Origin of the sequence: Leptospira hartskeerlii (assembly GCF_002811475.1) — a bacterium.
Taxonomy (GTDB): Bacteria; Spirochaetota; Leptospiria; order Leptospirales; family Leptospiraceae; genus Leptospira_B; species Leptospira_B hartskeerlii.
Map to the genome: position 1 here is coordinate 288358 of NZ_NPDL01000001.1, position 230686 is coordinate 519043.

A 230686-nucleotide genomic window follows, 5' to 3' on the forward strand; every position below is an offset into this window, starting at 1 on the left:
TATACAGAACTCGCATGTATGATCCCGAAAGCGGGAGGAGCATTCGACTATGGTAGAGAAGCTCTCGGAAATGCTTGGGCCTATCTAGTCGGCACTGCCCAGTTGATAGAATTTTTATTTGCACCGCCGGCGATTGCAGCTGCCATCGGCGCCTACTTCTCTTTGTTTCTGCCGGGTATCGGTCCGATCTGGATCGCGATCGTTGCTTACTTGCTCTTCACGAGTTTGAATATACTTGGAGTAAAATTTGCGGCTTCTTTCGAGTTTGGAATTACTATATTAGCAGTTTTTGAATTACTTTTATTTTCAGGACTTACACTTCCAAGTTTTTCTTGGGAGAAGTTTTCTTCGAATCCATTGCCTAACGGTTGGACCGGTGCTTTGTCCTCGTTACCATTTGCAGTTTGGTTTTTTCTGGCGATAGAAGGAGTGGCAAATGTTGCAGAAGAAACTAAAGATCCTCAAAAGAATATATTGATCGGATTCGGGTCCGCATTGGCTACCTTGGTTGTACTTTGTGGATTAGTATTTTTCTCCTCCATAGGTGTGGGAGGATGGGAGATGATCGTATATCCTGAAGTTGGTGCTGCTGCTTCCGATTATCCTTTGCCCCTTGCATTACGGAAGTTGTATGGAGAGTCAGGTTGGGCATTTCATCTTTTGATTACGATTGGACTTTTTGGGCTCATCGCTTCTTTCCATGGAATTATTTTAGCCGGGGGAAGAGCCAGTTTCGAATTCGGAAGAGCGGACTTTCTTCCTAAATTTTTCGGTAAGATCCATCCTAAATTCAAAACTCCTGCCAACGCATTGATCGCAAATACTGCGTTCGGAATCGCTGCGTTATGCACAGGTAAAACATCAGAGTTAATTACATTGTCCGCATTCGGAGCTTTGCTATTATACTTTTGTTCCATGATTAGTTTCTTCGTCCTTCGGAAAAAACAACCCCAAAGAGAAAGACCATTTATGGTTCCAGGAGGGAAAATTCTGCCTTCTATCGCACTTGTTCTATCTGCGATCGTATTGGGAGTATGTGCCTGGCAACATCCGATTCTTTTCGGGATATTTGTTTTGATCTTAGCGAGCGGCTTGGTCTGGGCCAGGACTTCTATTTTTGGAAAATGAGAAGGCAATTTTCTTGATCTGGGATTTTTCGGAATTAGAGTAAGGAAGATATGGGTTATAAAACCGTTCTTGGTAGGAAATCCTATGTATTTCCTGATTTAAAAACCTTGCTAGCAAAGGCGAGTCCACTTCGTTCCGGCGACCAATTGGCCGGGATCGCAGCTTCTACCCAGGAAGAAAGAGTGGCTGCGCAAATGGCTCTGGCAGATCTTCCTTTATCAGAATTTTTGAATATAGAATTAATCCCTGGAGAAAAAGACGAGGTCACTCGACTGATTTTCGATTCTCATAACAGGTCCGCATTTTCTAAAATTTCTTCCTTCACCGTGGGAGAATTTCGAGACTTTCTTTTAAAAGAAAATACCGACACGGAATTGATCTCCGAGATTCGGGATGGGATCACTCCTGAAATGGCTGCTGCTGTTTCTAAATTGATGTCCAACCAGGACTTGATATTAGTTTCTAAAAAATCTCCAGTAATAACCAAGTTTCGAAATACGATAGGACTTCCAGGGAGATTGTCTGCACGTTTACAGCCGAACCATCCTACGGATGATCCTAAGGGAATTGCTGCGAGTATCTTGGATGGGCTTCTTTTAGGAAGTGGGGACGCGGTGATAGGGATCAATCCTGCGACAGATAACGTTCCCACCGTAATTGCGCTTCTTAAAATGTTGGATTCTATCATCCAAAAATATTCTATCCCGACCCAGTCTTGCGTACTCTGTCATGTGACTACTTCCATGAAAGCAATGGAAGAAGGAGCTCCTCTCGATCTGGTATTCCAATCCATCGGAGGAAGCGAAGCTTTGAACAAAAGTTTCGGAGTGAACTTAAGTATTTTAGAAGAATCCAGACAAATGGCCTTGGAGTTAAACAGAGGAACTGTCGGAAATAATGTAATGTATTTTGAAACCGGGCAGGGTAGCGGATTGTCTGCAGGTGCTCATTTTGGTGTGGACCAACAGACATTAGAGGTTAGGGCCTATGCGGTCGCAAAGAAATTCGATCCGTTATTAGTGAATACTGTGGTTGGTTTTATCGGACCTGAATATCTATATAATGGAAAACAAATATTGAGAGCCGGGTTGGAAGATCATTTTTGCGGGAAACTTTTGGGCCTTCCTATGGGCGTGGATGTATGTTATACAAATCATGCCGATGCTGACCAAGACGATATGGATACATTGCTTACATTGCTTGGAGCTGCCGGATGTAATTATATTATGGGAGTTCCTGGAGCGGATGACGTAATGTTGTCGTACCAAAGTACTTCTTTTCATGATGCTTTGTATCTTCGTCAAATATTCGGTCTGAAACCTGCGCCTGAATTTGAGAGCTGGCTTTTGGAGAAAGGGTTATTCGAAACTACAAAACAATTTCTGCCTAAAGAAAATCCGAACAGGATTTTACTCGAAGAAATTTTAGAGGATAAGACCGGATGAATCCTAAAGAATTTTGGAAAAGTTTAACTTCTGCTAGAATAGGCATCGGAAGATCAGGCGGATCTATCCCTACTTCTGAGTTATTAAAATTTAGATTAGATCATGCAAGAGCAAGAGATGCAGTTTTAGCGGAACCGGATTTTGATACATTAAATGTCGGTCTCGAAAAAATTTTCCAACCATTAGGGATAGAAATAGTTGGAGTAGAAAGTTTAGCAAAAAGTAGAGAAGAATATTTACTTAGACCCGATTTGGGCCGTAGGATCTCGGAACCTTCTCGTACCAGATTGGAATCCAAAAAAGGAAAGTATGATCTTGCATTGATCGGAGTAGATGGACTTTCTGCAAAGGCAATCGATTCTAATTTGGTGGCTTTCTTACAAGTGTTGGTCCCGATCTTATCCGAACAAAAATATAAAATTGCACCTTTCGTTCTAGGAAAATTAGGAAGAGTTGCTATCGGAGACGAGATCGGTGAAATATTAGGAGCCAAGGCAGTGGTGCTACTCATAGGAGAAAGGCCGGGACTTTCTTCAGCAGATAGTTTGGGAATGTATTTAACATTCGATCCTAAGTTAGGCAAAACGGACGAAAGTCGAAATTGTATTTCGAATATACGACCAGACGGCTTAGATTTTCATAAGGCGTCCTTAAAAACCGCTTATTTACTTTCTGAATCTCTCAAACGAGGTATATCCGGAGTGGATCTAAAAGATGAGATGACTCCTGATTTCTTGGATTCTTCTTCCCAAAAAAATCTAAAATAGCTTGAATACTTATCCTCAAAGGAATAGATTTTATACAATGAACTAAGTCGATGAAGATCCAGATCCTTCTCGATAGGCGAAAAGGGAAAAAGATGTATAAGAATAATATAGAATTCATTATTAACTCCACCAATAAAGACGAGCCTATGTACGGTATCATCGCGTTGGTTAGTGATACTCTCGAATCTATGAAGGCAGATATAGCTAGCCAAAGAGCGGATGAAGAACAGAAGAAAGCGTTTCGTTCCGCTATGAAAGATATGATCTCAGGTTTGATTAAATTGAACGGGATCGTAGAAGGTGCAGGCCAGAGGGTCAGGTAAGGCGTTTATTTGTTAGTCCTTCCCTAAAAACAACCGGATCCCTTTCGCAATTGTCTGCAGGGTTCTTGCCATCAAACCTTCTAACTTGGTCTGAAGAAATAATTCCATAATCAATTTTCTGAGAGCCAGATCGAAAGGAAGGTTAAAATCATTCCAGTCTACTCCAAACCGGAAAGGATAAGATTCTGATTCCTCTTCTTCCGCACCTGTATGTAATAAGGTTCCTTCGAAGTCCGTGTGATGTTCATCTATATGTCTAAATTCTAAAGTTAGATGCACTTGCTTTTTAAATAAAGGCAATGGGATAATTTCCAGTCCGGCTAATTCTCCCCAAGTGATCCCGCTCAATGTGAGATATCCACGATCGCCACCTTTGAGTGTTCCCGTTCTGAGTAAACCTTCTCTTCCGAGCCTGCAAGAACCCATTCTGCTTCTAAAAAGAATTTCTAATGGAGAGCCTGCGTCCAAAACTCCGTTCTCTACTTTGATGTCTCGGATTTGGATATTAAAAACAGGAGTTAAGGTTTTGTCTTCTATGTCTATACTGGAATGAGAGACCTTCTCTAATTTGAACTGGATCCTTCCTCTTTTAGGAAGGTATTCTATCTTCTTCCTGGATTCTACTCTGTTAGTATAATCCATATGAAAGGAGCGCACATTCACTCCTCTGAATATTAATTTTCCTTTAAATAGATTCGAGAACGAGATCCTAAAATGTACAAAACTTCCTTTTGCGTGTACGATGTCCGTTCCGAGTTCTCCCGGGAAGAATATCGTAAAGTGCCTTGCCCAGACCCAAAGTCCTGGAAGTAAGATGCCTGGTGTCAACCAACGGAACTTGAATAGTCTAAAGGATATTATATTTACTAGAAGTTGTAGGAAAGGGCCGCTTAGTATGAGCTGAAGACCTAAGTAGCCGAATAATAGTAATAGGATCGGAAAAGGCATGAGAAGGAAGGCGACTAGAAGTTCAGTCTTCGTCGCCGTCCGTATATTTATTATCTATGTTTTTCTTGTCCATGGAAGAAATTTCCAGTTCCTTTGCCAGATCTTCCAGAAATTCTTTTTCTCTATCCGTAAATTTACCGTCACTTGTTACGATACATACTGCATCTTCGTAGAAGTTTATAGCTAAGACAGGATTTCCTTCCGCAAAGTCGGTGATCATCTTAACTGGAAGAGGAGATTCGAATACTTCGGACAATTCTTCTACGATCTCAGCCTTTTGATCTTGGTGATGATCGAAGATACAATCTTTATCGAACATAGCTTTCACCATTTGTCCGACAAGATTTCCTTCTTTCGTATGAAAGACTCCGTCTGCATGACAAGAATAAGACCAAAGACTCACTAGTACCTTGGCGTAATTCATCTTGAGTTGAAAAATCTCGGTTTCTCTATCCAGACTTTTCTGAAACTTTTCGTAAAACTCATGACCTGGTAGAACTTTGCTAGCCAAGGATGATACCCTTTCCATTTTTAATGCCTTCCCTTTAAGGGTGTTCCCGTTTTTCCGATGTATTTTAACCCAACCTGCGGTTTTGCAATGAAAATCCATGTTGATTTTGGGGGAATTTTTCTCAACTTGACTATGTGAGTTCCGAATCAAAACGAAAGATCCTCGTTACTTCCGCTTTGCCTTACGCGAATGGTCCTATTCATTTGGGGCATGTTTTGGAGGCAATTCAGACTGATATTTATGTTCGTTATCAAAAATCTTTAGGCAATGAGTGCTATTTTTTCTGTGCGGACGATACACACGGTACTCCTATCATGCTTGCCGCAAGGAAAGAAGGGATCAGTCCGGAAGAGTTGATCGACCGTGTTAGAGCGGAACATTACCGGGATCTCTCCGGCTTTTTAGTAGAATATGATAATTATTATACCACAAACTCCGAAGAAAATCGGATCCTTTCCGAAGAAATTTATCTTTCTCTAAAGGGTAAAGGGCATATCGCGGAAAGAGAAATTGAACAAGCTTATTGTGATACTGATAAGATGTTCCTTCCGGATCGTTTTATTAAAGGAACTTGTCCTAATTGTGGCACCCAAGATCAGTATGGTGATAGCTGTGAGAATTGCGGGGCCACTTATTCTCCTAAAGACCTAAAAGATTCTCATTGTTCCTTATGCGGAAATCCACCCGTTAGCCGAAATTCGAAACATATCTTTTTCAAGTTGGGAGATTTCGAGAAATATCTTTCTAATTGGGTCGAAAAGGATTCTCATGTTGCAGAAGGTGTTCGCAAAAAACTGAAAGAATGGTTCGAGGCTGGTCTCCAAGATTGGGATATTTCTCGTGACGGACCTTATTTCGGATTTAAGATCCCTGGCGAGACCGAAAAATATTTTTATGTTTGGTTGGATGCTCCTATCGGTTATATGGCTTCCAGTTTGAATTATTTCAAAGGGGATCGCAAAAAATTCGATTCTTTCTGGAAGGACGAGAAGACTGAGATCTCCCATTTTATCGGAAAAGATATATTATATTTTCATACTTTATTCTGGCCTGCTACCTTAGAAGGAGGCGGATATCGTTCTCCTACTCAAGTCCATGTTCATGGTTTCATTACTGTGAATGGAGAGAAAATGTCCAAGTCCAGAGGAACCTTTATCAAGGCTGAAGGTTATCTCAAACATTTGGATCCGGAACATCTTCGCTTTTATCTAGCGGGAAAACTAGGGTCCGGAATGGACGATTTGGATCTTTCTTTCGATGATTATACTGCTAAAGTAAATTCGGACTTTGTAGGGAACTTCGTAAACCTGGTTTCCAGGGTCGCCACATCTATATTAGATAAGCTTGATAGAACTTTGGGAAGTTTGGATTCTGAAGGGAAGAAGATCCTGGACGAACTTAGAAGTTCCGAATCTAAAATTAAAGAGTGGTACGAGACCAGAAATTATACCAGGGTAATGAAAGAATGTTCCCGCTTGGGTGATATCGCGAACAAGTATGTAAACGACCTTGCGCCTTGGATCCAAATCAAATCGGATGCTGAGGCGGCACGTAAAACCGTGACTGTTGCTTTGAACGCTGCGAGAATTCTTTCTATTTATTTATATCCTGTTCTTCCTAAATCTGGGGAGAAGGTGTATAAAATTTTAGGTTTAAGTAAAAAACCTGAGTTTGCGGATCTTTCTTCCGATCTGGAAAAAACGAAAGTCTCCGCTTATGAAATGATCACCAAACGTGTAGAGGAAAAATCAATTCAAACCATGTTAGAAGAAAACACTTTGGAAACTAAATCCGCTCAACCTGCGACACCCACTGCGGCTCCTAAAACGGAAGGGGTTTTGGAAATTTCTATCGAGGATCTAAGTAAAGTAGATCTTCGAGTTGGTAAAATTATAGAAGCTGGTCCTGTAGAAGGCGCAGACAAATTGGTCCAAGTAAAATTGGATCTGGGTCCTCTCGGGACTAAGAATGTTTTTGCCGGTATTAAGGCTTCTTACCAACCTCAGGATCTTCTTGGATTGACGATTGTTGCGGTCGCCAATTTGAAACCGAGAAAGATGAAATTCGGAGTTTCAGAAGCAATGCTTTTGGCTTCCGGAGAAGGTGAGAGCCTCAGTCTTTTTGTGCCTCATAGAGGTGCCAATCCTGGCGATAAATTGAAATAAACCCAGTCTAACAGCTAGTAGGAACCGACCTTGCCTTTAGAATTAGACATCTCTTATAGTTTTCAAAGGCTTTTGGAAAAGAGTAGGGCGGTCTCCGGCCGTCTGGTATCTCGCCAGCTCACATTTATCATAGATTCCTTTTTAAGGACCAGGTTCGAAAAGTCTTCCGGCATCTTAAAAAAAGGGGAAGAAGTAGCGGTAATCGCTTTAGGCGGCTACGGCCGTATGGAAATGGCTCCTCATTCAGATGTAGATATATTATATTTACATAATGGAGTTCCGGATTCCAAACTTTCAGCGATCATTTCTTCGATTAATACCTATCTTTATGATTCCGGAAAAGAAGTAGGGCATAGTTGTCGGACGATCAAAGAATCATTCCGTTATTTGGATGATATGTCCAGCTTTCATGCGGTTTTGGACAGTAGGTTCCTAACAGGCTCGAAAGAGTTATTTAAAAAATACCAGGAAGAATTTTTAGCAAAACTTCCAGTTAAGTTTGCGACCAGATACAACCAAGCAAAGGAAGATCAACTCTCAGAAAGGTTTTTGAGAGAAGGAAGGCCTATTCTTCTCTCCGAACCGAATTTAAAAACGGATCTCTGCGGTCTAAGGGACATTCAATATTTGTATTGGACCGAAAAATCCAGAAGTCCGATCCGTTCTTTAGGTGGACTTGCTGTTCTTCCGGTTTTCCAAAGTGGAGAAGTCCAAGCATTGGAAGAAGCTTATGATTTTCTCATCCGAGTTAGAACTGCACTTCATATTCTTACTGGAAGAAAACACGATCGTTTGGATCTGAATCTTCAGCCTGAGGTGGCGGAGTATCTAGGCTTCGGTAAAAAAGAAGATATGCAGACCATAGAGAAATTTATGAACACTCTCTATAGCCATCAGAAGAATATATTTTTTATCGTTCGTGTATATTTAGATTCCTTATTGGCGGCTCAGAAAAAAGGAGAGGCCCAAAATTTCGACTACGAAGGAATCAGATTCTTAAAGATAGGAAATACGATCTTCCCTCCGAACGAAGGAAATCTTTTTGCGGATCCTCATACTTTATACAAAGATATTTTACTTACTTTCAGAATGATCCAAGAAACAGGCTTTGAGGTTTCCGGCGGTTTGCTCAGCGAGATCAGATTCGCTTCTCACTTTTTAGACGACGATTTTAGATATTCCGCGGAAGTGAACGGAGGATTTATTAGCATTCTTCAGAACAAAAAGGAGAGGGGCAGAATATTAAAGTTAATGCATGAATGCCAGGTGCTCGCAGCTCTTCTGCCCGAGTTTGGCGCATGTACAAATTTTCCTTTATTCAGTTATCATCATGAGTTTACTGTGGATGAACATACCCTACTTATTCTTCACGAATTAGACCGTTTGGATAAGGGAGAGTTTGAAGATAGAGAAATCCTAGAAGTGTATGGAGAATGTGAGAAGACCGAAATTTTGGCTTTGGCAATTCTTCTACATGACGCTGGAAAAGTAAAAGAAGGAGATCATTCTGAATACGGTGCAGAGCTTGCGGTTTCTGTCGGATCTCGTTTGGGTCTATCTGAAGAAGATACGGATCTATTCCGTTTCCTTGTAGAAAAACATATTTTGATGTCGGAACTTTCTTCCAAGAGAGATATTTCGGATAAAATTTTGATACGCAATTTTGCAAGAACTGTTTCTAATCCTGACAGACTCAAACTTTTATATATTCTTACCATCATAGATACCAAGTCGGTAGGAGTAAACGTTCTTACGAATTGGAAAAAGGCCATCTTAAACGTACTTTATAAAAATTCCATAGACTTCTTCAAAAACAAAAGAACTGAATCGGAAGACCCTCATGGAGAAGAGGAGAGGATCTCTCTATGCAAAGATCTTGTAGTTTATTTAACCGAGAAAGAAGGGCAAGATCCTAAAATTTCCAAAACAATTGCTTCTTTCGCATATTCCGTGATCCCGGAAAGTTTTTTAAAAACAGTTTCGAATCGGAAAATATTAAAATATTTTAAATCGATTACTTCTCTTAGCCAGGAAAGGAATGGCGATTTGCTCTTGGATCTGGAACAAGACCCTGCTTTCGTAACGGTAGAAGTAGTAAGCCGTAATATTCCTGAGATCTTATTGGATTTATGTTGTTCTGTTTCTTCCGAGGGATTGAGTTTAGTTGGGATGCAAAGTTATACTTTCGAAGAATTTCAGATCCACATTCTTCAAGTAACGGACTCTCAAGGTAGCGGAAATATTTCTGCTGAAAAACTTTCCAGGATGGAAGGTAAGCTTAGGTTGATGGCTTCGGGAGAATTACAAAGAGACAGTATCGCTTTTGAAAGGACGGAATGGAATCCACGTAAGACGATACCGGAAAGTATCATCAATCGTTCCGTTCGTTTTTCTAACGAAGATGTTACAGACACCACCATTATGGAAGTTCGTATGCCTGATATGGTCGGCTTAGTGTATAGGATCTTAAGAAAAGTATTCGATTTTGGTTTAAAAGTTTCTCATTTAAGGGTTTCTACTTCTGCGGACTATGCTTATGACTCATTCTATCTCCAGACTAAGGACGGGGAACAGGTCAAAGATGCAGAATTGTTAAAATCCCTGGAAGATAAGATCTTGATAATCCAGCCAGTGGAAAGGATGACAGGGGAACTCGTTTTCTAAAAATGGTCCCCAGTATGGATTCGGGCAGTCGTTCCACAGTCACTTCTAAAAGAAAAAAAGAAACGGCGAAATCTATCCGGCCGATCAAAAAGTCTAGTACTTCTAACCGTGCCAAAAAGATTGATGCGGACTGGTGGAAGAACGCAGTAGTTTATCAAATCTATCCTAGAAGTTTTAAAGATACCAATGGGGACGGGATTGGTGACCTAGAAGGTATCATCCAAAAACTAGATTATCTAAACGACGGGACCCCGAACTCTCTCGGCATCGATGCCATTTGGCTTTCTCCTATTTATCCTTCCCCTATGTATGATTTCGGATACGATATTTCGGATTACGAAAGTATTGATCCTGTGTTCGGAAACTTGGACACATTCAAACGTTTATTAAAAGAAGCTCATAAACGTAAGATCAGGATCATCATGGACTTGGTTGCAAATCATACTTCTCACCAACATCCTTGGTTTTTAGAATCCAAATCTTCTAAAGACAATCCGAAGAGAGATTGGTATATTTGGAAAGATCCTATAGATGGAAAACCTCCCAATAATTGGATGGGTACTTTCGGGGGAAGAGCCTGGACCCTAGATAAAACTACAGATCAATATTATTATCATTCTTTCTTAGTAGAACAACCTGACTTGAACTGGAGAAATCCGGAAGTCAAAAAAGCGATCTTCTCTATGGTCAAGAATTGGCTGGATATGGGAGTAGATGGTTTCCGCTTGGATGTCGTAAATCTATTCGTTAAAGATTCAGAATTAAGAAGTAATCCTCGCAAAAGATGGATCGCCAGACCTTTCGATCAGCAAAATCATATTTATGATCGTGATCGTCCAGAGATGCATGATATCCTCAAGGATCTCAGAAAGCTTTTGGATTCATACGGAGATAGAATGTCCGTAGGTGAAGTGATGATGGAGCCTCCTGGCACTAGTGCACTTCCTGCTTCTTATTATGGCGCGAAGGGTGATGAACTTCATTTAGCATTCAACTTCGCTTTCTTTTATACTCCTTGGAAGGCTGAAAAATTCAGGGACGTGATCAAAGAATGGGAGAAGTATCTCCGAGACAAAGGTTGGCCGAATTATACATTAAGTAATCATGATTTCCGCAGACATATCACCAGATATTCCAAAGGAAGAGAAACAACAGCAAGAGCAAAGATCGCGGCTCTAATGCTCTTAACTTTGAGAGGGACTCCGTTCTTATATTACGGAGAAGAACTCGGGATGATGGACGAAAGAGTGCCTAAGAATCGGATCCAAGATCCTGTTGGAATCAGATACTGGCCGGTTTATCCAAGCCGTGACAATTGCAGGCTTCCTATGTGTTGGTCCGGAGATGTGAACGGTGGATTCAGCAGCGGAGAGCCTTGGCTTCCTGTTTTTTCTAGATACGAATCCGTAAACGTAGAGACTCAATCCAGATCCATCGAAAGTTTATTAAATTTTTATAAAAAGCTAATATGGCTTAGAAAAGGGAATGAGATCCTGAAAAAAGGAACTCTTGCCTTAGATTATGATTCTCCTCCAGGTGTTCTTCAATATACCAGAGAGTTTGAAAAGAAAAAATGTCTGATCATTTTGAACTTTGAGAATGAATCTAAAAAGATCGTAGCAAACGCGAATCGCACCGCTCAGATACTTATCTCTACTCATAGAAAACCTGAGAAGATGGAAATCCCGGTGGTATTCGAGATAGCACCTTATGAAGGTTTGGTTTTAGAATATTAAGAAAAACCTGTTTTTCTAGTTCTATAACCTTTGCTATACTTTTTCTTCCAAACAAACGATGTTCGATGCATAGTATTCCGAACTAAAAAGTTCTGGCAGTCGAGTTGTATTCGCTTATGATAGCGGTATCAGGTCGCCGTTCTTTAAAGGGAAATATTATGAATCATCCATTACGTTTAGCTGAAAACCCGGGTTTATCTTCTTACGACTTAACGGGTTATAAAGGAAATAGGGGTAAAAACTTTTACGAAGAGGATAAGATCCTCCAGAGAGTAGTGGAAAGATACTCTTCCGATTACAAACCGGATCATAAAAAAGCGATGTTAGATCACCTCAAAGGCTATGGGGAATTAGTCGGAGGCATCTTAGACGAACTTACCGACGCTAGCCACAAAGAAGGTAAATACGGAGAAGTAGTCAAATATGATCGAACAGGAAATCGCATTGATCAAATCGTTTATTCCCACGAACAAAAACTTTCCAGAAAGATCTCCTATGATTACGGAATTGTTAATTTAGATTTTCATGATGAATGGAAGTTTCCTTTTACGGATCTTCATAGACAGGCCTTGACCTATCTCGCAAACCAGAATGGAGAAGGAGGAGTTACTTGTCCTTTAGCAATGACTGAAGGTATGATCCGAGTTCTTCAGGGAATTGGAACGGATGAGCAAAAAAAGAAATATCTTCCTTTGGTCGCTGGAAAGGGTTCCTTCTCCCATTTTATGGCGGGACAGTATGTTACAGAAAGAGTCGGAGGAAGCAACGTTGGTGCCAACCGCACGATTGCCCGCAAGGGCGAAGACGGAAAATGGATCTTAAACGGAGAAAAATGGTTTTGTTCTAATCCGGGAGATCTTTGGGTCACAACAGCTAAGATAGAAGATACCGAAACAGTAGGATTATTCCTAGTCCCAAGGATCAAGGATAATGGGGAACTGAACGGACATCATATATTAAGAAAAAAAGATATTATAGGTTCTAAAGGAAAACTCACTGTAGAGATCGTATACGAAGATCTAGAAGCAGAGGCTTTAGGAAGACCGGCTCATGGAATTGCAAACTTGATCCGTTATGTGATCCGAACTTCTCGAGTTCACGTGGGTCTTGCCGCTTCCGGAATGTCCAGAAGAGCATTCATGGAAGCAAGAGAATATTCCAGATACAGAACAGCTTATGGAAAGAAGATCCAAGATTTTCCTGCATATTCCAGAGAGCTTGCTGAGATGAGGATTTTGTATGCCGCTTTGGTCATGCCGATTTTCCGCGGGATTGATTGGACCCAAAAAGGAATTTTAGCGGAACAGATCTCTACTCCTTTGATGAAATATAGATCTTCCTCTCTTTCTTCTCAGATTACTCATAGAGCGATTATGGCATTGGGTGGTTCCGGAATTATCGGTGATTACACTTGTTTGCCAAGACTTCATAATGATTGTATAATCAACGAGACCTGGGAAGGAACTCATTTGATCATCACAGACCATGCACTTGGCGCGATGAATCGTGCTAAGATCAGAGATTCTTTCGTTTCGGAATTAAAGAAAAATTTTGACTCTGCAAAAAAATATCCAGAGTTAAAGGCCGCTGCAGAACTAGGAGAAAATCTTCTATTAGATTGGAATAAGAGTATTGAAGAAAAGCCTAGAGAATGGAAAGAAACTTATAGAGTGGATCTTTCAGATCAGGCTTATGGCGCGCTCGTTCTTTCCGAGTTTTTAGAGCAGGCAGTTTTTGATAGAACATCCGGTTCTAAAAGATCCAGATTCGATTCTTTTGTGAAAGGTTTTGGCGCTTTCTTATTTAGGACCCTTCCTAAAACTTTCGGAGACTATGAGTCTTTCCGTTTAGATCAGGAAGAAGTAGACGAGATCGTGAATTGGTAATCGCGGGCCCTCGACTCCGCTCGGGCCCGTAAAAAGTTAAGCCAGTTTAGGGGCAAAAACTTTCTCCATTTGTGCCTGTGGAATTGCTCCCACCACCTTTTCAGCGATTTCTCCGCCTTTGAATAACATCAGAGTCGGAATGGACTGAACTCCGTATTGTTGAGCCAATTCAGGTTTTTCGTCTATATTGACTTTTACTACGGTGACTTGCCCTGGGTGAGCTTGTGCAAATTTTTCCAGCTCAGGGGCTACCATTTTACAAGGACCGCACCATTCGGCCCAGAAATCTACTAGGATGGGTTTATCATGTGTTTTGAGAAGTTCGTTGAATGAACCAGGCATTGTGTTTTCCATACGAAGATTAGACCCATTCTAAATCGAATCGGACAATCCGTTTTTGGAAGTTTGGAGAATTTTTCGAAAAACTTATCGTCCGCACCAACACGGACTTCAGGAAAACGCGACTATCCAAGTAAATTTCGGAGTGCTGCTTCCAAATTCGGATATCTGAATTTATAACCCAGCTCTTGGAGCCTTTTCGGCACCACTCTTTGGCCATGGGTTGCCACGATGGCACCTTCGCCGAATGCGAGTGAGAGTGCGAAAGAAGGGACTCTTGTGAACGAAGGGCGCCCCAGAGTTTTTGCAAGTGCCTTACTGAACTGCTCATTGGAAAGAGGCTCAGGAGATACAAGGTTGAATGCTCCTTTTGCTTCTTCTTTTCTGATTAAGAACATGATTGCGGAGAGTTGGTCTTCGATATGGATCCAGGATAGGATTTGGTTTCCGCTTCCGATCGGTCCACCCGCGAATAATTTGAATGCAGGAAGCATTGTTGCGAGTGCTCCGCCTTCCGTAGTGAGAACAACTCCCGTTCTTAAGAGGACTGTTCGGATCCCTGATTTTTCTGCTTCTAAAGCTTCTTCTTCCCAGTCTTTGCAAAGGATGCCTAACTCATCGTCCGAGGCAGGACTATCTTCGTCGAATGGCGGGGTTCCCGCATCATAAGATCCGTAGATTCCGATTGCAGAAGAGTTGAAGAATGTCTTGGGTGCAAATTCTCCCATGGAAGTGAGTCTTGCGACAAGGTCCCTTGTGAAATCTACGCGAGAAGAACGGATCCTTTGTTTGTATTCAGGGGTCCAGCGAACTCCTGCGATCGGTTCGCCTGCGAGGTTGATTAGAACGTTTACTCCTTCTAGATCTGCCCTGGTGGGGAGTGAGCCGATCCGAACGTCCCATTCTGAAATTCTTTGGAGTCTGGGCGGCAATTTTCCGCTTCTGCTGAAGATGCGGACTCTATGTCCTTCTGCCTTCAAGCGGATCGCCAACATGGATCCTATGAGTCCCGTGCCGCCGGTAATTCCAATAAGCATTTCGAGAACCGCCTTCCTAAGAAATTTCTTTCCGAGATCATGATTCGAAATCGGTTTTCTTTCGACAAGAAGAAAGGAAATCCTTCTTGATTCGGAGTTGGGAAATCGACATACTTGAATGAGTGGATTTTTTAAAATTGAACGCCATTTCAAAAATTTGGGCAGCGGTTTTCGTTGCCGGATTGGTTTTTTCCAATTATTATCTGTATTCTACCACGAATTCCAAATTGGAGTCCTATAAATCCGAACCTCCTTTTTTACGTTTCGATTTCACTGATTCTTATTTAGTGGATCGATCTTCTCAGGCGCCTTATCTGGCCGACGGAAATTTGGATACTGAGTGGAGAAAGTTAAGACCTTCTTCCATGAAGACTGATTTTGATTTGGAGTTAAGGCTTTCTCATCGCTTAAAGTCCGGGATTTATGTTCCTACAAATTGGAAAGGTTTGCGGATAATCGCTTGTTCTAAAAATACTCCTCCTCTTTCTCTAAAAGTTTTAGAACGAGAAGCGATCAATGTCGATAAAGAATCCAGACTTCCTAACGATACTGAATATAGTTCGATCGTTTTGGATTTTTCCGGATCTGAAACTGCAACAGTTTATCTGAAGAAGGACGCAGCTCCTGTTCCTCAAAAAGAATATCCTCATGGAATTTGGATCTGGGCAGTACAGGGGACTTTTGAAAACATTGGTCCGGATTCTTGTATTTCGGATATTCAGCTTTTCGAATAAGTTTTAGGTACTTGGATGAATTTTTCGGGAACTGGCGGAATCGATTTACCTGAATACAGAGCTGGGAATAAAGAAAGTCTCCTGATCCTTCTATCTGTCTCCGTTTTTAGCACCGCAGTTTTTGAAGAAGTTCGAGCCTTATTTGTAGTTCCGATCCTTCTCCTTCTATTCCTACTAATCGGATTCCAATTTAAATGGAAATCCTTATTATACCTAAATATCCCGTTATTCATATTATCTTTTATTAATATATTTCCATATGCCAAAAATCTCTGGCCTGGAACTCTGATTGTAGCCTTAGTTTTTTACTTCTTGGCTTTTTCAAAAATCCGCAAAGCTGGGCTATTACGTTGGTGGATCAAGGGAGAAGTTTCCAAACAAGTCTTGGGACTTTCTGTTCTATTTGTTTTGTCTGCAAGTATTGCTTTATTTCTTTGGTTTTATCTTTTGGACCCTGATATCAGCGATATCAAAGAGAATTTTCCAAAAGGAGATATCCCTGTGCTTATCGCATCCGGAATCGGCTTTGCGATTTTGAATGCGATCGCAGAAGAGTTTTTATTTAGAGGGATTTTGTTTGAGGCGTTGTTAACTGCGAGGCTTTCACTTTATTGGGCTTTCGTTTTCCAAGCATTCAGTTTTGGGATTTTACATCTGAATGGATTTCCACGCGGCTGGGTGGGAGTTGGACTCGCTGCGATCTACGGTTTGATGACCGGGCTCATTCGGATTTTGAGTAAGGGAATCTATTACCCAGTGTTAGTGCATTTCTTTGCGGATATTACGATAGCAGGGATTGTTTTGTTTTTTGCAAAATAGCGTTCGGTTGCACCAAGATTCTCCGCAGATTCCTGTATTTATTAGTTGCTTTTGGCAACTAATAGTTATAATATTTTTTTATGAAAGATTATGTAGATTCCATTCGTGAATTTAATAGGTATTACACTAACGCTTTAGGACTTCTAAATAATCATTTTTTGAATAGTGAATATTCTCTAACCGAAGCGAGATTATTATACGAGATCGGACATTCTAAGGATATCACTGCCGGTCAATTGGTTCGCTTATTAAATTTGGACAAAGGTTATCTAAGTAGGACAATCCAGCAATTTGAGAAGAAGGGAATTTTAAAAAGAACTCCAAATCGGGACGATTCCCGTATTCTTCATTTGGAACTAACGAAAAAAGGAAGGGAGGTTCTATCTAGATTGATCCTATCTTCTAATTCTCAGATTTCCGGTTTGCTCAAAAACTGTTCTGATCCTGATAAAGATGAATTGGTTTCTTCTATGAATTTTGTGATGAGGGTCCTTTCCAAAGAAGTATCTCCCGTGATCTATAGGGAAGCAAGGATTGGAGATCTAGGTTACATGATCCATAGACAAGCCATACTGTATCAAAACGAATATAAGTTCAGTGATTCATTCGAAGAATATTTGATACTTGGAATGTCTGAATATCTAAAAAATAGAACCGAATTTGATAGGGTCTGGATAGCGGAATCTAACGGAAATATCGCAGGTGCTATCTCGATCATTCATTCCGGAAAAAATCTTTCTCAGATCCGTTGGTTCTATACGGAACCTAAATTTAGGAATTTAGGGATCGGCAAAAATCTGCTGACCCTTGCAGTGGATTATGCCGAATCCAAGAACGTTTCTATTTTTCTTTGGACCCTAAGCAATTTGGATGCTGCTAGAAATTTATACAAACGTTTCGGTTTTATTCGTTCCGAATCTAAGCCGAATCAAATTTGGAAAAAAGGACTAACGGAAGAGAAATGGGAATTGGAAAAGGGTGGGGTGAACGACGGGGCTTGAACCCGCGACAGCCAGAACCACAATCTGGAGCTCTACCAACTGAGCTACGTCCACCATATTTGGTGACCCGAGAGGGATTCGAACCCCCGACCCACTGCTTAGAAGGCAGTTGCTCTATCCAACTGAGCTACCGAGTCTCTTTGAGAAAGAGGAATTCGGGATGACAGGATTTGAACCTGCGACCCTCTGTACCCAAAACAGATGCGCTACCACTGCGCTACATCCCGGATCGAAGTCCATGATTTCGCGGAAAGGCGAGGTGTCAAGTCGCTTGTCTATTTGTTTGTGATAGTTTTTTCAAATGCTCTAAAATGATATCTTCGGTTGGAGCTTTGGTAATCGCCTTTTCGAAGGCTTTTCTGGCTTCTTCGGGTTTTCCTAATTTGGAAAGTAGAACTCCGAAAGAATCCAAATAAGCCGGATTTTCCGGATCCAACTGTAAAGCCCTCTTGATATTTTCCATCGCCAGTTTGAGTTCTTCCGGATTAGGTTCTTTTCCTTCTAAAAGCAGATATGCTACGGAATTTAGGCTGTTTTTTTGCTCAGGTCTTAGTCGTAAAATTCTTAGGTGAGTCTCGATTGCGCCTTTCGCGTCTCCGGATTTTTCCAAAGCGGACGCTTTTAGGGAAAGAAGAATGATATCATCCAATGAAAGCTTGAGACGTTCTTCCGTTTTTGCCAGAGCTGTTTTATAATCTCCCGTCCGGATCAGTGAATAGATCATCATCCTGAACGCGTTATCCCTTTCAGAGAATTTTGGAAATTCTTCCAAGAGCTCTTCGATAACTGAAACACACTTTTTGTGATTTCCGGTCCTGGAACAACATATTGCAAAATTATAAAGTAGTTCCGGATCTTTTCCAGTCTCGGATATTTCTCTGTCGATTAAAGTAATCGCGACAGTATAATTTTCTTTCAGAATTTCAGTGAAAATCCTTCTTTTGGCTGGGATTTTTCTCGGAGTTTTCTTTTCCATTTACTTCGATTTAACCCGGATCCTTTTTCTAAATTCTTCTAATTCAAGCGGAGAAGTTTGATCTAAACTTAAAGGAGTGATCGGTATCTTTCCATGAAAGAATATATCGAAATCGGTACCTTCTTCAGGAACATGTCCTAGGTGAGAACCTCCTAAAAAAAAGTCCGAGATCCCGCCAATGATCGGCTTGGATTCGTAAGTGTCTATATAGGTCCTTCTGCCCAATTTAGCCACTTCGATGGAAGAAAGTGAGTTCTCGAATTTTTCAGGGATGTTGATATTATAAACAATTCCGGATAAAAATTCCTCTGTCCAAGAGTTCAAGACTTCGCGGATCAATTCCGCTTCTTTGAAATAATCGTAGTTTTTATCCAAATTTCCAGAGCTAACAGCTATACTTTTTCTGTTATGGATGGCTCCATGTCGTGCTGCTCCTACCGTTCCCGAATAATGCACGTCATGTCCCATATTTACTCCTCGGTTGATCCCGGAGAGCACCAAGTCTATTTTAGGAAAGATATTTCCATGAAGTCCTATATTCACGCAGTCCACAGGAAATCCATCTACTATATAATGGTTCTCGTTTACTCTTTCCACTCTCATAGAATCATAGATGCTCAATGCCATAGAGGTTGCGGAGCGTTCTTTTAGAGGAGCGATTAGATAGGTATTATGTTCTTTCCCTAAAATTTTTTCCAAAGCAAGGATCCCATTGGAAGAGATCCCGTCGTCGTTGGTGATTAGAATATTCATATTATATAATTTACGGGAGAGAAGGATTAAACGATGTGATGACCGCTGAATACATCGCCAACGGTAGGAAGAAGGTTATAATGAAAGTAATAATATTGATGCGAAAGGAATCCTTAAATTTCAGATCATAAATATAGGAAGTCCCTCGAACTAATACTGCCATAAATAATCCATAATGGATCGAATATAAAGTAACTACTCCGAATCCACCTTTGACTCCTAATTGGGCGAGAAGAATTGCCCAGGCAGCCGTGGAAATAAAAAGAGAAAGAGAAAGGTTTACGAATCTAAGAGTGATATTTGCATTTCCCTTTTTCCCGTTAGATTGAGCAAGACCGTCTACTATGAATGCAATTGCATACGGTAAAAGTATGAAGAATAGTAGGTGAGTTAATGCTGCAATGAGGAATTGCCCGAAACTTCTGCCTGTAAAAGGAGGAGTTATGAAAACATAACCGGCCCCTGCACTTGTCGCCGCAAGTAACAGAACTACAATGCCTACCAATTTAAGCGGATAAGTTCCCCAAGAAGAAATTACATTCTCCACTCGAAACGGTTCGAATAGCACTGCGTCTAAAAGGTCTATAAATCTGCCGAATAATTCTTTCAACACAGGATTACCATGCCATAGAATGAGGATATAAGACTAAAACAGGAGAACGTTTGAGTTCTTGAAGAAATGCTTTTTCTCCACCGAAAAATCCTCCTGACTTTGCTTGCATAAGCTGGAAGAATCTTTCCCAAGGATTTACTTCTTCTTCGAATAATGGAAGGGTTCCATCATAATTGCAAAGTTTGGAAAGCTCTGCTAATGCTTCTCTTCTTCCTCCGATATCGTCCACCAATTTGTTTCGGAATGCGTCTTGTCCGGAGTAGATCCTTCCTTCTGCCAGAGCCTCTACGAATTTTACAGTTTGGTTTCTTCCTTTGGCAACATCTTCTATGAATTCTTCGTAAGTATCGGAGAGCATTTTTTGGATCATTGCATCTTCTTCCGGAGTGCTATCCCTGAAAAGAGAAAGAGAATCCTTATACTTTCCTTCTTTGAAGGTCCGGACTTTTACTCCGTATCTTTCCAAAAGCCCTTTGATATTCGGTGCAATCGCAATTACTCCGATAGAGCCGGTTAGAGTTCCGCCTAACGCAAAAATTTTATCCGCAGCCGAAGCTATGTAATACCCGCCGGAAGCTGCGATATCCTTCATAGACACGACTATCTTTTTGTTTTTATCTTTTCGGAGATACATTAACTCTTTATAGATTTCTTGGGAAGCACCTACGGATCCACCCGGTGAGTTGATCTCTACTAAGACGCCTACGATATTAGAATCGTCTTCGATTGATCTAAGTTGCTCTAATATGGTTTGAGCTCCCGCTGAATCATAGCTGGAATGTCCGGAGTGGATCTCTCCTTCTATCTTGATCAGGGCCGCTCCCAGTCTGTCGGTCCCGAATCCGGAACCTGCATCAACTTTCGTTAATTTGGAGGAAGAGACGTTGGATACTAAATTAATAAGTCCTACGAATAAGGAGAGAATGGTGACTACAAAGGTGACTGCTAATGCGATACGATTTCGGTCCACAATTTAAAGTGGATCTTGGTACCGATCCCCTGTCAATGAAATAGCGAGGTTTGGTTTTACTCAGGAAAGCTGACCGGTTTCCCTTGACGAGGGGATAAGTTTAATGTTTGTATCAATATAGGTATGGGAGTGTGAATTTGTTTAGAAAATTACCTTTATACGGAGACACGATTGTTTAGAAAATTATCAGCGCTACTTTTGTTCGCGATCCTTACCGGTTGCAGTACTTATGGAAAAGTGATCATCATAAAGGATGATTTTAAAAAATCTCATATTGTCACAATGAAAATGAGACAGATCTCTGAAGAGGGAATCGGGGATACCTGGGTAAGATACGAAACTATTTTTGATTTTTCCAGAGAGATTGGTAATGCAAAAGTAAATTCTTCAGTAGCAAGATTCACAGTTATCGCCGCTGCAGATAGTTATCCGTTGGAAAGGAGTGGATTCTTGAGAATTGGGACTAAGGATTCAACCTTGGTTTTGGGAAACCTAGATGCTCGTGCTGTGACAACATATAATACCGATGTGACGACCACTACAACCACAAAGAATAATTCTTCGGGTCTTTCTAGTTCTACTAGTTCTTTTGGAAAAGGTCCGTCTACAGAAACCAAAACTTCTACAAGCACAAGTAGTCGTACTCATAAGGAACTTACAGGCACGTTTTTATTAACTAAAGAGCAGGAATTGGAGTTGCTGGCTTCTAAATATTTTGCAATCAGACTCTATTCTGGAGCTTTACCGATTACCATTCCTTTTGTAGAAGACGACTTGGAGGCTCTGAAAAAATTTCTAAGAGCTAAACCTGGGATGGAACAAGAATGACCAGTATTTCCTGGTTATATTAGGAATTTAGAATGAAATGCGTTAGGTATATATCTAAAGGGACGTTATCCCAAATGAAGTAACGTTCCTGATTCAATTTATTATCATAAATTATAAAATTACTATCTTGACCTGTCGTAGATTTGCAAGTAATTGGATTCTATATATAAATTGGAGAATCGACTTGTTTAAGAGAATATTCATTTTGTCCATTTTGATATCTGTTATGACTGGATGTATGTTCGGTACAGTAAGGATTACAAAAGACACTTTTAAAAATACTCATACTGTAAATTTGAAATTGCAGCTTAAGGCGGAAGAATCGTATCCGGGTACTCTTATCGATTCATTTCTCACAAAATACATAGTTGAGTTTGATTTCACTCGCGAATTGGGCAAAGAAACTTTAATTCCGACCGTTACGAGAGTTAAGGTTCATGCGACGACTATGAATAATCCGATTGAGCGCACTGGTTTTCTGAAAATCGGAGAAAAAACTTTTCCTTTAGCTTTCGGAAATGTTTCTGCACAAACCGTAACTACTGTTAGAACTACAAGTTCTTCTACGGCGAATAATACAGGCTTTTCTTCAGGTGCTACCAATGCCGGTGGTTATGGCGCCAGTGGGACGAAAACTAGCGTGAGTACTCAAGCAAGCACTGCAGTATTTCTTAATGCGACCTTTTTGTTGAAAAAGGAAGATGAAGAAGCGATATTAAAATCTAATGGATTTGCTATTCGCTTATATTCTGGAGCAGAGCCGATTACCATCCCGGTCGTAGAAGATGATCTTGAAAAATTTAAAGAATATCTAAACGCAAAACCGGAAGCAGGAAACTAAACCTAACTAATGCAGGGCTGACGTTATTAGTCGGTTCCTGCATTCTCCTAATATTTTAAACCACTTCGCTTATTAATTTCTTGCCTAAGAGCATTTTAATTCGTCTCTTAAGACATCTTTTAGATTGAAAGAGGCTTTTATGGAATTTACGATTCGGCCGATCGCAAAGGTCTCGAACTCAAGATCGGAGATCCAGGATGATTACTGGGCGGAAATTGTTTCCGAGATCGAGTTAGAGGATAATATTCCCGCTGAGTCCTTAGATGGGATCGATACATTCTCCCATTTGGAAATCATATATATCTTTCATAAAGCTGTCGGATTAGAGCCTGTGTTGGGCAGTGAACATCCTAGAGAAAACAAAAGATGGCCTAAAGTCGGGATCTTTGCCCAGAGAAAGAAAAATCGACCGAATCATATAGGCTCTACGATTGTAGAACTTTTGAGAAGGGACGGTAAAAAACTTTTGGTAAAATATTTGGACGCGATTGATGGAACTCCGGTGGTGGATATAAAACCTGTGATGAGGGAATTCCTACCAATGTCCGGTATCTCTCAGCCCGATTGGTCTAAAGAATTGATGATAAATTATTGGGAATGATTTCTCCGAATTAGATTGACTAGGCTTTAGCTTGCATTAGGTTTTTCGGCCATGGTTTCCATTAGTCGCAAAACATTTTTGAAATACGGTATTAGTTTCGGTGTCATTCTATCAACTTCTCAGATTTTACAATATTGTAAAAATTCTTCCAAGGAAAGATATGATTATGAAAGAAAAGATCCATTCGATCCTGAATTTCTTTCCGAGAATGTTTCTCCGATCCTAAAGGCTATCCGTATCGGGATCACTGCACCGAACCCTCATAATGTGCAACCTTGGAAATTCAAAATTATCAATGACCATTCCGCACTTTTATACGTGGATGAAAAACGTTTATTAAAAGATACGGATCCAACCTTTCGGCAAATTCATATTGGCCAAGGTACATTTATAGAGAACTTAAGTTTAGGAATTCAAGTATTAGGTTATTCTTCTGAAGTTTCTCTTTTTCCGGATGGGAAGTATACGATTGCAGATATGGGCAAAAAACCGATCGCAAAAATTGTTCTAAACAAACAGGAAGATCTGATCCGAAATCCCTTGTCTGAATTTATTTCGGAAAGGGTAACGAGAAGAAGTGTTTTTGAAGGAGAAGATCTAACTCAGGAAGATTTTGAAAAGATCCGCAAAGATTCTACTGTTTTGTATTCCGAACTGAAATTTGTTCCTAAGCCAGGATCGGAACAATTAAGCAATCAATTGATCGCTGCGATGCAGATGGAAACGGACACTTACAGAACATATGAAGAGTCCAGAGTTTGGTTTCGTTACAATGACGAAGAGATCGGAAAATTTAAAGATGGTATTTCTCTCAGAGCAAATGGGACTTCCGGTTTGAAATATTATTTCGCTCGAAATTTTTTCTTAAAACATGGAGCAGAAAGTTGGCATTCACCTGAAAATAAAAAAGCAGGAATGGATATGTTTGCTTCAATGGTGGAAAGTTCTAAGGGATTTATTTTTTTAAAAACGGATCATAACGAAGTTATTGATTGGGTCCAAGCGGGTAGAGATTATCTCCGTGTTCATTTGGCTGCTACTAAAAACGGATTTTCGCTTCATCCAATGAGTCAGATTTTACAAGAGTATCCTGAAATGGATCCTATTAGAAATGAATTCGAATCTTCTTTAAAACCAGGAGAAAAGATCCAGATGTTGGCACGCTTGGGGAAAAGTGACTACCATTTTTATAGTCCCAGAAGGGATCCGAAAGACTTTATTTTATGAGAGTAATGCAGATAAAGATCAAAAGAGTTTATGAATCTCCTTCCAAAGACGATGGAAAAAGAATTTTAGTAGATCGTCTTCGGCCGAGAGGGATCAGTAAAGAATCCGGAAAAATCGATCTATGGTTGAAAGAAATCTCTCCCAGTAACGAACTCAGAAATTGGTATGGTCATGATCTTGAACATTGGGTTGAATTTAAAAAAAGATATTGGGCAGAATTGAGATCCAATCCGGAAGGTTTAGAAAAATTAAAAGACTCTTTGGATGAAAAAGTGATCACCTTTTTATATTCTTCTAAAAATTTGGAATATAACAACGCGATCGCTCTAATGGAATTTTTGTCGAAATAAATGCTTATACTCAAGAAAACCCTCTTTTGGTTCGGAGACCTTCTATTCTTACTCATTCCGTTATGTATCGTTTTGGCAGAAGCGGGGACCTGCACGCAAGGTGATGATAGCATTTTTCTTTTATTCACTCAGGCATCTTTCGCGATCTCAGTATTAAGCCTTTTTCTAATATGGTTTGGGGTCCCTTCCGGAGGATTGGTGGGACAGGCGCTTGTAGCCTTTCCATTCTTGGTCTGTTTGTATTTTTATATCGCTTATATTCCTGTTTATTTTGTATATTCTACATTACAAAATTACGATTTATGTGTAGTGATCGTTTCTGATCTGACTTTGTATAATTCTACAATTGTGGTCCAGAATGAGGCGGCAAGTTTGTTTTCGAGAAGTTACGCTATTTTGATGTTATTGCCCGTTTTAGGCAGCTTTTTGCCAGTCTATAAATTTTGGAAGTCCGGGTCCTTCTCCAAAAAGGAAAAGAAATAGAAAATTTTTCTCACCCTAAGTCGACGAAATTTAGTCGGAATTTTTTTGAATTTCTTATGTAGAATGAGAAGATTCTGTGGATTTTTTGTCGTCAAACAGTGATAACACTAATTTTCCATTGGAGAAAAGAATGAATCGCAATCCCTTATGGGTCCTTCTAGCAAGTATGCTAGTCTCCAGCGCTATTCTCGCTCAAACATCGCCAGGCACGACTACTCCTCCGAAATCTACTACTCCTAAGGCGGAAACTACTAAACCGTCTGGAACAGAAAGGGAATCATCTTCCGGAGAAAAACCGGATCTATATATTAACTCTCAATCTTCCTTCGAATTCAACTCTAAGGACGAAGGTTCCACTGTAGATTATATCGAATACAAGATCGGGTCCGGGGATTATACTAAATACGTTTCATCTATCACATTAGTAAGAGAAGGTCTAACAAAGATCACTTATAGAGCGGTAGATAAAGCGGGAAATAAGGAACCGGAAAAACATTTTAACGTTCTTGTGGATAATACTCCTCCTTCTACCAAGATCACTCCGAGTGCTGCACTTATCGTTCATGAAAATACGAACTATGCTACTAAAGCTCTGACTTATTCCATCACTGCTCAGGACAATCTAGCCGGTGTTCAGGATATCAAGATCTCTATCAACGGTTCTGAACCAAAAGTGTATGATGGTAAGCCGATCCAGTTGGAAAAAGCTGGAGTAAACACTATTAAGTTTTCTGCAACTGATAAGTCCGGTAATACTTCTACCGATTCTGTTTTGGCAGTAACTGTGGACCAAGAAAAACCATCGGTTGAACTTTTCGGTTCTGCTCTTGTAACAGTAAAAGATAAAATTTTCGTAAAAAGTGGGAATGCATTTACTATCAAGGCTTCCGATACATTGTCCGGAATTAAACAGATCTTTTACAAATTGGATTCTGGAGAATGGAAATCATATGCTGATCCTGTTTCTGTAGAAGCACAAGGAAATCATACGATCGAAGCGAAGTCGGTGGATTCGGTAGGTAACGAAAGCGAAGTTAAGAAGATCGCTTTTATAGTAGATACAACTCCTCCTGAAACTAAGATCCAGAAAGTGGATAATAAACCAAGCGCTCCTAGTCCGGCAGTTAAACCTGCAAGTTCTTCCGCTGCACCAAGCACAGAAAATTAGAAACCGCCATAAGGGATCCGTTGAAAAATACGGATCCCTTCTTCTTCTTTCCTTCTTTAAATTAATCTAATGAACTATTTTTCTTGGAGCTCGGATCCGGTCTTTTGCCAATCCGGTTTTATCGCGTTCACTTTGATCTTGAACTCTGCTTGGTTTCCTACTCTATCTGAAGTATAAATCGTCACAGTGTGAATTCCAGTATTGAATCCGATTGGAGTTTGATAGGACTGAGCCGGACCATTACCGATCTTGTATTCTAATTTAGAAAGTCCTGAACCTGTGCCTGGGTCTTCGCAACGAATTGCAATGAGTCCGTTTTCCTTTAAATAATAGATACCGTCTTCTCTGAGTTTACCTTCCGTAGGAGCGAAGACGCAGACCGGATGTTTTGCATCTATCAATAATGGGATCTCTGATTGGATATAATTGCCAGCCTTATCATTTGCTTCCCAACGAAGAATGGAAAGACCATCTATGCCCGAAGAAGAAATTTTGATCGGTTTCTTTGCCTCTTCTCCGGAAAGAGTTAGATTCACTTCAGCTCCGCTTCCATCTCTTGCGGCAAGATTGATCGTGATCTCTTCCATTCCGGAACCTTCTTCAGTAACTTGTAATGTAAGTTCTGCTCCGGATTTAATCTCTATCAGGCCGGATTGTCCCTTCTTCTCTCCTATCAAACGGACTTGTGGTGCGGTGGTATCTTTCAGGTATTTTGTCTTTTTAGGTGTTTCCTTATTTCCTAAGATATCTTCGGAATAAAATTCTACCTCGTTCCAACCTTCTTGAGAAAGAGAAATGGAACCTTCATACTTTTGCCATTCTCCTCCATTTACTCTGTAATACGTGGAAACGGGAACTTGCTTTTGAGAGTTAGGAGATCCGGGAGAATTTGAAGAAGGTCCGCTGGTTTTAGGATCACCCAGTGAGATCCGCAATTCTTCCGAAGAAGCGACAACTGTAGAAGGTCTTTCTACTTTTACCTTAGGGGCTGCGGCGAATTTATCTGCTAAAGAAATAATGGGAGAAGAGACTCCTCTTACTCCGTCCATAGTGATCCCAACTACTCGCACATAAAATTTAGAATCCTGTGAATTGAATTCGTAACGAAAGTTTTTGGTCTTATAAAAATGATGGATTCTTAAAAATTCTCTATCTTCTGAAAGTTCGATCAAATAACTTTCAGCACCTTGGCTGGGTTTCCAGCGAAGGCTTACTCTTTGTTGTTCGGAAAATGCCTCTCCCGAAAGTAGAAGCATGAAAGATAATAAAAATGAAAATTTGAATTTTATAATATTCTGATCCAGAATTCTCACTCTAACTCAACCTTTTCGGGAAGTTTTTCCGGTTTGGAAGGAGCCTGTCCTTTTACCACAGTAGTTCCGAATCCGGCAGGGACCGCCACTGTTTTTCCTTCCGCGGAGACCTCTAGTTCTCCTTTGTAACATCCCACCGTAGTGTTTTCTGGATCTGGGGCATTTACATATAATTCAGTTCCTCTCACTCCCACCACTGCTGTTGGAGTTACCACCATAAATTTGCGAGTATCATCTCCTGGCTTTTTAGGAGGGACCTTAGCTTCCAGATATCCGGACTTGAGTTCCAGAATTCCCCCATCCTTGTTCAGTTTGTATTCCGATATGGATTCTGAAGTTGTTTTTACGATCTTAGTTAAGGTTTTTTCTCTTAACTCAACAATTGTTCCATTTTTGGTAAATATAATTTTAGAAGAAGAACCTTGTCCTGTTTGGACCCAATCATCCATATTCAATAATTGATCTTTGGAAAGTTTGGACCAACTTGCGGGAAGTCCTGTCGGTGTAAAATCTCTGGAGAATTGAACTTGTCCTTTTTGGAAATCAGCAACCGCTACAGGACCTGCATTCGGTTTTATGATCTCTCCTGTTGCAGAGATAGTATCCTTTCTTAAAAAGCCCGGGATGAGAAGAGTTGTGCCTTCTCTGATCAAAGACGGGTTTGGAATTTCATTATATTTTAATAATTCTTTCCAGTTCCTTGGATCTTGAAGGAATTCTTTTGCGATCTTAGATAAAGTATCGTTCTTCTTCACCTTATATTCGAAAACGTCTTCGTGGACTCCTTTTTTGGGTTCCGCGAAAATTCCGATCAGAGAAACGGAGATGAATAAGATTGCAAAAAATTGAAACAGCTTAAATCGGGAGATCGAAAAAGGGAAATTCTGGGAAGACATGGTTTATCCTGGAAACTAGTTCTATCCAATTATTAGAAGAGAATCTTGTAGGAATTCCAACAAAATACGACGCTTAGGTGAAAAAGGAGGAGGAGAATTGGCCGAAATTTCGAGGAAAATGATTGCCTTATTTTCTGAAATTCTAATGATTTGGGCCTCATTTTGGAGATCGTAATGTCGGCTCATCTCCCACCGCTTGTTCCAATAGTTTTCGGTTCTACCGTATTTGCTATTTTAGGATATTTTTTCTCACTTGTTCTAGGTTCTAGAAAAAATTGGATCGGCTCTTCTTTGATTCTTTTGGGTTTAGCGGCCTGGCTTGTATTACAAGGAATCTTAAGCGGGACCGGATTCTATCTGGTTACAGATTCTTTTCCTCCTAGATTTTTGTGCATGGTGGCCCCGCCGGTTTTGTTCTTGGTTTTACTTTTTATTTTTCCTTCTAGTAGAGCTTGGATGGATCAGATCCCTGGGGAGAATTTAACGTACTTACATTTGGCAAGAATTCCGGTTGAGCTTGTTTTATACTGGTTAGCGATGTATGGTTGGGTCCCTATCAGTATGACATTTGCCGGTTGGAACTTCGACATTCTGATTGGCCTGACTGCTCCTATCGCGGCTTATTTCATTTTGAATAAGGCTTCTTCTAAAAATTGGATTTTGCTTTGGAATATAATAGGCCTTTTATTTTTATTGAATATAGTGATCTTGGGGATCTTATCTGCACCAGGGCCATTTCAAAAATTATCGTTTGAAAGACCGAATACTGCTGTGCTCCAATTTCCATATGTATGGTTGCCTTCTTTTATAGTTCCTTCTGTTTTATTTGCTCATCTTGTTTCAATTCGAAGAAGGTTTATTTCAGGTTGAATTTGGATTTTCCTATCGGGAAGGCGTATTCTAAATTAATAATTTCTATTTTTTGCATATTCTTGTTTACTTTTTGTTTTCCGGACATGGGCCGAAAAAAGAAAACGGAAAACGATTGGTTCAAGATAGAAAAGGTGTTTTACAAAACGGAGCCGAGAAAGATAGAGATGGTTTTAAAGGGAGCGGTAAAAAATCCATCTTTAGCGAGCTTGCAAGGATTTGAGTTACGTGAAAATTCTTCGAATATTTTATTATTTCAACAGGAAGGGCCACTTCCGGTTGGATCACTCCTCGTAAAATTTAAGGTAGAAGTTCCCGAAAACAAGGAGTGGATCCGAAAGATCGGGACAACTCACAAATGGATCCAAATCGCATTGAAAAACGATAATGGACAACTCACACATTTGCAAACGGAGATTTCCATCCATGAATCCGATAAGAGACAATTCAGAAAAGATCTTTCAATAGATGCAGAAGGGGAGTCCATTCGTTTGGATGGGAGAGAATGGAGACTGGTATCCGATGTGGATAGAATGGACCAAGCATTATTACAATATGTCCCTAAGTCTGAGTCTCTATTATTTTGGAACGAAATGCTCTCTATTCATGTTTACAAAGTTAGAGCGTCTTCTCCTTCCGAAATTTATTCCTTATTAGAGTCAGGTAAGAAGAAGGAATGTCCGAATGTTCTGTGGAGCTTAGAATCGGAGAGGTCGGGAAAAATTTCTTATTTCTGGGAACATTCCGGCTGTGGTAAGCAATCCCCTTCTTCTCAGGTTTCTAAGTTATACAGAGGAGAATTCGGAATTTATAATATTCGATATGATAGAAGAAGTAAGATCGGTCTTGATGATAAAAAGCGCTGGTCTGATTTGCTGGATCTTCTGCCTTCGAAGTTGGACTGAGTTTTCTAAGATTGATTTCTGATCTTTTGTAGGAGTTCCTACATGGGTTAAGGGCGGCCCCCGCCCTGCGTTGGGATTGGGGGGAGTGGCTCGTGGGAAAACTCGCATTTTCCATATCACGGAATTCCATTTCTCGCAAACAAATTTTACACCACCAGTTGTAGGAGCTCCAACAACCGAATTTTCATTTACAACCCGCGAGGGATCGAGCCGGGGTCACAAAAATCGCGGATGCGATTTTTTGACCGGAGGTGAGAGCCCGGTCCGAGCAAAGCGAGGACGCGGCCAAGCCCAAAATTTATAGATTCTTGTCGGAATTCCAACAAGAAAAGCGCCGTTTTTTGCCTTGACTAAGATTTGGAGAAGTCTAACTCCTGTATTTACACATGTGTAATTACATACATGTAAATACACATTATTGCTCTTAGGAGATTCGGTATGGAATTGACGATTGATAAACCGGCGCTTTCCCCTCATAGTTTTGCCAGGATCCGTTTCCAGGATTGTGATCCTTTCGGTCATTTAAATAATGCAAGATATATGGATTACTTTTTGGAGGCTCGCTCTGAGCAGTTGAGGGAGACTGCTAATTTCGATTTTTATGAATATGGTTCCAGCTCAGGTAAGTCCTGGGTGGTGAGCAAGGTGGAGACCCAATATTTGGAACCTGTCAAACAGAATGATGTGGTGAAAATTGTGACTCGATTGATCAAGCTGACTCCGGCGACGATCCATAATGAATATCTACTCTTAGATAAGGAAGGTAATCGTTTGAAGGCAGTTTTGAGAGCTCAGTTTTCCTTTATCGATCTTCAAAAGGGACGTCCTGTTCGTCATGATCAAGAGATGATGTCTTTTTTAGGGAGTTTCATATTTGATGAACCCGGTTTGGAAGAAGGTTCTTTTGAAGACAGGGTAAAACAGTTGCGAAAACAAGTATCGGAGGGAAAATATTCCCAAGACTGAATAGTCTTTTTGATCCTATGTCCAAGAAGTCTCAAAACATTACGGCTCGGAAGTCCGAAAAATTTCCGAGCAAAGCTGATATGCTTAGCGCAGGTTTAAGTTGTGTGAACTTTAATCTGCGCAGAGCTTCTAGAGCAGTCACTCAATTTTATGATAGAGAATTGGAAAAGGCCGGTCTTACTTCTCAAAGATTCAGTTTATTGCATACTCTTGGCGCGACGGACGGCCTTGGGCTTGCTGAGTTAGCTGACCTTCTCGTTTTAGATAGAACTACTTTGATCCGTAATCTGACTCCTTTGGAAGAGTTAGGATATGTTGCGGATGTTCCTTCCGAAAATAAAAGAGCAAGGAAAGTGATCTTAACTCAAAAAGGTTTAGAGGCTTTGAGGATCGCTTACCCGATCTGGGAAGAGGCACAGGCCGCGGTTACGGAAGCCATGGGAGAGGACGATCTGAAAAGATTATTGAAAAGATTGAATTCGATCGTTCGTAAAAGAAATTTTAAAGAATTTTCCAAATCAGAAGATTGAGTCCGAAATTTCATTAGTTTATTTTTCCATAATATGGAATTTTAGGATTTGAATCGGTTTCTGAAAATAATGAATAAAAACTTTTATCCTATCCTGTTGATCCCTGTTCTTCTATTCTTCGCGTATTACTTTTTTTCTCCTAGTTGTATTTCCGGTGATTGCAAAAACGGGACCGGCACTAAGATCATGTCCGGATCTTACCGTTATGATGGCAGTTTTCAAAATGGTTTAGCTCATGGTAAAGGTAAACTTGTGCTCGCCGGAGCGGAGTCTTACGATGGGGATTGGGACCGGGGTAATAAAGAAGGAAAAGGAATTTATAAATACGCCGATGGCGCTGTTTACGAAGGGGAGTGGAAATTAAATAAGAGGAACGGCTTCGGTAGATTGACTGACTCCGAAGGAAATCTGATTTTCGAAGGCCAATGGAAGGATGATGACCAGATTTCAGCTAAAGACCCAAAATGAAATAAATTAGTTTTTCATTGCAGATATCCGCTTAACGTTCAGATTTGTTACATATTAAGTCGCTTAGGTGAGTGAGTTAACATGAAAGTTTACGGTACTTCAGTTTCCGGGAATTGTTATAAAGTTAAACTGTTATTACATGTATTGAAAAAACCTTATGAATGGATCGAGATCAACATCAGAAATGGCGAAACTAAGACTCAGGAATTTCTTGTTAAAAACCCGGTAGGTAAAGTTCCAGTTTTGGAATTGGATTCGGGAGAATTTCTTTCCGAATCCAACGCGATCTTATACTTCTTAGCGAATGGGACCAGCTTCTTCCCAAATGAACTTTTAATTCAATCTAGAATATTGCAATGGATGTTCTTTGAACAATATAGCCATGAGCCTTATATTGCTGTAAATCGAAGTCTTATAAGGCTGCAGAATAAAAAAGATGATCCCAGAATTTCCGCGAATCTCCCCAAGGGATTGGACGCTCTTCGGATCATGGACGACCATCTTGCTAAAAATGGATTCTTCGGTTCCGAAGAACCAAGCATTGCAGATATTTCTCTCTTTGCATATACACATGTGGCGGAAGAAGGTCATTTTCCTCTGAACGATTTTCCAAACATAATTTCTTGGATAAAAAGGGTAAAAGAGATCCCAGATTTTATTCCGATATACTGAGAGGTTTATATCGGAATGAGTACGTTTCAGAATTGCAGTAGTGTATAAGTTTGCTTTTCTAAATTCTCCTTGATTCCTTACTTTTGGTTTCCATATTCTACCGTTAAGATTCGGCCGATCCGATCCCGGCGAAAAAAATGGCGAAATATCCCACTTTCAAGATTTTACTAACGTGCGGCGCAGCAGTTATTCTTATCGTCTTAGGGATTTTTCTATATTCTTTCTTTCGGAACAGATCGGATATTTCGGTCTTTACCGATCGTTTTGAATTTAAGGGCCTAACACAGGCACAGGCGGAGAAGTTCGGGATTATCGGTGTTCCTAACGGTGTCTCCGATTATTTTATCAAACGTTGCGGATTTAGAGAGTCCTGGCTGGTTTTCTCCAAATACAAAGTAGAAAACTCAGAGTTTAGGAAAATAATTCTGGACCGATTTAAAAACCACCCTGGTTTAAATCGTAGATTCGATTCTTATCCAAGCGACTGGCCTGAAAATTTTGACCAAGGAAATTGCAAACCGGACTGGTGGGTGCCTTGTTCCAAAGGATTTTGGGCGGAAATTTCCAAAGATCCCGATGTTGTAACTCATAAAGACGGTTTCTATCTTTGCGAAAGTGGCAAAGAACTCAGATGGTTCGTTTTTCATTTTAGAAATATCCTATAATTACTTACAGATGAAGAGTATATTCGAGAAAATTAATACTACAGAAAGGCATTTGGCATACGCGAGTTTGAGCAGAAGGTTGTATGCTCAGTTTTTGGATTTTTTGATCCTTTGTCCTATTTTGGTCCCTCAAATCATGGTTTTTTATTACCATAATAAAATAGTATATGAGTTGTTTCCCTTTTATACGGCCTTACATTCTTTGCTTTATATCGGGTATAGATTCGTAATGCATGCGTTATATGGCAGGACCCTTGGTAAGGCATTTGCCGGGATAATCGTTACAGATTTAGGAAAAGGACGTTTAGGATGGGTTCGATCTTTTATCAGGACCTTGCCTGAGTTTGGATTATCTTTAGTAACGATCATGAGTGCGGTATATGATTCCAGGATATTTATGGAACATCAGGCGGAGATGGAGGGTTTACCTTTGGCCGGTGTTCATAGGATCTTGAACAAATGGAACCCTTTAGATAATTTCACCTTTTGGGATTCGATTATCTATTATGGGATTTCAGTGCTTTATATCTTCTTTTCTCACAAAAGGACCGCATTACACGATCTTTTTGCTGGAACCAGGGTGTTTCGTTATAGAGCGGAATAGGGCTTTTACCTTTTAAGGAAATTAATTTCCTGTCCACATTCTCTTGACTCATATTCCGTAAATGTTATACTACGAAGATGCGGATCTTCGACTCTCATTTTCATATCATTGATCCAAGATTTCCTTTGGTGCCCAACCATGGCTTTTTGCCGGAACCTTTTACGGTTTCTGATTATAATAAGCAGGCAGATTGGCTTAGGATCAAAGGTGGAGCAGTCGTTTCCGGTTCTTTCCAGGCTTTCGATCAAACTTATTTACTGGATGCACTTTCCGTATTAGGAAAAAATTATGTAGGTGTGACCCAACTTCCCGCAAATACTAAGGATTCCGAAATTTTATCCCTTCACAAATCGGGGGTGAGAGCGGTTCGATTTAATGTAAGAAGAGGAGGTTCTGAGGAAATTTCTAAGATTAAGGAAATGGGTGCTCAAGTCTACGATATAGCCAGTTGGCATGTGGAATTATATATAGATGCCAAAGAGATAGACGAATTTTTAGAAGAAGTATTGTTATCCTTACCTAAAGTTTCCATAGACCATTTAGGATTATCTAAAGAAGGATTTTCCACTATTTTGAGATTGGTAGAGAAAGGTGTGAGAGTAAAGGCCACTGGATTTGGCAGGACCAATATGGATATAAGATCCGCTTTGGTCGAAATTGCTGAGATTAATCCCGACGCTTTGATGTTTGGCACCGATCTTCCTTCTACTCGTTCTCCCGCTCCTTTTACGGAGGAGGATCTACATTTAGTTACGGATACATTCGAAGGAGAGTTATTGCAAAAAGTATTATATTCGAATGCTCTCGAATTTTACGGAGTGAACGTAAAAGTTTAAATTATTCTTTTTTAAAGATCCGATCCGCTATTCTTTTGACGATCCAAGAAGGAAATATTTTCGTAGAATAATAATGTGCCTTATTCATTAATCCTGGGACAGATCTTTTGGTTTCATTTTGGATTGTATTGAATGCGACTTTTGCCACATCTTTCGGATCCATTGCAATGGAATAAGCAAGATTTCCTAAGCCTCCTTTTCTGTTTTCTTTATGAATTCCTGCGACTGATAGGAAATTTGTCTTAGTCGTCCCTGGATATAAGATCCCAATTTTGATCCCGTATGGGGCAACTTCTGCTGCAAGTGCTTCTGAAAAACTAACCACATAGGCCTTGCTTGCCGCATAAGCTGCCATATGAGAAAGAGGCTGCAAAGAAGCAGTGGATGCAACATTCAATATAAAACCGTTCTTACGTTTTATCATCCTTTTGGAAAATTCGTTAGAAAGTCTGGTAACTGCATTTATGTTTAACAGGAGCATAGAGTTCACTTTTTCTGGAGAAAGCTCCCAAGATTTTCCCCAAAGTCCGAACCCTGCATTATTAACTAAGACATCTACTTCTAAGTTTAATTTAGAGATCCATTTTAAAATTTTGGGAACACTTTCCGTTTGTGTTAGATCCGCTTCCAATGTTTCTAATTTTCCGGAAGAGTTGATCTCTTTGCATTCTTTGTGAAGAAGTTTTAATTCTTCTTTGGAAATGCTGACTACTAATACATTACAACCTTGTTTGTATAATAAGATAGAAAGTTCTTTGCCTATCCCGGAAGATCCTCCGGTGACTAAAACCGTTTTTTGAGTGTTGTTCGTTTTCATTTAGCTTCCTTTTTCGATTTCGCAATAGATCCATGATGATCTGAAATCTGTCAAAGCCTTTCAAAACCTAAAAAATCTAGCTTGCTCCTTTGTAAAAAGAACTTAAAGTTCCCGGAATGTCTCCTTTATTCCAACCTTTAAAAACATATTTGGATGCGAAACTTTCTTTGATCGATAAGATCCCCAAGGAAAGAAAGGCGGTGCTTTCTTCTTTTGCGGATTTTATTCTTCAATCTTTTGAGACCAAACAAAAAGCGAACTTAGTTTTCATATGTACTCATAATTCGAGAAGGAGCCAGATCGCTCAGGCATTTGCAGCTTGTATTCCTCACTATTTCGATTTCCCAGGAGTTAAATCTTTTTCAGGCGGAACGAGCATCACAGAGTTACATCCAAATGCGGTGAGCGCTTTAGAAAATTGCGGATTTCGTTTGGAGAATCAAGGGCCTCCTCGTAATCCTAAATATTCTATTTGGTGGGCGGATGGAACTCCTGCTTTGATCGCTTATTCTAAAAAATTCCAAGACGCACCGAATCCTGCCTCGGAGTTTATTGCAGTTTTAGTTTGTTCGCAAGCGGACGAATCCTGTCCTTATGTTCCTGGAGCGGAAGCAAGGATCTCTCTTCCTTTTGAAGATCCTAAATCAGCGGATGATTCAGAAAATCCTCTGGAAAAATATTTGCAAACTTGTGATCAGATCTCTTCCGAACTTCTTTATACTTTCCGGGAAGTGAAACAGAAGCTTTAAGATTCTTTCGGTTCTTGTTGGAATTCCTACATTTATCGTTTGCCACCTAGTTTCTTTCTGTAGAACTAATATTTATGACGGTTCGTAATAAAGAAGATCTGGAAGCATTACAAAGGATCGGCAAGATCACAGCAGAGACCTTGGTCAAGATGAGAGAAGCAGCTAAACCAGGGATCAGTACTAAAGAATTAGATCGTATTGCGCATTCTTATTTTTCTAAGTTCGGGGCCAGAAGCGCTCCTCAACTCATGTATAAATTTCCAGGATACACTTGTATTAGTTTGAATACTGAGATCGCTCATGGAATTCCAAGCGACCGTATCTTGCAGGAAGGGGACCTTCTAAATCTGGATGTTTCTTTAGAGCTGAACGGTTATTTTGCGGATACAGGTTTTACTTTGATTGTTGGAAAAGATGATAAAGGTTTAAGCAAACTTTTAGACGTTTCTTCTGATGCATTGAAGCTTGCTCTTTCGGGCGTAAAGACCGGAGAAAAACTGAATTCAATCGGAAGAACGATCGAGAATACAGCTAAGAAGAACGGATACAAAGTGATCCGTACCTTATGCGGACATGGAGTTGGCAAATCTCTTCATGAAGAACCATTCGATATTTGTAATTATTATGAACCAAGGGATAAACGAATTCTAAAATCGGGACAGGTAATCGCAGTAGAAACTTTTGTTTCGACAGGAGCGGAAGACTTTGTAGAACAATCGGATGGATGGACTTTAAAAACTCCTGACGGTTCCTTTACTGCTCAGTTCGAACATTCAGTAGTAGTTACTGAGCTTGGACCGATTATTCTAACAGCGGCATAAAACAAAGATGATCACTATAATTTTAAACGTACTTCCTCTCCTGATTTTCATTTCGGTATTTACTCTTTCTCTCTGGGATAGAAAACAAAAGGAAACTTTTTCGCAAAAATATTTCGGCTCCTTCTTCCCTGCTATTTTATCGGGAGAATTGAAGTCGGATATAAACTCCGCTTCTTCTCAATTCGGAAAAGCAGGATATGCTGTTCAGAAGGAAGGAGACAAACTTCTTTTCCAAAACGCTTCTCAACTAGCAAAACATAGAAACTGGTTATGGTCTTTCGGTTATGCGAAAAAGACGGAGAATGGGTCTATCAAGTATAAATTATTCATTAATACAGGATCTGTGCTCACCGTTCCTGCTGCTTTGTTCGTAGTAGTATTTTATGGAATGCTGGTGCAGAACAATATTCCTAAAGACCAAGTTTCTATCGCACCTTACTTTTTCCTTGGATTTGCTTTTTTCTTTGCGATCTCGAGTTTTATTTCTCAAACGATCAAAGAGAGAAGTTTCCTTAAGAAAAGTCTTTCCGAAAATTAGAAAATGTTAATACGGATCGTACTTATTCTTCTTTCCCTTTCCTCCATGTACGGCTTGGGGCTGAGGATAGAAAAAAAAGAATTAGGCTCCTGGTCTAAATTTATTCCGATCCTTGTGTTCGCATTCTTTTGGAATTTTGGGATACTTCCTGTTTCCGTATTTTTTACGGGAAAACTTTTAGGAGTATCCGAGCTTGCATTCGCTGCAATTTTTCTTTGTGCTGCTTCTCCTGGAGGCGCGTCGGGAGGATTGTTTGTTTTAAGAGCAAAAGGAAATCCTGCATTGGGCGGGATGCTAATCGCATTATTGAACGGCGCGAATACTGTTTTGACTCCTTTGATCTTCTCTATCTACCAAGGTGGTTCGGGATTTAATTTCGATCTTTTCCTAAAACTTTTTTTAATCGGAACCTTCTTACAAGGGTTACCTTTGCTTCTCGGACTTCTGAGTAAATATTTCTTCCCTAAATTCTTCGATCCGATTGCTCCTTGGGTGGAAAGATTCAGCACTTTCTGTCTGGTTTTATCGATCTTATTTTTGATCTTTCAATATGGAGAATATGCTCTAAGTCTAGGTTGGATTGCATGGATCGGTGCTGCTATTGCTGTAGGGCTTTCTCTTCTTCCTGGGATTTTTTTGTTTCATTCCACACAAGAAGTTAGAGCTTCTTTGTCCATGGTTTCCGGGATCAGAAGTTTATCTTTGGCACTTCTTCTTGCAGAACTTCATCTCAAACAAAGTGAAACGTTACTTACTGTTCTTATGTATGGAACTGTAATGTATTTAATTAGCGCTGTAGCTGCAGAATTTTGGAATGGAAAGAAGAAGATCCAAGCATGAATTTTTATTTGAATGCATATTCTAAATCTAATTTCATAATCGATGTTATAGTAATTATTACTTTTATCCTCTTTCTCTTTGTGTCTTTGGGCAATAAAAGAAAGTTTGTATTCTCCAAAGAATGGGATCTTTCTTTTTATAAAAGAATTCTAATTCTTGTATTGATCTATCTTGCTCTTGCGTCCACTATTCCTTTCTTTTTGGACGTGAGTTCTTTTATTCGCGTTAGGATTGCTTGGACCGTTCTGACGATCGCTCTGCCTCTGATAGGTTTAGTTCATTTTGTATTTTCTAAAAGGACTTTTTTCTTATTCGGTTCTATCTTTTTGGTTTGTATCAAATTTTACTCCGAAGTTTGGGAGCCGAATTTTTTGGACGTGGAACGTATACAGATCCGATCGGATAAGATCGTTTCTCCCATTAAAATTGTACATATCTCTGATCTACAAACGGATGATATAAGAGATTTACATTTAGAAGTTAGAGAAGAGGCAAATCGTTTTCAACCTGACCTGATCTTGTTTACGGGAGACGTGATGAATCATGCTTCCATATATCCGATCGTAACTTCTTATCTGAAGGAATTTAAAAGTAATAATGGATTCTTTTTTGTTACCGGTGACGTGGATCATATCTTACGTTATACTGATTTTTCCAAGAAGAGCGGATCAGTCCTTTGGGATCGAAAATCGAAAGTACTTCAGGTCGGAAAAAATAAGATCGGTTTGATCGGATTAGGTTTACCTGATTATCGGAACAAAACTTTGATCTGGAGTTTGAGAAGAGAGATCCCTGAGGATATTTATTCCATTCTGATCAGTCATTATCCTGATTCTGTTTTGCACCAACCGAATGAAAAGGTGGATCTTGTTCTGGCGGGGCATACTCATGGAGGTCAGGTCCAGGTTCCGTTTTTTGGACCAATCTTAACTCTTTCCAAAGTTCCTCGTCATATTGCTGCCGGGGGCTTGAATGCTTACAAAAATACTGATATTATAGTCAGTAGAGGTTTAGGGGCAGAAGGTCATGTGGCACCAAGAATTCGATTCGGTGCAAGGCCTCATTTGATTTTGTTGGAACTCCTACCTGCAAATTCCACAAAAGAAACTGCGAAAAGCGGGATCTAAAATTTACGGAGAAAGGGTCCGATTCGATATGCGGTTCACGTTAGTCTTTCTGTTCTGCTTGTTCGCAGTTTTTATAACCTGCCAATCCGTAACCGTAGAATATCCTAAGTATCCTGCTACAAAGGAAGGAAGGGATTTAAAACAATTCTTACACGGAGTAAGGACTGTTGCATTTGCGTTAGAACCTATGAACTCGGAAATATGGAGCCATGAAAGCAATCGCTCTTTTATACTGATGGTCCCGGGAAAAATTTATGAAAGTTTTTCGAAAGATTCTTATTTTAAAATTTTGGATCTGAAAGACAGACCGGATGTTTTGGAGGAAAAAGACCTTTCTTTGGAAGGGATACAAAAGAACAGAAAGAAGATCGGAGAAGTATTGGATGCGGATGCAATCTTATATGTTTCAGTCAAACAACCGGAGTCTCAATGTTATGTAGAAGCTAAAATGGATTATCTTGCGCTTGGGATGGCAATTCTTAAAGTAGCTGCCGCAGGGAAGGAAAGGAACCGGCAATATAGTAGAGCTGCTGCTTCTCTCGTAAGTGATCCGATTGTAAAGCCAACAGGCGTCCGAAAAGTCTATATTCCAATAGAAGCAAATTTGATCCGGATAGATTCCGGGGAAATGATGAAAACTGTCCTTAGTAAACCTTCTATAATATATAATGGAGTAGGGGACGTTAGTTGTCCTAGTATACTTCCTTCTCTTTCAACTGCGTTAGACGAGTCCATCTCCGAAATACAAAGAAAGCTTTCTCCTAAAGTTGAATCCGAAGATATTTCTATATTTACAGAAGATGAAAATCCTGAAGTAGAAGCATTACTTTTGGAAGGATACGAAGAGATCACTGGAGAAAATCCGAATTTTCAGAGAGCTAAGATCTCTTGGGAAAAAGCGGATCTAAAGGCAAAGGGTAAATCCTGGGCGGCCAAAGCAAATTTAGCTACTTATTATTTTTCAGAAGGGGATTACCAAAAGGCCATCCAATTTTATGATGAAGCAATCCGTTTAGGTGGGCCAGAAGACGATTATCTGAAAGAGTTAAAAGAATTGATGGCGCCTCCTCCGATACAAGAAGAGGCAACCGAAGAAAAGTAAATTAACCTCTCCCTTTTTCTCCTCTTCTTAAGAAAGCAGGAATATCATAGTCCTCTTTCAAATTTCCGGAAGGATTTTTGGATTTAAGTGCTCTATATGCTTCCGGGTCATTACTGATCCTTTCCGGTTCGGTCTTGAAATTCTGACGAGGCTCTTCTATTTCAGGAAGTCCTACCACTTTTCTTTGAGGTTGGGATTGCAATTTAGGAACTGATCCTATGCCCGCGGCTCTTTTGTTAAAACCGGTTGCGATCACTGTGATACGAATTCTTTTTTCAAGATCTGCATCTTCAGTTAAACCGATGATGATGTTTGCATTAGGATCCACTTGAGAAGTGATGATCTGAGATACTTCATTCCAATCTGAAATAGTAAGATCAGTTCCGCCTGTGACATTGATTAAAAGAGAAGTTGCTCCAGCGATAGATCGAGAATCTAATAAAGCGTTATCGATCGCAAAGTTTACGGCTTCGGAGACTTTGTTTTCTCCATAACCTTCTCCTACTCCCATGACTGCGTCACCTGTATCTCTCATGATCGCCTTTACATCTGCAAAGTCCACATTGATGATACCTGGATTGTTTACGATATCGCTGATCCCTCTGACTGCGTTCAAAAGAATATCATCTATTACTCTGAATGCTTGGTCGATCGGAGTATCTCTTTCTACTACTTGAAAGATGGATTCATTATTAACTAAAATTAATGTATCTACGTAAGAGCGAAGTTGTTCTACGCCTCTTTTGGCGAGTTCCATTCTTCTTTTTCCTTCAAAAGAAAAAGGAATAGTGACTACTCCAACTACTAAACATTTCTGTTCCTTTGCGATCTTGGCAACGATAGGTGCTGCACCTGTTCCAGTTCCGCCTCCCATTCCAGCAGTTACAAAGACCATGTCCGCGCCGTGGATCACGGATGCGATTTTTTCTCTGTCTTCTTCTGCGGCTCTTGCGCCTAGTTCAGGATCTCCTCCTGCGCCCATTCCTCTTGTAGTTTTGGAACCTAATGCGATCTTACTTTCTATCTCGGAACGTTTTAATACCTGTTCGTCGGTATTCATAATAACGTATTCCACGCCTCTTAGGCTGGAATTCGCCATTCTCGCGACTGCGTTCATTCCGCCGCCGCCGATCCCTAAAACTTTAATAATAGCAGGGTTTGATCTTTCTTCTTCTTCGAAACGTAACATGGTTCACTCCCCTAGAGGTTTTCCTCTATCCATCTCCGAATTTTTTTGCCCCAAGTCTCGCTTCTGTCTTGGGATTTTCTTTCCATGTCCCCTAATCTGGAGGCGTATTTGATAAGTCCGACTGCGGTAGCGAATTCAGGAGAAGAAACTCTATCCGAAAGTCCGGAAAGTCCTGCCGGTCTTGCACGAGTTACCGTTAGACGAAATACGTCTTCTGCCAAACTTTCTATTCCTTCTAAAAGACTTCCTCCGCCAGTAAGGATCAAGCCTCCTGCTAAGAAGGATTTTTTTCCGGACTTAACGAGTTCCGCATCCACCATTTCGAAAATTTCCCTCATACGAGGCTCGATTACATGAACTAGTTCTTCTCGGAGAACTGTTCTCGCAGGTCTTCCGCTGATCGGCGGGATTTCTACTGTTTCGGTTGGATCTATTTCTTCTATAGAACAATGACCGAATCTTTTTTTCACAAGCTCAGCAGTTTCGATGGTAGTTTTTAAACCGATAGAAAGATCGGAAGTAACATTATATCCACCGAATGGAATAACGGAAGAATAAGCGATCCCTCCGTCCACATAAACGATCAGATCGCAGATACCTGCGCCAATATCTAACACTGCAGTTCCTAAATCTTTTTCGCCAGAAGTTAAAACTGCATCGGAAGAAGCTAAACTAGAAAGAACTCTTGTCTCTTCTGCTAAACCGGCCGCTTCAATACATTTTTCTAAATTATGAAGTGCTGTTAGACCTGCTGTGACTATATGTACTTCTGCTTCTAAACGAACTCCGGTCATTCCGATCGGATCTTTGATGGAAGTTTGATCGTCTACAGAGAATTCTTTGGAAAGAACATGTAAAATTTCTTGGTCAGCGGGAACACGAACTGCTTGCGCAGCTTCTATCACTCTCACTATATCAGGCTCGGTTACGACTCTATCTCTATTAGTGATTGCGACCACTCCCTTGGAATTGTCTGCGCGAACTGATTTGCCGGTTACATTCACAACGACATAACCAATCTCTTGCCCACACATAAGTTCAGCCTCGCTCACTGCTTCTATGATGGAGCGAGTGGTAGCTTCTATATTGATAATGGATCCGTTTTTGATCCCGGAAGAAGGGAACATTCCGGTTCCGATAATTTCAGTTTCGTATTCGGAGATAGGACGTCCTACCACCACTTTTGTAAGTGCTGATCCCAGATCCAGAGAGACTATGATTCTTTCAGAAGATTCCATATTCTTAATGGTAGACCGCGTCTTCTCCTCGTATGTCCACGAGTTTGGGGCGGACTTTTTCTTTTTCAAGATATGCTAATACAGCGTATAACTTTCTGACCTGTTCCGTTTGGAATAAGGTCCCAACTTGTACACGAACCGAAAGAGGAGTGTCTGCGTAGACAAAAATTTCTCCGTCTTCATGCAAGGAAACTTCTGAGATGCGAGTCTTTAATGCTGGATAAGAACGAAATGCATTTTCCACGGAAGTATGAAGGTCTTTGAATGCAGCGCCGACTACTTCTCCTTTTTCTCTTGGAAATGTTCCGGAAAGAACAGTGAGTCCTCGGCTTCTAACATCATCCATGGAAAGGATCTTTAGGTCGGAATCAATCTCGAAAAGATGACCGTCAGAGTTCACAAGATAATTCGGCTTTCTTTCGGTGATCTCCACCAGCAATTGATCGTCCGTTTTTTTTTCCAAGTGTGCGGATTTGATTCTGGGATGTGAGGTAAGTCGGTGTTCCATTTGGCCGAGGTCGTAATTTTCGAAAGAGGTTCCCGGTTGGATACCCATGATCTGAACTATTTCTTCCGTTCTAAGAGTTTCGTGTCCTGTCAGTATGAGTTTATTCAACTCCTGGGGAAGGGTCCCTCTCCTAAATCCCCAGCCTAAAGTACTCGCCATTAGAAAGAGGAAGGCCAGAAGCCACCAACTCGTTCTTTTTTGAACGGATTCTTTCAAAAAGTCAATTATATTATGTCTCATAGGCGTTTGGGCCAGGTTTTTTCTTCCTTTCCCTTAGAATTATCGGGAAATTCTTCAAAATTTCGCCCATCTATTTTTGATTTAATGGGATTTAGTTGATCCGAATCCAAGGCCGAAGTTTCTAATAGAAGAAAGTATGAAATTTCCGATCCCTTCTCCCATTCATCTAGGTTTCGTTTTCTTTTGTGCTTTTTTCGTACTCTTATATCAATCAGTGATCGAGCGATCTGGTTCCGAAGAAGATTATCCTTATACTTTAAAAATTTATTATCCTAAGTCCCAAGGTATACGCCCTGGAACTCCAGTCAGCATTTTAGGATTGGCGAGGGGAATCGTTCGTGATGTGGATGTGGTCGGGATTGAAGAAGTTCCGGACAAAAGATTTTTAGATAAGAATAGGACCAAGGCGGTAGAGATCACTATCCGTCTTGCAGAGCCGATCACATTGTATTCAAATTACGATATCAGTTTTAGAACTGCTACAGTTCTTGCCGGACGAACTATAGATATCAATCCCGGAAACGCAGAAGAAGATTCCAAGCAATCATTCTTCAAACCGACATACAAGGAAGAGGAGGGTTTTCGTCCGGACTTTGCTCCTTCTGCCAGATACTATGACGACTTTTTTGCGGCATCCACAGGCGTGATCCGTGAGAACAAACAAGATATCAATTTGATGTTTGCAAACTTGGAAGAGATTTCTTACAAACTTAAAAGTAGTAATGGTTCCGTTCCAAGGTTTATAAACGATCCGGATACATACGATAATCTGGCTGAGACATTGACCGATATGAGAATTTTAGGGGACGATGCAAGAAGATATGTCGAAGGATATCGCAAGATAGAAAGAAGCGCTCCTATCCCTTTCTCCATCAATTTGTATCGCAGGACCACTATCATCGGTGGGATTTCCAGCGATTTCTATCTAAACAAACTATAACTCCGATAGTAAAAGGCGGGGACAAACTAAGCTACTCTGCCGATCCTAGTATCTATGAAAGTCGCAGTGATCCATGATTGGCTGAATGGAATGAGAGGAGGAGAGATCGTTCTCGATTCTATCCTGAAAGTATTTCCGGATGCGGACCTATTTACCCTTTTTTATGAAAAAGGAAAGTTAAACGAAAGAATAGAAAATAGAAAGATCATAACAGCATTCACAGATAGGCTTCCTTTCAAATCCAAATACCGCTGGTATCTTCCTTTATTTCCTACTGCGATAGAGTCCTTGGACCTAAGAGGATATGATCTGATAGTATCTTCTTCTCATTGCGTTGCGAAAGGTATAATCCCGGATCCTGATTCGATCCATATTAGCTATGTACATTCTCCCATGAGATATGTTTGGGATCTGTATTATGATTATTTTCCTGCAAGAAGTGGTTTTAAATTTTTCGCATTCCAACTTGTTTCTAATTATCTTCGCAACTGGGATTCTGTTTCTTCCAACAGAGTGGATTCTTTCTTATGCAACTCTGAGTTTGTTTCCAGAAGGATCCAAAAATTTTATAGAAGAAATTCCAAGGTAGTATATCCTCCTTGTTTGCCTACAGGCTTTAAGGTCAAAGCGGAGAAGAAGGAAAACTTCGACCTAATCGTTTCCGCATTCGCTCCTTATAAACGGATCGACTTGGCGATAGAAGCATATAGAAAGAATGGTAGGCCACTCAAAATTTTAGGAAGCGGGCAAGAATATAAAAAACTTATAAAAGATCTTCCACCCAATGTGGAGATCTTACCGCATAGACCAAGGAATGAAGTGCAAGAGTATATGGCCAAGGCGAAGACATTCATTTTTCCCGGAATGGAAGATTTCGGGATCGCGCCAGTAGAGGCTCAGGGGTATTGTACTCCTGTTCTGGCTTATGCAAAAGGTGGAGCTTTGGAAACAGTGGTTTCTGGAAAGACCGGGCTATTCTTCCGGGAGCAAACAGTGGAGGCATTGAACTCCGCGCTACAGGAATCGGACCGAAAAGAATGGAAATCTAAGGACTTTCAGACCTCGGTAAACCGTTTTACAGAGGAAAAATTCATCATCCAAATCCAAAAGACGGTCGAGACTATAAACAAGAACTCTGGAAAAAGGAGGGGCATTTGATTACTTTGCATAGATTAAAAGGTAATGAATTCGTTCTAAATGCCTCTCATATAGAATGTATCGAGGCTAATCCGGATACTACGATCACTTTGTCTAACGATAGAAAATATGTGGTTCAAGAAAGTATACCCGAAGTGATCGAAAAAATTTTGGAGTTCAAGAAACGAGTGCTGGTGTTTCCTTTGGGTTCCGCGCCGGATCAATTTAAGAGGGCAGATTAAACTACAATGGATATAGCTACAATCATAGGTTTCGGCTCTGCAGTCGTTGTATTCGCTTTCGGGATTCTTTCCGCCGGTTTGAACCCGATCGATATCGTGGACGTACCTTCCGTATTGATCACATTCGGAGGAGCGACCGCTTGTACTGTGATGGCGGTCCCTTGGCAAAATACCTTGGAATTGGGCAAGGTAACTCGTAAGGCTTTCAGAGAAGAGAAAAGCGATCTAATCGGACTCATTAAAACTTTAGTTTCCTTCTCGGAGAAAGCGAGAAGAGAGGGTCTACTCGCGTTGGAAGACGACGTGAACGAATTACCTGAAGAATTTTTAAGAAAGGGAATTACCCTTGTAGTCGACGGAACCGACCCTGAACTCGTTCGGAATATTATGGAAACCGAAATGAGTAATATTGCTTCCAGGCACAGTGCCGGAAAAGCTTGGTGGGAAAACTGGGGAGCACTTGCTCCGGCATTCGGGATGATCGGAACTCTGATTGGACTCGTTCAGATGTTAAAGAACCTTGGATCCGGAGACGCGAGTGCGATCGGAACAGGGATGGCGGCCGCTTTGATTACCACATTGTACGGATCTATGGGAGCCAACATGATCGCTATCCCTATTATGAAAAAACTCATACGTAAATCCGAAGACGAACTCTTAGTAAGACAGATCATGATAGAAGGTACACTCTCCATTCAATCGGGAGATAACCCTCGTATCGTAAAAGACAAGCTCGCAAGTTATCTGCCACCTGGCGAACGCGGCGTCTTAAAAGACGAAAACGATTAAGATTTATTTCGGAAGAAGAATATGGCAAAACAGAAATGTCCAGAATGTATCCAAAATATTCCAGAGTACATGCTTACTTATGGAGACATGGTTACACTTCTTCTTTGCTTCTTCATTATGTTATACCGTACGGGTAAAACGAATGCGATAGAGATGCAGATCATTCTATCTGCGTTCAAGACCACTACCGGATTTTTTGACGGTGGCCAAACTCTTTCCAAAGGAAAATTGGAAGAGATGGGAATGAATATAGAAAGTCTTCCTTCCATGACTACAGGGAAGGCGCTTTCTAAATCCAAGAAAACCGCTACAGAGTTATTTAAACCTGAGATAGAAGCAGGGAAAGTGAGAGTAACGGAAGACGAAAGAGGTCTTGTGATCAGCTTAGTAGGAGCCGATTATTTTAATCCAGGCTCCGCAATTTTACAAGAACCGATCAAGAGCACATTAAAGAAAGCCAGCGGACTCATCAAAGGACTCGAAAGATTTGTAAGGGTAGAAGGTCACTGCGACGCTGATGCTGTACTGCCTGGTGCCAATCCAAACAGGGAAGAAAGAACTTACTTAAACAACTGGGACCTTGCAGGAGCGAGAGCGATCAACTCCACTGATTATGTTGTGGGAGTAGGAAAGTTGGATCCGAGTTGGTTCCAAGCGGTGAGTTTCGGATCTTATAGACCTCTGGTTGTAGAAAACCAAGGGAGTCCTGAAGCAAAAGCATTCAATCGAAGAATTGATATCGTAATTTTAACGGAAAAATCCACCAAACGAAGCGAATACGAATCCAACTTCGGCTTACCTAAGAGCCGTGTTCCAGGTTCGGAAACTTCCACCGAAAGTGGATTATAGTAGAGTAAAAGGAGAATACCCATGGGCGATCCCGAAATAGACGAGGAAGAAGGCGGTTTACCCGCGGCGGATGCCGGCGCCGGCTCGTCTCCGCTCATCAAATGGCTGATCTATATCGCCGGTGCCGTATTCGGAATTATCATAGTTGTACTTGTTTCGATGTTCGTCGCGAAACAGGCGGCGACTAGTACCTTCCGTGAAATGAAAAACGTGGCCTTAGTAAAACCTCCTCCGCCACTCATGACCTTCCAATTCCAGGAAGAGTTCAGGATCAATACTGCGGATAAAGGTGAGACTCACTTCGTGAAGATGAAATTATCTTTCGGAGTAGCAAGAGACGATGCTAAGATCACTGCGGAACTTGCGGAAAGGATCGCTCAGATGAGAGACTTGGTGAACCTAATTATAGGAAGAAAAACCAAGGACGATCTGATTGACGTAGAAGATCAGTTAGATTTGAGAGAAGAGATCAAAGCTCAGATCAATCATATTCTCTCCGACGGAAAGATCCAAGAAGTTTACTTCACAGAATTTATCGTCAACTGATGACAAAATCGAAAATCCTTGGGGTCATACCCGCAAGATATGGAAGTTCCCGATTTCCCGGCAAACCATTAGCCAAGATCGGGGACCTTCCCATGATTGCCTGGACATATAAGAATTCTCTAAAGTCCTCTCTTCTACATGATGTAGTCGTCGCTACCGACGATGAAAGGATCTTACAGATCGTTTTGGATAACGGCGGTAAGGCGGTAATGACTTCTCCCGATCATCCTTCCGGAACGGACAGGATCATAGAAGTGGCACTCAAATATCCGGACTCAGGAATTATAATCAATATCCAAGGTGACGAGCCCGGAATAGAATCGGAACTCATAGACGGAGTAGCAAAACTCAAACTGGAAAGACCGGATTGGGCAATGAGCACTGCAGCAGTTCGATTAGAAGAAAAAGAAATCCAAGATCCAAACAGAGTCAAAGTGGTCTTGGACAAAAACGGAAAGGCACTCTACTTCTCCCGTTCTGCCATTCCTAGCCAATTTAAAAAGACAGTCCCGGCATATAGACATCTGGGGATCTACGGATACGATAGGGATTTCTTACTTGGATATCCGGAACTTCCTCCAAGTCCTTTAGAGGAATCGGAATCACTAGAACAATTAAGAGCGATGGAAGCGGGGCATTCTATCGGAGTGTATATAGCAAGTCGCGCAGCATTGAGCGTAGATACACCCGAAGATCTGGAATTAGTAGTAAAAGATTTTAAGAAGAAGGGACTGATCCCTTAACTAAGAGCTTCTTGCAGAGTGTTATGGATCAAAACGAAATCCGTAAGGCCAACGATATCCATCACTTTTCTGAAATGATCGTTTAGACCCGCAAATTCAATTTTGGAAGAAGATTCACTTGCTTTGGTGATCAAACTGATCAGTGTCGCAAGTCCCGCCGAATTGATGTAAGACGTTCCATGGAAATTCAAAATCACCCTAGTCCTACGTTGTTCGGGTATGGACTGGTATTTTCCTAAAATTTCGTCATCTGCCTCGGAGGTAATTTCTCCAGAGATATGGATCACCGGAACATTAGGTTCAAGATCCACGTTTATTTTGAATTCGTCAGACATCTGCCTTATTTAGCACAAAAGACCTTTCCTCTTGAAGACAGTCAATCCCGAAAACCGGGCCGTCCAAGGGGAGTATCCGTTAAACGTAGTGCTCTAACTCCTCCGGAGAAAGTCTGTCGAAAATCTGGCCGCATTTGGAACATTGAAATGAAACAGTGGTAGGTTTGGAAGAAATCCCGAAAAGGATCAAAAACCAGGCCCAATTACCGTAGGTTTTCACCTCTCTGGAAAGAGGGGATTTTCTATCCGTTCCGCAACTGTCGCAATGTGGTAAAGAAGAGGATTGGCTCACAAAGCTAGGTTGAAATGGGGGTGGAAAACTTCCAGAAGAAAAGTGGGAAAAAATCAAGATGGGAGTCCAGCCGGACTCCCGAAGAATTGGAATTAATTTTGATTTAGGTAGATTACGTACTTAGAAATCTTTTTAAGTTTTTCGTCGCCTAAGAACTTGTAGGAAGTCATTACAGGGTTGCTTGGAATTCCGTTATTCAAAGTTTTCAGAATTCCTGCTTCTGTAGGACCATTTTTCCATTCATTTGCAGGTGCTTTGTAATTTCTAGGTTTTGGATTCAAGCTAGCCGCAGCCGCTCCGTCTCCAGCACCAGTATCGCCGTGACATGCGTTACAGCCGTTTTCAAGAAAAAGTTTTTTACCTTCTTCTACTTCAGGACTTAAAGTTGCTGCCGCACTTGCTACAGGTGCAGCTTCTTCTTTCGGTTTTTCTTTATCTCCGCAGTTCAATAGGAAGATGAGGGAGAGAATGGAAACAAAAAGGGAAATCAGGATTGCCCGAGTCTTCATGGATTACTCCTTTATATTGGTTCCAACTTTCTCATCCAGAAAGAGAAAGCAAAGAACTTTTTGTCACGGTATTGTCGGCGCGAGATCCGCAAAGAATTTCGGTAAAGTGAAGAAGGATCCGGGAATTGACTTTTGTCAAAGTATCCGGAGATGATTCTTAATATCGATTTCTGAGAATCGAAAAGAATCGGACTTATTGGTTTTTCGTAAAACAAAAGCGGGGTAAGTCCCACCCCGCTTTCCTTTTTAGATCAAGCGGGTTTAAAAATAAATCCCGTAGAAGTTTCTGTTCTATCGAAAAGAACCGGCATATCGATCGCAATAGATTCGGTGATCGGTTTGCCTTGGTATTCTCCTTCGATAATACTCATGGTCTTTGCACCTTCTTCCAGCTCGATGACTGCAAGAACGTAAGGCGCTCTTGGGGCCAAATGTCCGAAACCGACATGAACCACAGTGTAAGTGTATACTTTTCCTTTTCCTGAAAAAGTTTTTGGTTCCACATCATCCGATCCGCAGCTTGTGCAAGAAACTACAGGATCAGTGGCTTCGAATCCGCAGGATTTACATTTTTTTCCGGTTAAAGAATGAGCTTCCATAATCTCCGCCATTATTCCCCCCTCTGCAGAATATGCACTATACTAACAGCACCTGGGCCGCCTAAAACATGAGTTAAAGCAGTGCGGGCGTTTGCAACTTGTCGCTTTTCGGATTGGTCTCTGAGTTGAAAAGTCATCTCTACAACCTGGCCTACACCTGTAGCTCCTACTGGATGACCTTTTGCTTTTAAACCGCCTGAGGTATTTACGGGAAGTTTTCCACCCAATCGAGTGTGACCGTCTTTAGTGAACTGGCCGCCTTTTCCTTTTTCCACAAAGCCAAGATCTTCTATATTGATGATCTCGGTGATCGTGAAGCAGTCGTGACATTCTAAGACGTCGATGTCCTTTCTTTCCACACCGGCCATTTTAAAAGCCTCTGTAGCTGCTTGCACGGAAGCGGGGAAGCTTACGGAATCTTTTTTAAGAGCCACATTGAAGTAGTCTCCGCCGATTCCGGAACCTTTTACCAGAACATAGTCTTTACGAACAGATTTAGCTTTTTCTTTGGTAGTGATCACAACTGCCGCGGAAGCATCAGTAACCAGGGAAACATCATGAAAACCGAATGGAGTAGTGACCATTCTTGCTCTCATGATATTATTGAAAGAAATCTCTTTTTGTTTATGCGCAAATGGATTTAGGCTGCCGTGAAAATAGTTTTTTTCAGCAACGGTTGCCAACATTTCTTTAGTAGTGCCGAATTCATGCATATGGCGGATCGCGTTTAACGCAAAGCCGGAAGGGCCGGAAATACAATAACCGCCTTCAACGTCTTGATCTTGGCCTCTTGCCACGATTTCCATCGTAGTTTCCGGATCTAAACCGTTCATTTTCTCCACACCTAAAACTAAAACGGTATCGTATAGACCGGATGCAACTGCAAGAACACCCTGTCTCATCGCAATACCACCGGAGGCACAAGCTCCTTCGGTACGAATTGCAGGACGATCACCTAATCCAAGTAAGTTGGCTGCATAAGAACCCATTGTATTTTGGGCGTTAAATTCATTGCCAGCGTAGTTTCCGACATAAACAGCTTGGATTTCCTTTCTGTCTATTCCTGAATCTTTGATGGCTCCGTTACCTGCTTCAGTAACTAGATCACGTAAAGTTCTATCTTTATGATTACCATGGACCGTTTCATACGCCCCGATGATTGCTACTTCTCTCATGGAAAACTCCTTACATTCCGATGCCGGCGCCGCCGTCTACTCTCAAGAAAACTCCTGTGATATAAGATGCTTTATCGGAAAGGAAGAATTCTACAGCGTCAGCGATCTCTTGTTGAGTTCCAGGTCTCTTCAAAGGAATGAACATAGGATCGGTAAGTTTTTTCTGAACTTCTTCAGGAAGAGAAGCAGTCATATCTGTTTGCACATAACCGGGACAAACCGCATTTACTAAAACGTTTCTGCCTGAAAATTCTCTTGCAGCAACTTTAGTAAGAGCGATCACAGCAGCTTTAGAAGAAGAATAGTTAGCTTGACCTGGTTGGCCAGAAAGACCTGAAAGAGAAGAAATATTTACAATTCTACCGGAAGGAGCTTTTAAAAGAAGTTTAGAAGCATACTTGGTCATCAAGAATACACCTTTCGCATTCACATCCATTACGAAATCAAACTCTTGCTCGCTCATTCTGATAAAAAGATTATCTTTCAAAACTCCTGCGTTGTTAACTAAGAAATCCAGCTTACCGAATTTTTCTTTAACAGCATTAATAGCGGCCTCGCAGTCTTCAGGCTTAGTAACGTTTACCGGAATACCTAATGTTTTAACTCCGAATTCTTTAGCGATATCTGCGGCCGCCTGCTCGATATGCTCTTTATTTAAGTCAACGACGACCACATCTCCACCGTCTTTAGCGATAGTGTTTGCGATAGCGCGACCTAAACCTCTGGGAGAAGCAGCTCCCGTAACTAATGCAACTTTACCTTCGAATTGTTTTGCCATTTGGATCCCTCTTATGTCCTCGGATAACGAATTTTTAAACTTTCGGATCGTACAGATAGAATTCGATCTGTTTGAAGTAGAACGATTGTTCTGGTAAAAGATGGATTGTACCTGGATTCCCGACAAGAAAAATTCATTCAAATATAAGTCTTTGAAACAGTGTTCGTTTTTGTTGAACATTTGTTCGCAGCAAGTGGGAAGAGAGTGGTTTTGTTGCGAGTAAGTGGAGGAGGAGGAATATGTCTCATTCTTTGAGCGGAATTTATACGCTATATGGCCGATGGAGTGATGGTATATGATGAATTAATAATATATTATTTTAAAAAGGAGCTTTTGTCATGAGATGAAAGAGAGAATTTAGCCCTTTTTTATAAAATTGTTCTCCGAATAATGAAAGTACGTAAGTTGATTTTTAAATTCACGGAAGAACACCGTTACCCGTTGGGATAATCTTATTCATTAAGGAATGATTTGAATTTATGAGAAGAAGATTTATGAAAAACCTCTCCTTGGTATAAATCAGGAGAAGAAGGAGCGCTTCATACTTTGATGCGCAAACTATTTTAGATAGATTGATTATTTTATAAATAATTAATTTCCTTAATTTTTGATTTTAATATTATGAAAATATAAAGTTCCCGTTTTCGATGAAAATTTTCGTAAAAATATAGAATATTAATAAAACATAAAGTGTCCATTATGGGATACGTTCTAATTTTTCCACGTTATCCCATCTGAGAGAAAAAGTTCCCAAAATTTTTTCCATAAGTTCCATTTTACTGTGGCAACTGCCTGTTTTCTAAACGTTTCCCAATTTTTTTTTTAAGTTTGGCGCAAAAAATTAGACAAAAATGGGAACTTTTTCGAAACGTCCATTCAAACGCCCAAGTTATGTTTCGATTCAGGACGAATCGGGCAAAACTATGAGTAAAGATTTGAACTCAGTCAAAAAAGTCGACTCACATCGATAAATTTGTCCGGGATGTTTTGTATTTTGAATTTGGTTCTCTTAAGTGATGGGAAACCGGAGGTTCGTTCGATGTTCGATTTGATCGTTAGGATTGTTGTTAGGAAAGTTATTTTAGCTATAGTTGCTCTTTCCTTTGTAGGCTGTTTGAGCGACTGGGGCTTTGGCAGCGGAAATGTGGATTTGAAAAAAGCCACTTGGCTAGTTGCAGAAAAAGTCCCGCTAGTAGTGGATAAAGGAGGAGTTCCTGGTGGTGGTGGAACCGTTACTTCGGTTAATAACTTGTTCACTTTGAAGCCTGGTACAAAGGTTAGTGCGCAAGCGCTTGGTGGTACTATTGATCCAACCGGAACAACTATCGTTAACGATTTCGACGGAGATGGAATCTTAAATATCAATGAGACTACTACGAACGTCTGGGTGGCAGATTATCCGGATGTCGACACAGTAATTGCCCCTCCAATTACATTGAAGATCGCAATTTTAAAAAGTAGCACTGGGGAAAGTGATGAGATTTTAAGTGATATTAATTCTGAAGACTTGGAATCAACTACTAGTCTTGGATCAGAGACTCTTATACAGAATGAGACAATTTGGAAAACCGTTCAGTTCCAAGACCAATATAAGAATGAAACTGAACATTCTGAAGCAACCTCCATTGAAAATGTAGTTAATAATGTTGTTTCAGGTTCTAGCTCTAACTCTAACAATAAAAACACTAACAGCTGGTCAAATCGCGTATTGAGCGAAGGAACGACTACTAAGTGGGCTGATAAACCTTTTATAAATAATATTGATCGCAATGCGACTACCACCAAAAGTGATTCATCCGGAAGAAATGCTAGAAAATATCGAGCTGAAAAGGCTTCGAAAGTCAATCAGACTTCTAAAGTTGAATCGAACGCTGGTTATGTGAGGGCTGCACTTTATATTAAGAACCGATCGGTCAATATGCCAGTTAAGTTAACCAATATCCTTTGCACTCTTATGTTTGAAGATGGTAGCGGTAATTTAATTCCTGTACAAAGCTTTCGATTGCGAAATGATGATTATAGCCTTTTTCAAGTGGAAGTATATGGTGGAAATGAATTTGGTCCGTATGTTGTAGAGCTTAATAATTTAAACACTGCGGAAATTGAACGTGCCATCAATTCCGGATTTACCCCAAAAATATATATCGTAGATTATTCAATGACTCATGTAGCGGACTCGAATTATAAATCCGCCCTTTTGAATTTTAGTGGAGATAACCTAAAGATTATTGAGGAAAACTCTAAAGGTAGAACTAGTCTAATTAAATTTTATGGACCGAATTTAAGAGAGAAATATCGGGTAGCTGCTTTTGATGATCTAAGCAGTGCAGATCCATGTATAACTACAACAGCGTCTACATTGTCTCCCGGAATTACTTTAAAGAAGGCCTTAGAGAGAATATCCTGCTCTGGCAACAAAGTCGAATTCCAAGACTATGTAATTGACTTTAGTGAAATCGCTCCAGCGTTAAACGAATCGAAAATTCACGTAAGGGCGATTAAATCATTTGCTGGTATCGAAAGTAAGCTTCCTTGCGTCGATGGTACTTTTACAGGATCTGATGGAGTAGTGAGAACCGCGTGTATTCAGAAACCAATCAGTTCTTGGAGTGAATCAGAAAAAGCGACTGCTGGTGTTTGGACGATTTTTTCAAAAGCTAAATATTTTTCTTATACAGATTATTGGGTCGATGGAACCAATATTAGAATTTTCAACCCAACCGATCCCAAAAAGGTTCAGATGGTCAAAGGTGTTGATTCGATTATTTGGGCAGGTGATGTTTACGAGATCGCATATATTTCTGTAAAGGATTTATTAAATAAGGTTGTAGATCCAACTTACTCCTCTAGTCCGATTGCAAATGGAGAGGATCGTTTCTCGTTGAACACTCTTTGGGATTTAAAACAACTGGGTGATCGCCCTTATGACCCGGACACCAACGCAAAGAATGTTGGTAAGGTCGGTTTTGGAGAAAAATTAGTTTTTGAGATTAAATTAGATAAAACTAAATATCTAAATCCGAATTTTGGTACTCCGGAAAACGGCGGGACATATCAAATTTATACTAATTTCAGTTATAATCCGATCGTATCCACAAATCGATTCTATTTAGACCAAACTTTGGATTTTGAAGTTAGTTTAGGTGCAGGAGGAACCAGAACAGATTGGGTACATATTATAAAAGATACAAATGTCACTGATCCTAAAAAGATTCGTCGTGTTTGGATTGATAATTCTGGTTATACAGATCAGACTTTCCGCATTTGTTTACAAATGCCATCTACTAGTGATGTCGTAAATGTTGAGAACAGTTTAGTGAATGTATATATTCGCCCAGCTTTAAACAGCGCCTATCGTAGAACGATTTGGCCATTGAGTTATACGAATGTTAAGAAGATGCGCGCTGACTTAGATGTTGCAACGAAAGTTGGTGATACAACCATTTATCTTGCGAATGTAAATGGAAATATAGAGCAAAACGATTCAATTTATTTTACAGGCGATCCGAACGTTTACACTGTTGCATCTCCGCCAACTATTACCCCATTAGCTCCGGAAGGATCTTTTACCGTGGTTTTACAGTCTGGTATTCAAAAAGTTTCAACTAAGGCCACGCTTACTACAATCCCTGGAACGTTGCAGACTCCGGATGTAAGATTGATCGAAGACAATTCCTTTCTGTCAACTTGGAATGCTCAAACTCCTGCATCCGATTATAACTTACTGCAATATCTCCCTTTATTATTAAATGGAGGAACTCCAGATTGTTCTGGGGCAAATCAATTTCATCCATTTGGATGTTTAGGATTTACTCCTGATTATCGTACAATTAACTGGATGGGATCGTACAATAAGGGCGTACCTTTTTGGAATAGTTGGACAGATGCGGGTAGTTTCTTCAGCTTTCTGTCTGGCGGTAGCTTCTCAATAGGAACAAATGGAAATGCTTATCGAGCTAGCTCAATTGCAACTGATAATACTTTGAGTGATCCGGTTGGCGGCGATGTGACAATCGGTGAACCTGTGAGTATTTCCAGTGGGGATGCAATGATGGTCTTTTGGAAACAGGATACAGCTATCTTAGGAAAAGCTGTAAAAATCACAGATCCTGGAACGCCTGTGCTAAATCAATTTACACTTGCAACTTCTGTGGGAGCAGCTACGGAACTAACGGCAAAGTTAGATTCAAATGGTAAGGTTACAATTATTTGGGAGAACGGGTTGGATATTTATATCGCAATTCGTAATTTCTCTGATGGCGCTGTAATCTTAGCCCCAACTAAAGTTGTAACTCGCACAACAGATACGGGTGCTTTGGCTCGAATTGGTTTAGCAATAGGTTCAAATCGTGCATTAGTTACTTGGTCAGATATCGTTGCTATACCTCTTAGCTTAGAGAGTACGAGATCTGTTAAAGGAAAAATTTACGATACAACAAATGGTACCGTTACCGTTAACGCCTTCAATATCTATACAATCAATTCTTGGAATGATTGGAGATATGAAGCTGCTACGGATGGAAATGGGACACCATATGCACTTGTCGGTCGACATTACTTGGATTTTTCAGGAAATACTTCCGGTGTATACTATCATGTGATCAATCTGTCAACAGGTGCAACTGTCACTACCGCCACGCTCAATACTGCAACAATTTTGGCTTCAAGTGGAGTGTATGTTGCTACCGGAGCAAATTACGGTGTTGTAATATTTAGGCATAACAGTGGGACATGGTATGCAAGATCTATCAATATGACTACCGGAGCAGTCGTTGATTCTACCAATTTGAATATTGCTACAAATGTGTCTTTCATTAGGGTGAACGTGATTGGAGATTATGCCTATGCTCAATATTCAGTCGATGGGGCACTTCAGGTAAAAGTGATTAGTCTCGCGACAAACAATTTCCAATATGGGAACGCATTGACACTCAGTTCTGCACAAGCAGGAGCAGTACAAAGATCTTCCAAAGTTGCTGTAAGTAGCGACGGGGTATTGTTCTCGGCATGGGAACATACGGATGGTACTAAGAAAACTATTCGAGGTCGCACATTTACTCTCAGCCCATGGGCGCTAAAAGGGAGTTCTGAATTCTTCCTAAGTACCAAGAATGAAGGTCTTCAGACGGGATTGCCTGAAGTTGGAGTGTATCTATCTCGCGCTCTACCAGTTTGGAGGTCTGAAGATCTCGCTACAGATTCAATTCGTAGATTCGATTTGGATTTGGTGAACCCTGGTTCATTAAAATATGGTATGAATAATTTCTTTATCTCTCCTCTTATCGAGCGAGATTATCAAATCAAAGTGACCATCGTTCCATAAGTAATTTGTAATAGGATGATCCGATTCGGATCATCCTTATAAGCGGATGAAAGTGAATCTTTCACTAAGAAAAAGTTTAATAAAGTAAGAGCGTTTGTAATGAAGTTACCTGCTTTTATTAAGAAGACAATGTGTTCGAAGATAGCGGGAAGGATATGTCAGCGAAGAATTTTTTAAATAGAATGGAAGTTTGTGTTCATTTAACAAACGGATTCTTTCGTTTTAGGAGACGAGAAGTTAGTTTTAAATCTCTCGGTTTCTTCGTTGCTCTTTCCCTTCTTCTCACTTCCTGCTCCGGCGGATCGAATATGATGAATCGTCTATTTCAATTCGCGGGAGTCCTGCCCTCTGGAACTTCTTTCTTATCTCCCGGATCCGCACCTGCGCCGGAAGGAAGTGATCTATTTTCTATTTCTACAAACTATAGCGAAACAATCGATGATCCGGAAACAAAAGCAGATGCTTTAGCCGGAGCATCATTTATCGCACCACCTGAGCCGAATAATTTCGGAGCGGTTTCTTTAAATTACCCAATCCAAGTTCCTGCAGGGAGAGCTGGTGTTCAGCCGAGTCTTGCATTATCCTATTCTTCTACTGGAGGAGATGGATGGACTGGAATTGGTTGGAGTATCGGGCTTGGAGCCATTACAAGAACTCCAGAATATGGAGCTTTGTTTTATGATTCCAGAGACACATTTACTTGGAACGGAAAAAGACTGATCAAAGTTTCCGGTTCCACTTCCAATGAGAATGGGGTTTATAGACCTGAGATCACGGAAGAAGATTTTGCATTATTAAAATTAACGAATATAGAGAACGGAGGAACCTGGGAAGTTTTAGATTATAGTGGGACTAAAACTATCTATGGTGATTCTTCCTCCAATCGGATTTATGATCCAAACCAAATTTCCAGAACATATAGTTGGTATCTTTCCAAAACGGAAGATCGGAACGGAAACTATATGCAGGTTACTTACGATACTTCCCAATATTCTGAAAAACGGAACTTATACGTTCAAGAAATCAAATACACTGGAAACAGTAGAAGTGGATTCCCTGCAAAACAATATGTTCGTTTTATCACAAAGACCAGAGAAGATTCTTATGTAAGTAAGGCTCCTGGTTTTACAATGGTCATGGATCGACTTCTTGATAAAATAGAAGTAGGTTGGACCGGTGGTAAACTCTGGACGTATTCTCTTGTATATGATACTTCTTTTGATTCTGGAAGACCTATTCTTAAAACTGTAAATTCAGATCGTCATACTACAAAACCTGAGTTTAAATATAGTTCCTCTTCTCGTATATTAACTTGGCAGAATATTGCAAATCAAGCCTCCAGCGAACCAGAAGTTCTTCCAAATTCCACAGAGTATTTCGAAGGTGATTTTAACGGAGATGCGATTTCGGATATCGTATTCTTCAATCCTCAGACTGGTAACTGGAAAGCAGCGGAAGGAAGAAAAGAAGGCGGATACAATTTCAAAACATATGCGAATCGTTATAAAAACTATGATGGTCCTTCTAAGATCCGATTTTTTAAAGGAAATATAAGCGGTGATTTTAACGGAGACGGAAGATCCGATATCGCATTCTACTTACCTGAAACTAGAGACTTTATAGTCGCAGAACACGACGGGCAAGTATTCCAATTTCGTAATTATGGAAGATTGATGAGCGGGATCCCGGATATCTTCCGAATGGAATGGTTCCCTGGAGATTATGATGGAAATGGTCTATCCGATTCTCTACTTTTTGATGAGCCTACCGGTCTTTGGACATTAATGTTGAATAAAGGTGGTAGTTTCGAATTTCTTAAAATTGGCAAAAAATTCCAAAACATATTTAGAGGAGATTATTCTCCAAATGCAAATTTGGATAGTGCAAATACAAATGATGATAGCATTAGCGGAAAAGACAGAGCTAAGGTTAAGTTTTTAATTGGCGATTACAACGCAGATGGACTAACAGATATTTCTCTTTATGACCAGAGAAATGGGAAATGGTTCGTAGGTGAAAACATTCGAAATCCGGACAAATCTAGTTCGATCTATTTTATTACCAATTGGGTGTTATACAAAATATTCACTGCACCTGAGCAGACTTTATTTTCAAATGATCAATTTTCAGGAGACTTTAACGGAGATGGAACGTCCGACTTCTTATTCTTTGATCGTTCTTCCGGGGAATGGACATTAGGGGCAACTGTTAACGGAACTATTAATTTCAAAATCTGGTCTAAGGCTCCCCAATTCAAAACAATCACTCGTTGGCTACAAGGAGACTTTAACGGAGATGGTTCGACTGATATTGGATTTTTCTCAGAGTCAGACGGAAAGTTCTGGATAGGAGAAACAACATCTAATGGATTCCGATACAAAATTTATAGCGATATGAGCTATGGTCCGAATCAAGAAAGAGTGATGAAAACTCCTCTACCGTTGGATGAGGTAATACCTACAAAAGGATTCGGAGTATTCTCTACTGCTTCTGATACTAAAACGGTTCTTTTAGATTATCAATATGATGGAAATTCTAATCCAGGAAAAGGTGAGATTGCTTATCCGGGATGCTTCACTGTAAATGATTGTTCGGCTTCTTCTGAATTACTTTTATTTGATCGTAAGACGGGCGTATTTGATTTTAAAAAGGGTGCTACATTTACTGAATCTGTTCTTACAGGTTTTAACCCAGAAACAAATGGAATTGTAACTTTAAACAACGGTAAAGCAGATCGTTATACAGTAAACACTCGCGACGAAGCTTTATTCTTTGGAGATTTCGGAAACATAAGTAAATTTTTCGTAATAACTCAAGATGCTGGAAATGCATTTAAAAGAACTGATTTTGCAAGTATTGCAGATTCTCAAATAGTTTCTTTTGATATTAATGCGAGTGCATACGCAATTGATAATTTTGATTCTACTAGTTCTAAGTCTATTTTGGTTTTGAACGATCAAACGAGTACAAGTGCCCAAAGATTTTTACTCACAGGACCAAGTGGGACAAAAAATTTAACAACTGCCGGGGATGTATTGGATTCTTATCTGCAGAACCTATTCCAATTAGGTAGTGAGACCAATAGAAATAGAAGAAATCTTTTCAGTATTTTTTCTGGGGATTTTACTGGTACAGGAAAAGCTCAGGTTTTGCTAGTAGATAGAACCGGCGCCACGCATAAATGGTATTTGGGAACCATTGGAACTTCTTCAATTACGTTTAAACTTCTGACAGGTTCTGTAAATATTCCTGTCACCACTACTGTTTATGATAGAACAAGCCAAGCCGGCATCCAATATACTCTCTATCCAGAAGTAGTAGGAGGTCTAACAGTAAATTCTATTATATATGAAGACCCAACAGATACTGCTTCTATTGTATTTTCTAAAATTAGAATTACTGCAACTACTGTTGCGAGAACAGCGTATAACCCTGGGCTTGTAGGATTTTCTAACCAATATGATCATAGAGGAAATCCAGTCGTAATTTCAGACGGAGAGAATAAGATCTATGATCTTTCTCAAAGTAAAATTATTTCCATAGTTTCTCCTGTTTTTAGCCAATCCTTGGATCGTCCGGACCTGATGACAAAAGTGTATCCATTCCGATGGATACAAGGAGATTATAATGGAGATGGACTTGCTGATATAGGGATCGTTCATCTTAAAGAGCCTACCTGGTATTTTGCAATGTCTACCGGAACCGTCCCAGATATAATCGAACAGATCAAAAATGGAATTGGTGGAACTTATACTTTAGAATATGATAATTCTACAAAATTTGATAATAATGGTGGAGATAATATTCCTGATCTTTCTATCAATTATCGAGTTTGTACAAAGATTATATTAGATGATGGGCTTGGTAATACAATCCCTAAGAATTATAGTTATAAAAATGGAGTTTCTTTTTCTGCATTCATAAACGGGAAAAAAGAAACTGATGCATTTGGATTTACCGAATTCACTATGACCGATGCGACCGGCTCTAAGACAGTTCATTCTTATTTCAGCCAACCATATTCCAATTTTATGCATAACCGTGCACTTGGAGGAGCTGAAAAAGAAACTCATATTTTAGGTTCGGATAATAAGGACTACGGTTCTTCTAAAAAAACATATGAAATCCAACAGATAGAAACTGTTACCGGCAAGATCAGCTATCTTGCCCGATTAAGTAAGACCCAGAATTTTATCAATGCAACAGCAACTACTACTTCTGAAGGTTCTGTAATCTTTAACGGGTATAATCTAACTAAGAAGACAGATGTAAACACTGATCATTATGCAGATTCTGCTCATCCTTCTCAAACTTTTACAACTGTCACTGATTTCGAGACAGATTCTACTTCGAATCAAACAAGGCCGAAAAAAGCGGTCTCTTTATCAGGTTCTTCTCACGAAACTACAAGCAATCTTACTTATGATTCCCAAGGAAATTTAACTCGAAATTCAGTAACCTATACTGGAAGTGGATTACCTTCAGTTCCGGCAAATATTACGGAATATGAATATGATACCTATGGAAATCAAACTGAAGAAAGAAACGTAAGCTCGAGCCCGAATCGAGGAACTTCTTATGTTTTTGATGATCAATTACATCAATTTGTAAAAGAACAGACAAGTTTTGGCGGTTCGATTCAGCTTAAGACCCGATTTACCACAAATTATACGAAAGCATTTGGTTCTCCTGAAGATTCAACAGATCCAAATGGAAACAAAAATTATTTTGAATACGACGATTTTGGAAGGTTAGTTGAGTCCAGTGCAGATACGGATTCCGGAACAAAGGTACTTGCAGTTTATGAATACGGATCTAATTTTCCTTTAAGTGCAAAGACAACATTCCCTACAGGAGGGGCAGATCCTAGTTTTGCTCTTCGCAGCTATAAAGACGGAATGGGAAGAATTGTTCATTCCATCAAAACAGGATCCAATGGGCAATATGTAAGATCCGGAAGGATTACATATAATGGAAATGGACAAATAATTCGTTCTGGGCAGCCTGATTGGGCAGATGCTGGAGAAATTGATATCTTTGTTCTGCATACTCAAGAAAGAAATCCGAGCTATATTGACTATGATGCAATAGGAAGAGCTAAGAAAACGATTCTACCTGTTGCAGCCGGAGAAACAGAAGCTACAACTTTAACGATTACTTATAATGATCCTTTTGAAACTATCGAGACTCACAGCGGTGGAACAAGCAAAAGAACTCTAAAAGACGGAAAAGGCCAGATCCTGTATATAGAAGATTTCGGATCAGATGGAGCCCAAGCTAAAATAGGTTTCTGTTTTGATCTTACCGGAAAGATGATCAAAAAATCGGATCTAAACGATGGCGGAACTTTATCTTGTGATACAAGCGGGGTCAATGCAAAGGATACCTCCGGAAAAAACCAAGCTTATTGGTTATATGATGCATTTGGAAGATTAAAGAAAAACAGTGATCCAGACTTCGGAGTAAGCGCCGCTTCTTATAACGCATTTGGGGATACTACTCAGACCGTAGATGCTCGTGGGCTTACTACTAGCTTCACTTACGATTCACTTGGCAGAACACTTACCAAAAATACTCCAGACGGAACCGTATATTTTGATTATGATGGCGGGTCTGGATCTGAGAACGCTTTAGGAAAACTTGTAAAAGTAGAAGATTCGGTTCAAATCAAAACCTTCAGCTATGATAAGTTAAGCCGTACTAAAAAAGAAACCAGAGAAATCAAAAACCTTACGATTGATTTGGCGAATGGTCCTTATATTACAGAATATAAATATGATTTATTAGGCCGGGTTACTTCCATAGATTATCCGGAACATCCAGTAAGCCATACTCGCATGAAAGCCTGCTATGCTTATGGAACTGCCGGTTATATTACTGGAATTTCAGTCCAAGTTAATACAAACGGCATCATTCCTGGATTCTGTAATAAAACCATCGTAGAAAATATCACATACAACGAATTCGGACAAACAGCAGGCTTTGGCCTAGGCAATGGAGTCCAAACCAACTATACCTACGACGTAAAGCAGAGACTGGTCCGGATCAACTCAGTGGGAGAGGTAGATGGAACCACAAAAACACTGCAAGACGCAGTATACGCATTCAATAGCAGAAACAATATCACAGGGATCACAAACACATCCTCAGAATACACGACCGCATACAACTACAGCTACGACGGACTCAATCGACTCACAGCAGCAGACGGGCAATACCAAGAAACCGCAGACAATTATACCAAAACCTTCCGTCAAAGCTTTGCTTATGCTAAAAACGGAAACTTACTCGCAAAACGAAATCATAACTTTAACGATAATACTCTCATTGATGAGTGGAATTACGAATACTCCAACCACCAAGTCACTCAAATAGATTCCACACAAAGTGGAAACAACCGACTTGTCATGAGCTACGATTCCGTCGGGAACATGACTTATCAAAGGGATAATTTCAAAGATCTGACCAAAACTATCACAGTAGATTCTCAAAATAGGATCACTCAGGTCCAAGATGCTCTTAGCACAACAATTGGTAATTATTCATATGATGAAGGTGGATTCAGGGTTCGTAAGAAAGCATTAGTTCCAAGCGGAGCTTCTTTCAAAAATCAAGAGATCCTATACCCAAGTAAATTTTATGGTTTAGAATATTCAGAAGAAACAAATGTTTTGAGTTCCATTAACAACGTTTATCTAAATGGAGTTCGGATTGCTGCTCTGAATGAAGATGGAGTTACAGCGTATTTCTTAACAGACCAAGTAGACTCTGTAGCTCACGTGCTTGATGAGGGTGCACATACTCTTAGCAGGATGCAATATGAACCATATGGGGAAACTCTTGTCCAGAGGGGGACGCTTGATTTTGCCCCTAAGTATAACTCTCAAGAGTTAGACAGAGAAACTAATTTCTATTTTTATAATGCAAGATATTATGATCCGCAGATTGCGAGATTTACGAGTGCTGATAGCGTTATTGATGGCCCTGAGAATACACAGGGATGGAATAGATTTGCTTACGTAAAAGGAAATCCAATTCGTTATAAAGACCCGACGGGAAATCAATCATTTCCTTGCACGACTGGCGACTGCTTAATGTATGAAGTTAACCGGGCAGTAACTAAATATGAATATATTAATGCGGTTAGAAAAAACGAAGATAATCCAATAAATGCAATGCCAGGTGCTAATTTTGGAAATTATATGCTTCAGGCGTCTGTTGACGTTTTAGAAGGAGATTACGCAAAGTTAGCGAAACGAACTGCATGGGAAGCAACTTGGGGCATATTTAGCATCGCTTTATCTGAAGTCTCCATTCTTGGGAAGCAATCCGTAAATAATGCGAAAAATGGAAAGACTATTTGGCTGATTGGAGAAACACAATCGAGGGTTGATATTATTGCAAAGGCAAATCGCGATAAAGGATTTAAAACTATTACAGACTTTCTAAATGGACGCAAGTGGGACCAAAAACTAAATGATGAGTATGTCGCAACGCTATTAAAAAATAAAGAAAAAATAGGGGACGTTGGACCTGATTTTACGAGGCGTTTACTCGGCAAGTTGGGCGATAAAAATGGCCGAATACCAAGTGAAATATATGGTGGTGAGCTTAAAGCCGTGAAAGATTATGAAAATTATCAAAGATTATTCGACAGATCTGGAAAGTTTTGGGGTGAATTAAAAGAATTTATTAATAGCCCAACTCCCGATATGTGGATTAAGTAGATGGAAAGTTTACATTTACTTGATTAAAAGCTAGATAATTATTAGAGTATGGAATTCTTTCATTAAGGTTATTTTGATTTGAGTCCGTTTGTTTCTATGATCGAAGGATATTTTTCTTTCTTAAGAGAGTATGGATTTTTACGCCGAAAGGATATGGACACTCGAACGTCAATGTATGAGTCAGTAGTTTATGCTGGGAAATACTTAAGAATCGAGATTAGTGTTGAGTTGATTGGTTCAAAATATGTATCACTTTATTTAGCTGCGGGCGGGAAAGTGATGGATTTTGAAGAATATCTAATGCGCAAATTGAAATTTCGAGGCATAGAGTTGCCTCAATTTAAATCAATTTATTCTGATATAGATAATGAAATAGAAAAACAGGTTTTTCGTAAAGAATACCTCATGAGAAATTTAGCAATTCATCAAATGCAAGATTCTGAAAATGAATTGAAGCTTCCTCCTTTATTTTAATAGCTTTTATGAAATACATTAAAAAAAAGGATAAACTTACTAGGAGAGAGTTGTAGAGAAGGATTTTACCTGAAAGTTTCCAAATTCTCACTTAAGAAATACACAAATGACCTCCTAAAAAAGCGATCATAGAATTAATGGAGATGTCTCACTCAAACAATACTGAATTGGTATCGAATAAATTGCTCCTTACCACCAACATATTTTTTTAAATTCAGGCCGAGGCCCGGTGTGGAGGGGGAAACTTCCCCTCACAACCTGTCTTTTATTTCTCAGCTTTCTGAAGCAATAACCTTCTTTTCAGAAAATCCAATCGTTCCTTATACAATGCCTTCTGCTCAGGAGTAAACTTAGAAGTTTCTCCTGTTGGATTTCCATCAGGGACATGTCTAACGTATGTTTGAATAACAGCGCCAATCAAAACGATCCTACCATATATCCCTTTTGGAATATTTTCTTTTGCCGATACTAAACGTTATTCTTCGTTCATAAAAAGTCTTGGATTTGACCTAATTTGATTCGCGTTGGATATGGATTATGTGAAGATTTTTCGATTTCAATATTCTGCTCTTCTTGTAGTTTTATTTTTCATTCTAAATTATTGCTCTCCTTCTGGTTCTTCGCTTGATGGTTTAACGATTGCGGCAGCGGCTATGTCTGGTTCAAATTTCGGCAAGCCCCCTTCCAAAGCAGAGATTGGAGTCGAATCCGAATCAATTGAACTAGAGCGCGGATCTATATTTACTATGCCGAGTGTTGTAGTAAATACTCTCGGGAATTTAATTCCAGTCAAAATTCGTAACACAGGAATCTCTAAACTTAATGTTTATTCGATTCGATTGTCCGGAGGAAATTCAAGTGAATACTCTTTGGATTTATCCAGTTTTGCGAAGTCGATTGAGCCTAACTCTTCTGCAGATTTTTATATCAGATTTCGTCCATTAAGTGTCGGTTCTAAACAAACTACTCTTATTATCCAAAGTGATGATGCAAATGAGTCTATCTATAAGTTTAATATTTATTCCCAGGCTCAAGATACTCCGAATCCTGAAATCCATTTGCTTATGGGAACAAGCTCCGTTTCGGATGGAGACAATATCGATTTGGGTGGAGTAAGTTCTTGTTCTACTGGAAGGGATTATTCTTTTAGCATTAAGAATATTGGAACTTCTGCTCTTGCTTTAAGTGGGACTCCTAAGATTAATATAAGTGGGGCCGATCCAACTTTCTTTTCGGTAGTTTCACAACCTTCCATTTCTTCTATACCAGCAGGTGGTTCCGCTGATTTTAAGATCCATTTTACTCCTTCCGGAACAAGTCCTAGATCCGTTTCGGTTTCCATTGTTACTGATGATGTAGATGAAACTGATTTTAATTTTAATTTAAATACTGCAATTGGGACTCCCGAAATTGAGGTCCATCAAGCGAGTACCGGGTTAATCCCAGTTGGTAATACCCAAGATATGGGATATTCTTATATCAACTCATCTGGTTACTTTAGCTCGAGCTTTTTTGTTAAAAATTCGGGAGATGCCAGTTTATTTTTATCCGGAACGCCTACCTTAGTGTTAGGTGGATCTCCTCCTTACGATTTTTCTTATTCAAGCCCGAATAGTACCGTTCTTGCAGGAAAGCAGAATAATTTTGTAATTAACGGATCCGCTAGCAAACTTGGGCCCAATATTGGAGCCTTTTCAATTGCAAACGATGATTGTGACGAAAGTCCATACACATTCAATCTCTCTCTGACAGGTTATGACTATTCTAAAGTAACTGATTCTGCGGCCTGGATTGATAGGCGAGGACATTCAAGTGTTGCTTTTAATAATAAACTTTGGGTAATGGGAGGGGTTGGTTATACAAATTATAAGGATATTTATTCTTCTTCTGCAAATGGAGCAAGCTGGATGCTTGTAAATTCAAATCCTCCTTGGGGTTATAGAACGTATCATTCTAGTTTAGTATTTAATAATAAAATGTGGGTCATCGGAGGATCTGAGAAAACCGATGGAAACGTATATTATCGAAGAAACGATGCTTGGTCCTCCTCGGATGGAGTTACATGGACAAAAGAAACGAATTCCGCTCCTTGGTTAGGTCGTGAACAATTCGGAGCAGTTGTCTTTGATAATAAGATCTGGGTTATGGGTGGTGAAACAAATACTTCACCTACATTTGCCAATGATGTTTGGTATAGTTCCGATGGAGTAAATTGGACCTTAGCTACTTCAAATGCGGGATGGGCACCACGTTCTTATTTTGCTGTATATGCTTTTGATAATAAGCTTTGGGTCGCTGGTGGTTGGGGTGGTGAAGGTGTAGAACAACTGAGAGATGTATGGAATAGTTCAGATGGAGTAACCTGGACTAAGGTTACTGATACACCAGCTTGGTCGAAACGTTCTGCGATGGCTTACGTAGTTTACAATAATGCAATGTGGCTTCTTTCCGGCTATGGTGGACACTATACTCTTTATGATTCCTTTAAATCTACAGATGGAATTAACTGGACCTATGTACCCTCTACTTGGGGAAGTAGAGACACTCATTCTGCCGTGGTAATGAACGGGAAGATTTGGGTTATGGGTGGGCAAGACGATCCAGGTGAAAGATTCAGAGACGTAAACAGCTTTTGGGATTATTAGAAATTCTGATTAGCTGAAACGGATTCCCAAGAGGGGGTAGCGTAAGACGCGTATAGCGCGGCTGAAGCGAGGGGGAGACTTCCCCCTTCTAAACTTTTAAAAACTTGTATCCCATTTGAGTTACATTATATCACAAATGACGTAGTTTTAATTTCGCATAACGCACAATATTTGCAAAATTCTCACTAACGTCATAAAAGTCCCACTAATAACTGTCTGATATCCTCTTTCGCACGTTATCCATTGTAGATATCGCTTTTAAAAGATATCATAACGTTAATTGATAAGGAAAGTGTATGAGAAAAATATTGTTTATCGGGATGTTCTTCCTTTTATCTTTCGCCAATTGTCTGGCAGTTGATTCTCTCGGTTTATCTGATAGCGTAAAAGGTTCCGAAGCTAGGTCCCAAATCAAAGCGGCTGCATTAACATCTGATATTTTATATTATGGGTCTGTGGATCCGAGCACAACCGTTGCTACTAGTGATAATGTCAGTGGATTGAAAGCAAACAGTCCTATTATCTAAAATAAAGTAATAGACCCTAGTCATTCTCCCCCCATTCTTTCCAAAGAATTTCCCTCTGGACTATTGAATGCTCTCCTTCTTCTTTCTTGTCTTCCTTCTTATCCTCGCATTTCTATTTTATTATTTTCTGGAAGTGGTAGAAAAACCTGTTCTTCAGTTCAGTGAAGGCGAGTTTGTGAGGAGGGTAATCGAAAATTGTCCTCGTTTAACTAGGAAATATTTTCCAACGTTCTGGTGTTTTAATAATCATCTAATGTTGGCTCTCTTGCTTTTTAGAGAACATCGTTCCGAATTTTTTCATTACGATAAGCTGGAACATCTTAAAATGAAGGATGGTGGAGTCACTGGACTTGCCTGGTCCAATATTAAAGAAAAGAAAAAAACAGATCCCGATCCAATCGCGATTGTCTTTCATACAATCAGTGGGGACGAGCAAGATGTTAAGTCCATAGTAAAAGCGATCCGGGCCCAGTTGAAATGGGCTTCCGTGGTTTGTATTAGGAGAGGACATGGTAATCTTCCTCTTTCTAAACCGCAGATAAACACGATGGGGTCTAGTTCGGATTTAAAGGAACAACTCTCCTACATTAAGAAAAAATTTCCGAATAGTCCTTTGTTTGGCGTAGGGATCTCTGCGGGTTCCGGGTTGCTTGCTCGATATCTGGGAGAATCCGAGACTAAAAGTTTATTGGATGCCGCAGTTGCAATTTCGCCCGCGTATGATATCGAAAAGGCATTTCATAGGGTTCATCCGGTTTATAGTAAGATTATGGGGCAAAGACTGATTAATTATTTTTTGAAACGTCATTATGAAATCTTATCTTCCCTAGGAGGATTTCAGGAAGTGTTGGAATCCAAAACCTTGGGTGAATTCCAAGATCGTTTGCATGGTCTCTCCGGTTTTGACGATAAGGAAGAATATTACAGGCATTCGAATCCCGCATTGGTAATGAAGAATATTCGAACTCCGATCATGATCTTGAATGCAAAAGATGATCCTATCTGCGTAAATCAGAATGTTTTAGAAAATTTGCATTGGTTGGAAACCCTTCCTAATTCGATCCATGTTTATACAAAAAGAGGAAGCCATATCGCATATTTTGAAGGATGGAAAGCGATATCTTGGTCGGATCATCTTGTATGCGAATATTTTAAAGCAGTCCAAGGCCAATTGCCTAAAAATAAAAAGAAGCCAAAAACTAAGACTGTAAAAAAGCGTTAGTTGCCTTTGCACGTTCTATGAGGTGAAACGAGGCTGGAACTTCCCTCTACAAACTTGAAACAGGAAATATCACCCTGTTATAAACCCTGACTTCATCGACGCTTCCTTGGAAAAGTTGAGAAGAAAGATCGGATCTACCTAATTGGAAAAAACTGTATACAGCCCAGGGACGATTTACTCCGAAAGTTCCGGAGCGGACTAGGACATTATTAACATACAAGGAACCTGTCAGCGTTTGGATATCCCAAGTAAAAACCATATGATACCAAACATCTTCCGGATATACTCCACAGGCAGTGCCGACGTCCACATCGCCGGAACCTCCGTTATTCGTGAAAGCTCTCAGTATTCCACTGCAAGAACCTGCGGAAAATGCGTATAATTGAAGACCTAATCCAGCACCTTGGCTTACAAAGATGAATTCACTGCCGTTATTTCCGGGAGGAAATTTTCCCTTTACCCAAGCACTGACTGTAAATGAGGAAACAGTCCCGTCAAAAAAGAGAGGTCCTTGCGCAGAGGATTGATGATAGCCTCCGGCTCCGTCATAGTAATATGCTCCTCCTGGAAATCCGAATCGATCGAACGTAGGCGTTGGAGTTCCATTTACTGCAATCAGATCCAGTCCGCCGATTCTATCTTTTAAATCTCCATCTAATGGCCAGTAATGAACTAATCCAATCGAAGAATCGAGTAACGTTAAATTTACAAAATTTTGGAATGCTGTTTTGTCGTTCGGTTCTTGGTTTTCTAAAAGAAGATAGGTGCCGCAATTTAGGAAAAGACATGAGATCAGAAGTAAATGTATGATCTTTCGCATATGATATTCAATTCGAATAACATTCTGGGATAGGAGGATGTCTCTTTGGAAGTAATATTCGGGGATTTCCTTTAAATTTTGTTTCAATAATTAAGCGAAAACAATTTTCTTATGAGATTAAGGCATCCAATATCGATTCGGTGATAACGCCATATTGTAGATTTTAAATTCATCTATCGTTACTTCTACGTAATTACTGCCTAAGGAAGAATATGCGAAAGATAATTTTGCATTCACATTCCAAGGTCTCTGGCCTCCTGCATTCGATTGCTGAGCGATCAGGATATTATCTGCATACAAACTTGCGGTTAATTGTTCCAAGTCCCAGACAAAGATAATCTGGTGCCAAGCTTCCGGGATAAAATTGCATGGGCCGATCAGATCCACATCTCCCACACCTCCGTTATTAGTGAAGGCCCTAAGCGACCCACAAGAAGATGGATAATTTTTATAATATTGGATCCCGAAACCGTTTCCCTGCGCTATAAAAATTCCCATACTTCCTCCGCCTGGAGAAGAAGGATAAGTCCCCTTCGCCCAAAAGCTGATAGTGTAGGAAGAAGTGCTTCCGTTCAAGATCTGATTTCCGTTACCTGCACTTTGGGTAGTGGCCCCTGTTCCGACCGCTCCGTCGTAATATACAGCGTGATCCGGGATCCCGAAACGATCTGAGACCATTACTGCCATATCCGTCCCGTATGAGTTCATATCCAAACCGTTTTGTGTTACGTCGACAGGAGAGGTTGTATTATTCATCGGAAAATAATGGATCAACGCTTCTGCAGGAACGATCGCGAGTAGCAGTCTTGCTAAGGTAGGGAAATTATCTTTTTCGGAATTTAAATCCTGCATAAGCAGAACAGCTCCGCAGTTTTGGATAAACATAGAATATATAAAAATTAGAATAAAATTCCGCATGAGTAACTTTGCTTCAAATAACCTAACAGAACCTTGCTTTTTTCACATAGACCATTAAATTTTAATGAAATACCTTTGGAAATTTAAATATTTTATTGAGCTGTTAAGATTTACGATTGGATCCTGTGAAAAGGTTTTTGGCTTTAAATGGTATTGCCAAATTCAAACTCATTCCTTACAAGGAAACCATGTATGATATTCCTCTCGTTCAATTAGGTCCTGTTAAAGCAGCTCGTATCCCAGGCGATCCGCAAGGGCCATATGTTATCTTTTTACACGGTTACGGTGCAAATGCGTTCGATCTTCTGCCTTTGTATTCATACATGGATGTCCCCGAAGGTACGAATTTCATTTTTCCGGATGGGATCTTAGAAATTCCGATTGCGCCAGGTTATAACGGTAAGGCTTGGTTTCCGATCGATATGGAAGCCCTACAAAGAGCCATGGTTGCAGGAGGTTCTAGAGAACTTTTTGAACGTTATCCGGCCGGTCTGGCAGAGGCAAAACAAAAGGTAGAAGAGATGATCCAAGCCTTAGATGTTCCGATGGATCGGATTATTTTAGGCGGTTTTTCCCAAGGTGCGATGCTCGCGACCGAGATTACTCTTAAGGCAGAGAAAAAGCCCCAAGGTCTTGTCATTCTGTCGGGAACTTTGTTGGATGAGACTCATTGGTCCCAGTATGCTAAACAAACTCCGGGCTATAAATTTTTTCAAAGTCATGGTAGAATGGACCCTGTGCTCGGTTATCCTGCCGCGAAAAGATTAGAAACAGTGTTAAAAGACGCAGGCTGGGTTGGTGAGTTGCTGGCATTTCCGGGTGGACATGAAATCCCGGAGATAGTATTACACGGTATGAACCGCTATTTGCGAGAATTGTTCGAATGACCTATCTGATAGAAAAATACGTAGCCCTCAAAAATAAATACCGTAACTACGATACCAAAGAAGCTTTGAGAAGAATGCAGGCTTGCCGCATCGCCTTAAAGGAATTGGAAGACAAAGGATTTCGTACAGGCGTTGAAATTTTAGGTTCGATCAATTTTGGGATCGTAGAACCTTCTTCTGATATAGATTGTATTCTATTACATTATTGTGATTTACATAAGGACCAAGAATGTCCTGAATATTGTCCTAATTTTTTATATGAATCCGAAGAGATTAAGGCAAGCCTTCGTAGAAGATTGAAGAATGAAAATCTAAAGATAGAGTTTCTAGATTGTATCAATCTCAGAATGGTGGAAAGAGCGCTCGACGCAGGCAATTGGAATGATCACGAAGTCCTTCGCAGACTTTTATTTTATAGGACGATAGGCCGTCCTGTAAATAGACCTCTCTTCATTCCTTATGCGGAAAAGTTAGAAGAGAATGAAGAATATATCCGAGATATTTTGGAATGGGGTTCCGAAGCTTTAAGTGTCTATCTTGGAACTTCTCGACATAGATTTTCTTTCAGTAAATATAACGAAAGGATAGAAAGTTCGGGACTTCAACTTCCACACGGTCTAAAAGAAGAATTAGAAAGTTATTTAGAGCAAAAAGAAGGTTTCGAATCCAATAATGGCTCCGAATCCTCCCGTTTTAAGGATCCGGTTTAATTTTTTATGCTGATCAAGCGGATTTCCTTATTCTTTGCGATTTGTTTTTCGGTTTTTCAAGCGTCTTGTGCGATCAAATCCGAAAATTCAGGAGATCCTAACACAAAAGAATATTATGAAAATGCAATTATAAGCTGTCTGATCAATGGATGTGACAAAGAGATTATCATTACTGGTGGAAATTCTCTTCCGGAAGCCGGCTCCCTTGTTCTATCCGTTTCCTTGGTGCATAAACCGGATTCTTCTTCCGTAACTTATAATTTTTCCAGTAGTAATCCTGCAATTGCTTCCGTTGCTCCATCCTCTCTGATATTTACTCCATCCGATTATAATGTTCCTCAGACTTTGACTATAACAGGTTCGTCAGACGATTCGGATTCCACGGATAATTCCGTTGTGATCTCTATTCTAACCCCGGATTCCGAGACGATCCCTTATCCAATATTACAGAAAGATAATGATAAATTCTTATTTGCCACAAGCGCATCCTTTGCCGGAGATTTCGGATCCGGCGGCTTAGCTGACTTTGTTTGCCAGAACGCTGCGAACTCTTTGACCGGTCTTCCGTCCGGAACCTACAAAACTTTTGCAGTAGCCGGGACTTGGAGGAGAGCTATGCCCTCTAAGATAGACTGGGTGTTAAAGCCGAACAAAGACTATATAGATTTTAACGGTGGCGCCTTTACCAAAGCTTTTTCAACGGATGCGAACGCATTATTTGCATTCGGAACTGGAAGCGGGATCGCTGCGACTGCCGCGGGATATTGGACAGGCTTGCAGACGGATTGGTCTACCGCAAATACCTGCCAAGGTTGGACTTCCAGTAACCTTTCCGACCAAGGAAATTTTGCAAGCTCTAACGATCCAAACGTTGGTGGAATATCTGCAGGAACTCCTGACTTCTGTAACGTTGCAAAATCAGTTGTCTGCGTTCAGCAATAATTCAATTTTTCTAATGTATCTCAGGAAGTTTTCGTCTTTTCGGTGACTTGGACGGGATCGGAAAGATGACGAATGTCCATACCCGTATTTAAACGCACCAGCTCTTCTGCGATGTTTACAGCATAGTCTCCGGCTCTTTCTATCCCTAAGATCATTCTGTATAAGTCTGCGAATTGGTTTTTATCCAATCTTGGATCCAATACAAACTTTAAGAACGCAGCATGACATAGATTGTTTAGTTCTTCCTCTACAGTATGAACAGAGCCATAGAATCTGTTTTTCTCTTCTACTAAGGATTCTACAGCCATTCCCACAAGAGTGACTACTCTGGAGAGCATCTTGTCCAAAATTTCTTCCTGTCTGAAAAATCCCTTTGGAAGAAGTCCCCTTCGGTAACAAGTAGCGCAGTTTACGATCTGGTCTCCCATTCTTTCTAAACTTCTGTTGATACGAATGGAGGAGAGTGCGAATCGCAGCGGATCTCTTTTGAGTACAACTTCTCCGTCGATTTGGTCCATCCCGAGTAAGTTACGATTTGCGATCGCTTCTAAAATTGCATTTTGGGAGAGGTTATCGTTTTGTTTTTCCAAACTATCGATCAGATCGTCTCTTTCGATCACCTGTTTAGCAAGGTCCGGATTCTCTTGTTCGATTGCGTCGTCCAAGATCAGGATTTGTTCCAAACATAGCTCCGCCATTGCATATAAATTTTTACGGAGATAATCGAACTTGGAAGCCATGTATCCCGAAGGTTAACCTCAAATATACGCTACGGTCAAGAGGTTTTTCAAAATCGGCCCTAATGGAGAATATTCCGGAAGATTGATCAATGATAAGACCGGGAAGTCTCCTTCCCGGTTCGGTTGCATGTAAATTATAGAATGGAACGTACTAATATCACTAGCATCGCTGTGAAACAAATATATTGGATTATAAATCCTGTAAATCTTACATTCACGTTCCAAACGCCACCTCCGCTTAAATGAGCGCTTGTTTGTAGGATCCTTGCTCCGAATACGATCCAGGCGAGAAGATCAAAGGTATCGTTTTGATAGCCTGAAAGTATAAAGGTCAAAACTAAAACTCCGAAAACAGGAAGACCTTCTACGCAATTCAAATGAGCACGGTGGATCCTCCAATACAGGTCGGAACCGTGCTGTATCCATGCGGGAAACTCGTTGGATTTTTTGGTGCCAGCCAATACCTGCACTGTTCTAAAAGATACTACGATGAGTACGAGTAGAATGGTCCAAGCAGTAAAGGCAATTAATGGAAATAGAGAACTAAACATAGTCCGTTAGAGAAAAGTCTAACGGAAAGATTGGCAAGACAAATTTGGAGAATCAGAATGGAATACTAATATATATCGTTTCTATCTCAAACAATACATATTAGTATTTTATAAAAGGATTAGTCTCCGTCCGCCGCAGGAGGAAGGCTCGGAACGTCTAATGCTGAGAACGCGTCCACATTAAAAAGGACTTTTAGTGCCTCAGCAAGGTTGTATATCGGTTGCACATTTGTAGTGATACTTGTCCCTACCGAAGTTCCATCAGCTTCGATTTGAGCATACAAATCATTGGAGGGATTGATCGCTGCTTTTAAAGCGGCAATTGCAGCTTTGATATCGGTATCCAATTGAGAATTTTGAGCTTGGATCATCGTAGAAAGAGTAACTGCATCCGTATCCGCTGGATTTCCCTGGTATCCTAGTTCGAAACCTAAAAGATTATCATATAGATCCTGATAAGCATTCCTGGAGAAGGTAGCCTCAGTGGATTTAGGATTTGGGTTTGTAGAACATCCCGGTGTTATGCAAGCAGGTCCTCCTAATTTCCCGTCCCAGATTTGGTACACTATATTTCCCAAGGATTGAACGTACGTATCGAACGCGACTCCTTGGTTGGAAAAATAAGATCCGTTTCCTGCGATAAAATTTCCTAAAAAATTCCCTCCGGCTGGGTCCCAAGAAGTATACAAACTATTCGCGTCCTGGTTGATCAATTGACCAAGTGATTTAATGTATTCTAATCTTCTAGAGCCTGCAGTGTTGACCGAATTGATCGAAGTTGCATCGTCGATCGTACTTGCAAGACTGTCGGAAGAGAAGATAAGCATTTCCAAAGGCTCAAATCCCTTATATATTACGGAACAAGCAGCTAAATCCGTACTAGTGATTGGATCCGTAGTCGCACAAGAAGCGGTATTCGTGATAATCTTATTCACGTATGTCCATAAAGGTCTCGCGGAAATGGTCTCGAATGCATCCATTTTAACGTAATAGTTTTTGGTAGAAGGATAGGTTCCCGGACCAAAATAGAAAACTTCCACTTTTTTCAAGGAAACGTGGGCGGCCTTCCAGGCGTCTTGCAATTCTCCCAAGGTTGTGGCGTTCTGAGTGGTATAATAAGCTAAAGCTTTAGTTTCTAAGGTTGCGGTGTCGTTCTTTAGAGCGAGCAAACTGGGAAGAACCACATTTGTTCCGGAATATTTTAACACCTTAGTATAATCCGCACTTGAGGAAAATAAGATGGCTAACGCTCCCATGTTAGAGCTTGACCCTCCTTCGCAACCTACGAAGGAGAAAGAGGAAATCAATGTTATGATAATTATATTTTTATAATGTTTTATCGCAGATTTAAGATTCATATTTTCCTCTCTCATAGGGATTCTAAAAATGTAATTAGTTGTTGTCTCTGAGCCGCAGTCAGGCTTTGGAAATTTCCACGAGCGGTATCCGCTTCTCCTCCGTGCCATAGGATCGCTTCTTCGATCCCATTCGCTCTTCCATCATGTAGAAGTTTTAAATGTCCGTTTACTGTTTGGATCAGGCCTAAACCCCAAAGAGGAGGAGTTCTCCATTCTTGACCGCTTGCATCGAAATCGGGTCTTCCGTCCGCGAGTCCTGGACCCATATCGTGAAGTAATAGATCCGTATACGGTTTGATATGCTGGTAGGAAATCTCAGGAAATCCGGAAACAAATCCTGTTTGAACATAAGGCTTATGACAGCCGGCGCAACCCACACTCGTAAAGAGAGCTTTTCCTGCGACTACATCCGTATCCGTAATATTTCTTCTGGAAGGAACTCCAACGAGCATACTATAGAATACGACAGCATCCACAAGATTCGCGGAGATTTCGGGGCTCGCAGTTCCTGCAGAGTTTGTAATACATGCAGTTTGAGCAGAAGTGCAATTATCCGTAGAGAATAAAGGACTAGTGATTCCCATATCCCCCAAAAAAGCTCCCTGATTCTGTTGGGACAAACTAGGCTCGTTCGCTTTCCAACCGAATCTTCCCAAGACTTTGGAGCTAGTCGATGCATTCCAAACCATATTCACTTTTCCTGATATACCATCTCCATCCGAATCGCTCGGATCCGCCCAGCCAAGTATTGTGCTTTCAGGGATCGCCTGTAAAAGACCTAAACCTGGTATCATAGGTGCGGTTCTTGGAGAGAAGTTGAAACCGTTTACGGAAGCAGTAGGATCCCCAAATAGCGGGTTCCAAGTAAAAGAGTATGTGGGTTCGCTTAGAGTTACGTTAGTTCCTTCCGGATAAGTGGTACTTCCGCTCGGATAATTCGGAGCGGCTTTGGAACCGTAAGATACCGAGGCGGCTCCTTCCGGAGGAGTGAAATTCGAACCGGTGATACTTCCGCTATCGCAATCGAAATTGGAATCGTAAACCGCAGGATTGCAGCCTAATCCTTTATGGTTCAACTGAAGACCATAATTATCCAGACCGACAGGTCCTCCCGTAGTAGGATTGGAGCCGTTTTGAGAAAGGCGGATTAAAATTCCCGGGACATTATTCAAAGAACCGGAAGAAGGGGGAGCTCCTCTACCGTCGCCTTGATGGCAATTTTGACAGGAGGTGGTATTAAAAGTAGGCCCGAGTCCTGCAGGAGAGCTGCTTCCTTCTGAGACCCAAGTGATATTGAAGAAGGAGTTTCCTTTATTAAACTTGGTCGCTCCCCCCGATCTTAAATTTGCGGCACGAATATCGAATGCAAACGCATTTGAAACGAAGTTCGTTGTGTAACCGCCGGAATATTCTTCACCTGGATCCACCGAACCATTAGAAGAATTTAAAGCGGCTAATAGTGCCATGCTGTTGTCTCCACTGGAGGGATCACATCCAAGTGAGAGTAACGCGATCGTAAGAAATAAGATCGAACCTTTTAGGCCGATCAGGTGTTTTTTATGGTCCCCGTTTTTGCGGAGACCTTTGTTTTTATCACAGTTCATTTTTATCTTTATGCCGGAAAATAAGAGTCCGACTCCCATACAGTTAAATCGATTAGAGTCCTAAAACATTCTTTGCCCTAACTACGTTTTGAGCCAAAGTTGTATTGATCAATAATCCTACATTCTCTAAGACGCTATGTTGGCTATCTGTCGGATGCATGATCACTTGATCGTAACGGTGCGATAAACTTCCGCTTGGGCAAGAGGCAGTGTAGTTGGGATCGGTAGTCTCGTTGCTCAGATTGATACAGAAAGTATTTCTTGCGCTTTCAATTTCGGAAGTGACGGAGCCTTGGTTTTTGCTACTCAGAAGATTTACGAGTCCCGCACCTGTGCTGATGTTTACTCCTTTCTTAACGCTGTAATGTCCGGTCCAGATATTATAAACACCTTGTGCATCATAATAGAAATCCGCTTTAGTAGTATCGCTGAAACAGGAATGTTCGTCTTCTTGGAGTTCGCTATCTACACCCGATAAACGATCTCCTCCCCATTCCTGAACCATAAATGCGGTAAGACCGTCAAAAATATTTTTCAAGGACGTATCCGTATTTCCGGAAGCTAAAAAAGTATCTGTTCTATAAATGCCGGAGGTGACAGCCGGATCCCATTGATCTCTAATTTGCTGCAGATGACCGATCACACCTTGGGTAACCGCCAAAATATAAGCTCTTCTATAACTAGGCACTCCGGCCCCTGAAAAATCAGTTGCTGCTCTTTGTCCAGGAGTCGAGTTGTCTCCACCGCTTAAATTATCTTGTCCCCAAAGAAGATATTCGATCGCATGATAACCGGTCATGACCACTTTCTCAGTATCACCTTCGCTACCGGAAGCCAAGGTAGAATCTCCGTTTTTAGCATAGATGTCCGCAAAAGTAGGAGCGGACGATAAGCTATTGATATAATTGTCTATGACTACTTCATCCAAAGGCCACGCATTGATCGCGCCTTCACATTCGTCGGTTCCGGAGTAAACGGAACCTCCCGGAGCTCCGCAGAAGCCAGGATCCGCATCGATCGGTCCATTACTAAAACGAAATGCTTCCGTTACCAAGTAACTGGATCTCGCTACAACCCATGCGTTTCTGGCTGCAGTCAGATTTGTTTCGTTTGGAGTAGTAGTGAAGGTAGTAAGAGCGGCAAGTAAGCTTGTTGCATCCGTCGCCGCTTGGTTATAGGATTCATAAGCTAGATCCGCATAACGTGTGAGTGCTTCTGCCTTAGTTGCGCTGGCAGGAATATCCAAACCTAAAAGCGCTGCAGCAGCATTATTGCTACCCGGACCTTCGCAAGAAATCAGGGAACCGAATAGGGTCATACTGAACAGTATTGAAAATATTTTTGTTTGGACGTTCCGCATGGAAATCTCCTTAAAATTTGGGAAAAATCCCCGGTCCGGATAAAATCCGGCCGGGGCCAGAGATGAACTGTGGGGATGACTCCCTCCGGCTCCTGGGACAGGGACCGGCTTGATTTTGCAAGTGAGAATAAGTCTCAAGAAAAGTCAATAAGGATTTTCCGTCACTCTGCATTCCATCTCAGGCCGCCTGGGGAAATTTTGTCTAAAATCCCGTTTCGTTTCGGTTTATCCTAAGGAATAATACTTTTGGGCTAAAAGAAACTGAGGCTGACTCTCAAAATTTTCGAGAAAGGGAACCTGGTCAATTCGAAAAAGTTCTGGAGTATAAGAATATTAAACTTCAGTCAACAAACCGTGAGAAGGATCCTCAGTAAGTATTTCAAATGCTGCACTTCTGGCAGATCGTAATCGAAGGGGAGAAGTCTCTCCTTTTCTTTGGACCAAAACTTCTGCCCTTGCTATTTTGCTGTTTAAACAAAACTTCCAGCCGCCTGGAGGATTCGCATAACGTAGGCATGCGAAGTCTTTTTTATCCGCGTGAATTCTTCCTTCTATTTTTATTTCAGGAGAAGAAGCCTGAAACTTCCAATCGAAATAATGATAGTTCGCTCTTCCGAAGGAGGAGAATAAACCGTTAAGAGCATATTCTTGTCCATGCAAACGTAAAACGATTGGAGTGATTGCAGGAGTCCAGAGTGGGCCAATCTTGATCTTTGCAGTCGCCAGTTCGAGAAAGGAACCTTCTTCTCCATCGAAACCTGCTACTTGTCCCCACGCGTATTGGTCAGTATGTTTCGGTCCCCAGTTATGATTCTGACTTCCTTTCCAATCTTTCATATCTATTTTATTATTTTCTAATTTTATAAATCCATTAAGTAATACGGAAGGTTTTCCGACTAAGACCTTTGCCTTTGGAAAACCACCTGCATATAGATCTTTAGGAAAAAGAAAAAGAGGTTTATCTCCACCTGAGAAGTTTAGGTCCCATTCTATATTTGTAGAACCTTGTTTGTTCCCCGATTTACCTTTGAGCCCTTTATGATCTTGCACGGAAGAAGCTATTCGGATATGAAATGGATCTCCGGAAAACTCGCATTCTGAAATAGGATATTCCGATTTAGAAACATAATGTTTTCCATTTTCTCCGTCGAAGTAGATCGCCCATAATTCCCCTATAGAATCTTCAGGGTAGTGTTTAGGAGAAAAAATAGTATAACGGATCCAAATTGCAAGAGGGCGAACGGGATGATTTCCTCTTACGAACCAACTCTCATAATGACCCGCATTCGAATCCGAGCGAAATCGTGGGAAATCATAATCTTCGTCAATACTCATGGGGAAAACATTCGCTCTTTCTCAGCAAGGAGCAACTAGAATCTATAGGTAAGCAAAAGATCTCACTCAAATTTCTCCTTAAAAAATAATACGAAAAGATTTATAGTGTCGACGAGTTTGGAGAGAGTGAAGAATATTTGAATATGGAGATTCCTTCCTATTCCCTTTCCGATTGGAGAGCCACAGTCGCTAAATATGCCGAGGAAATTCTTCGCATAGGCCACGAAAAGTCCCCGTTTTGGATCGCTGTTCGTACATTCGTTTCTGCAGCATATGAGACGGACGATCCGGAACCTTTTTATGATGATCTAGACTCAGGGTTCAAAAGGGAATTGACCGAAGAGGATGAGGCTCGCTTGGACGAGGCGTTATCTTCTTTTTGGGACCAAGCTACTGCGGTTCTCATCGCAATTTCAGAGGCTTATAGCGACGAAGACGAGGATAGAAGTGAAGAGATCACTGACGAGGCGATTTCAGGTCTACTATCGGGATTGAACGATGCGGGCGTAAAAACAATGTCCGATGCAGAACTTCTAGAAATAGCGGTTCTAGTCATAAATAGTCGATTAAATTTTCATAATGTTCCTGTCGAAGCCAACTTTTCCATCAAAAGTCTGAATTCTATTCCGGACCTGGAAGAGAGAAGGATCTTAGAACCATTTGTTACCTTTTTGATCGAAGACTTCAAAAATGTACAAGATAGAGAAGAAAGGTTCGCACTATTAATGCAGATCTTATTCGATACTTTATGGGCCCTGTTTTATTTAGGGTTGGAGGAAGACGAAGAATAGATCGCGTTTCCGTCTTTTTCCGCACTTACTCTTTTCCTTGTGGAACTCTATACAAGTGTTATGAAAAAGTCGATTTAGTCAGACCCTTTCTATCGCAATTAAACTGATATCATCTTGCGGTTGTGAATATTCTAACCATAGATCCAAATCTTTCATTACCATATCGGGAATATTTTCGATAGGTTCTTCCGAAAGTTCAGAGATCCGTTTTCTCAATCTGGATTCTCCCCAGGCTTCTCTTTTGGAATTGAATTGTTCAAAGACACCATCCGAAAAAAGGAACATCCTATCTCCATTGGAAAAATCCAGTTCTTGGTTTTCGTAACTTTTTTTATTCTTTAAACCTATGATGGCTCCGGTCCTTCTTAAATTCATAAGATGAGAAGAATGTACCAGAATTTGGTCGGGATGTCCTGCTGATGCGTACACTAATCTATTTTCTCTCGCATAAATATCTACGATGATAGAAGAGAATATGGTTCCTAAAGAAGAGAATTTTCTTTGGAACTTATCATCCAACAGATCTAAGCAGAATCCTGGATCTTTCGCTCCGAATTTGATACCTTCGTATTCCGCCTTGATTGCCATAGTGACTAACGCAGCTTGTACTCCATGCCCGGTGGCATCCGCAAGAAAGATCCGATACACTCCGGGAGAAACTTCGAAAATATCATAGAAGTCTCCGCCTACTTCGTCTCTCGGAAGATATTTAACTGCGTATTTTAATTCTTTGTAAGATTCTACATTTTCCGGAAAAAGTTTCTTCTGAATTCTTTGGGCAACGAGTAAATCTTTTCGTATTCTTTCCAAGGAATGATTTAATTCGGAAGTTTTTTCTCGAACAAGAACTTCCAAGTTGTCTTTTAGAATGTTCAGTGCACTGTTTGTGATCCTTAAATTTTCACTGAGTATTTCAGATTTTCTGAATGCTCTTGCTATCCTTCTGGAAAGCACTAAAGATTGAGAGAGAGTGAATACAAGAAGTCCATAAGGAGAAAGATTGATCCCTCTCAGATTTAATTTGTCCCAAAGTAGATCTATTCCTACTGTGATCCCGAATGCAAAAAATCCTGTGAGGAATAAGATGGAGTCTTCTCTTTTTCTCCAAACTCCTAAACATACGGTGAACAGGACATAGAGTAGGCCGATTCCGGTTACGATTTGAAATGGTTCTACGATCTTTGTGAAAAATCCGATCGGAAATAATAGAGTGATATCGTAAGCAATCGCTATAACCCAGGCGATGGCCGGCACCCAAGGAATTGTATCCTCTGGGAACAAAGAGCGATGGAACATCAAAAAGATCGGAACTGCGGTATAGAAGGAGAAGAATTCCAATCTAAAAACGGATTCCCAAGGAAAGTCCGGGAAAATTTCTAGGACAAGCCTGTTGCCGATCAATGCAACTCTCAAAGTTAATAAAAACGTAAATAATGCAAAATAGAATGCGGACTTTTCCTTTCTTCTAAATAGGAAAAGCCCGGTATGATATAGTCCTATCAAAAGAAGCCCGCCAAACAAAAACGATTCTCTGGATTGGGTGATCAACTTTTCTCTGTAAATCGCTTCTAATGTTCCGATTTTTGGAACCTGCCAGAAACCGCCGAAATTATTGATCCAATTGGAGCCTTGGATTAAAATTTCCGTATTTGTCTTCTCTACTCTTAAGGGTAGATACACAGATTTGATTTTAGGAATTTCGGAAGAAGGTTCTAAGTTCGGAGTTCCGGAAGAATAAATCAATTTTCCGTTATAATATAATTTATAAGCGGATGCAAAATCAGGCATCATCAACCCGATCTCTTTTTTCAGATCTTCTTCAGGAAAGATGATGGATAGACGAAAACTTGCAGCTCCTTCTCTTGGAAGTACTTGGTCTCCTTTTTTAGTATCCTGCCAGGAATGGGGAACGGATAACATATCCCAGTTAGCTGCTTGGCTTTTTTCAGGAGAAACAAATTCTCCGTATATGAATTGCCAGTTCCCATTTAATGGAATAACCTCTGAATGTTCAGCAAGATCCTGAGAGGAAATTTGCAACACTCCATCTTGGATCGGTGCCGCTTCTAAAGAGAAACAAAACCAGAAAGTGGAAAGAAGTAAAAGAGACCGCTTCACTTCCCGTTAGGATAAGCAGGACCCGAAGTGTGTCTAATGTTTTTTAAGAACAGAATTCAATCGATCCGGATAATCTGTAATAATTCCATCCACGCCAGCTTTAATTAATCTTTCCATTTCTTGAGTTTCATTCACAGTCCAAGGAATCACTTTAATCCCTAAAGAATGAGCTTTTGAAACGAATTCATCCGTTACGAATAAAAAATAAGGAGAAATAATATCCGCTTTTAACTCTTTTGTTTGATTTAAAACAAGTTCCCTTCTGGAGCCACCGAATCCGAATTTCATCGCTGCGCCTTGAGGATATGTGAGGGAGAATAACGCAGAAGTTTGGATCTTAGGATTTTTTTTCTTCACTAAGGAAAGTGCTGGGAGGTAAAAAGATTGGATTGTTGAACGGTCTACAACTTTAGCAGTTTCGATTGCCTTGATCAAAAGACTTACGTGAGCTTCTAAAATTTCATTAGAGACTTGTGACTGTTCATCATTCGGGAATTTGGTTTCTATATTAAATTTAGGGATAACTTTTCTTTTTCCGGTTCGTTCCCAGGTTTGGACTTTTTCAAAAAATTCTTGGATGGTCAAAAGTTCCGTTCCCGGGACGGAGATCTGCTCGGGAAATTTGGGATTCTTTTTAGTTCCACAATCTAATTCTTTTAATTCTGCAAGAGTCAGTTCATAAATGGATTTGGAAACGATCTCCGATCCGTCTTTTTTAGAACATAATGCTGGATTAGATTCGGAATCATGGTGTATTATAATTTTCTGATCTTTGGTGAGAACCGTATCCAGTTCGATTGTGGTCATTCCTTGGGAAAGGGCCTCTTCGAATGCCGGCCAAGTATTTTCCGGTTTTAGACCTCTAGCTCCTCTATGTCCTTGCAGATCCAAATTACCCTCGATCGGGGTATTTCGGATCTGTTCTCCGCCACAAGATATATACATCAAAAAGAATATTAAGAATGTTTGTTTGATTTGGAATGATTTCATACTGTCGATCCGATCCCACCGATTATAATATAGATTTTAAGAATATTCCAGCAACTGCTCCGCCCGCTAAAGGAGCAAGAATTGGAAGCCATGCATATTTCCATCCTGAGTTTCCTTTGTTTGCGATAGGAAGAATATAATGTGCCAATCTAGGTCCTAAATCTCTCGCAGGATTGATCGCATATCCCGTGGTTCCGCCCATAGAAAGTCCGATCACCCAGACCAGAACTCCCACATAGCCTACACCGATCGGCGTGGTTACATCGGCAATCTGCGGGGAGAATATTGAATGGAGTCCTATGATCAATAAGAAGGTACCTAAAAACTCGCTGATAAAGTTAGAAGGAGGATTAGAGATCGCAGGGTCGGTAGAGAATACAGCTAAAATTTTTCCTGAATCTTTGGTCTCTTTCCAATGAGGAAGATAATGTAGATATACAGCCACGGCACCTAAGAACGCCCCCAGGAATTGTGCAGGAAGGTATATTGGAATTTTAGAATATTCTCCCGATTGAACTGCAAATGCCAAAGTAACTGCAGGGTTTAAGTGGGCATCCGCACTTCCAAATGCTTTGGCCGTGAAAACTCCTAAGATGACCGCGAATGCCCAGGCGGCAGTGATCACGATCCAGCCGGAATCTTTTGCTTTAGATTTTTCTAATAAAACTCCGGCTACTACTCCGTCTCCTAAAAGTATTAGCACAAACGTGCCTAAAAATTCTCCAAAAAAAGGGGACGTCATTTTATATATTACCTCATTTTTCCCATCAATTTAACTGTAGCCTTTCTGCCGATCAGCTTAGAAACCTTTACTAAAACTTTATTCGGAAGTCCTGATACCACAGTAGGCGAGCTTCTTTTTTTCAAAGCTGCCAAAGCATATTCTACCAATGTCTCTGCTGATTGAGCGATTGCTTTCGGGAAATCTTTAGGATCTCCTCCTGCTCTTTCGAAAAAGTTAGAAACCGTCACACCGGGGCAAAGTCCCATAACGTAGACACCTCTTTTTCTCTGCTCATACCATAAAGATTCACTGAAGGAAGTTACGAATGCCTTAGTCGCAGAATACACACCGGAAGAAGGCATAGGAACAAGGCCCAGAGTAGAAGAGATATTCATCAAGGAATCTCCTGACTGGGAATTTTTTAGAAAGGAATAGGACAAAGAAACAAGGGAATCAATATTAAGACGTGTCATCGCTTGTAATCTAGGTAGATCTGCTTTATCAAACGGTCCGTATACCCCGAAACCTGCATTATTTATTAATAAATCGTAATGGTTGTTTTCTAATTCTTTTTGGATCTTTGCAGTTGATTTCGGATCAGATAAGTCTGCGACGATAAATGTATGGCCTTTTCCGAGCTCATCTATTAGTTGTTTGAGTCTTACTTCGTTTCTTGCGACTGCAGTGATCTTATAACCTTTTGCCGCAAGTTGTTTGGCGAATTCTCTTCCGATCCCTTCGCTCGCTCCAGTGACTAAAGCTTTCATTCTTTCCTCCTCTAAAAATTCCCAAAAAGTTTGGAATTCATTTAGTTCTAAAAGTTTTCGCAGAATTGTTCTGCAAAATCGGCTAGTTGAGCAAGCTTAAAAAAATAAGCAGAATAGTAGAATCCTTCTAAAAGGATTATACGTCCGGTCGGTTCTGCAGAAGTTTTTCTCTTTCTTCTTCCATGATCCGGATCGATTTGCGGGTATAATCTAAAATGACCTTTAGTTCTTCGGCAGTATAAGCTGAAAGATGTTCCCAAACGGATTTTGCTAAACCTTCGAATAGACCTCCTATTTTTTGCATAGCGGCCATATCCTGGGTCAGAAAAATTCTCACCTTTCTCCTATCATTCGGATCATTCTTGCGTTCAACTAGTCCCTTCTTCTCCAAACGATCAATGAGAGAAGTTACTGCTCCTGTGCTGAGTCCCATACTCTTAGAGATTTCCCCCGCGGTTTGGGGCCCCTGTGTAAATAGAAAATCCACACATTTGTGATCTGTAATGTGCAACCCAAGCCGATCCGCGATGGTCTGGTGAAATAAAATGGATACGGTGCTCAGGTTTTTGGAATCGGTCATAATGGATTCCAGCAATTCGGGCTTGGTTTTTGGGATTTTTTTGTCTTGCAATTATTTTGACCGTCAAGTATCTCGATAATCAAGATAATTAATCATCGAGTTAATTCGATCTAAGGAGAACAAACATGGCAGAAAATAGCAAGAACGAAATTCCGGATTACCCTTGGTATTCTTGGGGATCTCCAATCGGTTTGGGAGTTTGGATGCTTTCCGCTTCTACATCCTTTTCGGTTTTCGTGTATTTTATAGCACAGGCATATACGGCAGTGAAAGCAAGTTTTGGGAGCTAAACAAAAGAAGAAGGTCCAGTGAAAACCGGACCTTCTGAATATTCCCGGCCTGAGAAGCCGGGAGATTAAATATATTATTATTTATTAATATGATTTTTTCCAAAGTTGGTTGCTAGTATTTTTGAATTCCCATTGGCTCACTAAGGATCCGTTGGAAGTTCCATTGGCATCTACGGCATACAATGAGTTGATTCGGTTGCGGATACTATCTCCTACAAAATCGAATCTCATATTGTTCATGTCTTTACAATCCCAGAGAGCGATCTTTCCACCGTTACGAGCTTCTCCACCGTTATCCATACATTTATTTGGATCCAGCTTGCTTCTAAGAAAACCGTTGCCTGCATCGTAATACCATTTTTGCGCGTTTGTCCCGTTACAGTTGTAAACTTGGATTCTTGCACCGTTTGCAGTACTACTGTTGCTTATATCTAAACATCTGTCAGAGGCTTGGTTGATCAGAGCGAAGTAAGGGGTTTCATAATTTTTCTCCCAACGTTGGTTATTTCCACCGTGCCAAGTCCATTGGCTTACTAAAGAGCCGCTGGTAGAACCGTTAGCATCTACAGCGATAGATTCATTTTGTCTGACTCGCATAGAGTCATCGTAAAAATCGAATCTCATATTATCTATATTATCTCTACAATCCCAGAGTACTATCTTACCTCCGTTCCAATTCTCTGCTCCGTTATCCAAACACTTGTCATTATTCAATTTGCTTCTTAGATGACTTGTGGAATGTTCATAGAACCATTTCTGAGCATTAGTATTGTTACAGTTCCAAACTTGGACACGAGTACCGTTTTCGGTTCCACTGTTACTTACATCCAAACACAGATTGGATTGTTTACTTTTTAAAGTGAAGTATCTTGGCTCCAGGTCATTCACATCCATGCATGCTTCGAATGCATATTGAGAGAAACGAGGACCGGCAAAATCCACCATCGCGATATTCAAACGTTGTCCGGATTTTTTAGCTTCTCTATCTAAGTCATAAACAAAACTTGCATGATCCAATTTATCATTGGTAAGATCTTCTATACTTCCCCAGTACGGTGGGAAAATGATCTGAGCGGCAGTTGGAGTTAAGATCATTTGAGCTACGTAAAATTTTCCACCTCGATCGTCTTTGATGCGATCTCTAAGCGCACTGATTAGATCGGATTCATTTCCGGTATTCTGCCAATCGCTCTTCATTGTTTGGCCTTGGTTCCAATACAATTGAGATAAGTCTGCGTAATTTCCGCCACCCCAGATCAGGATTACGTTCTTGTCTAGATCCCAAAGTTGACCGAAGTTAACTGAATTCCCTAAATTACGAGGCGCCATTCTGGAACCTAAATAAGGAAGAACCAGTTGGTCTTTTAGTTCGTAATGTTCCGCATCGCTCATGCTATCCACGTTCTGGATATGAACGAATACGACCTCTTTCTTGCGATTATTCACGAAGCTAGAGATATGTTGGAACACTTCCTGTGCGGAAACAGAAACGCTGGATCCATGGTGGATCTTGAACGTTCCGTCTATCTTTTTGATCCTAAGATCAAAGTATCGATACCCTAGAGATAATTGTTCTCCCACATTGTATTCTTGCGTTTGTGAGATATTCTCGTCGATTCCTTGGATCCCGTAAGTTCCGGAGTCATGAGTCCCAGGAATACAAATGTTTCTAAGCTGAGTATTGGATCTGGATTGGTATCCGCTGCTCATCCAAGCCTGCGGATCTATCTGTAATTTTGGAGCATATACTGGTCGTGGACTTCTTCCATCTTTTCCCTTGGTGCCCCCACCCTCGAAAGGAATTCCGCTTGGTTGGTCCAAAGGAGGAGGAGTTAGATATTCTGCCTTATAATTTATGTCTGCAGGAAGAGAGCCACCGGATTTACCGTTGGCTTGGACTAAAAATAACAAAGAATCGTAGTTCGAGGAGGAATCTTTACATCCTGCTCCAACCAGAGACACAGCACAAATAAATGCGGCTGCGACGATCCGGGAGGAAAATACCTTGGAAGTTTTCATTTTTTCACCATTCAAATGATCTGTTTTTCTGCATTATGAAAGTTTAATGCTTTGCACCGATATTCGGAGTAGAAGAAGAAATACCCGGAACTTTTTCTATGTCAACGTCCTTTCGAATTTTTTTAAAAAGTTCACATAACGATTGTTTTTTAAAGAATCAGAAGGTTCTGGATTTGTTATCTCGATATAATCGGAATATAAGGCAACTTCTTCGGAGTGAACAAAAGGGAAATCGCTTTGCCAAGAAGAGCGGAGCTTCCAATCTGACCGCAAAGAATCTATTATGAAATTATACTCTAGCGATAAAAAAGAATCTCTATCAACTTGGTGGTTGCGTTTTCGTTTAAACCATTGGCCTTGTTTGTGGTGTACAGGAGGAAAGATACAATTTATTTCCTCAGACTTAAGAGAACTTCATGTAAGTTTAAAGAAAAATCTCCGTACGTTAAATAGAGTCGGAACAATTTATGGGGGAAGTATCTATAGTTCTGTAGATCCGTACTATATGTTGATGATGATGTGGATACTCGGACCGGACTATGTGGTCTGGGACAAGGCTGCGAAAGTAAAATTCGTCAGACCGATCCTTGATAAAGTAAAGATCCGATTTTTGATCACAGAAGAATTGATCGAAAAAACAAAACAAGATATATTAGAAAAAGGTGAAATCGTTTTCGATCTTCCTGCAAAGTACGAAGATGAAGAAGGAACGGTGTATGCCACTTTCGAAAAAACGATCTACGCTGCATCCAAGGAATTTTACGAGAAGAAGTTAGCTTCTAAAAATATGACCTCAGCGTTTAAGCCCAGTAAAAGAAGTTAATACTAATAATTTCCTGTTTGGACTTTTTGAAGAAGAACATCGTATGTAGAACCGTCTTCCGGATACATTGCGACTCCTAAGGAAACGGTAATTTTTACTTCTCCCCAAATACCGTTAGAGCAGGATTCCGAAAATAATCTTTTGATCTTTTCCGCTCTTTCCAAGACTATATTCTTATGTGCACCCGGAAGAAGAAGTAAGAATTTTTCGCCTCCTATTCTGGATGAGATATCGCTCCTTCTGGAATTTTCCAAAAGTATCCTGCCCATTTCTTTCAGAAGAAGGTCGCCTTCGGTGTTTCCGAATATTTCGTTGATCTCTTTTAATCCATCAATATGCAAATAAACCACACCGACAGTGGAGCCACTTCTTTCCGCTCTATAAAGTTCTGCCTGGAAGGATTCGATCGTATATTCTCTATTAAAAAGTCCAGTGAGTTGATCTCGAATTTCTAATTCTTTAATTTTATTTTCTCTTCTTCTAAAAAGGGTCTCGTATCTTTTTGCCTTTGCTTCCGTGAAAGATCTTTCTGTAATATCCCTAAAATAGAATGCCTTCGCAGGTTCTTTTTCATCCACTAGGATCGGGATTGTTCGACAAATGAATCTCCTTTTGCCGGAAGAAAGATGTAAGGTAAGATGAGAATGATCTTTTGAATCTACTTTTAATAGTTTTGGATACCAAGAAGAATGTTTTAGATCGTTCTTTTCCGGGACAAGTCCAAGCTCTTTTGCCTGAACATTCGAATCCAAAAGTTTTCCCTTATTATCGGCGATGAGTATCGCATCTTCCTGATTTTCCAGAAAGTTCAGGTTTCGGATCCAATAGTTTTTAGGAGAAGAAGACATGAAGTTCTATTCGAAAAATTATCCCGGATTTGGCGGAAAATCAATCTTCTTCCGACTCTTTAAAAATTCGATCTTTAAGAAGTTTTTATTCGTAAATTTTTAGGATTTGTTTGGCCTTATGTCGAATCGCTTCCTGTAATTCTAAAGGTTCCAAAACAAAAGCAGTGTCACAGTATTGAAGCATACTGCCTAACGCCCATTCCTTAGTTTCCATATCGATTACCATTTCAGTAAAACCTTTTGCCATCTGTTTATGGCTTAGGCATTTCATATAAGGAATATTTTTGATATGTTCTGCGGTGGTATCAGTTACCTTAACTTTGATCAGGTATTTGGGAACTCGAGATTTGAATTCTTTGATCCATTCTTCCCAATATTTGCTCAGATCGAATTTTTTTGGTCTTTCGAACCTTTCCGTTGTAATCGCTGCTTCTTTAATGCGAGAGATACGATAGACTCTCATTTCTTTTCCGCGTTTCGCGACCACGTACCAGATCGTATCCTTTGCCACAAGTCCGTAAGGTTCTATTGTTCTTGGTTCAGGCTTTCCACCTTCTTTCTCGTAGATGATCTTTACTTTTTTTTCTTCCCAAACCGCGTCTTGTAGTATTGGAAGAAGCGGAAGTTCTCTGATTGCGCGACCCCAACCGAGGCCATCTATATGAATTCTTTGCCTTGCAGTTTCCGCATCCTTTCTAAAAGCGGGAGGAAGAGAGGCCATTAGTTTGACGAAAGCAGAATCGAAATCCTTCTTCTTTCCTAAATCCTCCAAGACCCTAGAAGAATGAACTAACAATAAGGAGATCACTTCTTCTTTTTTAAAACCGGTAAGGTTTGTCCTATAACCCTCGCTTAAACTCCAACCTCCACCGATCCCTCGTTCTGCGTAGATGGGAATACCGGCCGCAGAAAGTGCTTCCATATCCCTATGAACTGTTCGTTCCGAAATTTCTAGTTTTTTGGAAAGTTCCTTTGCAGTGGTCCTTCCTTTTGCCTGTAGATGCAGAAGAATATTTAGAAGCCTATCAGCTCTCATAAATTTAGTATAAATCTCTAAATATGACAGATCTTGTCATGTATATTCTGCTATACTTGTTTTTATGATTACTCTAGCAACTTCCGTTTTTGGCATCGTTCTTTGTAAAGGTGAAATTATCAAAACCTCCGTCCATGGTCCTACCGGAAAAATTTCCTATAAGGATGAAGGATTTGGTGGGATGCCGGTGGTATTCATCCATTCTTTCGGAGGGAATGTTTCTCATTGGGAAGAGATCAAGGATACTCTCGTTCCGACCAGAAGAGTTGTCCGAATAGAGCTCAGAGGTCATGGAGATTCAGAATTTCCTAAAGATGGGGATTATAGGATCTCTTCTATGGCGCAAGATCTGGCTACAGTTGTAAATCTTCTGGGACTCCAAAGATTTGTACTCGTGGGCCATAGCATGGGAGGAAGTGTAGCATTGCAATATGCGGGTGAAAATCCAAGTAGAGTAGCTGGGCTTGTTCTCGTGGATTCCAATGGCGATCCTAAAAAATTGCCAGAGTCTGTTCGCACGCAGATTAAAAATGCATTATATTCGGATGCTTATGTACAAACTGCCGAATCCTATTGGGAACGATTGTTGGCACATTCTAAACCTGAAGTGAAAGAAAGGATGATGAGAGAATTGACAAGGACTCCTAAAGATACAGTGATCAAGATCACATCCGAACTATTGGATTACGATCCGAACCATTCTTTAAAAAGATATGTGGGTCCTAAACTTGCTATAGTTACTCCTGAAAACGACGACCAGTTTGCTTTGCACAGGTTACATTTAGGATTTCCTCATAAAGTGATTTCTGATGCGGGACATTGGTTGCAATTGGACCAGCCGGAAGAATTCCGCAACATTCTGGAAACCTTCTTACAAAAATTCTAGCATATAAAACTCCCGGATGTCTTCCGGGAGACTTTGAATACTTTTCATTAAAGAGGGCTATGGATTCTTTAATGAAAAATTTTTCAAAAATCCCTCAGAATTTCTAAATTTCTGATTTAATAGATTTCAGAATTTTATTAGTATTACTCCCGCTTTCCGAAGAAGGGTCGGGAAATTCAGCTTCCGATCCGAGGAAAACAAAGACACCTATCGTCTAATCTCGAATCAAAGTCATATGAAATCTCTCAAAGTAATTCCATTCTTTCTATTTCTGGTTCTTATATTATTCTCCTGTCGAAACAAAACTTCCCCTAAAATTTCTCCCCTAGCAGAAAATGGGGTTTTGGATCTGAGAGATTGGAACTTTGCGGAAGATGGGATCGTAAAATTAGATGGTGAGTGGAAATTCCAGTGGATGAAACTTGCGGTGTCCAGACCGGACCTCGGACCTAAAGATGCTCAGACCCATGTAGTGAATATTCCGGGGAACTGGAATCAAATTCCTAAGCTGGAAGGGATGAATCCTTTAATGGCTTTCGGGTACGGTACTTATACTTTAAAAATTATCCCGGGCCAAAATCAGAGAAGGCTCATGATGCATTTCCAAGGAGCTGGAACTGCGGCTTCTATCTATTTAGATGGGAAGAAGATCATGGGGAATGGAGTGGTGGGACCTGACGAAAACTCATCTCGTCCTCAGTATCTTCCTCTTTATGTTTCAATCGGACAACCCAACAAGGAGATCTTACTCCAAGTAGAGATCTCGAATTTCGATCATTATAAGGGAGGACTTTGGGAATCTCTAAGAATGGGAACGGAAGCGGACCTTCTAAACTTCAGAGACAATAGCTCTTTCAGCGAGATGTTCTTATTCGGAAGTATTATCATCATGGCATTGTACCATTTTGGTTTATATTCTTTAAGAAGAAGGGACATGACCGGGTTGTTTTTCGGCGCATTCTGTGCCAGTATCTGTCTTAGGATATTCGTAACTGGAGAAAGATTTCTGATCCAAAAATTCCCTCATCTACCTTGGGAATTTTTTAATAAACTAGAATATATTTCATTCTATTTAGCGGTTCCATTCTTCATTTATTATTTAGATGCATTGTATCCACATTCATTCTCAACGAAGTTAAAAAAATTCTTTATTGGATTTAACATTATAGTATCCGCGATAGTGGTGCTTGCCCCCGCGAGTATTTATACTCATACTTTGATCCCATTCCAAGTATGTTTAATTTTTGCAATATTTTGGATCTTCTTCGTGTTAGTTCGTTTGGTAAGAAATGGAGCAGAAGGTTCCCTGATGGCGATTGCAGGGATGATTGCGCTAACGGCTGCAGCTATCAACGATAGTTTATATTCTCAGGCAGTGGTCAATACCGGATATTATCTTCCTTTGGGATTATTCGTCTTTATATTCGTGCAGTCCTATTTACTTTCCTTTCGGTTTTCCCAGGCGTTCTTATACATTGAACGTTTATCCGACAACTTGTTGGAAGTGAACAAGGCCTATAGTAGATTCGTTCCATTAGCATTTCTGAAATTTTTGAATAAGAGTGATATCACTGAGATCGGTTTAGGGGACCAAGTCCAAAGAGAAATGACCATCCTATTTTCGGATATCAGATCTTTTACCCAACTTTCCGAAAAGATGACTCCGAAAGACAATTTCGATTTCTTGAATTCTTATATGAGAAAAATGGGGCCGATTATCCGCAAACACGGTGGTTTCGTAGATAAGTATCTGGGCGATGGAATTATGGCGCTCTTTCCTAATTTACCGGACCAGGCTCTGGATGCAGCGATGGAGATGCTCCGAGAATTGGAGAGTCTAAACCAATCCAGAGCGGATCGACATTATGAGCCGATCCAAATCGGTATAGGACTTCATACTGGCACATTAATGCTCGGGACCATCGGAGAAGAGGAAAGAATGGATGGGACAGTGATTTCCGACGCTGTCAATCTTGCTTCTCGTATCGAGGGATTGACCAAGGAATTTCATGCGAACCTTCTACTTAGCGAAAGTACATATCGCAAGTTGAAGAATCGCAGAAAGTATTCCTTCAAAAAATTAGGCAAAGTAAAAGTGAAGGGAAAGTCCAAGTCCAGCGAAGTATACGAGGTCTTGGGCTAATTTCACTTCTTAGGGAACTTCTGTTTATAAAAATCTAATGCTCTGAGGATTAACTCCTTTGCTACCTCGGGGCCTTCCGGTTCTTCTACCCTGACTTCTTTTTTTTCCAATTGTTTATAAACGGAGAAGAAGTGAGTCAACTCGGCCCTAAATGAATTGGGAAGTTGAGAGACATGTTCAATGCCGTCAAAACTTCTATCTCCCGAGGCGACAGCCAGGATCTTTTCGTCACCTTCTCCTCTATCTATCATCCTCATTACCCCGACCACTCTGGCAGGCACCAAACAAAGTGGGGGAACTTCTTCTGAACAGAGTACTAAAATATCCAAAGGATCCTTATCATCTCCCAAAGTTTGGGGGATAAAACCGTAATGAGCGGGATAATGAGCGGAAGCAAAAAGCACTCGGTCTAGTTTGATGAGCCCGGAGTCTTTATCCACTTCGAACTTGGCCTTACTTCCGGAAGGAATTTCCACAAGCGCATGAACTTCGTGAGGAGGATTTGGGCCGGGACTGGCCTCGTGCCAAGGGTGTTGTATCATGCGGAGATCTTGGAACCTGATGGATGTATAGCAAGCAGATTCTTACCGGCATTTTGTGGGAATTCCAACAAGTCGCTATCAGAGCGTTTTAAAACGAACGGTCTCTATATTTTCTATTTATGTAAGTATACTGTATTTATTCAAAAAACATAATAAGACATATTTTTTCGTAAAAACTAAGGTATTAGAATTAATTTTGGAATGCTTATAAAATTTTACTTAACATAAAGGAATTTTAATTTATTATATTATCTTAAAATTCCGAATAATCCATAAATTATTTTCGTCTTCTTAATTTAGGAAGAAATTTATTGATTTCTTTTCGGGACCTTCAAATGGAAACGATGACGACACCTGATCAACAAAACCAACAAACAAACGAGTTCGGAAAATTTGCCTCTTTCAGGCCAACATATTTACAGATCAAATCCAAAGACTCTTATCCAAACGATGAAAGACCTTATTTCAGCCCTGAAATGGAAAGGCTTTTGTTAATAGCAGCAGAGAGCACAAATAGTGAAGGTTTAAATTCAGGCAAGATCCCGGTATATCCTGCAACCACGGAATTGGATTACAAGTTTGTGGAGGAACTAACGGAATTAATTTCCAAAGGTTTATTATTGGTCGTTCCGCGGATCTATGCCAAAAAAAACACAGGAGAGTTGGAGATACTACTTCATGTTTTAGGAGCCAAATCCTCCAAAAAGGGAAGTCCGGAAACTGTTAGGGATATATTCTTTCAAATCGCTCGAAAGTCTGCTGGGACGATCCGAAATTTCGAGATCTCATCCCAAAACGATAGAGAGATCGTTTTAAACGAAGTATTGTATTCTTTGGCGGATGGAAACACTCCACATTTCAAATACGCTTATACCGATAAGGCCAAGGAATTATTGGGAAAAATATATCATAAAAACTTAATGCATAAGGATATGATAGATGATTGTTATAAGCTGATCCATTCCTTTATTCAGGAAGAAGAGATACTTACCAGAACTTCTACTTGCGGTTATATTCATGTTCCGGATCAGGACGCTGATACATTATTTACTCAGGTATCCGAATTATACGAAAAAAAAGTAATCCCTAAACTAGTTACTGAAAATCCTAAATTAGCGGAACAATTGATCTCAATCCGAGAAACCATTCTTTCCGACGAATCCGGTTTATTGAATAATGATCCTTTATTGATCCGAAAATCCATTTACTCGGAAGAATTTGCCAAGTTGACCCAACTTTCCAGAAACAAAGGCGCTTACTCCGACTTCTTTCGTTTATCCAGGGTAATTACTCAAAAATCATTGGAAAGCGACATGTTTCTAAAGGGAGCCAGGGAAAAGAGCGTAGAGAATGGGCTCAAGAAAGTAGTGCTGAGCGGAAAAGGTGCTATGGCACGTTATATGTCTTTGTCAATCGGAAGGGACTTGCCATTTGATTCGGAAGTTATTAAGTCCGTCCAACATGACTCCAGTTTATTGAGTTGCATATATTATGGTCCGGATGGTCCAGAATTGTTCATCTGCCCTTGGGATAAGGTTTTGGTCAAAAATATGCTCCACGAATTATCCGAAAGATTCGCGTTTTACAATATGACTAGTCTGAGTTTCCTATTGATGTTATTCAAAAATAAAGACAAACTTCTTCCTTTGCTCTCCGACGAGTCTGCTGCGGAAGATTTTCGAAACGTAGGTTATAATTGTCTCTCTCATACGTTTCCTTGGTATAGAAGATTGACTTTCTTCTTGGGATTTAAGGGAAACATACTTACCGATGTTTTTAGAGAGTTGGGAGATATCCAATACCGCCAGATAGGCGAAAAACTGAAATTCGAAGAGAAGATCAACGCGATCAGACAAAAACTCAAAGAAGAATTGATCGTAGAAGTCCGGGAACATATGGCCGGAATTTTAGAAGGAAAATCCTAAATCATCACCTTTGTTTGAGGGGAGAAGGGATTGTGACTCTATCCTTCTCCTTTAAATATGTCTTTAAGATTCAAAAAATATGTTGACCGGTCTATTATTATGTGATCTAAAGATCCTATGGGTCAGAAGGGAGAAATCGCTAAGGAAAAGATGGTTCGTGCCATGGCGGAACGTCTGGAAATCGGGGGGTATGCAGGAACAGGGTTAAACGATATCGTAGAAGATGCAAAAGCCCCCAAAGGATCGATCTATTTCCATTTTCCTGGCGGTAAGGAAGAATTGGCTTCCTTAGCTCTCTTGGTATCTGGCAACGAATTGGCCAAGGAACTGAAGGCGGTTTTGGATTCCGCTAAATCCGTTCCATCCGGGATCCAAAGGATATTTTCCGCCTTGGAATATAGGCTAGTATCCTCCGGTTTTTCCAAGGGTTGCCCGATCATGACCACTGCTTCCGAGACCGCCTCGGAACCTTCTTTGGTTAATTCAACATGCGCTGCTGTTTTCCAAGATTGGATCTCCATATTGGATTCGTTTTTCCGGAAGAACGGATTTGAGGAGAGTAAGGCTTCCGAACTCGCGGTAGGAATTCTTTCCTTATTGGAAGGAGCCATTCTAATTTCCAGGACAAGCCGAAATACAAACGCAATACGATCCGCTTCTAAAACAGCGAAACTTCTCGTTTCGGAGAAATAATTATGAAACTTAAAATCACATTTTTGGCGATACTCGCCGCATTACTTTTAGTATTTTGTACTGCATTAGGAATTCCTAAATTAGCAGTTTCAGAAGTTCCGGGTTTGGAAAATTTATCCAAAGATCCCAGATTGGAAAATCCGTCCGGATTAGCTAAACTAAAATTTACGATCTTTAAAACTGGGGAGAAGAAGGCATCTTCCGCATTCATATTCGAGGGTGGGCCGCTATTTCACAGAAAGCAGATCTATCATAGCGTAGTATTTGTGGAACACCCTAAGGGAACCTTTTTGTTTGATTCAGGTCTTGGAACACAGATCCAAGAACAATACAAGGACCATAGGTTTTACGTAAAGCCTATGGTTGCTTATCAGAATCCGAATCCTTTGGTCTCTCAGTTAAAGGCGAATGGGATAGATCCGGAGAAGGTTCGAGACATCGTTCTTTCTCATTTGCATTGGGACCACGCGGGTGGGGTAGAAGATTTTCCCGGAGCAAGGATCTGGTCCACTGAAGAAGGAAGAAAACATCTGCAAGAGTTCGGGGTGAAGAAGGGTTACTTACCTAAACAATTAGATTCAGAAAACATAATATGGAAAGATCTCGGTTTTTCTTCTAAACCGTATGAAAACTATTCCAAAAGTTTGGATTGGTTCGGAGATGGATCCGTGGTTTTCGTTCCTATGGAAGGCCATACAGCCGGGGATATTGGAATGTTCCTGAATTTGCCGTCCGGAAAAAGATTCTTTTTTACGGGAGATATCACTTGGGCAAAAGAAGGTTTCGAAATTCCATCTCATCGGACCAGGCTGCTTAGATCCATTGTGGATAGAGACCAGGAGTTAGTCGGACGGGAGATATACAGAGTACATTGTCTTTTAAAGGTGTATCCAAACCTTGAGGTTGTTCCCGCTCATGACGGAGAAGTTATAGATCGTTTGGGATTATATCCTAAGTGGATAGAATAGATCTTTAGACAAAATTTAATCTATTCTTTCTTTTAAGAATGTATTTTCCTATGTTTTAAGGCGGGTATTTTTTTGCGGACCTTCCGGACTTCTTCCAGATCTATCTCAGTTAAGAGTAATTTTTCTCCTTCTCCTGCATCTCCTAAAATGGTTCCCCAAGGATCTACTACTAGAGAATGTCCATAGGTTTCTCTCCCTTTCATATGGACTCCGGTTTGAGCGGGTGCGAATATAAAACATTGATTTTCGATCGCCCTTGCTCTTAACAAAATTTCCCAATGAGCCTGTCCCGTGATCTTAGTAAATGCAGAAGGAACGAAGATCATCTCCGCGTCCTTTTTCACGATCTCTCTAAACAATTCTGGAAATCGCAGATCATAACAGATCACAGAGGAAATATTTCCAAGCTCCGGACTTTTGTATGTTTCAGGAACGACGTGGCCAGATTCTACAGTTCTTGATTCTCTATATTCTATCCCGTCTCCCGGATCTGTGTCGAATAAATGGATCTTATGGTATTCGAATTTTTCTTTTCCATCCGGTCCGAAGATAATAGAAGTATTAAAAACTTTTCCGTTTGACGCAGGTCTTGGAAATCCTCCGGCAAGGATAGTTATATTCAATTTTTTTGATATATCTGAGAGAAGATTTACGGTTTTGGAAGCGATCTCTTCCGCTCTTTCTAACTTCTCCTTCTCGGATCCTAAAAAAGGAAAATTCTCGGGAAGGCCGACGAGCTTTGCACCTTCGGAGGCAGCCTCACGGATGAAGTTCTCACATTTTTGCAGATTTAAATCCACATCGGATCCACTGTTTAATTGGATCAGTCCTAAAAGAAAACGATGCATAGACTCAGTATTCCAGATCCTCTGACAAAATGCAAAATGATATTCTTTACATTCTGCTTGTCTAAGCGACTTCCCGGAAAAATTTAGGAGAAGTATGGCATTCGCCCTGAAAGAATTCAAATCTATCCAAAAGTTTTACTCCGAAAAACAACATAAAGAGAATGTCTGGGCTCTCGTTTATCTTTTGCTCAGATATTTAAGCAGTGGAGAAGGCGCCATCCAAGCAGTCCAAACTTCCTGGTTACAAGGCCTTCCTGAGAATTTGCCAGAAGAGGACAAAAAAGAAGCTTCCGAAAAAGTTTTGGAACTTGCGGACCTTCTTCTGGAAGCCTTACGTTCTTGGAGAGATTTAGCGGATGAAGAAGGTTCCGAGTCCGTGATGGAAGATGTGTTGGAGCTCGGACAATCCGTTCTGATGGAAACAAAGGAAATGGGAGAATTTTCCGAACTGGTCAGAGAAGAATCCTTGGACATTATTTCAGATCTATGTTTGGTGTGCGGAGTACAGATCCCGAAAGCAGGTTATAAGAAGATAGATCTTTCCGCCTTTGATGATTCTGACATTGCAGAAGAAGTAGAAGAATGGATCATTGCACTTTCTTCTTTCGAAAAAGCAGAAGAAGCTTCCGACCTGGAAGATGGGTTTTTAGTCCTCTTTGTAAAGGTGTTTCTATTTTATATTTTCTTTAAGTAGAAGTTTTTAAGGGAAGTTGAAATTTTCCCTCTAGTATTCCTTGGACGGTCAGGTCTTCGTCCAAGTTTTCCCAACGAAGGGCATATCCTTTTAATTCTAATCTAACTTCTTGGAGTTGTGAATTAGAAGCGGCCTTTAGCAATTTAAACCTGTCTGCAGGAAATCCTAAAATTCTACCATCGCTCAACTCTAAATAGATCATGCGATTTTCTACCCAGACCTTGATCGCAGGCACATTTGTAATTAGATTATTACTAGCCGTGGAACTCATTATAAGCCTCTAAAAATCGCTCTCTATATTCGAATATAAGGTTTTCGATTTCTCGAATTTCATGATTTCGAAATCCTTCATTCGAATAGAAATGAAAACGATATCCGAATATTTTTAAAATTGTAGGCATTGAGTTTTGCCACTAGTTTTGAAAACTTAGGCAAAACCAATTTATTAACTAGATCAACGCCGGAATATTGATTCCGGCGAATTCTAACTTAAACTTGATTTTTACAGGTTCGTGAAAATATCTTTCACGGCAGTGACAACGTCTTCAATGTCGCCGTCAGTCATTCCTGCGAATAGAGGAAGAGAAAGAGTTCTCTTATACATTGCGTCTGCGTTCGGATAATCATTTCTCTCAAACCCGAATCTTTGGTAGAAAGGATGTTCGTATAGAGGAATAAAATGAAGGCTGGAACCTATATTGCGTTTTTGTAATTCAGAACATAGGATGTCTCTGTTAATCTTTCCTGGAACTGTATCCACTTCTACTCTGAATAAATGCCAAGAATGTTCTCCGTCAATTGCAGGCAGAGGAAGATGTAAAAAAGGTAGACCTGCAAATTCGGAGCGATAGATTTCAGCGATTTGGATCCTTCTTCTCCAAAGATCTTCCGCTTCTGCAAGCTGTACAATTCCAAGCGCCGCAGCAATATCGCTCATATTATATTTATACCCTGGAGAAACTACTTCGTAATACCAGCCAGGGCGTCCGTAAGTCTCTCTATTGATCCCATGAAGTCTCATCAGCTTCATTCTTTCTGCGAAGTGAGCATGACGAGTAGTAACCATTCCGCCTTCTCCGGTAGTGATCCCTTTAGTTGCGTAAAAACTGAAGACGGTAAAATCTCCGTGGGTCCCGATCCTTTCCCCCTTGTGAACTGCCGGGAAGGCATGCGCAGAATCTTCAATTACATAAAGATGATATTCTTTTGCGAGTGAATTGATTGAATCCATATCGCAGACTGCTCCTGCAAGATGTACCGGCATCACTGCACGCACTGTCTTTCCTGTCTTTTTATGGACCAGATTCCCTTTGGAAAACACACATTCTTTTTCAATGGTTTCCTTTAAGGTTGCCTCAGTCATGAGATTGTAGATTGGATCCACGTCAGTCAGGATAGGCTCTGCGCCAAAATAACAAACTGTCTCTGCGGTTGCGGTAAATGTTACTGCAGGAACAAGAACCGCGTCTTCGGAACAAAGCCCGATGGATTCCAAAGCAAGATGAAGTCCTGCGGTTGCGGAATTCATGGCCAGGGCAAATTCGGCTCCTGTGTATTTTGCAAATTCTTCTTCGAATTCTTTTACTTTTGGTCCTGAGGTGATCCAGCCGGAGCGAAGTACCGCCGCTACTTCTTCGATTGCCTTTTCGGAAATCGAGGGGAGTGCGAAAGGTAAAAACGTTTTTCTTGCTGTGATCATGAGACAAAATCCTCCGGCGCTTCTTTTAGGATCGGAAGATTTTCGGAAAAGATAAGGGGAAAACCTTCAGAATCTTTTTCCGAATTGAAATCCGACGGGGTTTTACTTACCCTGCTCCCGTGGGCGTGACCTTCTCAGAAATTTTGGAAAGAATCCGGATCTTAGACCGGGATGTCTCCGAATTGAACCGTCTGAAGAGCAGACTCCCTGCAGATCGGCCTTATTCTTCTTCTCTTCAAATTTCTTTCGACAAGCAGATCAATAATCTACTGAACGAAAGGATCCGACTTTTGGATTTGGAAATTTCAGATCCACCTCGTTGGCTTTTGGGAGACACGGACGCTTATGATTCCGGGCAGAGAACTGCTTCCGCATTTTTGGAACCTGCGGATCTTTCTTCCAAAAAGTTACAAGACCAGGACGTTATCAATTTAATTAGAGAATTGCCTAAGACGGAGATCCATCTTCATTTGGAAGCTTGCGTCAATAAAGACACCATGAAAAAACTCATGGCGAAAAACTCGATCCAACTCAGCGACGAAGAGTTCGAAGCTAAGTTTAATTTTAAGGACCTAAACGGTTTTATCCAAGTATTCTTCTTTATCCAAAGTTTGGTGAAAGAACCTGCTGACCTTTATTATTTTGTGGGAAGTCTCGCGGAATATATGAGAGCAAACAGGATCCTTTACACCGAAGTATTCTTCGCTCCTTCTAAATTTATCCAAAACGGTTTGGACTTCGACGAAATGGTAAGCCAACTTGTGGAAGGTATTCGAGAAGAGAAGGAGAAGGATGGCATTGAGATCCGACTTCTCGTAGACGTTTCTAGATCTTTCGGTCCTGAAAACGCGATGAACAACTTAAACAGAGTTCTAAAACTCAAACATAAGGAAGTCATCGGCATCGGTTTGGGTGGAGCGGAACTTATGGGACCAGCCAGGGACTACGCAGAAGTATTCAAAAAAGCTAAAGAAGCAGGACTCAGAACGGTTGCTCACTCTGGAGAAGACGACGGTCCTTGGGCAATTTGGGAAGCTGTAGAACTTTGTAAGGCGGAACGTATCGGTCACGGAACTTCCGCCATCCAAGATCCTGAACTTGTAAATTATCTAAGAGAAAACAAAATTCCAATTGAGATTTGTGTGACGTCTAATGTGTTTACCGGAAAATATGTGCGTAAAGAACAGAACCATCCTGTTCGTTATTATTACGACCAAGGTCTTCCGTTATGTATCAATACGGATGATCCTGAAATATTTAATGTCAACTTGACTTACGAATATTTTAAACTTTGGAGATTTTTGGATTTCTCTTTGGACGAGATCGTGGATCTGATCAGACAAGGCGTATACGCTACTTTCCATCCTCAAAAAGAAACGCTTTGGAAGGATATGGAAGTCCAGATCAAAAAGGTAAAAGAGAAATACGGTCTTTTAGAACCCAGCGTCCAATAAATTTCCTTTCTGGTCGGTTCGTAGGTTGATATATATCGACCCGAATACATTCAAAATCTTTCTTGCAATCGGTATCATACTTCGTTTAGAATTCCCTTCCGGAGTTTAAGATGAAGTTGAAAATTTTCTTGGGCGTTATTCTTGCCGTCCTCGTTTCAGGGATCGGTTATTTTTATTATTTGGGCGCGTTCGATACCGTTCATGTAAAGGAAGAAAGTTTAGGGCCATTTTATGTTCTTTCACATGATCGATTAGGAAGTTACAGAAACGTAGGAGAAACTTTCGAAGCTATCCAAAAAGAATTTCCGGAGAAAGGACTTAAAAATTACAAACTGTTCGGGATCTATAAGGATAATCCGAAAATGGTTCCCGAGGAAAAATTAAGATGTGAAGTTGGTGCTTTGTTTTCTGCGCCTATAACCGAAATTCCTTCCGGATTTTCTTTACCTTTAAAATACAAGGTCATCGAAAAGAAAAGATATCTAACCGCAGACTTCCCGGTAAAAAGTTTTGTTTCTATCTTTCTTGGAATCTTTAAAGTTTATCCTGAACTTACAAAGTCTTGTGTAGAAAAAGGCTGTGATATGAATGGAAAGGCCTCCATGGAAATTTACGAACCGATCGTTGAAAGACAAACGAAATATCTATTTCCCTTGGATTCTCCCGGATTCGATTGAACCATGAGAATATTTTCGCAACTCAAAGAGATCTTAAAAGTATCGGTCCCGATAGATCGTAAAAGTTTTTTTATATCGGGGACGATCCTTTTCTTTATCAAATACGGAATAGACAGATCCTTATCTTATTTCGTATTTAACAGAGAATGGTGGGCGGTTGATTATATAAAAAATCCAACTGCGTTGTTCACTTTGGATCCTTCTTCTGAGGATTTTGTTTTCTATTTTACCTTGATCGGATTCTCCCTTCCTTTTTTGTATTTAGGAACGATTCTCTGTTTGAAAAGGCTGAGGAGCATAGGTCTTAGTTCTTTTTGGGTATTTTTATTTTTCGTACCAGCTTTGAACTTTCTCATGTTCTTCCTGTTATGTGTTCTCCCGGAAAACTTGTACAATGTTCCGGGATCGGAGTCTTCCGCAGAATTTATTCCGAAATCTAAACTGATCGTTTCTATATGGTCGATCCTGATCACTGCAAGTATCACTCTTCTATTCAGTCTTTTTTCAACGGATATATTAAAGACGTATGGTGCTAGTTTGTTCATAGGTGGGCCTTTTATCATTGGGTTCACTTCCGTAGCTTTATATTCCAGAACGGAATTTGTAGGTTTTAAACAGGCATTATTGATCTCGGCGAGTTCTATTTCTCTTGCAGGCTTTTTAACTTTTATAATCGCGATGGAGGGAGCTATCTGCCTCATAATGGCCGCGCCACTCGCTTATTTTTTAGGATTTATAGGCGGTGGTATTGCATATCTTCTGCAGGCAAAATCTAGGTTTGTATCTTCCGTTTTACCATTTCTTTTTTTGATCCTTCCCTCCGTTGCTTATCTAGAAGCGAATTTAGGCAAGGAATCCGATTGGTATATGGTTGAAACCAGTCTGAAAATTTCCGCCCCTAAAGAAAATGTCTGGAAAGGTTTATTCGAATTTTCTGATATACCCGAACCGAAAGAACTAATTTTTAATGCAGGCGTATCTTATCCGGTTCGAGCAAGGGTGGAAGGAAAAGGGATCGGTGCCATTCGCTACTGCGAGTTTAATAACGGTGTATTCGTCGAAAAGATCACCAAATGGGATGATAATAATTCATTGGAGTTCGACGTGGTTCGCCAGCCGGACGCAATGAGAGAGTTGAGTCCTTATAAGAATATCAGACCTACACATTTGGACGGATATTTTGCTTCTAAAAAAGGAAGTTTCCAGCTCGTTTCATTAGGGAAGAATGAGACACTTTTGATCGGAAGGACTTGGTTCTTAAATAAATTCGGTCCTACTTCATATTGGAATGTTGGGATCCATTGGATTTTACATAAAATCCATTACAGGGTTCTGGATCATATCCGCAACTCTGTCGAAGTTTCTTCATAGATCTATGTTTTAGAATTTTGCAATATCGGAAAATAAGTATTTCCAACTTCCGAAAATCCCGATGAAATAGTCGCCTATGAGCGTTTTCAAAACCTTGTTCGAATATTGCCGGGTCCCGGAAAAGATCTGGAAAAAACTATTATCGATCGGAGTAGAAGACGCACCTGGAGCAAGATACATAGTCGCTACTAATGCAGTGGTATTAATCACTGCTATATTTACATTAGTTTATTATATCGTATTCACTACCTTTGGATTAGTATTTCCGATTTGGCTGTATTTGCTTTGGACGGTAAACGTATTCGGATACGCCTTCGTTCTATTCTTCAATTTTATACGTTCTCATAAGGCCGCGAGGTTATTGCTTGCAGTTGTAGGAACAATGCAACTGTTGATGATCTCAAGGATCTTGCCGCAAGAAGCAGGATTGGATCTTTACATTCTTGCAAGTTTTGCATTTCCTTTTTATATATTTCCTCCGGAAGAAAAGAAATATATCTATATGATGGAAGCTGCACTTGCGCTTCTATTCGTCTCCGTGCATATCATACCATACTTTTTTGATCCTATACTTAGTTTGGATCCGAAATACGGAAGTTATTTCTATTTCACCAGTTTGATCCTTGTGGTCGCATGGTTTTCCTTCATAGGAAAGGAATTGGCCCAAGCTGCCTGGGAAGCGGACCGTTCTCTCAAAGAAGAAAAAGCAAAAACAGAATTACTTTTACTGAATATACTTCCCCGAGAGACCGCGGAAGAACTTAAGAAAACAGGCAGTTCCGAACCAAGGCTGATCACTCAAGCCACAGTTCTGTTTACGGACTTTTACGGATTTACTTCTATTGCGGAAAAACTTACGCCTAACGATCTTGTAAAAGAATTAGATTTTTGCTTTAGACATTTCGATTCAGTTACTGAAACGCATAGATTAGAAAAATTGAAAACGATTGGGGATGCATACATGTGTGTTGCCGGAGTCCCTTCGTATAGATCTTCTCACGCGGTCGATAGCTTACTCGCTGCATTAGAGATGCTCGAACGTTTAGAAGAATTGTCCAAATTGAAGAAAGGCCCCAATTGGAAGGCAAGGATAGGAATCCACTCGGGTCCCTTGGTTGCAGGAGTAATCGGAGCACGAAAATTTTCGTACGACGTCTGGGGAGACACAGTCAATCTCGCGAGCCGAATGGAATCTAATAGTGAACCCGGCAGGGTAAACGTAACTCAATCCATTGTAGACTTAACCGACGAATATTTCCAATTCAAGTCTCGCGGAAAACTTCCAGTAAAGAACAAAGAAAAAACCGCGATGTACTTTCTATTAGGATTAAAACCGGAATTCAGAGACCGAAAAAATCCTCGGAATCCAAACGGGAAATTCTGGGAAGAATATGGCAAACAATTCGGAAGAAGAGAGCCGATTGTTTCTTTTTAAGAATGATTTGGCCGCGTCCTTAGCTTCGCTCGGACCGGGCTCTCAGCAAAAGAGCCCTAAAAAGATCGTTATTTAAGCTTTTTCAGCTTCTAACTTTCTCCAAGTAATATAAGAGACTGCAACCAACGCTAAGAAAATAAATGGAGTTGCGAAGTTCGGATCTTTTGCGAGAAGATGAGAGAGCCCAGCACCTAACACGTTAAAGGTGATGCCAGCATACGCCCATTCTTTCAGTCTTGGAAATTTAGGATAAAGAAGTGCAAGTGCGCTTAGACCTTTCGCAGGTCCTAAAATTAAAGCTAAGTATCCGGGATAGCCGAGATGAGCGAGGTTTTCCAGAACTTGTGGGCTTTGGCTTGTATAAGCATAAGCACCGAATAAATTTCCAACGGCGATTAGACCTGTTGTTGCCCAATATAAAACTTTAATCACTGTTTTATTCATATAGATCCTCTGATTTCGAGATTCGATATAGTTAGTAATCCATGCCGAGTTGTAAATATAAATCGGAGTAGAGTGTAGTTTGATCGTTTGTTGTTGGAGTTCCTACACCGCGGTTCAATAATAAAGGGATTGTTTTAAGTAGATGTGTAACTGTCAATATGGCACTTATTGATGTAAACTAAAATACAATAAAATAGTTTACTTTTTTAAATTGATTCTGTCCTAGTGATAGTAGGACAAGACTATGAAAATCTCTCTTCCATTCGATCGCTGGATCCATCAGATCAAAGAAAGATCTAAACTTCTGGTTTGGGGCATTCTTCCCTTAATCTTACTTCTGATCCTTTTTATTTGGAGGAGTAGGAATTCCGACGCGGACACTTCCGAGATCATCCAGGGCTCGATTGTTGAGTCCGTATATGGATTAGCGACAGTTAGCTCTTCGGAGGTGTATCATCTAAGGGTTGCGATACCTTCTGCCATTCGAAAAATTTATGTGGAAGAAGGAGATCAGGTCCAAGAAGGAACTCCTCTCGTGGAGTTTGACAGTTTTGGTATTATGAGATCTCCTTTTGCTGGAGTGGTGACTAACGTTGCCTACGAAACAAAGGAAACTGTGGTTCCCCAAACTCCGGTGGTCACGGTGATGGATCTCAAAAAGAGATACCTGACTGTATCTTTGGAAGAGAAGGGGGCAGTAAAAGTCAAAAAAGGCCAGAAGGTCCGAATCCGATTCGAAGCATTGGGTGATAAAAACTTCGATGGAGAAGTTAAGTCTGTATATCCTGCAGATGGACAGTTCCAAGTTCATATCACTCCTATTGGAATCCCTCCTGAGATCCTTCCTGGTATGACAGCCGATGTAGCGATAGAAACCTCGAGTAAAGAAAATGTAATATTAATCCCGATCAAAGGGATTAAGTCCGGAAGAATTAAAGTATTAGAAAATGGTAAAGTTCTTGTTAGAGAGATTGAGACAGGACTTGCAAATGGGGAATACGCCGAGCTCGTTTCTGGAGAAGTAAGTTTAGGAGATAAGGTACTTGTCCAGGAGGATAAGTAAATGTTGTTTATCGCTCTTAGGCAGATGTCTGCGCGTAAAAAACAAACTATTCTAACCTTATTGGGAATTATCTTTGGTGCGACGGCGTATATAGTCATCTCAGGGATCATGTTAGGTTTAAGGGAATATTTGATAGACCAACTCGTGAATAACGACGCTCATATACGGATTTCTTCCCAGGTAAAGATTATAGGCGAGAAGGATCTGGACCAGATACTTTTTCGCTCCAAGGAAATTCCTTTTTGGTCGGTTCCTCCTTCTGGTAGAAGGGATACTGAGCAGATAGAGAACCAGGCAGGATGGCAAAAGAAAGTTGCGTCCGATCCGGAGGTGGAAGCAAGTTCGCCACAACTTCAGATAAAAGTAATATATAGAAGAGGAAAAATTGCAGAAGCAGGAAGGATCATCGGTGTAAAACCTGAATTCCAAGCTAAAGTGGCAAGGATCAAAGAGAATATTATCCAAGGTGATTTTTTAGAAATTAAAGAAAGTGGTAACAAACTAGTGATCGGAGAAGGACTCAGGCTTTTGCTCGGTGCCAGGATTTCTGACACTGTTTACATCAGCACAGGAAAATCGGAACCGATTCCCTTTAAAATAGCCGCTTCTTTCCAAATGGGGAATAAGGCAATCGATGAGAGCACAGCTTTTGCGAATTTAGGAGACGTTCAAAATTTGAACCAAACTCCGAATCGGATTAGCGATATTGCGGTTCGTCTTAAAGATGTTTCGAGGGCGACTTTAAAGGCAAGAGAATGGGCCGAATCCGGAGATGTAAAAGTGCAAAGCTGGGAAGATGTGAATGCCACATTCATTTCCCTATTTAAAATGCAGGATGCAATCCGTTACGCTTTAGTTGGGACTATCCTCCTCGTAGCAGGATTCGGAATTTATAATATTCTAAACATTGTAATCGGACAAAAAAGAAGGGAGATAGCGATCCTTCGGTCCATCGGATACGAAGCAGGGGACATTCTGAAAATATTCTTGATCCAAGGTTTGATTTTAGGGATCGCCGGAGGAGTTTTGGGAATGAGTTTAGGTAACTTGATTTGCAGAAGGCTGGAACATGTTTCTTTTTCTAATCCTCTAATGCAAACTAAATCAGGCATGATGATGGTTTCATTTGCGCCTTCTATATATTTTCAAGCATTCTTACTCGCGTTTATTGCAACTTTGATCGCGAGTATTTTTCCGGCTAGATCGGCGAGTAAACTTTCTCCAATCGAGATCATTCGGGGGGAATAATGGGGATCATATTAGAAAACGTTAAAAAGAGTTTTGGAAAACCTCCTGCCGATGTCATCAAAGGGATCAGCTTAGAGATCAAAGAGAATGAATTCGTTTCTTTAACAGGAAAATCAGGCTCTGGAAAAAGTACTCTTTTGTATTTGATTAGCAGTTTGGATGATCCTTCCGAAGGTGTAATCAGCATAGACCGAAAAAAGATCAGTTCCTTGTCCCAAGCCGATCTGCATTCTTTTAGAAATCTTCATATGGGATTCGTATTCCAATTTCATTATCTTCTTCCAGAGTTTACAGCTTTAGAGAATGTTCTAATGCCCGCTTTAAAAGCGAGAAAACTTAAAGAAAAAAGGGAAGATGCAATTCGCCTTTTAAAACGATTCGATCTAGGGGATAAATTAGATCATATTCCTTCTAAACTTTCCGGAGGACAGATGCAAAGGGTTTCCATTGCGAGAGCGCTGGTGATGAGACCAAGATATCTTTTTGCGGACGAGCCGACCGGGGCCTTGGATTCTGCGAACGCAAAGATCGTAATGGATATTTTCAAGGATATCAATAAAACAGAAGGAACCACAGTGATCATGGTTACTCACGATCCTGATTTTGCTAAATCGGCCAAAAGGCAGATCAAACTTGTGGATGGTATGATCTCCAATGGAAAGACGGAAAGATGATAGAAAGAATTTTAGAAAGGACTTTTCTTCTTTTTTTATCTTCCGGTTTTGCAAAAACAAACACGGATCAGATCGCAAAACATATAGGTATTAGTAAAAGAACATTATATAAATATTATGATACCAAGGATAAGCTGATCGATTCCGTTTTTGAGCTGATGAGATCCAAGGTGCAAGCAAAGTTCGACAAGGTTTTGCAAGATAAGACCAAGGATCCTATAGATCGCTTAAAGGAGATCCTATTTTTCATTTCGGATCTTGGATCTAAGATGTCCAAAACGTTTGCTAAAGATATAGAAATGGTACGTCCGGATCTATTCGTGACTATGAGGGAGTTCCGTAAACAAAGGATATTGAGTTTAGCGGACCTTCTACGAGAAGGACAAAACGCAGGACAAATTCGAAAAGATGTAACACCTGAGCTGACGATCGATATTTTACTAGCCGCTGTAGATGGGATCTTAAATCCCACCTACCTATTCCAAAGTCCCTATTCTAATACCATGGCATTTGATGCGATCGTTACTATCTTCTTAGAAGGAGTTCAGGAAAAACATTAAAGAGTTTTTAAGTAAGCCATAATGAACGGCTCTATATCTCCGTCCATGACTGCTTGCACGTTTCCAGTCTCTTGATCTGTACGATGATCTTTTACCATATTATAAGGATGGAATACGTAAGAGCGGATCTGGCTTCCCCAAGAGATGTCTTTTTTCTCTCCGGATTTTTTTTCCAGATCATCTTTTAATCTTTCTTGTTCCAGTTCATAAAGTCTTGCTTTTAACATTTTAAAAGCTGTGTCCCTGTTTTTGATCTGGGATCTTTCGTTCTGGCAAGCAACTACAATACCGCTAGGAATATGAGTGATACGAACAGCAGAGTCAGTAGTGTTAACGTGCTGGCCGCCCGCTCCAGAGGAACGATACACATCTACTCGGATGTCTTTATCTTCTATCTTGATATCTATATCGTCGTCCAACTCCGGACTCACGTGAACGGATACGAAAGAAGTATGTCTACGTTTGTTTGCGTCGAAAGGAGAGATCCTCACTAAACGATGCACACCATTTTCGCATTTCATAAATCCGTAAGCAAAGTCACCTATCACGTGTATGGTGGCGTTCTTAATACCGGCTCCGTCTCCCTCTTGGAAGTCTACAACGCTGTATTGGTATCCTTTTTTGTCGAAGTATTTCAGATACATTCTGAAAAGCATCTCCGCCCAGTCTTGGCTTTCCGTTCCGCCTGCGCCTGGATGGATATTCAAGAATGCAGGCTTCATATCCTCCGGTTCGTTTAGAGCGCCTAAAAGTTCCAATCTTTCGAATTCAGTTTTTAGTCTTTGGTATTCCGAGCTGAGTTCGTCTACTCCCTCTTCTCCTTTTTCGTCGAAAGTGAGTTCTACCAAATCAGGAAAATCTAATATATCTCTTCTTATACTGACCCAAGGCCCCAGCTTTCTTTCTAATTCCGTCTTTTTTTGGCTGATCGATTTTGCTTGGTCAGGGTTATCCCAAAAAGTAGGCTCCCCGATGCGATCATTATAAGATTTGAGTTGATCCTGGTCTTTATCCAGGTTCAGTAGTTTCCAGCGATTTAAAAAATTCTCTTGAAGTTCTTTAGAGAGGCGCTTCAGTTCCTTGGCGTTCTTAACTTCCATTTCAGTCCAATAAAATATATAATATTAATCTAATTTGCAAATTTGCGGATTGCAGTCCGAGATCGTCCTGTAAAGGAGGAGAGTTATCGAAAGAGGAAATCTTCGCTTTCTTCTCTGGCTTCTTCCCAGCTAAATACTGTATCTCTAAGTTGAGGAGTGTTTCCTTCCACTGTGGAGACGAGCTGGTATTCTTCCTTTCTGCCAAATTCTTCCGGGAGTCGTTTTAGGACAAGTTTTCCGGAGCGGATCAGATCCAAAACATGCAGTAAGAATGGGTCTCTTTCGGAACGTTGTAGTTCCTTCATGGAAGAATAAAAAGGCATGATCCCTTTATAGAACCAATCCACGGTCTCATTTTTGCCTGGAGCCCAGAGTTGTTCCAATCGAATGGATTCCTCTTGGACTAAACTTTTGCCTTGGAAAGGTTTTTGCAGATGTCTGCATTGAAAATATAGTTCGTGATTGATCTCTCGCGGAAAGGTCCTGCCGTAACCTGCGCCGATCCATTCTAACCATGCCTTCTTCTCTTTACTTGGAAGTGCAGGTATCAATGCGAATAGATAGTTTTGATTTCGGAAAACTCTGGATTGTGCCAGAAAATCCAAAACTTCGTAGGGAATCATATAATGACCGGCTTGCCATTCGATTACGACCGGAACATTTTCCACATCCAGATATTCGTCAGGAGTTTCCTTTTGGACCACGTCACCGAATTGAGTGAGTATATAAATAAAAGATAATAGTTCTCTGCGCGTCATGGAACGGATCAGAGTATCCGAATCCAGTTTTTGTTTTAAGGAAGCGCGAATTAGATTGTACTGCTCTAAGGGATATTGATGAGGAGATAAAATGATCCCTAAATGTTTTTCTAATTTGCGAAGGTTGGACCTTTCGACTAAATCGATATTTCCGGAAACTAGAAATGGCATAAAATTAAAGAGCTTTACTCGCGATATCTTTACGGAAGAAAGTTTTGGAAATTTTAAAACCGCTTAGATAAGCATAAACCTTATCCACAGATTCTTTTAAGTCCTTACCGTAGGAAGAGATTCCTAGAATTCTTCCACCTGTCGAGATTAAGTTTCCATCCTTTTTTGAAGTGCCCGCATGAAAAACTACTAGATCTTTGCTATTCGTTTCAGGTAAATTTAAAGGAATATTCTTTTCATAAGAATCGGGGTAACCTTCCGCGGCCAAAACGACTACGGTGGATGCTCCGGGTCTCAAACCTATTTTTACATTGTCGAGTGCCCCTTTGGCAGACGCTTGGAAAATTTCAAGCAAGTCACCTTCTAACATGGGTAACACACATTGTGTCTCAGGGTCACCAAATCTACAATTGAACTCAACAACCCTTGGATTTCCTTTGGTATCTATCATTAATCCGGCATATAAGAGGCCTTTGTAAGGGTTTTCTTTTTTGCGGAAGATCTCAAATACAGGTTGAAAAACTAGAGTATTCACTTTTTCTAATGTTTCTTTGGTGACGATTGGGGCCGGACAGTATGCGCCCATGCCGCCCGTGTTGGGACCTTGGTCTCCGTCATACGCTCTTTTATGATCTTGAGCTGCAGGAAGAGTAAAATAAGTATTTCCATCGCTGATCGCAAAGATAGAAGCTTCTTGTCCTTCCATGAACTCTTCTATAACAACTTTGGATCCACTTTTTCCGAATTTATTATCTAAAAAGATCTCTTTTAAGGCTTGTTCAGCTTGAGAAAACTCGGTACACACGGTCACACCTTTACCTGCGGCAAGACCATCAGCCTTGATTACGATAGGTGCTCCCTCTTTTTGAACATAAGCAAATGCCGATTCATAATTTTCGAAAGAAGCATACTTAGCAGTTGGGACTCCTGCTTCTATCATTAAGGATTTTGCAAATTCTTTAGAGCCTTCAATTTGGGCGCAATAAGCAGAAGGTCCGAAAACTGGAACTCCTATCTCCGCCAACCAGTCTACGATCCCGTCTACTAACGGATCTTCCGGACCGACTACTACTAAATCATATTCATTTTTTTGAATGAAGTTTTGGACGGATGATTTGTTCTTCAGATCGAAAGAATTTGGGGCCAAAATTTCAGAATCTGGAAATCCTCCATTACCAGGAAAAACATGCAATTGGCTGAGTTTAGGCGACTGACGGAGTTTATACGCAATAGCGCTTTCCCGACCTCCAGAGCCGATTAAAAGGATCTTAGACATAATATTCCACCGCGGTTTCGTCCGAAAAATTAACCTAGCTTTTCCAAACCTTTTTGGAGAACTTCTTTTTTATCACGGACAGTTTTGAGTTTTTCTTTTTCTTTTTCGATCACATCCGGATTCGCTTTTGCGATGAAGTTCTCGTTCCCTAGTTTGGAGGCGAGTTTTTCTTCTTCTTGGATCAGCTTCTGTAATTCTTTATCTATACGAGCTTTTTCTTTTTCGAAGTCTATCATTCCTGCCAAAGGAAGAATAACTTCTCCGAAACGGAATGCACCAAGTGAGTCCGTTTTTTCTCCCGCATAATTAGCATTCACTTCTATACTTTCTAAACGAGCTAATTGTAAAATAGAGAATTCAAAATCTTTTACTGCAGAAGCAACAAGTGATTCCGAAGATTTCAAGATCACCTTGCATTTTTTATCCAGAGGAACACCGTTCTCCGCTCTTTGAATACGGATTTGGGTTACTACATCTTGTAGGATAATAGTTTTTTGAACGCCTTCATCGCCTGCGGAAACATTATAAGAAGTCGGGAAAGGAGTTTGGATCAAAAAATCTCCTTCGCTAAATACTTCGTAAATTTCCTCGGTTAAGAACGGCATAAAAGGATGAAGAAGTCCTAATGCTTTAATTAAAATACTTGCAAGTACTTGCTTTGCGATCTCTTGGGATTCCTCTCCCAGTTTTCCGTAAATTCGTGGCTTAACTAACTCGATATACCAATCGCAGAAATCTCCCCAAACAAAATCATAAATTTGAGAAGCCATTTCGAAAAACAGAAATTTGGAATATGCTTTTTCGTAATTCGCAAGAGTTTCATTGAACCTATGAAGGATCCATTTGTCCATCGGTTCTAATTTAGGACTGTACTTTGATTCCAGATCTTCTAATTTCCAATCTGCGTCCAAGTTCATTAGTATGAAACGACTGGAGTTCCAGATCTTATTGCAGAAAGAGCGATAACCGTCTAACCTGCTTTCGTCAAAAAGAACGTCTTTTGCTTCGGGTAAAGTAGCTGCTAAGAAGAAACGGAAAGAATCAGTTCCGTACTTATTCATCATGTCCAAAGGATCTATAACGTTTCCTATAGACTTAGAAAACTTTTTACCTTCTTTATCTCTTACGAGTCCGTGAATGATCACTTTTTGGAAAGGAGCCTTACCTAAGAACTTCTTTCCCATCATGATCATTCTTGCCACCCAGAAGAATATGATATCGAATCCGGTTACGAGTACGGAGGTAGGATAGAATTTTTTAAGATCTTCAGTATTCTCAGGCCAACCTAAAGTGGAGAATGGCCAAAGCTGAGAAGAGAACCAAGTATCTAAAACGTCAGTGTCTTGCTCTACTTCTGTGGAATTACATTTAGGGCAGTTGTTTATCTTTGTTTCGGAAACTTCTATATGTTTACAATTTTTGCAATGATAAGCAGGGATACGATGTCCCCACCATAATTGGCGAGAGATACACCAATCTCTAATATTGTTCATCCATTCGTAGAAAGTTTTTTCCCAAAGTTTCGGAACAAATTCGGTTTCTCCGGATTGAACTGCTTGGATTGCAAGTTCAGCCAATGGTTTCATTTTACAGAACCATTGAGTGGATAAGTAAGGTTCTATAATTTCTCCACCTCTGGAGTTATGACCGATGGAATGAGTATGTTCTTCTATCTTTTCGACCAGGCCTAAAGCTTGCAGATCATCAATTACTTTTTTACGAGCTACGAATCTTTCTAATCCTGCATATTTTCCTGTGTTCTCATTCAGAGTCGCATTAGGATTCATTACTAATAAAGGTTTAAGCCCTAATCTTTGGCCGGCTTCGAAGTCGTTCGGATCGTGAGCAGGAGTGATCTTGACGAGACCGGATCCAAATTCTTTATCTACGAAAGAATCAAATAAGAGTGGTATCTTTCTGTCAGTTAGTGGGAGTTCCAACTCCGCACCTTTTAAAGATTTATACCTATCATCGTCAGGATGAGCTGCAACTGCAACGTCCCCGAACATAGTCTCAGGTCTTGTCGTCGCAACGATCACATATTTGCCTGGTTGGCCAACAATCGGATAACGTAGATGGTAAAGTTTACCTTTTACTTCTCTATGTTCCACTTCCAAATCGGAAATTGCAGTCAGAGTTTTAGGGCACCAGTTGATGATCCTTTCTCCTCTGTATATTAAACCTTCGTCATATAATGTTTTGAAAACTTTAAATACTGCTTTGGACAATCCTTCGTCCATAGTGAATCTGGAACGGGACCAATCTACGGATTCTCCTAAAAGCCTTTGTTGGTTCTGGATCATTCCACCTGAGTGTTCCTTCCATTCCCAAACTCTTTTTTCGAATTCTTCTCTGGTGAAATCGGTTCTCTTTTTGCCTTCTTTTGCGAGTTCTCTTTCTACAACTACTTGAGTTGCAATCCCTGCATGGTCAGTGCCCGGAACCCAAAGAGCGGATTTTCCCTTTTTACGTTCAATACGGATCAGAATATCTTGGATAGTATGATTAAGTGCGTGACCGATATGAAGGCTTCCGGTCACATTAGGAGGAGGAAGAACGATTGTAAAAGATTGCTCTGCTTTGAGGTTTGGCTCAAAACTTTTCTCTTTCTCCCAGAGAGAGATCCATTTCGGTTCTACACTGGTAGGTTCGTAACGGTCGCTGATTTGTTTCTTCATAGCCTTCGTTCGGATAGAATTTTCCGCCAAAGGGTGAGGTCAAGTCGTACTGATCCCATAATTAAGAGAGAATATTCAATAAAAAGGCCCTAGAATGATTCCAGGGCCTTTAAACCTAAAGATCTGTTTTATAACGAGATAGTTAGAAAGGTATTCGTTCCTTAGTGTAAGGTCTTTTTAAGCAATGTTTTCAAATAAGAAGAAGGAAATTTCTCCTTATCCTTAATGATCACGCAACTCTTGCCACTTTCCAATTTTGGAAACTTGGCACGAAATGCCCTTACAAAAGATTCTTCGCAGAAATAGATAGAAAGATGGCTTTTATGGTTCGAGAATGCGACCCATCGCCCATTCCTTTCGAAAGTAGGCATACCATATTTCAGACTTTCTCTCAGATCGGAAAATTCTTCCCGGATCGAATCCACCAAATCCATTAATTTTTCACTCCTTACGGAAGGAGTTCTTTCTAAATAGTCCTCCACGTCCGGATTAGAATTGGAATCCAATCTGGGGAGTGTGGGAACTAATGCATAAAGTAGCATATAATTTGTCCTAGGGGCAGGACCCTATCACTTAACCTGCGTTCGCAACCAATGGTAAAGGTTCCAAGCTTGGAGCAGAAACCGCACCACCTTTGAAAAGTTGAGCGAGCTCGCTCCAATCTTCTCTGCTAAAATAATCTAATCCGCCGTCCGGGCAGCCGAGCAGATCTTCTATCGTTTTGTGATAAGAAAGCATCAGATCGTAGATATCGGCTTCGGATTCTTTACTTCTTCCTAAAAGATAGAAAGCAACTTTTTCCCCCAAAGCATCGCTTAGATCAAAAATGATGGAAGTTAGATGATCCGCTCTCAATGCACTTTTGAGCGATTCATCCTGCTGGCCTTCTACTATTAAAGAAGCAAATAACGGAAAACTTAAGTCCACGGATTTGCGTCTGATCTTATCTCTTAATTGAAGATTGCTGGCAGAAAAAAGGGACTCGAGAAGGAAGCGAACTTCTTCCGATTTACCTTTTTTCCAGTTTCTTGCAACTATGAGTGCCCTGCGGAGTTTATCCAGGCCGGTGCCTTCTGATCCCAAATCTCCAATCTCTACTTGCATCGCAGCATGCGCTTCTTTCGCGAATTGCACTGCGATCTCTTCTAAAAGTTCTTCTTTGGATTGAAAATGGTGGTAAAAGGTTCCTTTAGCTATATCTAAAGCGGATAGAATATCCTGAATGGATGTTGTTTCGTACCCTTTTTCGAAGAATAGCCGTCTGGATTCGTTGAGAATTCTTTCTTTTGTGGAGATTTTTGCTGGGATCATTGTGGTTCCTCCTGCTAAACCGACGGTCGGTATAGACCATTAGTCGGTTTTGACAATACATCCGACTATGCGTCGGTCAAACGTATTTCTAAACATACTATAAAAAAATCAACAAAGGAAACAAATAAAATGAAAAATGTTTCCTGACTTTCTGGCGGAAAATCCGACGGTCGGTCGAATGGCTTTCCGGTCCTGGGATTTTGTTGTATGAACCGCGGAATCTAAATTTCGCGGATTGCACTGCCGATGGGCAGGCACGTTAGTTATCTTATAACGAATCTATTTTATTGAGCAGAAGTTTATATCCATTCTCGCCGACTGTCTTTGTCCCTAAGGAGAAGTCAGTCTTCTGGTTCAGATCAGTAAATGGAATATTATATTTTTCTAAAATTTTTGAAAGTTCTCTGTGTATCGGAGAAATGGAGAAAGTCACAGAAGGTATCTTTAAATACAGAGCCTCGAATACACTTTGACCGAAATATCCTAAAAATTTTTCAGAAGATCTCAATGTTTGTAAATACTGGACTCTTGAAAGTCTTGGAAAATATTTTATCTCATTTGTCCCTGGAGGAGTTCCTCCGATCCGAATTCTTTTTTTGGAAGAATTTCGGATCAGAAATTTATCTATATTATTTGATTCTTCTTTTCCTAGGTTTCCTGCGTAACAAAAAATTTCGTATTCTTTATGAGGATTTTTTTCCCCGCTTGTTGCAGAAGAAATCAGATTCGGAGGAATTAAGATCTGTTCCCAATTAAAAACAGGATCGTTTTGTGGATGAGGAAGAAGGTCCCAAAAATCATACTTCTCCTTATCTTTTCCGAAATGATCTAAGAGCAGTACTTTTGTTTTTTGATAAGAGATGGGGACTTCTATATCTCGATAATCTATTAGGAGAATATCATATTCCCCGTCTTTAGGAAATATTGATAACCATTCAGGCTCCCAACCTTTATAAGGCAGAAAAGAATACAAAAGAGAAGTCCTGGAAAAATGTCCTGAACCGAATTCTTTTGCGGGGGCAACCAATACTCCGATTCTTCCTTTAATCGTTTGGTATGGAGAAGGGAGATTAAATCTTACCTGAGGAACATCCAGATTCTTTTGGAATAAAGAAGGCTCTTCCTTCTCCCATTCTAAAAATTCTTTCGTATTAAAATTGCCAATCGACTCGAAAGATTTTCGAGAGATTAGATCTGAGATTGTTTCAAAATCTTCAGGAGTGTCCACTGTCAGTCTGAAATTCGACAGCCTGGAACCTTCTTCTTTTGTTAGTAAGCTTGGTATTGCAGTGATCTTGTATCGATTCGGATCTTCTTTTATGTGAATGCTTACATGCTCTTTATGTCTTTCCTCTTGTTGTGAATCCGAAAGATCTATAAGTGCGGAAGCTCTGAAAACTTCTCCTCCTGTTCCAAGAGGCAATCCTTTGAAATATGCCAGATCCGAATCCGATTCTATGAATGTTTGGACGAGTAGATCTAAGTGTGTTGTATCGTAAAACGGATTGTCCCCGGTCAGTCTTAGGATCGCATCTGCATCGAATTTTTCCGCAGCAAGAATATATCTTTTACGAACATCTTCCAGCGGCCCGGAGAAATGATTCATTCCATTCTTCTCCAAAAAGGATTCGAGTTCGGAATCTCCTTCTGGGATCAGATAAACGATCCTGGAATTCGGTAAGATCTTTAAAACGCGAGAATGGATATGATCTAAGATTGTTTTATCCGAATTGGAGGGAATCGGACGGATTACTTTTTTAGGGAATCTAGTAGATCCGGTCCTCGCCTGTATAAAAGCGAATAAAGAACGGATCTTAGGTTTAGGCGTTGAATGTATACCACTCATCGCAGGAAAGGCAAGGGGCAGGAATTGCTTCGTGTGCTCCTTTCGCAGAAGAAGTGAAGAATGGATTTCCTTTTGCCCAAATTTGTTCCAAAAGATCTTTGTTTAGATTTCCTATGGAATGTTTTTTAGAGCCTGGAGTTTGTTTGCAGATAGAAACTTCTCCATCTGCGTTCAAATAAAGATCTCTGGCGATATGCCAGCAGAAGTCTCTTCCTAAAGGTGTCAGATCTGAAGCTCTGCGTTGAGGAAGAATGTCCGAATACGAATTATACTTTTGTAAAATGATTTCGTACCCTTCTTTTTGTGCCTGTTCATACCAAGAATCTAACTCCGAGTCTATATCTTGGATTTTTAGGAATTGAAGATGGATAGAAGATTTAGGTAGAACCAGAGAAACTGCTGCCAGATTTTGTAAAACCTTGTCCAGGTTGTCTTTCCCATAAAGTTTAGAATAGGCTCTTTTGTCTCTGGTGGTCAGGTTTACGATCAAGCTGACCTTCTTCTTATCTTCTTCTTTTAAAGAAGAAAGAATTTTTATAAAACCGGAAAGATCGCCGTATAAAGCGGATTCTATAAACAATTCTTTTAGATTGGGAGATGCCAAAGTTTTTTGGACCAGTTCTGGGAAGTTTGGATGGAGTGTAGGTTCTCCCAATCCACCAAAACATACGCTATAAGGAAGTCCTAATATTTCTGCCTGAGATAAAAGTTTCTCTAATACTTGAGGATCTAATATTATATTATCTTCTTCCGGTTTTAGATTTTGCCTTGGGCAGAAATTACATTCGTATTCGCAGCCTCTGTACAATTCTACTTCATAATAACTTGGAGCTGAACGGAATATTTCAGGACGTGAGATTAGGAAGGATTGGATCTCATCATACTTCCAGTTTTCCTTCTCCTTTAAAAAAGAAGATAGAAGTCTGAAAGATCTAGGATTGTTTGCAGAGAAGTCCAATCTCCATTGTCTGAGATCCGGAGAAGTGTAAAAAATTTCCGTATCGAATTGGTTGATATTTTTTGCTAAGAAGTCTTGAGTTCCACCTGAGTAGCCGTTAGGTAAACTTCTGACAAATTCCCTGGAAAGAATTCTGGGCACAATTCCAGCAGGAAGATTTTCGGAATAAGAATATTGGGCCAGATACTTTTCGTGACGAAGTATCAATTCTTCCGTAAGAGTGGAGTCCAGCAAAGGTGCAAATCCGTCGAAAACAAGGAAGCAAGTCTCGTCCCATTCCGGATCTCCTGTTCTGGAAGCAGGGAGTGCATCGCAGATCTTGGAGAAAAATTCAGTTTCCGATCCGGATTCTATCATTATAAAATCAGAATATTCTAATTTGTTGCATATCTTCTTGGAATCGTCGGCCGATCCGAGTTTCCGATTGGAATAGACAGGAATTCCTTTTAAAACGGAGGATAATTTTTTAAGAGTAAGCTCTAAATAGAAAAGCTGGTTCCCCTGATCTATATTTCCTTTTACGGAAATAAGATCTTCTTTCAGATAAAATACGACTGCTTGGGGGGGATATTTCATATTCTGTTCGGATCTGTTTCGCTGTAGATTTTGGAACTTAATCTAGGGTGAAGGTTTCTTGTTGGTCCGGGATCTTGTTCTCTTTTTTATAAGCGTCATCGAAGATCTGTATCGGCACAGTGGACCTGGATTCTCTTACCCATTTTATAAAATTTTCGTCTTCTTTTTCTCTGCTAAGAAGATTAACGATCCCTTGGCGAACGTTTTCTAAAGGTGTCGGTCTTTTACCTTCTACCTTGACGATACAATAACGTTTTCTTTCATCTCTGAATACTTCTGAAATGGAACCGACTGGAACAGAAGATAATGCCACAGCAACAGAGCGATTCGTTTTATATAATTCGAAAGAAGAGACCCAATCCATAAGTCCTTTTCTGGCTCTTAAGTTTGCATCCGTATTTCTAGGAGAACCCGCGATCAATCCGAAGGAGCTAGGATCGGATAGAACATTCTTTTTGATCTCAGTTGCTTCTTTGTGGATCCTGGATTCTTCCGTGATGGAATCATTGGCAGGAGTGACTGCGATCTGTCTGTATTGGACTTCGAATCCGACCTTCTCTCTATTCTGAGCATACCATGCACGGATATCTTTATCCGAAGGTGGGTGATTCGGAACCTTGTATTGCATTAGCTGAGTTTTTTTGATTTGGTAAGGAAGTTCCGTATACCAAAGCTCGTAAGACATTCCTGAGCTGGACTCGACCGCTTTTTCGAATTGTTTACGAGAAGTGATTCCCATAAATTCCATTCTTTTTTCGATCTCGCTCTCTAACCTTTTTTCATTCACTTGGATGGATTCGTCTTCTGCGATGGAATCCACTACCGCTCTATCGATTAAAAAATCTATAATACGAGTGCGCAGAGATTTTCTCATGTCTTCGTTTTTGAGATACTTGGTAAGTTTTTGGTATTTATCTTGAGCGTCGTCGAAATCCAATTCGCTGATGGATTGGTTTCCAATGGTTGCGATGATCTTATTCAAGGATTCGGCTGGTCGGATCTCAGAAGTGAATACACTTAGGGAAACTATACCGGAGAATAAGGCGAGTTTACGCGAAAATGAAGCTGAGGATGCGGGAAAAATTCCTAACACAGGGAAAAGGATGCTCCCGATCCTCTCTTGTTCAACTGTTTTTCGAAAGCCCGAAGGTCTCGTGGATCTTGTTTACGGCAGTTTCTGCATGAATTCTTGGGATCACGCAGGAGATTTTGATCTCTGAAGTGGAGATCATTTCAATATTGATCTCTTTTTCCGCCAAAGCTTTGAACATTTGAGCGGCCACACCTACGTGAGATTTCATTCCGATCCCTACTGCAGATACGATAGAAATCTCCTCGTTGATCTCAGGTTTTTTCGCTCCCTGGGAATTAGAGAAAGATTCCAAAATAGGAAGTGCTTGGACTAGGTCTTTTTTAGGAACTGTGAAAGAGATAGTGTTCCTTCCATTATAAGGAGAAGATTGAACGATCACATCTACAAGAATATCTTTGGAGCTTAAATCTCCGAATAGAACTGCTGCGAGTCCCGGTTTGTCAGGAACATCTGCGATTGTAATTCTGGCTTGGTCGTTCTTTGCGGTAACTCCGCTTACTTTCAATTTTTCCATAATTTTGTCCTCGTTTACAACCAGAGTCCCCGGATTATTATTAAAGCTGGAACGTACATGTATGACCACATCATAGTTCATTCCTAATTCCACACTTCTGGAATGAAGAACCCCGGCGCCTAAACTTGCGAGTTCCAACATTTCCTCGTAAGTGATCTGAGAATGTTTAGTGGCGTGGGGAACCACTCTTGGGTCGGCGGTATAAACCCCGTCCACATCCGTATAAATTTCACATTCTTTTGCACCAAGTACAGCGGCTAACGCTACTGCAGAAGTATCCGAACCGCCTCTTCCTAAGGTGGTGATATTTTCGTGTTGGTCTATCCCTTGGAAACCTGCTACGATCACAACGTTCCCTTCGTTTAATGCTGCGTCTATTCTGGAACGATCCACTCCTTGGATCTTTGCATTGGAGAAGTTTCCGTCAGTGATCATCTTGATCTGAGAACCAGTGAATGATTTTGCAGGAACTCCAACTTCCCATAGAGCCATTGCAAGAAGAGCGATAGAAACCTGCTCTCCTGTGGACAATAACATGTCCATCTCTCTCTTTGGAGGATTTTTGGTGATCTTATCGGCTAGATCCACCAGCTCGTCCGTCGTATGGCCCATTGCGGAAACGACTACGACAACATGGTTGCCTTCTTCATGATAACGTTTGATTCTTCCGGCTACGTTCCGGATGCGATCAGGAGATCCTACAGACGTTCCCCCGTACTTTTGGACGATTATGTTTGCCATCGCTGCCTACCATCTTTTTGGGCTCGAAGCGGGGATCAAGATAAATCAAATATGGACGACTGGAAAGAATCCTTGTTTTCAAGGAAAGTCGGCCGATCTTTATGGAGAGTTCTCCCTTCTTTGGGAGAAGGGGGACCCCATTTTTTCTCCTATCGATTGGTATCTAATCTTAGCTTATATCATTTTCGCTTTTTCAGTCGGGCTTCTTCTTTCCTCGAAGGCCGGAGAAAGTTTGAGTTCCTACTTCGTCGCAGATAGAAAACTTCCTTGGTGGTGGCTCGGAACTTCTATGGTGGCGACCACATTTGCTGCGGACACTCCTTTGGTCATTACCGGAATGGTTGCCTCGGATGGCGTAGGCGGGAACTGGCTCTGGTGGAGTTGGGCAATCGGTTATCTGATCATTACCGTATTCTTCGCAGCTTCCTGGAGAAAGGCAGAAGTTCTCACAGATGTCGAATTCGTAGAATTAAGATACTCCGGAACAGGTGCTGTAATCCTAAGAGCTGCAAAAGCATTCTTCTTAAGTATTTTATTTAATTCCATTATCTTGGGCTGGGTCTTCAAGGCAATGTCCAAGATCACTGCACCATTCTTAGATTGGAATGTATTGCTTGGCGCAGAAGTTTTCGGATCCATCTCAGATGCTTGGCCGAGCTTTTTAATATTAGGAGATTTGAATACTACTCTTACCGTCCTTATTCTTTTTTCAGTTGTAGTATTCTATAGTAGTATGGGCGGGATCCAAGGTGTGATCCTGACGGACTTATTCCAATTTGCTTTAGGAATAGGCGGTGCAATCGTATTTGCGGTCTTTGCGATCCAATACGTGGGCGGATTAGCAGGTTTATATTCCAAATTGGAAACATTGTATCCGGGAAAATCCGAATCCATTATTTCTTTTTGGCCAAGAATAGGAGAGGAAGAACATGGACTTCCTCTTCAAGTTTTTCTAATATTCATAGGAGTACAATGGTGGATCCAATATCATTCCGACGGATCCGGATACTTGGCCCAAAGATTACATACTGCAAAAACTCCTAAGGACGCAGAGTTAGGTTCTCTTTGGTTTAATATCGCTAATTTTATTTTGCGCACCTGGCCATGGGTCTTAACAGGCCTCGTATGTTTGGTCGTATTCCCTTTACACGATGCAGATATGTTCCAATCTGCAGGTGGTGTCGTTCAATCCGACAGAGAAATCGCATATCCTGTCCTCATGAAGATCGTTTTGCCTGCGGGATGTTTGGGATTGGTATTCGTGAGTTTGATGGCAGCGTTCATGTCTACTGCGGATACTCATATCAACTGGGGTGCCAGTTATTTGGTAAACGATCTTTATTTAAGATTTCTGAAACCGGACGCAGGTAATAAAGAAACAGTTGTCGCTGGAAGGATCGCAGTAGTCTTGATGGCGGGAATTGCGATCTTAGTCGCGACTCAGATGAATTCTATAGCCTCCGCATGGAAGTTTTTCTTAGCGATGGCTTCCGGTTTAGGTCTTCCCCAGATCTTAAGGTGGATCTGGTGGAGAGTAAATGCTTGGACGGAATTATCCGGAATGGGAACTGCTTTAGTTCTTTCATTAATTTTATATAAAGTATACCCGAACGTAAACGCGGATTATCTTTTATTTTTCACCGCTCTCGGAAGCGTGATCGTTTCAATTTTAGTGACCTTCTTAACTGCTCCGGTTCCGGACCAAGTATTGGATGCATTTGTAGCCAAGTTACAACCTTTCGGATTCTGGGGAAAATGGGGTGGGATATCCGCTCGTAAAAAATTCTATTCCAGAGTTCGGATCTGGTTATTGGCGATCTTCTCCTTATACGCTTGGCTTTTCGGAATAGGATACATTCTACAATTGAAATATACGTTAGGTATTGTATTCCTTATATTCGGAGTAATTTCAGGGTTTATAGTCTGGAAGTTATGGGAAAAGAAAGATTCAGTTTCCTAATATAAATTGTCTTCTTAACGATCGCGATTTTCTGCCCGTTCGGATCTAAGACTTCTATAAAATAGATCCGAGTAGTTTTCTTTTTAGTTCTACATTCTTCTCGGATGGATTTTATATCTTCCGGGAAAACTTCCGTTTCTACAACCAGATCTTGATTGCTTGCTTTTAGAAAATCAATCTCTGCTTTTGTATCCAAAACAAGATATTCGGAGCCTAAATTTTCCGAAATGGAATACACATATAATGGATCTACGAAGGCATAGATTGCTCCACCGAAATGAAGTCCATTATACCCTTTGGTTTTATTGTTAAAAGGAAATCGGATCTTTAGTTTTAGCAAATCTTCGGACACAAATTCAAATCGGGGACCGAGTCTATGATAGACAGGCCATTTTTTGCGGATCATTCTATTAAATCGAAATAGTTTCCATTTTTCTAATATTCTTTTGAAAGGAATAGCTTCAAAGGTGGAGAAGTATATTAGATACATTTGTCGCTCCGGTTGTATGAGAATAATCCCTTTTCAGAGGATATTTAATTTTATGTCAAACTAAATGGATCGGTTTGGATTCAGAACATTTATTGGATCAAAATTGTAGATTGGGTCCTTTTGACGATTTGATGAAAATCCTAAGGTTTTTGGCTTAGGAACCGGTTCTGATTGAAGAGAAAAAAAGCTTTTCAGCTCAGGGCTTTCCAGACAGTAAGATACGTTTCCGGAAAGAAAATCCGAGATTCTTCTCGGGGATAAAAATAATAAAACAGGTGTTATGTTAAGGAGAGAATCATGCAATTAGGTGCAGTAGAAAAGGGGCTGCTTCCGGCTCTTTTAGCAATCGTAATGCTCGGAATGGGTTTCGGGTTGGCAATCGGAGATTTTAGGCGGATTTTTACAACTCCTCTCCAAACTTTGGTCGGTACTTTGGGCCATTTTGTGATCATGCCTTTAGCTGCATACGCGGTTGTATTGATCTTAGGTTTGGAATACGAACTCGCGTTAGGCGTCATTCTTGTGGGATCCTGTCCTAGTGGTACCACTTCTAATTTGATAAATTATCTGGCAAAGGGTGATGTTGCTCTTGCAGTTGTGATCACTGCACTTTCTACACTTCTTTGCCCTTTACTGACTCCGATTATTGTTACGTTCTTTGGCTCCTTATTGGATCCCACTGGTTCGAGCGTGATGCAAATCTCTTTTGTGGAGATGCTTAAGACAGTTGTAGTAATCATAGTGCTTCCGATTTCCATCGGTATGGCGGTAAAACATAAGTTTCCTAATTTTGCTCAGAAGATCGAAACTCCTTATAAAGTTTTCTCTATCTTATTCTTGGTTTTTGTAGTTGCGTTTGTAACTTATAAGAACAGAGACAATTTTATAGAGATGGTTCTTTTAGTCGGACTCGCAGTCATTCTTCATAATACTTTTGGATTTATAGCAGGTTATTTTTTCCCAAAAATATTAGGGATTGCGGAGAAGCAGGCGAGAACGATCTCTATCGAGGTCGCGATCCAGAATACTACTCTTGGCATGACTCTTGCGATCCAGTTTTTTGGTCCTAAGGTCGCGCTTCCTTCTGCGATCTTTAGTATTTGGATGTACATTGCAGGAATCATGATGGCTCTTTTTTGGGGTTATGTAGTTCCATTAAAAGAAGAAAAAGCAGCTTAGCAATCGAATGAAAAAAAGAAGGCGGCGAATTTTACCGCCTTCTTCGAGAGATCATAGTAGAAGATTAACTAACGCGAACCAGAAATTCGTTACGTTTGCATCGTTCGGATTCACACTTTCGAAAAAGCTTCTGAAAGTAGAACTTCCAAGCAGATAGTCATTGATGAAAGTCCCGAGCGTAATTCCGGTATTTTCTATCTCCGTTCCGGTAAATTCCACAATAGAAGTGCAATGGCTGTCATTGATACTTCTATAATACGGTATAAAATATTCAAGATTCGAATATCTATCGTATTGAGCCTTTAAATTTTCAATGTCCTGAGCCCAAAGAGTGCCGATGATATATTCCTTATCCGCCGGATTGTTTTCATCCAATCCATAGAATCTTGCATAAGAATACATGGAATAATTAGCATCTCTTCTGAATAGAGTAATAGCTAATTTATCATTCGGATATTTTTGAGCCAGAGCTTCGCTGATCTTTCCATAATCGGCACGAATATCCACGGAAGGGAAATCAGGCTGAGCCTTGCTTATAAAATACTCTGTATTCCAAGCATCTTTGATTTTTTGTTGCAAAGGCCATTGGTTCCCGAATCCAGGAGCAGGGAAGATTGGACCGGAATCATTCAATAGATAGCTTTTAGAAGGACTTAAAGCTTTTCTAATGAAGTGATAATTGATCATAGAGCCTGCTCCACCTGCGCTACACCCTGAAACAAACATCTCTTTCGGTTTATTAAAATTGTTCTTCAGCCAATCTATGACAAGCTCCATGTTCTTAGCGCCTACATGTCGATAGGTGATCGGAGGATTTTGTCCTGTCGGATCGGAGTAAGTTGCCACCTTATTTCCTGCATACACATCTCCAGTGCAATAAGGAATGAAAACTTTGTTCCAATTAGAAGTTTTAACGTTTTGTCCGGTAGGATGGTTTCTTAATATGATCGGAGAGATCACCGCATTTGGGCTTCCACCGGGAACATTCGGATCTATAAACGCTCCGAAGTTCATATGATTATCAGGAATACCGTTCGGATTTGCAGCTCCTCTGATCCCAGTTTGTCCAGTGCAGCTTTCGTAATCCCAACAAGCTCCTCCCGGTTCTAGATATACCAATAATCTACTGGAATATCCTAAGATCCAATCTAAGATCCCATCGGCGCGATCTACAAATATTTTGTAAGGGGTTCCGTTGCTACAGACTGCACCCGGAATATACACCACATCGTAAGAGCCATAGACTACGCTCGTTAGATCGTCTAAAACATTTTGGGTTTTCGGATCAGTGTTATCTAATCCGGTCAAATTACCTGTACCTTTTTCAGGAGTTTCTAAAAGTCCTCCTAGTAAAGCCAGGTCTTGCGTATTGTTCGTATTTTGGTCCGGGCTACAGTAGAATGACGTTACGGATAACGCTAATACTATTCCTCCCAACCAAATTCTCTTCACATCTTTCATTTTGATTTGCCTCCAGTTCTTAACTCCCTATTTCGCTTTTGATTGCGGAAATTCTAATATTACCTGGGCTCCTCCGAGTGCTTTGGAGTTGCCTAGGCGGATGCGTATTCCCATTCTATCTAATAGTTTTTTAGCCAATGCGAGTCCGATCCCGCTAGAGGATTCGGAGCCTGTCGGTTTTGCGGAAAGAATAGAAAATTCCCTAAACATATTTTTTTCGTCTTCGGGTTGGAATCCTGGTCCTGAATCTTCTATTTTGATGATTAGAATTTTCTCATAAACTTCCGAGATGAGTTCACTTTTGAGATAGATCTCTGAATTTTCAGGAGAGAATTTGGCGGCGTTGCTTAATAAATTATCGAATACTCTATACAATATTTGCGGATTTGCTTGGAAGTAGAAATTATATTCTGAGAGTTCGTCTTTTACTTCTATGTTTTTTGAGGAGAATAAGAAGTTTAGATTGCAAGTTACTGATTTTAATAATAACTCAGGATTTAACTTTTGGGTTTGGTTTTCAATCGTTTCGGTGTCTCCGGAACTTGCGAGATACAAAACGTCTTCAATAGATTCCAAAATTTTGCGGGAAGTTCTGTCTATATGATCTAAAATTTCGGGAGGATCCGCATATGAAGAAGCTACTCGATTGACAGGAATATAACTTGGTTCTCTTGTATAAAGCCCTACTAAACTTAAGATCCCTGTTACAGGGCTTTTCAAATCATGGATTGCTATCCTTAGGATTTCAGATTTTTTAATGGATTCCATTACCAGTTTTCGGTTTAGTTCACGGATGGATTGTTCTTTATGAAACGAATTCACTTTTGTGAGAAGGCTGATCAGATCCAATAGAATGGTCATGACCATTGTGAAGAAAAAATTCTGGATCAGAAATGATGAGTTCTTTCCTAACCAAAACATTGCCGCGAAGAATATTGCGTAATTTGTAAAATAGATAACCTTCTTCGTTTTATCAGGATAACGAAGAAGCACTGCAATCCCTAATTGAGTAAATGCAAATAGAGAAATATCCGTTCCGAATTGGAATATGAGCAGGTTCATTGCTGTTCCTGCGGAAGTTAAGAATAAGGTTCCGGCTATCGTTAACCACCTTCTGCCATTTTCACTTTTAAGGATCGGGAGATTTAAAAGCGCGGTAAAAAGAAAACAGCCAGGAATAAAAATTGAGTTATAGATCAAGAGGGGAAAGTATCCTGAATTTTTCAGAAAGTCAGTCCAATCAAGGGCCGCAAAAGGAATATAAACTACGAATAAAAATGGGAAAAGATATCTTAGTATGAGATAAACTTCGAAGTACGAGGATCGGATGAATTCTTCGTTACTTTTGACTTCTCTTAGGATCTGAAAATGTCTCTTTATAAATAATATAAAGTTTTTGGTTCTAAATCGAATGGCAACGTAGAAGTTTTTCACGGCAGACCTAAAACCTTATGATTTGAATTTTTGAATAATGAGAGAAGTTTACTTCCTTGCGATCGACTAACAGGAATACTGTGATCTGAGTGAAGTAAGAGTCGGTAGGTAGTTGGCGTTTTGAATAAGATCTTTTTAACTTCTTCCAACCGGACCAGATAACTTCTGTGGGCTCTGAAAAATCCGTGGGCTTCCAAATCTTTTTGGAGTTGGTCCAATGTTTTTCTGACCTTCTCCACACTTCCGTCCTTGGTAAATAACCTTGCGTAATTTCTTTCAGACCTTGCGAATACTATATTATCGGGTTCGATCGCTTCCTCTTTTTTGTGTGGAATTCCTTTCGGAGAGAATACATTAGGATGAGAGGAAAGATATCTATGGATGGAAATTCCGAATCTTTCTCTTGTGATCGGTTTTGGTAGGAAATCCAACACTGAAAATTCGAAAGCTTTTACTGCATTGTCCCTCTCCGAAGATACAATGATTGTTTGGAAAAAACTTCTGCTTTCAATTTCCAAAAGTTTGAAACCGGTTTCTCCTTGGAGATTTATATCCAAGAATAATAGATCTAACGGATTTTTGCGTATAAATTCCGCGGCAGATTCCGGATCGGAAACCGCGTGGATACTTTGTATCCTTTCATTTAAAAATTCTTTCGCTAAAATTTCTAAACAGCGAGAGGATAATATATCATCTTCTACGATTAGGATTCGCATACGCGGGAGTTTACTCCAGGTTCTAAAACTAGTCAATTTATTAGGGACAAAGAGATGCCATCGGGGGACGAATGGATCATTTTATGTAAAACGAATGTTATTAATAACGCCTGAATTTTTTGTATAAATACAGCGACATGTTGTTATACGTTATGCGAAATAGATTAAAAGTTAGAAAGATTCGGAATTTATTTCGCAAGTGGAAATCATGTTGGAATTCCTACATGATTTGTAGGTACGAAAAATCGGTTGATTTTTGTTGGGAATTGTGGTAAGGGCGGTGAATGTGTGTGTGGTTGTGTACCACCGTACCGGCCCCCCTTCGCAGCGACCATAGGGAGCGAGAAGACGACCGCAAACGAGTCGGTGACCGAGGGATCGAGGTCATACGAGTTTAAAGATGAAATCAGCGCGATCCGTTTGATCGAAAGTGTTTTGTGTACCACCGTACCGGCCCCCACCCAAAGCAGGGCGGGGAGATCTTTTTCTAAAATCTGAGTCCTCATGCACAGTAGATCTTTCCAGGAAGAATTTTATGAATTTATAATGTTCTTTTGATTTTTTCCGACGTTATTTCAGTAGGGATTTTTGTTAGGCTGGTCGGCCAAGAGTTTATAGGACGGATTCGGCTTTTTGCTTGGATTTCTCGGAGGGATGGGAGAGGCCAAAAAGGATGGACAGACTGGAAAAAGCGGGTTTTGTTGAAAAAGTAGGACCGGTTTTTGGCCGACTATCCTGCTTCTGATCTTATATATTTTTTAAACCGATCTATTCTTAAATGTAAGGGGAAATCTGATGTCCGGGCATAGTAAGTGGGCAACGATTAAACGCAAAAAGGACGCTATCGATTCTAAAAGAGGGGCGATTTTCACTAAGGTGGTCAAAGAGATCACTGTTGCGGCGCGTATGGGTGGAGGGGATGTTAATACCAATCCGAGACTTAGACTTGCGGTTTTGAAAGGCAAGGCCAGCAACATGCCGAAAGACAATATCGACAGGGCGATCAAAAAAGGTACCGGAGAATTGGAAGGCGTTGTGTATGAAGAATGCCTTTATGAATGTTTTGGACCCGGTGGAACCGCAATAATGGTCGAAGCCGTAACTGATAAAAAAACTAGGACCACTCCGGAGATTAAAAGTATCCTTACTAAGTTGGGTGGTTCTTTAGCGACTACGGGTAGCGTTAGTCGTCTTTTTGAAAGAAAAGGTATTATCGTAATTCCTTCCGATCAGATTTCTGAAGAAGAGTTATTCGAATTAGCAGTTGGCGCAGGCGCAGAAGACGTTCAGAACGAAGGGGAAGTTTTCAGAGTAGTGACTTCTCCTGACGATTATGAAGCTGTCCAAACCGCTTTGACTGACAAGGGGATCAAATCGGAAGAATCCGAGATCAAATTTGTTGCCTTAGTTGGCGCAGAAGTTTCCGACAAGGAAATTGCAGAAAAAGTAATGAAGCTGATCGACAACTTGGAAGCTCATGATGATGTTCAGGGTGTGAACTCTAACTTCGAACTTTCTCCGGAATTAGAAAAAGAATTCGGCTGAAATTTTTAGAAGCCATGGAAATTTTTCTTCGGCTTCTACTTTTCTGGGATCGGTGATTGGCAAAACTTTGTTGGAATTCCAACAGAGTTTCGCGCAAGGAAATGAGGTTGCCGGTTCAAGGAATTTATGATAGAGGGGAATCGGCTCTCCCACGGGCCACTCCCCCCACCCGAAGCCGGGCGGGGGCGCCCTTTAACCCCATGTAGGAGTTCCTACAATAAGAGCGAAATTTTAACTCAGGAGTCTTTTGGTGAAAATTTTAGGAATAGACCCTGGGTCCCATCGTCTAGGTTATTCCGTTCTTCAAAAAGATAAGTCTGTAATTCGTGTTCTCACTTACGGCACGATAGAAGTTCCGAGTGGAACCAAAAGTCCCGTAAACTTAATCGCTATTCGCAGGCAGTTGGATGCGATTTTGGATGAGTATCATCCCGATCTGGCTTCTGTGGAAGAATTATTTTTTGCTAAAAATAGAACGACTGCAGCCAGGGTTTACGAAGCAAGAGGAGTTGTTCTTCTTACATTAGGAGAACATAATATTCCTTTGGTTGAACCGACCGCTTCCCAGATCAAAAAAGGTGTCACAGGCAGCGGAACTGCGGATAAAAAAGATATTAAGGCAGCTTTAAAACTTCTTTTGGGAATGGAAAATTTGACCGGACATGATGATTCTTGGGACGCAATTGCGTCTGCTTATGTAGGTTTCGCGATGAGCAGCTCTTTTAGAAATAAATGATATATTGGAGGATCTATGGATCGAAAAATTTACCCTTTTGTGATTTTGGCTTTTTTGCTTCTGTTAACTTTCTGCTATAAAAAAATACAATTAACTGCTTTCGAAGAGGATGGCGTTTATGGCTATAAGGACCAGAACGGAAAAGTCCAGATCTCTCCTCAATATTCAATCGCTTATGATTTTAATGAGAATGGCGTAGGTTTTTCTTTTAGCCAAGACGGATGGATCTGTATAGATCCTCAAAACAAAGTTTTATTGAATGTATTCACTTTCGACAATGGTCCTGATTATTTTTCAGAAGGTCTGGCCCGATTTGTGGAGAATTCTAAATTCGGATTTTTCGATGCCTCTTGTAAAAAGGTGATTCCAGCAAATTATGATTTCGCTTTTCCAATTAGAGAGGGGTTCTCAATCGTGTGTAACGATTGTAAGTCAGTAAGTGATGGAGAACATTCTACTATCGAAGGTGGAAAATACGGTCTGATCGATAAAACCGGAAAGATTGTGGTCCAGCTCGAATACGATTCTCTTTCGGAAATCAATCCGGAGACTAAAACCTTAGAGGGATCTAAGGGAGGTGCTAAAAAAGAGATCCGTCTTCCTTAAAAGGTGAGCGTCGCTTTTTATTTGCTTACGTATACTCCTAATAGCACGGCGGTGATACAAACTGTCGTGCTAAGCATTATATATGCAAAAAAACTAAAATAGCTTCCTGATTGTAGTAATTTTAGGTTTTCTAAAGCAAAAGCGGAGAAGGTTGTAAATCCTCCGCAAAATCCTACCGTTGCAAACAATCTAACTTCTTCGGAAACTTTTCCCTGAGATAGTCCGTAAAATACTCCTATCAGTAATGAACCGACTATATTTACTGCAAATGTTGAAATCGGGAATAAGCCGGATTCTTTCGCGATTGTTTGAGATATTGCGTATCTACAAACTGATCCTAAAAATCCTCCAAGCCCTACTATCAAAAGATTCATTTTGCATTATCTTCGTATAATATTTGCAGTCCCCTTAAAGTGAGCAGGGGTTCTATCTTATCGAAAATTTTAGGATTCGCTGCATGGATGGTGGTTACTAGTCCACCTGTTCCTATTACTCTATAATCATTTCCGTGAGCGGCTCTAACTTCTTTGATGATGCCTTCTAAAAGGCCTATCCATCCGAAAAAGAATCCAGCCTGTATAGATTCTATAGTAGAATCTCCTAATATTTTAGAGGGAGCTTGGAATACGATCGGAGGTAATTGTGCAGTATTTCTTGTCAAAGCATCCATGGAACCTTTTAGTCCTGGAGCAATTACCCCTCCCAAATAATCGGGAGTATCATCCACAACGCAGAATGTGGTAGCGGTTCCTAAATCTATGATGATTGATTTTCCAGGATGATCTTTTACTGCCGCTGCAGCATTCACCAATCTATCCGCGCCTATCTCGAAAGGTCTTGGGTATTTGATCCCGAATGGTAACTTCATTTGATATTGAACTCTGATCGGTTCTATCTGGAACCAATCTTGGATCATTCTTTCTATGATCGGATTCAATTGAGGAACGACAGAGGAATAGATTCCACCAACGATCTGGCTGCTATCTATTTCGAATTCTCGGAGGAAACCCTTGAGATAAAGTCCCATTTCGTCGGAAGTTCTATCTCTACGAGTAACTGTTCTTCTATGGAAAATCGGCTCTTTAGAACCGTTCTCATAAATTCCAAAGACTGTGTTGGTATTGCCGACGTCGATTACTAGAATCATTCTACTCCAAGGACCTAAAATCCTCGGGGCTGTCAATGAATTCGACCATGTTTCCGACCGAGGTCCGGGCTAATAATTTTCCTTCTTCATTTACTCCCAGAAGCGTTGCGGTTTTTTGTTCTCCGCTTTCCGTCCAGGCTATGGTTTCTCCTTTCCAGAGAAGCTTCTCGTTTATGAATTCTATTCTTTTTTCTCCATCTGAAATTGCTAATACTGCATCGTTCAGAAGAGGAAGTAAGGTTTCTAAAAAACGGGCCCTTCTTCCTTTTTCATTTTGATCGCTTGTGATAAATCCGGCGTCGATCAGATAATCCGGAATTTCAGTGCCATAAAGATTGGCTCCGATCCCTAAGATCCAATCCCAAACTTCTCCTTCTTTTTCCGTTTCAATTAAAATACCGCAGACTTTTTTTCCATTTAAATAGATATCATTCGGCCATTTGATCCTAAGATCTTTTTTACTGGTAGAAGGATATACGGATAAAATTGCCTTTGCTACCGCGACTCCCACATATAAGGAGAATAGCCCGGGAGAAGATAGATTAGAATCGGAGGAGAATTTACCTGAGAAGATAAAAGGCTCGTCTCCCAATATACTCCAGGTTTTTCCCTTTCTTCCCCTTCCAGAAGATTGAAAATCCGCTAGGATCCAGGACCCTGGTGGGAATTCCTTACCTTTTAAGATGGTATTCGTGGAACCTGCTTCTGAGAGAAATATTCCTTTTTCGGGATCCAATAATTGAAACGACATGAGTTCTGTTTAGTACCTTTTTCCGATCTTTCGGACAAGAAAAAATCTGGCACTTGTGCGAAAAAGACAGGTCCTATAACTAAACAAAAATTCCTCCCTACAAATACAGATAGAAAGAGGTTCCTTTGAAGCTTTCTGAGGTTTCTATTCGCAATCCAATTTTTGCATGGATGATGATGGCAGCTATCATCCTGCTGGGAAGTATCGGCTTCTCCCGTATGGGTCTTTCTCAGATGCCGGACGTCGACTTCCCGATCGTGAACGTTACTCTCAACTTGACCGGGGCAAACGCTCAAGTTATGGAGACCGACGTAGTCGATCCTATTGAAGAAGTCCTGATGACAGTCCAAGGTGTTGTAGAAGTTCGTTCCGTTTCCACAGACGGTTCTGCGACTATCACTGTGGAGTTGGAGCTCAAACGTGATGTGGATGTTGCGGTCCAAGAGATCCAAACTAAGATCGCTCAGGTAAGCAATAAACTTCCGGATGATCTGGATCCTGCGATTATCATGAAATCAAATCCGGATGATCAACCTATTATCTGGGTTGCACTAACTGCTCCGAATAGAAGCGATCAGGAGAAGATGGTCTTTGTTAAGACCAGGCTCAAAGATAAATTCCAAGAAATTCCTGGAGTAGGGGAAATCATACTCGGCGGTTATGTGGACCGCACAATCAATGTATTCTTGGATCCGATCCGCCTTTTGAGAGCGGAGCTTACAGTAACCGATATCATTAATACATTAACAGAACAGAATATAGAAGTTCCTTCCGGAAGAGTGCAAAATAAACTCTCCGAAGTTTCCTTAAGAGCGGTAGGAGATGTTCCAACTGTAGAACAATTTTCGAATATATATATCAACTCCAGAAGCGGGGCCGCGATGTTTCGTCCGGTTCGCTTGAGAGAAGTGGCAAAGATAGAAGATGGCCTGGACGAGATCAGAAGAATCTCCAGATTTAACGGTGTTTCCGCAGTGGGTCTTGGGATCAAAAAGATCAAAGGTGCAAACGCTGTACAGGTCGGCGACTTGGTGAAAGAAAAAGTAGAAGAACTTAGATCAAGTCTTCCTCCTGGATTCGAACTAAATATCTCCAATGATAATACTACTTTTATCAGAGATTCAGTTCATGAATTAGTTTTTACTCTTATACTTTCTGCGGTGCTTACAGGGATTGTTTGTCGATTGTTCTTAGGAAATTGGAGCAGCACTTGGAACGTTCTTCTTGCAATTCCTACTTCAGTGATGGGAACTTTTTTGATCCTGTATTTTGCAGGTTTTACATTAAACACATTCACATTGCTCGGTCTTTCTTTAGCGACTGGTATAGTCGTAGATGATGCAATTATGGTATTGGAGAATATCAGTAGGCATAGAGAATCAGGAAAAACTTGGTTCCAAGCATCGTTAGATGGAGCGTCCGAAATACGGTTCGCAGCGTTAGCCGCTACACTTGCGATCATCGCGATCTTCCTTCCTGTCGCATTTATGTCAGGGATCATCGGACGTTACTTTTTGGAATTCGGAGTTACAGTTTCCGTGGCGGTTGCACTTTCTCTTTTTGAGGCATTGAGTTTTACCCCAATGAGAGCTTCTCGTTATAGAGAAAGTAAAGAAGCACAGAAAAAGCAAAGATCCAAATCGCCATTCACCTTGCCTGCAGATACATTCTTTTCTAAATTAAAGAATGCTGCGGATCGTTTTTCCTTTTTTAAAAGAATGGATCCAGTCATAGAGAATTTTCTTCAATTCTCAGAAAGAGTTTATGGGAGAATTTTAGAATTCGTAATTCGTAAACCTGGAACCGTGATCGTTTCATCTGTCCTATTCTTTGCGTTTTCTATTATCTTTTTGTTCCTATTGAAGAAGGAGTTCATTCCTCCTCAAGACATGGGAAGATTTATCGTTCGCGCAAAAATGCCGATCGGTTCCTCTATCATTCGTACAGATGAAGCAATGAAGAAGGTAGAAGGTTATCTCAGCACTCGACCTATTGTAGAAAAATTCCTGAGCAATGTGGGAGGAATGGGAGGCACTGAATCTAATACTGGAATGTTCTTCGTTACGATGAAGGATATGGGGAACCGTCCTAAGAGTAAAAAAACAGGAAGAGAGATCACTCAGTCCGAAGTATTTATAGAATTCAGAAAAGATCTGAAAGATCTTGTGCCCGAAGCAAAATTTTCCGTCCAAGATCTTTCTCAGAGAGGTTTCAGTGCCGGACGAGGTTATCCTGTTGAGTTGGTTTTGACTGGACCAGATTGGGCCACACTCGCAAAACTTTCGGACTCTATTCGTGAAAAATTAGATTCTTCTAAAACGATTTTGGACATAGATACCGACTATGTTTCCGGACAACCTGAAGTAAAAATTCTACCAAACAGAGAAGCAGCTGCGATCCGTGGTGTGAGTATGGCCAACATTGGTAATACGATCGGGCCTTTGATGGGAGGGCGTAACGTAAGTCGTTTTACCGAAAATGGTAGAAGTTTCGATGTTCGCGTTAAGATCGATAAGGACAAAGGAGAAAGCACCGATATCATTCCGAATATCGGGGTTAGGAATACGTATGGAGAGATCGTCCGTTTGAAAGATGTTTTGGTCCTTCAAGCGACAAACACTCTCAAAAATATCACTAGAGTAAACCGAGATAGATCCATTAAAATTTTCGGAAACCCTCCTAAAGAAAAAGGACAGACCTGGGCGACCACCGAGGCCATCCGCATTGCAAGAGAAATGCTTCCGGAAGGTTATCATGTAGAAGTTACCGGTTCCGCAAAAACTGCTTCTGAATCACAATCCAGCTTATCGGGGGCTTTGATCTTAGGGATCATAATGTCATTTATGATCTTAGCAAGCCAGTTCAACAGTTTAAAGCAGCCTTTCTACATTCTTCTTTCCATGCCTTTTAGTTTTTCGGGCGCGTTAATCGCTCTTTTCATCGCAGGACAATCCTTCAATATGTATAGCTTTATAGGATTGATCCTGCTCTTGGGACTTGTGAAGAAGAACTCAATTCTTTTGGTGGAATTTGTGAATCATGTGAGAGGGGAAGGGAAGAATATTGCGGATGCCATCCGAATCGGGTGCCCTGTCCGTTTAAGACCGGTGCTTATGACAACATTCTCTTCGATTGCGGCCGCTATCCCTCCTGCTTTGGCTTTGGGCCCGGGAGCGGAAACTAGGATCCCGATGGCGATCACCATTTTAGGCGGTTTGATCGTTTCTACATTGATCACATTGGTGGTAGTTCCAGCCGCTTATTATCTTATGGAAAATGAGAAAGATGAAGTACGTAGATACTCTTAAGAATTATAAAAAATTAATATTCTCTATCCTTGCTTGTTTATTTTTTTGGGAATGTGCCTCCACTCCGGAAGTGAAAGTCGCGGACGGAGTAGTGGAAGAAAGTCTAAAAAATATAACAGGGATCACTACCCAGGATGTGGAAAAAACGATCGCAAAAGAAACATTCAGTCTGGATGATCTCTATATTCTCGCAGTAGAAAGAACGGAAAGGATCGCGCTAAAGAACGAAGCGACAGAGCAAGCTTTGGCACAGAAGGACAAGGCATTTGCAGGTTTTATGCCTACTCTTTCTTATGTGTTTAACAAATTTTACTCTGTTCCCGGTCATACGCAGCAGCCCTCTATAGTAGATAATTATAAAACATATAAGGCGATCCAAAGTGGAGATCCTCTTTCTTTATTACCCTCTTCAACTTCCGGAAGCAATCTTCCTCCTACAGTGGGAGCGGGTTCTCGTTTGTTGTTGAGTATTCCGATCTCTGCCGGACTTTCTTCTTACCAAGATTACAGAGCATCCAAAAGTTTGGCCGAACAAAGAAGATTAGAAGCAAAACACGAAGCAGGCAGAATGTATCTGGAGATTGCACAGGCCTACTTCAACTTTTTACAATTGGAAGAAAGTGTTAAAATTTCCCAAGAAGCATATGAGTTAAACCAAGACTCTTTGCAGGAAAGAAAAAGAATGTATGCAGTAGGAAGGATCATGAGATCGGACCTTCTGAATTCGGAAACAAGTCTTTCCAATGCGGAAGCGGTTCTTGCAGATGCAAAATTCCAATTGGAACAGGTGCGTATTACGTTAGCCACTATGGTTGGTTATGAAAAGCCGATCTCTGTTGCAGGATTCAAAGCAGAATTGGAACCTCTCCCAACGGGTATGGAACCGGAAGAATATTTAGCAAAAAGATATGATGTTCTTTCAGCCTTTCAAAGTGTTAAGGTAGCGGATGCACAGAAGGACAAGGCTTGGGTAGGTTTTGCTCCTACGATCGCATTAAATAATTATTATTCTTTTCCTTATCCCGGCCAAACACATTCAAAAGATATTACTGCTCAGTTGCAGATTACAATGCCTTTGACCCCATTTTCTCAAATGGCTGATCTAAAAGCAGCGGACTCTGCAAAGAAACAGGCAAAACTTACTGCTTCTCAAACAAGAAGGATTGCTACTCAGGAAATCCGAAATGCTTTCGAAAGTTTTAAGAACTCTCAAAAGATATTAGCGATATACCAAAAGGCATTTGTATCCGCTCAAGAAACATCTCAAAGCCAGGCAAGTGGTTATCGTTCCGGTAGAAATAGTAGGATCGAAGCGATTGCTTCCAGGATTTCTATGTTAAATGCAGAAATCACGTATCGCAAAATGTTGCATCAACATTCTTTGAATCGTATCGCTCTTGGAGTTGCGATCGGAGAAATTCCTCATCTCCCTGGAGAAAAAAAGGAAGAATAAAGAAACGGCCGACGATCGCCGGCCGTTTTTCTTTTTAAACTGCCGCAGCAGCTTGCCTATTCGCTCTTTCTAAACGTAATAGATTCCCTTCTGCGATAGCTAAAGAATCTATATTATAATCTTGTGAATGTTTGGTTCTCTGTTTTTTCAAATCTCCATCCACTTGACCCAGAGATTTTTCTAAAAGCATTCCAGCCACAAATCTTGCTGCGATCTCTACGGTTTCGAAAGCGAGTTCGTCTTTTGTAAAACCATCTCCTATCGATTTGTAAGAATGAACCGCTTGTTCCAATTTTTCCCAAAGAGATCTAAGATCTGTAGAAGGAGAAAATTTGGACATTTCTTCTTCTGCGTAAGCTCTTAGTTGTCCACTCGCAGACATTCCGGAAACTACTCCTCCGATTGCGGCGACGATCTGTAATTGAGTTGTACCTTCGTAGATTGTAGTGATCCTGCTATCTCTGTAGATCCTCGCTACATCGTAATCCTCAGTGTATCCACTTCCACCATGGATTTGGATTGCATCTGATGCAAGAGCCACACAACCTTCGGAGGCATAATATTTACTCATAGGAGTGAATAAGTCTGCGAGTTTTTCCCAGCGACGGATTGTTTCGTCTTGGTTTACATCTCTCTCGCTTTTACCTTCTTCTTTGAGCATTCTTTCTTTTTTCCAATGATAAAGATCGATCGCTCTTCCTGTTTCTGAAACAAGACATCGTGTGGCTAAAATTTCTCTTTCCATCTTGTCCAAAATTTTTCGGACTGCAGGTATCTTCTCTATCGGCTTGCCGAATTGTATTCTTTCAGAAGCGTATTTTTTTGCTTCGAAATAAGCGGCAGTTCCAATTCCTAAAGATTGGGTTGCGATTGTTAGCCTTGCAGCATTCATCATTCCCATAGAATATTTCACAAGACCGTAACCAGTTTTTCCGATCAGAAGCCCCGGGGAATTTTCGAAAACGACTTCGCAAGTAGGAGAACAATGTAATCCCATTTTATGCTCTATTCCCGCGACATGAACATCTTTACCTTGTACTAAAAAGAATGAAAGACCTCTTGCTCCACTTTCCGGACTTCCTGTTCTGGCTAACGTAAGAATTACGGAAGGAGAATCCACATATCCGCAGGCATGAGTGATAAAACGTTTTGCTCCGTTAATTCTCCATGTACCGTCGGGATCTTGAGTGGCTCTGGTCTGCACGTTAGGAAGATCCGAGCCATAGTTAGGTTCAGTTAAGGCCATGGCTGCGCTGAATTTTCCTGCGGCGATTTGAGGCAACCATTCATTGCACATTTCTTCGGACGCAAATCTTTCCATGATCTCGACTATATTAATATTTCCGTATGCTAGACAAAACGCCGCATCTGCTCTTGCGGCTATCTCACACATCATGGATTGCACAGTCGCAGGCAAACCTAAACCTCCATATTGTCTGGAGATGGAGATAGGCATAAGTCCTGCATCTTTTAAGGTTTTATAACATTCTTCCTGTGCCTTCGGGAAAGTGACTTTGCCGTTCTCATATTTTAAACCGGTTTGGTCCATTTCCTTACTACGAGGAGCTACAAAGTCTCCCATAATTTCTCCCAAGGCATCTACGGTAGATTTATAATAATCTATTGCTTCCTGCACTGTAGAAGGTGCATATGCAAATCTTTCGTCGTTAGTCTGCTTGTATTTGGCGGCGTCATGAAAATCGCCTTCGTACGCTGCTATGATCTCCTTCCAATCTATAAGATTATCAAAATGAGTTTGTAAGTCGGTATTGTCCTGGAAATAGTTTCCCTGAATCATTTGTATGCTCCCTGTCGCTTAGAGGTATTTAGGTGTACTTCTTTATTAAGCTTGTGTCAAGTATTACCCATACTTCCTTTCCATAATAGAAACTTTGGTTTGTAATACGAACGAAGGATAAGGAACCGAACAGGTGTTTGGAAGAATGTTTGAGCTTTACAACTTGAACAAACGAGAATATTTTTACTCTTCAGGGACCTCAGGGATTCCTTCCAAAAGTAACCTTTTTCAGATCTGGACCGAAGTATTTGGCGAGGTTAGGATCATGAGTAAAATCGGACTAAGTATCGGTTTTGTATGTTTACTAGGATATGCTTTTTCAGGATGCTCCGATTCTGTAGGAGCTCCAAATGAGAAGAAAGGAGGTAAGATGAAATACGAAGTGCAGAAGTCAGAGGAAGAATGGAAAAAAGTCCTAAGTTCCGAACAATACCGGATCATCAGAGAAAAAGGTACAGAAAGAGCGTTTACCGGGGAATATTATTATAATAAAGAAAAAGGAAAATACCTATGCGCTGCTTGCGGTGCAGAATTATTCAGTTCGGATACAAAGTACGAATCAGGAAGCGGCTGGCCTTCTTTTTATAAACCTGCTGCAGACAAGTCAGTCCAATCCGAAACGGATACAAGCCATGGAATGACTCGCACAGAAGTTCTATGTGCCAGATGTGGAGGTCATTTAGGACATGTATTCCCCGATGGACCTGAGCCGACCGGGCTAAGATACTGTATTAATTCAGCTTCTTTAAAATTTAAGAAAGATTAGGATGAAAAAGGTCTGCAAAATTCTGTTTGCGCCTCGGAGCTGAGAATGGATTCTACCGTAGGGCGGGATATTCGCCCGCGGCAGAAACCGAATGAAGAGAGACCATCTTACTTACCTTCCCGAAAAAGGGAATATCCGTCCTGTAATCGTACAGCATTTAGCCGAGATCTATCACCATATATATTATTTTTTCTGTCATATTCTGGGGATCTTTATAGAGCTTCCGGATCATACCGAAGGATACAAACGCCCGATCGTTTGTGTTTCCGGATTTTTAGGAAGAGGCCTAACTTGGACCGCAATGCGCAAGCATCTAATCTCTCTTGGACATCCGGTGTATGTGGTTCCGCTTGGATTCCAAACTGGAAATATTCGTAAAAAAAGTAAGATACTTGAGAATTTCTTAATAGAGAAAAACATCAAAGATTGTTATCTGATCTGTCATTCTATGGGCGGGCTTATTGCTGCAGGTTTAAGTTATAAAGGAAGAGATAGGGTCCGAAAAATATTCGTGGTAGGTTCTCCTATGCACGGAACTTATATGGCATACCTCGCACCAATCTTTCCTTGCACCTGGCAGATGATGCCTGGATCCAAATTGGTGAAAGAAGTTGTAGAAACTTATTCAAAATTTCATAATGTACAGGCAGTGTTTACAAAGGGAGAAGGTATCGTCCGTCCTTGGGAAAGCGCTACTCTCGGCCATTTTGATGATGTAGAGATCCCTGAATACGGACACTTGAATTTATATTTAGGGCCACTAGGAATAGAGTGTTTAGGCTCCTTGGTAACTTCAGAAGAGAAGAAGGACCCACTTCCTATCAAACAAAAGCCTGCTGCTAAGGAAGAAGTGAAGAAGGAGACAGTTGCATCTGTACCTTCTAAAAAAGTTTCTCCTAAAAAGACTGTGACTAAGAAAGCAAGTCCTGCTAAAAAGAAAACGGCTAAAGTTTCTCCTAAAAAAGCGAAACCTAAGAAGAAACGTTAAACTAAGACTGATCTTCCGATAGAACGATAAAAGAATCTGACTCGTGTAAGGTAAAAAATTCCAACTTATCCGGGATCAAATATACTCCATAACCTTTGGATTCGTCTGTTTCTTCTGAAACGATACGTATCCCGAAACAGGTTTCCTTTCTTTGTTGGGCCGCTAACATACAGTCTGCAAAATTCACACGTTTTGGAAAGTCCTCAAAATATAAAAATGCAGGTTTAAGATAGATTTCACTTCCGTTCGGATCGAATAGGCTATCGTAGACTCTCATAACGTCCGGTTCTTGGGAAACTTGGGCCATCATTTTGGAAACGAATTGGTTCGAGATCAAAAAGTCTTTCACTCCTGTTTCCAAAACCAACTCAGTGTTTTCAGAATTCATAATTTCAGTGATTAGCTGAGTTTCCACCCTTTTAGCGCCTGCCTGATGTTTCTTCTTGAAGTATTGGCGAAACCTTAACAAAAGAGAGATAGTCCTTGCGTCAACTTCCTCAATGTTCTCCTTCTCCTCGGCTAAGAATATTACGGAATCATACTGTTCTGGAGAGAGTTTTTCCAAAATACCTTCTTGAGAGAGATTTGCGATCAAGGATCTGAGTTTGATCTGAGGATATTTTGTCTTCAGTTTTGCAAGAACGGTTTTGATTTCTTCGCTGGATCCATGTATCAAAAGATCGATTTGAGAATCAGGAGAAGAGAATTTCGCATACTCATCTACGATGATCTTACTTTTGGAATTCCAACCTACGATCAATTGTTTGTCGATTGGCCGAGAAAGAGTCGTGTTCGGATAAGAAAGTGCAGGGGTTACAGCAACGGGCTTTTCATCGAATTTGATCTTTGAATCGTCTTCCGCAAGAATGATCGCATCTTCTTCATTCTCCGGTAAATATTCAGGATTGGGATTTAAAATAATTTCTCCGTTGGTCTTTCTAAAACCGAAAGGAACCGATTCCTTGAATCTAAATGAAATTTCGGAATAGTTTAAGCCTCTCCAACCGTTCTTCGGCTTATAAAAATAGATCTCATTTCCTTCAAAGCCAACCAAATTAGAATACACGATCGCAAGACCGGAAGTTCTGGAAGTTTGCACAAGCAACTTGGATAGAATACTTCTTTCATCCATGACCCGAACCGATTCTGAAAGATCTACGGCAATATTTCGATTTTCTAATCCGTGAAGTTCAGCAACGATCGGAGGCAAACCGGATTCTCCGTTTAATGCAACAAGTGCCATGATTGACTTTAATACTTTTGCATCTCCGATAGATTTACCTTCTTCCGATTCTTCCGAACCGGAAGGATTTAAGATGATGATACTTTTTGCCTTCGAAGCATTTACTTTCTTTAAGGAATGAAGATGAGAAGGTAGTCCGGATCTCGTGATAATTTTTGTAGTCTTAGTGTTTTCTAGATTTTCGGAAAGAAAATCATCCATTTCTTCCTTATCGTTGTCCGCAAGTATAACTGCTGCTTTTCCTGATTCGGAAGAATTTGCTTCTATCAATTCTCTTAATATTTCAATGGTCCGTATTCCGAATCCCAAGATTAACGTATGACCAGATTCTAAAACATCACTTTTACCTTTTCTGAGTTCTTGTATTTTCTGATCGAATTGGTTTGTGATAAATGCAACTAAGCTAGAGAATAAAACTAAACCGGAAAATACGCTTAGTATACCGACAATTTTATTGAACCAGTTGGATTCTCCATCTTCTGCAACTGCTCCTGCATCTGAGATCTGCAAGAACACTCTCCACAAAAAGTCGCCAGACTCTTTGATGGACTCATCCGGAAAGAGAAATGTCCCAAGTATCCTCACAAAAGATAAGAATACGAACGCTCCTAAGAATAGGGTCATTAGCGCCGCAAATACGGAACCTCCTCCCTTAGACATAAAGTTATCGAAGTGGTAACGGAGCTTCTTAAAAATGCTGACTTTCTCTTTCATGAGGGCTGAAGATTAGTCATAGAATCCTCCATTTCAAATCTAAAATCCTAAGACTGGAAATTTATTTTTGAGCAAGATTCGACTTCGGGTTCAAAAATCCGGAAGACTTTTATAATCGATCTAAATTCGAATATTTATAGAACCGGATCTAAGATTTTGACCGACAGAATTCAAGGAATATGAAACACTCGCTCGATCGGATTATGGCTCGCATCTTCTTCTTTTTTCTTAACTGCGTATTCTTTATATTCTCCTGTAATTCTCCCCAAGTAACCGCTTACCAGGAACATAGTGAGCATCACGAATTTATAGGCAGTTGTTTGGATTTTTTGGCGGGAAACGACTCTTTCGTTCCTTTGACGGACGCAGTCGCCCTAGAGGAATTACGACATTCTGCCGAAGAACATGCCTCTAATAGTGTGATCATCGGAGATCTGTATTATGATTTAACCCAGAAAGAAGGAAGACATTTCTATTTGGAAAGTGATGATTCGATTGCCTATTATCGTCCGCAAGCGGTTGTACTCGGAGGATGGGAGATGATCCAGCATCTATGTGCTCGTCATATCCGGCATGAAATAGAAAGAGGATTTGCAAGATCTTCTTCCATAGTAAGAAAAGATCAAGCTTCCATGAAAGAGGCGGAAACACTTGCGGAAAAAAATCTGATCATCTATTTGAAATTCGCGGAAGCTTCTAAGGGGAAACCGAGCCATATCAGAAATTTTCTTTTTATTCCGGTTTCTAGATTTCTGAAGAAGGGAGGCGGGATTTATTTTCCTTCCTGCAATCTGATGGATAAGATGAAAGATCCGATCCTTTACGGATTACAAAGTGCGAAAAGAAATCCGGAAACTATGACTGCTTGGACCCAGATGATGTTAGCGGTTACGAACTTCTCCGCTACTCATGCTCAAGAATGTAAGGTAAGTGCGGAAAGTCCTTTAAAACTTTTACAAGCAGAGAAGACAGAACTAAGGGACGTACTTGAAGAGCCTCAAAAAAATAAGTCTACTTCTAAAATCAAATTTGGACCTAAAACAAGGCGATGAATTCGACTTATTTAGCGGTATATTCTTCGAAGATCTCTCTGAGACTATCTTCCATTTCTCGAATATAGCGCAGATCTTTGGTCATTCTCCAGAGAGTGATGGAACCGTGATACGCCATTAGAACTCTTCTGGAAACATATTGAATATCCATACTTCTGGAAAATTGTCCGGAAGCTACTGCGCGACTCAGATAATCTCTGATCATCTTAGTCCATTTCTCAGCGATACCTTTTAAAAATTCCGTATATTCGGGATCCGCATCCATGACTTGATTTGCGAAACCTGCAAAAGGATCTCCGAAAAATTCATGATGACGGATCTGTCTTTCTTTCAAGATCACCCAAGCTCTTAAAAATTCTTGGACCTCAGGATATCTTTCCATAAGAGAAGCAAGATCAGAAAGAGTCTTCTCTTCCTGACGAGCAAGGTATGCGATCCCTAGTTCTTTTTTAGAAGGAAAATGATCGTAAAGACTAGCAGCCACTGAACCGGATTCTTGGATAATCTGTCTCATTCCGGTATTGGAAAATCCCTGTTTGTAGAAAAGATCTGTCGCAGTATCCAGAATTCTTTCTCGGACGCTGGCTCCGGAATCTCTTTTTTTTCTCTGAGCGGTCATGTGCTTAAATACGTTATTTTTTCAGTATTGCCTTAAAAACCTCGTTTCGTCAATAGAATTTGGGTTTAGCGTATAAAAAACCAGAACGAACGTTCTGTATTTTTTTATTGCCCCGATTTCCCAGGGGTCTAAGCTAGTGTCAGGACGGTTCAAAATGTCTGTTACGGAAAAAGAACAAGTCAGAACCAGATTTTCGGATCTAGATACTCAAAGACATGCCACTAGTAGGACGTATGAAGACTCTTGTCTAGGGGATAGATATCGTATCTTAGAAGAAGCGGGCTATTCTTGGAAAAGAATGATCGAAGAATCAGTTCGATTACAAACCGTCGGAGCAGATATTCGCTTCCTTGCCCAACAAATGGAAAACACTGAGTTATCCATACGCACTAGTTATCGTTCCGGTGGGGACGGCCTGTTAACCTTCTCCCAAGAAGTTTTGGATCCAAACGGAAAAGTAGCCGCAGAGATCAAAACGTTAGCAAGAACTGAGAAAGCCGGAAAACCTTTCCAGCTAATTGCAGCCCAAGATCCATCCGAAGAGCTGATCTTATCATTCGAATCTGTACCTTCTTTTTCCGGATCTTGTGAGCGCACACTGGCAGAAAGGGATCTTTTTTACTGCGAACGAAATCCATTCGGCGATTACAATCCTTCTCACTATTGGCGACTATTGGAAGAAGGTCGTTGGAATTTTACTGCAGAATGTGGACTTAGCCTAGAAGATCTGGTCGCAATGGACACCACACTTTTCTACATGGGCGGAAAGATACGTTATCGTAAACCTCTCGCTGCAGGCAGAAGAGCTAAGATACAAACCTGGATTCATAGTTTTGATAAAATTTGGAGCCGTATGAGACAAGAGGTCAGCGACTCCGAAACTGGAGAGATCCTGGCGGAATCTATGGATGATCTGCTAGTAGTATCGGTAAGCAAGGCCAGACCTAAAAAACCTGGAGAGGATTTGCTGAAAGTATTCGCAAGGGTCACCGAATTTCCTGAGGGGGTCCCCAAATGAAATATTATCTTATTCTAATGAACGTACCAAATAAAAGGTCTGGAGAAAGACAATGAAACTCGATAAAAAGTTGGCGATTTGTACGCCAAGAAGAACTCCCTTCGCTCAGATTGCGAAAGCTTTAGGACCCTATCCTGGCCATCACCTAGGTCGCATAGTGGCTGAAGACGTTATTGCAAAGAGTGGAGTTAAAAAAGATCAAATCGACGGGATCGTAGTCGGAGAAGGTTTCTCTAACGCTCCGAACTCCGCGAGAGTGATCGCTAACCTGATCGGACTCAGAGACGAAGTTCCTTCGATCACGGTTTCTAACAACTGTGTATCCGGTATGGAAGCTCTCTCCGAAGCAGCTCGCCGTATCGTTCTTGGAGAAGGAGAGCTTTTCCTAGTAATCGGAGAGGAATCCCAAACTTCTATGCCTTTCGTAGTGAAAAACGCAAGATTGAACAAGAAAGCTGGATCTTTGGACAAACTAAAAAAACTTCTTCCTGACAATCTTCCTGAAGGTGTTGAACTTAGGGACACTCTTGAGGACGGACTTGGCGACGGAGAAACTTCTTACGGAATGCAGGTAACTGCTGAGATCCTTGCTCAGAATTACGAACTTTCCCGCGAAATCACCGACAAACTCGCTTTTGAATCTTTCAAGAGAGCATTAGAATCTTCTAAAGCAGGAAAATATGCTCCGTTCATTATCCCAATGAAAGATGAAGACGGAACTGAACTTACTATTGATGAAGCAGTTGGACTTCGCGAAGGACTTGTTGAAAACCCAAGCCGTATGGGAAGAGCAATGCTTCTTTTTGAAAATCCTCAGATGAAATTTGACGAGTTCAAAACCAAGTATTCCAAGTATCTTAAAAAATCTCACGGACCAACCGTTTCTATCTTCAACGCGAGCCCTCGTTCCGATGGAGCAGCCGGTGTTATTCTAACTACTGTTGAAAAAGCAAAAGCTCTAGGATTAAAGATCGAAGCAGTTCTTTCCGGATGGAAAATGCATGGTGTAGATCCTAACTTGATGGGAATCGGACAAGCTTATGCTACCGAGGAACTTCTTAAAGACACCGGAGTTAAGATCGAAGATGTAGACTACGTTGAGATCCACGAAGCGTTTGCAGCAACTGCAGTCGCAGCTCTTGTTCAAATCGAAAAAGATACCGGTTGGAAATGGGAACAAAAATTCGACGAGAAGAAGATCAACCCTAACGGTGGATCTATTGCGATCGGTCACCCGTTCGGAGCAACTGGTATCCGTTTAGTGGGTAACGCGATTATGGATCTTCAAGAAGATCCTAAAGCTAAAAAAGTAGTTATCACTGCTTGTGCTCACGGTGGAATTGCAGGAGCAATGCTCATCGAAAGATTCGAAGGTTAATTATTAGCCTCTTGAATTGAATAAAGGCCCTGGGGAAGGAAACTTCTTCAGGGCCTTTTTTTTGCTTTCAATGTTCTCGGTTTTATGGTCTAAATAGTGTATATACACCAATTAAAAATTTTCGGAATTGAATCGGGAGAAAAACGATGAAACTCGAAACTAAACTCGCAATTTGCACTCCTCTTCGGACTCCATTCGCGCAGATAGCAAAAGGATTAGGAGCTTATCCAGCTCATCATTTAGGAAAGATCGTAGCGGAGAGTATTATCCAAAAAAGTGGAATAAAAAAGGAAGATATAGACGGGATCGTAGTGGGGGAAGGTTTTCCAAGTTCTCCGAATCCAGCTCGTGTAATCGCAAATCTAATCGGGCTAAGAGATGAAATTCCTTCTATCACTTTATCCAATAACTGTGTATCCGGATTGGAGGCGGTCTCCGAGGCTGCGAGAAGAATTATCTTGGGAGAGGGAGAAGTGTTCCTCGTGATCGGTGAAGAATCCCAGACCGACATGCCTTTTATTGTAAAGAATGCCCGCCTAAACAAAAAAACAGGGTCATTAGAAAAATTGAATAAACTTTCGCCTGATAATTTTCCGGAAGGAGTTGAACTAAGAGACACTCTGGAGGACGGATTAGATGATGGGGAGAATTCTTACGGAATGCAAGTCACCGCAGAAATTCTTGCACAAAACTATGAATTATCTCGTGAGATTACTGATAAGGTTGCATTCGAATCATTTAAACGTACTTACGAATCTTCCATGGCAGGTAGATACGATTCATTCATCATTCCTGTAAAAGACCAGGAAGGTAATATGCTGAAAATAGATGAGGCAGTAGAACTCAGGAAAGGTCTCGTAGAAAATCCAAGTAGAATGGGAAGAGCAATGCTTCTATTCGATAATCCTCAAAGTAAGTTCGAAGACTTTAAGAAAAAATACGGAAAAGATTTGAAGAAGACTCACGGGCCTACTGTCTCTATCTTCAATGCAAGTCCTCGTTCCGATGGCGCCGCCGGAGTAATCATTACTACTGTGGAAAAAGCAAAGGTTTTAGGATTAAAAATAGAAGGACTGCTTTCCGGATGGAGAATGAAAGGTGTTCATCCGAATCTTATGGGGCTTGGGCAAGCTGTAGCCACAGAAGGATTGCTAGAAGACCTACAATTGAAACTGGAAGACATGGATTATATTGAGATCCATGAAGCTTACGCTTCCACTGCAGTCGCGGTAATGGAACAACTCAAAATGGATACTGGTTGGGATTGGGAGAAAAGATTTGATGAGAAGAAGATCAATCCTAATGGAGGATCAATTGCGATCGGCCACCCATTCGGGGCGACAGGAGTTCGTTTAGTAAATAATGCGATCATGGATTTGCAAGAAGACCCTAAAGCAAATAAAGTGTTACTTACTGCATGTGCTCATGGAGGGATTGCGGGATCTATGTTAATTGAGAGATATAAAGGTTGAATGAAATCGATTCGTTTTACAAACGAATCTAAGAATAAATCGATCATCCTTATTCTTTTCGATTTGATATAAAACGAACGAAATTTCTAACTATGTATATGACAGAGAAATTCGACGTTTTATCTATACCTTTCAACGTTCATATCCAGCTTTCCAGACCTAAACAAGGAGAGGATGCTCTCTTAGTCATGGAAGATAAACCGATATATAAAAACCATGTAGGCTCCGGACACGCCGCGGCGTTATTCGCTCTCGCAGAAGGAAGTGGAGGTGAATACTTGCTTTCCAGAGTGGCCTCTCTTCCTTTTGAGATCATTCCAGTAGTGCGTAAGTCCGAAGTAAAATATAAGAAACCTGCGCAAGGCAGAGTGGTCTCTAAAGGAGTTATCGACGAAGAAGAATGGTCCACATTTATGGCCCAACTCGAAAAGAAGGGAAGAGCGGGTCTTACTGTTGGTGTAGAACTTTTCGACGAAACTCAATCGAATGTAGCAAGCTTCAGCTTTGATTGGTTTATCGCGAAGAAGTAAAAGTCTTCACTTACATTAGTGTACCGATCACTTATATTCTAATTATAAAATTATTTGGTGCGCCTCTTTGACGTTCGAAATAAATTCAAAACTTGTAATGCGTTTTTCGAACGTACGTGTACAATTACATCTTTTCTAAAAATTGTTTGACCTTCCTTAAATTTCGGTTAGGCCACTTCGCTGAACTGTGGAGGCAAGGGAAATGAAAAACATACATTCGAAATTTTTAACCTTGGCATTGGCTCTGATACTCGGCCTAACCGGTTGTGATCAGAAATCAGACGATGATAGATTATTGGAACTAGCCGTTTCTTCTAATGGGATAAAAGAATCCGGCTCTAATCCAATTCTAAACAGTCTTGCTTTACCTACATCTACACCTGCAGATGTGTTTTTGGTGGGCGCCGCAAAGGCTGATATTACGGGACCTTTTGTGCAATCAAGCACTGGATATAATAGTCCCGGTGACGAGATGTCCGGTTTAGCTATGAGGCTTTATTCCAGAGCATTCGTGATCGAGCGTCCAGGTGGCGGGCGAGTCGCCATTGTTACCAACGATATGATCCATATGTATCAAAGCGTAAAGATGGGTGTAGTTAAAAAATTACAAGCCGACGGTTATGGTTCAGCGTTTAACAATGATAATGTTCTTTTGTTCGCAACACATACGCATTCTGCTCCTTCTAATATTTCTTGGTACACATTATTTAATCTATTCAACGGAGTGATCGGTTTTGATAAGGTTCATTATAATATAGTAGTGAATGGTATAGCTGAGTCTATCAAGGCAGCTTACAATAATAGAAGAGAAGCAAGAATTAAATTTACTGCGGGAAATCTTTCCAATTTTGCAAATAACAGATCTTCTGCGGCTTATGCTTGGAACTTGGACAAAGCAAATTATTCTTCCAATATAAACGAGACAATGAGCCTTCTTCGTTTTGAAGGTACTGACGGTTCCCCTATCGGATTACTGAACTGGTTCGCTGTTCACGGAACTTCTCTCGGAATTACGAATCGCAGGGCTCATGGCGATAATAAGGGTTATGCTTCTTATCTGGTCGAGACTTCGTTTGGCGGAAACTTTGTGGCTGCATTCCCTCAGGGACCAATGGGAGATGTGAGTCCGAATACTCCTGATCCGACTGACATTACAAAACCTTTCTTAAGACCGAATGATATTGATCCAAGCTTGGATGCCTTAGAAAACCCTATTGTTCATGGAACAAAACAAGGAAGCAAAGCATTAGAATTATATAATGCGGCAACTACAACACTAACTGGGAATATTGGATACAGGCATTCTCACGTAGTTTGGAACAATAAAGTTGCTGTAGATCCTTCCTATATCGGGACCTTCTCCATGCCTTGGGATACCGGTACTGGAAATACAACCTGTGTGGCAACGATCGGTGGTGGATTTTTGGCAGGAGATGAAGAAGGTGCTCCTGTAGATTTTGCGAAAGAAGGTGAGATCCGGAACGATTTCGTATTCGAGAATGGAGCCTGGGTTAAGAAAAATTATTCTTTAACAAACTTGAGCGGGGCCGCTCAGATTTTAGGATATCTTTGGCCTCTTGCTCAATTGGCATTGGGTTCCACAAAGTATGAGGGATGTGATAAAGAAAAATTCACTCTTCTTCCTGTGGGAGAAGTGGATAATTTCTGGTTCCCGAATCCTCAAGTGCCTTTTGTACCTGTAGTTCTTCCATTGCAGGTGATTACGATAGGAAACACTGCGATTGTTGCTTCTCCTTTCGAGGTAACTACGAATGCAGGAAGAAGGTTGAAAGCAAAGTTGACTACAACTCTTGCGCCTGCAGGGATCTCCAACGTAGTTGTAGGAGCAATGGCAAATGCTTACGCTCAGTATTTAACTACTCGAGAAGAATATTCCGCTCAGAACTTTGAAGGTGGATTTACCGCTTATGGACCTTGGGCAAACGCAGCATTGATCCAAGAGTTTGATAGGATCGCAAAGGATATAGTAGCGAATCGTTCCACGACTGCTGGTCCTAATCCTCCTGATCTTTCTAACCAGCAGTTTATTCAAACTTGGTTATCCCAAAATGGTATAGTGAATGATGGAGGAGATTTTGGAAAAGTTCTGACTGACTCAAATTCTTCGTACAATAGGGTAAAAGATACTGTGACAGTTAAATTCCAAGGCTCTCATCCAAGAGTAGTTCAGGATAAAAAACTGGATGGATCTCTTTCTTCTTTTTATGATCCGAATACATATACGTATTTAGAAATCCAAAAGAAGAATGGAAGTTCTTGGACTACCGTTGCTAACGATAATAATCCGTATACGGCTTATGATTGGGCGAGAACAGGTGGAGATCTTTCTGCTACATCGGAAGTTACGATTACTTGGTTGATCCGTAACCAGCAAGCTGGAACGTACAGAGTCGTATACAACGGTTTGGCGAAACAATTTTGGGGAATTTTCTGGACTTACAAAAAATTCACCGGAACTTCCAAAGAGTTTGTTTTGCAATAAAACGATCTTCTCTTAAAAAACCGGTTTAAGACCGAAAGAATATCCCGGAAACGGATGGACCTGTTTCCGGGATTCGGATATGATTCCACTATGGCTCTCAAATCCGTTTTGATCTTTCTTTCCTTATTGATTATTTCTTCTTCTCTATTTGCCGCGCCTAAAGCGGTTTATGATTTTACTGTGAAGGATATCAAAGGAAAGGATGTGACTCTTTCCAAATACAAAGGCAAAACTCTACTCATCGTAAATGTTGCTTCTAAATGTGGGTATACCTACCAATACAAAAACTTGGAAAAGGTATACAAAAAATATAAGGAGAAGGGCTTCGAGATTGTAGGCTTTCCTGCGAATAATTTTCTCTCTCAAGAACCCGGTAGCGATGCAGAGATAGAACAATTCTGCAGAGTGAAAAAAGGTGCAACCTTTGATATGATGTCCAAGATCTCAGTAAAGGGAGAAGACCAACATCCTCTCTATACTTATCTCACTTCTTCTTCTCCGGACCCGGGCGATGTAAAATGGAATTTCGAAAAGTTCCTGATCTCTCCTGCCGGTAAGATCGTGGCGAGATTTCGTTCCGGAACAGAACCGGATAGCAAAGAAGTCACGGATGAAATTGAGAAAAATTTAAAATAAAGTCGTTTGTTGGAGTTCCAACATCGGTTTTATCGTACAATGTAGGAATTCCTACAAATGTTCTTTCAGAAAAGCTAATGTGATTGCCCAGGCTTGAGCGGCAGAAGTCTTATGATACGCCGCTCTTGCATCGCAGAAGAATCCATGCTCTGCTTCTGAAAAAAACAACTCCACGAAATTTTTTCCAGATCTCTTTAGTAATTCGGAAATCGCAGCAATATGCGTTTGTTTTACACTTCTATCTTTGCCAGCCCAGACTAAAAGTAAAGGTGCGTTTTGTTTGGGAGAATATTCTTCCGAAGTTTGCACAATTCTGGATCCGTAATACGAAATAGCAGCCTTGAAAGTGTAAATTGAATTCGCCAAAAAGGAAACCCATCCTCCCAAACAATAACCGATACTTGCGATTCGATCCGGAATACTTTTAGGATTCGTTTTGATCCAATCCAGGACAGCATTCAGATCTGATTGTAAATTTTCAGGAGTCAGTTGGCTGAAATGAGGTTTTAATGCCATGAAGTCTTCGTAACTTCCTGCAAATCCCGGAGGTGCAGTTCTATAATAAAGTTCCGGAGCAACTGCAAGATAACCTTCTTTCGCAAATCGGACCACAACATCTTTGATATGATCGTTTACTCCAAAAGCTTCTTGTAATACTAAAATACAAGGAGAAGGAAAAGAATCCGGATAGGCTACGAATGTTTGCATTTCTCCATGAGCCGTTTTGATAGTAATCGTTTCCGTATTCATTTTCACCTCTTCAAAAGCAGGTAGAATGTCTAATCATTTGCATCCTTGTCGATCGATTTCCGGTTTTTTGATAGTCGTTTAAGTCTTTTCTTTTTTCTTTCGATTTCCAAACTAAGTTTCATGCTGTTTCGTATTTTCTTTTTCCTTCTTCTTTTTCCTTCTGTATTATTCTCCCAAACTTTTAATCCTGAAATTTACGATTCAAAAAGTAAGTCCAAGGTCGAACTTTCGTCTATCATCGAAAAGGCGAAAGATGCGGACGTCATAATTTTTGGAGAAGAGCATAATGATAAGGTGGGACATGCTTGGAAATTAGAGGCTTTCAAAAAAATGGCTTCGGCATATTCTACACTTCTTTCCTTAGAGATGTTGGAGAAGGATCAGCAAAGATCCGTGGATGAATACTGCAAGGGAGAGATCACCGAAAGAGGCTTTTTGAATTCGGGAAAATTTTGGCCGAATTATCAAACGGATTATCATCCGATGGTGTCTTTTGCGAAAGAAAAAACTCTTCCAGTGCTTGCGGCTAACGCTCCCAGAAAATATGTGAACCTTGTATCTCACCAAGGATTGGATTCTTTATATAAGATCAGATCTCCTTTTCTTCCTCCTAGATATACTTATAATTTATTCAGACAAAAAGAATATGAAGAACTACTTTCCGCAATGATCGCAGAACACGCTCCTACAGGATTTTCTCCCGATGCGCAAAAGTTTATTGATGCTCAATATGTTTGGGACGCTTCTATGGCAGACTCCATTGCGCAGGCCTACTTTTTATTAAAAAGAAAGATAGTGCATGTGAACGGAAGATTTCATTCTGATAGAAGTTTAGGACTGACATATAGGCTGAAACAGATGGGCCTGAATGTTTTGACGGTCAGCATTTTCCCTTCTGAAGAAGGCAAAAGTTTTCAAGAAGAAGATTGGAAATTGGCTGATTTCCTGGTAATCACCGAAAGAAAACCGGTGCCATAACACTTTCTTGCTTGTAGGGTTAGCGGATCTCTCCGACATTAATAGAGATGTTGGAAACCAAGGTCCGCACTCTTACAGAATCCAAGTTTGAATGCCTTTCTTGCGGAACCATTTCCAGGCTGCCTGAAGGAGTTCCTACAGGGACTGTTTTTAAACTCACCTGTTATCGCTGCGGCCAGAAGGCATTAGTCAAATACGTATCTTCTCCAATTGAAACTATAGAAGAAAAACCATCTCCCATAGAGGAGATGCCGGTTGTTCCTGTTGGAACTCCAACATATCAGGAAAGAGAAAGACCTATTGTTCATCCTATCCAAAAAGAAGTTCCGAAAGAATCTCCTCTTGCGGGCTTCTTGGAAGGTTTACAAACTAAATGGGAAAATTGGAAAGAGTCCCGGTCTAAAAATTCTTCGGAAGATCGTCCTTGGTTCCAAAAGGTGAGGACCGAAACTGAGTCGCCTACCGCATTCCATCGTCCTATCAAAACTTTGTCGGAAAGATTATTAGAGAAGGGTAGAAGGTTCCAATTTCCTAAATTCCGCCCGAATATCTGGCTCGTTCTGATACCTTTGCCTCTGGCATTAGTATTCCTGATCTTTTTCTGGATGGGAGTCATTCAAAGAGAAGCAGAAGTCCCCGGTCTATTAAGTATTTTTTATATTCATCAACCGACCGTCATTTATGATAGAGATGGAAGAAAGGTCTCCGAAATTTTCGGCAAGAAGACAAGTAATTTAGAATGGGAAGCTTATCCTGAGAATCTGAAAAGAATGGTGCTTCTTGTAGAAGATCGAAGCTTTTTCTCTCATGGAGGAATCCATTATTCTTCCGTGCTTCGTGCTTTTTTTGTAAATATAATCAGTCTTCGATTTAAACAGGGTGCTTCTACAATTACCCAACAGTTGGCTCGTATCCTTTTAAACGATCGTGAAAAAAGTTTAGGAAGAAAGTTGAAAGAAGCACAACTTGCCTACGCTTTGGAATCTTCCTTAGACAAAGAAAAAATCCTATTACATTATATGAATAATGTGTATTTAGGTCATGGTGCCTTCGGCTTTGCTAGCGCATCCGAGTTCTATTTCGGAAAAAAACCGAAAGACTTGAATGTATCGGAGATGATCGTTCTCGCTTCTTTGGCTTCCGCTCCCAACCGTTTTTCTCCATTAAAAAATCCTGATCTATCTGCCGGAAGAGTAGAGGCGATATTGAGATCTCTTGAGAATGACGGCGCATTAAAAGAAGATCTAAGACCTACTATTCAAGAGATTTACCAAGCATTTAATACACGTTCCCCTGGAGAGACGGTCTATGGAAATCGTAAGGATGATTCTCCTTACGTGACTGAACATGTCAGAAAATTCCTCCAAACAATGTATCCGGATACGAATATATACGAAAGCGGAGGATTTTCAGTTTACACCACAATTTCTCAACCTGTTCAGGCCGAGTTACAAAAGGTTGTCAAAACACATGTGGAAAATCTTTTAAAAAGCGGACAGGTTAGACGAAACCGACTTACGGAGAATGGTAAAAATTCGGACGTAAACCCTTTCCGCAATTTAGTCGCGGACCTTTCTCCCGCATTGGAATTATTTATAGATACGGATCGATTTGCGACCGGAGGTGACAGCGGGCTACAGGCGGCTGTCGTAGCTGTGGATCCTCAAACTGGAGATGTTCTTCTTTTACATGGAGGAACGGAATTTAAATCGGACAACCAATTTCCGAGAGCCACTGGAATGTACAGACAAACAGGATCTACGATCAAGCCGATCCTGTATTCGGAAGCGATTGATTCTGGGATCGCAAATCCAGCGACACATATTTTAGATGCGCCTTTGATCTATAAGAACTCTGTCTCGAATTGGATGCCTGAGAATATCGGAAACCAATACGATGGAGATATTTCTCTTAGAGTTGCACTTGCAAAATCCAAAAATACTGCAGCGGTTCAAATAGCCGAAAAACTAGGGTTAGGCGAGATCTCAACTGCGTTTGAACGGTTTTTCTTTCCGGAAGAGAAAGTTCTGAAAAACAGATTTAGGCGAGATCTTTCCTTGGCATTGGGCTCCTTGGAACTTTCTCCACTGGAAATGGCTTCTGCATATTCTGCATTTGCGAACGATGGAAATATAGTGCGACCTCATTTGATCGAAAAAGTGGTAGATAGAGTGGGTAACGTGGTTTACCAAAGAAAAGACCAGGACGAATTCAATTTAAAATGGCCCCAAACTAGAAAAGCGATCTCACCTCCTACTGCTGAGATCATGGTGGACCTACTACATGGAAGCGCAAATCATGCAGGTGTCCGAAATACAGGATACAGGGGAGAAGTCGCAGGAAAAACCGGTACTACAAACGAGCATAGAGACGCTTGGTTTGTAGGAGTAAGACCTGGAATTTCTATGGCAGTATGGTTGGGTTACGATTCTCCAGGGTTCGGAATGGGGACTTCTGCGTTAGGCGGAACAATTGCAGCTCCTTTATGGGGAACGATCGCTAAACTATTCGATTCAGCGGAATCAGGCGATAAAGAAGAAAGAAAAAAATACCAATACTCCCAAAGAGCGGTGAGTATGGAAATTTGTCCTGAATCCGGAAAACTTCCCGGACCCGACTGTCCTAAAAAGGTAAGCGAACTATTTCATCCTTCTCATCTTCCTGCGGAAACCTGTCCTCTGACGCATAAATCGGATGCAAAACAGGAGCTTTTGAAGAATGTTTTCTAAAAGGAAGAACGTTGTTCTTTTCTTTCTAACATTTTCTTTTTTTCCGAGTTTGAGCTTCGCAGTTTCTTACGAAGAAGCTTATGAGTTGGAAAAACTTTCTCCCGTATTCGCGATCCCATTATACGAAGAAGTAGTTCGATCTTCCGGCACAGGAGACTTTAGGAAAACTGCATCTTCCAGGCTTTACTTTTTATACGAAAAATTTAATAAATACATTCCTGCTATCCAATACCAAACAAGAGCAGGAAGTTTAAAAAATAAAAAGGGAGAATGGTCTTCTCTTGTAAAAACGCTTTCAGATGGATTAGGAGTCACGCCATTCTCCTTGTTAGCGGTCATAAATTCTTGCTCTAAAGAAACTCCAGTTTGGGAACCGCCTGAACCGACAGTGCATCCGGAAACAGGAGAGTTGATACAACCGACTCCTCCGGATCCTTACAGAGTATTATCCAAAAAAGAAAATCATTCTTTGATCCGTCTTTGTTATTCTCTCAAAATGAAACAAAAAGATTTTGAAGGATGGGATAATGTATTCTTCTATCTATTCTCCAAAGATGTGCTCACGAAAGACGAGGCTCTTCCACTTTGGGTGGGATCTTCCATACAATCCGGAAAAGGAACACCGTATAAAAGAGTATTTTTATCCGGAAGATTTAAAGAATTAAGTAACGAATCTAAATCGGATCTTTTATTTTTATACGCAAAGTTCCTAAGACAAAACGGAAAATTCGAATCCAGCACCAGATATTTTCTAACAAGCGGTACCTATGCTTCTTCCAAAAGAGGAAAATGGGAGACTGCAAAAAATCTGCTGCTCATGGATAGAAAAAAAGAAGCCTGCACAATGATCGGAGATTCTTTCAACGCAGGTGATGAATCCGAAATATTAATGAAGAAGATCTGCCAGTCGGGTAATTGGGATTGGATACAAGCGTATTTGCCTGCTCTCAAAATTTTGATGAGAGAAAATCCTGACCCGGTATTTGCTTATGCACTTGAAGGCGGGGGCAGAGAAGCAATTGATCTATTCTTAAAACAAGTCGGTGCAAAGGCTACGGACAAAGACGATGACTCTGAAGAAGATTCGGAATCAGCAGATATTCTGAATAAACTTATCCCTCCAGAGGGCAGGAATAAGTTTCCATTTTGGGATGCACGAGATAAAGAAGCGGATCTTGTAGTTCCTGACAGAGCAAAATATTTATGTAAGGTAATACGCAGGCCATTCTTCGGAACTCCTTCGATCCAACCTCAGTTCTGCAAAGAGGTTTCTCCAGGAAGTTTGGAAACATTACTATCTATCGTAGCGGAAGAAGAGGAAGAAGCAAGTTTTGCATTTGCTGATCCTGCTTATCTTCCTCTTGCAGTAAAATGGATCTGGAAAAACGGATCAGAATCCGAATCGAATGGAGAGCCCGCACTTGCAAAAGTTTTGGGTCCTTCTTCCGAGCCTGGTCCTTGGAATTTGGAATATATAGTATATCGTAAAATTCTAAATCGCGCTTATGCTGAGATCCGCATGAAGGACAGATATTTTGTGGTTTCAGTAAAACCTTCTTATGTGATTTGGAATAAGAATTAAGAGAATTACTCGAATTTACTGCTGAGCACCTGCGCGCCAAACATTACGAATCGATAAAGTATCCGAAATATTCCGGAGAGGATTTCCATCTACCAACATTAAGTCAGCTCTTGCACCTTGAAAAATTCTACCACGATCATTCAGACTAAATCTTCGCGCAGGGACGGAAGTCGCAGCACGTAATGCCTCTATTGGTTTGAATCCTGCTTCCACCAATAACTGCAATTCGTGATGAAGACTTGCACCATGAGCGAGTCCTCCAAGATCTGCAATCGGTTCGGAGACATCACTGCCTGCCAATATATCTATACCTTCTTTATGAAGAGCCATTACACTTTCATAAGAATCTTTCAATTTTCCTTTCGGATAAACATTCATATTTTTGGAAAGAGCTTCTAACCATTCCTTGCTCAACTTTGAGCTGACTCGTTTATCTGCGATCAATGTTTTAGGGCTATTTCCAAAGGCAGTGGAAAGGGTAGTCAATGTAGGTACAATAAAAGCACCGGAAGATTTAATTGCGGAGATCAGTTCTTTGTCCGGCTTTTCGTCAAAAAACAAATGTGCCAAGCCGTCTACTCCTGCAGAAATTGCTCTACGTCCTCCAGCAATAGAAGTAACATGAGCGATCGCCATCTTGCCGCGACGATGAGCTGCATTCACTGCCGCTACTAAAGTTGCATCATCAATTACAGGAAGTCCTGGCGTGCCAACAGTATCACCATCTTCAATAATGATCTTAATGAAGTCGGAACCTTCTTCTACTTGTTTATCCACAAATTTGATCGCTTCTTCCGGAGTGGAAACGAATGGATAACGATAGAATGTTTTTAAGAACCAGTTACTACTCAGCTTCATGTACTGTGTAGGATGTCCATTAATCGGAGTGATCCCCATACCTGCAGAACGCATGTCTGCAATATCATTCCGATTTGCAAGTTGCCAACGTTCCCAAAACATCCATTGGCCAGTCATCTCCAGCTCAGTAGTCACTCCGAATAAAAGAGCATCATGTAGACCGTCAATATCAGTATGAACATGAGAATCTATTAGACCTGGCAGTAACATTCCACCTTTCGCGTCTACAATATTGGCGCCTTCCGGAATATTTCCTCCGATAGAATGGATACGATTTCCTTTGATGATTAAAGTATGATCTTTAATCAGATCTTCTCCATCAAAGATGTTTGCATTAATAATTGCGATTGCCTGGTCTTCCGAAGTGGAAGGTTTTTTACAATCAATCAAAAAGCAGGCCGAAGCTATTACGGCTAAGGTAACAACTTTCAGAAAATAGTTTTTATAAGTTTTAGTTAATTCGTTGGAGTTCATACCGAGCATCACTTTAAAATCAATTCTACAATTTTTCCTGGATTTTCTTGTGCCCTATGAGACCGCGATTGGGAAGGAGGTTCCACGAATTTGTTATTCGGGCGACCCTCTCGCTTCGCGAGAGATCGCGCTACTCCGGGTTCGCGCCTTCGTCCATCCTTGGACTCGGCACGCGTTTGCTTACGCTCCCTATTTCTGATAATTTAAATGCAGTTTGATTTGAAATTTGACTTCGCTTTGCTCAGTCACCCTGCGGGTTTTTCGCTTCCTACGGGTCGCTCAAAACCTTCTGGATTTTTCAGTATATTAGGATTTTGTTTTAAGGGGAGAGGAGAAACTTTTGGGCAGGGAAGGATTCGAACCTTCGAAGGCTTGGCCAGCAGATTTACAGTCTGCCCTCGTTGACCGCTTGAGTACCTACCCGTTGTTGAGAGCCATTATTTTTGCTCAGGGTGGCTGGTCAATCTTATTCGGAAAATGAACGAGCTGCCTATAGGAATCGAACCCACAACCGTCTGATTACAAATCAGATGCTCTACCAATTGAGCTAAGGCAGCGTTCAAAGACAGTTTTCGAAACCATTTTGTCGGGTCAATCGATTAAAAAGGATTTTCTCCTGCTTTTGAATATTGTCTTTTGGACAGATGTCTCTTTTTCTGATCAATACCGGAATGACTCTCTCTATCCTATTTTTTTATACAGGGTATTGGTTTCGTTTTCGGAACAATCGACTTCATAGAATTTTTAATTCGGGAGGGATCCTTTTCAATCTGGCGACTGCGCTTTATCTACTCGGCTTAAAGTATTTGGGGGAAGGGATAGAACAGTCGGGTCTTATTGCAACTGTTGATAAACTGTATATAGACATTCACAGAGCAGTTGCGGCTATTACACTTATTCTGATGTTACTCATGGGTTGGTCTGGGCTGACTAGAAAAAAAGAATTCCATAGGAAGCTTCATTTTATTTTTCTACCATTATACACACTCGTTTATCTGTCGGGACTGTTTTTGTTCCGTTCGAATTAATACGGAGCTTTGCAACCATGGAAGATACCAAAGAAATCAAAATATTCGCTAATAATATCCGTAAGAACGTGATCAAAATGGTCGCTGCGGCAAAATCCGGTCACCCGGGAGGCCCTCTAGGACTTGCGGATATCTACGCAGTATTGTACAAAAAGGTCCTAAATCATAAACCTTCCGATCCGGATTGGGAAGATAGAGACAGATTGATCCTTTCCAACGGTCACGTATGCGCAGTACGTTATGCTGCCATGGCTCAGGCCGGATTTTTTCCTGAGTCCGAACTTCTTACTTTTAGGAACATAAACTCTAGATTACAGGGACATCCTTCTACCCGTTATTTAAAAGGGATCGAAAGTTCTTCCGGATCTTTGGGCCAAGGACTTTCCGTTTCAGTAGGGATCGCTTTAGCAGCGAGACTTTCTAAAAAAGACTACAAAGTTTATGCATGTATTTCCGATGGAGAATGCGGAGAAGGTATGACCTGGGAAGCGGCGCAATCCGCTGCTCACTACAAAACTGATAACCTGATTGCGTTTATGGACAAGAACGGGATCCAGATCGATGGATTCACCAAAGATGTGATGAATCTGGAACCTCTAAACAAAAAGTTTGCCGCATTCGGATGGAATGTATTAGAAGCAGATGGTCATAATATTGAATCCATTATTTCCGCTTTCGAAAAGGCAAAAGCTCATAAAGGTTCTCCTACCATTATTCTTTTCGAAACCGTGTTAGGAAAAGGTGTCTCCTTCATGGAAAATAATCCAGGATGGCATGGCACTCCTCCGAATGCGGAACAAGAAAAGAAAGCATTGGAAGAATTAGAGCAAGTAACTGCATAATCCTCTCGGGTTAGAGAAAGAAATTTTTCTAACCTCCACATTTCTCTCAACATAACAAAAGTCTCATTTAATTTTTCCGATCACTTGAACAAGTGCGTTCGAAAAAGATGGAAGACATAGTTAATTTATACTGCTCATCCTTTTTTGTTTAGATCTTTAAGATCCGAATTGACTTTCGTTTTTGAAATCGGATTTTATAGATATGCAATCCTCCGATTCTTTTTTCGGCACAGTTCCATTTCCTCCGGACAAGATCGAGGACAAGTTTTATCAGTTAGAGTTTTCTTCTCTGCAAGATAAATCTAGGATCATAAAAGAGATCGCTAGCATGATCCCTTGGCAAGTTCGAGTGCAGGAAGTTGCTGACGAGCTAAAAGATCCAACTCTTAGAGTGTTTGCGCGTTCGGTAAGTGCGGCAGTTCATTCCGAACGGATCAGTTATCGTTATTCTATCTTGGCAGAAAAGGGTCATCCAAATCATTACGACGATCTGGAAGAGGGAGTGTTCCTCCTTTCTTCAGTGATCGATTCAGATCTTTCTTATTTGGATTTCAGGACTTATCTGGATAAGATCGCAATTCGAGTCGAAGAGTTAGTGGACCTGAACGAAGACCTAGCTTCTGACGAAGTTAAGGTGCACTTTTTAACCAGAGTTCTCTCTCAAGAAGAAGGTTTTGGTGGAAATCATGACCAGTACGAAGATCCGAATAATTCTTATCTTCACAAGGTATTCTCTTCTAAAAAAGGGATCCCAATTTCTCTTTCCGTAATCTATCTGTTAGTGGCTCATAGATTAAATCTCCCCTTATACGGGGTAAATATGCCTCTGCATTTTCTATTGCATTTTGAATCTTCGGAATTCCAAACCTATATAGATTCTTATCATGGCGGCGTGATGTTGGATCGTTCTACCTGTATTCGTTTTCTAAAAGCAAACGGATTCCAGGCTCATGAAAGATATTTCACTCATGCAAGTAGTCTGACAATTCTCAAAAGAATGTTCCGCAACCTGATCCATATCTACCGTAAAAAAGAGGACAGAGATATGGAAAAGATCCTTTCCCGTCATCTTCTCGCACTAGACAATAAATGGAAACCTTGACCATAATTTGGTTCCGAACTTCTCCCCTCGCGTCCTTTACTGCTTGAGCCAAAAATTCGTTTCTAAATACTGTCGTAACAGGAAACCCGCGTGAAAGCAAAAGGATTGAAGGATCTCTTAGTCCGTAAGTTCGATAAAAAACTAAAAGATATCATAGACGAAGATCTCCGCATTTTGGCCGAGATCAAAGAGTATACGATCCGGTCCGGTGGAAAGAGGATCCGTCCTATTCTACATTATTGCCTTTGTAGGATCCTCGGCTATAAGGGAGATAAATACTCCGACGTAGGTGCGATTGCAGAGCTGATCCATGCTGCGAGTCTTCTTCATGATGATGTAGTGGACGAGGCTCAAACTAGAAGAGGAATGCCAAGTGTTCCTTCTAAATTTGGAAATAAAACTTCTATCTTAGCGGGAGATTATCTTCTCGCTTGCGGGATTGACCATCTAAACAGTTTGGGTTCACCCGATCTTATGGATCTTTTTACAACTGTGATCAAGGATCTTTCCGTTAGCGAACTCATTCAAATGGAATGGGAAAAAAATCCCAAAATTACATTAGATATCTATAATAAAGTAGTCTATGGAAAGACTGCATCCTTATTCGGAGCGGTGTCCGAGGCAGCGGGAATTTTGGCAGATATTCCTAAGAAGACCAGGAAAAAACTGCACGAGTTTGGGATCCGATTGGGTTCCTTATTTCAAAAGCAGGATGATGCTATAGATTATTTCCAGGCCGGAGACCAAACGGGAAAAATTCCTCTAAAAGATTTTCGCAACGGTTTATATACTTATCCGATCTTGAAATTGCTGGAAATTGCGGATAAGAATGATAAAAAACTGGCTCATTCTTTATTTGCCAAAGATGAAAGGAACTCGGACGACGATTTGGTCATTCTATCCTTACTGAACCGATATAATATTCGAAGAAGTCTGAATGAAGAATTTGTAGCGGACGTCGAGGGTCTGTTGAGCTTCTTAAAATCTTATCCTGAGTCCAACGAAGGCAATCTTGTTAAAGAACAATTCCGCAAACTAATGGAAGTTTGATCTTATAAAGTTAGTTTACCTTCTTCTTAACGTGCTCTCTAAAAACAAAAAAGCCGCGATGTCAAACCGCGGCTTTTCTTTTAGCTCTATGTTAAACTCGGATCACTGACCGGTAGTGGAAGAACCGGAAGGGATCGCGTTACTTGTACAATTAATATCACCTTTGATAGAAACAGTAGGACCACTTGCAGTATTCGTATTATAACATTTTAAACCATCTTGTGTATAACACATACTCGAAGAAGTAGCAGAAGTACAGTTGATAAAGTCTGTAGTATAACATTGGGTCAAGGCAAGGCCTGCGGATCCTGTCGTTACTTTGTTTCCTACTAAGTCCAAGGTGACAGTCAAATAAGAGAGAGCTTGCGTGCTCGAAGTTCCTGTATCCACAGGTACTCCACTTCCTCCCCAGAAAATTTTTCCGTAGTTTGCTACTACTGGAGAAATTCCTAATAAAGGTAAACCAGAGAAGGAGAATCCTTGCTGAGCATCTACTGTTCCTTGGTTTTGAGTCGCATCGTAAACGAATTTCAAGGTTACGAATGCTCCTGTGGTAAAATACATCCTGGAATTGATCGTAAATAAATTCGTAGTGGAACCTGTGCTTGTAGTAGTTCCTGTCGTGGTCCCACTGCTGGAACTGGAATAAGGAGTTGCGCTTCCGCAGTTGGATGTCTTGTCCTTATCGATCTCTCCTTGGATAGGGAAGGTGGAACCGTCGGTCCCGGTAACAGTAAGATCTACTTTATTGGTATCACCAGTGTTGCATGACACAAGCACCGCGACCGTGGCGATTAGGCCGACAAATGCAGGGAATAATTTGGAAATAAACTGTTTAGAGGACGCCATAATTCTAATATCTATCTTCGGAAAATCATGGTCAAGAATGAAATCTTGGGAACGAAAACTCAACCAGTTGGACTTAGACCCTGAAAACTCCCCGAGAGGTTCCACCATTGAGTTGACTTGCCTCCGATTTTAGTTTCCGATCGTCCTTCTAATGAATGCAAGGGCCGAATCTTATTCAGATTATAAACCAGGTGTTTTGGAAAAATGGGGCATTAAAATTCTCCGGAATTATGTCAATGCGGAGAAGGAAGAGGAAAAAATCCTTGGACCAAGCCCGGACTTCTTCCCCAAAAGCACTACGATTATACGCTGGGCTTCCTTCTTAGGATTGCAGATCGGATTTTGGACTACTTATTTTATTATCCTAGTAGAGAAACTTTTTCCGGAATCACCGGAAGTATTCTCTCCAGAGTTTATAGAAAAATGGAGTTATGCGGGAGCAGCACTTGCAATCGGGACCATCGTAGAATTTTATCTTCTTTATAAATTAGGATTATGGGCTGCATATAAACTTACAAAACTTTCCGGCATCCGATTAGAAGAAGATCCGGACCTGGTAACAGGAAATGCAAATTTACTTTCCAGAATGGCTTTGGAAATCCCGGACCCGGATCTAAAACTATTGGGAATAGATCCGTTACGACTCACAGACAAAAGAAGTTTGCTCATACGAACATTCTTTTATAAGACAAAGGTATTACTTTCTAACCTGCTCGCTAAGATCGTACTCAGAAAAATTTTAGCCAGAAACTCCTTACGAGTATATGCAGATTATATTGCCGCTCCTATAACGGCGATTTGGGACGGAGTTGTCATGTATCTGATCTTAAAAGAACTTAGGATCAGATTACTTTCCAGGATCATAGCGAAAGAAGTCACAGACGAAATATTAAAAAATAGGGATAAACTGAGTAAAGAAGGGAAGATTGCATTCTTAGCCGCTGTCGGGAATTCGGTAGTATTCACCCAAGTATTTCATCCCAATTTGGAATACATGCTGATCAAAATGCATAAAGGATTCGGTTTGAATTCTCAAAACGGATCTTTGGATGATCTGGATACATTCGGAAGTTTGGTTTCCCAATTATCTAAGGAAGAAAAGAAGGCATGCTTACGGTTATTATGTATCGCATGTTCCTTCGATGGAAAACTATCATCGTTCGAAACAAAACATATTAAACGAATTCTGGGAGAAGAAGCAAAAGAGAATTTGGACTCGATCCGAATTCTTTCGGAGTATATTCGAAAAGGAAATTTAGAAGCTTGCAGAGAAAGGAGTCGCCTATTTTCCTAGAAGACGGACTAGGCAGATCGATTTAGACAAGGGAGAATTCGAGTTTGAAAATATATCACTATGACTCAATTCCAGACGTAAAAGAAATCGGGGACGGAATTTTTAAAACGGAGATCCCACAGCCGTTTTATGCACCTAACAATATCTATATTCTTCCTGATGGAGAACCTGCACTTATAGATTCGGGTTATCTTGCAAATTTAGGAATGCTCCAAAGGGCACTTCGCAAGATCGGACTTAGCCTGAATAAGATCAAACATATCTTCTATACTCACAATCATTTGGATCATCTTAGCGCTGTTCTTACGATCCGTTATTATACGGATGCAAAACTCTATGCGATGAAAGGAATGGCTTCCGGCATCGGAAATTATTTGGAACATGTGGAAATGTTCAACAGAGCTTCTAAACGATTGGTGTACAAAGGCCATAGAGTTCCGGAAGATCGAAAAAGAGAATTAACAAGGATAGAAGAAGGAAATCTAAACTTAAGAAATACGTTAAGTAGAGGAACTCGAATCGATCCTATTTTAAAATTCGATATAGAATTGGAAGAAGGGGACGTGATCCATGCCGGAGGAAGAGATATCGGATTTTTACATACGCCTGGTCATAATCTCTGGCATCTCACTCCTTATATCTTGGAAGAGAATATTTTTTTCACAGGAGACTTGGTCTTACAAAACATATCTTCTATTTATGCGGAAATAGACGGAAATCTAGAAGATTATTACCGTTCTTTGGAAAGGATCTCTAAAATGAGTATCCGCAGATTATTGCCTGCTCATGGACCAGAACCTGAATCTCCTCAAAAGGCAATTAAACTTCTTCATAAAACATTACAGATCTTGGAAAGAGGCGTGATCCGCAGGCTCAAGGAAAAAGAATACGATCTTTCCGCACTAACTTTGGAAGCGATGGGGGAGAAGGTTGCTAATTCAGGATATTATAATACCGCTATGGCGATCTTACACTCTATGGTCCGTAAGTTTATAGATAAGGGTTGGGTAGAAATTATAGAAACTGAACCACCTTACGAAACCTATCGTTGGATCGCAGATACTCCTGAGACTTAAAACTCTGGGATCACTTCTCCGAAAAAGCGAGTTTCTTTGATCTTTAAATTATAGGCTTTGATAAACAAAAGTTCCAGGTTAACCACATCTTCTCTATTATATTTTAAAAGAAGATCCAATGCGTCTTGGTCGTCGTACTGAACATACTGCCACCACAATCGAACGGCATCCGCACCGTTGACTTCGTAAGGAAGATCTCTTTTGATACCGAGTGCCTTCTCACATCCTTTTAAACCACCTTTGATCCCGAGGCTTCGAAGAATATACATTAGATCTAAATGGCGGTTCTTAAATTTTTTACCGAATTCTTTTTCTAAAAAAGGAACGTCGAATGCAGCTCCGTTATAAGTCACAAAAACATGGGAAGAAGAAAGTTCTTCCGGAAAATCATCCATGTTCCTTCCTCTCAGATATGTTTTGAAATCTTTACCGTCATAAGTTCCTACAACAGTCACGAAGTCACCACTTCCTAAACCGGAAGTTTCAATATCCAAGTAGAGGAGATTTTCTCGGATGATCGGGAATAATCTCCATTTTTGTTGGTTCGGTAGAGCGAAGAAAAAATAATCCCAGTTCTTTCTATCCATTTCCTTTCTAGAAAAATCCAGAGAGTCCAAAAGTAATCTGGAATGCATGTCCGTTGGGGACTTTACTTTTTCTTTTAATACTTCTCTGAACTCTTCCCAATGGAGAATTCCTTGGTCCCAGAGTTTCCCCTCTTCGATTATGTCGATGCCAGGGAGATGGCAGAATGTATGTTCTAACAAAGAGTTAATCCTTAGTTTTGAAAAACGTCTTTTTTCCTACAAGAAAGAATAACGTGAATACCAGGATCGTATATAGATAAAAAGGAAAATTTCCCCATTCTGAATAGAATGTATTTCCACCGTTTTTCAATTTTGTGGCTGGCAGCAAAAATGATCTGGTATCTTTTTCTCCATATCTTGTAGGATGATTTAAACTTCTTCCATAAGGATCCACTGCGAATGAAATTCCTGTAACTGCAGGACGCACCATAGTCAGTCCGAATTCTATCGCTCTAAAACGAACAGCTCCTCCGTGTTGCCAAGCCTCTATCTCGGAGGAGAACCAGGAATCGTTGGTTGGATTTACAAAAAAAGTATATGTATCCTTGGACGCGAATTTAACGGAATCTCTAACAAGATAAGAGAACATGGCCTCATAACAGATCAAAGGTAGGATCTGGTAAGAAACATTTTCTTCTTTGCCAGAGCTCGTTAAAATTGGACGGAAATGATCCGGATTTTGGATCAAAGGAGTTTCTTCTTCCGTTGGTAGAGAAGGAATCCTTTCTCTTCTAAAAGAACGATTTCCTATAAGAGGTTTAGGATTTCCTCCAGTGATATAAAAGGAAGTTTCCTTAAACAGTTTTCTTAAAAAAGGAAACGCAGACTCGAAAGGAATATATTCCCCAAAAGCGAGTAATCTTCTTTTATCATAACGCACCACTTCTCCATTGGAAGAAGAAAGAAGTGTAACCTGATTTTTTAAACCTTCCGGAAAGCGGTTCAGCTCATTGTATAAAATATCCGCGCCGGATTTATACGTTAGATACATTAGGGCGCCATGGAATGTAGAGGAATATACACCTTGTCCAGGATTCTCATTCGGAATAGTTCCATGAAATGGGACCGCAGACTCTGGTAAAAATAAAAGATCAGGAGGAGGAGAAGTTTCCAAAGAAGAACGAAGTCCTAACTCTAAACTTGTGCTGATTGTTTGTCCTACAAATTCGGGATTTTCCGCTAATTCTCTTTTGCCTGGCGAAGTATTCGGTTGTATTAAAACTCCTGAAAGTTTTAAGATCCCATCCTCGATCGCAGGAGTTGAATTTGGTACGGTATAATCCGGAGCGGAATAAAGTCTAAAACCGCCTAAGGTCCAAACAACTCCGAAAATAAGGATTCCCGAAATGCCGTATCTTTGTCCGAAAGGGTTTCTAATTAAAACTAAAGAAGAACCTCCTAAAAGAAGAAAAAATCCTACTCCAAACACACCCGCCCAAGATGCGATTTGGGAAAAGGAAAGATTTCCTTCCGCTAAATTTCCCCAATACCAAGGAAATAGTTGAGGCATGATTAGATCGGAAAGAATTCCCCAAATAGGAAAGATTGCCCAGCCGAATAAAATAGATTTTTCCGGAGAGTTAATATACTTATTATATAAGAATAAACTAAAATTCCAGCCCAAGTAAAAGATGATAAGTTTAAAATGGGAGAAGATCCCATATACTAAGAATAATGTCCAGGAGACGCTCGTGCCTGCTCCCGAAATTGCAGATATAGAGGAGGGGATCCAGAAAAATACGATCAAATTAATGATTTGGGAAAGTCCCAAAATCCAGAAGACTGCTGATTTAAGTTTCCATTCTCTTAATTCTAAAAATAGAATATAGATACAAACCGCGGAAAGCCCTCCCGCAGGAAAAAACGCGAAGGGCTCCATTCCGAAAAGGATTCCGGACGCAATTCCGATCAGGCATAAAAATGGACGGATCGGATTTCTGGAAAATCGGATCATTTGCCTTGCAAGCGTCTTTGGTCTTCTTCTAAGGCTTTTCTTCTAGCGTAAGCCTCTGCTTCTTCTTGGCCTAAAATTTTAACTCGGATCTCGTTCAGAGCTTTCTCTTTTTCTTCAGGTCTTGCAGTAGGATGGGCTCTTAGCCAAGTTTGTTCTTCTTGTGCGGTTTGCTCTTCCTTCTTCTTTTCCGCATCTATTTCTTTCAGTACTTTTTCGATCCTGTCAGCTCCGTCTTTTCCGAAATATTTTTCTCGGATCGCGCGCACCTGAGGATCTTTTTCTGCGGCTGATAATTTATTTAGATCTGCTTCTTTAAAATAAAGTTCAGTTTCGTATTTATTGAACTTAGGCTCTCTTTTGTTGATCGTATTATAATAGTTTCCGTAAACTCCCTTACGATATTCTTCGTATCTCGCGAGTTTTTTGTCACCGGGAAGATTTTTGACCTCGTTCAAGAATTGGTCGTATCCGAATTGGAATTCCTTCTCCGCTTCTTCTAATCCGAAAATCAACTTAGCATCTTGATCAGAAAAAAGTTCTCTTCTCTTCTTCTTTATGATTTCGTAAACTTCCTCCTGACTTTTGCCTCTAGGTTGTTCGAATTCTCTTAAGACGATCTCATAAGAAAGATATTTTCTGAAAAGACCAACGAGTCTTTCTCCATCCGCTCCGGGATATTGTTCTAAGATAAACGCTTTTACTATTTCGTTACATTGTTCCGGAGTATAATCTGCAGGACATTTTCTTCTCAGTTCCCAGAGAGAGGATACTAAATCCAACTCACCATTCGCAGCATATTTCAGGATCTCATCGTAACTCAACCATTGGCCGTCTTTATATAGTTCACGAGAAGTAGCCATGATCTCAGGATTGATGATCCATTCTCCGTTCTCGTTTTGGGTTACAGTAAAGCCTGGAGAATCTCCTCCATCAAAACCGAAGTCTCTGCCGGTTGAACCGGGTTCCCAGAGAAGGAATACGATCAATACTATAAGGATTAAAAAACCAGAGGCAAAAAGCCAGATTTTCGGGGGGATTTCTTTTAAACGTTCTAACATTTGAAATATTTACCGGTTGGAAAGCATTGAAGCTATTGATCGGGTGCGAGAAGGCAAGAGTTTTTACGGAAAATAAATTGGCGATTCAGGTCCTTTTTTAAAAGATTCCTTCATGTCTCTTCCAATTCTTTTTTATCCGGAAGGAACCGTCGGGGCTTCTGAAATTTTTTCTCATTTCCGGAACTTAGATGTGAGATCTTATCCTGCCAAATCTCCGGAAGAGATCGAAAAGTATAAACCTACGATCTTGATCGCAAATACTAGACTTAAGGTAAATCGAGAAACCTGTCGGACGTTCCCAAGTGTAAAAATTTTTGCGACAGTGAGTTCCGGAACAGATCATGTGAACTTTTCGGATCTCAAAAAAGAATCCCGTGTATTTATCAATTCTCCAGGAAGCAATGCCGGATCGGTTGCGGAATATTGCTGGGTATCCCTACTTCATTTTTTTTCCGAAGAAGAGTTGAGAAAGAAGAATGTGGGCATCATCGGCTTCGGCAATACAGGCAAGAAGTTCGCTAAAATTTTAGAGGAGAAGAAGGTTCCCTATATCTATAACGACCCATTTATCAAAGACCGATCTGTTCCTTTAGATGAAATATTAAAATGTTCTATTGTCAGTCTTCATGTTCCGCTTACTGCAAACGGTCCTTATCCTACAGTAAACTTGCTCGACAAAGGTAAAATTTCTAAATTGAAAGAAGGTACACTTCTTCTGAATACAAGCAGAGGAGAAGTTTGGTCCGAAGAAACTTTTCAAACTATTTTGGACAGGACAGATCTATACAAGGTAATGGACGTGTTTTATCCGGAACCACCGAATGGAAAGATCGCAGAACAAATGGCGAGTCTGGAAAATTCAATTTTCACTCCTCATATCGCAGGTTATAGCCAATTGGGAAGATTGCTCGGTACTTACAGGCTTGCGGAGAAGCTATGTATTTTATACAAGGAGGACAAACTGCCCTCGCTTTCCGGATTTTTAAAATCGGATCAGCCAATCTCTACGGAAACTTTTTTAGAAGAAGAGGATAAAAGTTTGAGAGACTCATGGAAAAATCAGGATTGGGAATATTTTGAAAGAAGAAGGAATTCTTATCCGACCAGAAAAGATCTGGGACTCGCCGATCTAGATTAGAATCCATCCTATGAGTTTCATGTGAGAAGCGACTATTTTACTAAAGCTTTCTCACCGGGAAACAAAAGATATTTAGGCCTTGTTTTAGCAAGAATATCATCTATTACGAAAACTTCTCTTGTTCCTCTTTTTCTTTCGAAGGGCGCTTCATATAAAAATCCTAAGAACACAAGTTCGGAATTTTTATGAGTTACCAAATCATCTTGTCTTACTTTTCGAGTGATATCTAAAGACAATACCTTCCAGCCTGAAAAATTAAAATGTGTGAGTAAGATCTTTTTTTGATCCAAGGTGGAATCCCTAACTAAAATAAAAAGAGAACCTCCTCCATCATTTGCATAAACATGGAATTTGAACTCTTTTACGAATTCGTTAGAAGCCCAAGGTTTCTTGAATAAGATCTGGAAGGATTGATTTTTTTCTGCGCTTAGTTCCACATACAAAGATTTTTCGGATTCTCTTTCTGGAGTTCTAAACACAGTGGAGATCCTTACTTCCGGATTGAAATCGGGACCTAATTTTGCTTTTACGTTTTCTTCTCCGAAGATCTCAGTTTCAAAATCTTGGACTACGTATTCTTTGTAAATTCCGGAAAGATCTTTGGATAAGGTCGGGCCGGATAAAATAAAAATTCCAGTGAGAATAATTAAGGAAAAAATTTTCAGTGAATAGATCTTAAATATTTTCCTGCCCATGTTTTTTATTTCGGCCAGATTCTCAAAAAAAACTAGTATCTCGTTTATTTTCTTAAGATCCATTTCTCTAAAAACTTGATGGTGTATATGTCCTTCCAAGAATCAGTACTATGGATCCTTCGGAAGATTCTTATTTCCCAACTCAATTAGAATTCGGAGAAGCATTCCGTTCCGCTTTTCATGAGTTTTTTGGAGATGAAAAGGACTTACAATACGAATTGTATGATCTAAAGTCCGAAGGTTCCGGGCCCAAGGCAAAATGGGCTACCTTCTCCATTCGAAATCCTTTGGGCGGTAGATCCATCGTATTTAGATTCGATCCTGATTCAGGCACCTTTTACGCTATGTTAAAAGTACAAGTGATACCAGGGGAAGAAGATTGGAGCTTGGATTCTTTTTTTCACAAAAACGGTTTTTCGGAAATCGGTTCTGCGGAAGTACAAAATACTGCGGGAGAATGGCTCTTTCATTCTTTAGCCAGACATTATTTAGGGACCATTTTTAGCAATTGCCCACGTATTTTAGAGCCTGATTATAAGTTGGAGCCTTAAACTAATTCAGAAAAAAATACCACCAAATTCGACATAAACGACGGCCAATATCCCAAAAAAGAAGGGAAAGATTACGAGGAAATTTGTTATTAAATAAAAGGCCCAGGCATGAAACGTATTGTTCTACTACTAAGTATCTTTCAGATCTTATATTGCAACCAAGCAAAGGAAGTAAGCCTAGATGCTTCTAAATCGTTAATGGGCCTTTCGTTAGATCTGACATTATCTGAACAGCTTCAACCGACTACTGATCTAGGTCCTGAATTTGTAGCAGTAGGCCTCTCCTGTTCTTTGTGGATCAGTGAAGACGGAGTGGAATGGACCGCAAGTGCCGGTTCTTCAGTCTTTCCTGATTGTTCAGGAGGAACGTTGTATTCGATTACTTATGGTAACGGATTGTATGTAGCCGTTGGAACCCTCTATGCAGGTTTCAATTCTAGGACAAATAATTGCGGACTTTGGATAAGTCCCGATGCAGTCACCTGGACTAGAATTCCTTGTCCAAATAATAGTATATATCCTTCTCAAGGAAATCTACCACTTCGTTCCGTTTCTTATGGTAGAGTAGGTGGAGTTAAAAAATTTGTAGCAGCAGGTCCTAAGTTTGGATCCGATAGTAGTGCGGACCAATTGTATATGATCCAAAGCACAAACGGAAAAACTTGGACAGCAATGGAAGACATCCCAGAAACGGAACATGGAACAGCAAATGGATCATGCTTAGTGATGTTTCATAATGATATATTGTACTGCCCACAAGAAGGTGGGTCTTATTCAGCGATCTTAGAATATAATCCGAGTACTTCTACGTCCGGTATGCCTGGCTTCCCGCCATTTGGGGGCGGTAATGCTTTGGAATCTTTGACATACGCACCTCCGAATACTACCGTGTATGATCAATATTCATTCCAATTTTTCGTATCTAGAGCAAATTCACTTTTCGTTTTTGGAATGAAAGAGACCGATTCAATAGCGGTAAGTTCAAGAATGAACACGAGTGGGGTATGGCCTGCATCGGTAGCGATTGGTTTTGGCGCTAATAATCGACCCAATGGATTTGCAAGTGATGAGTCCGGAAATATTTACACTTTCGGAAATTCTTGTAAATGGGCATATTCTTCCAATCAAGGAACTTCTTGGACAACAGTAAATACATTGGATGCCTGTGGGACCACAAGTGCTTATCAAGATTGGATGTCTGCAGCCTACAGCACTAAACTAAATAGAATGGTAGTAGTGGGGGATGGAGGTTCTATCGGGACTACAAATATTTCTCCTACTTTAACTACTGATTGGGCATACTTACAAGTTTCAGGTGTCAATCTTCAGATAACCTCAGTAACTAGCAAAAACAAGTAAGATTTGCAAAACCTAGATCTAAAATAAATCTGGGAAGAAGATGGACCCAATTCTAATTATAGTAATCGTATCCGGATTTTTTGTCGGTATCTTGTACGGACTTTGGATCAAAAAAAGACATAAAGAATTAAAATAGTCAGATTAAGAACCGCATTCCTCACTCAAGGGACTCTAAAAAAAAATTTTGAAAATGTAAGTCTTAGATCCTTTGTTTGTTCTCTAATATATAGAGATGAAGAATCAAAAATTCAAATTGAGACTCTGGAAATTCTATCGGATCATTAGACCATTAATGGCGATCCTGATTTCTTTAGCTTTTTTACTAGTGAGTATTTATCTTCCGATCAAGATTTGAAAAACTCTCACTCAAAACTCATCCTTCAAATTTCACAGTTATCCTGAGGAAGGAATAACATAGATTTAAAAAATACTTTCAGCACTTCTCTGCCTACAGTCTGCAACGCTCTTTTATTAGAAATATCGGATTGGATCTGTAAACCGTCAAAAAGTGCAAGCAATGTTCTGGCGGAAAGTTCTGGAGAAAGATCTGCCTTGATCTTGCCGTTTTCCTGGGATTCCTTAATCGTTTTAGCAAAAAGTTTTTCTAAAGAATCATAAAAGCTTAATATTTCTTTTTCCATTGCGCCGCATGCTGTCGCTTCCGCAAACAAACGAGGGCTGCAATTTCCTTCTACTGCCAGACGATTCGCAAGTCTTTCTAGGTATTCTACCAGGCGCAAGTGAGGAGGGAGTGCTTTTACTTCAGGCTCTTCGAATCCGAATCTTTCCCAGGACAAAAAGTTTTGGATGAGTGTGTCTCTGATCTCTTCTTTACTTTCGAAATGGAAATAGATCCCACCTTTTGTGAGCCCGGCAGCATCCGCTATGTCTTGTACAGAGGTCCTTTCGAAACCTTTGCTAAAGAAACATTGCATAGCTGCCTGAAGGATGGATTCCTTTCGGACCTCCTCCGGCATTTTTTTCCAACCAGGTTTAGCTTTGCTCAGTTTCATTCCAGCCCTCTGTTTCTCCATTTTTCCTTCGTCCGTCAAACGAATTCTCCATATTCTCCAAAAATAAATACCGAACGGTAGGAATTTTTGTTGACCGGGCCAGTCCAATAAATACCGAATGGTAGGAAATAACTTGAGTGAGAATTATATGATCCAGGCATTATCTAGGGAAGGGATTGCATCCGAACTGAAACTTCCTAATGGCCAAATACTCAAAAATAGAATAGTTAAAGCATCTATGGAAGAAGGTCTTTCGGATAAGGAATTTCTTCCTAGCCAAAGATTATTTAAACTTTATGAAAGATGGGCTCGATCGGGCGCGGGACTTCTTCTTACCGGAAATGTAATGGTGGATCTGAATGGGCTCACAGGTCCGGGTAACGTGATCTTAAGAAAGGATATAGATCTTTCTTCCGTCCAAAAATGGGCCGAGATAGGTCAATCTGGCGGATCCAAAATTTGGATGCAGATCAATCATCCAGGAAGACAAACATTCGGTTTTATTTCAGAAACACCAGTTGCTCCTTCTCCAATTAAAGTGCATATACCGGGAAGAATGTTCTCTAAAGTTTTTGGAGAACCGAGAGCGTTAACCGGAGAAGAGATCAAAATACTTATCCAAAAGTTTGTAGATGCTGCGCTCATAGCTGAAAAGGCAGGATTTAATGGGGTAGAAGTTCATTCTGCACATGGATATTTATTAAATCAGTTCCTTTCGCCGATCAGCAATATTAGAAAAGATGAATGGGGCGGTCCTTTAGAGAATAGAGCCAGATTTCTTTTAGAAGTTTTGAAAGGTATTAAAGCATCGGTTCGTTCCGATTTCGGAGTTGGTGTTAAATTAAATTCTGCCGACTTCCAAGGCGGAGGTTTTCAAGAAGAAGATTCTATCCGAGTTATCAAAATGTTAGAACCTCTCGGTTTGGATCTTTTGGAAATTTCAGGAGGGAATTATGAATCTCCTGCGATGCAGGGAACTGGCACAAATAAAAGAGAAGCTTACTTTTTAGATTTTGCAAAAAAGGCAAAAGAAATCACTAAGATCCCTTTATTGGTCACCGGAGGATTTAGAACTAGATCCATAATGGAAGAAGCTATTGTTTCGAAAGAAGCAGACCTAATAGGGATCGCAGCACCTTTCGCGTTCCATCCTACATTCGTAGACGGATTACTTTCTGGGAAGATAGAGAAGGTCTCGGTAGAAATTCCTAAACTTTCGAACCCTGCATTAAATTCGCTTTCTAAGATGTCAGCGATCCGTCTTCAGTTCAGAAGAATGGGAGAAGGAAAAGAACCTAAGTTGCCAGGTTCTTTGATTTGGAATATGATCCGGGATCAGATCAGAGGAAGACGTAACGCTAAAAGATATAAGAGACTGCTTCGCAGACTCTTGAAGCCCGAAATTTAATACCGATCGAAAACCTAAGTTTTATAACCGGACTATAGTCGCTTCGCTCCTGAAGTCTGCAGTAGCAAACTATAGAAAATTTTTGGAACGGATTTCTGCAAAGCGGATCGCATCCTAAAGACGACTTAATCCATTGAATAGCAAACCTTAAACCGTCCGTCGGAGTAATTCCGACGGACCTTTTTTTATTTATTTTCTGGAAAGTACCTTTGCTTCTAACATTAAAGGAGACTCTTTCAGTAAGAAGGAGAGAGCTAAGTTTAAAACTCCAAGGCCTATAAATATTTTTAAGAATAGATCGATCCCTAAAAAATTCAGCCCTAGAATAAAGAAGATACCTGAGATCTGACCAATCCAAAGTAAAAGTCCTTGGGAAGAAGATTCAGGCGCAGGCGAAGTGATCTCCGCGCAGTATTGGAATCCAATCGGAGCGCCGATCCCGAGCAAGAAGAATCCTATCAAGAACGCTCCAGTTAAAACTAATGTATAGTCGTTTGCTAAGGAAAATAATAACATTCCAGGTAAGAAACCTGCCATAGAGATCACAAGGAAAGGTTGTCTTTTGCCGACCTTATCGGAGATTAATGGAACAAAAATACCTGCGATAATTCCGGACATTAACATCATTCCTGCAATTTCTCCGGACTGAGTCATGTTCAGATGTTTTGTTTCGCAGATTTGGTCTATACAAGTGCTGACTGCATTAAATATTCCTAATCCGATCAAGAACAGAAGTAGGGATTTCCTCATATCCTTTTGGCTTAAGATATGTTTTAAACCTTCGAATACTTTAAATTTGGAATCTTGCAGATTTGCTCTATCCGGAGCAGTTGGAGGCTTCTCTTTGAAGAAGGCCAAAAATAACGCAGCGCCTGCCAAAGCAACCAATCCATAATTCAAAAGAATTCCTGGGATCTCTTGAGGATTCGGATTCACTTCTCCTAACATTCTAGGAGTAATTGCCATTACTAAAATAATACCTACAAACTGAGCCAAGGTCCCGATCGCAACTGCGGTGGCTCTTTCGGTAATTGGGAACCACTGAACACTTACTTTTGTGACTGCGTTTAAGATGAAAGGTTGTGCAATTGCTAAGCCGATTTGAGATACGATCACCATGCTAAAATTATCTGCATACACCCCTTTGCTTAAGGAGAAAATTCCAGTAAGAGCTGCGCCCACTCCGACTCCGATACGAATTCCATAAGTATCGATAATATAAGAAGCGGGGATCGCCATAAGTACAAATACTCCCATAAAGATGAGGGAGAGAAGATCTATCTGAAGGCTTGAAACCTCGTAAAATACTTTAGCCTCTCTGGCTATCGGCGCAAAAGTCAGCCACTGGATTTGGATAATCGCCGTAATTAGTGCGTATAGACCAAGAATAACCCATCTGTAGCCGTATACCTTTACTTGGTTTTCACGCATAGAAAGCCCCGTTTTTATTTAAATATCGAAAGATAATAATTCGCATCACTTTAGGTCCGAGGAAGTCATCACTATATGCTCGGAAGTAACAATGAACAGTATAAGAGGTATATGTTCTAGTTCCAAGCAAATTATAATTTTGGAATAAGAAGTACTTATGATTTTAGTTTCTAATTATAACGACCTCAATATTATGCGAATAATTGATTTTGTGAAATGTAAGACGCATATAAGTAAGAGGTAATTCGATCCTATAATCTCGTTCTTTTTTGCTTAAACACAAGTTTATAGTATATGCTAGTACTTTAAGAAATAAGAAAGTTGTAAGTTTCGATTTTTGAAGAAGGACCGACTTCTTAAATTCGGACGTTCGACTTAAACAATGCGGACGACCATTTTCTTTTTTGCCTTATCATGTAAGGCAGTGGAGAAAATTTCATGTTAAAAAAATGGGCTATAGTCTTTGCATTGGTTTCTACCATCGTAAAATGTGAAACAGGAAATTTAGAAGATAGAACAACGTTACCCAAGTATCCGAATACGTCTTTGGAGAAAGTGATCCAATTGGATCGTCCACCCGGTAATATCAGTGTTTCAGCATCAGGAAGAATCTTCTTCTCCTTCTTCCCCCAAGGATCTCCTCCGATTAAGGTTGCGGAATTAAAAAACGGTCAGGTGCTTCCTTTTCCGAACCAAAACTTTCAGAAAAATTTCAATACTGTTCTTTCCGTGCGAGTGGATGATAAGAATCGGCTTTGGACCCTGGATTATGGCAATCTTGGACTCACAAGACCAAAGGTTTATGCATTCGATATAGAGACTGGAGCTACCATTCACGAGTATGAATTTCCAATTTCAATCGCTCCTAAGGATTCTCTATTCAACGACATGCAGATCGATACAGTCACAGAGACGATCTTTATCACGGATACAAGCCCATTGATTCCGGACCCGGGCTTAGTGATTTACGATATCTCAAACAAAAAAGCAAGACGTCTCTTAAAAGACCATGTTTCCGTAGTCGGAGAAAGAAATGAGATCGTGGTGAATGGATCTCCTTTCCAAGTAGCAGGAGTTTCTATCATATTTAATGCAGACTCCATTGCTTTAGATCAAAATAGAGAATGGCTATACTTTGCTCCTTTCACTTCTGGTGAGCTTTACCGCGCTAAAACCAGTGTTTTAAGGGATTCTACATTGACTGCCGCTCAACTCGCGGCACAGGTGGAACAGTATTCTTTAAAATCAATGAGCGACGGTATCAGCATCGATAAGAGCGGAAACATTTACGTAACCGATGCGGAGCATTCTGCAGTAAATTTGATCGATCCTGATAAAAAGATCACTACATTATTCAAGGATCCAAGCTTTCGTTGGCCTGATGGATTTAGTTATTCTCCGGATGGGTATATGTATCTAACTTGCAGTGCGTTAAACGAAGTGTTTTTACAAACGGATAACACTATCTTAAGCAAGGGACCTTATTATATCTATAGATTCAAACCGGAAGCGGAAGGTATCATAGGCAGATAATCTTTTGCCCTGCACATCTCTGTCGCGATTCTATTGACACGAAAAACCAATCGCATATAACCGCCTTCTCATTTGGGAAAAAATGATTGCCCTTTTTGGGGGCCTTTCCAATCTCCTGATGAGTGAGTGCTCACTCATCAGGTAAAATTCCCAACTGGGTTTCGGAGGATCTACTGCATGAAATCAAAAGTCTATGTTTTGGCTTACGATATAGGAACTACCGGGACCAAAACTTGCCTATTTGAAATAGGCGACAGACTTACTCTTGTATATTCTGCAACCCAAGAATACGGACTCACACTTTTAGAAGGCGGAGGAGTGGAACAGGATCCTCAAGATTGGTGGGATTCTATGAGAGATACTACCGCTCAAGTTCTAAAAGAAACCAAACTTGATCCTGCAGAAATCCGTGGGATTTCCTTCTGCTCTCAAATGCAAGGTCTTGTCTTAGTAGACAAGGATCTGAAACCGGTTCGTCCAGCGATGAGTTATATGGATCAAAGAGCCCGTGAGCAAATGAAAAAAGGAATAGAGCATGGGATCAAGATAGAAGGTTTGAATGCTTATAAACTTCTTCGTTCCTTACAGATCACAGGTGCAGTTGCAGGAAGTGTAAAAGATCCATTATGGAAATATAAATGGGTCGAGACAAAAGAAGCGGAAAAATTCGCAAGAGTCCACAAGTGGCTGGATGTGAAAGATTATCTGACTACTAGATGCACAGGCAGAGCGACCATGACCTTGGATTCTGCATTCGCTACTTTCTTATATGATTCTCGTCCCGGTAAAAGTCGTTGGCATAAAGGACTCTGCAAAATGTTCGGAGTTCGTCCGGAGCATCTTCCTGATCTAATACAATCCACGGATTTGATTGGTGGTTTGACTGAAACTGCTGCAAAAGAACTTGGACTAAAGGAAGGAACTGCAGTTTTCGGTGGAGGCGGAGACGCCACTCTGATCGGGATTGGAGCAGGTGCAGTAGAAGAGGGTGACACTCATATTTATGCAGGAACTTCCGGCTGGGTTTCTACGGTGACTAAAAAAAGAACTGTGGATATCAACGCGAGGATTGCGTCTATCGTAGGCGCAAGAGCAGGTTATTATAATTATTTCGGAGAACAGGAAACTTCAGGTAAATGTCTGCAATGGGTCAAGGACCATCTTGCTCTGGACGAGATAGATGTTTATTTAGAAAAGAAGAATGTAACAGAAGGAGAAGACGCAGTCCACGAAAGTCTCTTCGCGTTCTTATTTGAATCTATAAAGGATACTCCTGCAGGAAGCGATGGAGTCATTTTTACTCCTTGGTTACACGGAAACCGTTGTCCATTCGAAGATCCTGCAGCAAGAGGAATGTTCTTCAATATCGGTTTAGATACCGGAAAAAGAAAACTTATCCGGTCCGTGATCGAAGGTATTTCCTTTCATAAGCGTTGGATCTTGGAATTATCTCATGCAAAAGTTCCAGCTTCTTCTACGATCCGATTTGTGGGCGGAGTCGCACGTTCTCCGATCATTTGCCAGATATTAGCGGATATCACAGGTAGAACGATAGAAACAATAGACCATCCTCAAAATGCGGGAGCGACCGGAGCGGCTGCGATAGCTGCATTAGGATTAGGTAAAATTCATTCTTTTGAAGAGATTAAAAGTTTAATACCGAGCAAAGAAAGATGGAATCCGAATCCTGCAAATAAATCGGTATATGATCGGAATTTTTCCGTATTCAAAAAATTATATGAGGCTAACAAGGCGCATTACGCAATCTTAAATACAAATAAATAAAAAGGACCGAGCGTATCCCACAAGGGGCGAAATGCGCAGGCTCGGTTCTGGCAGGGTGTCAACAGATGAAGAGAATAGAACAGTCCAATCGAGTTCGGGCTAAAATTTTAGAAGTATCCCGAAAACTTTTCGTAAGCGAAGGATATGAGAAGGCAACCATACGTAGGATCATTGAGGAAGCAGAGATCACTACAGGAAGTCTCTATCATTTTTTCAAGAATAAGGAAGAGATACTGCTCGCAATAGCGGGAGAAGTATTCAACGAAGCGGGTGAGACCGCCGAACGCCTGGTAGGCGAGATGGATCCTCCTTTGGTTTTTGCCATGGAAGTAGGATTACAATTCTATCTTTGCCAGAAAAAACTTACCATAGCGGAAACATACTTAGCGGCATATAAGACCCAAGGTGTGATGGATATGATTGGAAATCGGGGCTCTCATAGAAGCAAGATCCTATTCGAAAAATATAATCCGCAGTTTGATGAGCAAGAATACCTAATCCGTACTTTGGCATTCAGAGGAGTATTCCAAAGTCTTTTGGAAGAAATGGTACATTCTGGAAAGATAGACAGGCTTAGAATGATGGCAACTGTGATTCAATTGGGGCTGACCACATTCGGAGTTCCTAAAGAAGAAATGGAAATCGCATTACAAAAAACATTCCGACTTCTGAAAGAAAGAGCCTCCGAGATCGAAGCGTTGTCGGAAGGACTTCTGGAAATTTTCGTAAACGGACGATAATATTTGCTGTCGTTTAGTTTGTGCAAGTTTCGGCCAAACTAAAAGTTTTTCAGAATTTAAAAAGGATTTGGACGGGGCATTGGAGTCCAAGTTTTTGGATAAGATCGTTGATTCAGAGATTAAATTCAGTTTTGATGCCGATTCTCTTTATTGTAGGAGGACTGAGTAGGAATTATTCAAACATTTCCTACTCAGTGCGTCTTATAGGTCGAAATAATAAGAGAAGTTATTTGGTTAGTTGAATTTCAGCGCTGCTATTTCTGTTACCTTCTTCTACAATTTCGAATGTGCTATCTGCCAACGTGGTACATTTAGCATTCGTACTTAAATCCAAAGAAAATGAATTTTCCGACTTATGCTCTACTGTTTCTGAACTCGTTACAGTAAGGTCATCATTAGCAGCCTGTACTTTTCTTAATACATAATTCACATCTATACTAAGCAAACCTCTTTCGTCTTTATATAACTTCCATTTACCCGATATCTCGTTTTCGATATCAACTTGGGCCGGGCTGCCGTGTCCGCCAACAGATCCATTTGGATAAAGATATATGCTACTGCCAACGCCTATGATTTCTATTTGTTTGAAGGTTTCGTTAAGAAAATTACAGTATGCATTAAAATTTATGCTTCCTGAAAACTCATTTTTATCAAATCCTATTTCCGAAATACATATGTCCTCATATTTAGAGCCTTTATGTACATCTTCGATAAAAAATTTGAATTCTTTGCCAGTTAGTGTTTTTCCGAAATTAACAAAGGATTCTTTTTCATCTGGAATCACAATCTCAACTGAATTTCCATCATCCGACTTAATGTTCAGTTTAGCTACCCTACTATTTTTTTCGAATAAGTCTCCTTTCGCATATCCATTCATTATATGCAATAAGCCCAACTTTACCTCTTGATTATAGGTGATAGTAAACTGAGGTTTTTCGTTTCCCGGTTTAACACAATACGGACTAATGTATTTATCCATTAGGTTTTCCGGTTTATATTCTATTTTATTTTCCGTTAAATACCCGTTCGATCCGAATGAAATTTGTAGAGGGATTGGATCTTGCTTTTTGCAAAAATAAGATATAAACCAAAACATGAGTAAGACGGAAATTTTACTAAATTTAATTTGATGATTTTTCATACTCTTGAAAGTCTTTCTTCCATTGCTTCTGCAACTTTACGAACATCCTTCTTATTGATGACCACTTCATAAGCTGCATACATGATCGGAACTTCGTTAGGATCTATCTTCATTAGGTTTGGCATTACTTTTAGCCCGTAGAAACCGTTAGACATCTTTTCGGAAGGCTGACCATTTGCTATATCGTAACCGGTTTTTCTGTCTTTTGCGTCTGTTCCGAAACAAGATAACATAAAGTCGGTGAGTCCGGATAGACCTTGGAATGTTTCCGGTTTTCCCCCCATACTCACTCCCACTTTTACCATCTCATTAAAGAACCGATTGGAAAGATGGAAGAGTGAATTGTCTACATTCCCACCTAAAGTTTGTTGGAAATAACCTTCTACAATTCCCATTACAAGAGCGTAAATTGTTTTGAGTGCTCCGCCTAACTGTACACCTTTTACGTCAGTCGGAATGATCGCAGGTCTTGGGAAAATATAACCTGTAGTTAATAATTTTTGAATGCGAGGGATCAGGCTTTCGTTCACTGCCGCGATCTCGAATCCTGAAATTTTTCTCTCCATGATCTGGTCAGGATAACAAGCACCGGAGATCACTCCAATCCTATCGTCTTCTAATCCTAATCCATGTTGTAGATCATCCAGGATCAAACCTGCGCTCGTAAAACCTTTGATGATATTGAAGAATGGAGCCTTGTTCTTAGAAAGATAAGGTTGCAGATCAGGATAGATCGTATGCAATTCCCAAGGGTTGGTTCCTTGGATAAATAAGGTCGCAGTTTTTAATTCCTCCGGATCGGAAGTGAATACCATATTCGGAGGAAGTTTGTATAGAGAATAAGTCCTGAGATCTCTTCTTTCCGTATTAGATTGAGAAGTGTATTCTTTATCAGGATGGTAAACGAAAACATTAACATCTTTATTGGCAAGTACGGTTGCGATGGCAATTCCCATACTACTATTCCCGATTACCACAACCTTCTCTTTAGGTTCTTTTGGCACCTTGATAAGTTTGTTTTCGTCCCTAGCATCCGCGTTATACAAGTTCCTGTAAATACCGTGTTGGTGTTTATTCAGATTCTGTCCTACAAGCAGTGCCAAGTTATCGATCAGGAATTGTTTTTTGTCCCCATGTTCCGGGAATGGAAGATGTTCGACATCTTTAGGGAAATGAGCCATTTCCTTTTTAGATAATTCTCCGACTAACACTGGTTTGCCGATGGTGAGTTTTCCTGCCACTTGGTTAAAAAGTAAACTTGTGGTAGGAAGGATTTTGTCGGTCTTCTCCAATGAGATTGGAAGAATTACTTTATTCGCAACATAGTGATAAACTGTATCCACAAAAGGCATTAACCTTCCGTCTCTGGATCTGGTTCCTTCGGGGAAGATTGCGGCGATCTTACCTTCTTGTTGTAGTTTTTGAGAATGCCGGAATGCCCTCATATTAATTTTGGTCATCACATCTGAAAGACTTGGGTTATCCGCCATATCTCTCTTGGAGCAGACCAAAAGAGTTCCGAACATATACAATCCAAGTCTAGTAAAATCAGGTTCGTAGGCCAAACGTCCTGCGATGAACACCAGTTGTTCGGCTACTTCTCTACCTTCCGGAGAAGCATGATATAAAAGTTGGAAGATCGCGGGAGCGTCCAAATGACTGAGGTGGTTGGAAATCAATGTAACAGGGTATTTTCCGATCAGAGGCTTTACTGCGGCTAGGTTTTCGATCCCTTCTACCGTAAAAAATTTCATGATGGGAGAAAGGAATTCGATCATGAATTCCCGAGCCTTCTTTTCGGGAGGAGTGTATACACCGATCCTTTCTAACGAAGATGGATCCTTGAAAACATCCATGACCGGAGGCATTGGAGTTACGGAACAAAGATAAAGAAATTTCTGAAGTATCTTTTTAGCTTCTTCTTCGCTCATCCCTGATCTTTTGAATAGGTGAATGTTCTCGAAGAATTCCTTCTGCCATCTTCCGACGGATTGTTCTTTTTCTGCCATGCTACGTCTCTGTTTAAGGTCTTGCGGTTAATCTGGTTTCGGTGCTTAGAGCTCGAACTTTAAGGTTCGATACGCGATTTCCGGAGAATACTTTCTATCCTTGGAAGGCTTATTGTCATTCTATTTTTTGGGAAAAACGATTTGAATTCTACCCTAGTCAAAAGGAACTGTTCTCTGGGGCTTTTCGTAAAGAACAGATGACACATAATCCTCCAGAGTTTAGCGAGAAAAAATGGATCCCGGATGGATTTCATTTTTTTGGACCGAACGAGAGTTCGGAAAGAAGGGAACTTCTAAATTCCCTCGGTTCCAAGCTCCAAGAATTCAAATACTCTGAGGTATTTTTACCTTCTTTTGATTATTCTTCTTCTTTTTTGCTCACCATGTCGGCAGAAGACTCCTCTGCATTATATAGATTCAGGGATTCGGACGGAAATGAGATCTCCCCTAGCGCAGATTTGACTGTTCAGGCGGTAAAAGGTATGGCCGGTTTTGCGCACCGCAAAGAAAACCAACGTATCTTCTATCAGGGAAAAATTTTCAGAGACTATGGTAGAAAGAGCGGATCTAGAAAAGAGATCCTGCAAGTAGGCGCAGAGCATATAGGTGGTTCGGGCGCTCCGGCTATTTTAGGAATTTTGAAAGAGATTTCGGGTTTATTCTCCGGAATTAAACTGCGTTCGCCATTGACTGTTGTTCTTGGTAACGTGGGAGTCTTTCATTCTGTTCTGGAGTCCTTGGAACTTTCCAGATCCGAAAAAAGGCAATTGTCGTTTTTATTATATAGGAAGAATCTTCCTGAGATCCGCCGTTTTCTGGAAACTAGGAATGCTTCTAGGATTTTCCCAGTTTTAGAATCTTTATGTTTGGGATTTGTTTCTCATAAAGAAGATCTAGGTAAAAAATTTGCTTCTTTAGGACTTTCTAATTCTTTCCAAAAGATCATCTCTGAAACAGGAGAAATTATAGATTCTCTTGGTAAAACTCCTGGTTTGGAATTTTGTTCGGACTATACACTTATTCCAGATTTGGAATATTATACCGGATTTGTTTTCCAAGGGTACGTGTCTGGAAGTTCAGAACCAGTTCTAACCGGAGGAGCTTACGATCATCTGTATGAGCTATTCTCCGGAACCCAAAAAGACGCCTGCGGATTTGCGATCAATGTAGACGCATTGGAAATGGTCTTAGAGGATATTGTGGACAATAATAAGTCAGCGGATCATAGAATATCTAAATACATTCTGTAAAATGCAAAAATTGAAATCATATAAATACAATCTGTCAGATACAATAGAAACAGGAATTAAGGAATAATCCATGCCCGCAACATTAGTGGTCGGAACCCAATGGGGTGACGAAGGGAAAGCAAAAGTAATCGATTACCTTTCCAAAGATACGGATATCATAGTACGTTACCAGGGCGGAGCCAATGCTGGACATACAGTGGTGGTTCATGGCAAAAAATACGTTTTTCATTTGGTGCCATCCGGGATCATTTACGACCAAACCGTTTGTGTGATCGGTAACGGAGTTGTTTTAGATCCGACATTCTTTATAGAAGAATGCGATAAACTACAAGCAGAAGGATTTCCTGTATATGAAAAACTTCTGATCAGTGATGCATGCCATCTTCTTTTCCCTTTCCATGGGCTCATAGATTCCGCTAGAGAAAGTTCCTGCACTCCTGATCGTAAGATTGGAACCACTAAAAAAGGGATCGGAATCTGTTACGCAGACAAGATGATGAGGATCGGCCTTAGAGTCGGAGATCTTAGAGAGAGTGATTTCGAGACAAGGCTCCAGCATCTAGTCGATGAAAAAAACAGGGAACTCGTAAAACTCTACGACGGAGAAGAACTCTCTGCTAAAGAAATTTTAGAGAACGTAAAGAAATTTTATTCTAAGATCCAAAAGAATATCATCAATACTCCATATTACTTGGAATCCCAATTAAAAGCAGGTAAAAAAGTCCTGTTAGAAGGTGCGCAAGGAACCGGACTGGATGTCGATTTTGGTACTTATCCTTATGTAACTAGTTCCAATCCTACTACGGGCGGAGCGTTCATTGGATCCGGGATCGCATTCCATCATTTAAAAAGTGTAATTGGGATCACAAAGGCTTATACCACAAGAGTAGGAGAAGGTCCATTTCCTACGGAACTTCATGGAGAAGAAGGGGAAAGACTTAGGACCCTAGGTGCAGAATACGGCGCTACCACCGGAAGACCAAGACGTTGCGGTTGGTTCGATACGGAAGTTCTGAGACATGCAGTTCGTATCAACGGACTTACATCCATTGCACTTACTAAAATAGATGTTCTTTCTGCTTATGATAAAATTCCTGTGGCAGTTGCTTACGAAAGAAATGGCAAAAAACTGGATTGTTTCCCTTCTCAAGGGTTGGATCAAGTAAAGGTGATCTACGAAGAATTCCCTGGTTGGAAGACAGACATCACCGGCATCGGAGAATTCGATAAACTTCCTTCTGCTTGTAAGGATTATATCCGTGCCTTGGAAAAACTGATAGGTGTTCGCATTGATCTGATCTCTACAGGACCTGACAGAAAGGACACGATCGCTTCCGGATTCTAATTCGAACGAAAGTTTTTATGTTTGGAAACTTCTCCAAACTAGTAAAAAACTATATGAAATTCGTTTGACCAGAGAGGGCCGAAAAATATCGTGTTCTTACGTTCGAGTCGTTAGCTCAGCTGGTAGAGCATCTCACTTTTAATGAGAGGGTCTTGGGTTCGAATCCCAAACGACTCAAGCTGAACTAATTAAACGCCGCCATCGTCTAGTGGTTAGGACACCAGGTTTTCATCCTGGTAACCGGAGTTCAATTCTCCGTGGCGGTACCAACCTTCTTCTTCTTTTTCCCATAAATCTTACAAACCTCTTTCAGATCGCAAGACTCACATAGTTCAGCGATATAAACACTTTTACATTTACGTAAGATCCCAAGTCTGCAAAGAGCAAAGTCCATTCTCAAAGGATCTTCCGGATAAATTTTCTGGAAATAATCGGTGACCTCTCTTGATTTTTTGAGATCAGAAGTTCTTCTTTCCGTAATTCCTAAAATATTAGAAAGACGATTGATGTGAGTATCTAAAGGAAATAATAACTCTGAGGTTTTAATCTGTTTATATAACCCCAGATCAGGTTCTTCTTTACGGACCATCCATCTTAAGAACATACAATAACGTTTATGTGCAGATTTAGGATTTCCGAGTCCGATCAAAAAACAAAGTCCGTAGGATTTCCAACCCGGATCTAAGTGGCTTAAAATTTCTGAAAGCCTGGATTGAAAACCTGAGATCCTTTTTTCTAAACCTGTATCTTTAGAATGGATCGGACTAAACCAAGATTCTAAAAATTTCTCTCCCGATTTTTCAATTTCCAAATAAGCCAATCGGATTGCTTGTAAGAACAAAAGTATGTCCTTCTCTTTTTGGAAACGATAAGGTCCTAATTGGTTTTTCCAGATCTTGGTTCCATGATTGAGTAAATATTGTTTTGGATGTTTACCCATCGGTTCCAAAAGTCTGGAAAGAAAACCTCGGATTGCTGTCACATTCCCATAGGCGAATAACGCGGATAGGAGTCCTACAAATTCTCTATCTTCCGGAGAATCATATAGATAACATAAAAATAATGGATCAGAATCTAAGAATTCAGGTTTGGTATAGTTCTTATATAAAAGATCAAAACTTTTCTTTAGGTTTTTCTCTTTGGAAAGGGGAGAAGAGGGCATATTTCGCTCTTAGCGACTTCTAATTAAGAAGCCGCTTTTGCTTTTAATGCAATATAGGAACGAGAAGCCAGTTTTCTTTGTAAGATTCCTTCCATAAATGCAGAAGCTTCCAATAATTTTGAAAGATCTATTCCTGTTTGAATTCCTGATTTATGAAAATAATATACTAAGTCTTCTGTGGCTAAGTTTCCGGAAGCACCTTTAGCATAAGGACAACCTCCTAGTCCTCCTGAAGAAGAATCGAAGGATCGAATTCCTAATTCGTAGGATTTTTGCACGTTGGAGATTGCCATTCCGTATGTATCATGAAAATGTCCTGCTAATTTATCCGCAGGAATTTCTTTCAGAAGAGTATTGAGTAATTTGTCTACTTCTGCAGGAACCGCAGTGCCGATTGTCTCTCCTAAAGAAATCTCGTATGCGCCTTGGTCCAAAAGTATTTTAGAAACTTCTAAAACCTTTTTCGGATCGATTTTTCCTTCATAAGGACAATCGATTACTGTAGAAACATAACCTCTTGCCAGCACTCCATCCTTCTTTGCTTCCGCAAAAATTTCTTTAAAACCGTCTATGGATTCTTGGATGGTTCGATTGATATTTTTTTTGGTGAATGATTCCGAAGCGGCTGTGAATACTGCTACTTCTTTAAATCCGGAAGAGATTGCAGCTTGGTATCCTTTTAAATTGGGAGTGAGCGCGCTAAAATGAACATCCCCTTTTAGGTCCAACGAAGCGGAGAGTTCTTTTGCATCTCCAAGTTGAGGAATGTTTTCTTTTCTTACGAAAGAAGTGGCTTCTATATGCTTTAGGCCGGCCGCGACTAGCTTCTGGATATAAAGTAATTTATCCTCTGTTGGGACCTCCGACTTTTCATTTTGGAGTCCATCTCTTGGTCCTACTTCCGTAATTTTCAAACTCATGTCTTTAAGGGATTGGTTGTCAGAATTCTAAGCAAGCACTAAACCGGTATCCGTGTCCGAGAAAAAAGAAACGATCATCGTTTTGGAAGATGTTTCCCTATCTTCTCCCGAAAGAACCTACTTGTCTGGGGTGAACCTACAAGTAGAAGCAGGAGAATTTCTCGGAATTTTGGGCCGTTCCGGTTCAGGAAAGTCTACACTCTTGCGACTAATATTAGACCTTCCGATCCCTTCTTCTTGGAAAAAAACAGGCAGCATTCAAATTTTTGGAAAATCTAGAAAGGATATCCCGGCCAGATGGATCCAACCGGTTTTTCAAGATCCTGTTTTGGGTTTTAATCCACTTTGGACCTTAGAAAAAAGTTTAAGAGAACCCTTACAATTACTCAAAGAAGAAAACTTGTACGGATCTTTGCTAGAAAAATGGATCCCAATCTTGGGACTTGAAGGTAAAGATAGAAATCGCCTTCCTTCTTTTTTTTCAGGAGGAGAACTCCAGAGATTTTCTCTTCTTCGCGCGCTGCTTTGCCGCCCTAAAATTTTATGTTTAGATGAAGCGACTTCCGCTTTAGATCCAATCTTGAATCATCAGGTTTTGCAGGCTCTTTCCGATCTGAATCAGAAAGAAGGAGTTACCATTCTTTGGGTAACCCATAATATAAAATCTGCGAATAAATTCTGCTCTCGTATTGTGGAGATGGAAGAATTGAATTCATCATCGGCCGCACCCGCGAATTGAGAAAGACCTTCTTCAAATAAAAAACCCCAAGGCAATAACACCTCAGGGTTTCAACAAAACTAGATCGAAAGAGTTTTTTAGAACTCTATATGATATAAGTTTTTGCGGTCTTTTTTGTCCTTGTACAAAGCTAATAGAATGTCTATCCGATAAATGGAAGAACGAAGACTTGCTTCTAACAATCTGAGAGCTTTGATCTGGTTTTCGAGAGACATCTCGTTGAGTCTGGTCACTTCCGTTTTTTCAAAAACTTCGTGAGTTACCTCGCTCGATTTTAAATCTGTCGGTTTGAAGACTATTTTTTTATTCTCGAACATCACTTCGTAATAGATCCTTTTACTTTCGGATGCTAAAGTGATATCGGATACCTTTCCGCTGTTGAACTGGAATGTGATGTACTTAAACAAATTGCTTTCGTACCCATCCTGAACTTGGAAAGGAATGTCTTCCGTGACAATGGTTTGGCGTTTCTCATACTTCGGCATCAGGACCACGAGTATATCGTGTTTGCGCTCTAAGTCTTTTAATCTTTCGTTGATCGTTGTTTCCAGACCTACGATGATTTTTTTAAGAGACTTAGTGTACTCGCTTGTCTCGTCCTGAAATACGTCCGCCTCGTTGACCTTTTGTTTCTGTTGGGCCAATAGTGGAACGAAGAAGAAGAGGGTCGCCAAAGCGAAAAGCCTGGTTTGGTTTTTCATTGGATCCTCCGTCTCAAGATTGGACGGATTCTTTTCGTTTGCCAAGTCTTTTTCGGGTTTGGGCTATTGGCCTTCCTTCTCCGCATCCTCGTCAGCGGCCTTGATCTCTGCGAATCTTTTTGCCAGGTCCCTTCTTCTTTCTATAATTTTTAGCGAGAATTCAGTAAAGAAAGGGTCATTGGGGAATTTTAATAACTCCTCATATTCTTTTGCAGCCGTGACATAATCGCCTATCTTACTCGCGGTCTCCGCAAAATAAAAATGGAATTTCTTATTATAAGGTCTCTTCTTCCCTTGGTCGTCGTACAGATCCGTATTTCTGAAGATCTTGTAAGCGTAGTAATCTCTGCCGCCCATAATCTCCAAACGTGCTAGTCCCAGCTTGGCGTCCGGACTATTCTGGTCTATGGTTAATGCTTTTTTAATATAAATCTGGGCTCTATTCTTTAGATCCGTTTTGATATAATGTTCCGCGAGAAGGACTAACGCCTCAGTTTGGAATTGATTCAGCTCGACTGCTTTTTTATAATATATGACTGCTTGTATTTGTTCATTTAGAAGTTCGTAAAGAACTCCCAAGTGCATATAAGTTCTATAATACTTAGGGACTTCTGCGATTGCGTATTCATACTGAAAGATCGCTTTTTGGTATTTTTTTTCTATATGATAGGCTCTTCCTAAATTATATCTAAAAGCGAAGAAGGAAGGATCGAATCTCATTCCTGCTTCCAACATGGAAATTGCCTTCTCTCTTTTTTTAGGATCCGCAGATTGTAATAATCCTACTGCTTCATTATTGAAGATTCCGCAGTTTGTGATCTGTTTTCCTTCGTATTCAAAACTTGCTTTGGACGGGGTAGGTGCACCTTTCCAATGTCTGCCTGCTGCTACTATAAAGTCCTGCTCCGATCTGGCCAGACTTCCGTCTTGATAAAACTCAGGATCTAGAAAATCATTCTCACCCCAAAGTATACCTGCGTATTCGGAGTCTCCTATCTTGAATTGTGCAAATGTTATATTGGGAAAGATCAATAATAAGAATATGCAGAGTGACTTGGCAAAATTTAAGCCTTGTAAATACTCTTTTAAAAGGGAAATTGTCCTCATTGGTCCCATTACAAACATCGATTCCAGTATTGGAATGTTCTAACCTATCGTACAATATCGGACGAAAATCGGTTTTAAAGAACGTTTCCTTCTCCGTTTTTCCGAACGAAGTTTTATTTGTGAGAGGAATGAACGGTTCCGGAAAGACTACATTGCTTAAGTCCATTCTGCAACACGATAAATTCAAGGGCCAGATCAAATTCCCTTCTTCCAAATCCGCTAAACTTTCATACTTGGGTCACGATTTGGGTTTATATACCACTTTAAGTTTGGAAGAAAATTTAGAATATTTCAAAGGGATTGCGGGAGATTGTAGACCGGAAGATCAGATCATTTCTTGGTTAAAAGATTTTCGTCTTTGGCAAAGAAGAAAGGACCCTGTTTCTTCTTTTTCGCGTGGAATGAAGCAGAAGGCCGCATTAGTTCGTGCTCTTTTGCCTAACGTGGATCTTTATCTTTTAGATGAGCCATTAACTGCCTTGGATAGCGAGGGAGAATCCAAGGCAAGATCCGTTTTAGAGAATGTTCTTGATTCTTCTTCTATCATCATGGTGACTCACGATCCTAACTTTACTTTGAATGCCAAGTCCAGACTTTTGGAATTGGGAGAAAATTCGAAATGAAAGCGATCTTAGCTCTCATCCGAAAGGAGTTCCGTCTATTAGGGAAAGCGAGTAATGGAATATTATCATTACTCGTTTTAGTTTCTGCGATGGTGTTTTTATTCCATTATGCTTTGGAAAGGAACGGCAAAATTGATCTGATCGCACTCATTGGATTAAAGTGGGCCATTTTATTTGTCGCATCATTCGTATTAGTCGGTCAGTTCACCTGGGAAGAGAGAGAAGCGGGTGGTGGAACCGCGAGCAGACTTTTTATTTCTCCTTGGATTTTATATTTTTCTAAATCGATTTTAGTATTTATCGCATTGTCTGCGTCCGCCATCTATCTTATGGGACTTTTTGCCCTGATGTTCTCCGCATTCCCCGCGGATATAAACGAATTCGGAAGACAGATCGTATTCTTCTTTCCCGGTCTACTATGCCTTTCCTTTTTAGGAGTTTGTCTTTCTCATATTAGTTTGTCTTCTCGCTTGAAAGAGATACTTCTTCCGTTACTTCTAGTGCCTCTTTCTATTCCGGTATTTTTATATGGAATGGAAGCTGAGAGAAAATTTATCTCCCAACCTTTTTCCGCCTTGGTGGGTTCTTTTTGTCTGATCTTGGCATTCTCTTTTTTTTACGGTTCCATGGGTGCACTTCTGGTAGAAATGACTTCCGACGAATAGGATTCTTCTTGATACAATTTGCGGATACCTGCACACTTCCAAGCGTATGAATATTCGCCTCCTGCATCCCGCCTGGGACTGGATACTCGCTCTTTTGTTTTTATCGATTTTTCCGTTTGCAGTGCTCTTAAGTTTGTATTACCCGAATGTGATCTTAGAGCAGGGGATCTCTCATAGGATTTTTTATTTCCATGTGCCTGTTGCATGGGTGGCCTTGTATGGTCCCGGAATTTCTTCCATCTGCGCGGTTGCGTATCTGGTGACTAAGGACAGGATCTGGGATACACTTTCGCTTTCGGCAAATAAGATCTCTCTTCTATTTGCGATTGGTGTTTTATTTTCAGGACCGATCTGGGCGTACTTGGCTTGGGGAACTCCTTGGGACACGACTGATGCTCGTCTGAATTCTTTTTTTGTTTTGGTACTTAGCCTTGTGGCTTACTTTCTATTGCGGTTCTTAGTACTGGACCAAACTAAGAAGTATATCTTCTCAGCTTTTTTAAGTCTGTTTTGCAGCGTGAATGCACTCTTAACCTGGGGGGCAATTCGTTGGATGGACAACCCTGGAAATCACCCTTCCTCAGTATTGGGGAAAAAGGGAATGGACCCGGATATGAGGATCTCTTTTTGGCTAGGGATTTTGGCCTATCACCTACTTTTTTTGATCTTATACCGAATAGTCTATCGTTTGGATAAGATCAAAGCGGTGAGAGAAGAATTGTTGGATTGAAAAATTCACTCAATTTTATAAAATACGAATTTTGTAATGATAGGAACATAGGAACGGATCGTGGATAGAGAGAAGCAAGAGAGCCAATTGAATTATTCCGACTATTCTATCCTTGCGGTTGACGATTCGGATATCAATCTCAAACTTTTAGTTCACACATTAAAACCTCTTGGTTTTCAGGTTTTAACTGCGATGAATACGGAAGAGGCACGCACACTTCTCGCGACCAACCAAGTCGATGTGCTTCTTTTAGATGTTAGTATGCCCGGCCAGGACGGATTTTCCTTCTGTAAGGAACTTAGAGAAATAGACAGATTTAACCTTCTTCCTATTTTATTTATCACAGCTTATAATAGAGAGTTAGGATTCGATGAGGCAATTGCTCACGGAGGAGATGACTTTCTCCACAAACCTTTCCAGCCGAAAGAATTGGTCGCAAAGATCAGAGCATTTATCCGGATCAAAAATCTTCAGGACGAACTTTTACACCAAAAGAAAAAGTACGAAAAAGAATTGGTGATGGCAAGAAGGGTTCAGCAAGAACTCGTTCCCGAAAAACAATTGGAGTGGAACGGCTTTAGTGTGAATTCAGTCTTTCATCCTCTTATGCAGATCGGCGGCGACTTTATAGACGCGTGGATAGAGGAAGATAAACTCCATGTGTTTATTGCAGATTGTTCCGGGCATGGTCCTTCCGCAGCGCTTCTTTCTGCGATGGTAAAGATGCAAGTTTCCAATTTAGGAAGAAGTAATACTCTTATAGAAAAAGTCAAAACTCTTCGCCAACAATTGGAGAAGATCCTACCGGAAGATTTTTCCATCACCTTCTTCTATGGTATCCTAGATAAAAAAGGCAATTTTGAATATGCCAACGGAGGACATCCTCCTCCTCTATTGTACAATAACGGTAACGTCGAAGAATTGCCCGGCATGGGACCTCTTATCATTCCGATAGAACTTGGGACAGAAGACGAATTTAGATCTGTAGTCTTAGAAAAAGGCGTTTCTCTATTACTTTACACGGACGGGGCCACTGAAATAACGGATGAGAACTATAATATTTTGGGCGAAGAAAGTCTGAAGAAGATCCTGAAAGAGGCCGTGGAATCCAAAGAAGATATTCTAAATTTCTCTTTGGAAAGAATATTGGCACATTCGGGGAATATGACCCACGACGATGATATCGCTCTCATGGTTATCCAAGGATGAGCGAACTCCCAAAACCTTCTTATATTGGCAAAGTCAGAGACGTATACGATTTAGGAAATTCCCTGATATTATCTTCTACGGATAGGATCTCAGCATTCGATGTGGTATTCCGTCAGATCGTTCCAGGCAAAGGAAAAGTTTTAAACAAGATCTCCGCAGAATGGTTCTCCTACTTTAAGGATATTCCGAATCATATCATAGAGACTGATGTCTCTAAATTCCCTTCTCCATTCAAAGATCATCCGGACTTAAAGGATCGTTCTGTTCTTGTAAAAAAATGTAAGCGGATCGACTTCGAATGTGTGGTCCGCGGTTATCTTTCCGGTTCCGGTTGGAAAGAATACAAACAAGACGGCACACTTGCTTTTAAAAAACTTCCTCCCGGTTTGAAAGAGTCCCAAAAACTGGCTGAGCCAAGTTTTACTCCTGCGATCAAAAACGATACAGGGCATGATGAGAACATCTCTGAAGAGAGAATGAAAAACGAGATAGGATCCGAACTCTTCTCTATTTTGAAGGAAAAATCGATTTCCCTCTATACCAGGGCGGCTGAACTGGTAGCAGGGGCCGGGATTTTGCTCTGCGATACCAAGTTCGAATTCGGAATTTGGGAAGATAAGGTCATCTTGATCGATGAGATTTTGACTCCCGATTCTTCCAGGTATTGGGCTGAAAGTGTCTATGTTATCGGGACCACTCCGCCCAGCATGGACAAACAGATCTTACGGAATTATCTGGAAAAGTCCGGTTGGAATAAAGTTCCGCCACCTCCGGATCTGCCGGAGAGTTTGATTGTGGAATTGCAAGCGGCATATAAGGAAATACAGGACCGACTATTAAAATGTTTATCGCAAGAATCAACGTAACTCTAAAAGAATCAGTTCTCGATCCTCAAGGGAACACTGTAAAATCCACTCTGCAAGAACTGGGCGAAAAATCAGTCCAAGACGTAAGAGTCGGAAAATACATCGAGGTCAAATTGGATTCTCCGGATCTTGAAACTGCAAAGAAGACTGTGGCTAATCTTTGCGAAAAACTTTTAGTAAATCATGTGATTGAAACTTATCGTTCGGAGATTATAACTGAATGAAAGCTGCGGTAGTCACTTTTCCAGGCTCTAATTGTGATAATGATATCGTAAGAGTTCTTTCCGAATTCTATTCCGCGAAAGTGGACAAGGTCTGGCATAAAGACCAATTCTCCGAAAAATACGATCTGGTCATTCTTCCCGGAGGATTTTCCTACGGAGATTATTTGAGATCCGGAGCAATGGCTCCTTTTTCTCCGGTAATGAAATCGGTAAAAGAACATACCGATCGCGGTGGAAAACTATTCGGGATCTGCAATGGATTCCAAATTTTAGCGGAAGCCGGTTATCTTCCTGGTGCATTGATACGTAACAGAAATCTAAAGTATGTTTGTAGGACCATCGGTCTTAAAAAAGCTTCTAACTCAAATAAGATCAGCGGTAGTTTAGCTGACGATAAGATCTTAAGAGTTCCTGTGGCTCATGGAGATGGATGTTATTTCGCTTCCGCTGAGATCCGCAAGCAACTGAAAGACGAAGGTCGCATTTTATTCCTGTATGCTGGTGACAATCCGAATGGAAGTTTGGATGATATCGCTGGGATCTGTTCTCCTGATTTCAAAGTGGCTGGTATGATGCCTCACCCTGAAAGAGCGATGAATCCGATCACCGGAGAAATGGACGGTAAAACCGTTTTAGATCTTTTGATCGCTTCTTAATTCTGGATTTTTTCTAAAATCGCGATTCCGTTGGAGACCTTTTCCTTTTTGGATTTGGTCTTGATCCATCCTGAAACCGTATATAATGTTTTTATAAATTTTTCAGATCCAAGATTTTTGGGCCGGGAGAAGCTTGCCTCAATCTCAGGTTCTAACTCCAATTCCAATTTGGAATTTTGATCTTGGACGATCTTACGTTTTCCGTTTCCTGACCAAACAGCATTTCCTAGATCCGAAACTTCTCCAATTGTCCAGGCTATGATCTCATCTTCCAAATAGAGCTGAACCTTCTTCTTTGCAGAAACATTCAGATAGATCCGGTTTTCCAAAGGGAACGCTTCCGGACTGTAACCTTTTCCGACAGTATAAGATAAAAGTCCGTTTTCCAAAGAAACAGATAGGTCGTTCCAGGAGAGCTGACCTTCTACTCTTAAATCAGGAGAATGATTTTTAAAGACCCAATCTTTGCCGGAAGGAGAAATTTGAGTGAACCAGCTCCCTTTATTCTTATCTCCAGTATAAGCAAGTGCATCCAATTGGAAGTTCAGATTTTTTTCCCAGATGGCAGAATGAGTATAACCTTGGCGAATATTATCATCCAATCTGAAATTAAATCTTTTGTCTGATTTAGTAAAACTCCAATAACCGTTCTTAAAACTTCCTTGGTGGATAAAGGAAGAAGTCCCACTCTCTAAAAGTGAGATCTCTTGGAGATTTCCAGTCTCTCTATTCCAGAGCAGAAGATTTGCGCCTGATTTAAATCTGGTTGCGTAGATCCTGAGTTCTAAAAAGATTTTTTCACCCAGTATATCCACGAGCACAGAGTCCACGGATCTGAATTTGGAAAAAAGTCCTGCGCTGTATTCTTTGGAATTATCGATCTGGACCGGACCAAAATATTTTCCAAATAAAGGTTCTAATGTGGAAGGATGAAGAATGGAGCCTAAATGTTCTTTCATAGGTTGTTCATCTAATGGCAATTAGTCGCCTATTTTCTCTCATGGAAAAACCCGTCTAAGACGGGTCTTTGTAACAAAAGAAAACAAATAATTTGCCATAATGTAGGAAAAGAATAAGAAAAAAAGGGGAATTTTCCAAGCTTTCGTCTTCATTCCTAACGCCGTTTCAGGGAAATATGCTTGTGTGTATTCTTCAACTGGATTCTAGTAGTGAGGGAATCTGCATGCTCGCCGAATACGAGTCACAACAAATTCTATCTCTGGGAGAAGGTTATTATACCCCTCATTACCAGCCGATCTTAGACGTCGGAAATCGTAATATTATAGGTTACGAGGTTTTAGGCAGAGTCTTTTCTCCCGAATCCAATAAGTATCATTCTTTAGGTTATCATTTTCATAATCCGGATACCGATACTGTCCGTCTAGTTCATATTGATCGCATCATTCGTGAAAAAGCGATCAAACATGTGAAGGAAACTGGTCTCAAGACTAAAATTTTTCTAAACATGATGCCTAATTTTCTCTCCATGGTCTACACAGGAGAAGTGTTGGATATCAAACGACTGCATATTCTTCACCTCATAGATAAGTATGATATTAACCCGAACGATATAGTTTTAGAGATCACAGAAGATAAGTTCGAAGGGAATATTGAAAAACTTTTATATATAGTAAGCCTTTTTAGAGAAAGAGGGATCAAGATCGCTGTCGACGATCTTGGAGTCGGTTTTTCCAATTTGGAAAGGATCGGTTACATCCACCCTGATATTATGAAAGTGGACATAAAAATTATGAGAGAGAGCCTGAACAGGCGCTCTTTCAAAAACGTTTTGTCTGCGATCTCAGAAATGTCCCAAAGGCTCGGTTCTCAACTTCTATTTGAAGGTGTGGAAAACGAAGAAGAATTATACCTTGCTCTATCCATGGGAGCCAATCTTCTTCAGGGTTTTTATTTCTCTCGTCCTGCTCTTGACTTTCAGGACAAAAAACGTTTTAATAAAACTCTCAAAACTTCTCTCGAAAAATTCTCCGGACTTAGATTCTTAGAGATCCTGGAAAATCTCAGAAAAGAACAATCCTTTTTGGATCAGTTTGTGAACTTATTCAAAGATCTGGAGACTTCTTCGGAAGAGAAGATGACGGAAGCATTGAGTAGTATTCTGGATAAACTTCCTCTAGAGACTACATCTGTTCTGGTCACCGATATGCATGGTTATCAGGTAACTCCTACTTTCAAAAGAGAGGCATACGATCTTCCTTGGACAAGATTACTTACCGAGGTCGGAAATAATTATGCTTGGAAACCTTTCTTCATCCGTCATAAGGCAGAAACCTATCATTCTAGCCGAGTTTCCGGATTTACTGAACCTTTCCATGATATAGAAACCAAACGCCAATATGTCTTATTCACCCTGAATCTGGGCGAGAATTACGTTCTCATTCTCCGCCTAGACTGGGAATCCTACTGAAGTCCGGCTCCTTCCAAACATCTTTCCTATTGATCTCCGCCTCAGGCATAAAAACATAGTCCTAGGCAGGGGTCCTATACGTGGCGGAACTACTAAAAATTTCGAATCTTCGCGCCGGAGTGGAAACCGAATCCGGTGAAGTTCAGGAAATCCTAAAGGGAGTCGACCTCACTATCAGCGAGGGAGAAGTCCATGCCATCATGGGCCCTAATGGCTCCGGAAAAAGTACCTTATCAAATGTCATCATGGGCCACCCGAAATATAAGGTGATCTCTGGGGATATATTTTTCCGAGGGGAATCCCTTCTCGAAAAACCGACTGATGAAAGAGCGAGAGCAGGTATCTTTCTTTGTTTCCAATATCCAACTAGTATCCCCGGTGTAACGATCGGAAATTTTTTACGCACCATTTTAAAATCAGTTCGAGGAAAGGACTTACCTGTAAAAGAATTCCGCAAAGAACTTAAAGAGGCCACTGCTTTATTAGAAGTTCCTGATACTTGGATCGGAAGATACGTGAATGACGGATTCTCCGGCGGCGAGAAAAAAAGGAACGAGATCCTTCAAATGACTCTTCTCAAACCTAAACTTTCAGTTCTGGACGAGACTGATTCAGGTTTGGACATAGACGCACTTAGAATTATAAGCGAAGGGATCACTAAAAACAAATCAGCAGAAAGATCCATACTCCTGATCACACATTACCAAAGAATGTTGAACTACGTAACTCCTGATTTCGTTCATGTTTTTGCGCAAGGTAAGATCCTCAAAACAGGCGGAAGAGAACTTGCTCTGGAATTGGAAGAAAAAGGATACGATTGGATCCTAAACGGAGCGAACTAAAGGAATGCTTTTGGCGGAATCTATTTCGGAGTATATCAAGGAGAAGAAGGAGCCTTTCATTCTTACAGAATTCCGTACTAACGCCGAAAAACTTTTGAACGTCGCCGTATTCCCTGATTCTTCTCTTGAATCGTGGAGAAAGATCAGTCTTTCTAATTTTAAAATTTCAGAATATACCAAAGTTTGTCCTGATTCCGCCGTAACTGTTTCCGGAAATGCAAAGGTTACTAAGTTACAGGATCTTCCTTCAGAAAAACTTTCGGAAGTCTTAAAGAAAGTCGGACCAGCAGTTTCGTTTTATTCTAAAGAATGGTTTCCACTTTTTGTATTTTCCAGGTTCACTCACGCGTATTACATACAACTTGGTTCAGACCATTCTTCTTTTCCTGAGATCAAAGTTGAATGTAAGGATGGAAATATCATTCTTCCACTTCTGATCGTAGATGCTTTTCCGGGAGCAAAATCTAATTTTCTGGAAAGATGGGAATCACCTTCTCAGAAAGATCTGCTTTTAATGAGTGGAGTCACCGTTCTTCTTACTCCTCCTAATGGAGATTTTCAATATTCCAGTTTGGAGAATCTGGGGGATTCTACTTTTCATTTTAGAGCTACTTACGGAGTTCAAGAGAAGGATTCCAAATTTCATGCGACTCTTGCTTCTTGGGGCGGATATAAGGGTAAATCATTCTATGATACGAATGTCGCCGGCAAAGGGTGTTGGACACGTTATGTGGGACTTTCTCCTTTAAAAGCGAGAGAATTCCAAGACACGGAAGTTCGCATTCTTCATTCTGAAAGCCATGCGCAAAGTTCTATTTTGTATCGCACAGTCGTAAGAGAGAAGGCACATCATGTTTTTACAGGGAACCTTCATATACCTTCTCATTGTAAAGATGTGGGTGCGATCCAGATTAATAATAACCTTCTCCTGGACAGAACTGCAAGAGCAGAATCTATTCCTAAATTAGAAGTATTCGCTGACAGTGTAAAATGTGAACACGGTGCCACAGTCGGAGAAATAGACGAAGAGCAATTATTCTACTTAGCGTCCCGAGGTATCTCGGAAGAAGAAGCTCGCAAAATGATCGTAGAAGGTTTTTTGAACGAAGTTGTCCGAGAATTTCCTTCTGAAACAGTTCGCGAAGAATTATCTTCTATGATAGAATCTAGGATGTTGGGCGAGTAATGGGCGAATTTCAGAAACTAGCGAAACTTTCCGATCTGAAAGAAGGAGAGGTATTCGTTGCAGAAACCCGTTACCACAGGGTAGGATTGACTAGACTGGGGGACGAAGTCTGTGCATTCGCGGATATTTGCACCCATGATGGTGAGGATATTTCGACAGGAGATTTGGAAGGGGACGTAATTGTTTGTCCAAGACATTCCGCAAAGTTTAATATCCGCACCGGAAAGGTACTTTGTATGCCTGCGGTAGAAGATTTGCCAGTCTATAAGACTAGAATCGTGGGTGACGAAGTCGAAGTAGAGTTAGAGGATTGACATGGGAAACCGAGGAGAACAGAAGCTTTGAGTTTTGATCTCGAAAAGATACGCGGAGATTTTCCGATTCTATCTACTCAGATGAATGGCAAGCCCTTGGTGTTTCTGGATAGCGCCGCCAGTTCTCAAAAGCCTAAATCTGTTATAGATACTATTCGTAAATATTATGAAGCGGAGAATGCGAACATTCACCGTGGAGTGTATTATCTTTCCCAAAAGGCCACCGAAAAATATGAGATGGCTCGTATTAAAACTTCCCGATTCATTGGAGCTGCTTGCGCTAAAGTAGTTATATTTACTCGTAATACTACCGAATCCATTAACTTAGTCGCGCAGTCTTGGGGACGCACCAATATCCACGAAGGTGATGAGATCGTTCTCACCGAATTAGAGCACCATTCTAATTTGGTTCCTTGGCAGATGTTGGCTCAGGAAAAACAAGCAGTCCTAAAATTTATTCCTCTCAACCAAGATTCAACTCTGGATCTTAGTAATCTAGACGAAATCATTACCGAAAGAGTAAAGTTAGTCGCTCTTGCTCAGATGTCCAATGTAACAGGAACTATTCATGATCTTTCCGCGATCGTTCGTAGAGCAAGAGAAGTCGGAGCAAAAGTGCTGATAGACGGTGCTCAAGGGATCTGTCATCTTCCTACAAACGTTCAAAAAGAAGATTTTGATTTTTATGCATTTTCAGCTCATAAGATGCTTGGACCAACCGGTGTTGGGATCCTTTATGCTAAGGAAGAGATCTTAGATACGATGCCTCCTTGGATGGGAGGGGGAGATATGATCTCCAAGGTCTGGAAGGATAAATCTACTTACGCGGATCTTCCTGCGAGATTAGAAGCCGGAACCCCGAATATTTCCGGAGTCATCGGATTTGGAGCTGCTCTGGAATATTTGGAATCTATAGGAATGCAGGAAATCAGAAACCACGAGTTGGAGCTCCTACAATATGCTTTAGATCGATTAGAAGATTTCGGTGGTTTGGAACTTTATGGAACAAACGATCTAAGTAAAAGAGGTGGAGTGATCTCCTTCAATTTCCCTGGAGTCCATCCTCACGACGTAGGTTCCATTTTGGACGAAGAAGGGATCGCAATCCGAGTGGGACATCATTGCGCCCAACCGTTTATGGACTTCAAAGGGATCGCAGGCACCTGCCGCGCTTCTTTCTATCTTTATAATACCAAAGAAGACGTAGATTCTCTTTTGGTAGGTCTAAAGAAAGTGAAGGAGATTTTCGGCCGTGTCCTTAAGCGATAGTCTTTACCAAGAAGTACTACTCGATCATTACCAAAATCCAAGACATCATGGAAAGATGGAACACTCCGATCTCCATCAAGAAGGGGTCAATCCTCTCTGTGGTGACGAAGTAGAACTATTCCTAAAATTGAACGGAGATATTATCTCTGAGATCAGTTTTGTTGGGAAGGGTTGTTCTATCTCTCAAGCTTCCGCTTCTATGCTGACCGATAGCCTTTACGGTAAGACAATCTCAGAAGCAAAATCACTTATACATGAATTTAAAGGAATGCTTTTAGAAGATAAGCTCCCGAATTTTTCGGAGGACTATGAAGATCTAGAATCTATGGAAGCGGTAAAGAAGATTCCGGCACGTATTAAATGTGCGACACTTGCTTGGAATACTTTAGAAAAGGCGATCGGAAAGTAAGGAAATTGGCCAAAAGGGCTTGACTTAGGTAGCTCCGGTGGCTACAATTAAGGCATGAGAGCGGTAGGGATCAAAGATCTTAAAAATAATCTGAGCAGTTTTCTGGACTTTGTGCGAGGCGGGGAGACCGTTCTCATTTTGGACAGAAATCATCCTATCGCAGAGATCAAAAAATTCGACCAAAAATCGGATCTCACCAAACAATATTTAGAAGAAGCAGTCGCTTCTAATTCTATTATTCCTGCTAAAAATCAGAAAGGAATCAATATTCCAAAATCTTTATTGTTAAATGCTGGAATGAAAACCAAAGTCTCTACAGCTTGGAAGGAGGCTTACCGAGCGGACAGGGATTAAATGGTCTTATATATAGATACTAGTCTTCTATTAAATATTCTTTATGCAGAGGCCGGTTACGAAGATCATTTGGATTATTTTAACAGATCGGATCTCAAGTTTGGTTCTATCTTACTTGAGATAGAAAGTTTTAGAAGTTTACATTTCACCTATTCTAAAGAAGGCAAACATTTGCCTAAAAATTGGTTCAAAGATTCGGAAAAATTTTTGGGAGAATTTATTTCTCAAATCAATTTGAAAAATCTGGATGATGATATTCGAACAGAGATCCGAAAGAACAAGGATGTTTTAGAACTTAAATCCTTGGATGCAACTCATCTTGCCACAGCATTACATATCCGAAAGTCCATCTCTGACGATCTAATCCTTTGTTCTATGGATGAAAAATTCAGATCTGTGGCTAAAAAGCTGGGTTTTAAATTATATCCAAAAAGATAAAAAAATTTTCGGATCGCAAGAACTATCAAGCAAGAGTAAAAGATAAAGCTTTGGATATTGGTTATGGATCTCACGAAGCATTTACTCGAGCTTTTAGGGATCAATTTTCAATTACTCCGGAACAGCTCAAGTCCCAGGGTCATCTTGGTAATGTGAACTTAGTGGAGGCTATCACCTTGAACGCAGAACCAATTCCTAAAATCGATCCACCCAGATTCGAAACTATCCCGCCCAGAATGTTTGCAGGTATTGTAGAACATTATGATTGCCAGATGCCTGCAGGAATCCCAAACCAATGGCAAAGTTTCGGAGCTTATCTCGGAAACATTCCTTCTCAAGTCGGAGATGCCGCTTACGGAGTTTGTTATAATTTCGATGCGGAAGGAAACTTCGATTATATGTGCGGTGTAGAAGTTTCCAATTCTACCGGATTACCAAAGGAGTTTCAGGTATTAAAAATACCATCTCAGAAATACGCGGTATTCACTCATAAAGGTCATATCGCTGGGATCAGAGCGACTTTTGCTGCAGCAGGCAAATGGTTTCCTGATTCTGGAGTAAGACCTTTCGAAGGTGCGAATCTAGAAAGATACGGTAAAGAATTTAATCCGATCACCGGGATGGGCGGATTGGAAATTTGGATCCCAGTAGCAGATTAAATTTTCAGAAAGGTCTTGCGGAGTCGACACGCTGGGCCAAAATTTTACTTCCGAATGAAAGAAGTATTTTTCACTTTTTTGAAACTGGGCATGATCTCTTTTGGAGGGCCCACTGCACACTTAGCTTATTTCTATCAAGAATTCGTAATTCGAAGGAAATGGATTTCCGAGGAAATTTATAAAGAACTGTTGGCGGTTTGCCAATTTCTTCCCGGCCCTGCAAGTAGTCAATTGGGGATCTGTATCGGTACTTTGCGTTCCGGTTGGAAAGCTGGATGTTTAGCTTGGATCGGATTTACCCTTCCTTCTATCTTATTGATGATCGGTTTTGCAATTTTATTAAAATCGAATATAGTTCCGGATCTAAAATGGATCCATGGTTTAAAATTAGTCGCAGCTTCAGTCGTTGCACACGCAATTTTGACAATGTGGAAAAATTCGAAGAGCCATCCTTATAAGATCTATATGGTTATAGGTTCTGCGATTATTGCTTTAGTTTTTTCGGGCGCATTTACTCAGCTGATCGTAATTTTGATCGGAGCCGCCATCGGATATTTTCTATTTAAAGAAGAATCGGATCTTCCTTATGTTTCCGTTTCTTTTTCGATTCCGAAAAAGATCGCATTTTGGTCCTTAGGGTCTTTTTTGCTCCTTCTTTTATTATTACCTTTATTAAGGTCGTTTACCGGTTCATTGTCATTCGGAATTGTAGATTCGTTTTATAGATCCGGCGCTTTGGTTTTTGGTGGAGGACATGTGGTCCTCCCTTTGCTGGAAAATGAAGTAGTAAGACAAGGTTGGATCGGAAAAGAAGAATTTTTAGCAGGATACGGTGCTGCCCAAGCCATGCCTGGTCCATTGTTTACTTTTGCCTCCTATATAGGTTACATGATCTCCGGTCCCGGTGGGACAATCCTTTCTACCACTTTTATATTTCTTCCTTCTTTTCTTTTGGTCTTTGGATTCTTTCCTCTTTGGGAGAAAATACGAAATTATCCCAAAATGAGAACTGTGATAGATGCGATCCAGTTTTCCGCTTTGGGAATTTTATTGTCCGCATTCTGCACTCCTGTTTTGACTTCTTCCATATATTCTGCTTACGATCTTTTCGTATTTTGCTCATTGTTTGCTTTAATGGTTTTTTTGAAAGTCCCGAATTGGTTGATCTTGATCATAGGCTTAATCGCTCCATTTTTAAATCCGTTCTGAGGGAAAAGAAAAGAGTTCTTAAAATTCTTTACACGAAGCAGCAGTTCGGATAGACTAATTGTTAGATGCAATTATTAGAACAACCAACTCAAGAGATCGAAAAAAGGGTCTACGCTGAGATCCATCGGGTGGAAGATCCGGAGATAGGGATTTCCGTAGCGGAGTTAGGTCTGATCTATAAGATCCAGGTAGAAGGTGATAAAGCCAGGATCGAAATGACTTATACTTCTATGGCTTGTCCCGCAGGTCCTCAAATGAAAAAGGATATCCAAGACAATGCTCTTAGAGTCGAAGGTATCAACTCTGTAGATGTAGAAGTGGTTTGGACACCTAAATGGGACCCAAGGGCAATGGCTTCCGAAGAAGCTAAAATGGATCTTGGGATATTCGACTATTAAGAAAGATTGCTGATTATCTTTCCATCTTCCATATAAAGAGGAGAAGTCCCAAAATATTCCAGGTCCTTCGGATCATGAGAGATTAGAAGAATGGGCATTGCTATCTTCTTTCTTAAACTTTTTAATTCTTCTCTCATCTTCTGCCTTAGGTCCGTATGAAGCGCCGCAAATGGTTCATCTAAAAGTAAAATTTTAGGGTCTCTTGCAAGCGCTCTTGCGATCGCTACTCTTTGTTTTTGGCCGCCCGAAAGGTGTTTCGGATAACTTTCAGAAGTTTCTTCTATCTCGAATAAATTCATTAGATAAGAAACCGTTTCTTTATCTCTTTTACTCGTCGTAACTCGAAAGAATTTGTTTAATCCGAATTCTATATTCTTTCGGACAGTGAGGTGAGGAAATAGTCCATAACTTTGAGGAACATAGCCTAGATTCCTTTTTTGAGGTGGAATATATTTTTTGGAAGAAGAATCGAAATAGACAGTATTTGCAAAAGATATTCTCCCTGAATCCGGTTTTAAGAGTCCGGCTAATGCGCGTAAGGTGAGACTTTTTCCTGCTCCGGATGGACCGTATAATACTTGGAATTCTCCCGAAAATTCAAACCGGACATCCAGCTCGAATTTTCGATTTCCATCAAATAGTTTTTTTTGGATATCTACGGTTAAAGACATTAAGGAAGTATAAATTTATATTTTAGAAATGTTTCTTTGGCTTCTGGAGATTTTTTTAAGAATTCCAAGAAGGATTTTGCTTCCGCTGAATTTTTGGTCCCGGTTGCTAAAATTCCAGGATATAAGATCGGTTTGTGTCTGCTTAATGTAAGAGCGATCTTAACTTTGGATTCTGCGATCGCTGCATCAGTAACGTATACAAATCCGACTTCCACTTCTTCTCTTCCCACATAATCTAAGACCTGTCTCACGTTTTCTGCAGGGATAAATTTTTCTTTCAGAGAAATGTTTAAGTTATTCTTGGCCAGAACTTCTTCAGCATATTTTCCAGCAGGAACAGAATTTGGATTTCCGATCGCGATCTTTTTGATTTCAGGTGATTTAAGGTCTTCTAATTTTTTGATCTTAAGCTCGCTGCTCTTAGGTTGGATGAGTACCAAAGTATTTTTGAGTAAGATCACTTTTGAAGAAGATTCTAAAACTTCTGATTTGATCCCTTTATCTACGATGTCTTGGTCTGCAGAGATGAAAACATCTACCGGGGCACCTTTTTCTATTTGCTGGTATAAACTTCCGGAAGATCCGAAATTGAATACCGCTTTGATCCCTGTTTTTTGTTTGAATGTGGTCCCAAGTTCTTTTAACACATCGGTTAAGCTAGAAGCGGCAGAGATGGTGATCTCCTTTTCCTTCTCTTGTGAGTAGGAAGAAGATTGGATGAGTAGAAATAAGGCGGGGAGTAAAATATATAATTTTTTAATCATTTCGTTTAATAATTCCTACCAATGAGATTTTTTAAGTAAGATCCCTGAAATTGTCAATACCAATACGCAAGTGATAGATGCAACGAACACAAGGACCAGAGAAAACTCGTCTTTTCCGGATTGGACTGAATCATAAATTGCAAGTGCGATGGTTTGTGTTTTCTCAGGAATATTTCCTGCGATCATTAATGTGGCCCCGAATTCCCCCATTCCTCTTGCATAGGCCATCATGGATCCTGCTAGAATTCCTCTCCAGGAAAGTGGGAGTGTAACTTTTAGAAAAGTTTCCCATGTAGATTTTCCCAAGGTGAGAGAGATCTCTTCGTATTCAGGATCCAAATCTTCGAAAGCTGCTTTTGCGGATCTATAAATCAAAGGAAAGGATACGATTGTAGAAGCTAAAACTGCTCCATGCAGATTAAATAATATAGAATATTGGAATTGTTCCGCTAGAAAATGACCTATTAGTCCTCTTTTGCCGAATACTACTAATAGATAATATCCAAGCACAGTTGGTGGAAGGACCATAGGTAAGGTTAATACTGCATCTGCAAATGCTCTCCCGAAAAATCGGAGTTTGGACATCCAATATGCGAAAAATATCCCGAATAAGGCTGCGAAGAATGTGGAAAAAAACGTAACCTTAAGTGTGAGATAGAGAGGATGTCTGATGGAGTCCCAATCTAAAGTATCCATCAAACTAACTTAAATTTTAGAATTCCATAATGTTAGGGAAGAGATTGTGGTTAACGCCCAAAAAGAACAGAACGCATAAAAGTTGAAATTATAATAATAGTCCTGGTCTCTGATAAAACTCACGAAGAATACGTCCGGCAATAAGACCCCAAGCAGTAATAATATCCCAGAAAATCCTTGGAGGATAACTATCGTTTTGCCGACCCACTCACTTCTCCAGAAACCGCCAAAGAAAAATGTCAAAAAGCAAGGAATGATGAAAAATATATTTGCTGCAGTCCTTACATTCACTTCTTCTAAGCCGCTACGGATAGGTTCTATTCCGAAAAAGCTACCTAACTTAGAGATCAGGTCCTGCCCTGACTCTACTCCTAGATTAATGGAGTAATTGATCCAACTTCCTAAGCTAAAGAATAACTGAAGTAATGCCAAAACGAAGATCAACTTTTCCTTTCCGCTTTTTTCAGAATAGAATTCTATAAATCTTCCTAAAAGTTGGGAAAGAAATCTTTTCCACCCGTTTAGCACAACTGGTGTTGCTGGCAAAGCTAAACTTAGATCTCTGAGCAGGTTTTTGATCATCCTAGAGAAACCGTCATTTCCACTTCTAACGGAGCTCCTAAAGGAAGGGCGGAATTTCCCACAGCAAAGCGCGCATGACGTCCTGCTTCTCCAAAAATACTTAATAGCAGATTGGATGCATGATTTGCGACTAGATGTTGTTCGGTAAAATCGGGGCTGGAGGCCACGAATACTCCTATCTTCACGATACTCTTTACTTTATCCAAATCACCGATCACTCCCGCGATCGCTGCAAGACCGTTCAATGCTGCTTGTTCCGCAGCGGCCTTCACGTCATCAATCGAAAGTCCGGCGCCCAAAGTCCCTGTAAGCATAAGCTTGCCATCTTTCATGGGTAATTGGCCGGAAGTGAATACCAGATTTCCTGTTTGTATGGCAGGTATATAAGCGGCAATCGCCTTAGGTGCCGGTGGGAGTTCCAACCCAAGGGATTTGATTTTTTCGAGTATGCTCATTCTATGAGGGCTTCCTTTTCCCGTTTCTCTTCTATTCCTGGATGGTTTCTCGTTTTTTCAAGCACGTATTTCGTTCCAGGTCCGGGGATTTTCCTTTACGTAGGGGAGTCTTTATGACAAGCTTCTTGTAGGCAAGCATGTCCTCAATACTTGAATTGGAACCTCACCCAGAATATCCGGAAGCCTATATGGTATGCCGTCGCACGGGGGTCCATTTCTATAAATTGGCAAAGGAAAGGGATTACGAAGATTCCTATTTTCAGGAAGAATACAAGAATCAGTACAAAAAGACCTACTACGAAGACGAACCTCAGCTTAGAAATTTAGCTAAGGCACGTTTAGAAATGATGAGCGCATTTCAAGATCCGAAAGGTAAAACTCTTTTCGAGATAGGATCTGCCGCTGGCTTCTTCTTATCCGAAGCGGAGAAGAAGGGATACAAAGTTAAAGGTCTGGAACTTTCGGTAGGCGAAGCGGAATACTCCAAAGATAAATTAGGTTTGGATGTTATATCCGGTTCGTTCTTAGATGATTCTATTTTTCCCAAAGAAACTTTCGATGCGGTCTGTGCGTTTTTTGTAATAGAACATTTTCCAAATGCGGAGCTTGTTTTCGAGAGGATCAACAAATTGTTAAAGCCGGGCGGGCTATTATTCTTAGGTCTTCCTTCATTGAATGGACCTTCTTTTCAAACCAATCCTGAAGAATGGTTTCGTACTCATCCGTCGGACCATTTTTGGGATTACTCACCCGATTCTCTGAAAAAAATGTTGAAAATGTACGGTCTCGTCACGGTATATAGGAAACCAATGTCATACCACCCTAATAGAGACAAGGGATGGAAAGGCAAATACCTGACACATCGGCTCTTTGTTCGCTACGCAAACCTCTCCTGCTACGCCGACACATTCCACTCAATCGCGATTAAAAAAATATGAAATTCGAAGAATTAAATCTAGAGCCTAACCTGCAAAAAGCAATCCAAGAAGCAGGATTTACTGAGCTCACTCCTATACAAGAAAAAGCAATCCCTCCCGGAATAGAAGGTAGGGATGTAACCGGTTTAGCACAAACTGGAACCGGTAAGACTGTGGCATTCTTGGTGCCTACCATTCACTCCATCTTGACAAGAGGAATACAAGGAGTCAGTACTCTGATCCTTGCTCCTACTAGAGAGTTAGTGATCCAAATTTCGGAAGAAGCCGAAAAGTTACTGAAACATACGGACTATAGAGTTGTCCCTATTATCGGTGGAACGGACTATAAAGTCCAGAACAGAGATCTAAACGGACTCAACGGTCTTATCGTTGCAACTCCGGGAAGATTGATCGACCTCGCAAGAAGTGGAAGTGCCGATCTTGAAAAGGTCGAGTTCTTCATTTTGGACGAAGCGGATCGTATGTTGGATATGGGTTTCATCTACGATATACGTTGGCTTCTTCATAAATGTAAGAATAGAAAACAAACTTTACTTTTCTCTGCAACTCTTTCGGTCGAAGTTATGCGTCTTGCATATCGTTTTATGAACGAGCCTGTGGAGATCCAGATCAATCCCGATAAACTGATCACAGAAAGAATAGATCAAAAACTGGTTCATTTAGGAAGAGAGGAGAAGTTACCTTATATGGTGAACTCCATTCTGGCTGAAGAACTAGAAGGACAAGGAATTATATTCACAAATTTTAAAGCGAATATTCCTAAAATAGTCAATTCTCTCAGAAAGTTCGGAATTCCTATCACAGGGATTTCTTCCGACTTAGATCAGAAAAAAAGACTTAGATTGATGAGGGATTTTAAATCCGGAAAGTTCAAGTTTATGGTCGCAACCGATGTTGCAAGCCGCGGTATCGACGTGGAGAATATCGAAGTAGTTTTCAATTTCGATCTTCCTCAGGATACTGAGAACTATGTGCATAGGATCGGAAGAACTGCAAGAGCAGGAAGAGTTGGTAAGTCGATCAGCTTCTGCTCCGAGTCCGATTATGTTGAATTGGAGAAGATCGAAAAATATCTGAAACAAAAGATAGATGTTCTGCCTGTTCACGAAGAAGCGCTTACATTCCCTGCCGGTGAGTTCCAAGTTTTCGTAGGTGGAGATGCATTTGATAATGCTCCTGTCGAAAGAAATGGGAACAGAAACCAAGGAAGAGGCGACAGAGGTCCTAAAAAACAAAGAAGTGATTTCCAACGTAACGGTAACAGCGGTGGGAACCAAAGAGGGGAAAAAACCTGGAACAAAGAATCTGGAGATCGCAAAAAAGATTTCAATAGAGATTCTGGAAATAGAAAGCAGAACGGCGGCCACAAAAAAAGACCGGAAGCAGCTATCCAAGAAGCCCAAGAGTTTTTACAAAAAGCGGACAGTGTATTCGGTTCTAATGGCGCTCGTAAAGATAGAAATCAGAAAAACCAGAACCAGAAGAAAGGAAAACAACGTTCCGATTTCCAAAAACAACATTCTCCAAATCATCAAAATCACGAGAATAAAAAACAGAAATCGAATTACGATAAGAGCAAACGTAACTTATTCGATATAAACGATTCTAAAAGATCTTCAGACAAGAAGAAGGGATCAATTTGGACAAGGATCAAATCCTTCTTTGGGGGTTAGGATTCTTTCTACTTTTTAGCGCGCCCGTTTTTGCCGAGTCCAAAATACAGACCATCGGCAAGAGCGGATACGTTTCCTTCGAGGAGATCCGTAAAAAGATCCCTGGACTACAATCCAAATTTGAGTCTGCTACATTAGTAGGCTCTATCTCTCATGCCTCCGGTGAGATCCGATTTCGGATCGGTGCTTCCTTTTATGCAATCAATGGTAGTTTAGAAAAAACGAATTTACCAGTGGTCTATAAAGAGAAAGATTTCTTACTTCCTCCAGACCTGGTCGAGGCGATCTTTGTACGCCTATTACCCGGAGACGTAAGTTACGAATTTAAAGAAGACGAACTTATATTCGATCTATTGCCTAAAGCAGAAAGATTAAAACTTTCCGCTATCATAGTGGATGCGGGACATGGTGGAAAAGATCCGGGGACTTCTTCAGATAAAGGGACCCAGGAAAAGTTAGTTTCTCTACAAGTGGCTCGCTTCCTGAAAAAATTCCTGAACAAGGTTTATCCTGAAGTTAGAGTGATCCTGACCAGGTCCAATGATTCATTTATTGAATTAGAGAGAAGGTCAGAGATTGCGAATCGAGAGACCCAAAAAGGCGGCTCGGTTTTATTCGTAAGTTTGCACTGTAATGCTTCGATTTCTTCCGATGTGAACGGATTCGAAGTGTATTATTTATCCCAGACCCCGAGTACAGAGACTGCAAGAGAAGTCTCATTATTCGAAAATGGGATTTCCGGCAAAAAAAACGGGACCTCCTACGGGAAAATCCAGGCTGGAATGATGTCCTCTATGATCCAAAGAAGAAGCCGCCTTCTTGCAAGAAGTGTCGAATCCGAGATGAAAAAAAACCTTGGTCCAAAGATATTGTCTAGAGGAGTGAAGAAAGCGGACTTTTCCGTGCTTAGGGGAAGTTTGATGCCTGCAATCCTAGTCGAAATGGGTTACCTCACCCATAATAAGGAATCAGAGGTATTGGCTGATAAAACTCACCAAGTAAAATTGGCCAAAAGTATATTAGAAGGTGTGAGAGCGTATGAACTTGCAAAAGATTAAGGAAATTTGGAATCGCTTCCTCTCTCATTTGGATACTTTCTATACTTGGGTTTTTGAATTAGCAACGAGAGCAGCCGATTCCAAAGAATCCAAAAGAATTTTATTCTTAACTTATTCTTGGATCATCGTATTATTATTCTTAACCGGTTTCATTCTCGCAGGAAAAAATCCATTAAAACTACTCGTTCCATTTACATTATATGATCTACCTAACTTAGATCCTAGAAAGGAAATCGTAATATACGGTTCAGATGGAGAAGGCGAGGTATTCCCAGTAAAAAGAAAGGTCCTCTTAACGGGCGAAGATTTCAGACATGATGTTCTGACTTTAATTGGAGAAGCGGGCGAGTCTAGTTATTTCGATCCTACTGTTCCAAATGCTTCTGCACAATATAGAAACCTGAAAAAACTTCCGAACTTGCAGGACTCAGTGATCTCTATCTGGAAAAGAGGAGATGTATTGATCTTGGATCTGAGAAAATCCACATTGGAAAATCTACTTTCCGATATGAAATTCAGGATCGATTATACTTACGCAAGTCAGATGACAGAAGAACAAAAGTCTGCAGAGATAGAGCGTAAAAAATTGGGCCTATTATCTTCCGCATTCTTAGCGACGGAAAGAACCTTATTCGAAAACTATCCTGACCTAAATCGGATCGAATACAAGTTAGGCGGAGAAGTGGGAGATCTGCTCGGTTTAAGCTATTTGCTCTCTTCTGCTCACACAAGACAGCCCTGAGATTTATCCGGTATTCCGGAGTTTTCTCTCTAAATTAACTGGACGAAAGGGTTGTTTTGACCCATTTCGGAGCCGATAGTATTAAAGACATGTCCGGGTCCAAACGTACACTATTAGTCGTTTTTATTCTTTTGATCTCCGGGCTCATACTATCCGCAGCTCCCGATCTGCAAAATTCTCCTGATGTAACAAATATCAACGATTTCCGCACAGATCGTGTAGCATTTCATTATATTCAATTGGTAGATAAAGAAGGTAAGGCGCTTCCGGAAAGAAATCTGAATCGAGATACTTCTGAGGCCACGTTACTCATCATTGATAGAGGACAACTTACTCTTTTAAAGGATGGGTTTGACGATCCAGCTCAGATAAAGGATAAGGAAAAGGATTATTTAAATAAGATTTATAAATTCACCAGACTAAAAGACCTGGAACAAGAATATTATAAATTACCGGAATCGGAAAGAACCAAACCTTCTTCTAAAACAGAACCAAACCAGGCGGAAACAAACAAACCGAATAATACTCCGGGAACTTCTGCAGAGCCGGAAGAGAAGAATAAGGAATTTGATCTTCTATTAAAATATGATGATGAACTTCTGAAGTCTTATGCGGCGGAGAAGGCTGCCTATGCGGAATATTCGAGGACGGAACGTATTTACGGAAAAGATTCTCCAAAAACGAGTTCTCTTAGAGCAAGATTCGAAGAACAAAAATCTAAAACTCAGGAAAGGAAAAAATTCCTATTAGGTTTTTTGCATAATACTTCCGCAGATTCGAATCCTTATCCTGGCGATAGAAAAGAACAGATATTTTATACGAATCATTCCAACGGACTTCCTGATTTCTATCTCCATTCTACCACTCCAAGAGAAGTAGACGGCCTCATAAAAGGAGAAGAAGAAGTCGGAAAAAAATACGGACAACTTTTTAAAACTGCTATTGATCGATTGATAGATTCTCAGATAGATAAATTATACTATTATATTTGGAACCGGGACATGACAAACACCCGGATCAAAGTGGATCGTTTTTTAAAAGGGAAGAAGGTCACAGTTGTCACAGGTGACTCCACAGTTTATACGATGATAGACAAAGAAGGGGATGGGATTACTGAATCCTTCTTCGTAGATTCTCCCGGACTAAAATTTTCTTGGGGAAAAGAAGTCCCAAATATCATTTCTATTTCTAATTGTACGGATCAAGGGATCTTAACTAAGATCAAAGCATTAGGAGACGATGTTTCTTCCGGAAGAATTCCTAAAAAAGTGGATAAACTGGATTTGGCAATCCCGGAAGAACAGATACTTTTGGAATTAAAACCCTTATTGAAGAATTTGTAATTTGTCAATACAATCCGCGAGCCTGTTAACTCATTAACGCCCTTTGAAAACAGGCTTTCTTTTTTCTTCGATAGACTTGATCGTTTCTTTAAAATCCTGGGAAAGGAAATTGAGCGCTTGAGATTCCGCTTCTTTACGTAATGCAGCATTCAGTTTTTCACGATCGTAAATATTCTTTTTTAATTCACTGAGTGCCATAGGAGCGCTCTCGCTCAGAGAAATTGCGATCTCTGTTGCTCTTTGTAAAACTTCCGCTTTCGGAACTGAATCATAACAAATTCCTAAGGAATGAGCTTCTTTACCGCTTACTGTTTCTGCTAAGAATAAAAGCCTGTTTGCGGTTTCCATTCCGAATAATTCCTTAGCGAGATAACTGGATCCCATTCCTGGATGGATCCCTAGTTTCACGAAATTGAATTGGTATTTTCCTTCGTCCGCAAAAACTCTTAGGTCACAAGCGAGAGTAATAGAAAGACCTGCACCGATCGCATGACCATTCGCGGCGCAGATTACTGGAACGTTCAGATCTCTAACGGTTAAGAATAGATTATAAAATTCGAACATTTCTTTTTTGTTCGTTTCAAAAGACTTCTCGGCGAAAGATTTTAATAATTCAAAATTGCCGCCTGCGGAGAAGATATCGTTCTTCCCAGTGATAACAACTGCTCTAGGAGGATTTTTTTTAAGCCTTTCTATTTGTGCTTGGAACTCCAGACCCATGGCAACAGTCATGGAATTCTTGGTTTCCGGGTTGTTCAGATAAAGAATTTCTATTCTGGATTCGGAAGAAAGTTCTACTGTTTCTGAATCAACTAATGCCATTAAACAGCTTCCTGTTTTAATTCGAAACTTTCATACCAAACTCTATCGGAAATAGAAAGAGGTTTTTCTCCGATACCCATTTGGTCATAATAATCTAATAAAATTTCTAAATGAACATTCTCTTCGTCTTCTAAAGTCCAGAAGCTACTATCGATCGACTTGGAAACAAGAGCCTGGCCTCTAACAGAGTCCACGAAATAGTCGGGTTTATCGGAAAAGATCAGATGAGCGGAGATCAAATCGAAACGGATAGTGTCTACGATCTTAGAAAATTCAGAATCAGCTTTATCAAAATAGCGGGAAGCAATCTCGGTTTGGAAATAATCACCCCAAGTAAGAATGTCCGGCTCTACTCCAGTGCGCGCCTTGATCTCTTGGAGTTTTTCCTCTTCCAAAAACGGCTTGGAAGCGAATTTATCCACAAGTTCTCTGAGTGAAATCAAGTTGAGGATTTTATTCGCGGAAAGTTGCCCACGACGCATCATATCGAAAAGTTCTGGATTCAGTTCGGACTTGTTCTCTGCCATGGTTTATTTTTCGGCAGATGCATAAAAATCCCCCGAACAATTTCCTTCCGGAAAATACTCGTATATGTCTCATTTACGAAAAAAAGAAGAATGCTCCGATTTCCGAAAGACTGCACTGGATTCCTAAAGTCCCGAAGTCGAAAATAAAGATAAGGGAAAATTTTACCTGGACCACTATGGCTGTAGGACGATCGGATACACTCCAAGAACTGATTACGATTTTAGAAACGATGTTTGGAGAAACAATCATCGGGTCCGATATCAATCTGGTTAAACATCTATTCTATAGTTTGAAAGCGGATCAAAGAGAGTTCCCCTTCGACTATGAAGGAGAGAAGCTTACTTCCGTCGTTGAAGAAGTAAGCGAAGACACTCTTGTCCTATACGTTCCTTATCTCCAGCCCAAAGGAATATTAAGAGCGAAAATCAGTTTCGAAATTCTGAATATACTTTATCAATTCGAAGTAGTGCTTCTCGATTTTTGGGAAGACCATGTAAGGGTCAAGATCCCTTCTGAGTTACAGGCCGCCGCGTTCCGTAAAAACCTCAGGGTGGCTGTTGACGACCTTTTCATGAATTATGTGATCCTCTATCGCTCCTTGAGCGGCGGAGAAAGAGAACTTGGAAAAAATCTAAGCGTAGAACAAAGATTTTTTCATTTAATGAAAGAGATCAAAAAGGATAATCCTAGTCTTAAATTGATCAATTTAATGGTTACTGAATATATTCTGGGGATTTCCAAGGATTATGAGATCGTATTTTTTGGGCCTGGAAATGACGGAGGGTTTTTCGGAGACTTCGTCAAAAAATATAATCGGTCCATCTATGTTCCGGATTGTTCCTTAATTAAAAGTTATATTGGAGAGGAGAAGGATCCGTATCTGGCCAATTTCCGAGATGAATATCTGAGTCTGATCCAAACCAGAGGACAGGCAAAGGCGGATGAATTCTTTAGAGAACTCCAGAAGGAAGAAGTTCGTAATTTCTTAATTTCTTATATAGTTACTCCAATTCGTTTGTTTAACGATCCAATCGGTTATGTAAAAGTATTCTCTACTGCGATGGATAAATTTTCTATCGTACAGCAACAAGCATTGTATATAGAAGAGTTGGGGGATATTCTTACTTATGCATTAACCAAAGTGTATATTCGCCAAGAAAACTTCCGAAATGAAAAAGCAGTAACTCGTATCCTTGACATCAGCATGAACGGACTTTTGTTCGAAATCGAAGATGGACGGACTTTTAATTATTTAAAGCAGCATAATATCATCAAAATGTTCATTCCGATCTCTGAAAGAAATTTGGTCTTAAGAGGAGAGGTAGTTCGATTTTTAGAAGTCGGAAATGGTAAATACCAGTTAGGCGTGAACTTCTTCGATTCGAATCCGGATGATATGGTCTTCCTGCAGCATTATATTTTCAGCAAGAAGATGCGGATTTTGTTCGAATAGAGATCCTTTCCTCTCCGGTAAGAGAGCGAAGGCAGTCTTAAGGACTAGATGGTTTCCTTCTGCTACTTGGTTGTGGACTCCATTCTTACTCCAACTGTTACGAGCGAATCTGAGCCTATTATTTTGGGCCTAGTAACGTGAAAGTAGACACTTTTTTCGCTCCAAAAGAGGAGAAGGTAAAGATGAATAGAAATGGCAAATACTCGCCGGAGTCTAAAGAACAAAATCCACCTACGGATAAACAGGTCAAAGAAAGCGAAGAGCATGACAGAAATATTGGAAGTATTCGAACTTATTATTATAAGTTTCTTAAACGTTGTAGAAATGAATTAGATCAGTTATATCCAATCCTAATTGATTTAATACTTGAATCCTGCTAAAGATTAAAAAGAACTACGTATTGTTTGTTTCCGTGTCATTAAATATTGCGACTCTAAGTCCTATTTTGTTAGCAATTGAGAAAATGAGCCTGCCCGCAATTCTGGCCAGCCGAGTTTGCGTTGGATTTTGGTTCGATATTTTTTATACGCTATTTGATTTACATAGACCGAGTGCCTAGGTGTATCTAAATATCGAATCCCACCGTTTAAAAGAGGTCGATCCTTCTTGATCAATTTTTCAAATTTCTTCGCCGAATAGTTGTTTTCGGATTTCGCAACTATATAGCAGGAGATTAAATTAGTCATGTCATCGAACATCTTGTAAGCACCACCGTCTGTTTCCATATATCCGATCGCAAAAAGATTTTCATAATTACGATTAAAGAGATTTAGGTAGAGTTCTGGGCGTCCATCTCTCCATTCGAAGTATTTTTCATTCATATACGGAATGGACCAATTATAACCAGTAGCCAAGACGATCAGATCGATTTTTTCGCGGCTACCATCTTTGAATTCTACGAATTCATTATTAATTCTTAAAATTTCACCTTTGGCTATCACGTCACCGTGACGGAGATTATGCAATAGTTGGTCATTAATAATGGGGTGCGTTTCAAAGAGCTTGTGATCAGGCTTTGGCAGACCTAATTTTTCAAGATTTCCCACTAAAACATTTAGCAATTTTGCCAGAATCCATTGAGAAAATCCATTCGGTATCCAATGAGCTCCGTCTCCAAATACATCCGCAGGTTGACCGAATATATGCTTCGGGATAAAATAATATCCCCTTCTAACACTAATAAAGGCTTGTTCTGCAGCAGTGCCGGCATCGCAAGCGATATCGCATCCAGAATTTCCTGCTCCTACTATAAGTACGCGTTTTCCTTGGAATAGCGAATAATTTCGATAATCAACACTGTGTATGATTTTCCCGGAAAAACTATCTTGGCCCACTAATTGCGGTATATTGGGAGCCCAAGTAATTCCACTTGCGCAGACTATTCCTTTAAACAGTCTCTGTTCCCCATTATCCAATTCGACCAACCAACCGGATTCGACTTGCTCAATATTTTGTACCCCAGTGTTAAACGTTATATGTTCATATAGATTATATTCTTTAGCGAAATTTCTATGATATTCAAGAATCTGTTTCCAAGAAGGATAGTCAGGGTAATTATCCGGCATAGGGAAGTTCATATAACCCGACAAATATTTCGATGATATGAAATGTGCGCTTTCGTACATAGGGGATCCAGGGTTTTCCATATCCCATATCCCACCGACGTCTTTATATCTTTCAAAAACTTTAAAAGATACTCCTTTGGATTTAAAAGAACGCGCCATTGATAACCCGGCCGGTCCTGCTCCAATGATGCAATACGAATCAGAATTATCCGTAAATTGTTTTTTAAAAACGGTTTCTCTTGTCATGGGACGTTCTTCCTAAAATGATCATTGATCATGTTAGGTCATGAGATTGATTAAGATACTTTGGTCAAATAAAAAATCCTTTCCTAATTAAAAAAGTAGTCCTTCGCGGATTTAAGCATTATTTGTCTAATATGAAAAAAGAATTTCGAGCCCCAGTGCAATCTCGAAGCAAGGAGAGAGTCGAACTCATTTTAAATATTGCCAAAAAACTGATTGGAGAAAGAGGGATTGACTCGGTTAGCATGAGAGAAATCGCGAATTTGGCGGAAGTGCAAATCGGCTCTCTATATCAATATTTCGGAGGAAAGGAAGCCGTTTTATTAGCTATCATGCGGCAATATTATGATTTGCTTTACGAGCAAACGAAATCTATTTTAGAACCGGTCCGTAATATTAAGGAACTAGAAATTGCTGCTGAAAAGGCTATGGGTCAATATGTTGAATTGTTCCGTAATGAGACAGCGCTCTCTAATTTATGGGCCGGGGCACAAGCAATGCCAGATTTGATTGCGGAAGATAATAAAGATAGTTTTCGTAATGCCGACCTAATTGTGAAGACGATAATGCGATGTTTGCCTGGTTTGAAGGAAAACGATGTCAAACCATTTGCTTTATATTTCAGTCATACCTTGGGAACGATAGTACGGTTCTCTATGGAGATAGATAAAAAATACGCTAATTTTGTCATAAACGAATGTAAAAATATTCTGAAACTGCGATTGAAAAGCTTTCAAGAGTTATCCTTGAAAAAGGAAAAACAAAAAAGCCGTAAAGTTTAAATTTAGATAGAATGTGAAGGCTATCTTTAATGGATTTAAAGTGTGATGCCCGAAGTTTTTTTATATGTCCTTTTACTTTTTTTGAATTGTGACTTCTTTTTCTAAAGCCTGAATCTTCTCTGCTGCAATTTTAAAATCCTTACTGTTGGGAATCTCTAATTCCAAGAAAAGCAAGGTTTAGTAACTATTTTTTAAAACATGATCAATGATCATAAAAAATACTTTACACGCCAGAGTTTTGGGTTCCAGTTAAATCTAGAAAAAAGTAAGATTTCTATATATTCAAGGTTCGCTGAATTAACGAGACAGAGCTTGGTCACTATCTGTAGCCAATTCTTTTAGTGCGGTGATCGCTATATAGACTAGGGGGAGTGATGTCGAATGCAGTCTTGATTGCAATATTGAGTTGCGGTGGGTTTTTCACTGTTGGGCTCGTAACAGGAATTTGGAAATACCGCAAGATGGTTAGCTCGCCAAAAGGGAAGGCGCCTGCCTATGTCGATATCTGCCATCGCAGCGCGCTTATGTATTCCTTCGCCTGCCTCGTTCTTGCCAAGTTCGCCGAATTGAGCGCCTGGTCGTCTGCCGTCAACATAGCGAGCGTGGTTGCAGCTATCACCTTCTTCACGACCGCTGTGCTCATCTACGCAGTCCATGGCTGGCTTAACAATACAGAGAATATGCTCGAACGACCACCTGGAGTTGCTCATAGCGCTGGCGTTCACGGCTATGTCACGCTCGTTGTTCTCGGAGAGCTCGGCGGCTTTCTTGTTCTGTTTTCCGGATTCCTTAAATCCCTCTTGGCATAGGTATTTAAAACAATGTTCCGATCACTTCATATAGTAATCACTGGCGGGGCGACTGGTCTCGGTTATGCTATTGCCGAGGCACTCGCTGGACAGGGGGCCCGCCTAACACTCCTATCGCGAAAAGCGGAGAAGCTCCAATTTGCTGCGCAAGAACTTCGTCGGAGGCATCCGAATGTCGATATCGAGGTTCGGCCCCTCGATGTCAGCGATCCAATCGCAGCCTGCAAAGTCATTGATGAAATTGCTCGGCATCGTGGTGGCATTGACGCTTTGTTCAACAATGCGGGCGTGATGTTAGAAGGAAGGTTCGAAGATCTTACGCCAGACGATTTCGCTGCGGTGATCACAACCAATTTTTTTGGCGCGGTTAACGTTGCACGTGCCGTCTTGCCTCACCTTCGTGCCAGCGGAGGAAGATTGGTCAATATCGCCTCGGTCGCAGGGCTGACGGGCACCTTCGGTTTCACAGCTTACGGTTCCGCAAAACACGCGCTTGTCGGTTTTACCGATTGCCTTTATTACGAAATGCTAGGCGAGGGTGTCAAAGTCCACCTCGTTTGCCCGGCCGAATTTGAGACGCCAATGGTAGCGGAGCTGGATTCATACCGGACACCTGAGAACTTGCGGCACACGAACGCCATTCCTAGAACCGCTCTCGACACTGTCGTAGCAGACATTCTGAAAGGGCTTCGCAAGGAACAGTACCTCATAATCCCAGGCGCGTACACTCGGCTAGTGGTTCGGGCGTTGCAGCTTTTTCCCAACACCATGCGGCGAATTGGTGCGCGTCTCGTGAGGAAGCATTGATGGTATGCACTGGAGGAGATACACAATGAAGAAAAAACTCGTCGCGCTAGCAGTATCAATGCTGCTGCTTTTGGTGCTACTCTGGTATGCTACTCCCATGATCTTTCTTGGCGCTTTGCTCAAGCTAAACCGTTCGCTCTCAGGCCTCAAAGCAAAGCAAATCACTGCGGCAAATCATACAATCCATTTTCTCGAGGGCGGCGAGGGCGATACAATTGTTCTGTTGCACGGCATCTTTGCCGAAAAAGATCACTGGGTAGATTTTGCGCGTTCGCTGACTGGCAAATACCACGTTATAATTCCCGACCTACCCGCATTTGGCGAAAGCGATCGCAAAGCCGACGAGATTTATGACTATGCGCACCAGACCGAACGTCTCAAGAAATTACTCGACGCTCTTAGACTGCAGCGAGTGCATTTGGCTGGCAGCTCTATGGGTGGTACGATTGCCGCACTATATGCCATTCGTTATCCTGAACAAGTCTTGAGTGTGGCGTTTATCGGGGCCCCGCACGGCATTCACACGGCAAAGTTTAGTCAAATGGATAATCTCATCGAAGCGGGTAAAGCACCACTCGTCGTCGCAACTTCTTCTGAATTTGAAGTCATGATGAAATTGCTTTTTGCCCAAAGGCCCTTCCTGCCCTACCCAGTAATCTACGCCGCAGAACAAGGTGCTTTACACAATTCAGTATCAAATATGCGCATCTGGCAAGAACAGCTACGTGACCGCTTTTTACTCGATCAAAAAATCAGCATGTTACAGCAACCCTCGCTGATACTCTGGGGAGAAAAAGACAGCATCTTCGATGTTTCGGGTGTTGAAACGTTGCGCCAGAAAATGCCGCATGCACAGCTCATGATATTGGCTGACCTGGGCCATCTGCCCATGATGGAATCACCAGGAAAGGCGAGCGAATTATACGTCAGATTCCTTTCGTCAGCGCCAAAATAACTTTTCGATCGTACTTGGGGTGCCTGCCCTAAGTTCAGAAATTGTCGGACGTTAAATCGATTTAGAAAATTTAATAAATCTGTGCTATTCCTTCTTTTTGCACTATGAAATTACTTAAATTCAATCCGGCTTTAAGTAATTCCTTCTTTAATTCTTCAACAGGTGCGTTTAATGCTTCTTCTGTTTGTTGAAATGTTCCAAAGTGTATTCCGATTGAAAGTTTAGAACCTAAATCCATATGAGCTTGAATTGCATCCGAAGGATTCATGTGAACTAGCCTCATAAACCATCTAGGCTCATAAGCTCCGATCGGTAAAAGGGAAATATCTGGCTCGCCTAAACGTCTTTTAATTTCTTTATAGTGCGAAGAATACGCAGCATCTCCGCCAAAATATACTTGTCTATTCCCTATTCTGATCATGTAGCTACCCCATAAACTGTGATTTAAATCGAATATTCCTCTTGCGGAAAGATGTTGGGTAGGAGCAAACGTTACTTCTGCTTTCTTTTCTATTTTGATTGTTTGCCACCAATCCATCTCATATATATCAGAAATTCCTTCCGATTGTAGTAGTTCCTTGTCTCCCAACGGAACAAGAAACTTGGGAGAGAATTTTCTATTAATCGTTTTTAAAGTTTCCAAGTCTAGATGATCATAATGGTTATGACTGATAACCACCAGGTCTATCGGAGGAAGATACTCTATCTGAATACCTGGTTCTCTCACTCTTTTTGTTCCTACCCAGCTCACCGGGCTGATCCTTTCGGACCAAACCGGATCGGTAAGAATGTTTATCTCGCGGGATTGGATTAATACAGTCGCATGATTAATGAAAGTGATCCCGATTTGATCTTTATATAATGGATTTTTAATTAGATTTGCTTTCTCATTTTGAACCTTCTTTGGCCATTCTTCAAAATCAATTGTGGCTAGAAGCTTTAAAGTTCTCCATATTCCATTTTCTTCAAATTGGGTTGGGTTGTAAAAACGTTTGCCGTTGGAATGATCCGAGTTTGGGTATTTAGTAGACACGCAACATCCAAATAAGAGAGAGAAAAGAAAATATATATATGGGAGAACTATTATGTTTTTCGATTCTATTCTTGTGATGCCGGTTCCATGATTATTCTTTTTAAAAAATCGATCCATTTCGATCCTCCAGCAATAGGCAATTTATATGTAGGATTATAAGGGATTTAGAAGGCGACGTAAAGATTCGATACTACCGGATCATTGCCTAATCCTACCTTGCAAGGATGAATGAAGTAGCTGCCCTTTGGAATGCTGCATTATCATGATCGTCGTTTAATCAATCATTTGTAATAATACAGCAGGTATATCGAAGTTCTATTTTTTTATAATGAATTTTTCATTTACCCGCGCATACTTGAGCGAAGGGTATTTAAAATAATCTTTTTCTTCTTCCTCTTTTTGAATTGGTCCGAAATCCTCTATTTTAATTCCAGTTAAGAAGCATTTCCATTTATGGATTTCGTGCGACTTATAAAACCTTCGGATTATAATCGTTTGCATATAAATTGGAAGTGGTCAATAAATTGAATTTCGGTAACTTGCATATATCTTGGTAGGTGAATTGTATTATCTGTTGATCCAATCCGTCACCATCCAGCGTTAATTTGAAAATAGTGTCTGTTGGAGACAAAGGTTTCGGATGGCTATTATCATAATCTGATAAATGGTATTTCATTCCGACTGCGCCGTAAGATAGGAGCTGTTGTCGATTGGCTTCTTCGAAATTGTCTCCTCTCGCATAATCTTCTTCATTCAGGGTTTCATTGTTGTTTTCTATGGCATTTAATACGCTTCTTCTCTTATCATTATCTGCCCCGATTAGACACTCGAAGAATGTATCCGCATTGTAAAACCGGTCGAAATATCCGGATGCATAACGAGCTTCAACCGAAGCTTTTGTGCAGAAACGGGTCCTATATTTGATAAAAAA

Annotated in this window: 217 protein-coding genes, 7 tRNA genes and 1 pseudogene (2 of these 225 running past the window's edge); 131 read left to right on the top strand and 94 right to left on the bottom strand. The window is 40.5% G+C overall.

The window, feature by feature from the left end; translation table 11 throughout:
* The 4 genes from eat to CH352_RS01320 all read left to right on the top strand — a co-directional run.
* Window positions 1-1128: the 3' portion of an ethanolamine permease gene (gene eat, locus CH352_RS01305; RefSeq protein WP_100706519.1), read on the top strand. It extends 183 nt beyond the left edge of the window; 1128 of the gene's 1311 nt are visible here — the last part of the coding sequence; the start codon falls outside the window, past its left edge; its stop codon occupies window positions 1126-1128.
* Between the two features lie 50 nt (window positions 1129-1178).
* Entirely contained in the window at window positions 1179-2573 is a 1395-nt protein-coding gene (locus CH352_RS01310) for an ethanolamine ammonia-lyase subunit EutB (protein ID WP_100706518.1), read from the top strand.
* Window positions 2570-3340, top strand: a complete 771-nt coding sequence (gene eutC / locus CH352_RS01315) for an ethanolamine ammonia-lyase subunit EutC (protein WP_100706517.1) — start codon at window positions 2570-2572, stop codon at window positions 3338-3340. The genes CH352_RS01310 and eutC overlap by 4 nt, the downstream gene beginning before the upstream one ends.
* Window positions 3341-3432: 92 nt before the next feature.
* Window positions 3433-3663, top strand: a complete 231-nt coding sequence (locus CH352_RS01320; RefSeq protein WP_100706602.1) for a hypothetical protein — start codon at window positions 3433-3435, stop codon at window positions 3661-3663.
* 12 nt (window positions 3664-3675) lie between these two features.
* Here CH352_RS01320 and CH352_RS01325 read toward each other — a convergent pair whose 3' ends face one another.
* On the bottom strand, window positions 3676-4611 hold the full coding sequence (locus CH352_RS01325) for a hypothetical protein (RefSeq protein ID WP_100706516.1): 936 nt from the start codon (window positions 4609-4611) through the stop codon (window positions 3676-3678).
* A 22-nt stretch (window positions 4612-4633) separates the two neighbouring features.
* Window positions 4634-5140 (bottom strand): tellurite resistance TerB family protein, encoded by a 507-nt coding sequence (locus CH352_RS01330; RefSeq protein WP_100706601.1) that lies wholly within the window; start codon window positions 5138-5140, stop codon window positions 4634-4636.
* Between the two features lie 116 nt (window positions 5141-5256).
* On the opposite strand from CH352_RS01330, the gene metG reads away from it, so the two are divergent.
* The 4 genes from metG to CH352_RS01350 all read left to right on the top strand — a co-directional run bounded on the left by metG (window position 5257) and on the right by CH352_RS01350 (window position 13573).
* Complete coding sequence (gene metG / locus CH352_RS01335; protein WP_100706515.1) at window positions 5257-7287, top strand: methionine--tRNA ligase; 2031 nt, start codon at window positions 5257-5259, stop codon at window positions 7285-7287.
* A 30-nt stretch (window positions 7288-7317) separates the two neighbouring features.
* Window positions 7318-9951, top strand: coding sequence for a [protein-PII] uridylyltransferase family protein (locus CH352_RS01340; protein WP_100706514.1), 2634 nt, complete (start codon window positions 7318-7320; stop codon window positions 9949-9951).
* Between the two features lie 14 nt (window positions 9952-9965).
* A complete protein-coding gene (locus tag CH352_RS01345; RefSeq protein ID WP_100706600.1) occupies window positions 9966-11687 on the top strand; it encodes an alpha-glucosidase in 1722 nt (573 codons plus the stop codon).
* Between the two features lie 158 nt (window positions 11688-11845).
* Window positions 11846-13573, top strand: a complete 1728-nt coding sequence (locus CH352_RS01350; RefSeq protein WP_100706513.1) for an acyl-CoA dehydrogenase family protein — start codon at window positions 11846-11848, stop codon at window positions 13571-13573.
* A 36-nt stretch (window positions 13574-13609) separates the two neighbouring features.
* Here the strand turns inward: CH352_RS01350 and trxA are convergent, their stop codons facing one another.
* On the bottom strand, window positions 13610-13915 hold the full coding sequence (gene trxA, locus CH352_RS01355; RefSeq protein WP_086447225.1) for a thioredoxin: 306 nt from the start codon (window positions 13913-13915) through the stop codon (window positions 13610-13612).
* 122 nt (window positions 13916-14037) lie between these two features.
* Complete coding sequence (locus CH352_RS01360) at window positions 14038-14949, bottom strand: TIGR01777 family oxidoreductase (protein WP_100706599.1); 912 nt, start codon at window positions 14947-14949, stop codon at window positions 14038-14040.
* 137 nt (window positions 14950-15086) lie between these two features.
* Here CH352_RS01360 and CH352_RS01365 point away from each other — a divergent pair, with 137 nt between their 5' ends.
* The 3 genes from CH352_RS01365 (at window position 15087) to CH352_RS01375 (ending at window position 17503) form a co-directional block, all read left to right on the top strand.
* On the top strand, window positions 15087-15683 hold the full coding sequence (locus tag CH352_RS01365; RefSeq protein ID WP_243396296.1) for a hypothetical protein: 597 nt from the start codon (window positions 15087-15089) through the stop codon (window positions 15681-15683).
* Between the two features lie 15 nt (window positions 15684-15698).
* The gene (locus tag CH352_RS01370) at window positions 15699-16502 is read left to right on the top strand and encodes a CPBP family intramembrane glutamic endopeptidase (protein WP_100706511.1); all 804 of its coding nucleotides are present in this window, start codon (window positions 15699-15701) and stop codon (window positions 16500-16502) included.
* A gap of 80 nt (window positions 16503-16582) precedes the next feature.
* Window positions 16583-17503: a bifunctional helix-turn-helix transcriptional regulator/GNAT family N-acetyltransferase gene (locus CH352_RS01375; RefSeq protein ID WP_100706510.1), complete on the top strand. Its 921-nt coding sequence runs from the start codon at window positions 16583-16585 to the stop codon at window positions 17501-17503.
* Here CH352_RS01375 and CH352_RS01380 read toward each other — a convergent pair.
* The 7 genes from CH352_RS01380 to sppA form a co-directional block, all read right to left on the bottom strand.
* Window positions 17482-17557: transfer RNA gene (locus CH352_RS01380), tRNA-His, on the bottom strand. The two genes, CH352_RS01375 and CH352_RS01380, sit on opposite strands and share 22 nt — an antisense overlap.
* 6 nt (window positions 17558-17563) lie before the next feature.
* A tRNA-Arg gene (locus CH352_RS01385) sits at window positions 17564-17640 on the bottom strand.
* An 18-nt stretch (window positions 17641-17658) separates the two neighbouring features.
* Window positions 17659-17730: transfer RNA gene (locus CH352_RS01390), tRNA-Pro, on the bottom strand.
* 35 nt (window positions 17731-17765) lie between these two features.
* The gene (locus tag CH352_RS01395) at window positions 17766-18479 is read right to left on the bottom strand and encodes a tetratricopeptide repeat protein (protein WP_100706509.1); all 714 of its coding nucleotides are present in this window, start codon (window positions 18477-18479) and stop codon (window positions 17766-17768) included.
* Window positions 18480-19232, bottom strand: a complete 753-nt coding sequence (gene surE / locus CH352_RS01400; RefSeq protein WP_100706508.1) for a 5'/3'-nucleotidase SurE — start codon at window positions 19230-19232, stop codon at window positions 18480-18482.
* A gap of 10 nt (window positions 19233-19242) precedes the next feature.
* Window positions 19243-19845, bottom strand: a complete 603-nt coding sequence (locus CH352_RS01405; protein WP_100706507.1) for a hypothetical protein — start codon at window positions 19843-19845, stop codon at window positions 19243-19245.
* A gap of 4 nt (window positions 19846-19849) precedes the next feature.
* Window positions 19850-20815, bottom strand: coding sequence for a signal peptide peptidase SppA (gene sppA / locus CH352_RS01410; protein WP_100706506.1), 966 nt, complete (start codon window positions 20813-20815; stop codon window positions 19850-19852).
* A gap of 171 nt (window positions 20816-20986) precedes the next feature.
* Here sppA and CH352_RS01415 point away from each other — a divergent pair, with 171 nt between their 5' ends.
* The 7 genes from CH352_RS01415 to ompL47 all read left to right on the top strand — a co-directional run bounded on the left by CH352_RS01415 (window position 20987) and on the right by ompL47 (window position 26313).
* A complete protein-coding gene (locus tag CH352_RS01415; protein ID WP_100706505.1) occupies window positions 20987-21643 on the top strand; it encodes a hypothetical protein in 657 nt (218 codons plus the stop codon).
* Window positions 21644-21881: 238 nt separating this feature from the next.
* Entirely contained in the window at window positions 21882-22484 is a 603-nt protein-coding gene (locus CH352_RS01420; protein ID WP_243396295.1) for a hypothetical protein, read from the top strand.
* Between the two features lie 139 nt (window positions 22485-22623).
* The gene (locus CH352_RS01425; RefSeq protein ID WP_100706503.1) at window positions 22624-23085 is read left to right on the top strand and encodes an SAM-dependent methyltransferase; all 462 of its coding nucleotides are present in this window, start codon (window positions 22624-22626) and stop codon (window positions 23083-23085) included.
* A gap of 51 nt (window positions 23086-23136) precedes the next feature.
* The gene (locus CH352_RS01430; protein ID WP_100706502.1) at window positions 23137-24312 is read left to right on the top strand and encodes an Acg family FMN-binding oxidoreductase; all 1176 of its coding nucleotides are present in this window, start codon (window positions 23137-23139) and stop codon (window positions 24310-24312) included.
* Complete coding sequence (locus CH352_RS01435) at window positions 24309-24662, top strand: DUF488 domain-containing protein (RefSeq protein WP_243396293.1); 354 nt, start codon at window positions 24309-24311, stop codon at window positions 24660-24662. The genes CH352_RS01430 and CH352_RS01435 overlap by 4 nt, the downstream gene beginning before the upstream one ends.
* The gene (locus CH352_RS01440; protein WP_100706501.1) at window positions 24663-25145 is read left to right on the top strand and encodes a hypothetical protein; all 483 of its coding nucleotides are present in this window, start codon (window positions 24663-24665) and stop codon (window positions 25143-25145) included.
* 130 nt (window positions 25146-25275) lie between these two features.
* On the top strand, window positions 25276-26313 hold the full coding sequence (gene ompL47 / locus CH352_RS01445) for a multi-beta-barrel domain surface protein OmpL47 (RefSeq protein WP_100706500.1): 1038 nt from the start codon (window positions 25276-25278) through the stop codon (window positions 26311-26313).
* Between the two features lie 74 nt (window positions 26314-26387).
* On the opposite strand, the gene CH352_RS01450 is transcribed toward ompL47, so the two are convergent.
* Together CH352_RS01450 and CH352_RS01455 are read right to left on the bottom strand one after the other, a co-directional pair.
* The gene (locus tag CH352_RS01450; protein WP_100706499.1) at window positions 26388-27626 is read right to left on the bottom strand and encodes a hypothetical protein; all 1239 of its coding nucleotides are present in this window, start codon (window positions 27624-27626) and stop codon (window positions 26388-26390) included.
* Window positions 27623-28522: a FecR family protein gene (locus tag CH352_RS01455; RefSeq protein WP_100706498.1), complete on the bottom strand. Its 900-nt coding sequence runs from the start codon at window positions 28520-28522 to the stop codon at window positions 27623-27625. Before CH352_RS01455 ends, CH352_RS01450 begins: the two co-directional genes overlap by 4 nt.
* 174 nt (window positions 28523-28696) lie before the next feature.
* Between CH352_RS01455 and CH352_RS01460 the strand changes: the two genes are divergently transcribed.
* The 9 genes from CH352_RS01460 (at window position 28697) to CH352_RS01500 (ending at window position 35038) form a co-directional block, all read left to right on the top strand.
* A complete protein-coding gene (locus CH352_RS01460) occupies window positions 28697-29392 on the top strand; it encodes a hypothetical protein (protein ID WP_100706497.1) in 696 nt (231 codons plus the stop codon).
* Between the two features lie 86 nt (window positions 29393-29478).
* The gene (locus tag CH352_RS01465; RefSeq protein WP_243396291.1) at window positions 29479-30297 is read left to right on the top strand and encodes a hypothetical protein; all 819 of its coding nucleotides are present in this window, start codon (window positions 29479-29481) and stop codon (window positions 30295-30297) included.
* 438 nt (window positions 30298-30735) lie between these two features.
* Window positions 30736-31263 (top strand): acyl-CoA thioesterase, encoded by a 528-nt coding sequence (locus CH352_RS01470; protein WP_100706496.1) that lies wholly within the window; start codon window positions 30736-30738, stop codon window positions 31261-31263.
* Between the two features lie 80 nt (window positions 31264-31343).
* Window positions 31344-31793: a MarR family winged helix-turn-helix transcriptional regulator gene (locus CH352_RS01475; RefSeq protein WP_243396289.1), complete on the top strand. Its 450-nt coding sequence runs from the start codon at window positions 31344-31346 to the stop codon at window positions 31791-31793.
* 69 nt (window positions 31794-31862) lie between these two features.
* Complete coding sequence (locus CH352_RS01480; RefSeq protein ID WP_100706494.1) at window positions 31863-32261, top strand: MORN repeat-containing protein; 399 nt, start codon at window positions 31863-31865, stop codon at window positions 32259-32261.
* Between the two features lie 81 nt (window positions 32262-32342).
* Window positions 32343-32933 carry a glutathione S-transferase family protein gene (locus CH352_RS01485; protein WP_100706493.1) on the top strand — a complete coding sequence of 197 codons (591 nt, stop codon included), beginning with the start codon at window positions 32343-32345 and terminating at the stop codon, window positions 32931-32933.
* Between the two features lie 137 nt (window positions 32934-33070).
* A complete protein-coding gene (locus CH352_RS01490; RefSeq protein ID WP_100706492.1) occupies window positions 33071-33598 on the top strand; it encodes a hypothetical protein in 528 nt (175 codons plus the stop codon).
* 52 nt (window positions 33599-33650) lie between these two features.
* On the top strand, window positions 33651-34202 hold the full coding sequence (locus CH352_RS01495) for an RDD family protein (RefSeq protein WP_243396287.1): 552 nt from the start codon (window positions 33651-33653) through the stop codon (window positions 34200-34202).
* Window positions 34203-34279: 77 nt separating this feature from the next.
* Window positions 34280-35038, top strand: coding sequence for an amidohydrolase family protein (locus CH352_RS01500; RefSeq protein ID WP_100706490.1), 759 nt, complete (start codon window positions 34280-34282; stop codon window positions 35036-35038).
* Window position 35039: 1 nt separating this feature from the next.
* On the opposite strand, the gene CH352_RS01505 is transcribed toward CH352_RS01500, so the two are convergent.
* A complete protein-coding gene (locus CH352_RS01505; protein ID WP_100706489.1) occupies window positions 35040-35855 on the bottom strand; it encodes an SDR family NAD(P)-dependent oxidoreductase in 816 nt (271 codons plus the stop codon).
* 116 nt (window positions 35856-35971) lie between these two features.
* Between CH352_RS01505 and CH352_RS01510 the strand changes: the two genes are divergently transcribed.
* From CH352_RS01510 to CH352_RS01535, 6 genes are all read left to right on the top strand, one after another.
* Window positions 35972-36604, top strand: a complete 633-nt coding sequence (locus CH352_RS01510; RefSeq protein ID WP_100706488.1) for a low molecular weight phosphatase family protein — start codon at window positions 35972-35974, stop codon at window positions 36602-36604.
* A gap of 74 nt (window positions 36605-36678) precedes the next feature.
* Window positions 36679-37425 (top strand): type I methionyl aminopeptidase, encoded by a 747-nt coding sequence (map, locus tag CH352_RS01515; protein ID WP_100706487.1) that lies wholly within the window; start codon window positions 36679-36681, stop codon window positions 37423-37425.
* A gap of 7 nt (window positions 37426-37432) precedes the next feature.
* On the top strand, window positions 37433-37963 hold the full coding sequence (locus CH352_RS01520; protein WP_100706486.1) for a hypothetical protein: 531 nt from the start codon (window positions 37433-37435) through the stop codon (window positions 37961-37963).
* Window positions 37964-37966: 3 nt separating this feature from the next.
* Complete coding sequence (locus CH352_RS01525; RefSeq protein WP_100706485.1) at window positions 37967-38803, top strand: bile acid:sodium symporter; 837 nt, start codon at window positions 37967-37969, stop codon at window positions 38801-38803.
* Window positions 38800-39930, top strand: a complete 1131-nt coding sequence (locus tag CH352_RS01530) for a metallophosphoesterase (protein WP_100706484.1) — start codon at window positions 38800-38802, stop codon at window positions 39928-39930. The genes CH352_RS01525 and CH352_RS01530 overlap by 4 nt, the downstream gene beginning before the upstream one ends.
* Window positions 39931-39958: 28 nt before the next feature.
* A complete protein-coding gene (locus CH352_RS01535; protein ID WP_100706483.1) occupies window positions 39959-41032 on the top strand; it encodes a lipoprotein LipL41 in 1074 nt (357 codons plus the stop codon).
* Between the two features lies 1 nt (window position 41033).
* On the opposite strand, the gene ftsZ is transcribed toward CH352_RS01535, so the two are convergent.
* Genes ftsZ through CH352_RS01550 form a run of 3 tightly spaced genes read right to left on the bottom strand, consistent with a single transcriptional unit; the run spans window position 41034 to window position 44207 of the window.
* On the bottom strand, window positions 41034-42221 hold the full coding sequence (gene ftsZ / locus CH352_RS01540; protein WP_100706482.1) for a cell division protein FtsZ: 1188 nt from the start codon (window positions 42219-42221) through the stop codon (window positions 41034-41036).
* A gap of 11 nt (window positions 42222-42232) precedes the next feature.
* Window positions 42233-43459, bottom strand: a complete 1227-nt coding sequence (ftsA, locus tag CH352_RS01545; protein ID WP_100706481.1) for a cell division protein FtsA — start codon at window positions 43457-43459, stop codon at window positions 42233-42235.
* 4 nt (window positions 43460-43463) lie between these two features.
* Window positions 43464-44207, bottom strand: coding sequence for a cell division protein FtsQ/DivIB (locus CH352_RS01550; protein ID WP_100706480.1), 744 nt, complete (start codon window positions 44205-44207; stop codon window positions 43464-43466).
* A 136-nt stretch (window positions 44208-44343) separates the two neighbouring features.
* On the opposite strand from CH352_RS01550, the gene CH352_RS01555 reads away from it, so the two are divergent.
* The 7 genes from CH352_RS01555 to kdsB are packed head-to-tail and all read left to right on the top strand — an operon-like array spanning window position 44344 to window position 49453.
* Entirely contained in the window at window positions 44344-45147 is an 804-nt protein-coding gene (locus CH352_RS01555; RefSeq protein ID WP_100706479.1) for an MlaD family protein, read from the top strand.
* Between the two features lie 54 nt (window positions 45148-45201).
* On the top strand, window positions 45202-46305 hold the full coding sequence (locus tag CH352_RS01560; protein ID WP_165780166.1) for a glycosyltransferase: 1104 nt from the start codon (window positions 45202-45204) through the stop codon (window positions 46303-46305).
* The gene (locus CH352_RS01565) at window positions 46302-46526 is read left to right on the top strand and encodes a flagellar FlbD family protein (protein WP_100706477.1); all 225 of its coding nucleotides are present in this window, start codon (window positions 46302-46304) and stop codon (window positions 46524-46526) included. The genes CH352_RS01560 and CH352_RS01565 overlap by 4 nt, the downstream gene beginning before the upstream one ends.
* A gap of 6 nt (window positions 46527-46532) precedes the next feature.
* Complete coding sequence (locus CH352_RS01570) at window positions 46533-47315, top strand: motility protein A (RefSeq protein WP_100706476.1); 783 nt, start codon at window positions 46533-46535, stop codon at window positions 47313-47315.
* A gap of 21 nt (window positions 47316-47336) precedes the next feature.
* Window positions 47337-48164: a flagellar motor protein MotB gene (gene motB / locus CH352_RS01575; protein ID WP_100706475.1), complete on the top strand. Its 828-nt coding sequence runs from the start codon at window positions 47337-47339 to the stop codon at window positions 48162-48164.
* A gap of 21 nt (window positions 48165-48185) precedes the next feature.
* Window positions 48186-48710, top strand: coding sequence for a flagellar basal body-associated FliL family protein (locus CH352_RS01580; protein WP_008591739.1), 525 nt, complete (start codon window positions 48186-48188; stop codon window positions 48708-48710).
* Window positions 48710-49453: a 3-deoxy-manno-octulosonate cytidylyltransferase gene (kdsB, locus tag CH352_RS01585; protein ID WP_100706474.1), complete on the top strand. Its 744-nt coding sequence runs from the start codon at window positions 48710-48712 to the stop codon at window positions 49451-49453. Before CH352_RS01580 ends, kdsB begins: the two co-directional genes overlap by 1 nt.
* Here the strand turns inward: kdsB and CH352_RS01590 are convergent.
* The 6 genes from CH352_RS01590 to CH352_RS01620 all read right to left on the bottom strand — a co-directional run bounded on the left by CH352_RS01590 (window position 49450) and on the right by CH352_RS01620 (window position 53141).
* Window positions 49450-49788, bottom strand: a complete 339-nt coding sequence (locus tag CH352_RS01590; protein ID WP_020769614.1) for an STAS domain-containing protein — start codon at window positions 49786-49788, stop codon at window positions 49450-49452. The genes kdsB and CH352_RS01590 overlap by 4 nt on opposite strands.
* A 79-nt stretch (window positions 49789-49867) precedes the next feature.
* On the bottom strand, window positions 49868-50080 hold the full coding sequence (locus CH352_RS01595) for a hypothetical protein (RefSeq protein ID WP_008590052.1): 213 nt from the start codon (window positions 50078-50080) through the stop codon (window positions 49868-49870).
* 92 nt (window positions 50081-50172) lie between these two features.
* Window positions 50173-50589 (bottom strand): c-type cytochrome, encoded by a 417-nt coding sequence (locus tag CH352_RS01600; protein WP_100706473.1) that lies wholly within the window; start codon window positions 50587-50589, stop codon window positions 50173-50175.
* A gap of 251 nt (window positions 50590-50840) precedes the next feature.
* The gene (locus CH352_RS01610; RefSeq protein ID WP_100706472.1) at window positions 50841-51200 is read right to left on the bottom strand and encodes a Zn-ribbon domain-containing OB-fold protein; all 360 of its coding nucleotides are present in this window, start codon (window positions 51198-51200) and stop codon (window positions 50841-50843) included.
* Window positions 51200-52363: a thiolase domain-containing protein gene (locus CH352_RS01615; protein WP_100706471.1), complete on the bottom strand. Its 1164-nt coding sequence runs from the start codon at window positions 52361-52363 to the stop codon at window positions 51200-51202. Before CH352_RS01615 ends, CH352_RS01610 begins: the two co-directional genes overlap by 1 nt.
* A 10-nt stretch (window positions 52364-52373) precedes the next feature.
* Window positions 52374-53141 carry a glucose 1-dehydrogenase gene (locus tag CH352_RS01620; RefSeq protein WP_100706595.1) on the bottom strand — a complete coding sequence of 256 codons (768 nt, stop codon included), beginning with the start codon at window positions 53139-53141 and terminating at the stop codon, window positions 52374-52376.
* Between the two features lie 1039 nt (window positions 53142-54180).
* On the opposite strand from CH352_RS01620, the gene CH352_RS01625 reads away from it, so the two are divergent.
* The 3 genes from CH352_RS01625 to CH352_RS01635 all read left to right on the top strand — a co-directional run bounded on the left by CH352_RS01625 (window position 54181) and on the right by CH352_RS01635 (window position 66665).
* Window positions 54181-58464 (top strand): LIC12048 family lipoprotein, encoded by a 4284-nt coding sequence (locus tag CH352_RS01625; RefSeq protein WP_100706470.1) that lies wholly within the window; start codon window positions 54181-54183, stop codon window positions 58462-58464.
* 308 nt (window positions 58465-58772) lie between these two features.
* Window positions 58773-66191 carry a SpvB/TcaC N-terminal domain-containing protein gene (locus CH352_RS01630; protein ID WP_243396309.1) on the top strand — a complete coding sequence of 2473 codons (7419 nt, stop codon included), beginning with the start codon at window positions 58773-58775 and terminating at the stop codon, window positions 66189-66191.
* Between the two features lie 96 nt (window positions 66192-66287).
* A complete protein-coding gene (locus tag CH352_RS01635; RefSeq protein ID WP_125169477.1) occupies window positions 66288-66665 on the top strand; it encodes a hypothetical protein in 378 nt (125 codons plus the stop codon).
* Window positions 66666-66930: 265 nt separating this feature from the next.
* On the opposite strand, the gene CH352_RS18980 is transcribed toward CH352_RS01635, so the two are convergent.
* Window positions 66931-67086, bottom strand: coding sequence for a hypothetical protein (locus tag CH352_RS18980; RefSeq protein WP_165780165.1), 156 nt, complete (start codon window positions 67084-67086; stop codon window positions 66931-66933).
* A gap of 232 nt (window positions 67087-67318) precedes the next feature.
* On the opposite strand from CH352_RS18980, the gene CH352_RS01640 reads away from it, so the two are divergent.
* The 3 genes from CH352_RS01640 to CH352_RS01650 all read left to right on the top strand — a co-directional run bounded on the left by CH352_RS01640 (window position 67319) and on the right by CH352_RS01650 (window position 71059).
* Window positions 67319-69310, top strand: a complete 1992-nt coding sequence (locus tag CH352_RS01640; RefSeq protein ID WP_165780164.1) for a choice-of-anchor D domain-containing protein — start codon at window positions 67319-67321, stop codon at window positions 69308-69310.
* A gap of 296 nt (window positions 69311-69606) precedes the next feature.
* A complete protein-coding gene (locus CH352_RS01645; RefSeq protein ID WP_100706466.1) occupies window positions 69607-69837 on the top strand; it encodes a TIGR04452 family lipoprotein in 231 nt (76 codons plus the stop codon).
* A gap of 67 nt (window positions 69838-69904) precedes the next feature.
* On the top strand, window positions 69905-71059 hold the full coding sequence (locus tag CH352_RS01650) for a YheT family hydrolase (protein WP_100706465.1): 1155 nt from the start codon (window positions 69905-69907) through the stop codon (window positions 71057-71059).
* Between the two features lie 46 nt (window positions 71060-71105).
* Here CH352_RS01650 and CH352_RS01655 read toward each other — a convergent pair whose 3' ends face one another.
* Both CH352_RS01655 and CH352_RS01660 read right to left on the bottom strand, forming a co-directional pair.
* Window positions 71106-71879: a LamG domain-containing protein gene (locus CH352_RS01655; protein ID WP_100706594.1), complete on the bottom strand. Its 774-nt coding sequence runs from the start codon at window positions 71877-71879 to the stop codon at window positions 71106-71108.
* A 117-nt stretch (window positions 71880-71996) separates the two neighbouring features.
* Window positions 71997-72731, bottom strand: a complete 735-nt coding sequence (locus tag CH352_RS01660) for a LamG domain-containing protein (protein WP_243396286.1) — start codon at window positions 72729-72731, stop codon at window positions 71997-71999.
* Between the two features lie 254 nt (window positions 72732-72985).
* On the opposite strand from CH352_RS01660, the gene CH352_RS01665 reads away from it, so the two are divergent.
* The 3 genes from CH352_RS01665 to CH352_RS01675 are packed head-to-tail and all read left to right on the top strand — an operon-like array spanning window position 72986 to window position 75336.
* Window positions 72986-73684, top strand: a complete 699-nt coding sequence (locus CH352_RS01665; protein ID WP_165780173.1) for an alpha/beta hydrolase — start codon at window positions 72986-72988, stop codon at window positions 73682-73684.
* On the top strand, window positions 73681-74394 hold the full coding sequence (locus CH352_RS01670; RefSeq protein WP_100706462.1) for a hypothetical protein: 714 nt from the start codon (window positions 73681-73683) through the stop codon (window positions 74392-74394). The genes CH352_RS01665 and CH352_RS01670 overlap by 4 nt, the downstream gene beginning before the upstream one ends.
* Window positions 74395-74400: 6 nt before the next feature.
* The gene (locus CH352_RS01675; RefSeq protein WP_100706461.1) at window positions 74401-75336 is read left to right on the top strand and encodes a DUF1554 domain-containing protein; all 936 of its coding nucleotides are present in this window, start codon (window positions 74401-74403) and stop codon (window positions 75334-75336) included.
* Window positions 75337-75356: 20 nt separating this feature from the next.
* On the opposite strand, the gene CH352_RS01680 is transcribed toward CH352_RS01675, so the two are convergent.
* The 6 genes from CH352_RS01680 to CH352_RS01705 all read right to left on the bottom strand — a co-directional run bounded on the left by CH352_RS01680 (window position 75357) and on the right by CH352_RS01705 (window position 82284).
* Entirely contained in the window at window positions 75357-76076 is a 720-nt protein-coding gene (locus tag CH352_RS01680; RefSeq protein ID WP_100706460.1) for a phosphate signaling complex PhoU family protein, read from the bottom strand.
* A 134-nt stretch (window positions 76077-76210) separates the two neighbouring features.
* The gene (locus tag CH352_RS01685) at window positions 76211-76627 is read right to left on the bottom strand and encodes an MAPEG family protein (protein ID WP_100706459.1); all 417 of its coding nucleotides are present in this window, start codon (window positions 76625-76627) and stop codon (window positions 76211-76213) included.
* Between the two features lie 119 nt (window positions 76628-76746).
* Complete coding sequence (locus CH352_RS01690; protein ID WP_100706593.1) at window positions 76747-77883, bottom strand: imelysin family protein; 1137 nt, start codon at window positions 77881-77883, stop codon at window positions 76747-76749.
* Between the two features lie 113 nt (window positions 77884-77996).
* Window positions 77997-79589, bottom strand: coding sequence for a di-heme oxidoreductase family protein (locus CH352_RS01695; RefSeq protein WP_100706592.1), 1593 nt, complete (start codon window positions 79587-79589; stop codon window positions 77997-77999).
* Window positions 79590-79641: 52 nt separating this feature from the next.
* Complete coding sequence (locus CH352_RS01700; RefSeq protein WP_100706591.1) at window positions 79642-80949, bottom strand: imelysin family protein; 1308 nt, start codon at window positions 80947-80949, stop codon at window positions 79642-79644.
* A gap of 333 nt (window positions 80950-81282) precedes the next feature.
* A complete protein-coding gene (locus CH352_RS01705) occupies window positions 81283-82284 on the bottom strand; it encodes a hypothetical protein (RefSeq protein WP_100706458.1) in 1002 nt (333 codons plus the stop codon).
* A 143-nt stretch (window positions 82285-82427) separates the two neighbouring features.
* On the opposite strand from CH352_RS01705, the gene CH352_RS01710 reads away from it, so the two are divergent.
* On the top strand, window positions 82428-83075 hold the full coding sequence (locus tag CH352_RS01710; protein ID WP_100706457.1) for a hypothetical protein: 648 nt from the start codon (window positions 82428-82430) through the stop codon (window positions 83073-83075).
* A 78-nt stretch (window positions 83076-83153) separates the two neighbouring features.
* On the opposite strand, the gene CH352_RS01715 is transcribed toward CH352_RS01710, so the two are convergent.
* From CH352_RS01715 to CH352_RS01735, 5 genes are all read right to left on the bottom strand, one after another.
* Complete coding sequence (locus CH352_RS01715; RefSeq protein WP_100706456.1) at window positions 83154-85193, bottom strand: PP2C family protein-serine/threonine phosphatase; 2040 nt, start codon at window positions 85191-85193, stop codon at window positions 83154-83156.
* 33 nt (window positions 85194-85226) lie between these two features.
* Entirely contained in the window at window positions 85227-86183 is a 957-nt protein-coding gene (locus CH352_RS01720) for a glycerophosphodiester phosphodiesterase (RefSeq protein ID WP_100706455.1), read from the bottom strand.
* A 22-nt stretch (window positions 86184-86205) separates the two neighbouring features.
* Window positions 86206-86925 carry an MIP/aquaporin family protein gene (locus CH352_RS01725; protein WP_100706454.1) on the bottom strand — a complete coding sequence of 240 codons (720 nt, stop codon included), beginning with the start codon at window positions 86923-86925 and terminating at the stop codon, window positions 86206-86208.
* A gap of 8 nt (window positions 86926-86933) precedes the next feature.
* Entirely contained in the window at window positions 86934-87674 is a 741-nt protein-coding gene (locus CH352_RS01730) for an SDR family NAD(P)-dependent oxidoreductase (RefSeq protein ID WP_100706453.1), read from the bottom strand.
* Between the two features lie 136 nt (window positions 87675-87810).
* Window positions 87811-88254 (bottom strand): MarR family winged helix-turn-helix transcriptional regulator, encoded by a 444-nt coding sequence (locus tag CH352_RS01735; RefSeq protein ID WP_243396284.1) that lies wholly within the window; start codon window positions 88252-88254, stop codon window positions 87811-87813.
* 125 nt (window positions 88255-88379) lie between these two features.
* On the opposite strand from CH352_RS01735, the gene CH352_RS18985 reads away from it, so the two are divergent.
* On the top strand, window positions 88380-88544 hold the full coding sequence (locus CH352_RS18985) for a hypothetical protein (RefSeq protein ID WP_165780163.1): 165 nt from the start codon (window positions 88380-88382) through the stop codon (window positions 88542-88544).
* Between the two features lie 84 nt (window positions 88545-88628).
* Here the strand turns inward: CH352_RS18985 and CH352_RS01740 are convergent, their stop codons facing one another.
* Window positions 88629-90563: a ricin-type beta-trefoil lectin domain protein gene (locus CH352_RS01740; RefSeq protein ID WP_207766668.1), complete on the bottom strand. Its 1935-nt coding sequence runs from the start codon at window positions 90561-90563 to the stop codon at window positions 88629-88631.
* 283 nt (window positions 90564-90846) lie between these two features.
* Here CH352_RS01740 and CH352_RS01745 point away from each other — a divergent pair, with 283 nt between their 5' ends.
* The gene (locus CH352_RS01745; protein ID WP_100706450.1) at window positions 90847-91386 is read left to right on the top strand and encodes a DUF4442 domain-containing protein; all 540 of its coding nucleotides are present in this window, start codon (window positions 90847-90849) and stop codon (window positions 91384-91386) included.
* A gap of 2 nt (window positions 91387-91388) precedes the next feature.
* Here the strand turns inward: CH352_RS01745 and CH352_RS01750 are convergent, their stop codons facing one another.
* Both CH352_RS01750 and CH352_RS01755 read right to left on the bottom strand, forming a co-directional pair.
* Window positions 91389-92234, bottom strand: coding sequence for a GGDEF domain-containing protein (locus CH352_RS01750; RefSeq protein WP_100706449.1), 846 nt, complete (start codon window positions 92232-92234; stop codon window positions 91389-91391).
* An 85-nt stretch (window positions 92235-92319) separates the two neighbouring features.
* Entirely contained in the window at window positions 92320-93270 is a 951-nt protein-coding gene (locus CH352_RS01755; protein WP_100706448.1) for a helix-turn-helix transcriptional regulator, read from the bottom strand.
* Between the two features lie 64 nt (window positions 93271-93334).
* On the opposite strand from CH352_RS01755, the gene CH352_RS01760 reads away from it, so the two are divergent.
* Both CH352_RS01760 and CH352_RS01765 read left to right on the top strand, forming a co-directional pair.
* On the top strand, window positions 93335-94156 hold the full coding sequence (locus tag CH352_RS01760; protein WP_100706447.1) for an alpha/beta fold hydrolase: 822 nt from the start codon (window positions 93335-93337) through the stop codon (window positions 94154-94156).
* A gap of 235 nt (window positions 94157-94391) precedes the next feature.
* The gene (locus CH352_RS01765) at window positions 94392-96299 is read left to right on the top strand and encodes an adenylate/guanylate cyclase domain-containing protein (RefSeq protein WP_100706446.1); all 1908 of its coding nucleotides are present in this window, start codon (window positions 94392-94394) and stop codon (window positions 96297-96299) included.
* Window positions 96300-96301: 2 nt separating this feature from the next.
* Here the strand turns inward: CH352_RS01765 and CH352_RS01770 are convergent, their stop codons facing one another.
* Window positions 96302-96838, bottom strand: a complete 537-nt coding sequence (locus CH352_RS01770) for an inorganic diphosphatase (protein WP_024864077.1) — start codon at window positions 96836-96838, stop codon at window positions 96302-96304.
* A gap of 338 nt (window positions 96839-97176) precedes the next feature.
* Here CH352_RS01770 and CH352_RS01775 point away from each other — a divergent pair, with 338 nt between their 5' ends.
* The 3 genes from CH352_RS01775 (at window position 97177) to CH352_RS01785 (ending at window position 100427) form a co-directional block, all read left to right on the top strand.
* Entirely contained in the window at window positions 97177-98766 is a 1590-nt protein-coding gene (locus tag CH352_RS01775) for an exonuclease (protein WP_207766667.1), read from the top strand.
* A gap of 162 nt (window positions 98767-98928) precedes the next feature.
* On the top strand, window positions 98929-99459 hold the full coding sequence (locus tag CH352_RS01780; protein WP_243396282.1) for a TetR/AcrR family transcriptional regulator: 531 nt from the start codon (window positions 98929-98931) through the stop codon (window positions 99457-99459).
* 2 nt (window positions 99460-99461) lie between these two features.
* Window positions 99462-100427: an MBL fold metallo-hydrolase gene (locus tag CH352_RS01785; RefSeq protein WP_100706443.1), complete on the top strand. Its 966-nt coding sequence runs from the start codon at window positions 99462-99464 to the stop codon at window positions 100425-100427.
* Between the two features lie 32 nt (window positions 100428-100459).
* Here CH352_RS01785 and CH352_RS01790 read toward each other — a convergent pair whose 3' ends face one another.
* A complete protein-coding gene (locus CH352_RS01790; RefSeq protein ID WP_100706442.1) occupies window positions 100460-101275 on the bottom strand; it encodes a carbon-nitrogen hydrolase family protein in 816 nt (271 codons plus the stop codon).
* A gap of 94 nt (window positions 101276-101369) precedes the next feature.
* Here CH352_RS01790 and CH352_RS01795 point away from each other — a divergent pair, with 94 nt between their 5' ends.
* Window positions 101370-101969 carry a hypothetical protein gene (locus CH352_RS01795; protein ID WP_100706441.1) on the top strand — a complete coding sequence of 200 codons (600 nt, stop codon included), beginning with the start codon at window positions 101370-101372 and terminating at the stop codon, window positions 101967-101969.
* On the opposite strand, the gene CH352_RS01800 is transcribed toward CH352_RS01795, so the two are convergent.
* The gene (locus CH352_RS01800; RefSeq protein ID WP_100706440.1) at window positions 101962-102240 is read right to left on the bottom strand and encodes a DUF2442 domain-containing protein; all 279 of its coding nucleotides are present in this window, start codon (window positions 102238-102240) and stop codon (window positions 101962-101964) included. The genes CH352_RS01795 and CH352_RS01800 overlap by 8 nt on opposite strands.
* 231 nt (window positions 102241-102471) lie before the next feature.
* Window positions 102472-103668, bottom strand: coding sequence for a DegT/DnrJ/EryC1/StrS family aminotransferase (locus CH352_RS01805; protein ID WP_100706439.1), 1197 nt, complete (start codon window positions 103666-103668; stop codon window positions 102472-102474).
* Window positions 103669-103787: 119 nt separating this feature from the next.
* Between CH352_RS01805 and add the strand changes: the two genes are divergently transcribed.
* The 4 genes from add to CH352_RS01825 all read left to right on the top strand — a co-directional run bounded on the left by add (window position 103788) and on the right by CH352_RS01825 (window position 108605).
* On the top strand, window positions 103788-105122 hold the full coding sequence (gene add / locus CH352_RS01810) for an adenosine deaminase (protein ID WP_100706438.1): 1335 nt from the start codon (window positions 103788-103790) through the stop codon (window positions 105120-105122).
* A 116-nt stretch (window positions 105123-105238) separates the two neighbouring features.
* The gene (locus tag CH352_RS01815) at window positions 105239-105799 is read left to right on the top strand and encodes a GyrI-like domain-containing protein (RefSeq protein ID WP_165780172.1); all 561 of its coding nucleotides are present in this window, start codon (window positions 105239-105241) and stop codon (window positions 105797-105799) included.
* A 3-nt stretch (window positions 105800-105802) separates the two neighbouring features.
* The gene (locus tag CH352_RS01820; protein WP_100706436.1) at window positions 105803-107170 is read left to right on the top strand and encodes a hypothetical protein; all 1368 of its coding nucleotides are present in this window, start codon (window positions 105803-105805) and stop codon (window positions 107168-107170) included.
* Window positions 107171-107246: 76 nt separating this feature from the next.
* On the top strand, window positions 107247-108605 hold the full coding sequence (locus CH352_RS01825) for an adenylate/guanylate cyclase domain-containing protein (protein WP_100706435.1): 1359 nt from the start codon (window positions 107247-107249) through the stop codon (window positions 108603-108605).
* Between the two features lie 72 nt (window positions 108606-108677).
* Here CH352_RS01825 and CH352_RS01830 read toward each other — a convergent pair whose 3' ends face one another.
* The gene (locus tag CH352_RS01830; RefSeq protein ID WP_100706434.1) at window positions 108678-109049 is read right to left on the bottom strand and encodes a DoxX family protein; all 372 of its coding nucleotides are present in this window, start codon (window positions 109047-109049) and stop codon (window positions 108678-108680) included.
* 244 nt (window positions 109050-109293) lie between these two features.
* Here CH352_RS01830 and CH352_RS01835 point away from each other — a divergent pair, with 244 nt between their 5' ends.
* Genes CH352_RS01835 through CH352_RS01850 form a run of 4 tightly spaced genes read left to right on the top strand, consistent with a single transcriptional unit; the run spans window position 109294 to window position 112594 of the window.
* Entirely contained in the window at window positions 109294-110112 is an 819-nt protein-coding gene (locus tag CH352_RS01835) for an efflux RND transporter periplasmic adaptor subunit (protein WP_100706433.1), read from the top strand.
* Window positions 110113-111360: an ABC transporter permease gene (locus tag CH352_RS01840; protein WP_100706432.1), complete on the top strand. Its 1248-nt coding sequence runs from the start codon at window positions 110113-110115 to the stop codon at window positions 111358-111360.
* Entirely contained in the window at window positions 111360-112034 is a 675-nt protein-coding gene (locus CH352_RS01845; RefSeq protein WP_100706431.1) for an ABC transporter ATP-binding protein, read from the top strand. The genes CH352_RS01840 and CH352_RS01845 overlap by 1 nt, the downstream gene beginning before the upstream one ends.
* Window positions 112031-112594: a TetR/AcrR family transcriptional regulator gene (locus CH352_RS01850; protein ID WP_100706430.1), complete on the top strand. Its 564-nt coding sequence runs from the start codon at window positions 112031-112033 to the stop codon at window positions 112592-112594. The genes CH352_RS01845 and CH352_RS01850 overlap by 4 nt, the downstream gene beginning before the upstream one ends.
* Here the strand turns inward: CH352_RS01850 and prfB are convergent.
* The 10 genes from prfB to CH352_RS01900 all read right to left on the bottom strand — a co-directional run bounded on the left by prfB (window position 112591) and on the right by CH352_RS01900 (window position 125616).
* Window positions 112591-113694, bottom strand: a complete 1104-nt coding sequence (prfB, locus tag CH352_RS01855; RefSeq protein ID WP_100706429.1) for a peptide chain release factor 2 — start codon at window positions 113692-113694, stop codon at window positions 112591-112593. The genes CH352_RS01850 and prfB overlap by 4 nt on opposite strands.
* Window positions 113695-113777: 83 nt before the next feature.
* Window positions 113778-114623, bottom strand: a complete 846-nt coding sequence (locus tag CH352_RS01860) for a hypothetical protein (protein WP_100706428.1) — start codon at window positions 114621-114623, stop codon at window positions 113778-113780.
* A gap of 4 nt (window positions 114624-114627) precedes the next feature.
* Entirely contained in the window at window positions 114628-115899 is a 1272-nt protein-coding gene (gene purD, locus CH352_RS01865) for a phosphoribosylamine--glycine ligase (protein WP_100706427.1), read from the bottom strand.
* A gap of 29 nt (window positions 115900-115928) precedes the next feature.
* Window positions 115929-118577 carry a valine--tRNA ligase gene (locus CH352_RS01870; RefSeq protein WP_100706426.1) on the bottom strand — a complete coding sequence of 883 codons (2649 nt, stop codon included), beginning with the start codon at window positions 118575-118577 and terminating at the stop codon, window positions 115929-115931.
* A 161-nt stretch (window positions 118578-118738) separates the two neighbouring features.
* Window positions 118739-119119, bottom strand: a complete 381-nt coding sequence (locus CH352_RS01875) for an iron chaperone (RefSeq protein WP_100706425.1) — start codon at window positions 119117-119119, stop codon at window positions 118739-118741.
* A 31-nt stretch (window positions 119120-119150) separates the two neighbouring features.
* On the bottom strand, window positions 119151-119888 hold the full coding sequence (locus CH352_RS01880; RefSeq protein WP_100706424.1) for a TetR/AcrR family transcriptional regulator: 738 nt from the start codon (window positions 119886-119888) through the stop codon (window positions 119151-119153).
* A 268-nt stretch (window positions 119889-120156) separates the two neighbouring features.
* Complete coding sequence (locus CH352_RS01885; protein WP_100706423.1) at window positions 120157-121734, bottom strand: cytidylyltransferase domain-containing protein; 1578 nt, start codon at window positions 121732-121734, stop codon at window positions 120157-120159.
* On the bottom strand, window positions 121709-123268 hold the full coding sequence (locus CH352_RS01890) for a spiro-SPASM protein (protein WP_100706422.1): 1560 nt from the start codon (window positions 123266-123268) through the stop codon (window positions 121709-121711). Before CH352_RS01890 ends, CH352_RS01885 begins: the two co-directional genes overlap by 26 nt.
* 37 nt (window positions 123269-123305) lie before the next feature.
* A complete protein-coding gene (locus tag CH352_RS01895) occupies window positions 123306-124298 on the bottom strand; it encodes a putative peptidyl-prolyl cis-trans isomerase (RefSeq protein ID WP_243396306.1) in 993 nt (330 codons plus the stop codon).
* A 94-nt stretch (window positions 124299-124392) separates the two neighbouring features.
* Complete coding sequence (locus CH352_RS01900; RefSeq protein ID WP_100706420.1) at window positions 124393-125616, bottom strand: aspartate kinase; 1224 nt, start codon at window positions 125614-125616, stop codon at window positions 124393-124395.
* 139 nt (window positions 125617-125755) lie between these two features.
* On the opposite strand from CH352_RS01900, the gene CH352_RS01905 reads away from it, so the two are divergent.
* Window positions 125756-127576, top strand: coding sequence for a sodium:solute symporter family protein (locus tag CH352_RS01905; protein WP_165780171.1), 1821 nt, complete (start codon window positions 125756-125758; stop codon window positions 127574-127576).
* Here the strand turns inward: CH352_RS01905 and CH352_RS01910 are convergent.
* Window positions 127533-128066 (bottom strand): PaaI family thioesterase, encoded by a 534-nt coding sequence (locus CH352_RS01910; RefSeq protein ID WP_100706418.1) that lies wholly within the window; start codon window positions 128064-128066, stop codon window positions 127533-127535. The two genes, CH352_RS01905 and CH352_RS01910, sit on opposite strands and share 44 nt — an antisense overlap.
* A gap of 297 nt (window positions 128067-128363) precedes the next feature.
* Between CH352_RS01910 and CH352_RS01920 the strand changes: the two genes are divergently transcribed.
* Window positions 128364-129245: a bile acid:sodium symporter family protein gene (locus tag CH352_RS01920; RefSeq protein WP_100706416.1), complete on the top strand. Its 882-nt coding sequence runs from the start codon at window positions 128364-128366 to the stop codon at window positions 129243-129245.
* A gap of 51 nt (window positions 129246-129296) precedes the next feature.
* On the opposite strand, the gene CH352_RS01925 is transcribed toward CH352_RS01920, so the two are convergent.
* From CH352_RS01925 to CH352_RS01935, 3 genes are read right to left on the bottom strand one after another with little or no spacing between them, the layout of a single operon-like run.
* The gene (locus tag CH352_RS01925) at window positions 129297-130706 is read right to left on the bottom strand and encodes a pectin acetylesterase-family hydrolase (RefSeq protein ID WP_100706415.1); all 1410 of its coding nucleotides are present in this window, start codon (window positions 130704-130706) and stop codon (window positions 129297-129299) included.
* 27 nt (window positions 130707-130733) lie between these two features.
* Entirely contained in the window at window positions 130734-132140 is a 1407-nt protein-coding gene (locus CH352_RS01930; RefSeq protein ID WP_100706414.1) for a sensor histidine kinase, read from the bottom strand.
* The gene (locus CH352_RS01935; protein ID WP_100706413.1) at window positions 132137-132856 is read right to left on the bottom strand and encodes a LytR/AlgR family response regulator transcription factor; all 720 of its coding nucleotides are present in this window, start codon (window positions 132854-132856) and stop codon (window positions 132137-132139) included. The genes CH352_RS01930 and CH352_RS01935 overlap by 4 nt, the downstream gene beginning before the upstream one ends.
* Window positions 132857-133651: 795 nt before the next feature.
* Here CH352_RS01935 and CH352_RS01945 point away from each other — a divergent pair.
* The 3 genes from CH352_RS01945 to CH352_RS01955 all read left to right on the top strand — a co-directional run bounded on the left by CH352_RS01945 (window position 133652) and on the right by CH352_RS01955 (window position 135743).
* Entirely contained in the window at window positions 133652-134401 is a 750-nt protein-coding gene (locus CH352_RS01945; protein ID WP_100706411.1) for a YebC/PmpR family DNA-binding transcriptional regulator, read from the top strand.
* Window positions 134402-134651: 250 nt separating this feature from the next.
* Complete coding sequence (locus CH352_RS01950; protein ID WP_100706410.1) at window positions 134652-135137, top strand: crossover junction endodeoxyribonuclease RuvC; 486 nt, start codon at window positions 134652-134654, stop codon at window positions 135135-135137.
* A 15-nt stretch (window positions 135138-135152) separates the two neighbouring features.
* A complete protein-coding gene (locus CH352_RS01955; protein ID WP_100706409.1) occupies window positions 135153-135743 on the top strand; it encodes a WG repeat-containing protein in 591 nt (196 codons plus the stop codon).
* 17 nt (window positions 135744-135760) lie between these two features.
* Here CH352_RS01955 and crcB read toward each other — a convergent pair whose 3' ends face one another.
* Genes crcB through CH352_RS01970 form a run of 3 tightly spaced genes read right to left on the bottom strand, consistent with a single transcriptional unit; the run spans window position 135761 to window position 137641 of the window.
* Window positions 135761-136117: a fluoride efflux transporter CrcB gene (crcB, locus tag CH352_RS01960; RefSeq protein ID WP_100706408.1), complete on the bottom strand. Its 357-nt coding sequence runs from the start codon at window positions 136115-136117 to the stop codon at window positions 135761-135763.
* Window positions 136114-136890, bottom strand: a complete 777-nt coding sequence (locus tag CH352_RS01965; protein WP_100706407.1) for a type III pantothenate kinase — start codon at window positions 136888-136890, stop codon at window positions 136114-136116. Before CH352_RS01965 ends, crcB begins: the two co-directional genes overlap by 4 nt.
* A gap of 1 nt (window position 136891) precedes the next feature.
* Window positions 136892-137641 carry a biotin--[acetyl-CoA-carboxylase] ligase gene (locus CH352_RS01970; protein WP_100706406.1) on the bottom strand — a complete coding sequence of 250 codons (750 nt, stop codon included), beginning with the start codon at window positions 137639-137641 and terminating at the stop codon, window positions 136892-136894.
* Between the two features lie 170 nt (window positions 137642-137811).
* On the opposite strand from CH352_RS01970, the gene CH352_RS01975 reads away from it, so the two are divergent.
* Together CH352_RS01975 and CH352_RS01980 are read left to right on the top strand one after the other, a co-directional pair.
* Window positions 137812-140949, top strand: a complete 3138-nt coding sequence (locus CH352_RS01975) for an efflux RND transporter permease subunit (RefSeq protein WP_243396305.1) — start codon at window positions 137812-137814, stop codon at window positions 140947-140949.
* Entirely contained in the window at window positions 140927-142402 is a 1476-nt protein-coding gene (locus tag CH352_RS01980) for a TolC family protein (RefSeq protein WP_100706590.1), read from the top strand. Before CH352_RS01975 ends, CH352_RS01980 begins: the two co-directional genes overlap by 23 nt.
* A gap of 34 nt (window positions 142403-142436) precedes the next feature.
* On the opposite strand, the gene CH352_RS01985 is transcribed toward CH352_RS01980, so the two are convergent.
* Window positions 142437-144200, bottom strand: coding sequence for an acyl-CoA dehydrogenase family protein (locus CH352_RS01985; RefSeq protein ID WP_100706404.1), 1764 nt, complete (start codon window positions 144198-144200; stop codon window positions 142437-142439).
* Window positions 144201-144570: 370 nt separating this feature from the next.
* Here CH352_RS01985 and msrB point away from each other — a divergent pair, with 370 nt between their 5' ends.
* Both msrB and CH352_RS01995 read left to right on the top strand, forming a co-directional pair.
* Complete coding sequence (msrB, locus tag CH352_RS01990; protein ID WP_207766675.1) at window positions 144571-144966, top strand: peptide-methionine (R)-S-oxide reductase MsrB; 396 nt, start codon at window positions 144571-144573, stop codon at window positions 144964-144966.
* A gap of 91 nt (window positions 144967-145057) precedes the next feature.
* Window positions 145058-145954, top strand: a complete 897-nt coding sequence (locus CH352_RS01995) for an alpha/beta hydrolase (RefSeq protein ID WP_100706403.1) — start codon at window positions 145058-145060, stop codon at window positions 145952-145954.
* A gap of 1 nt (window position 145955) precedes the next feature.
* On the opposite strand, the gene CH352_RS02000 is transcribed toward CH352_RS01995, so the two are convergent.
* Window positions 145956-147857, bottom strand: coding sequence for a CASTOR/POLLUX-related putative ion channel (locus CH352_RS02000; RefSeq protein WP_207766666.1), 1902 nt, complete (start codon window positions 147855-147857; stop codon window positions 145956-145958).
* Between the two features lie 233 nt (window positions 147858-148090).
* Between CH352_RS02000 and CH352_RS02005 the strand changes: the two genes are divergently transcribed.
* Window positions 148091-148963, top strand: a complete 873-nt coding sequence (locus CH352_RS02005; protein ID WP_243396281.1) for a hypothetical protein — start codon at window positions 148091-148093, stop codon at window positions 148961-148963.
* A 7-nt stretch (window positions 148964-148970) separates the two neighbouring features.
* Here CH352_RS02005 and CH352_RS02010 read toward each other — a convergent pair whose 3' ends face one another.
* Window positions 148971-149582: a TetR/AcrR family transcriptional regulator gene (locus CH352_RS02010; protein ID WP_100706400.1), complete on the bottom strand. Its 612-nt coding sequence runs from the start codon at window positions 149580-149582 to the stop codon at window positions 148971-148973.
* Window positions 149583-149736: 154 nt separating this feature from the next.
* Here CH352_RS02010 and CH352_RS02015 point away from each other — a divergent pair, with 154 nt between their 5' ends.
* The 6 genes from CH352_RS02015 (at window position 149737) to CH352_RS02040 (ending at window position 157119) form a co-directional block, all read left to right on the top strand.
* Window positions 149737-150600 (top strand): acyl-CoA thioesterase, encoded by an 864-nt coding sequence (locus CH352_RS02015; protein WP_100706399.1) that lies wholly within the window; start codon window positions 149737-149739, stop codon window positions 150598-150600.
* 52 nt (window positions 150601-150652) lie between these two features.
* A complete protein-coding gene (locus CH352_RS02020; protein WP_100706398.1) occupies window positions 150653-151978 on the top strand; it encodes a thiolase family protein in 1326 nt (441 codons plus the stop codon).
* Between the two features lie 146 nt (window positions 151979-152124).
* Window positions 152125-153450 carry a thiolase family protein gene (locus tag CH352_RS02025; protein WP_100706397.1) on the top strand — a complete coding sequence of 442 codons (1326 nt, stop codon included), beginning with the start codon at window positions 152125-152127 and terminating at the stop codon, window positions 153448-153450.
* Between the two features lie 98 nt (window positions 153451-153548).
* Window positions 153549-153980, top strand: coding sequence for a YiiD C-terminal domain-containing protein (locus CH352_RS02030; protein WP_100706588.1), 432 nt, complete (start codon window positions 153549-153551; stop codon window positions 153978-153980).
* 202 nt (window positions 153981-154182) lie between these two features.
* A complete protein-coding gene (locus tag CH352_RS02035; RefSeq protein WP_100706396.1) occupies window positions 154183-156483 on the top strand; it encodes a neutral/alkaline non-lysosomal ceramidase N-terminal domain-containing protein in 2301 nt (766 codons plus the stop codon).
* Window positions 156484-156573: 90 nt separating this feature from the next.
* Complete coding sequence (locus tag CH352_RS02040; protein ID WP_100706587.1) at window positions 156574-157119, top strand: glutathione peroxidase; 546 nt, start codon at window positions 156574-156576, stop codon at window positions 157117-157119.
* A 51-nt stretch (window positions 157120-157170) separates the two neighbouring features.
* On the opposite strand, the gene CH352_RS02045 is transcribed toward CH352_RS02040, so the two are convergent.
* Window positions 157171-157869: a dienelactone hydrolase family protein gene (locus tag CH352_RS02045; RefSeq protein WP_100706395.1), complete on the bottom strand. Its 699-nt coding sequence runs from the start codon at window positions 157867-157869 to the stop codon at window positions 157171-157173.
* A 120-nt stretch (window positions 157870-157989) separates the two neighbouring features.
* On the opposite strand from CH352_RS02045, the gene CH352_RS02050 reads away from it, so the two are divergent.
* The 3 genes from CH352_RS02050 to CH352_RS02060 are packed head-to-tail and all read left to right on the top strand — an operon-like array spanning window position 157990 to window position 163158.
* Window positions 157990-158847, top strand: coding sequence for a ChaN family lipoprotein (locus CH352_RS02050; protein WP_100706394.1), 858 nt, complete (start codon window positions 157990-157992; stop codon window positions 158845-158847).
* 47 nt (window positions 158848-158894) lie between these two features.
* A complete protein-coding gene (locus CH352_RS02055; protein ID WP_100706393.1) occupies window positions 158895-161576 on the top strand; it encodes a transglycosylase domain-containing protein in 2682 nt (893 codons plus the stop codon).
* Window positions 161566-163158 carry a hypothetical protein gene (locus CH352_RS02060; protein ID WP_100706392.1) on the top strand — a complete coding sequence of 531 codons (1593 nt, stop codon included), beginning with the start codon at window positions 161566-161568 and terminating at the stop codon, window positions 163156-163158. Before CH352_RS02055 ends, CH352_RS02060 begins: the two co-directional genes overlap by 11 nt.
* 15 nt (window positions 163159-163173) lie before the next feature.
* Here CH352_RS02060 and CH352_RS02065 read toward each other — a convergent pair whose 3' ends face one another.
* The 3 genes from CH352_RS02065 to CH352_RS02075 form a co-directional block, all read right to left on the bottom strand.
* Window positions 163174-164490 (bottom strand): amidohydrolase family protein, encoded by a 1317-nt coding sequence (locus CH352_RS02065; protein WP_100706586.1) that lies wholly within the window; start codon window positions 164488-164490, stop codon window positions 163174-163176.
* A 341-nt stretch (window positions 164491-164831) separates the two neighbouring features.
* Window positions 164832-164913: transfer RNA gene (locus CH352_RS02070), tRNA-Tyr, on the bottom strand.
* 61 nt (window positions 164914-164974) lie between these two features.
* Window positions 164975-165047: transfer RNA gene (locus CH352_RS02075), tRNA-Thr, on the bottom strand.
* An 87-nt stretch (window positions 165048-165134) separates the two neighbouring features.
* On the opposite strand from CH352_RS02075, the gene CH352_RS02080 reads away from it, so the two are divergent.
* The 4 genes from CH352_RS02080 (at window position 165135) to CH352_RS02095 (ending at window position 168512) form a co-directional block, all read left to right on the top strand.
* The gene (locus CH352_RS02080; RefSeq protein ID WP_008593265.1) at window positions 165135-165518 is read left to right on the top strand and encodes a hypothetical protein; all 384 of its coding nucleotides are present in this window, start codon (window positions 165135-165137) and stop codon (window positions 165516-165518) included.
* A 17-nt stretch (window positions 165519-165535) separates the two neighbouring features.
* On the top strand, window positions 165536-166360 hold the full coding sequence (locus tag CH352_RS02085) for a transketolase (RefSeq protein ID WP_100706391.1): 825 nt from the start codon (window positions 165536-165538) through the stop codon (window positions 166358-166360).
* Between the two features lie 202 nt (window positions 166361-166562).
* The gene (locus tag CH352_RS02090) at window positions 166563-167462 is read left to right on the top strand and encodes a transglutaminase-like domain-containing protein (RefSeq protein ID WP_165780162.1); all 900 of its coding nucleotides are present in this window, start codon (window positions 166563-166565) and stop codon (window positions 167460-167462) included.
* A gap of 90 nt (window positions 167463-167552) precedes the next feature.
* Window positions 167553-168512: a polyprenyl synthetase family protein gene (locus CH352_RS02095; RefSeq protein WP_100706389.1), complete on the top strand. Its 960-nt coding sequence runs from the start codon at window positions 167553-167555 to the stop codon at window positions 168510-168512.
* Between the two features lie 102 nt (window positions 168513-168614).
* On the opposite strand, the gene CH352_RS02100 is transcribed toward CH352_RS02095, so the two are convergent.
* Window positions 168615-169361 (bottom strand): LIC10920 family plasminogen-binding lipoprotein, encoded by a 747-nt coding sequence (locus tag CH352_RS02100; protein WP_100706585.1) that lies wholly within the window; start codon window positions 169359-169361, stop codon window positions 168615-168617.
* Between the two features lie 151 nt (window positions 169362-169512).
* On the opposite strand from CH352_RS02100, the gene CH352_RS02105 reads away from it, so the two are divergent.
* A complete protein-coding gene (locus tag CH352_RS02105; RefSeq protein ID WP_100706388.1) occupies window positions 169513-170655 on the top strand; it encodes an LBF_2804 family protein in 1143 nt (380 codons plus the stop codon).
* A 44-nt stretch (window positions 170656-170699) separates the two neighbouring features.
* The gene (locus tag CH352_RS02110) at window positions 170700-171731 is read left to right on the top strand and encodes an MBL fold metallo-hydrolase (protein WP_100706387.1); all 1032 of its coding nucleotides are present in this window, start codon (window positions 170700-170702) and stop codon (window positions 171729-171731) included.
* Here CH352_RS02110 and CH352_RS02115 read toward each other — a convergent pair.
* Genes CH352_RS02115 through CH352_RS02125 form a run of 3 tightly spaced genes read right to left on the bottom strand, consistent with a single transcriptional unit; the run spans window position 171728 to window position 175330 of the window.
* Window positions 171728-172498, bottom strand: coding sequence for a ribonuclease H-like domain-containing protein (locus CH352_RS02115; RefSeq protein WP_100706386.1), 771 nt, complete (start codon window positions 172496-172498; stop codon window positions 171728-171730). The genes CH352_RS02110 and CH352_RS02115 overlap by 4 nt on opposite strands.
* A gap of 4 nt (window positions 172499-172502) precedes the next feature.
* Window positions 172503-174272, bottom strand: coding sequence for an apolipoprotein N-acyltransferase (locus CH352_RS02120; RefSeq protein ID WP_100706385.1), 1770 nt, complete (start codon window positions 174270-174272; stop codon window positions 172503-172505).
* Window positions 174269-175330, bottom strand: a complete 1062-nt coding sequence (locus CH352_RS02125; protein WP_100706384.1) for a lipase secretion chaperone — start codon at window positions 175328-175330, stop codon at window positions 174269-174271. Before CH352_RS02125 ends, CH352_RS02120 begins: the two co-directional genes overlap by 4 nt.
* A 112-nt stretch (window positions 175331-175442) precedes the next feature.
* Here CH352_RS02125 and CH352_RS02130 point away from each other — a divergent pair, with 112 nt between their 5' ends.
* Complete coding sequence (locus CH352_RS02130; RefSeq protein ID WP_100706383.1) at window positions 175443-176468, top strand: NAD(P)-dependent oxidoreductase; 1026 nt, start codon at window positions 175443-175445, stop codon at window positions 176466-176468.
* A gap of 32 nt (window positions 176469-176500) precedes the next feature.
* Here CH352_RS02130 and CH352_RS02135 read toward each other — a convergent pair whose 3' ends face one another.
* The gene (locus CH352_RS02135; protein ID WP_243396277.1) at window positions 176501-177163 is read right to left on the bottom strand and encodes a flagellar assembly protein FlaA; all 663 of its coding nucleotides are present in this window, start codon (window positions 177161-177163) and stop codon (window positions 176501-176503) included.
* A 110-nt stretch (window positions 177164-177273) separates the two neighbouring features.
* Here CH352_RS02135 and CH352_RS02140 point away from each other — a divergent pair, with 110 nt between their 5' ends.
* Both CH352_RS02140 and CH352_RS02145 read left to right on the top strand, forming a co-directional pair.
* Window positions 177274-177714, top strand: a complete 441-nt coding sequence (locus CH352_RS02140; protein ID WP_100706382.1) for a hypothetical protein — start codon at window positions 177274-177276, stop codon at window positions 177712-177714.
* Window positions 177715-177822: 108 nt separating this feature from the next.
* Entirely contained in the window at window positions 177823-179073 is a 1251-nt protein-coding gene (locus tag CH352_RS02145; RefSeq protein WP_100706381.1) for a hypothetical protein, read from the top strand.
* Window positions 179074-179453: 380 nt separating this feature from the next.
* On the opposite strand, the gene CH352_RS02150 is transcribed toward CH352_RS02145, so the two are convergent.
* Window positions 179454-180086, bottom strand: coding sequence for a TetR/AcrR family transcriptional regulator (locus tag CH352_RS02150; protein ID WP_100706583.1), 633 nt, complete (start codon window positions 180084-180086; stop codon window positions 179454-179456).
* 133 nt (window positions 180087-180219) lie between these two features.
* Between CH352_RS02150 and CH352_RS02155 the strand changes: the two genes are divergently transcribed.
* Window positions 180220-181494, top strand: a complete 1275-nt coding sequence (locus CH352_RS02155) for an NADH:flavin oxidoreductase/NADH oxidase family protein (RefSeq protein ID WP_100706582.1) — start codon at window positions 180220-180222, stop codon at window positions 181492-181494.
* A gap of 189 nt (window positions 181495-181683) precedes the next feature.
* On the opposite strand, the gene CH352_RS02160 is transcribed toward CH352_RS02155, so the two are convergent.
* Window positions 181684-182925, bottom strand: a complete 1242-nt coding sequence (locus CH352_RS02160; RefSeq protein WP_100706380.1) for an MFS transporter — start codon at window positions 182923-182925, stop codon at window positions 181684-181686.
* Window positions 182926-183363: 438 nt separating this feature from the next.
* Between CH352_RS02160 and CH352_RS02165 the strand changes: the two genes are divergently transcribed.
* The 3 genes from CH352_RS02165 to CH352_RS02175 all read left to right on the top strand — a co-directional run bounded on the left by CH352_RS02165 (window position 183364) and on the right by CH352_RS02175 (window position 186983).
* Window positions 183364-184458, top strand: coding sequence for an L-dopachrome tautomerase-related protein (locus CH352_RS02165; RefSeq protein ID WP_100706379.1), 1095 nt, complete (start codon window positions 183364-183366; stop codon window positions 184456-184458).
* Between the two features lie 177 nt (window positions 184459-184635).
* A complete protein-coding gene (locus CH352_RS02170; RefSeq protein WP_100706378.1) occupies window positions 184636-186243 on the top strand; it encodes a xylulokinase in 1608 nt (535 codons plus the stop codon).
* A 65-nt stretch (window positions 186244-186308) separates the two neighbouring features.
* Window positions 186309-186983, top strand: coding sequence for a TetR/AcrR family transcriptional regulator (locus CH352_RS02175; RefSeq protein ID WP_100706377.1), 675 nt, complete (start codon window positions 186309-186311; stop codon window positions 186981-186983).
* A 226-nt stretch (window positions 186984-187209) separates the two neighbouring features.
* Here CH352_RS02175 and CH352_RS02180 read toward each other — a convergent pair whose 3' ends face one another.
* Window positions 187210-188124 (bottom strand): NADase-type glycan-binding domain-containing protein, encoded by a 915-nt coding sequence (locus CH352_RS02180; protein ID WP_100706376.1) that lies wholly within the window; start codon window positions 188122-188124, stop codon window positions 187210-187212.
* Window positions 188121-190133 carry a 1-acyl-sn-glycerol-3-phosphate acyltransferase gene (locus tag CH352_RS02185; protein WP_100706375.1) on the bottom strand — a complete coding sequence of 671 codons (2013 nt, stop codon included), beginning with the start codon at window positions 190131-190133 and terminating at the stop codon, window positions 188121-188123. The genes CH352_RS02180 and CH352_RS02185 overlap by 4 nt, the downstream gene beginning before the upstream one ends.
* A 197-nt stretch (window positions 190134-190330) precedes the next feature.
* Here CH352_RS02185 and CH352_RS02190 point away from each other — a divergent pair, with 197 nt between their 5' ends.
* The 4 genes from CH352_RS02190 (at window position 190331) to CH352_RS02205 (ending at window position 192997) form a co-directional block, all read left to right on the top strand.
* Window positions 190331-191383 carry an ATP phosphoribosyltransferase regulatory subunit gene (locus CH352_RS02190; RefSeq protein WP_207766665.1) on the top strand — a complete coding sequence of 351 codons (1053 nt, stop codon included), beginning with the start codon at window positions 190331-190333 and terminating at the stop codon, window positions 191381-191383.
* 70 nt (window positions 191384-191453) lie between these two features.
* Window positions 191454-192728, top strand: coding sequence for an adenylosuccinate synthase (locus CH352_RS02195; RefSeq protein ID WP_100706373.1), 1275 nt, complete (start codon window positions 191454-191456; stop codon window positions 192726-192728).
* Between the two features lie 104 nt (window positions 192729-192832).
* Window positions 192833-192905, top strand: a tRNA-Lys gene (locus CH352_RS02200).
* A 17-nt stretch (window positions 192906-192922) separates the two neighbouring features.
* A tRNA-Glu gene (locus CH352_RS02205) sits at window positions 192923-192997 on the top strand.
* On the opposite strand, the gene CH352_RS02210 is transcribed toward CH352_RS02205, so the two are convergent.
* Window positions 192976-193890: a TIGR02757 family protein gene (locus tag CH352_RS02210; protein WP_100706372.1), complete on the bottom strand. Its 915-nt coding sequence runs from the start codon at window positions 193888-193890 to the stop codon at window positions 192976-192978. The genes CH352_RS02205 and CH352_RS02210 overlap by 22 nt on opposite strands.
* Window positions 193891-193913: 23 nt before the next feature.
* Window positions 193914-194810, bottom strand: a complete 897-nt coding sequence (locus tag CH352_RS02215; RefSeq protein ID WP_207766664.1) for a hydroxymethylglutaryl-CoA lyase — start codon at window positions 194808-194810, stop codon at window positions 193914-193916.
* A gap of 52 nt (window positions 194811-194862) precedes the next feature.
* On the opposite strand from CH352_RS02215, the gene CH352_RS02220 reads away from it, so the two are divergent.
* Window positions 194863-195549, top strand: a complete 687-nt coding sequence (locus CH352_RS02220) for an ABC transporter ATP-binding protein (RefSeq protein WP_100706371.1) — start codon at window positions 194863-194865, stop codon at window positions 195547-195549.
* Between the two features lie 77 nt (window positions 195550-195626).
* Here CH352_RS02220 and CH352_RS02225 read toward each other — a convergent pair whose 3' ends face one another.
* On the bottom strand, window positions 195627-196250 hold the full coding sequence (locus CH352_RS02225; protein ID WP_100706580.1) for a hypothetical protein: 624 nt from the start codon (window positions 196248-196250) through the stop codon (window positions 195627-195629).
* A gap of 63 nt (window positions 196251-196313) precedes the next feature.
* Entirely contained in the window at window positions 196314-197357 is a 1044-nt protein-coding gene (locus CH352_RS02230) for a tetratricopeptide repeat protein (protein ID WP_100706370.1), read from the bottom strand.
* Between CH352_RS02230 and CH352_RS02235 the strand changes: the two genes are divergently transcribed.
* Genes CH352_RS02235 through purQ form a run of 7 tightly spaced genes read left to right on the top strand, consistent with a single transcriptional unit; the run spans window position 197261 to window position 202330 of the window.
* Window positions 197261-197980, top strand: coding sequence for an ABC transporter ATP-binding protein (locus tag CH352_RS02235; RefSeq protein ID WP_423789693.1), 720 nt, complete (start codon window positions 197261-197263; stop codon window positions 197978-197980). The two genes, CH352_RS02230 and CH352_RS02235, sit on opposite strands and share 97 nt — an antisense overlap.
* Entirely contained in the window at window positions 197977-198645 is a 669-nt protein-coding gene (locus CH352_RS02240) for a heme exporter protein CcmB (RefSeq protein ID WP_100706368.1), read from the top strand. Before CH352_RS02235 ends, CH352_RS02240 begins: the two co-directional genes overlap by 4 nt.
* Window positions 198646-198691: 46 nt before the next feature.
* A complete protein-coding gene (gene ccsA / locus CH352_RS02245) occupies window positions 198692-199375 on the top strand; it encodes a cytochrome c biogenesis protein CcsA (RefSeq protein ID WP_100706367.1) in 684 nt (227 codons plus the stop codon).
* A 60-nt stretch (window positions 199376-199435) separates the two neighbouring features.
* Window positions 199436-200584 carry a PP2C family protein-serine/threonine phosphatase gene (locus CH352_RS02250; RefSeq protein ID WP_100706366.1) on the top strand — a complete coding sequence of 383 codons (1149 nt, stop codon included), beginning with the start codon at window positions 199436-199438 and terminating at the stop codon, window positions 200582-200584.
* Window positions 200581-201450 carry a phosphoribosylaminoimidazolesuccinocarboxamide synthase gene (locus CH352_RS02255; RefSeq protein ID WP_100706365.1) on the top strand — a complete coding sequence of 290 codons (870 nt, stop codon included), beginning with the start codon at window positions 200581-200583 and terminating at the stop codon, window positions 201448-201450. The genes CH352_RS02250 and CH352_RS02255 overlap by 4 nt, the downstream gene beginning before the upstream one ends.
* Entirely contained in the window at window positions 201426-201674 is a 249-nt protein-coding gene (gene purS / locus CH352_RS02260; protein ID WP_100706364.1) for a phosphoribosylformylglycinamidine synthase subunit PurS, read from the top strand. Before CH352_RS02255 ends, purS begins: the two co-directional genes overlap by 25 nt.
* Window positions 201671-202330, top strand: coding sequence for a phosphoribosylformylglycinamidine synthase subunit PurQ (gene purQ / locus CH352_RS02265; RefSeq protein ID WP_086447054.1), 660 nt, complete (start codon window positions 201671-201673; stop codon window positions 202328-202330). Before purS ends, purQ begins: the two co-directional genes overlap by 4 nt.
* On the opposite strand, the gene CH352_RS02270 is transcribed toward purQ, so the two are convergent.
* Window positions 202327-203310 (bottom strand): DUF2804 domain-containing protein, encoded by a 984-nt coding sequence (locus tag CH352_RS02270; protein ID WP_243396275.1) that lies wholly within the window; start codon window positions 203308-203310, stop codon window positions 202327-202329. The genes purQ and CH352_RS02270 overlap by 4 nt on opposite strands.
* A gap of 203 nt (window positions 203311-203513) precedes the next feature.
* On the opposite strand from CH352_RS02270, the gene CH352_RS02275 reads away from it, so the two are divergent.
* The 11 genes from CH352_RS02275 to CH352_RS02325 all read left to right on the top strand — a co-directional run bounded on the left by CH352_RS02275 (window position 203514) and on the right by CH352_RS02325 (window position 211836).
* Window positions 203514-204758, top strand: a complete 1245-nt coding sequence (locus tag CH352_RS02275) for an EAL domain-containing protein (protein ID WP_100706362.1) — start codon at window positions 203514-203516, stop codon at window positions 204756-204758.
* A gap of 80 nt (window positions 204759-204838) precedes the next feature.
* Window positions 204839-205600 (top strand): Fe-S cluster assembly ATPase SufC, encoded by a 762-nt coding sequence (gene sufC / locus CH352_RS02280; RefSeq protein WP_100706361.1) that lies wholly within the window; start codon window positions 204839-204841, stop codon window positions 205598-205600.
* Between the two features lie 4 nt (window positions 205601-205604).
* Entirely contained in the window at window positions 205605-206786 is a 1182-nt protein-coding gene (locus CH352_RS02285; RefSeq protein ID WP_100706360.1) for a SufB/SufD family protein, read from the top strand.
* Window positions 206786-207100: a Rieske (2Fe-2S) protein gene (locus CH352_RS02290; protein ID WP_100706359.1), complete on the top strand. Its 315-nt coding sequence runs from the start codon at window positions 206786-206788 to the stop codon at window positions 207098-207100. The genes CH352_RS02285 and CH352_RS02290 overlap by 1 nt, the downstream gene beginning before the upstream one ends.
* 27 nt (window positions 207101-207127) lie before the next feature.
* A complete protein-coding gene (locus tag CH352_RS02295) occupies window positions 207128-208369 on the top strand; it encodes a cysteine desulfurase (RefSeq protein WP_100706358.1) in 1242 nt (413 codons plus the stop codon).
* A complete protein-coding gene (gene sufU, locus CH352_RS02300; RefSeq protein ID WP_100706357.1) occupies window positions 208353-208778 on the top strand; it encodes a Fe-S cluster assembly sulfur transfer protein SufU in 426 nt (141 codons plus the stop codon). The genes CH352_RS02295 and sufU overlap by 17 nt, the downstream gene beginning before the upstream one ends.
* Window positions 208779-208832: 54 nt before the next feature.
* Window positions 208833-209132 carry a type II toxin-antitoxin system Phd/YefM family antitoxin gene (locus CH352_RS02305; RefSeq protein WP_100706356.1) on the top strand — a complete coding sequence of 100 codons (300 nt, stop codon included), beginning with the start codon at window positions 208833-208835 and terminating at the stop codon, window positions 209130-209132.
* Window positions 209133-209570, top strand: coding sequence for a PIN domain-containing protein (locus CH352_RS02310; RefSeq protein WP_100706355.1), 438 nt, complete (start codon window positions 209133-209135; stop codon window positions 209568-209570).
* Between the two features lie 50 nt (window positions 209571-209620).
* Window positions 209621-210229, top strand: coding sequence for a GyrI-like domain-containing protein (locus CH352_RS02315; RefSeq protein WP_243396274.1), 609 nt, complete (start codon window positions 209621-209623; stop codon window positions 210227-210229).
* 54 nt (window positions 210230-210283) lie between these two features.
* Window positions 210284-211438, top strand: coding sequence for a chromate efflux transporter (gene chrA / locus CH352_RS02320; protein WP_100706354.1), 1155 nt, complete (start codon window positions 210284-210286; stop codon window positions 211436-211438).
* A 65-nt stretch (window positions 211439-211503) separates the two neighbouring features.
* Window positions 211504-211836, top strand: a complete 333-nt coding sequence (locus tag CH352_RS02325; RefSeq protein WP_100706353.1) for a metal-sulfur cluster assembly factor — start codon at window positions 211504-211506, stop codon at window positions 211834-211836.
* Here the strand turns inward: CH352_RS02325 and CH352_RS02330 are convergent.
* Genes CH352_RS02330 through CH352_RS02350 form a run of 5 tightly spaced genes read right to left on the bottom strand, consistent with a single transcriptional unit; the run spans window position 211833 to window position 215004 of the window.
* Window positions 211833-212507: an ATP-binding cassette domain-containing protein gene (locus CH352_RS02330; RefSeq protein ID WP_100706352.1), complete on the bottom strand. Its 675-nt coding sequence runs from the start codon at window positions 212505-212507 to the stop codon at window positions 211833-211835. The two genes, CH352_RS02325 and CH352_RS02330, sit on opposite strands and share 4 nt — an antisense overlap.
* The gene (modA, locus tag CH352_RS02335; protein WP_100706351.1) at window positions 212507-213271 is read right to left on the bottom strand and encodes a molybdate ABC transporter substrate-binding protein; all 765 of its coding nucleotides are present in this window, start codon (window positions 213269-213271) and stop codon (window positions 212507-212509) included. Before modA ends, CH352_RS02330 begins: the two co-directional genes overlap by 1 nt.
* Window positions 213272-213286: 15 nt before the next feature.
* Window positions 213287-213967, bottom strand: coding sequence for a molybdate ABC transporter permease subunit (gene modB / locus CH352_RS02340; RefSeq protein ID WP_100706350.1), 681 nt, complete (start codon window positions 213965-213967; stop codon window positions 213287-213289).
* Between the two features lie 9 nt (window positions 213968-213976).
* Window positions 213977-214549, bottom strand: a complete 573-nt coding sequence (locus CH352_RS02345; protein ID WP_100706349.1) for a hypothetical protein — start codon at window positions 214547-214549, stop codon at window positions 213977-213979.
* Entirely contained in the window at window positions 214546-215004 is a 459-nt protein-coding gene (locus CH352_RS02350; protein WP_100706348.1) for a RidA family protein, read from the bottom strand. Before CH352_RS02350 ends, CH352_RS02345 begins: the two co-directional genes overlap by 4 nt.
* Before the next feature lie 137 nt (window positions 215005-215141).
* Between CH352_RS02350 and CH352_RS02355 the strand changes: the two genes are divergently transcribed.
* The 5 genes from CH352_RS02355 to CH352_RS02375 all read left to right on the top strand — a co-directional run bounded on the left by CH352_RS02355 (window position 215142) and on the right by CH352_RS02375 (window position 220758).
* Window positions 215142-215942, top strand: coding sequence for a class I SAM-dependent methyltransferase (locus CH352_RS02355; RefSeq protein WP_100706347.1), 801 nt, complete (start codon window positions 215142-215144; stop codon window positions 215940-215942).
* A complete protein-coding gene (locus CH352_RS02360; RefSeq protein WP_100706346.1) occupies window positions 215939-217615 on the top strand; it encodes a DEAD/DEAH box helicase in 1677 nt (558 codons plus the stop codon). The genes CH352_RS02355 and CH352_RS02360 overlap by 4 nt, the downstream gene beginning before the upstream one ends.
* A complete protein-coding gene (locus CH352_RS02365; protein ID WP_100706345.1) occupies window positions 217582-218673 on the top strand; it encodes an N-acetylmuramoyl-L-alanine amidase family protein in 1092 nt (363 codons plus the stop codon). Before CH352_RS02360 ends, CH352_RS02365 begins: the two co-directional genes overlap by 34 nt.
* Window positions 218654-219415: an LIC_10740 family protein gene (locus tag CH352_RS02370; protein ID WP_100706344.1), complete on the top strand. Its 762-nt coding sequence runs from the start codon at window positions 218654-218656 to the stop codon at window positions 219413-219415. The genes CH352_RS02365 and CH352_RS02370 overlap by 20 nt, the downstream gene beginning before the upstream one ends.
* Window positions 219416-219504: 89 nt before the next feature.
* A complete protein-coding gene (locus CH352_RS02375; protein ID WP_100706343.1) occupies window positions 219505-220758 on the top strand; it encodes a hypothetical protein in 1254 nt (417 codons plus the stop codon).
* A gap of 33 nt (window positions 220759-220791) precedes the next feature.
* On the opposite strand, the gene CH352_RS02380 is transcribed toward CH352_RS02375, so the two are convergent.
* Together CH352_RS02380 and CH352_RS02385 are read right to left on the bottom strand one after the other, a co-directional pair.
* Window positions 220792-221580, bottom strand: coding sequence for an enoyl-CoA hydratase/isomerase family protein (locus tag CH352_RS02380; RefSeq protein WP_100706342.1), 789 nt, complete (start codon window positions 221578-221580; stop codon window positions 220792-220794).
* A complete protein-coding gene (locus CH352_RS02385; protein ID WP_100706341.1) occupies window positions 221580-222107 on the bottom strand; it encodes a hypothetical protein in 528 nt (175 codons plus the stop codon). Before CH352_RS02385 ends, CH352_RS02380 begins: the two co-directional genes overlap by 1 nt.
* Before the next feature lie 176 nt (window positions 222108-222283).
* Between CH352_RS02385 and CH352_RS02390 the strand changes: the two genes are divergently transcribed.
* Entirely contained in the window at window positions 222284-223561 is a 1278-nt protein-coding gene (locus CH352_RS02390; protein WP_100706579.1) for a PilZ domain-containing protein, read from the top strand.
* A gap of 24 nt (window positions 223562-223585) precedes the next feature.
* Here CH352_RS02390 and CH352_RS19235 read toward each other — a convergent pair.
* Both CH352_RS19235 and CH352_RS02405 read right to left on the bottom strand, forming a co-directional pair.
* Window positions 223586-223672 (bottom strand): annotated as a pseudogene (locus tag CH352_RS19235) (transposase); the annotation flags it as partial.
* A 329-nt stretch (window positions 223673-224001) separates the two neighbouring features.
* Complete coding sequence (locus CH352_RS02405; RefSeq protein ID WP_100706339.1) at window positions 224002-225372, bottom strand: flavin-containing monooxygenase; 1371 nt, start codon at window positions 225370-225372, stop codon at window positions 224002-224004.
* A gap of 131 nt (window positions 225373-225503) precedes the next feature.
* On the opposite strand from CH352_RS02405, the gene CH352_RS02410 reads away from it, so the two are divergent.
* The 4 genes from CH352_RS02410 (at window position 225504) to CH352_RS02425 (ending at window position 228722) form a co-directional block, all read left to right on the top strand.
* Window positions 225504-226151: a TetR/AcrR family transcriptional regulator gene (locus CH352_RS02410; protein ID WP_100706338.1), complete on the top strand. Its 648-nt coding sequence runs from the start codon at window positions 225504-225506 to the stop codon at window positions 226149-226151.
* A 374-nt stretch (window positions 226152-226525) separates the two neighbouring features.
* Window positions 226526-226960 carry a hypothetical protein gene (locus CH352_RS02415; RefSeq protein WP_100706337.1) on the top strand — a complete coding sequence of 145 codons (435 nt, stop codon included), beginning with the start codon at window positions 226526-226528 and terminating at the stop codon, window positions 226958-226960.
* A gap of 12 nt (window positions 226961-226972) precedes the next feature.
* Complete coding sequence (locus tag CH352_RS02420) at window positions 226973-227767, top strand: SDR family NAD(P)-dependent oxidoreductase (protein ID WP_100706336.1); 795 nt, start codon at window positions 226973-226975, stop codon at window positions 227765-227767.
* Between the two features lie 25 nt (window positions 227768-227792).
* Window positions 227793-228722, top strand: coding sequence for an alpha/beta fold hydrolase (locus CH352_RS02425; protein WP_100706335.1), 930 nt, complete (start codon window positions 227793-227795; stop codon window positions 228720-228722).
* Window positions 228723-228792: 70 nt separating this feature from the next.
* Here CH352_RS02425 and CH352_RS02430 read toward each other — a convergent pair whose 3' ends face one another.
* Complete coding sequence (locus CH352_RS02430; RefSeq protein WP_243396270.1) at window positions 228793-229755, bottom strand: MBL fold metallo-hydrolase; 963 nt, start codon at window positions 229753-229755, stop codon at window positions 228793-228795.
* 469 nt (window positions 229756-230224) lie between these two features.
* Window positions 230225-230686 carry the 3' portion of a hypothetical protein gene (locus CH352_RS02440; protein WP_100706332.1) on the bottom strand. The gene runs 1668 nt beyond the window's last position, so 462 of the gene's 2130 nt are visible here — the last part of the coding sequence; its start codon lies off the right edge, out of view; its stop codon occupies window positions 230225-230227.

Bases quoted from the DNA above. Each gene is read 5' to 3' on its own strand.
- CH352_RS01310 (WP_100706518.1), top strand. From the start codon at position 1,179: ATGGGTTATAAAACCGTTCTTGGTAGGAAATCCTATGTATTTCCTGAT.
- eutC (WP_100706517.1), top strand. From the start codon at position 2,570: ATGAATCCTAAAGAATTTTGGAAAAGTTTAACTTCTGCTAGAATAGGC.
- CH352_RS01320 (WP_100706602.1), top strand. From the start codon at position 3,433: ATGTATAAGAATAATATAGAATTCATTATTAACTCCACCAATAAAGAC.
- CH352_RS01325 (WP_100706516.1), bottom strand. From the start codon at position 4,611: ATGCCTTTTCCGATCCTATTACTATTATTCGGCTACTTAGGTCTTCAG.
- CH352_RS01330 (WP_100706601.1), bottom strand. From the start codon at position 5,140: ATGGAAAGGGTATCATCCTTGGCTAGCAAAGTTCTACCAGGTCATGAG.
- CH352_RS01345 (WP_100706600.1), top strand. From the start codon at position 9,966: ATGGATTCGGGCAGTCGTTCCACAGTCACTTCTAAAAGAAAAAAAGAA.
- CH352_RS01350 (WP_100706513.1), top strand. From the start codon at position 11,846: ATGAATCATCCATTACGTTTAGCTGAAAACCCGGGTTTATCTTCTTAC.
- trxA (WP_086447225.1), bottom strand. From the start codon at position 13,915: ATGCCTGGTTCATTCAACGAACTTCTCAAAACACATGATAAACCCATC.
- CH352_RS01360 (WP_100706599.1), bottom strand. From the start codon at position 14,949: ATGCTTATTGGAATTACCGGCGGCACGGGACTCATAGGATCCATGTTG.
- CH352_RS01370 (WP_100706511.1), top strand. From the start codon at position 15,699: ATGAATTTTTCGGGAACTGGCGGAATCGATTTACCTGAATACAGAGCT.
- CH352_RS01375 (WP_100706510.1), top strand. From the start codon at position 16,583: ATGAAAGATTATGTAGATTCCATTCGTGAATTTAATAGGTATTACACT.
- CH352_RS01395 (WP_100706509.1), bottom strand. From the start codon at position 18,479: ATGGAAAAGAAAACTCCGAGAAAAATCCCAGCCAAAAGAAGGATTTTC.
- surE (WP_100706508.1), bottom strand. From the start codon at position 19,232: ATGAATATTCTAATCACCAACGACGACGGGATCTCTTCCAATGGGATC.
- CH352_RS01420 (WP_243396295.1), top strand. From the start codon at position 21,882: ATGTTCGGTACAGTAAGGATTACAAAAGACACTTTTAAAAATACTCAT.
- CH352_RS01425 (WP_100706503.1), top strand. From the start codon at position 22,624: ATGGAATTTACGATTCGGCCGATCGCAAAGGTCTCGAACTCAAGATCG.
- CH352_RS01430 (WP_100706502.1), top strand. From the start codon at position 23,137: ATGGTTTCCATTAGTCGCAAAACATTTTTGAAATACGGTATTAGTTTC.
- CH352_RS01435 (WP_243396293.1), top strand. From the start codon at position 24,309: ATGAGAGTAATGCAGATAAAGATCAAAAGAGTTTATGAATCTCCTTCC.
- CH352_RS01440 (WP_100706501.1), top strand. From the start codon at position 24,663: ATGCTTATACTCAAGAAAACCCTCTTTTGGTTCGGAGACCTTCTATTC.
- ompL47 (WP_100706500.1), top strand. From the start codon at position 25,276: ATGAATCGCAATCCCTTATGGGTCCTTCTAGCAAGTATGCTAGTCTCC.
- CH352_RS01455 (WP_100706498.1), bottom strand. From the start codon at position 28,522: ATGTCTTCCCAGAATTTCCCTTTTTCGATCTCCCGATTTAAGCTGTTT.
- CH352_RS01460 (WP_100706497.1), top strand. From the start codon at position 28,697: ATGTCGGCTCATCTCCCACCGCTTGTTCCAATAGTTTTCGGTTCTACC.
- CH352_RS01465 (WP_243396291.1), top strand. From the start codon at position 29,479: ATGGGCCGAAAAAAGAAAACGGAAAACGATTGGTTCAAGATAGAAAAG.
- CH352_RS01470 (WP_100706496.1), top strand. From the start codon at position 30,736: ATGGAATTGACGATTGATAAACCGGCGCTTTCCCCTCATAGTTTTGCC.
- CH352_RS01475 (WP_243396289.1), top strand. From the start codon at position 31,344: ATGCTTAGCGCAGGTTTAAGTTGTGTGAACTTTAATCTGCGCAGAGCT.
- CH352_RS01480 (WP_100706494.1), top strand. From the start codon at position 31,863: ATGAATAAAAACTTTTATCCTATCCTGTTGATCCCTGTTCTTCTATTC.
- CH352_RS01485 (WP_100706493.1), top strand. From the start codon at position 32,343: ATGAAAGTTTACGGTACTTCAGTTTCCGGGAATTGTTATAAAGTTAAA.
- CH352_RS01490 (WP_100706492.1), top strand. From the start codon at position 33,071: ATGGCGAAATATCCCACTTTCAAGATTTTACTAACGTGCGGCGCAGCA.
- CH352_RS01500 (WP_100706490.1), top strand. From the start codon at position 34,280: ATGCGGATCTTCGACTCTCATTTTCATATCATTGATCCAAGATTTCCT.
- CH352_RS01505 (WP_100706489.1), bottom strand. From the start codon at position 35,855: ATGAAAACGAACAACACTCAAAAAACGGTTTTAGTCACCGGAGGATCT.
- CH352_RS01510 (WP_100706488.1), top strand. From the start codon at position 35,972: ATGTCTCCTTTATTCCAACCTTTAAAAACATATTTGGATGCGAAACTT.
- map (WP_100706487.1), top strand. From the start codon at position 36,679: ATGACGGTTCGTAATAAAGAAGATCTGGAAGCATTACAAAGGATCGGC.
- CH352_RS01520 (WP_100706486.1), top strand. From the start codon at position 37,433: ATGATCACTATAATTTTAAACGTACTTCCTCTCCTGATTTTCATTTCG.
- CH352_RS01525 (WP_100706485.1), top strand. From the start codon at position 37,967: ATGTTAATACGGATCGTACTTATTCTTCTTTCCCTTTCCTCCATGTAC.
- CH352_RS01530 (WP_100706484.1), top strand. From the start codon at position 38,800: ATGAATTTTTATTTGAATGCATATTCTAAATCTAATTTCATAATCGAT.
- CH352_RS01535 (WP_100706483.1), top strand. From the start codon at position 39,959: ATGCGGTTCACGTTAGTCTTTCTGTTCTGCTTGTTCGCAGTTTTTATA.
- ftsZ (WP_100706482.1), bottom strand. From the start codon at position 42,221: ATGTTACGTTTCGAAGAAGAAGAAAGATCAAACCCTGCTATTATTAAA.
- ftsA (WP_100706481.1), bottom strand. From the start codon at position 43,459: ATGGAATCTTCTGAAAGAATCATAGTCTCTCTGGATCTGGGATCAGCA.
- CH352_RS01550 (WP_100706480.1), bottom strand. From the start codon at position 44,207: ATGAGACATAATATAATTGACTTTTTGAAAGAATCCGTTCAAAAAAGA.
- CH352_RS01555 (WP_100706479.1), top strand. From the start codon at position 44,344: ATGAAATTTCCGATCCCTTCTCCCATTCATCTAGGTTTCGTTTTCTTT.
- CH352_RS01560 (WP_165780166.1), top strand. From the start codon at position 45,202: ATGAAAGTCGCAGTGATCCATGATTGGCTGAATGGAATGAGAGGAGGA.
- CH352_RS01570 (WP_100706476.1), top strand. From the start codon at position 46,533: ATGGATATAGCTACAATCATAGGTTTCGGCTCTGCAGTCGTTGTATTC.
- motB (WP_100706475.1), top strand. From the start codon at position 47,337: ATGGCAAAACAGAAATGTCCAGAATGTATCCAAAATATTCCAGAGTAC.
- CH352_RS01580 (WP_008591739.1), top strand. From the start codon at position 48,186: ATGGGCGATCCCGAAATAGACGAGGAAGAAGGCGGTTTACCCGCGGCG.
- kdsB (WP_100706474.1), top strand. From the start codon at position 48,710: ATGACAAAATCGAAAATCCTTGGGGTCATACCCGCAAGATATGGAAGT.
- CH352_RS01590 (WP_020769614.1), bottom strand. From the start codon at position 49,788: ATGTCTGACGAATTCAAAATAAACGTGGATCTTGAACCTAATGTTCCG.
- CH352_RS01600 (WP_100706473.1), bottom strand. From the start codon at position 50,589: ATGAAGACTCGGGCAATCCTGATTTCCCTTTTTGTTTCCATTCTCTCC.
- CH352_RS01610 (WP_100706472.1), bottom strand. From the start codon at position 51,200: ATGGCGGAGATTATGGAAGCTCATTCTTTAACCGGAAAAAAATGTAAA.
- CH352_RS01615 (WP_100706471.1), bottom strand. From the start codon at position 52,363: ATGAGAGAAGTAGCAATCATCGGGGCGTATGAAACGGTCCATGGTAAT.
- CH352_RS01620 (WP_100706595.1), bottom strand. From the start codon at position 53,141: ATGGCAAAACAATTCGAAGGTAAAGTTGCATTAGTTACGGGAGCTGCT.
- CH352_RS01625 (WP_100706470.1), top strand. From the start codon at position 54,181: ATGTTCGATTTGATCGTTAGGATTGTTGTTAGGAAAGTTATTTTAGCT.
- CH352_RS01630 (WP_243396309.1), top strand. From the start codon at position 58,773: ATGATGAATCGTCTATTTCAATTCGCGGGAGTCCTGCCCTCTGGAACT.
- CH352_RS01635 (WP_125169477.1), top strand. From the start codon at position 66,288: ATGATCGAAGGATATTTTTCTTTCTTAAGAGAGTATGGATTTTTACGC.
- CH352_RS01640 (WP_165780164.1), top strand. From the start codon at position 67,319: ATGTCTGGTTCAAATTTCGGCAAGCCCCCTTCCAAAGCAGAGATTGGA.
- CH352_RS01645 (WP_100706466.1), top strand. From the start codon at position 69,607: ATGAGAAAAATATTGTTTATCGGGATGTTCTTCCTTTTATCTTTCGCC.
- CH352_RS01650 (WP_100706465.1), top strand. From the start codon at position 69,905: ATGCTCTCCTTCTTCTTTCTTGTCTTCCTTCTTATCCTCGCATTTCTA.
- CH352_RS01655 (WP_100706594.1), bottom strand. From the start codon at position 71,879: ATGCGAAAGATCATACATTTACTTCTGATCTCATGTCTTTTCCTAAAT.
- CH352_RS01660 (WP_243396286.1), bottom strand. From the start codon at position 72,731: ATGCAGGATTTAAATTCCGAAAAAGATAATTTCCCTACCTTAGCAAGA.
- CH352_RS01665 (WP_165780173.1), top strand. From the start codon at position 72,986: ATGTATGATATTCCTCTCGTTCAATTAGGTCCTGTTAAAGCAGCTCGT.
- CH352_RS01670 (WP_100706462.1), top strand. From the start codon at position 73,681: ATGACCTATCTGATAGAAAAATACGTAGCCCTCAAAAATAAATACCGT.
- CH352_RS01675 (WP_100706461.1), top strand. From the start codon at position 74,401: ATGCTGATCAAGCGGATTTCCTTATTCTTTGCGATTTGTTTTTCGGTT.
- CH352_RS01680 (WP_100706460.1), bottom strand. From the start codon at position 76,076: ATGGCTTCCAAGTTCGATTATCTCCGTAAAAATTTATATGCAATGGCG.
- CH352_RS01685 (WP_100706459.1), bottom strand. From the start codon at position 76,627: ATGTTTAGTTCTCTATTTCCATTAATTGCCTTTACTGCTTGGACCATT.
- CH352_RS01690 (WP_100706593.1), bottom strand. From the start codon at position 77,883: ATGGGAGCGTTAGCCATCTTATTTTCCTCAAGTGCGGATTATACTAAG.
- CH352_RS01695 (WP_100706592.1), bottom strand. From the start codon at position 79,589: ATGAACTGTGATAAAAACAAAGGTCTCCGCAAAAACGGGGACCATAAA.
- CH352_RS01700 (WP_100706591.1), bottom strand. From the start codon at position 80,949: ATGCGGAACGTCCAAACAAAAATATTTTCAATACTGTTCAGTATGACC.
- CH352_RS01705 (WP_100706458.1), bottom strand. From the start codon at position 82,284: ATGAGTATTGACGAAGATTATGATTTCCCACGATTTCGCTCGGATTCG.
- CH352_RS01710 (WP_100706457.1), top strand. From the start codon at position 82,428: ATGGAGATTCCTTCCTATTCCCTTTCCGATTGGAGAGCCACAGTCGCT.
- CH352_RS01720 (WP_100706455.1), bottom strand. From the start codon at position 86,183: ATGAAATCATTCCAAATCAAACAAACATTCTTAATATTCTTTTTGATG.
- CH352_RS01725 (WP_100706454.1), bottom strand. From the start codon at position 86,925: ATGACGTCCCCTTTTTTTGGAGAATTTTTAGGCACGTTTGTGCTAATA.
- CH352_RS01730 (WP_100706453.1), bottom strand. From the start codon at position 87,674: ATGAAAGCTTTAGTCACTGGAGCGAGCGAAGGGATCGGAAGAGAATTC.
- CH352_RS01735 (WP_243396284.1), bottom strand. From the start codon at position 88,254: ATGACCGATTCCAAAAACCTGAGCACCGTATCCATTTTATTTCACCAG.
- CH352_RS18985 (WP_165780163.1), top strand. From the start codon at position 88,380: ATGGCAGAAAATAGCAAGAACGAAATTCCGGATTACCCTTGGTATTCT.
- CH352_RS01740 (WP_207766668.1), bottom strand. From the start codon at position 90,563: ATGAAAACTTCCAAGGTATTTTCCTCCCGGATCGTCGCAGCCGCATTT.
- CH352_RS01745 (WP_100706450.1), top strand. From the start codon at position 90,847: ATGAAATTATACTCTAGCGATAAAAAAGAATCTCTATCAACTTGGTGG.
- CH352_RS01750 (WP_100706449.1), bottom strand. From the start codon at position 92,234: ATGTCTTCTTCTCCTAAAAACTATTGGATCCGAAACCTGAACTTTCTG.
- CH352_RS01755 (WP_100706448.1), bottom strand. From the start codon at position 93,270: ATGAGAGCTGATAGGCTTCTAAATATTCTTCTGCATCTACAGGCAAAA.
- CH352_RS01760 (WP_100706447.1), top strand. From the start codon at position 93,335: ATGATTACTCTAGCAACTTCCGTTTTTGGCATCGTTCTTTGTAAAGGT.
- CH352_RS01765 (WP_100706446.1), top strand. From the start codon at position 94,392: ATGAAATCTCTCAAAGTAATTCCATTCTTTCTATTTCTGGTTCTTATA.
- CH352_RS01775 (WP_207766667.1), top strand. From the start codon at position 97,177: ATGGAAACGATGACGACACCTGATCAACAAAACCAACAAACAAACGAG.
- CH352_RS01780 (WP_243396282.1), top strand. From the start codon at position 98,929: ATGGCGGAACGTCTGGAAATCGGGGGGTATGCAGGAACAGGGTTAAAC.
- CH352_RS01785 (WP_100706443.1), top strand. From the start codon at position 99,462: ATGAAACTTAAAATCACATTTTTGGCGATACTCGCCGCATTACTTTTA.
- CH352_RS01790 (WP_100706442.1), bottom strand. From the start codon at position 101,275: ATGCATCGTTTTCTTTTAGGACTGATCCAATTAAACAGTGGATCCGAT.
- CH352_RS01795 (WP_100706441.1), top strand. From the start codon at position 101,370: ATGGCATTCGCCCTGAAAGAATTCAAATCTATCCAAAAGTTTTACTCC.
- CH352_RS01800 (WP_100706440.1), bottom strand. From the start codon at position 102,240: ATGAGTTCCACGGCTAGTAATAATCTAATTACAAATGTGCCTGCGATC.
- CH352_RS01805 (WP_100706439.1), bottom strand. From the start codon at position 103,668: ATGATCACAGCAAGAAAAACGTTTTTACCTTTCGCACTCCCCTCGATT.
- CH352_RS01820 (WP_100706436.1), top strand. From the start codon at position 105,803: ATGAGAATATTTTCGCAACTCAAAGAGATCTTAAAAGTATCGGTCCCG.
- CH352_RS01825 (WP_100706435.1), top strand. From the start codon at position 107,247: ATGAGCGTTTTCAAAACCTTGTTCGAATATTGCCGGGTCCCGGAAAAG.
- CH352_RS01830 (WP_100706434.1), bottom strand. From the start codon at position 109,049: ATGAATAAAACAGTGATTAAAGTTTTATATTGGGCAACAACAGGTCTA.
- CH352_RS01835 (WP_100706433.1), top strand. From the start codon at position 109,294: ATGAAAATCTCTCTTCCATTCGATCGCTGGATCCATCAGATCAAAGAA.
- CH352_RS01840 (WP_100706432.1), top strand. From the start codon at position 110,113: ATGTTGTTTATCGCTCTTAGGCAGATGTCTGCGCGTAAAAAACAAACT.
- CH352_RS01845 (WP_100706431.1), top strand. From the start codon at position 111,360: ATGGGGATCATATTAGAAAACGTTAAAAAGAGTTTTGGAAAACCTCCT.
- CH352_RS01850 (WP_100706430.1), top strand. From the start codon at position 112,031: ATGATAGAAAGAATTTTAGAAAGGACTTTTCTTCTTTTTTTATCTTCC.
- prfB (WP_100706429.1), bottom strand. From the start codon at position 113,694: ATGGAAGTTAAGAACGCCAAGGAACTGAAGCGCCTCTCTAAAGAACTT.
- CH352_RS01860 (WP_100706428.1), bottom strand. From the start codon at position 114,623: ATGCCATTTCTAGTTTCCGGAAATATCGATTTAGTCGAAAGGTCCAAC.
- purD (WP_100706427.1), bottom strand. From the start codon at position 115,899: ATGTCTAAGATCCTTTTAATCGGCTCTGGAGGTCGGGAAAGCGCTATT.
- CH352_RS01870 (WP_100706426.1), bottom strand. From the start codon at position 118,577: ATGAAGAAACAAATCAGCGACCGTTACGAACCTACCAGTGTAGAACCG.
- CH352_RS01875 (WP_100706425.1), bottom strand. From the start codon at position 119,119: ATGCTACTTTATGCATTAGTTCCCACACTCCCCAGATTGGATTCCAAT.
- CH352_RS01880 (WP_100706424.1), bottom strand. From the start codon at position 119,888: ATGATCCCAGCAAAAATCTCCACAAAAGAAAGAATTCTCAACGAATCC.
- CH352_RS01885 (WP_100706423.1), bottom strand. From the start codon at position 121,734: ATGAGTGGTATACATTCAACGCCTAAACCTAAGATCCGTTCTTTATTC.
- CH352_RS01890 (WP_100706422.1), bottom strand. From the start codon at position 123,268: ATGAAATATCCCCCCCAAGCAGTCGTATTTTATCTGAAAGAAGATCTT.
- CH352_RS01900 (WP_100706420.1), bottom strand. From the start codon at position 125,616: ATGGCAAACATAATCGTCCAAAAGTACGGGGGAACGTCTGTAGGATCT.
- CH352_RS01910 (WP_100706418.1), bottom strand. From the start codon at position 128,066: ATGTATCTAATATACTTCTCCACCTTTGAAGCTATTCCTTTCAAAAGA.
- CH352_RS01920 (WP_100706416.1), top strand. From the start codon at position 128,364: ATGCAATTAGGTGCAGTAGAAAAGGGGCTGCTTCCGGCTCTTTTAGCA.
- CH352_RS01925 (WP_100706415.1), bottom strand. From the start codon at position 130,706: ATGAAAGATGTGAAGAGAATTTGGTTGGGAGGAATAGTATTAGCGTTA.
- CH352_RS01935 (WP_100706413.1), bottom strand. From the start codon at position 132,856: ATGCGAATCCTAATCGTAGAAGATGATATATTATCCTCTCGCTGTTTA.
- CH352_RS01945 (WP_100706411.1), top strand. From the start codon at position 133,652: ATGTCCGGGCATAGTAAGTGGGCAACGATTAAACGCAAAAAGGACGCT.
- CH352_RS01955 (WP_100706409.1), top strand. From the start codon at position 135,153: ATGGATCGAAAAATTTACCCTTTTGTGATTTTGGCTTTTTTGCTTCTG.
- crcB (WP_100706408.1), bottom strand. From the start codon at position 136,117: ATGAATCTTTTGATAGTAGGGCTTGGAGGATTTTTAGGATCAGTTTGT.
- CH352_RS01965 (WP_100706407.1), bottom strand. From the start codon at position 136,890: ATGATTCTAGTAATCGACGTCGGCAATACCAACACAGTCTTTGGAATT.
- CH352_RS01970 (WP_100706406.1), bottom strand. From the start codon at position 137,641: ATGTCGTTTCAATTATTGGATCCCGAAAAAGGAATATTTCTCTCAGAA.
- CH352_RS01975 (WP_243396305.1), top strand. From the start codon at position 137,812: ATGATGATGGCAGCTATCATCCTGCTGGGAAGTATCGGCTTCTCCCGT.
- CH352_RS01980 (WP_100706590.1), top strand. From the start codon at position 140,927: ATGAAGTACGTAGATACTCTTAAGAATTATAAAAAATTAATATTCTCT.
- CH352_RS01985 (WP_100706404.1), bottom strand. From the start codon at position 144,200: ATGATTCAGGGAAACTATTTCCAGGACAATACCGACTTACAAACTCAT.
- msrB (WP_207766675.1), top strand. From the start codon at position 144,571: ATGAAATACGAAGTGCAGAAGTCAGAGGAAGAATGGAAAAAAGTCCTA.
- CH352_RS01995 (WP_100706403.1), top strand. From the start codon at position 145,058: ATGAAGAGAGACCATCTTACTTACCTTCCCGAAAAAGGGAATATCCGT.
- CH352_RS02000 (WP_207766666.1), bottom strand. From the start codon at position 147,857: ATGTCTAAGGGAGGAGGTTCCGTATTTGCGGCGCTAATGACCCTATTC.
- CH352_RS02005 (WP_243396281.1), top strand. From the start codon at position 148,091: ATGAAACACTCGCTCGATCGGATTATGGCTCGCATCTTCTTCTTTTTT.
- CH352_RS02010 (WP_100706400.1), bottom strand. From the start codon at position 149,582: ATGACCGCTCAGAGAAAAAAAAGAGATTCCGGAGCCAGCGTCCGAGAA.
- CH352_RS02015 (WP_100706399.1), top strand. From the start codon at position 149,737: ATGTCTGTTACGGAAAAAGAACAAGTCAGAACCAGATTTTCGGATCTA.
- CH352_RS02020 (WP_100706398.1), top strand. From the start codon at position 150,653: ATGAAACTCGATAAAAAGTTGGCGATTTGTACGCCAAGAAGAACTCCC.
- CH352_RS02025 (WP_100706397.1), top strand. From the start codon at position 152,125: ATGAAACTCGAAACTAAACTCGCAATTTGCACTCCTCTTCGGACTCCA.
- CH352_RS02030 (WP_100706588.1), top strand. From the start codon at position 153,549: ATGACAGAGAAATTCGACGTTTTATCTATACCTTTCAACGTTCATATC.
- CH352_RS02035 (WP_100706396.1), top strand. From the start codon at position 154,183: ATGAAAAACATACATTCGAAATTTTTAACCTTGGCATTGGCTCTGATA.
- CH352_RS02040 (WP_100706587.1), top strand. From the start codon at position 156,574: ATGGCTCTCAAATCCGTTTTGATCTTTCTTTCCTTATTGATTATTTCT.
- CH352_RS02045 (WP_100706395.1), bottom strand. From the start codon at position 157,869: ATGAATACGGAAACGATTACTATCAAAACGGCTCATGGAGAAATGCAA.
- CH352_RS02050 (WP_100706394.1), top strand. From the start codon at position 157,990: ATGCTGTTTCGTATTTTCTTTTTCCTTCTTCTTTTTCCTTCTGTATTA.
- CH352_RS02055 (WP_100706393.1), top strand. From the start codon at position 158,895: ATGTTGGAAACCAAGGTCCGCACTCTTACAGAATCCAAGTTTGAATGC.
- CH352_RS02060 (WP_100706392.1), top strand. From the start codon at position 161,566: ATGTTTTCTAAAAGGAAGAACGTTGTTCTTTTCTTTCTAACATTTTCT.
- CH352_RS02065 (WP_100706586.1), bottom strand. From the start codon at position 164,490: ATGAACTCCAACGAATTAACTAAAACTTATAAAAACTATTTTCTGAAA.
- CH352_RS02080 (WP_008593265.1), top strand. From the start codon at position 165,135: ATGTCTCTTTTTCTGATCAATACCGGAATGACTCTCTCTATCCTATTT.
- CH352_RS02085 (WP_100706391.1), top strand. From the start codon at position 165,536: ATGGAAGATACCAAAGAAATCAAAATATTCGCTAATAATATCCGTAAG.
- CH352_RS02090 (WP_165780162.1), top strand. From the start codon at position 166,563: ATGCAATCCTCCGATTCTTTTTTCGGCACAGTTCCATTTCCTCCGGAC.
- CH352_RS02100 (WP_100706585.1), bottom strand. From the start codon at position 169,361: ATGGCGTCCTCTAAACAGTTTATTTCCAAATTATTCCCTGCATTTGTC.
- CH352_RS02105 (WP_100706388.1), top strand. From the start codon at position 169,513: ATGAATGCAAGGGCCGAATCTTATTCAGATTATAAACCAGGTGTTTTG.
- CH352_RS02120 (WP_100706385.1), bottom strand. From the start codon at position 174,272: ATGATCCGATTTTCCAGAAATCCGATCCGTCCATTTTTATGCCTGATC.
- CH352_RS02125 (WP_100706384.1), bottom strand. From the start codon at position 175,330: ATGTTAGAACGTTTAAAAGAAATCCCCCCGAAAATCTGGCTTTTTGCC.
- CH352_RS02130 (WP_100706383.1), top strand. From the start codon at position 175,443: ATGTCTCTTCCAATTCTTTTTTATCCGGAAGGAACCGTCGGGGCTTCT.
- CH352_RS02135 (WP_243396277.1), bottom strand. From the start codon at position 177,163: ATGGGCAGGAAAATATTTAAGATCTATTCACTGAAAATTTTTTCCTTA.
- CH352_RS02140 (WP_100706382.1), top strand. From the start codon at position 177,274: ATGGATCCTTCGGAAGATTCTTATTTCCCAACTCAATTAGAATTCGGA.
- CH352_RS02145 (WP_100706381.1), top strand. From the start codon at position 177,823: ATGAAACGTATTGTTCTACTACTAAGTATCTTTCAGATCTTATATTGC.
- CH352_RS02150 (WP_100706583.1), bottom strand. From the start codon at position 180,086: ATGAAACTGAGCAAAGCTAAACCTGGTTGGAAAAAAATGCCGGAGGAG.
- CH352_RS02160 (WP_100706380.1), bottom strand. From the start codon at position 182,925: ATGCGTGAAAACCAAGTAAAGGTATACGGCTACAGATGGGTTATTCTT.
- CH352_RS02165 (WP_100706379.1), top strand. From the start codon at position 183,364: ATGTTAAAAAAATGGGCTATAGTCTTTGCATTGGTTTCTACCATCGTA.
- CH352_RS02170 (WP_100706378.1), top strand. From the start codon at position 184,636: ATGAAATCAAAAGTCTATGTTTTGGCTTACGATATAGGAACTACCGGG.
- CH352_RS02175 (WP_100706377.1), top strand. From the start codon at position 186,309: ATGAAGAGAATAGAACAGTCCAATCGAGTTCGGGCTAAAATTTTAGAA.
- CH352_RS02180 (WP_100706376.1), bottom strand. From the start codon at position 188,124: ATGAAAAATCATCAAATTAAATTTAGTAAAATTTCCGTCTTACTCATG.
- CH352_RS02185 (WP_100706375.1), bottom strand. From the start codon at position 190,133: ATGGCAGAAAAAGAACAATCCGTCGGAAGATGGCAGAAGGAATTCTTC.
- CH352_RS02190 (WP_207766665.1), top strand. From the start codon at position 190,331: ATGACACATAATCCTCCAGAGTTTAGCGAGAAAAAATGGATCCCGGAT.
- CH352_RS02195 (WP_100706373.1), top strand. From the start codon at position 191,454: ATGCCCGCAACATTAGTGGTCGGAACCCAATGGGGTGACGAAGGGAAA.
- CH352_RS02210 (WP_100706372.1), bottom strand. From the start codon at position 193,890: ATGCCCTCTTCTCCCCTTTCCAAAGAGAAAAACCTAAAGAAAAGTTTT.
- CH352_RS02215 (WP_207766664.1), bottom strand. From the start codon at position 194,810: ATGAGTTTGAAAATTACGGAAGTAGGACCAAGAGATGGACTCCAAAAT.
- CH352_RS02225 (WP_100706580.1), bottom strand. From the start codon at position 196,250: ATGAAAAACCAAACCAGGCTTTTCGCTTTGGCGACCCTCTTCTTCTTC.
- CH352_RS02235 (WP_423789693.1), top strand. From the start codon at position 197,261: ATGTTATATTGGGAAAGATCAATAATAAGAATATGCAGAGTGACTTGG.
- CH352_RS02230 (WP_100706370.1), bottom strand. From the start codon at position 197,357: ATGAGGACAATTTCCCTTTTAAAAGAGTATTTACAAGGCTTAAATTTT.
- CH352_RS02240 (WP_100706368.1), top strand. From the start codon at position 197,977: ATGAAAGCGATCTTAGCTCTCATCCGAAAGGAGTTCCGTCTATTAGGG.
- ccsA (WP_100706367.1), top strand. From the start codon at position 198,692: ATGAATATTCGCCTCCTGCATCCCGCCTGGGACTGGATACTCGCTCTT.
- CH352_RS02255 (WP_100706365.1), top strand. From the start codon at position 200,581: ATGAGCGAACTCCCAAAACCTTCTTATATTGGCAAAGTCAGAGACGTA.
- purS (WP_100706364.1), top strand. From the start codon at position 201,426: ATGTTTATCGCAAGAATCAACGTAACTCTAAAAGAATCAGTTCTCGAT.
- purQ (WP_086447054.1), top strand. From the start codon at position 201,671: ATGAAAGCTGCGGTAGTCACTTTTCCAGGCTCTAATTGTGATAATGAT.
- CH352_RS02275 (WP_100706362.1), top strand. From the start codon at position 203,514: ATGCTCGCCGAATACGAGTCACAACAAATTCTATCTCTGGGAGAAGGT.
- CH352_RS02285 (WP_100706360.1), top strand. From the start codon at position 205,605: ATGCTTTTGGCGGAATCTATTTCGGAGTATATCAAGGAGAAGAAGGAG.
- CH352_RS02290 (WP_100706359.1), top strand. From the start codon at position 206,786: ATGGGCGAATTTCAGAAACTAGCGAAACTTTCCGATCTGAAAGAAGGA.
- CH352_RS02305 (WP_100706356.1), top strand. From the start codon at position 208,833: ATGAGAGCGGTAGGGATCAAAGATCTTAAAAATAATCTGAGCAGTTTT.
- CH352_RS02310 (WP_100706355.1), top strand. From the start codon at position 209,133: ATGGTCTTATATATAGATACTAGTCTTCTATTAAATATTCTTTATGCA.
- chrA (WP_100706354.1), top strand. From the start codon at position 210,284: ATGAAAGAAGTATTTTTCACTTTTTTGAAACTGGGCATGATCTCTTTT.
- CH352_RS02325 (WP_100706353.1), top strand. From the start codon at position 211,504: ATGCAATTATTAGAACAACCAACTCAAGAGATCGAAAAAAGGGTCTAC.
- CH352_RS02330 (WP_100706352.1), bottom strand. From the start codon at position 212,507: ATGTCTTTAACCGTAGATATCCAAAAAAAACTATTTGATGGAAATCGA.
- modA (WP_100706351.1), bottom strand. From the start codon at position 213,271: ATGATTAAAAAATTATATATTTTACTCCCCGCCTTATTTCTACTCATC.
- modB (WP_100706350.1), bottom strand. From the start codon at position 213,967: ATGGATACTTTAGATTGGGACTCCATCAGACATCCTCTCTATCTCACA.
- CH352_RS02345 (WP_100706349.1), bottom strand. From the start codon at position 214,549: ATGATCAAAAACCTGCTCAGAGATCTAAGTTTAGCTTTGCCAGCAACA.
- CH352_RS02350 (WP_100706348.1), bottom strand. From the start codon at position 215,004: ATGAGCATACTCGAAAAAATCAAATCCCTTGGGTTGGAACTCCCACCG.
- CH352_RS02355 (WP_100706347.1), top strand. From the start codon at position 215,142: ATGTCCTCAATACTTGAATTGGAACCTCACCCAGAATATCCGGAAGCC.
- CH352_RS02360 (WP_100706346.1), top strand. From the start codon at position 215,939: ATGAAATTCGAAGAATTAAATCTAGAGCCTAACCTGCAAAAAGCAATC.
- CH352_RS02370 (WP_100706344.1), top strand. From the start codon at position 218,654: ATGAACTTGCAAAAGATTAAGGAAATTTGGAATCGCTTCCTCTCTCAT.
- CH352_RS02375 (WP_100706343.1), top strand. From the start codon at position 219,505: ATGTCCGGGTCCAAACGTACACTATTAGTCGTTTTTATTCTTTTGATC.
- CH352_RS02380 (WP_100706342.1), bottom strand. From the start codon at position 221,580: ATGGCATTAGTTGATTCAGAAACAGTAGAACTTTCTTCCGAATCCAGA.
- CH352_RS02385 (WP_100706341.1), bottom strand. From the start codon at position 222,107: ATGGCAGAGAACAAGTCCGAACTGAATCCAGAACTTTTCGATATGATG.
- CH352_RS02390 (WP_100706579.1), top strand. From the start codon at position 222,284: ATGGCTGTAGGACGATCGGATACACTCCAAGAACTGATTACGATTTTA.
- CH352_RS02405 (WP_100706339.1), bottom strand. From the start codon at position 225,372: ATGACAAGAGAAACCGTTTTTAAAAAACAATTTACGGATAATTCTGAT.
- CH352_RS02410 (WP_100706338.1), top strand. From the start codon at position 225,504: ATGAAAAAAGAATTTCGAGCCCCAGTGCAATCTCGAAGCAAGGAGAGA.
- CH352_RS02415 (WP_100706337.1), top strand. From the start codon at position 226,526: ATGTCGAATGCAGTCTTGATTGCAATATTGAGTTGCGGTGGGTTTTTC.
- CH352_RS02420 (WP_100706336.1), top strand. From the start codon at position 226,973: ATGTTCCGATCACTTCATATAGTAATCACTGGCGGGGCGACTGGTCTC.
- CH352_RS02425 (WP_100706335.1), top strand. From the start codon at position 227,793: ATGAAGAAAAAACTCGTCGCGCTAGCAGTATCAATGCTGCTGCTTTTG.